This is a genomic window from Ralstonia sp. NFACC01 (assembly GCF_900115545.1).
GTDB lineage: Bacteria > Pseudomonadota > Gammaproteobacteria > Burkholderiales > Burkholderiaceae > Ralstonia > Ralstonia mojiangensis.
The window spans coordinates 57,672-288,357 of record NZ_FOWV01000005.1 but is presented as its reverse complement, the minus strand read 5'-3'; the positions used below and the strand labels follow the sequence as shown (position 1 = coordinate 288,357).

Annotated in this window: 211 protein-coding genes (2 of these 211 only partly in view); 119 read left to right on the top strand and 92 right to left on the bottom strand. The window is 64.3% G+C overall.

The genetic code is table 11. The features are described from left to right. Window positions 1–321, bottom strand: the start of a protein-coding gene (gene argF, locus BM136_RS14820) for an ornithine carbamoyltransferase (protein WP_024974875.1). It extends 606 nt beyond the left edge of the window; 321 of the gene's 927 nt are visible here — the first part of the coding sequence; its start codon is at window positions 319–321; its stop codon lies beyond the left edge, outside the window. A gap of 368 nt (window positions 322–689) precedes the next feature. Between argF and BM136_RS14815 the strand changes: the two genes are divergently transcribed. Next, window positions 690–1,013, top strand: a complete 324-nt coding sequence (locus BM136_RS14815; protein WP_092972592.1) for a DUF3579 domain-containing protein — start codon at window positions 690–692, stop codon at window positions 1,011–1,013. Window positions 1,014–1,157: 144 nt separating this feature from the next. On the opposite strand, the gene rpsT is transcribed toward BM136_RS14815, so the two are convergent. Then, window positions 1,158–1,424: a 30S ribosomal protein S20 gene (gene rpsT, locus BM136_RS14810; protein WP_004631753.1), complete on the bottom strand. Its 267-nt coding sequence runs from the start codon at window positions 1,422–1,424 to the stop codon at window positions 1,158–1,160. Window positions 1,425–1,739: 315 nt separating this feature from the next. On the opposite strand from rpsT, the gene murJ reads away from it, so the two are divergent. After that, window positions 1,740–3,293, top strand: a complete 1,554-nt coding sequence (gene murJ, locus BM136_RS14805; RefSeq protein WP_092972590.1) for a murein biosynthesis integral membrane protein MurJ — start codon at window positions 1,740–1,742, stop codon at window positions 3,291–3,293. Beyond that, entirely contained in the window at window positions 3,293–4,138 is an 846-nt protein-coding gene (locus tag BM136_RS14800) for a SirB1 family protein (RefSeq protein ID WP_092972588.1), read from the top strand. The genes murJ and BM136_RS14800 overlap by 1 nt, the downstream gene beginning before the upstream one ends. 3 nt (window positions 4,139–4,141) lie before the next feature. Here the strand turns inward: BM136_RS14800 and BM136_RS14795 are convergent, their stop codons facing one another. Beyond that, window positions 4,142–4,801 carry a VTT domain-containing protein gene (locus BM136_RS14795; protein ID WP_175537141.1) on the bottom strand — a complete coding sequence of 220 codons (660 nt, stop codon included), beginning with the start codon at window positions 4,799–4,801 and terminating at the stop codon, window positions 4,142–4,144. A gap of 114 nt (window positions 4,802–4,915) precedes the next feature. Here BM136_RS14795 and mutL point away from each other — a divergent pair, with 114 nt between their 5' ends. The 23 genes from mutL to BM136_RS14685 all read left to right on the top strand — a co-directional run bounded on the left by mutL (window position 4,916) and on the right by BM136_RS14685 (window position 23,468). Then, window positions 4,916–6,823: a DNA mismatch repair endonuclease MutL gene (gene mutL, locus BM136_RS14790; RefSeq protein WP_092972584.1), complete on the top strand. Its 1,908-nt coding sequence runs from the start codon at window positions 4,916–4,918 to the stop codon at window positions 6,821–6,823. Window positions 6,824–6,826: 3 nt separating this feature from the next. Further along, a complete protein-coding gene (gene miaA, locus BM136_RS14785) occupies window positions 6,827–7,804 on the top strand; it encodes a tRNA (adenosine(37)-N6)-dimethylallyltransferase MiaA (RefSeq protein ID WP_092972582.1) in 978 nt (325 codons plus the stop codon). Next, on the top strand, window positions 7,801–8,328 hold the full coding sequence (locus tag BM136_RS14780; RefSeq protein WP_092972581.1) for a GNAT family N-acetyltransferase: 528 nt from the start codon (window positions 7,801–7,803) through the stop codon (window positions 8,326–8,328). The genes miaA and BM136_RS14780 overlap by 4 nt, the downstream gene beginning before the upstream one ends. A gap of 80 nt (window positions 8,329–8,408) precedes the next feature. Continuing rightward, complete coding sequence (locus tag BM136_RS14775; RefSeq protein ID WP_092972579.1) at window positions 8,409–9,149, top strand: 2OG-Fe(II) oxygenase; 741 nt, start codon at window positions 8,409–8,411, stop codon at window positions 9,147–9,149. 10 nt (window positions 9,150–9,159) lie between these two features. Then, window positions 9,160–9,816: a DNA oxidative demethylase AlkB gene (alkB, locus tag BM136_RS14770; protein WP_092972577.1), complete on the top strand. Its 657-nt coding sequence runs from the start codon at window positions 9,160–9,162 to the stop codon at window positions 9,814–9,816. Between the two features lie 15 nt (window positions 9,817–9,831). Beyond that, on the top strand, window positions 9,832–10,482 hold the full coding sequence (locus BM136_RS14765; protein ID WP_092972575.1) for a DNA-3-methyladenine glycosylase family protein: 651 nt from the start codon (window positions 9,832–9,834) through the stop codon (window positions 10,480–10,482). Between the two features lie 156 nt (window positions 10,483–10,638). Further along, a complete protein-coding gene (napE, locus tag BM136_RS14760) occupies window positions 10,639–10,806 on the top strand; it encodes a periplasmic nitrate reductase, NapE protein (protein ID WP_175537150.1) in 168 nt (55 codons plus the stop codon). Window positions 10,807–10,893: 87 nt separating this feature from the next. Next, window positions 10,894–11,238 carry a chaperone NapD gene (locus tag BM136_RS14755; protein WP_092972571.1) on the top strand — a complete coding sequence of 115 codons (345 nt, stop codon included), beginning with the start codon at window positions 10,894–10,896 and terminating at the stop codon, window positions 11,236–11,238. Next, the gene (gene napA, locus BM136_RS14750; protein WP_092972569.1) at window positions 11,210–13,726 is read left to right on the top strand and encodes a periplasmic nitrate reductase subunit alpha; all 2,517 of its coding nucleotides are present in this window, start codon (window positions 11,210–11,212) and stop codon (window positions 13,724–13,726) included. Before BM136_RS14755 ends, napA begins: the two co-directional genes overlap by 29 nt. A gap of 40 nt (window positions 13,727–13,766) precedes the next feature. Next, window positions 13,767–14,270, top strand: coding sequence for a nitrate reductase cytochrome c-type subunit (locus tag BM136_RS14745; protein WP_024974862.1), 504 nt, complete (start codon window positions 13,767–13,769; stop codon window positions 14,268–14,270). 12 nt (window positions 14,271–14,282) lie between these two features. After that, a complete protein-coding gene (locus tag BM136_RS14740; RefSeq protein WP_092972567.1) occupies window positions 14,283–14,870 on the top strand; it encodes a cytochrome c3 family protein in 588 nt (195 codons plus the stop codon). A gap of 54 nt (window positions 14,871–14,924) precedes the next feature. Beyond that, window positions 14,925–15,557, top strand: a complete 633-nt coding sequence (gene ccmA / locus BM136_RS14735) for a cytochrome c biogenesis heme-transporting ATPase CcmA (RefSeq protein WP_092972565.1) — start codon at window positions 14,925–14,927, stop codon at window positions 15,555–15,557. Then, entirely contained in the window at window positions 15,554–16,222 is a 669-nt protein-coding gene (gene ccmB / locus BM136_RS14730; RefSeq protein WP_092972563.1) for a heme exporter protein CcmB, read from the top strand. The genes ccmA and ccmB overlap by 4 nt, the downstream gene beginning before the upstream one ends. A 4-nt stretch (window positions 16,223–16,226) precedes the next feature. Further along, window positions 16,227–17,012, top strand: a complete 786-nt coding sequence (gene ccmC, locus BM136_RS14725) for a heme ABC transporter permease CcmC (RefSeq protein ID WP_092972561.1) — start codon at window positions 16,227–16,229, stop codon at window positions 17,010–17,012. After that, window positions 17,009–17,158, top strand: coding sequence for a hypothetical protein (locus BM136_RS25390; protein ID WP_175537140.1), 150 nt, complete (start codon window positions 17,009–17,011; stop codon window positions 17,156–17,158). The genes ccmC and BM136_RS25390 overlap by 4 nt, the downstream gene beginning before the upstream one ends. Beyond that, window positions 17,155–17,625, top strand: coding sequence for a cytochrome c maturation protein CcmE (gene ccmE / locus BM136_RS14720; protein WP_092972559.1), 471 nt, complete (start codon window positions 17,155–17,157; stop codon window positions 17,623–17,625). Before BM136_RS25390 ends, ccmE begins: the two co-directional genes overlap by 4 nt. Beyond that, window positions 17,622–19,640 (top strand): heme lyase CcmF/NrfE family subunit, encoded by a 2,019-nt coding sequence (locus BM136_RS14715; protein WP_092972557.1) that lies wholly within the window; start codon window positions 17,622–17,624, stop codon window positions 19,638–19,640. The genes ccmE and BM136_RS14715 overlap by 4 nt, the downstream gene beginning before the upstream one ends. Continuing rightward, the gene (locus tag BM136_RS14710; RefSeq protein ID WP_092972555.1) at window positions 19,637–20,179 is read left to right on the top strand and encodes a DsbE family thiol:disulfide interchange protein; all 543 of its coding nucleotides are present in this window, start codon (window positions 19,637–19,639) and stop codon (window positions 20,177–20,179) included. The genes BM136_RS14715 and BM136_RS14710 overlap by 4 nt, the downstream gene beginning before the upstream one ends. Beyond that, window positions 20,172–20,642, top strand: a complete 471-nt coding sequence (locus tag BM136_RS14705; RefSeq protein ID WP_092972553.1) for a cytochrome c-type biogenesis protein — start codon at window positions 20,172–20,174, stop codon at window positions 20,640–20,642. Before BM136_RS14710 ends, BM136_RS14705 begins: the two co-directional genes overlap by 8 nt. Further along, complete coding sequence (ccmI, locus tag BM136_RS14700; protein ID WP_092972551.1) at window positions 20,639–21,538, top strand: c-type cytochrome biogenesis protein CcmI; 900 nt, start codon at window positions 20,639–20,641, stop codon at window positions 21,536–21,538. Before BM136_RS14705 ends, ccmI begins: the two co-directional genes overlap by 4 nt. Window positions 21,539–21,633: 95 nt before the next feature. Further along, window positions 21,634–22,719 carry a bifunctional DNA-binding transcriptional regulator/O6-methylguanine-DNA methyltransferase Ada gene (gene ada, locus BM136_RS14695; protein WP_092972549.1) on the top strand — a complete coding sequence of 362 codons (1,086 nt, stop codon included), beginning with the start codon at window positions 21,634–21,636 and terminating at the stop codon, window positions 22,717–22,719. Window positions 22,720–22,725: 6 nt separating this feature from the next. Beyond that, entirely contained in the window at window positions 22,726–22,989 is a 264-nt protein-coding gene (locus tag BM136_RS14690; RefSeq protein ID WP_092972547.1) for an Ada metal-binding domain-containing protein, read from the top strand. Window positions 22,990–23,027: 38 nt separating this feature from the next. Beyond that, window positions 23,028–23,468 carry a hypothetical protein gene (locus tag BM136_RS14685; protein WP_092972546.1) on the top strand — a complete coding sequence of 147 codons (441 nt, stop codon included), beginning with the start codon at window positions 23,028–23,030 and terminating at the stop codon, window positions 23,466–23,468. A 73-nt stretch (window positions 23,469–23,541) separates the two neighbouring features. On the opposite strand, the gene purM is transcribed toward BM136_RS14685, so the two are convergent. Beyond that, a complete protein-coding gene (purM, locus tag BM136_RS14680; RefSeq protein ID WP_092972544.1) occupies window positions 23,542–24,597 on the bottom strand; it encodes a phosphoribosylformylglycinamidine cyclo-ligase in 1,056 nt (351 codons plus the stop codon). Window positions 24,598–24,761: 164 nt separating this feature from the next. Here purM and BM136_RS14675 point away from each other — a divergent pair, with 164 nt between their 5' ends. Genes BM136_RS14675 through BM136_RS14635 form a run of 9 tightly spaced genes read left to right on the top strand, consistent with a single transcriptional unit; the run spans window position 24,762 to window position 32,333 of the window. Further along, entirely contained in the window at window positions 24,762–25,832 is a 1,071-nt protein-coding gene (locus BM136_RS14675; RefSeq protein ID WP_092972542.1) for an AI-2E family transporter, read from the top strand. A 22-nt stretch (window positions 25,833–25,854) separates the two neighbouring features. After that, window positions 25,855–26,556, top strand: a complete 702-nt coding sequence (gene hda / locus BM136_RS14670; RefSeq protein ID WP_004631704.1) for a DnaA regulatory inactivator Hda — start codon at window positions 25,855–25,857, stop codon at window positions 26,554–26,556. A 52-nt stretch (window positions 26,557–26,608) separates the two neighbouring features. Next, window positions 26,609–27,283 (top strand): histidinol-phosphatase, encoded by a 675-nt coding sequence (locus BM136_RS14665; RefSeq protein WP_092972540.1) that lies wholly within the window; start codon window positions 26,609–26,611, stop codon window positions 27,281–27,283. A 12-nt stretch (window positions 27,284–27,295) separates the two neighbouring features. Further along, window positions 27,296–28,858 (top strand): polynucleotide adenylyltransferase PcnB, encoded by a 1,563-nt coding sequence (gene pcnB, locus BM136_RS14660; RefSeq protein ID WP_092972538.1) that lies wholly within the window; start codon window positions 27,296–27,298, stop codon window positions 28,856–28,858. After that, window positions 28,855–29,370, top strand: a complete 516-nt coding sequence (gene folK, locus BM136_RS14655; RefSeq protein ID WP_024974845.1) for a 2-amino-4-hydroxy-6-hydroxymethyldihydropteridine diphosphokinase — start codon at window positions 28,855–28,857, stop codon at window positions 29,368–29,370. The genes pcnB and folK overlap by 4 nt, the downstream gene beginning before the upstream one ends. A 28-nt stretch (window positions 29,371–29,398) precedes the next feature. Then, a complete protein-coding gene (locus BM136_RS14650; protein WP_092972537.1) occupies window positions 29,399–30,043 on the top strand; it encodes a deoxynucleoside kinase in 645 nt (214 codons plus the stop codon). Window positions 30,044–30,099: 56 nt separating this feature from the next. Continuing rightward, window positions 30,100–30,918 carry a 3-methyl-2-oxobutanoate hydroxymethyltransferase gene (gene panB / locus BM136_RS14645; protein ID WP_092972535.1) on the top strand — a complete coding sequence of 273 codons (819 nt, stop codon included), beginning with the start codon at window positions 30,100–30,102 and terminating at the stop codon, window positions 30,916–30,918. Between the two features lie 12 nt (window positions 30,919–30,930). Beyond that, window positions 30,931–31,638, top strand: a complete 708-nt coding sequence (locus BM136_RS14640) for an ABC transporter permease (protein WP_092972533.1) — start codon at window positions 30,931–30,933, stop codon at window positions 31,636–31,638. Continuing rightward, entirely contained in the window at window positions 31,635–32,333 is a 699-nt protein-coding gene (locus BM136_RS14635; RefSeq protein WP_092972531.1) for an ABC transporter ATP-binding protein, read from the top strand. Before BM136_RS14640 ends, BM136_RS14635 begins: the two co-directional genes overlap by 4 nt. On the opposite strand, the gene BM136_RS14630 is transcribed toward BM136_RS14635, so the two are convergent. From BM136_RS14630 to dnaK, 3 genes are all read right to left on the bottom strand, one after another. After that, window positions 32,277–34,175 (bottom strand): bifunctional chorismate-binding protein/class IV aminotransferase, encoded by a 1,899-nt coding sequence (locus tag BM136_RS14630; protein WP_092972529.1) that lies wholly within the window; start codon window positions 34,173–34,175, stop codon window positions 32,277–32,279. The genes BM136_RS14635 and BM136_RS14630 overlap by 57 nt on opposite strands. Before the next feature lie 150 nt (window positions 34,176–34,325). Beyond that, window positions 34,326–35,474 carry a molecular chaperone DnaJ gene (gene dnaJ / locus BM136_RS14625; RefSeq protein WP_092972527.1) on the bottom strand — a complete coding sequence of 383 codons (1,149 nt, stop codon included), beginning with the start codon at window positions 35,472–35,474 and terminating at the stop codon, window positions 34,326–34,328. A gap of 134 nt (window positions 35,475–35,608) precedes the next feature. Further along, entirely contained in the window at window positions 35,609–37,564 is a 1,956-nt protein-coding gene (gene dnaK / locus BM136_RS14620; RefSeq protein WP_092972525.1) for a molecular chaperone DnaK, read from the bottom strand. A 264-nt stretch (window positions 37,565–37,828) separates the two neighbouring features. On the opposite strand from dnaK, the gene BM136_RS14615 reads away from it, so the two are divergent. Then, window positions 37,829–39,124, top strand: a complete 1,296-nt coding sequence (locus tag BM136_RS14615; RefSeq protein WP_092972523.1) for a phospholipase A — start codon at window positions 37,829–37,831, stop codon at window positions 39,122–39,124. Window positions 39,125–39,136: 12 nt separating this feature from the next. Here the strand turns inward: BM136_RS14615 and rnk are convergent, their stop codons facing one another. The 3 genes from rnk to grpE all read right to left on the bottom strand — a co-directional run bounded on the left by rnk (window position 39,137) and on the right by grpE (window position 40,963). Beyond that, window positions 39,137–39,544, bottom strand: a complete 408-nt coding sequence (rnk, locus tag BM136_RS14610; protein ID WP_092972521.1) for a nucleoside diphosphate kinase regulator — start codon at window positions 39,542–39,544, stop codon at window positions 39,137–39,139. A gap of 331 nt (window positions 39,545–39,875) precedes the next feature. Next, window positions 39,876–40,301: a thioredoxin family protein gene (locus tag BM136_RS14600; protein WP_092973002.1), complete on the bottom strand. Its 426-nt coding sequence runs from the start codon at window positions 40,299–40,301 to the stop codon at window positions 39,876–39,878. Between the two features lie 14 nt (window positions 40,302–40,315). Beyond that, entirely contained in the window at window positions 40,316–40,963 is a 648-nt protein-coding gene (grpE, locus tag BM136_RS14595; RefSeq protein WP_092972517.1) for a nucleotide exchange factor GrpE, read from the bottom strand. 263 nt (window positions 40,964–41,226) lie between these two features. On the opposite strand from grpE, the gene BM136_RS14585 reads away from it, so the two are divergent. Next, a complete protein-coding gene (locus BM136_RS14585) occupies window positions 41,227–41,421 on the top strand; it encodes a hypothetical protein (protein WP_092972516.1) in 195 nt (64 codons plus the stop codon). A 21-nt stretch (window positions 41,422–41,442) separates the two neighbouring features. On the opposite strand, the gene BM136_RS14580 is transcribed toward BM136_RS14585, so the two are convergent. The 6 genes from BM136_RS14580 to hutU are packed head-to-tail and all read right to left on the bottom strand — an operon-like array spanning window position 41,443 to window position 48,519. After that, window positions 41,443–41,841 (bottom strand): RNA-binding S4 domain-containing protein, encoded by a 399-nt coding sequence (locus tag BM136_RS14580; protein WP_092972514.1) that lies wholly within the window; start codon window positions 41,839–41,841, stop codon window positions 41,443–41,445. Next, entirely contained in the window at window positions 41,838–42,953 is a 1,116-nt protein-coding gene (hemH, locus tag BM136_RS14575; protein WP_092972512.1) for a ferrochelatase, read from the bottom strand. The genes BM136_RS14580 and hemH overlap by 4 nt, the downstream gene beginning before the upstream one ends. Before the next feature lie 56 nt (window positions 42,954–43,009). Then, the gene (hutI, locus tag BM136_RS14570) at window positions 43,010–44,245 is read right to left on the bottom strand and encodes an imidazolonepropionase (RefSeq protein ID WP_092972510.1); all 1,236 of its coding nucleotides are present in this window, start codon (window positions 44,243–44,245) and stop codon (window positions 43,010–43,012) included. Then, window positions 44,242–45,216 (bottom strand): formimidoylglutamase, encoded by a 975-nt coding sequence (hutG, locus tag BM136_RS14565; RefSeq protein WP_092972508.1) that lies wholly within the window; start codon window positions 45,214–45,216, stop codon window positions 44,242–44,244. The genes hutI and hutG overlap by 4 nt, the downstream gene beginning before the upstream one ends. 2 nt (window positions 45,217–45,218) lie before the next feature. Then, the gene (gene hutH / locus BM136_RS14560) at window positions 45,219–46,775 is read right to left on the bottom strand and encodes a histidine ammonia-lyase (RefSeq protein ID WP_092972506.1); all 1,557 of its coding nucleotides are present in this window, start codon (window positions 46,773–46,775) and stop codon (window positions 45,219–45,221) included. 25 nt (window positions 46,776–46,800) lie between these two features. Continuing rightward, on the bottom strand, window positions 46,801–48,519 hold the full coding sequence (gene hutU, locus BM136_RS14555) for a urocanate hydratase (RefSeq protein ID WP_092972504.1): 1,719 nt from the start codon (window positions 48,517–48,519) through the stop codon (window positions 46,801–46,803). 154 nt (window positions 48,520–48,673) lie between these two features. Between hutU and hutC the strand changes: the two genes are divergently transcribed. Continuing rightward, a complete protein-coding gene (gene hutC / locus BM136_RS14550) occupies window positions 48,674–49,387 on the top strand; it encodes a histidine utilization repressor (protein WP_012762808.1) in 714 nt (237 codons plus the stop codon). A 140-nt stretch (window positions 49,388–49,527) separates the two neighbouring features. After that, entirely contained in the window at window positions 49,528–49,875 is a 348-nt protein-coding gene (locus tag BM136_RS14545) for a carboxymuconolactone decarboxylase family protein (protein ID WP_092972502.1), read from the top strand. A 41-nt stretch (window positions 49,876–49,916) separates the two neighbouring features. Here the strand turns inward: BM136_RS14545 and hrcA are convergent, their stop codons facing one another. Beyond that, complete coding sequence (gene hrcA, locus BM136_RS14540; RefSeq protein WP_092972501.1) at window positions 49,917–50,975, bottom strand: heat-inducible transcriptional repressor HrcA; 1,059 nt, start codon at window positions 50,973–50,975, stop codon at window positions 49,917–49,919. Window positions 50,976–51,086: 111 nt separating this feature from the next. Here hrcA and BM136_RS14535 point away from each other — a divergent pair, with 111 nt between their 5' ends. From BM136_RS14535 to BM136_RS14515, 5 genes are all read left to right on the top strand, one after another. After that, entirely contained in the window at window positions 51,087–52,028 is a 942-nt protein-coding gene (locus BM136_RS14535) for an NAD kinase (RefSeq protein WP_092972500.1), read from the top strand. 145 nt (window positions 52,029–52,173) lie between these two features. After that, window positions 52,174–53,880 (top strand): DNA repair protein RecN, encoded by a 1,707-nt coding sequence (gene recN / locus BM136_RS14530; protein ID WP_092972499.1) that lies wholly within the window; start codon window positions 52,174–52,176, stop codon window positions 53,878–53,880. Between the two features lie 102 nt (window positions 53,881–53,982). Next, window positions 53,983–54,438: a hypothetical protein gene (locus BM136_RS14525; RefSeq protein ID WP_175537149.1), complete on the top strand. Its 456-nt coding sequence runs from the start codon at window positions 53,983–53,985 to the stop codon at window positions 54,436–54,438. Window positions 54,439–54,697: 259 nt separating this feature from the next. After that, entirely contained in the window at window positions 54,698–56,341 is a 1,644-nt protein-coding gene (gene mprA / locus BM136_RS14520; protein WP_092972497.1) for an MprA protease, GlyGly-CTERM protein-sorting domain-containing form, read from the top strand. Between the two features lie 211 nt (window positions 56,342–56,552). Next, window positions 56,553–58,559 (top strand): S8 family serine peptidase, encoded by a 2,007-nt coding sequence (locus BM136_RS14515; RefSeq protein WP_092972496.1) that lies wholly within the window; start codon window positions 56,553–56,555, stop codon window positions 58,557–58,559. An 83-nt stretch (window positions 58,560–58,642) separates the two neighbouring features. On the opposite strand, the gene rrtA is transcribed toward BM136_RS14515, so the two are convergent. After that, a complete protein-coding gene (rrtA, locus tag BM136_RS14510; RefSeq protein WP_092972495.1) occupies window positions 58,643–59,260 on the bottom strand; it encodes a rhombosortase in 618 nt (205 codons plus the stop codon). Then, complete coding sequence (glnE, locus tag BM136_RS14505) at window positions 59,257–62,100, bottom strand: bifunctional [glutamate--ammonia ligase]-adenylyl-L-tyrosine phosphorylase/[glutamate--ammonia-ligase] adenylyltransferase (protein ID WP_092972494.1); 2,844 nt, start codon at window positions 62,098–62,100, stop codon at window positions 59,257–59,259. Before glnE ends, rrtA begins: the two co-directional genes overlap by 4 nt. Window positions 62,101–62,275: 175 nt before the next feature. On the opposite strand from glnE, the gene BM136_RS14500 reads away from it, so the two are divergent. The 6 genes from BM136_RS14500 (at window position 62,276) to BM136_RS14475 (ending at window position 74,061) form a co-directional block, all read left to right on the top strand. Next, the gene (locus BM136_RS14500) at window positions 62,276–66,556 is read left to right on the top strand and encodes a YhdP family protein (RefSeq protein WP_092972493.1); all 4,281 of its coding nucleotides are present in this window, start codon (window positions 62,276–62,278) and stop codon (window positions 66,554–66,556) included. A gap of 5 nt (window positions 66,557–66,561) precedes the next feature. Then, on the top strand, window positions 66,562–67,431 hold the full coding sequence (locus BM136_RS14495) for a carbon-nitrogen hydrolase family protein (protein ID WP_092972492.1): 870 nt from the start codon (window positions 66,562–66,564) through the stop codon (window positions 67,429–67,431). 30 nt (window positions 67,432–67,461) lie between these two features. Next, on the top strand, window positions 67,462–68,925 hold the full coding sequence (gene tldD / locus BM136_RS14490; protein ID WP_092972491.1) for a metalloprotease TldD: 1,464 nt from the start codon (window positions 67,462–67,464) through the stop codon (window positions 68,923–68,925). Between the two features lie 389 nt (window positions 68,926–69,314). Then, window positions 69,315–70,394: a 3-deoxy-7-phosphoheptulonate synthase AroG gene (gene aroG, locus BM136_RS14485; protein ID WP_009241455.1), complete on the top strand. Its 1,080-nt coding sequence runs from the start codon at window positions 69,315–69,317 to the stop codon at window positions 70,392–70,394. Window positions 70,395–70,762: 368 nt separating this feature from the next. Beyond that, on the top strand, window positions 70,763–72,967 hold the full coding sequence (locus tag BM136_RS14480; protein WP_092973000.1) for a c-type cytochrome: 2,205 nt from the start codon (window positions 70,763–70,765) through the stop codon (window positions 72,965–72,967). Between the two features lie 191 nt (window positions 72,968–73,158). Continuing rightward, window positions 73,159–74,061 (top strand): mechanosensitive ion channel family protein, encoded by a 903-nt coding sequence (locus tag BM136_RS14475; RefSeq protein ID WP_092972490.1) that lies wholly within the window; start codon window positions 73,159–73,161, stop codon window positions 74,059–74,061. Between the two features lie 77 nt (window positions 74,062–74,138). Here the strand turns inward: BM136_RS14475 and BM136_RS14470 are convergent, their stop codons facing one another. Next, window positions 74,139–74,696, bottom strand: coding sequence for a cob(I)yrinic acid a,c-diamide adenosyltransferase (locus BM136_RS14470; protein ID WP_092972489.1), 558 nt, complete (start codon window positions 74,694–74,696; stop codon window positions 74,139–74,141). Window positions 74,697–74,814: 118 nt separating this feature from the next. Here BM136_RS14470 and BM136_RS14465 point away from each other — a divergent pair, with 118 nt between their 5' ends. The 11 genes from BM136_RS14465 to BM136_RS14415 all read left to right on the top strand — a co-directional run bounded on the left by BM136_RS14465 (window position 74,815) and on the right by BM136_RS14415 (window position 85,518). Next, window positions 74,815–76,233, top strand: a complete 1,419-nt coding sequence (locus tag BM136_RS14465; RefSeq protein WP_092972488.1) for an FAD-binding oxidoreductase — start codon at window positions 74,815–74,817, stop codon at window positions 76,231–76,233. Between the two features lie 27 nt (window positions 76,234–76,260). Beyond that, entirely contained in the window at window positions 76,261–77,151 is an 891-nt protein-coding gene (locus BM136_RS14460; RefSeq protein WP_092972487.1) for a LysR substrate-binding domain-containing protein, read from the top strand. Window positions 77,152–77,643: 492 nt separating this feature from the next. Continuing rightward, complete coding sequence (locus BM136_RS14455; protein WP_092972486.1) at window positions 77,644–79,137, top strand: FAD-linked oxidase C-terminal domain-containing protein; 1,494 nt, start codon at window positions 77,644–77,646, stop codon at window positions 79,135–79,137. Between the two features lie 11 nt (window positions 79,138–79,148). Beyond that, window positions 79,149–80,078: an ion transporter gene (locus BM136_RS14450; RefSeq protein ID WP_092972485.1), complete on the top strand. Its 930-nt coding sequence runs from the start codon at window positions 79,149–79,151 to the stop codon at window positions 80,076–80,078. Between the two features lie 22 nt (window positions 80,079–80,100). After that, on the top strand, window positions 80,101–81,234 hold the full coding sequence (gene glcE / locus BM136_RS14445) for a glycolate oxidase subunit GlcE (protein ID WP_092972484.1): 1,134 nt from the start codon (window positions 80,101–80,103) through the stop codon (window positions 81,232–81,234). A gap of 26 nt (window positions 81,235–81,260) precedes the next feature. Continuing rightward, the gene (gene glcF, locus BM136_RS14440; RefSeq protein WP_092972483.1) at window positions 81,261–82,505 is read left to right on the top strand and encodes a glycolate oxidase subunit GlcF; all 1,245 of its coding nucleotides are present in this window, start codon (window positions 81,261–81,263) and stop codon (window positions 82,503–82,505) included. Between the two features lie 52 nt (window positions 82,506–82,557). Then, window positions 82,558–82,947 (top strand): CidA/LrgA family protein, encoded by a 390-nt coding sequence (locus BM136_RS14435; RefSeq protein ID WP_092972482.1) that lies wholly within the window; start codon window positions 82,558–82,560, stop codon window positions 82,945–82,947. After that, entirely contained in the window at window positions 82,944–83,675 is a 732-nt protein-coding gene (locus BM136_RS14430) for an LrgB family protein (RefSeq protein WP_092972481.1), read from the top strand. The genes BM136_RS14435 and BM136_RS14430 overlap by 4 nt, the downstream gene beginning before the upstream one ends. A 167-nt stretch (window positions 83,676–83,842) precedes the next feature. Beyond that, a complete protein-coding gene (locus BM136_RS14425; RefSeq protein WP_027680594.1) occupies window positions 83,843–84,238 on the top strand; it encodes a VOC family protein in 396 nt (131 codons plus the stop codon). Window positions 84,239–84,298: 60 nt separating this feature from the next. Further along, on the top strand, window positions 84,299–84,778 hold the full coding sequence (locus tag BM136_RS14420; protein ID WP_092972480.1) for a cupin domain-containing protein: 480 nt from the start codon (window positions 84,299–84,301) through the stop codon (window positions 84,776–84,778). 41 nt (window positions 84,779–84,819) lie between these two features. Beyond that, complete coding sequence (locus BM136_RS14415) at window positions 84,820–85,518, top strand: helix-turn-helix transcriptional regulator (protein ID WP_092972998.1); 699 nt, start codon at window positions 84,820–84,822, stop codon at window positions 85,516–85,518. Between the two features lie 11 nt (window positions 85,519–85,529). Here the strand turns inward: BM136_RS14415 and BM136_RS14410 are convergent, their stop codons facing one another. The 9 genes from BM136_RS14410 to BM136_RS14370 all read right to left on the bottom strand — a co-directional run bounded on the left by BM136_RS14410 (window position 85,530) and on the right by BM136_RS14370 (window position 94,994). After that, window positions 85,530–86,027: a glutathione peroxidase gene (locus BM136_RS14410; protein WP_092972479.1), complete on the bottom strand. Its 498-nt coding sequence runs from the start codon at window positions 86,025–86,027 to the stop codon at window positions 85,530–85,532. 95 nt (window positions 86,028–86,122) lie between these two features. Further along, the gene (locus BM136_RS14405) at window positions 86,123–89,392 is read right to left on the bottom strand and encodes a pilus assembly protein (protein ID WP_092972478.1); all 3,270 of its coding nucleotides are present in this window, start codon (window positions 89,390–89,392) and stop codon (window positions 86,123–86,125) included. 29 nt (window positions 89,393–89,421) lie between these two features. After that, the gene (locus BM136_RS14400; protein WP_092972477.1) at window positions 89,422–89,991 is read right to left on the bottom strand and encodes a pilus assembly PilX family protein; all 570 of its coding nucleotides are present in this window, start codon (window positions 89,989–89,991) and stop codon (window positions 89,422–89,424) included. A 2-nt stretch (window positions 89,992–89,993) separates the two neighbouring features. Next, a complete protein-coding gene (locus BM136_RS14395) occupies window positions 89,994–91,031 on the bottom strand; it encodes a PilW family protein (protein ID WP_092972476.1) in 1,038 nt (345 codons plus the stop codon). Then, window positions 91,028–91,630 (bottom strand): type IV pilus modification protein PilV, encoded by a 603-nt coding sequence (gene pilV, locus BM136_RS14390; protein WP_092972475.1) that lies wholly within the window; start codon window positions 91,628–91,630, stop codon window positions 91,028–91,030. Before pilV ends, BM136_RS14395 begins: the two co-directional genes overlap by 4 nt. After that, window positions 91,627–92,100, bottom strand: a complete 474-nt coding sequence (locus BM136_RS14385) for a GspH/FimT family pseudopilin (protein WP_092972474.1) — start codon at window positions 92,098–92,100, stop codon at window positions 91,627–91,629. Before BM136_RS14385 ends, pilV begins: the two co-directional genes overlap by 4 nt. Window positions 92,101–92,108: 8 nt before the next feature. Continuing rightward, complete coding sequence (locus BM136_RS14380) at window positions 92,109–92,546, bottom strand: type IV pilin protein (RefSeq protein ID WP_092972996.1); 438 nt, start codon at window positions 92,544–92,546, stop codon at window positions 92,109–92,111. Window positions 92,547–92,743: 197 nt separating this feature from the next. Then, window positions 92,744–93,883 carry a PilT/PilU family type 4a pilus ATPase gene (locus tag BM136_RS14375; protein ID WP_092972473.1) on the bottom strand — a complete coding sequence of 380 codons (1,140 nt, stop codon included), beginning with the start codon at window positions 93,881–93,883 and terminating at the stop codon, window positions 92,744–92,746. A 67-nt stretch (window positions 93,884–93,950) separates the two neighbouring features. Continuing rightward, the gene (locus tag BM136_RS14370; protein WP_009241469.1) at window positions 93,951–94,994 is read right to left on the bottom strand and encodes a type IV pilus twitching motility protein PilT; all 1,044 of its coding nucleotides are present in this window, start codon (window positions 94,992–94,994) and stop codon (window positions 93,951–93,953) included. Between the two features lie 122 nt (window positions 94,995–95,116). On the opposite strand from BM136_RS14370, the gene BM136_RS14365 reads away from it, so the two are divergent. Beyond that, on the top strand, window positions 95,117–95,833 hold the full coding sequence (locus BM136_RS14365) for a YggS family pyridoxal phosphate-dependent enzyme (protein ID WP_092972472.1): 717 nt from the start codon (window positions 95,117–95,119) through the stop codon (window positions 95,831–95,833). 30 nt (window positions 95,834–95,863) lie between these two features. Continuing rightward, on the top strand, window positions 95,864–96,688 hold the full coding sequence (proC, locus tag BM136_RS14360) for a pyrroline-5-carboxylate reductase (RefSeq protein WP_092972471.1): 825 nt from the start codon (window positions 95,864–95,866) through the stop codon (window positions 96,686–96,688). Window positions 96,689–97,217: 529 nt separating this feature from the next. On the opposite strand, the gene ubiA is transcribed toward proC, so the two are convergent. The 5 genes from ubiA to BM136_RS14330 form a co-directional block, all read right to left on the bottom strand. Beyond that, entirely contained in the window at window positions 97,218–98,093 is an 876-nt protein-coding gene (gene ubiA, locus BM136_RS14350) for a 4-hydroxybenzoate octaprenyltransferase (protein ID WP_092972470.1), read from the bottom strand. Window positions 98,094–98,159: 66 nt separating this feature from the next. Beyond that, window positions 98,160–100,337: a catalase/peroxidase HPI gene (katG, locus tag BM136_RS14345; protein WP_092972469.1), complete on the bottom strand. Its 2,178-nt coding sequence runs from the start codon at window positions 100,335–100,337 to the stop codon at window positions 98,160–98,162. 127 nt (window positions 100,338–100,464) lie between these two features. Beyond that, a complete protein-coding gene (locus BM136_RS14340; protein WP_048933003.1) occupies window positions 100,465–100,965 on the bottom strand; it encodes a Dps family protein in 501 nt (166 codons plus the stop codon). 174 nt (window positions 100,966–101,139) lie between these two features. Then, window positions 101,140–101,382 (bottom strand): hypothetical protein, encoded by a 243-nt coding sequence (locus tag BM136_RS14335; protein ID WP_092972468.1) that lies wholly within the window; start codon window positions 101,380–101,382, stop codon window positions 101,140–101,142. Window positions 101,383–101,688: 306 nt separating this feature from the next. Next, the gene (locus BM136_RS14330) at window positions 101,689–102,636 is read right to left on the bottom strand and encodes a LysR substrate-binding domain-containing protein (RefSeq protein WP_092972467.1); all 948 of its coding nucleotides are present in this window, start codon (window positions 102,634–102,636) and stop codon (window positions 101,689–101,691) included. Between the two features lie 151 nt (window positions 102,637–102,787). Between BM136_RS14330 and BM136_RS14325 the strand changes: the two genes are divergently transcribed. Together BM136_RS14325 and BM136_RS14320 are read left to right on the top strand one after the other, a co-directional pair. Further along, window positions 102,788–103,951 carry a metallophosphoesterase gene (locus BM136_RS14325; RefSeq protein WP_092972466.1) on the top strand — a complete coding sequence of 388 codons (1,164 nt, stop codon included), beginning with the start codon at window positions 102,788–102,790 and terminating at the stop codon, window positions 103,949–103,951. A 188-nt stretch (window positions 103,952–104,139) separates the two neighbouring features. Then, window positions 104,140–105,159 (top strand): sensor domain-containing diguanylate cyclase, encoded by a 1,020-nt coding sequence (locus BM136_RS14320; RefSeq protein WP_092972465.1) that lies wholly within the window; start codon window positions 104,140–104,142, stop codon window positions 105,157–105,159. 22 nt (window positions 105,160–105,181) lie between these two features. Here the strand turns inward: BM136_RS14320 and recG are convergent, their stop codons facing one another. Next, entirely contained in the window at window positions 105,182–107,371 is a 2,190-nt protein-coding gene (gene recG, locus BM136_RS14315; RefSeq protein WP_175537139.1) for an ATP-dependent DNA helicase RecG, read from the bottom strand. 92 nt (window positions 107,372–107,463) lie between these two features. Here recG and queA point away from each other — a divergent pair, with 92 nt between their 5' ends. From queA to secF, 5 genes are all read left to right on the top strand, one after another. Further along, window positions 107,464–108,525 (top strand): tRNA preQ1(34) S-adenosylmethionine ribosyltransferase-isomerase QueA, encoded by a 1,062-nt coding sequence (queA, locus tag BM136_RS14310; protein WP_092972463.1) that lies wholly within the window; start codon window positions 107,464–107,466, stop codon window positions 108,523–108,525. A gap of 2 nt (window positions 108,526–108,527) precedes the next feature. Beyond that, window positions 108,528–109,679, top strand: coding sequence for a tRNA guanosine(34) transglycosylase Tgt (gene tgt, locus BM136_RS14305; RefSeq protein WP_024979061.1), 1,152 nt, complete (start codon window positions 108,528–108,530; stop codon window positions 109,677–109,679). A 105-nt stretch (window positions 109,680–109,784) separates the two neighbouring features. After that, window positions 109,785–110,117 (top strand): preprotein translocase subunit YajC, encoded by a 333-nt coding sequence (gene yajC / locus BM136_RS14300; RefSeq protein ID WP_024979062.1) that lies wholly within the window; start codon window positions 109,785–109,787, stop codon window positions 110,115–110,117. 110 nt (window positions 110,118–110,227) lie between these two features. Then, window positions 110,228–112,117 (top strand): protein translocase subunit SecD, encoded by a 1,890-nt coding sequence (secD, locus tag BM136_RS14295; protein ID WP_092972462.1) that lies wholly within the window; start codon window positions 110,228–110,230, stop codon window positions 112,115–112,117. Window positions 112,118–112,195: 78 nt separating this feature from the next. Next, window positions 112,196–113,167, top strand: coding sequence for a protein translocase subunit SecF (secF, locus tag BM136_RS14290; RefSeq protein ID WP_092972461.1), 972 nt, complete (start codon window positions 112,196–112,198; stop codon window positions 113,165–113,167). Window positions 113,168–113,265: 98 nt separating this feature from the next. On the opposite strand, the gene BM136_RS14285 is transcribed toward secF, so the two are convergent. From BM136_RS14285 to purB, 4 genes are all read right to left on the bottom strand, one after another. Continuing rightward, complete coding sequence (locus BM136_RS14285) at window positions 113,266–113,862, bottom strand: YceI family protein (RefSeq protein ID WP_092972460.1); 597 nt, start codon at window positions 113,860–113,862, stop codon at window positions 113,266–113,268. A gap of 64 nt (window positions 113,863–113,926) precedes the next feature. After that, on the bottom strand, window positions 113,927–114,499 hold the full coding sequence (locus BM136_RS14280) for a YceI family protein (protein ID WP_092972994.1): 573 nt from the start codon (window positions 114,497–114,499) through the stop codon (window positions 113,927–113,929). A gap of 98 nt (window positions 114,500–114,597) precedes the next feature. Continuing rightward, window positions 114,598–115,179, bottom strand: a complete 582-nt coding sequence (locus BM136_RS14275; protein ID WP_092972459.1) for a cytochrome b — start codon at window positions 115,177–115,179, stop codon at window positions 114,598–114,600. Window positions 115,180–115,442: 263 nt separating this feature from the next. Then, on the bottom strand, window positions 115,443–116,816 hold the full coding sequence (gene purB, locus BM136_RS14270; protein ID WP_092972458.1) for an adenylosuccinate lyase: 1,374 nt from the start codon (window positions 116,814–116,816) through the stop codon (window positions 115,443–115,445). 239 nt (window positions 116,817–117,055) lie between these two features. On the opposite strand from purB, the gene BM136_RS14265 reads away from it, so the two are divergent. Then, the gene (locus tag BM136_RS14265) at window positions 117,056–117,664 is read left to right on the top strand and encodes a glutathione S-transferase (protein ID WP_045202604.1); all 609 of its coding nucleotides are present in this window, start codon (window positions 117,056–117,058) and stop codon (window positions 117,662–117,664) included. 20 nt (window positions 117,665–117,684) lie between these two features. Here BM136_RS14265 and BM136_RS14260 read toward each other — a convergent pair whose 3' ends face one another. The 3 genes from BM136_RS14260 to BM136_RS14250 all read right to left on the bottom strand — a co-directional run bounded on the left by BM136_RS14260 (window position 117,685) and on the right by BM136_RS14250 (window position 120,978). Next, window positions 117,685–119,283, bottom strand: a complete 1,599-nt coding sequence (locus BM136_RS14260; protein ID WP_092972457.1) for an FMN-binding glutamate synthase family protein — start codon at window positions 119,281–119,283, stop codon at window positions 117,685–117,687. Between the two features lie 91 nt (window positions 119,284–119,374). Then, the gene (gene mnmA / locus BM136_RS14255) at window positions 119,375–120,487 is read right to left on the bottom strand and encodes a tRNA 2-thiouridine(34) synthase MnmA (protein WP_092972456.1); all 1,113 of its coding nucleotides are present in this window, start codon (window positions 120,485–120,487) and stop codon (window positions 119,375–119,377) included. Continuing rightward, entirely contained in the window at window positions 120,484–120,978 is a 495-nt protein-coding gene (locus BM136_RS14250; RefSeq protein WP_092972455.1) for an NUDIX hydrolase, read from the bottom strand. The genes mnmA and BM136_RS14250 overlap by 4 nt, the downstream gene beginning before the upstream one ends. 287 nt (window positions 120,979–121,265) lie before the next feature. On the opposite strand from BM136_RS14250, the gene BM136_RS14245 reads away from it, so the two are divergent. The 9 genes from BM136_RS14245 (at window position 121,266) to BM136_RS14205 (ending at window position 131,529) form a co-directional block, all read left to right on the top strand. Beyond that, window positions 121,266–122,405, top strand: a complete 1,140-nt coding sequence (locus BM136_RS14245; RefSeq protein ID WP_092972454.1) for a Re/Si-specific NAD(P)(+) transhydrogenase subunit alpha — start codon at window positions 121,266–121,268, stop codon at window positions 122,403–122,405. Between the two features lie 82 nt (window positions 122,406–122,487). Next, the gene (gene panD / locus BM136_RS14240; protein WP_009241493.1) at window positions 122,488–122,850 is read left to right on the top strand and encodes an aspartate 1-decarboxylase; all 363 of its coding nucleotides are present in this window, start codon (window positions 122,488–122,490) and stop codon (window positions 122,848–122,850) included. 71 nt (window positions 122,851–122,921) lie between these two features. Then, complete coding sequence (locus BM136_RS14235; protein ID WP_024979075.1) at window positions 122,922–123,251, top strand: NAD(P) transhydrogenase subunit alpha part 2; 330 nt, start codon at window positions 122,922–122,924, stop codon at window positions 123,249–123,251. Further along, window positions 123,248–124,708 (top strand): NAD(P)(+) transhydrogenase (Re/Si-specific) subunit beta, encoded by a 1,461-nt coding sequence (locus BM136_RS14230; protein WP_092972453.1) that lies wholly within the window; start codon window positions 123,248–123,250, stop codon window positions 124,706–124,708. The genes BM136_RS14235 and BM136_RS14230 overlap by 4 nt, the downstream gene beginning before the upstream one ends. Window positions 124,709–124,858: 150 nt before the next feature. Further along, entirely contained in the window at window positions 124,859–125,896 is a 1,038-nt protein-coding gene (locus BM136_RS14225; RefSeq protein WP_092972452.1) for a response regulator, read from the top strand. 655 nt (window positions 125,897–126,551) lie between these two features. Beyond that, window positions 126,552–127,964, top strand: coding sequence for a class I SAM-dependent methyltransferase PhcB (gene phcB / locus BM136_RS14220; RefSeq protein WP_092972451.1), 1,413 nt, complete (start codon window positions 126,552–126,554; stop codon window positions 127,962–127,964). A 20-nt stretch (window positions 127,965–127,984) separates the two neighbouring features. Then, window positions 127,985–129,313 (top strand): sensor histidine kinase, encoded by a 1,329-nt coding sequence (locus BM136_RS14215; protein WP_092972450.1) that lies wholly within the window; start codon window positions 127,985–127,987, stop codon window positions 129,311–129,313. A gap of 7 nt (window positions 129,314–129,320) precedes the next feature. Continuing rightward, window positions 129,321–130,427, top strand: a complete 1,107-nt coding sequence (gene phcR, locus BM136_RS14210; RefSeq protein WP_092972449.1) for a two-component system hybrid sensor histidine kinase/response regulator PhcR — start codon at window positions 129,321–129,323, stop codon at window positions 130,425–130,427. Between the two features lie 82 nt (window positions 130,428–130,509). Further along, window positions 130,510–131,529, top strand: coding sequence for a response regulator (locus BM136_RS14205; protein ID WP_092972448.1), 1,020 nt, complete (start codon window positions 130,510–130,512; stop codon window positions 131,527–131,529). A 33-nt stretch (window positions 131,530–131,562) separates the two neighbouring features. Here BM136_RS14205 and BM136_RS14200 read toward each other — a convergent pair whose 3' ends face one another. The 8 genes from BM136_RS14200 to BM136_RS14165 form a co-directional block, all read right to left on the bottom strand. Further along, window positions 131,563–132,972 (bottom strand): THUMP domain-containing class I SAM-dependent RNA methyltransferase, encoded by a 1,410-nt coding sequence (locus tag BM136_RS14200; protein ID WP_092972447.1) that lies wholly within the window; start codon window positions 132,970–132,972, stop codon window positions 131,563–131,565. 129 nt (window positions 132,973–133,101) lie between these two features. Beyond that, window positions 133,102–133,524, bottom strand: coding sequence for a CopD family protein (locus BM136_RS14195; RefSeq protein ID WP_027680553.1), 423 nt, complete (start codon window positions 133,522–133,524; stop codon window positions 133,102–133,104). An 85-nt stretch (window positions 133,525–133,609) separates the two neighbouring features. Next, window positions 133,610–134,890 (bottom strand): glutamate-5-semialdehyde dehydrogenase, encoded by a 1,281-nt coding sequence (locus BM136_RS14190; protein WP_092972446.1) that lies wholly within the window; start codon window positions 134,888–134,890, stop codon window positions 133,610–133,612. A 72-nt stretch (window positions 134,891–134,962) separates the two neighbouring features. Continuing rightward, window positions 134,963–136,039, bottom strand: a complete 1,077-nt coding sequence (holA, locus tag BM136_RS14185; RefSeq protein ID WP_092972445.1) for a DNA polymerase III subunit delta — start codon at window positions 136,037–136,039, stop codon at window positions 134,963–134,965. 14 nt (window positions 136,040–136,053) lie between these two features. Next, window positions 136,054–136,578 carry an LPS-assembly lipoprotein LptE gene (lptE, locus tag BM136_RS14180; protein WP_092972444.1) on the bottom strand — a complete coding sequence of 175 codons (525 nt, stop codon included), beginning with the start codon at window positions 136,576–136,578 and terminating at the stop codon, window positions 136,054–136,056. Window positions 136,579–136,609: 31 nt separating this feature from the next. Continuing rightward, a complete protein-coding gene (leuS, locus tag BM136_RS14175) occupies window positions 136,610–139,243 on the bottom strand; it encodes a leucine--tRNA ligase (protein WP_092972443.1) in 2,634 nt (877 codons plus the stop codon). A gap of 177 nt (window positions 139,244–139,420) precedes the next feature. Next, the gene (gene dapB, locus BM136_RS14170; RefSeq protein WP_092972442.1) at window positions 139,421–140,212 is read right to left on the bottom strand and encodes a 4-hydroxy-tetrahydrodipicolinate reductase; all 792 of its coding nucleotides are present in this window, start codon (window positions 140,210–140,212) and stop codon (window positions 139,421–139,423) included. A 122-nt stretch (window positions 140,213–140,334) separates the two neighbouring features. Continuing rightward, complete coding sequence (locus BM136_RS14165; protein WP_092972441.1) at window positions 140,335–140,991, bottom strand: outer membrane protein assembly factor BamE; 657 nt, start codon at window positions 140,989–140,991, stop codon at window positions 140,335–140,337. 152 nt (window positions 140,992–141,143) lie between these two features. Here BM136_RS14165 and fur point away from each other — a divergent pair, with 152 nt between their 5' ends. Then, the gene (gene fur, locus BM136_RS14160) at window positions 141,144–141,575 is read left to right on the top strand and encodes a ferric iron uptake transcriptional regulator (protein WP_004632868.1); all 432 of its coding nucleotides are present in this window, start codon (window positions 141,144–141,146) and stop codon (window positions 141,573–141,575) included. A 72-nt stretch (window positions 141,576–141,647) separates the two neighbouring features. Here fur and BM136_RS14155 read toward each other — a convergent pair whose 3' ends face one another. The 13 genes from BM136_RS14155 to BM136_RS14095 all read right to left on the bottom strand — a co-directional run bounded on the left by BM136_RS14155 (window position 141,648) and on the right by BM136_RS14095 (window position 156,542). Next, on the bottom strand, window positions 141,648–142,691 hold the full coding sequence (locus BM136_RS14155; RefSeq protein WP_092972440.1) for a LysR family transcriptional regulator: 1,044 nt from the start codon (window positions 142,689–142,691) through the stop codon (window positions 141,648–141,650). Between the two features lie 299 nt (window positions 142,692–142,990). Beyond that, on the bottom strand, window positions 142,991–143,989 hold the full coding sequence (gap, locus tag BM136_RS14150) for a type I glyceraldehyde-3-phosphate dehydrogenase (protein ID WP_092972439.1): 999 nt from the start codon (window positions 143,987–143,989) through the stop codon (window positions 142,991–142,993). 86 nt (window positions 143,990–144,075) lie between these two features. Beyond that, complete coding sequence (tkt, locus tag BM136_RS14145; RefSeq protein WP_092972438.1) at window positions 144,076–146,091, bottom strand: transketolase; 2,016 nt, start codon at window positions 146,089–146,091, stop codon at window positions 144,076–144,078. A gap of 115 nt (window positions 146,092–146,206) precedes the next feature. Continuing rightward, a complete protein-coding gene (dgoD, locus tag BM136_RS14140; protein WP_092972437.1) occupies window positions 146,207–147,355 on the bottom strand; it encodes a galactonate dehydratase in 1,149 nt (382 codons plus the stop codon). A gap of 20 nt (window positions 147,356–147,375) precedes the next feature. Continuing rightward, complete coding sequence (locus BM136_RS14135) at window positions 147,376–148,002, bottom strand: 2-dehydro-3-deoxy-6-phosphogalactonate aldolase (RefSeq protein WP_092972436.1); 627 nt, start codon at window positions 148,000–148,002, stop codon at window positions 147,376–147,378. Further along, entirely contained in the window at window positions 147,999–148,808 is an 810-nt protein-coding gene (locus BM136_RS14130) for an SDR family oxidoreductase (protein ID WP_092972435.1), read from the bottom strand. Before BM136_RS14130 ends, BM136_RS14135 begins: the two co-directional genes overlap by 4 nt. Continuing rightward, window positions 148,805–149,698, bottom strand: coding sequence for an aldose 1-epimerase (locus BM136_RS14125; protein ID WP_092972434.1), 894 nt, complete (start codon window positions 149,696–149,698; stop codon window positions 148,805–148,807). The genes BM136_RS14130 and BM136_RS14125 overlap by 4 nt, the downstream gene beginning before the upstream one ends. After that, window positions 149,679–150,593, bottom strand: a complete 915-nt coding sequence (locus tag BM136_RS14120) for an SMP-30/gluconolactonase/LRE family protein (protein WP_092972433.1) — start codon at window positions 150,591–150,593, stop codon at window positions 149,679–149,681. The genes BM136_RS14125 and BM136_RS14120 overlap by 20 nt, the downstream gene beginning before the upstream one ends. Before the next feature lie 10 nt (window positions 150,594–150,603). Then, the gene (gene araH / locus BM136_RS14115) at window positions 150,604–151,611 is read right to left on the bottom strand and encodes an L-arabinose ABC transporter permease AraH (RefSeq protein ID WP_092972432.1); all 1,008 of its coding nucleotides are present in this window, start codon (window positions 151,609–151,611) and stop codon (window positions 150,604–150,606) included. A gap of 17 nt (window positions 151,612–151,628) precedes the next feature. Then, window positions 151,629–153,164, bottom strand: coding sequence for an L-arabinose ABC transporter ATP-binding protein AraG (gene araG, locus BM136_RS14110; RefSeq protein WP_092972431.1), 1,536 nt, complete (start codon window positions 153,162–153,164; stop codon window positions 151,629–151,631). A 33-nt stretch (window positions 153,165–153,197) separates the two neighbouring features. Next, the gene (locus tag BM136_RS14105; protein ID WP_254775685.1) at window positions 153,198–154,145 is read right to left on the bottom strand and encodes an arabinose ABC transporter substrate-binding protein; all 948 of its coding nucleotides are present in this window, start codon (window positions 154,143–154,145) and stop codon (window positions 153,198–153,200) included. Window positions 154,146–154,278: 133 nt separating this feature from the next. Beyond that, window positions 154,279–155,292, bottom strand: a complete 1,014-nt coding sequence (locus tag BM136_RS14100) for a 2-dehydro-3-deoxygalactonokinase (protein ID WP_027680539.1) — start codon at window positions 155,290–155,292, stop codon at window positions 154,279–154,281. Between the two features lie 173 nt (window positions 155,293–155,465). Then, the gene (locus tag BM136_RS14095; RefSeq protein ID WP_092972429.1) at window positions 155,466–156,542 is read right to left on the bottom strand and encodes a porin; all 1,077 of its coding nucleotides are present in this window, start codon (window positions 156,540–156,542) and stop codon (window positions 155,466–155,468) included. A 175-nt stretch (window positions 156,543–156,717) separates the two neighbouring features. Between BM136_RS14095 and gcvA the strand changes: the two genes are divergently transcribed. From gcvA to BM136_RS14075, 4 genes are all read left to right on the top strand, one after another. Next, complete coding sequence (gene gcvA, locus BM136_RS14090) at window positions 156,718–157,644, top strand: transcriptional regulator GcvA (RefSeq protein ID WP_092972428.1); 927 nt, start codon at window positions 156,718–156,720, stop codon at window positions 157,642–157,644. A 77-nt stretch (window positions 157,645–157,721) separates the two neighbouring features. Continuing rightward, window positions 157,722–158,141, top strand: coding sequence for a VOC family protein (locus BM136_RS14085; RefSeq protein ID WP_092972427.1), 420 nt, complete (start codon window positions 157,722–157,724; stop codon window positions 158,139–158,141). 49 nt (window positions 158,142–158,190) lie between these two features. Continuing rightward, window positions 158,191–158,940 (top strand): 16S rRNA (uracil(1498)-N(3))-methyltransferase, encoded by a 750-nt coding sequence (locus BM136_RS14080; RefSeq protein ID WP_092972426.1) that lies wholly within the window; start codon window positions 158,191–158,193, stop codon window positions 158,938–158,940. 81 nt (window positions 158,941–159,021) lie between these two features. Next, a complete protein-coding gene (locus BM136_RS14075) occupies window positions 159,022–159,621 on the top strand; it encodes a YidB family protein (protein WP_027680386.1) in 600 nt (199 codons plus the stop codon). Between the two features lie 55 nt (window positions 159,622–159,676). Here the strand turns inward: BM136_RS14075 and BM136_RS14070 are convergent, their stop codons facing one another. Next, on the bottom strand, window positions 159,677–160,621 hold the full coding sequence (locus tag BM136_RS14070) for a LysR family transcriptional regulator (RefSeq protein ID WP_092972425.1): 945 nt from the start codon (window positions 160,619–160,621) through the stop codon (window positions 159,677–159,679). Window positions 160,622–160,822: 201 nt separating this feature from the next. On the opposite strand from BM136_RS14070, the gene BM136_RS14065 reads away from it, so the two are divergent. From BM136_RS14065 to araH (BM136_RS14035), 7 genes are read left to right on the top strand one after another with little or no spacing between them, the layout of a single operon-like run. Next, a complete protein-coding gene (locus tag BM136_RS14065; protein ID WP_092972992.1) occupies window positions 160,823–162,559 on the top strand; it encodes an IlvD/Edd family dehydratase in 1,737 nt (578 codons plus the stop codon). A gap of 15 nt (window positions 162,560–162,574) precedes the next feature. Then, the gene (locus BM136_RS14060) at window positions 162,575–163,900 is read left to right on the top strand and encodes an MFS transporter (protein ID WP_092972424.1); all 1,326 of its coding nucleotides are present in this window, start codon (window positions 162,575–162,577) and stop codon (window positions 163,898–163,900) included. A 25-nt stretch (window positions 163,901–163,925) separates the two neighbouring features. Then, on the top strand, window positions 163,926–164,855 hold the full coding sequence (locus BM136_RS14055; RefSeq protein ID WP_092972423.1) for a dihydrodipicolinate synthase family protein: 930 nt from the start codon (window positions 163,926–163,928) through the stop codon (window positions 164,853–164,855). A 2-nt stretch (window positions 164,856–164,857) separates the two neighbouring features. Further along, window positions 164,858–165,796 (top strand): Gfo/Idh/MocA family protein, encoded by a 939-nt coding sequence (locus BM136_RS14050; RefSeq protein WP_092972422.1) that lies wholly within the window; start codon window positions 164,858–164,860, stop codon window positions 165,794–165,796. A 53-nt stretch (window positions 165,797–165,849) separates the two neighbouring features. Beyond that, window positions 165,850–166,854 carry an arabinose ABC transporter substrate-binding protein gene (locus tag BM136_RS14045; protein WP_045204826.1) on the top strand — a complete coding sequence of 335 codons (1,005 nt, stop codon included), beginning with the start codon at window positions 165,850–165,852 and terminating at the stop codon, window positions 166,852–166,854. A 58-nt stretch (window positions 166,855–166,912) separates the two neighbouring features. After that, entirely contained in the window at window positions 166,913–168,442 is a 1,530-nt protein-coding gene (gene araG / locus BM136_RS14040) for an L-arabinose ABC transporter ATP-binding protein AraG (protein ID WP_092972421.1), read from the top strand. A gap of 33 nt (window positions 168,443–168,475) precedes the next feature. Next, window positions 168,476–169,486: an L-arabinose ABC transporter permease AraH gene (gene araH, locus BM136_RS14035; protein ID WP_092972420.1), complete on the top strand. Its 1,011-nt coding sequence runs from the start codon at window positions 168,476–168,478 to the stop codon at window positions 169,484–169,486. Window positions 169,487–169,578: 92 nt separating this feature from the next. Here araH (BM136_RS14035) and BM136_RS14030 read toward each other — a convergent pair whose 3' ends face one another. The 3 genes from BM136_RS14030 to BM136_RS14020 all read right to left on the bottom strand — a co-directional run bounded on the left by BM136_RS14030 (window position 169,579) and on the right by BM136_RS14020 (window position 173,446). Then, window positions 169,579–170,202 (bottom strand): barstar family protein, encoded by a 624-nt coding sequence (locus BM136_RS14030; RefSeq protein ID WP_092972419.1) that lies wholly within the window; start codon window positions 170,200–170,202, stop codon window positions 169,579–169,581. Beyond that, a complete protein-coding gene (locus BM136_RS14025; protein WP_092972418.1) occupies window positions 170,199–170,630 on the bottom strand; it encodes a ribonuclease in 432 nt (143 codons plus the stop codon). The genes BM136_RS14030 and BM136_RS14025 overlap by 4 nt, the downstream gene beginning before the upstream one ends. A gap of 470 nt (window positions 170,631–171,100) precedes the next feature. Beyond that, complete coding sequence (locus BM136_RS14020) at window positions 171,101–173,446, bottom strand: NADP-dependent malic enzyme (RefSeq protein ID WP_092972417.1); 2,346 nt, start codon at window positions 173,444–173,446, stop codon at window positions 171,101–171,103. Window positions 173,447–173,607: 161 nt separating this feature from the next. Here BM136_RS14020 and thiL point away from each other — a divergent pair, with 161 nt between their 5' ends. Genes thiL through BM136_RS14005 form a run of 3 tightly spaced genes read left to right on the top strand, consistent with a single transcriptional unit; the run spans window position 173,608 to window position 175,784 of the window. Next, window positions 173,608–174,693 (top strand): thiamine-phosphate kinase, encoded by a 1,086-nt coding sequence (gene thiL / locus BM136_RS14015; protein WP_092972416.1) that lies wholly within the window; start codon window positions 173,608–173,610, stop codon window positions 174,691–174,693. Next, entirely contained in the window at window positions 174,690–175,268 is a 579-nt protein-coding gene (locus tag BM136_RS14010; protein WP_092972415.1) for a phosphatidylglycerophosphatase A family protein, read from the top strand. Before thiL ends, BM136_RS14010 begins: the two co-directional genes overlap by 4 nt. Window positions 175,269–175,283: 15 nt before the next feature. After that, window positions 175,284–175,784, top strand: a complete 501-nt coding sequence (locus BM136_RS14005; RefSeq protein ID WP_092972414.1) for a CinA family protein — start codon at window positions 175,284–175,286, stop codon at window positions 175,782–175,784. 1 nt (window position 175,785) lies between these two features. Here the strand turns inward: BM136_RS14005 and BM136_RS14000 are convergent, their stop codons facing one another. Together BM136_RS14000 and pyrF are read right to left on the bottom strand one after the other, a co-directional pair. Then, window positions 175,786–176,004 (bottom strand): metal transporter, encoded by a 219-nt coding sequence (locus BM136_RS14000; protein WP_082076083.1) that lies wholly within the window; start codon window positions 176,002–176,004, stop codon window positions 175,786–175,788. A 40-nt stretch (window positions 176,005–176,044) separates the two neighbouring features. Further along, window positions 176,045–176,860, bottom strand: coding sequence for an orotidine-5'-phosphate decarboxylase (pyrF, locus tag BM136_RS13995; RefSeq protein WP_092972990.1), 816 nt, complete (start codon window positions 176,858–176,860; stop codon window positions 176,045–176,047). A 210-nt stretch (window positions 176,861–177,070) separates the two neighbouring features. Here pyrF and corA point away from each other — a divergent pair, with 210 nt between their 5' ends. Next, on the top strand, window positions 177,071–178,033 hold the full coding sequence (gene corA, locus BM136_RS13990; protein WP_092972413.1) for a magnesium/cobalt transporter CorA: 963 nt from the start codon (window positions 177,071–177,073) through the stop codon (window positions 178,031–178,033). Between the two features lie 12 nt (window positions 178,034–178,045). Here the strand turns inward: corA and mtgA are convergent, their stop codons facing one another. The 7 genes from mtgA to mpl form a co-directional block, all read right to left on the bottom strand. After that, window positions 178,046–178,750, bottom strand: coding sequence for a monofunctional biosynthetic peptidoglycan transglycosylase (mtgA, locus tag BM136_RS13985; protein WP_012436427.1), 705 nt, complete (start codon window positions 178,748–178,750; stop codon window positions 178,046–178,048). Window positions 178,751–178,770: 20 nt separating this feature from the next. Beyond that, window positions 178,771–179,688 carry a shikimate dehydrogenase gene (gene aroE, locus BM136_RS13980; protein ID WP_092972412.1) on the bottom strand — a complete coding sequence of 306 codons (918 nt, stop codon included), beginning with the start codon at window positions 179,686–179,688 and terminating at the stop codon, window positions 178,771–178,773. Window positions 179,689–179,699: 11 nt separating this feature from the next. After that, the gene (locus tag BM136_RS13975) at window positions 179,700–180,614 is read right to left on the bottom strand and encodes an energy transducer TonB family protein (RefSeq protein WP_092972411.1); all 915 of its coding nucleotides are present in this window, start codon (window positions 180,612–180,614) and stop codon (window positions 179,700–179,702) included. 52 nt (window positions 180,615–180,666) lie between these two features. Beyond that, window positions 180,667–182,769 carry a ribonuclease catalytic domain-containing protein gene (locus BM136_RS13970; RefSeq protein WP_092972410.1) on the bottom strand — a complete coding sequence of 701 codons (2,103 nt, stop codon included), beginning with the start codon at window positions 182,767–182,769 and terminating at the stop codon, window positions 180,667–180,669. A gap of 153 nt (window positions 182,770–182,922) precedes the next feature. After that, complete coding sequence (locus BM136_RS13965) at window positions 182,923–183,501, bottom strand: chorismate--pyruvate lyase family protein (RefSeq protein WP_092972409.1); 579 nt, start codon at window positions 183,499–183,501, stop codon at window positions 182,923–182,925. Beyond that, a complete protein-coding gene (locus BM136_RS13960) occupies window positions 183,498–184,121 on the bottom strand; it encodes a YqiA/YcfP family alpha/beta fold hydrolase (protein ID WP_092972408.1) in 624 nt (207 codons plus the stop codon). Before BM136_RS13960 ends, BM136_RS13965 begins: the two co-directional genes overlap by 4 nt. Window positions 184,122–184,128: 7 nt before the next feature. Further along, on the bottom strand, window positions 184,129–185,514 hold the full coding sequence (mpl, locus tag BM136_RS13955; protein ID WP_092972407.1) for a UDP-N-acetylmuramate:L-alanyl-gamma-D-glutamyl-meso-diaminopimelate ligase: 1,386 nt from the start codon (window positions 185,512–185,514) through the stop codon (window positions 184,129–184,131). 78 nt (window positions 185,515–185,592) lie between these two features. On the opposite strand from mpl, the gene BM136_RS13950 reads away from it, so the two are divergent. From BM136_RS13950 to BM136_RS13905, 10 genes are all read left to right on the top strand, one after another. Further along, on the top strand, window positions 185,593–186,267 hold the full coding sequence (locus BM136_RS13950) for a UDP-N-acetylmuramate--alanine ligase (protein ID WP_092972406.1): 675 nt from the start codon (window positions 185,593–185,595) through the stop codon (window positions 186,265–186,267). A gap of 64 nt (window positions 186,268–186,331) precedes the next feature. Further along, window positions 186,332–186,856 carry a TlpA family protein disulfide reductase gene (locus BM136_RS13945; protein WP_092972405.1) on the top strand — a complete coding sequence of 175 codons (525 nt, stop codon included), beginning with the start codon at window positions 186,332–186,334 and terminating at the stop codon, window positions 186,854–186,856. 182 nt (window positions 186,857–187,038) lie between these two features. Continuing rightward, on the top strand, window positions 187,039–187,506 hold the full coding sequence (aroQ, locus tag BM136_RS13940; protein WP_092972404.1) for a type II 3-dehydroquinate dehydratase: 468 nt from the start codon (window positions 187,039–187,041) through the stop codon (window positions 187,504–187,506). A gap of 139 nt (window positions 187,507–187,645) precedes the next feature. After that, window positions 187,646–188,113, top strand: a complete 468-nt coding sequence (gene accB, locus BM136_RS13935) for an acetyl-CoA carboxylase biotin carboxyl carrier protein (protein WP_065859727.1) — start codon at window positions 187,646–187,648, stop codon at window positions 188,111–188,113. 130 nt (window positions 188,114–188,243) lie between these two features. Next, entirely contained in the window at window positions 188,244–189,611 is a 1,368-nt protein-coding gene (accC, locus tag BM136_RS13930) for an acetyl-CoA carboxylase biotin carboxylase subunit (protein WP_045204807.1), read from the top strand. Continuing rightward, window positions 189,608–190,504, top strand: coding sequence for a 50S ribosomal protein L11 methyltransferase (gene prmA, locus BM136_RS13925; protein WP_092972403.1), 897 nt, complete (start codon window positions 189,608–189,610; stop codon window positions 190,502–190,504). The genes accC and prmA overlap by 4 nt, the downstream gene beginning before the upstream one ends. A 96-nt stretch (window positions 190,505–190,600) precedes the next feature. Then, a complete protein-coding gene (locus BM136_RS13920) occupies window positions 190,601–192,043 on the top strand; it encodes a DUF3426 domain-containing protein (RefSeq protein ID WP_092972402.1) in 1,443 nt (480 codons plus the stop codon). Between the two features lie 119 nt (window positions 192,044–192,162). Continuing rightward, window positions 192,163–192,663, top strand: coding sequence for a thiol peroxidase (tpx, locus tag BM136_RS13915; RefSeq protein WP_024979133.1), 501 nt, complete (start codon window positions 192,163–192,165; stop codon window positions 192,661–192,663). Window positions 192,664–192,755: 92 nt separating this feature from the next. Beyond that, entirely contained in the window at window positions 192,756–193,691 is a 936-nt protein-coding gene (locus tag BM136_RS13910; protein ID WP_092972401.1) for a carbohydrate kinase family protein, read from the top strand. A 9-nt stretch (window positions 193,692–193,700) separates the two neighbouring features. Beyond that, entirely contained in the window at window positions 193,701–194,168 is a 468-nt protein-coding gene (locus tag BM136_RS13905; RefSeq protein WP_009241557.1) for an outer membrane lipoprotein, read from the top strand. Between the two features lie 252 nt (window positions 194,169–194,420). On the opposite strand, the gene BM136_RS13900 is transcribed toward BM136_RS13905, so the two are convergent. Further along, a complete protein-coding gene (locus BM136_RS13900) occupies window positions 194,421–195,011 on the bottom strand; it encodes a histone H1-like DNA-binding protein (protein ID WP_092972400.1) in 591 nt (196 codons plus the stop codon). Between the two features lie 1,739 nt (window positions 195,012–196,750). Here BM136_RS13900 and BM136_RS13875 point away from each other — a divergent pair. The 6 genes from BM136_RS13875 to BM136_RS13850 all read left to right on the top strand — a co-directional run bounded on the left by BM136_RS13875 (window position 196,751) and on the right by BM136_RS13850 (window position 203,548). Further along, window positions 196,751–197,548, top strand: a complete 798-nt coding sequence (locus tag BM136_RS13875) for a collagen-like triple helix repeat-containing protein (protein ID WP_092972396.1) — start codon at window positions 196,751–196,753, stop codon at window positions 197,546–197,548. 132 nt (window positions 197,549–197,680) lie between these two features. Next, window positions 197,681–198,793, top strand: a complete 1,113-nt coding sequence (locus tag BM136_RS13870; RefSeq protein ID WP_092972395.1) for a collagen-like triple helix repeat-containing protein — start codon at window positions 197,681–197,683, stop codon at window positions 198,791–198,793. A 66-nt stretch (window positions 198,794–198,859) separates the two neighbouring features. Beyond that, a complete protein-coding gene (locus tag BM136_RS13865; RefSeq protein WP_092972394.1) occupies window positions 198,860–199,315 on the top strand; it encodes a DUF2147 domain-containing protein in 456 nt (151 codons plus the stop codon). A 205-nt stretch (window positions 199,316–199,520) separates the two neighbouring features. Then, window positions 199,521–201,068, top strand: coding sequence for a methyl-accepting chemotaxis protein (locus BM136_RS13860; RefSeq protein WP_092972393.1), 1,548 nt, complete (start codon window positions 199,521–199,523; stop codon window positions 201,066–201,068). Between the two features lie 118 nt (window positions 201,069–201,186). Beyond that, entirely contained in the window at window positions 201,187–202,530 is a 1,344-nt protein-coding gene (locus BM136_RS13855) for a peroxidase (RefSeq protein ID WP_092972392.1), read from the top strand. Window positions 202,531–202,651: 121 nt separating this feature from the next. Then, window positions 202,652–203,548 carry an EamA family transporter gene (locus tag BM136_RS13850; protein ID WP_175537138.1) on the top strand — a complete coding sequence of 299 codons (897 nt, stop codon included), beginning with the start codon at window positions 202,652–202,654 and terminating at the stop codon, window positions 203,546–203,548. On the opposite strand, the gene BM136_RS13845 is transcribed toward BM136_RS13850, so the two are convergent. The 3 genes from BM136_RS13845 to BM136_RS13835 all read right to left on the bottom strand — a co-directional run bounded on the left by BM136_RS13845 (window position 203,545) and on the right by BM136_RS13835 (window position 209,078). After that, complete coding sequence (locus BM136_RS13845; RefSeq protein ID WP_092972988.1) at window positions 203,545–204,627, bottom strand: M14 family metallopeptidase; 1,083 nt, start codon at window positions 204,625–204,627, stop codon at window positions 203,545–203,547. The two genes, BM136_RS13850 and BM136_RS13845, sit on opposite strands and share 4 nt — an antisense overlap. Before the next feature lie 153 nt (window positions 204,628–204,780). After that, window positions 204,781–205,989, bottom strand: a complete 1,209-nt coding sequence (locus BM136_RS13840; protein WP_092972390.1) for a ribonucleotide-diphosphate reductase subunit beta — start codon at window positions 205,987–205,989, stop codon at window positions 204,781–204,783. Window positions 205,990–206,105: 116 nt separating this feature from the next. Beyond that, the gene (locus BM136_RS13835; RefSeq protein WP_092972389.1) at window positions 206,106–209,078 is read right to left on the bottom strand and encodes a ribonucleoside-diphosphate reductase subunit alpha; all 2,973 of its coding nucleotides are present in this window, start codon (window positions 209,076–209,078) and stop codon (window positions 206,106–206,108) included. A gap of 646 nt (window positions 209,079–209,724) precedes the next feature. Here BM136_RS13835 and BM136_RS13830 point away from each other — a divergent pair. The 3 genes from BM136_RS13830 to BM136_RS13820 are packed head-to-tail and all read left to right on the top strand — an operon-like array spanning window position 209,725 to window position 214,176. Beyond that, window positions 209,725–211,755, top strand: a complete 2,031-nt coding sequence (locus BM136_RS13830) for an alkaline phosphatase family protein (protein ID WP_092972388.1) — start codon at window positions 209,725–209,727, stop codon at window positions 211,753–211,755. A gap of 30 nt (window positions 211,756–211,785) precedes the next feature. After that, window positions 211,786–211,980: a hypothetical protein gene (locus BM136_RS13825; protein ID WP_092972387.1), complete on the top strand. Its 195-nt coding sequence runs from the start codon at window positions 211,786–211,788 to the stop codon at window positions 211,978–211,980. 36 nt (window positions 211,981–212,016) lie between these two features. After that, window positions 212,017–214,176 (top strand): phosphocholine-specific phospholipase C, encoded by a 2,160-nt coding sequence (locus tag BM136_RS13820; protein ID WP_092972386.1) that lies wholly within the window; start codon window positions 212,017–212,019, stop codon window positions 214,174–214,176. Between the two features lie 568 nt (window positions 214,177–214,744). On the opposite strand, the gene ampD is transcribed toward BM136_RS13820, so the two are convergent. From ampD to ccsA, 5 genes are read right to left on the bottom strand one after another with little or no spacing between them, the layout of a single operon-like run. Then, window positions 214,745–215,341: a 1,6-anhydro-N-acetylmuramyl-L-alanine amidase AmpD gene (ampD, locus tag BM136_RS13815; protein WP_092972385.1), complete on the bottom strand. Its 597-nt coding sequence runs from the start codon at window positions 215,339–215,341 to the stop codon at window positions 214,745–214,747. Next, window positions 215,334–216,953, bottom strand: a complete 1,620-nt coding sequence (locus BM136_RS13810) for a sigma-54-dependent transcriptional regulator (protein WP_092972384.1) — start codon at window positions 216,951–216,953, stop codon at window positions 215,334–215,336. The genes ampD and BM136_RS13810 overlap by 8 nt, the downstream gene beginning before the upstream one ends. Window positions 216,954–216,992: 39 nt before the next feature. Continuing rightward, on the bottom strand, window positions 216,993–219,032 hold the full coding sequence (locus BM136_RS13805) for an ATP-binding protein (protein WP_092972383.1): 2,040 nt from the start codon (window positions 219,030–219,032) through the stop codon (window positions 216,993–216,995). Continuing rightward, window positions 219,029–219,295 (bottom strand): hypothetical protein, encoded by a 267-nt coding sequence (locus tag BM136_RS13800; protein ID WP_092972382.1) that lies wholly within the window; start codon window positions 219,293–219,295, stop codon window positions 219,029–219,031. The genes BM136_RS13805 and BM136_RS13800 overlap by 4 nt, the downstream gene beginning before the upstream one ends. A gap of 45 nt (window positions 219,296–219,340) precedes the next feature. Beyond that, the gene (gene ccsA / locus BM136_RS13795; protein ID WP_092972381.1) at window positions 219,341–220,249 is read right to left on the bottom strand and encodes a cytochrome C assembly family protein; all 909 of its coding nucleotides are present in this window, start codon (window positions 220,247–220,249) and stop codon (window positions 219,341–219,343) included. Window positions 220,250–220,422: 173 nt separating this feature from the next. On the opposite strand from ccsA, the gene ffh reads away from it, so the two are divergent. Continuing rightward, the gene (gene ffh / locus BM136_RS13790; protein ID WP_092972380.1) at window positions 220,423–221,838 is read left to right on the top strand and encodes a signal recognition particle protein; all 1,416 of its coding nucleotides are present in this window, start codon (window positions 220,423–220,425) and stop codon (window positions 221,836–221,838) included. Window positions 221,839–221,906: 68 nt separating this feature from the next. Then, window positions 221,907–222,455 (top strand): hypoxanthine-guanine phosphoribosyltransferase, encoded by a 549-nt coding sequence (locus BM136_RS13785; protein WP_024979154.1) that lies wholly within the window; start codon window positions 221,907–221,909, stop codon window positions 222,453–222,455. 68 nt (window positions 222,456–222,523) lie between these two features. Here BM136_RS13785 and BM136_RS13780 read toward each other — a convergent pair whose 3' ends face one another. From BM136_RS13780 to BM136_RS13765, 4 genes are all read right to left on the bottom strand, one after another. Further along, window positions 222,524–223,117 carry a MarC family protein gene (locus BM136_RS13780; protein WP_092972379.1) on the bottom strand — a complete coding sequence of 198 codons (594 nt, stop codon included), beginning with the start codon at window positions 223,115–223,117 and terminating at the stop codon, window positions 222,524–222,526. Between the two features lie 13 nt (window positions 223,118–223,130). Further along, on the bottom strand, window positions 223,131–223,997 hold the full coding sequence (locus BM136_RS13775) for a 2OG-Fe(II) oxygenase (RefSeq protein WP_045204783.1): 867 nt from the start codon (window positions 223,995–223,997) through the stop codon (window positions 223,131–223,133). A gap of 66 nt (window positions 223,998–224,063) precedes the next feature. Further along, window positions 224,064–224,825: a lytic transglycosylase domain-containing protein gene (locus BM136_RS13770; RefSeq protein WP_092972378.1), complete on the bottom strand. Its 762-nt coding sequence runs from the start codon at window positions 224,823–224,825 to the stop codon at window positions 224,064–224,066. A gap of 23 nt (window positions 224,826–224,848) precedes the next feature. Continuing rightward, complete coding sequence (locus BM136_RS13765; protein WP_092972377.1) at window positions 224,849–226,573, bottom strand: proline--tRNA ligase; 1,725 nt, start codon at window positions 226,571–226,573, stop codon at window positions 224,849–224,851. Window positions 226,574–226,793: 220 nt separating this feature from the next. On the opposite strand from BM136_RS13765, the gene BM136_RS13760 reads away from it, so the two are divergent. Together BM136_RS13760 and BM136_RS13755 are read left to right on the top strand one after the other, a co-directional pair. Then, window positions 226,794–227,501, top strand: coding sequence for an RNA pyrophosphohydrolase (locus tag BM136_RS13760; RefSeq protein WP_092972376.1), 708 nt, complete (start codon window positions 226,794–226,796; stop codon window positions 227,499–227,501). Between the two features lie 5 nt (window positions 227,502–227,506). Continuing rightward, on the top strand, window positions 227,507–228,136 hold the full coding sequence (locus BM136_RS13755) for a CNP1-like family protein (protein WP_092972375.1): 630 nt from the start codon (window positions 227,507–227,509) through the stop codon (window positions 228,134–228,136). 92 nt (window positions 228,137–228,228) lie between these two features. Here BM136_RS13755 and proB read toward each other — a convergent pair whose 3' ends face one another. The 3 genes from proB to rpmA all read right to left on the bottom strand — a co-directional run. After that, window positions 228,229–229,353: a glutamate 5-kinase gene (gene proB, locus BM136_RS13750; protein ID WP_175537137.1), complete on the bottom strand. Its 1,125-nt coding sequence runs from the start codon at window positions 229,351–229,353 to the stop codon at window positions 228,229–228,231. A gap of 29 nt (window positions 229,354–229,382) precedes the next feature. Further along, window positions 229,383–230,477 (bottom strand): GTPase ObgE, encoded by a 1,095-nt coding sequence (gene obgE, locus BM136_RS13745; protein WP_092972374.1) that lies wholly within the window; start codon window positions 230,475–230,477, stop codon window positions 229,383–229,385. 195 nt (window positions 230,478–230,672) lie between these two features. Continuing rightward, window positions 230,673–230,686, bottom strand: the 3' portion of a protein-coding gene (gene rpmA / locus BM136_RS13740; RefSeq protein ID WP_004633021.1) for a 50S ribosomal protein L27. It continues 247 nt past the right edge of the window; 14 of the gene's 261 nt are visible here — the last part of the coding sequence; its start codon lies off the right edge, out of view; its stop codon occupies window positions 230,673–230,675.

Genomic DNA, 230,686 nt, shown 5'->3' with positions numbered 1-230,686 from the left:
GATCATGATGATGTCAGTCATGCGGGAGATGACCTGCGCGGCGTCTTCGATCGGCTCACCGCGCCCCAGCTGGGAATCGCGCGTGTTCAGGAAGACCGCATGGCCGCCAAGCTGGTGAATGCCGGCTTCGAACGACAGACGCGTACGCGTGGAATTCTTCTCGAAGATCATGGCCAGCGTGCGGTCGTGCAGCGGGTGCCACGTCTCGTAGTTCTTGAACTTGGCCTTGAGGATCGCGGAACGGTCCAGCAGGTATTCGTACTCTTCCAGCGAAAAGTCCTTGAACTGCAGGTAGTGCTTGATCGAGCTTGGTGGGTTCATAAAACAACGAAGGCGGCCTGCAGATGACGCACCGGGAACATCCCGTGGCACATCGCCCTAGCCGCCTTGCCTGTTGAAGATTCAGCCCATCATACGGGATCGCCACTCATTTGGCGAGTTTCGCGCCTGTCCTGGCGGCTACCATAAGGGCCCAGGTGAAAGGCCGATGAAAGTCTTATATAAGATATAATACTGGCTGCTTCGGATGCCGCAACCGCCCGCAAACCGGCACGACGAGCCGGTCCGTCCGGTTCATGAATCGGCAACCAGGCAGGCGCATCATCCGCACCACAAGTGCACCCCGCTCGAACGTTGCGGCACCCGCACGGTCGAAGTCGTTTGCAAATCTCCACAGCCCCACGCAGTCCATGGCAGCCAACCCTCGCCAATTCTTTATCCAGGGCGTCACCCGCGACGGAAAGACCTTCCGCCCGAGCGACTGGGCCGATCGGCTGTGCGGCGTGATGGCGCAGTTCCGCCCCGCCGGTGATATCGGAGACCCCCGCTTCACCTACTCCCCATATGTGCGCCCCGTCATGTCGGGCGGCATCCGCAGCGTGTTCGTTGACGAGCGTCTGCGCGACATCGAACCCAAGGCGCTGGATTTCGTGCTGAACTTCGCGCACGACAACAACCTGCAACTTGTGGAAGCCTGCATCCTGCCCGAAGGCGGCGCTCCCACGAAAAGCTAATCCGCTAAGAACATCGCTCCGCGCAGCGCCTCGCACATTGCAGGCGCGCAGAATGCAAAAAGCCCGTCCGAAGACGGGCTTTTTTATCGTCGGAGCGCGACGTTGCGTGTCGCGCCATGCCGGCTAGGCCGGCATCACCCGAACTTAGGCAGCCATTGCCTTGATGGCAGCGGACAGACGCGACTTGGCGCGTGCAGCCTTGTTCTTGTGGACGATCTTCTTGTCAGCGATGCTGTCGATCGTGCTTTGGGCAGTCTTGAATGCAGCAGCTGCGGCAGTCTTGTCGCCAGCGGCCACAGCCTTGCGGACGCCCTTGATTGCGGTACGCAGACGCGAGCGCAGAGCCGAGTTGTGAGCGTTCTGAACGACGGCTTGGCGTGCGCGCTTGCGTGCTTGTGCGGTGTTTGCCATGGAAAAATCCCTGAAGAAACGGTAGCAAGCGCCCCGGGAGACACGGAAGGCCGAAGCGCGCAAATTGGTGAAAGACGGCAATTATACGCAGACTTCCGCGCCCAACGCAAACCCTGTTGTGAAATCACCCGGATAACTGCAGTTTGCGGCTTTTGCGGCACTTTTGGGCGCATGGCGAGCCGGTCCCTATAATACGGCCGCAATTGTGCCCTCCGGTCACGTCAGTCACGCGGGCGCGAACCCCGCATGGCGCCGTCGGTCAGACCGCCATCGCCGTGTTTGCCTCCCCAGGCGGCGCCCAACCACGCATTCATCTTGAATCTCCTCAAAACACTTGCCACGATCAGCGGCCTGACGATGCTCTCGCGCATCACCGGGCTTATCCGTGAAACGCTGATCGCCCGCGCCTTCGGTGCCTCGGTGTACACCGATGCCTTCAACGTCGCTTTCCGCATCCCGAACCTGCTGCGCCGGCTCTCGGCCGAGGGCGCGTTCTCGCAAGCGTTCGTACCAATCCTGGGCGAATTCAAGAACCGTCAGGGGGAGGCGGAAACGCGCGCGCTGGTCGACTCCGTGGCTACGGTGATGACGTGGTTCCTGGTGATCATCTCGGCGTTGGGCGTGATTGGCGCGCCGTTGATCGTCACCGCGGTCGCCTCCGGCTTCAAGGAGCACGAGAGCCAAGCCTATATCTCGGCGATCTTCATGACGCGCGTGATGTTTCCGTACATCGGGCTGGTGTCGTTGGTGGCGCTGGCGTCGGGCATTCTGAATACGTGGCGGCAGTTCGCGGTGCCGGCTTTTACGCCGGTGCTGCTGAACCTGTCGTTCATCGTGGCAGCGGTGTTTGTGGCGCCGCACCTTGAGACGCCGATCTACGCCCAGGCCTACGCGGTGATGGTGGGCGGCATCCTGCAGCTCGCCATTCAGATCCCGTCGCTGCGCAAGATCGGGATGCTGCCGCGCGTGTCGTTCAACGTGCGGGCGGCGTGGCATCACCCGGGCGTGCGGCGCGTGCTCAAGCAGATGTTGCCGGCAACGCTATCGGTATCCGTCGCGCAGATCAGCCTGATCATCAACACCAACATTGCGTCGCGCCTGCCGACGGGCAGCGTGTCGTGGCTGAACTACGCAGACCGGCTGATGGAATTCCCGACCGCGCTGCTGGGCGTGGCGCTCGGGACGATCCTGCTGCCCAGCCTGTCGAAGGCCAGCGCCGAGAACAACCGTGAAGAGTACTCATCGCTGCTCGACTGGGGCCTGCGGCTGACCGTGCTGCTGGCGGTGCCGTCTGCGGTGGGGCTGTTCGTGTTTGGCGCGCCGCTCACGGCCACGCTGTTCCATTACGGCAAGTTCACCGGCATGGACGTCGAGATGACGCGCCAGGCGTTGACGTCGTACGGCGTGGGGCTGATCGGGCTGATCGTCATCAAGATCCTGGCGCCCGGCTTCTATGCGCGGCAGGACATTCGCACGCCGGTGAAGATTGCGCTGGTGGTGCTGGTGGCGACGCAGTTGTCCAACTATGTCTTCGTGCCGACTTTCGGGCACGCGGGGCTGGCGCTGTCGATCAGCTTTGGCGCGACCATCAATGCGGCGCTGCTGTTCTTCGGCCTGCGCCGACGCGGCTATTACCATCCGCTGCCGGGCTGGGGGCTGTTCATCGCGCAGGTGATGTCGGCGGTATTGCTGCTGGCCGCGGCGCTGCTGTGGCTCGCCCACAATTTCGATTGGGTCGGACTGGGCGCCAAGCCGCTCGTGCGCATCGCGCTGCTGGGCGCAAGCCTGGTCCTGTGCGCGGTGGTCTATTTCGGTACACTGTGGCTCACCGGATTGAAGTTTTCCACGTTCCGAAAAAAGGCCATCTGATGACCACTAAAGTCCTCGATTATTTTTCGGCCCTGGTCGCGGACGACGACAGCATTCCCCTCACAGAAACCGCCCTGTCGATTGCGCAGGACGCGTATCCGGATCTGGACCTGCAGGCAGAGCTTGCCGCCATTGACGTGCTTGTCGCGCGAATCAAAAACCGCATCGCCGACGGCACGCCGGCCATCCAGCGCCTGCGCCTGCTCAATCAGTTCTTCTATCGCGAGTTGGGCTTCGGGCCCAATGCAAACGATTACTACGATCCCGAGAACTCCTATCTGAATGCGGTGCTGCAGAGTCGGCGCGGCATTCCAATCTCGTTGGCGGTGCTGCTGATGGAGATCGGCCAGCAGATTGGCCTGCCCCTCAAGGGTGTGTCTTTTCCCAACCACTTTTTGGTGCGCATGAGCATTCCTGCGGGCGAGGTCGTGCTGGATCCGCTGACGGGCCAGACGCTGTCGAAGGAAGAGTTGCAGGACATGCTCGACCCGTACATGGAGAAGGAAGGCATTGAAGACCCGAACTCGGTGCCGCTCGGGGTGTTCCTGCAGGTGGCCACTCACCGCGAGATCATCGCGCGCATGCTGCGCAATCTGAAAGCGATCTATCTGCAGGAATCGCGCTGGCAACGCCTGCTGGCGGTGCAGCAGCGTCTGGTGATTCTGCTGCCTGACTCGATCGAGGAAGTGCGCGATCGGGGGCTGGCCTACGCCAACCTGGAGTGCTTCCGGCCCGCGCTGGAAGACCTGGAAGCCTACGTCGATGCCCGGCCCGATGCAGCCGATACGGCCAAGCTCAAGGAGCGCATGCCAACGCTGCGCGCCATGAGCAAGAACTTGAATTGACGCCTATTTCGGGGTCACAGCGCCCCGACGGCGCCTGAGCAGCTTCCACAGCCCGCCCAGCGCCAGCGGCACGATCGCCGCGCCCAGCCCGATGAGCACAATCGTGTTCAGGTGGTCACGAATGATGGGTACGGCGCCGAATGCCTCGCCCGCCAACACCAGGATCGCCACCCACAGCACGGCGCCGATCATGTTGAAGAGCTGGAACTTGGCAAACGTCATCTTCGATACGCCCGCCACAAACGGCGCGAACGTACGCACCACCGGGATGAAGCGTGCCATCACCAGCGTTTTGCCACCGTGGCGCTCGTAGAAACCATGCGTTTTCATCAGCGCTTCGTGATCAAGGAAGCGGATGTGACCGTCGAATACCTTGGGGCCGATCCAGGAGCCAACGAAATAGTTAACGGTATTGCCCGTCACGGCGGCAGTCACCAGCAGCACGATGAGCAGCCAAGCGTCCATCTGACCCGTGGCGCACATGGCGCCTGCAATGAAGAGCAGCGTGTCGCCGGGCAGGAAGGGCAGCACCACCAAGCCGGTCTCGGCAAAGACGATGGCGAACAGCAGCACGTAGACCCACGCGCCGTACTGCTGAATGAGCAGTCCCAACGATTTGTCGACATGCAGAACGATGTCGACCAGTTGCATCACGATATCCAAACCAACCCCCGATTGAGCAGCGGGGAATGATACCGGATGTCAATTAATTTTCCCCTTGCGCTTGCCGGACTTGCGTCGGTGCGCCGCACAGGGCGTGACACTTATAATGCCGCGATGACCTCCGCCTCGACTTCCCGCCGCCCCATCCGCCCGCTTCCCGACCAGCTGATCAGCCAGATCGCGGCCGGCGAGGTGGTCGAACGGCCCGCGTCCGTGGTCAAGGAGCTGCTGGAAAACGCACTGGATGCCGGCGCCACGCAGCTTCAGATCAAGCTGGAGGAAGGCGGCGTGCGGCGCATTGCCATCACCGACAACGGCGGTGGCATTCCGGCGGGCGAATTGCCCGTCGCGCTGATGCGGCATGCGACCAGCAAGATCGGCTCGCTGGAAGAGCTGGAATCGGTGGCGACGCTGGGCTTTCGGGGCGAGGCGCTGGCCTCGATTGCCTCGGTGGCGGAATTGACGCTCACGTCGCGCACGGCCAACGACGCCCACGCCACGCAGATCATTGCGCAAACGGGGCGAGCGCAGCCCGCCTCGGGCGGCGTCGGCACCACCGTCGATGTGCAGCATCTGTACTTCAACACGCCGGCGCGCCGCAAATTCCTGAAGACCGAGCAGACCGAGCTGGGCCACTGCATGGAGGTAATCCGCCGCACCGCGCTGGCGCGGCCCGACGTGGCCATTTCCGTGCATCACAACGGCAAGCCGCTGGAGCATTGGAACGCCACGCAGGCGGATTCGCGCTCGGCGGCCGTGCTCGGCACCGAATTCGCCCGCGCGCGCCTGCCTTTCGAAGAATCCGCCGGCGAGCTGCGCTTGTTCGGCTTTGCCGGCCTGCCGACCGCGTCGCGCGGCCGGGCTGATCATCAGTTCTTCTACGTCAACGGCCGCTTCGTGCGCGACCGTCTGCTCACACATGCAGTGCGCAGCGCCTATGAAGACGTGCTGCACGGCGACCGTTTCCCCGCCTACGTGCTGTGCCTGGAGTTGCCGCCCGAAGCGGTGGACGTGAACGTGCATCCGTCCAAGATCGAGGTGCGCTTCCGCGACAGCCGCGCGGTGCATCAGTTCGTCTATCACGCGGTGCAACGCGCGCTGTCCCGCCACGCCGGCGAACAGGGCGACAGCCTGCGCACCGACATTACCGATGCGCCCGAGGTTGCCGGGGTTACGGCAGCACCCCCGCCTACCGACAACACCACGCGCTGGATCAACCAGATGGCCGCGCGACAGACGTCGCTCGGCATTGCGCAGCCGCGTGCGGAATACCTGTCGATGATGCGCGGCGATAGCGCGCCCATGCCGGCGAGCCGCCCCGTGTGGATGACCGATGTGCCGAGCGCCGCAACGTTGTTCGACGGCGGCACCGCGACTGTCCAAACGCCCGCCGCCGTTGCAGAGCAGGCTGCAGCGCCACAGGCCGATGACGACGACGATCATCCGCTCGGTTTTGCCGTGGCCCAGTTGCATGGCATCTACGTGCTGGCGCAGAACACGCGCGGCATGGTGCTCGTCGACATGCATGCCGCGCACGAGCGCATCCTCTACGAACAGCTCAAGACCGCGCTCGAAACCAAGCGCGTCGAAGTGCAGCCGCTGCTGATTCCGGTCACGTTTGCCGCAAGCCCGGTGGAGATCGGCACTGCAGAGGAATTTCGCGACACGCTCACGCTCCTCGGCTTCGACATCTCCGCCGTGTCGCCGACCACGCTGGCCGTGCGATCGGTGCCGACACTGCTGCAGAAGGCAGATGCGCAGGCGCTGGCCCGTGACGTGCTGCGCGATCTGCACGCCTACGGCGGCTCGCGCGTGTTGGCCGAACGCCAGAACGAACTGCTCGCCACGCTGGCGTGCCACTCCGCCGTGCGCGCCAACCGCCGCCTGAACCTGGACGAGATGAACGCACTGCTGCGCCAGATGGAAGCCACCGAACGCGCCGACCAATGCAACCACGGCCGCCCGACGTGGATCCAGTTGACCGTGGCGGACCTGGATCGCCTGTTCCTGCGCGGTCAGTAACCGATGACTGCATCTGCTGCAAGCGCACCGCGCGCGATTTGCCTGCTCGGGCCCACGGCGTCCGGCAAGACCGCCGCCGCATTGAAGCTGGCCGAACGCTGGCCGGTGGAGATCATCAGCATGGATTCCGCGCTGGTGTATCGCGGCATGGACATCGGCACGGCCAAGCCCAGTGCCGAAGAACAGGCCATCGCGCCGCATCACCTGATCGACATCATTGATCCGCTCGATGCGTATTCCGCCGCGCAGTTTGCCAATGATGCGAGCGCGTTGATCGACGCCATCCGCGCACGCGGCCGGCTTCCGCTGATCGTCGGCGGCACGATGCTGTATTACAAGGCGCTCACACAAGGTCTCTCCGATTTGCCCGGCGCCGATCCGGCCATCCGCGCGGAAATCGACGCCGAAGCGGCGCGCGACGGCTGGCCGGCCCTGCACGCGAAGCTCGCAACGGTCGACCCCGTGACGGCCGCGCGATTGCACGCGACCGATGCGCAGCGCATCCAGCGCGCGCTCGAACTGTATCGGCTGACCGGTCAGCCGATGTCCGCCCTGCTCGCCCGCGAGGTTGGCGCGAACGCGTTCCAGCAGCACGATGCAGCGGCGCCGTATCTGACGATCGCGCTGGAGCCCTCCGACCGCCTCGTGCTGCATGCGCGGATCGCGCAGCGCTTTGATGCAATGCTCGCCGGCGGCCTGCTCGACGAGGTGGAACGCTTGCGCCGCCGCGGCGATCTTTCGCCCACGCTGCCGTCCATCCGCTGCGTCGGTTATCGCCAGGCGTGGGCGTACCTCGACGGCGAAATCGACATGACCGGTCTGCGCGAACAAGGCATCGCCGCCACGCGCCAGCTCTGCAAGCGCCAGATCACCTGGCTGCGCAGCACGCCCGAGCGGCACGTGGTCGATTGCCTCGCGCCCGATTACGTCGACCAGGTCGCGCGCCTGGTCCAAACATCACTGGAATCGCAATCACAATGACCGCTACCACAGCGACTAGCTTCACGCTGCGCCCCGCCACCCCCGATGACTGCGCCTCGCTCGTTCGCCTGATCTCTGCGCTGGCCGAGTACGAAAAGCTCACGCACCTCGTGCAGACCACGCCTGACGCGCTGGCGACGATGCTGTTCGGGCCGCGCCCGTATTGCGAGGCGGTGCTGGCGGAAGTCGACGGCCGGGCCGTGGGCTTTGCGCTGTTCTTCCACAACTTCTCGACCTTCCTGTGCAAGCCGGGACTGTATCTGGAAGACCTGTTCGTGGAGCCCGAATACCGCGGCCTGGGCATCGGCAAGGCACTCCTGATCCACCTCGCGCGTCTGGCCCAGGAGCGGGACTGCGGCCGCTTCGAATGGAGCGTGCTCGATTGGAATGCGCCCTCCATCGCCTTCTACGAAGCCATGGGCGCGGATGTGCTGCCCGAGTGGCGCATCTGCCGCGCCACCGGCGACGCGTTGACCAAGCTGGCCGCCACGACCATGCCCGCCAGCCTGGCCGCACAGGCCTGAATTTGACCGCAAGCTCCGGAGTGCCACGCGCACTCCCGTGAGCGTAGGCTTGGCATATCGAATCTCCGAACGGAGCGCATATGCCGCCTTCCACTGCCGCCGCGCATGTCAGCGCGGGGCACCGTCCCAATTTTGATGACATCGACTGGCATGCCGTTGATGACGCCCTCAATGAGGTCGGCAGCGCCGTGTTGCCCAGCCTGCTCACGCATGACGCATGCGACGCGCTGGCCGCGCTGTATCCGCAGGATCACCTGTACCGCTCGCGCGTGGTGATGGAGCGCCATGGCTTCGGGCGCGGCGAATACCAATACTTCGCCTATCCGCTGCCGGACCTGATTGCGCAGTTGCGCGCGTCGCTCTACCCACCGCTGGCGACCATCGCCAACCGCTGGAACCAAGCCATGGACATCGACGTGCGCTATCCGGCCAAGCACGCCGATTTCCTGCGCCGCTGCCACCAAGCCGGCCAGTTGCGCCCCACGCCACTGATCCTGCGATACGGCGCCGGCGACTACAACTGCCTGCATCAAGACCTCTACGGCGAGCACGTCTTCCCGCTGCAGGTCGCCATCCTGCTGTCCGAACCCGGCCTGGATTTCATCGGCGGCGAGTTCGTCATGACTGAGCAGCGCCCACGGATGCAATCGCGGCCCGAGGTGGTACCACTGCGCAAAGGCGATGCTGTGGTCTTTGCGGTGCACCATCGCCCCGTACAAGGCACGCGGGGCAGGTATCGCGTGAACCTGCGCCACGGTGTGAGCCGCTTGCGTTCGGGCCAGCGGCATACTGTGGGCATCATCTTCCACGACGCACTGTAACCAGCTCACCATGACGACCGGCGATCTGTTTGCCGACCACGCACCCGCTGACAACGCGCGCATCGCGCTCGGCGAGGCGGCGTTTGTGCTGCGTGGCTTTGCGCTGGCGGATGCGCCGGCCCTGCTGGCGGCGGTGGACGCCATCGCGCAGCAGGCAGCGTTCCGTCACATGGTCACGCCGGGCGGCTTCGAGATGTCGGTCGCGCTCACAAACAGCGGCACGCTGGGCTGGACGTCAGACCGCCGCGGCTACCGCTATTCCACGCTCGACCCGCTCACGGGCAACGCGTGGCCACCGCTCCCCGATGTCTTCCTACGCCTCGCACGCAACGCCGCCGCTGAATCGGGCTTCCCGGGCTTCACACCGGATGCCTGCCTCATCAACCGCTATGTGCCAGGGGCGCGCCTGTCACTGCATCAGGACAAAGACGAGCAGGATTACGGCGCGCCCATCGTCTCCGTGTCGCTTGGCATGCCGGCCATCTTCCTATTTGGCGGACATCGCCGCGCCGACAAAACGCAGCGCATTCCGCTTTTTCATGGGGATGTCGTCGTCTGGGGTGGCCCGGACCGCCTGCGCTATCACGGCGTAGCGCCGCTCAAAGACCACCCGCACGCACTGCTGGGCAGCCAGCGCATCAACCTCACGTTCCGCAAGGCCGGCTGACCGGCAAATCAGCGCATGACCATCGCCGCAGACCTTTCCGAAAGCGCCTACCGGCAAGCCGCAACCTTTCTAGCCTCGCTGGACGAAGACTGGGACCGCCATGTTGCCGCCGTCGGCCCCTGCCGCCACGCCGCCAAGCCTGCGCGCGAGCCTTATGAAGCGCTGATTCGCGCGATCGCCTATCAGCAGTTGCACGCCAAAGCCGGTGACGCCATCCTCGGACGTTTTCTCGCGCTCTATCCGGTAACCGCTTTTCCTGCACCGCAGCAGGTGCTCGCCACCGACGAGGCAGCGCTGCGCGCCTGCGGTTTCTCTGCGACCAAACTGGCGACCATTCGCGGCATTGCACAAGCCGCGCTCGACGGTGTCGTGCCCACACGCGAACATGCGCTCATCATGTCAGACGAAGCGCTCATCGATCGGCTGGTGACACTGCGCGGAGTTGGCCGGTGGACAGTCGAAATGCTGCTGATCTACACGCTGGAGCGCTCGGACATCCTGCCTGCAGACGACTTCGGCGTGCGCGATGGCTACCGACGTCTGAAGCGGCTCGACGCCACGCCCACACGCAAGCAGATGGAGACGATTGGTCGTGCATGGAGCCCGTATCGAACCGTCGCGGCTTGGTATTTATGGCGTGTGCCCAGCAACGTTTCAGGCGCGTGAATTCGGCAAATCTTGCGCTAGATCACGCCCCAACGACATATCGCTTGCGCGACATATGTCACGCCGGGATCATGCGAAAACCTTGAATTCCCGTGCGACGTTCACTTTACTGGAAAACGTTCGCGCGCCATTTGCGCCGCCCTTATTGGTCGAGTCATCGTGGAACAGCCCCAAAACGTCGACGCGCAACGTAAATCCGAAGAACTGCGTAGCTTTCTGTTTCTGACGGCCGTCATGGTGCCGGTTCTCTCCGTCGTTATCGTGGCCGGATATGGCTTTATCGTCTGGGCGTCCCAATTGCTGAGCGGTCCGCCAACGCATTGATATACCGCCCGGGGGGTCCAAGGGCGAGTCGGGTCATATGTTCGCGCAGCACTGATTAGAAAAGGCGTTTATCGCCAAAACAGCGTCATGCGAAACACAAGAAAAATAGATATCCCCGTTCGGCCGGCGCCGCTCGATGACGACGAGTGGCATATCGCTGGCGTCCTGGTCCAGACGCGGCCAACCCATATTGCATCCGTAAGCAAGTCCATCGAAGCCATCGCCGGCAGCGAAATCCATGCGGCCAGCGATAACGGCAAGCTCGTGGTCACGCTTGAGGCGCCCAGCTCGCGCGCCATCGCAGCTCACCTGACATTCATTCAACAGATCGACGGTGTACTGAACACCGCCCTGATCTATCAGCACAACGAAATGGCCGACGCCATGAATGAGGAAATGGACGATGAAAGTCTCTCGCCGCGCGTTCATTAAGCAGACCGCTGCCGCTGCCACCGCTTCGGTAGCGGGCGTCACGCTTCCTGCTGGCGCCGCCAACCTCGTCACCGACAAAGAGCTGACTCAGCTCAAGTGGTCGAAGGCGCCTTGCCGATTCTGCGGCACGGGCTGCGGCGTTGAAGTCGCCGTCAAGGACAACCGCGTGGTTGCCACGCAGGGCGACCCGAAGGCCGAAGTCAATCGGGGGCTGAACTGCGTCAAGGGCTACTTCCTTTCGAAGATCATGTACGGCAAGGACCGGCTGACCCAGCCGCTGCTGCGCATGAAGAATGGCAAGTACGACAAGAACGGCGATTTCACGCCCGTGAGCTGGGACCGCGCGTTCGACGAGATGGCGGTGCAGTTCAAGCGCGTCATCAAGGAAAAGGGCCCGACCGCTGTCGGCATGTTCGGTTCGGGCCAGTGGACGATCTTTGAGGGCTACGCCGCCGTCAAGCTGATGAAGGCGGGCTTCCGCTCGAACAACCTCGACCCCAACGCGCGTCACTGCATGGCCTCCGCCGTGGCCGGCTTCATGCGCACCTTCGGCATGGACGAGCCGATGGGCTGCTACGACGACTTCGAAGTCGCCGACGCGTTCGTGCTGTGGGGCTCGAACATGGCGGAGATGCATCCGATCCTGTGGTCGCGCGTGACAGACCGGCGCCTTTCCGCGCCCAAGACGAAGGTCGCGGTGCTCTCGACGTTCACGCATCGCTCGTTCGATCTGGCCGACATTCCCATCGTCTTCACGCCACAGGCCGATCTCGCGATGCTCAACTACATCGCGAACTACATCATCACCAACAAGAAGGTCAACACAGACTTCGTCAACAAGCACACCGTCTTCAAGCAGGGCGTGACCGACATCGGCTACGGTCTGCGGCCGGACAACCCCGTGCAGAAAGCCGCCAAGAATGCCGACAAGGTGGGCGACTCCAAGCCGATCTCGTTCGACGAGTTTGCGAAGTTCGTCTCGACGTACGACCTGGACTACACCACCAAGCTGGCGAACCCGGACAAGAGCAAAGAGAAGGAATTCAAGCAGCAGTTGCAGAAGCTTGCTGAGCTGTACGCCGATCCGAAGATCAAGGTCGTGTCGTTCTGGACGATGGGTTTTAATCAGCACACCCGCGGCACCTGGGCGAACAACATGATCTACAACCTGCATTTGCTGACAGGGAAGATCGCCACGCCGGGCAACAGCCCGTTCTCGCTGACGGGCCAGCCCTCGGCCTGCGGCACCGCGCGCGAGGTAGGCACGTTCTCGCACCGCTTGCCGGCCGACATGGTGGTGACCAACCCGAAGCACCGCGAAGAAGCCGAGCACATCTGGAAGCTGCCAGCAGGCACGATTCCGGAAAAGCCTGGCTATCACGCCGTGCTGCAGAACCGCATGCTGAAGGACGGCAAGCTCAACGCCTACTGGGTGCAGGTCAACAACAACATCCAGGCTGGCGCAAACCTCAACCAGGAAGGCTACCCTGGCTACCGCAATCCGGAAAACTTCATCGTTGTCTCGGACGTGTACCCCACCGTCACTGCGCTGGCCGCCGATCTGATCCTTCCGAGCGCGATGTGGGTTGAGAAGGAAGGCGCCTATGGCAACGCAGAGCGCCGCACGCAGTTCTGGCATCAACTTGTTGATGCACCGGGTGAGGCACGTTCCGACCTGTGGCAGCTGGTGGAATTCTCCAAACGCTTCAAGGTGGAAGAGGTCTGGCCCGAAGAACTCATCGCCAAGAAGCCCGAGCTGCGCGGCAAGACGCTCTACGACGTGCTCTACCGCAATGGCAACGTCGACAAGTTCCCGGTCAAGGACATCGATCTGGAATACAGCAATGCCGAAGCCAAGGCATTCGGCTTTTACCTTCAGAAGGGCCTGTTCGAAGAGTACGCAAGCTTCGGTCGTGGCCACGGCCACGACCTGGCACCATTCGACGACTATCACAAGGCGCGCGGATTGCGCTGGCCGGTGGTCAATGGCAAAGAGACGCGCTGGCGCTACAAAGAAGGCAGCGATCCGTACGTCAAGGCCGGCACCGGCTACCAGTTCTACGGCAATCCCGACGGCAAGGCGGTGATCTTCGCCCTGCCCTATGAGGCACCCCCGGAAGTGCCGGACAAGGAATACCCGTTCTGGCTGTCGACCGGCCGCGTGCTGGAACACTGGCACTCGGGTTCGATGACGCGCCGGGTGCCCGAACTGTATCGCGCCTTCCCGAACGCGGTCTGCTTCATGCATCCGGAAGATGCGAAGGCGCTGGGGCTGCGACGTGGTGTCGAGGTCGAGGTGATCTCGCGGCGCGGCAAGATGCGCACCCGCATTGAAACGCGCGGCCGCAATCAGCCGCCTAAGGGCCTGGTGTTCGTGCCCTGGTTCGATGCGAGCCAGCTCATCAACAAGGTCACACTGGATGCAACCTGCCCGATCTCGCTGCAGACGGATTTCAAGAAATGTGCCGTCAAGATCGTGAAGGTCTGACGAGCACGGGCAGACGACACACGCGCAACAGGAAAATGTCATGAAGCTCAGCCGACTCTTGGGACTGCCAGCCGCCATCTGCGCGCTGTTGCTGGCGACCCTTGCCAACTTGCCCGCGCAGGCTCAAGGCGTGGTCGACGCCATGCGCGGCTCGACGCCGATCACCGCCGAATCGACGCCACCGATCCTGTATCCCACCGAGAACAGGGACGTGCGCCGCGAGCGCAACTACACCGGGCAGCCGCCGACGATTCCGCACAAGATCGACGGCACGTACATGTATCAGATCAACAAGGATCACAACGGTTGTCTGTCCTGCCATGCGCGTACGAAGGCCGAAGAGATGCGTGCGATCGCGATCAGCCCCACGCACTACGTTGACCGCGATGGACACCAACTGGCCGACGTTTCGCCGCGCCGCTTCTTCTGCACGCAATGCCACGTGCCGCAGGCCGACGCCAAGCCGCTTATCACCAATACGTTTGTCGATGTCGATGAACTGCTCAAACGCAAGCCTGATGGCAAGAGCGTGGGCAAGAACTGAGGCGGTGCAGCCATGCTCAACCTGATCAAGCGCTACTGGCGCACCATCAACCGGCCCAGCGCGTATTTCAGCCTGGGTTTTCTGACGTTGGGCGGCTTTGTTGCAGGCGTGGTGTTTTGGGGTGCATTCAACACCGCGATGGAGGTGACCAACACCGAGGCGTTCTGCACGGGTTGCCACGAAATGCACGACAACGTGTACCAGGAACTACAGAGCACGATCCATTACACCAACCGCAGCGGTGTACGCGCGATCTGCTCCAACTGTCACGTTCCGCACGCCTGGACGAACAAGATCGCACGGAAGATGCAGGCTTCCAAGGAAGTGTGGGGCAAGATTTTCGGCACCATCGACACGCGCGAGAAATTCGAAGCGCACCGGCTTGAGCTGGCCCAGCACGAATGGGATCGACTCAAGGCCAACGATTCATTGGAATGCCGGAACTGCCACAATTACGAATCGATGGACTTCACGCGGCAAAGCCCGCGCGCGTCGGCCATGCACGCCCAATATCTGGGCAGCAAAGAGAAAACCTGTATCGACTGCCACAAGGGTATTGCGCACCATCTGCCCGACATGTCGAAGATGAAGACCGAGTAAAGCACGTGAACGTGCTGCCGGCGCTAGACCCCGTTTCACTCAGCCCCCAATGCCGTGCTTGTTGCCAGCCAATTGACGTTTTCGCGCGCCGGCCGTCGGATCTTCCGCGAGCTGGACCTCTCGGTGTCGGCGGGCGAGTTGGTGCAGGTAACGGGCGCGAACGGCAGCGGCAAGACCACGCTGCTGCGCGTGCTCTGTGGCCTGCTGGCACCGGCAAGCGGCTCGCTGACATGGCACGGCGCGCCGGTGGGCAGCGGCGATCCCGCCTTCCTCAATGCGCTTTGCTACGTTGGCCACACCAACGGCATCGACCCAGATCTCACTGTGACGGAGAGCCTGCGCTTGGCCATGCAACTGGCCGGATTGCGCGATTCGGCATCCGAGCCGTTTGGCATCGGGCTTGCACTAGAAGCGCTCGAACTCGGCAAGCTGGCCGCCACGCCCGTGCGCAAGCTCTCGCAAGGCCAGTGTCGGCGGGTGGCACTGGCGCGCTTGCTGCTTGCGCGGCGCGAGCTGTGGCTGCTCGACGAGCCGATCGCCTCGCTCGACGACCATGCCGTCGGGCTCTTCACCGCACAACTCGATGCGCACCTGCACGCAGGCGGCATGGCAATCATGGCCACGCATCAGTTGCTAGAACGTCCGCAAGGGGCAAATCGCGTGCTTCGGCTTGGGGGCACCGCATGAAGCCGATGCTGATGGCCATCCTGCGACACGATCTGGCGCTGTCATGGCGGCGGCGCGGCAACCTCGTCGGTGGCGTGGTGTTCTACGTCATTGCGGCGAGCCTGTTTCCGCTGGCTATCGGCCCCGACCCGCAACAGTTGCGCATGCTTGCGCCGGGCATCCTGTGGGTCGCGGCGCTGCTGGCGTCGATGCTCTCGCTCTCTCGGTTGTTTGCGCAGGAACACGCTGATGGCAGCCTCGATCAATTGCTGTTGTCGCCACACCCGCTTGCCCTGATTGTGCTGACGAAGATTGCCGCACACTGGTTCGCGAGCGGCTTGCCGTTGCTGCTGCTCACGCCCATCCTGGCGCAGCAGTACAGCCTGCCGCTGCATGCAACGCTGCTGCTGACAGCCACGCTGCTGATCGGCACGCCTGCCATTGCGCTGATCGGCGCCGTTGGTGCAGCGCTCACTCTGGGCGTGCGCAATGGCGCAGCGCTGCTGTGCATCCTCGTCCTGCCGTTGTGTGTGCCCGTGCTTGTGTTTGGTGCGGGCGCGGGCTCGGCGGCCGATGCGGGGCTTGATGTCATGCCGCATTTCTCGCTGCTGGGCGCTTGCCTGGCGCTATCGCTGTTTGTCTGCCCGCTGGCTGCTGCCGCCGGGCTGCGCATTGCCGTGGAATGATCCGATGACGAACCGATCCGGACTCCACAGCACCTCCATCGCTGCGCGCCAACCTGTTTTCCGACGCTGGAACTGGCTCGCGTATGCGTCGCCCGTGCGATTTGATCCGCTCGCGCGCAAGTTGGCGCCCTGGTTTGGCGTGGCCGCACTCCTGTTCCTCGCCGCAGGCCTCTACGTCGGTTTTGTTGTGGCGCCAACCGATGCGCAGCAGGGCGAGGTCTACCGGATCATCTTCCTGCACGTGCCGGCCGCGTGGATGTCGATGTTCATCTACTTGGTGATGGCAGGCTATTGCGCGCTGGCGCTGGTGCTGCGCACGCGACTTTCGTCGATGATGGCCTCGGCGCTGGCGCCCACCGGCGCACTGTTCACCGCCATTGCGCTGTGGACAGGCGCGCTGTGGGGCAAGCCAACGTGGGGCACATGGTGGGTATGGGATGCGCGACTGACATCGGAGTTGCTGCTGCTGTTTCTGTACCTTGGCTTCATCGCGCTGGAAAGCGCCATTGAAGACCCGCGCCGCGCCGAACGCGCATGTGCCGTGCTTGCCGTGGTGGGCGTGGTCAACATCCCCGTGATCTACTTCTCGGTGCAGTGGTGGAACACGCTGCACCAGGGCGCGTCCATCAGCCTGACGGCGGCTCCGTCGATGGCGATGACGATGTTGCTCGGCATGCTGCTGATGACGCTCGCGTGCTGGATGTACAGCATCTGCGTGGCGCTGATTCGCGTGCGTTGCATCATGCGCGAGCGCGCCGACGATGACCACAACCTGAGCACGCCGGCATGAGCCAGTTCTGCGTCAATCACGTCGACTATATTGTGGGCGCGTTTGCCGTGGCCGCCATCTGCATCGCAGCGGAGTTGCTGCTGCTCGCTCGCCGCTGGCGCGCTGCCAATCGCACTCACTCCCATTCTGACGGCGGCAACCAATGACACGCCGACAACGCCGCCTCGGTATCTTGCTCGCCGCGCTGGTGTGCGCGGGTGCGGCTACCGCCCTCACGCTGAATGCGTTCCGCTCCAATCTGGTGTTTTTCTTCAGCCCCAGCCAGATCGCCGCCAAGGAAGCGCCTGTTGCACAGGTCTTTCGCCTGGGTGGCTTGGTCGAACGCGGCTCGATCCAACGCGAACGTGACGGCATGACCATCCGCTTTGTCGTCACCGACACAGCACGCGGTGTGCCAGTCGTCTACCACGGCTTGCTGCCGGACCTGTTCCGCGAAGGCAAGGGCGTGGTCGCGCGCGGGCGGCTGGGCGAAGATGGCGTCTTCGTCGCCAACGAGGTGCTCGCCAAGCACGACGAAAACTACATGCCGCCAGAAGCCGCTGATGCCTTACGTCGCGCCGCACAGGTCAACGAGCAAATGGCGAAGGAATCTGCCCGGAGCGTGTCTCGATGATTGCCGAGCTGGGCCACTTCGCGTTGATCCTGGCGCTGCTGACTGCGGTCATGCAATCAGTGCTGCCGCTGGTGGGCGCGGCGCGCGACAACGCGCGTTGGATGGCCGTGGCGCGTCCCGCGGCGCGCACGCAGTGTGCGTTGGTGCTGCTGGCGTATGGCGCGCTGACTTGGGCGTTCGTCAGCAATGACTTCAGCGTGCTCTATGTGGCCGCCAACTCGAACAGCGCGCTGCCGCTGCCTTATCGCGTGGCTGCCGTGTGGGGCGGGCACGAGGGATCAATGCTGCTGTGGACGACGATGCTGGCGGTGTGGTCGCTGGCCGTGTCGTTGTTCAGCCGGCAACTGCCGTTGCCCGTGGTGGCGCGCGTACTGGGCGCGATGGGTGCCATCAGCACGGGGCTGCTGCTTTTCCTGCTGTTGGCGTCCAACCCGTTCCTGCGCCTGTTGCCGCCGGCCATGGAAGGGCGCGACCTCAACCCACTGCTGCAGGACCCAGGCATGGTGTCGCATCCGCCCATGCTCTACATGGGTTACGTGGGCTTTGCTGTGGCGTTTTCGTTTGCGATGGCCGCGCTCCTGTCGGGTCGGCTCGATGCCACTTGGGCGCGCTGGTCTCGGCCTTGGACAACCGCCGCCTGGGCATGCCTGACGACCGGCATCATGCTCGGCAGCGCCTGGGCGTACTACGAACTCGGCTGGGGCGGCTGGTGGTTTTGGGACCCGGTCGAAAACGCGTCGTTCATGCCGTGGCTGGCGGGCACAGCGCTGATCCATTCACTGGCGGTGACGGAAAAGCGCGGCGTGTTTCGGGCATGGACGGCGCTGCTGGCCATCTTCACGTTCTCGTTGAGTCTGCTTGGCACGTTCCTCGTCCGTTCGGGCGTGCTGACGTCAGTGCATGCTTTTGCGGTGGACCCAAAGCGCGGTCTGTTCATCCTGGCCTTGCTGGGCATCGTGACGGGCGGTGCGCTGGGTCTGTTTGCGTGGCGCGCAAAACGGTTGTCCAGCGGCGCCTCGGAAGGGGCGACGTTCTCACTATTCGCCCGTGAATCGTTCCTTCTGGCCAACAACGTGCTCCTCGCGGTGGCTGCGGCCACAGTGCTGCTCGGCACGCTGTATCCGCTGGCGCTGGATGTGCTGCGGCTGGGCAAGATTTCGGTCGGGCCGGCGTATTTCGAGCAAGTCTTTGTGCCGCTGATGTCGCCTGCGGTGCTGCTGATGGGCGCGGCGCCACTGGCGCGTTGGCGTCACGGCGCGCTGCCGTCAATGGCCGTGCGGCTGCGCTGGGCGGCGGTGGCGAGTGTTGCCGTGGGGCTTGGGCTGACGGTGTTTTATGGAACGTCCGCGCTGGCGGGCCTCGGGCTGACGCTGGCCGCATGGTGTCTTGCGAGTGCGCTGGCTAGTCTGGCCGAAAAACTTCGCCAGCCCGGCAATCGATTGACGACGCTGCGGCAGTTGCCGCCGAGCTACTTCGGCATGCTGGTGGCGCACGCGGGGGTGGGGGTGTTCATCGCGGGTGTCACGCTGGTGCTCAGCCAGGAGACGCTACGCGAGCTGCCGATGCGCGTGGGCGGCACGGTTGAGGTGGGCGGCTACATGTTCCACCTCACCAACGTTGCGCCGGCGCAGGGCCCGAATTACGACGTCTTGCGCGGTCACGTCGAAGTCAGCCACTACGGCAAACCGGTGGCCACGCTGCTGCCCGAGCGGCGCCTGTACCGCAGCCAGGAAACCCCCACGACCGAAGTCGCCATCGACACCGGCATCACACGCGACCTTTATGTCGCGCTGGGCGAATCACTCGGACAAGACAACTGGGCCATGCGCATCTACATCAAGCCCTTCGTCGGTTGGATCTGGGGCGGCTGTGCGCTGATGGTGCTGGGTGGCTTACTGGCCGTGTGCGATCGCCGCTACCGTCTGCGCCGCCGCTCCACAGCGCCGCGCACCACGCCAGACACTGCACTGGCCGGCCCATCACTGGCGATGCCGGCGACCGAGGAGCCACGGTGAAGCTGCGCTACGTGCTGCCGCTGGCAGCGTTCTTCGTTCTGGTGATTGCGCTGGCGGCGGGGCTGTCGCGTGACCCGCGTGAACTGCCCTCGCCGCTGATCGGCAAGCCCGCCCCGGCGTTCAGGCTGACGGCGCTGGAATCGTCTGCCGGCCCGCTCACGCCGCAAGACCTGCGCGGCAAGGTGTGGATGCTCAACGTCTGGGCGTCGTGGTGCACCGCCTGCCGCGCGGAGCACGCCGTGCTGAACGTGTTCGCCAAGCAATCCTCCGTGCCGATCTACGGGCTGAACTACAAGGACGACGCCGACGCCGCACGCGCGTGGCTCAAGCAAATGGGCGATCCGTATGTCGCGTCGCTCGTCGACGCTGACGGCAAAGTCGGTATCGACTACGGCGTCTACGGCGTGCCGGAAACCTTCGTCATTGATCGCGCCGGCGTGATCCGCTATCGGCAGGTCGGCCCCCTGACGGCCGAGTCGATGGAACGCAAGATCGTGCCGCTTCTGCAGCAACTGGAGCAGGAAGGTGGTCATGCATAAGCGTCTGGCCGCGCTCGTTCTGGCCGGCGTCGCGGCGTTCACGTTGCAGATGCCCGCTTGTGCCGCTGCGGCGGACGTCGATCTCGACACCCGCGTCCACGCGCTGTCGGAGCAGCTGCGCTGCCTTGTTTGCCAGAACCAGACCCTCGCCGATTCCAACGCCGACCTGGCCGTCGATCTGCGCCGCCAGATTCGAGAACAACTCCGTGCCGGCGCCACCGAGGGCGCCGTAAAGGACTATCTCGTGCAGCGCTATGGCGATTTCGTCCTGTACCGGCCGCCCGTCAAGCCGCTGACCTATCTGCTGTGGTTCGGCCCGGCGCTGTTGTTGATGGCGGTGGTGTTCGGCATCGTGTCGTCCCGCAAACAGCAGAACGCGCCGCCCGCCGAGATGGACGCTGACGCGCGAGCGCGCCTCGCCGCCCTGCTCGCCGCGTCGCCACCGGAAGACCCCCGCCCATGACCGTGATGACCTTGTTCTGGCTGCTGGCGGCCGCCCTCACAGCCGTCACCATGGCGGTTCTGCTGACACCGTTGTTGCGACGCACGCGCAGCGATGAGGGCGATACGCACATGCAGAGTCCCACCGTGCGCAGCCAGATGGTTCGCTGGTACCAAGACCAACTGCGCGAACTGGATGCCGACCTGCGCGCCGGCACCATCGATGCCGTGGGCCACGCGCACGCACGCGCAGAGCTTGGCCGGCGGCTGCTGGACGATACAGCCAACACCGCCAGCACCTCGCAGGCGCGCTCCGACCGCCGCCCCGTTCTGCTCGCCGCTGTGCTGCTGGCCGCATTGCCCACGTCCGCCGTGCTGCTCTACCAGCACCTGGGCAAGCCCGCTTCGCTGTGGATGCCCGGCGACATGATGACCGCCGCCCGCAGCGATCACACCGGTGGAGACGCGCAGATCGAATCGATGGTCAACAGGCTCGCGCAACGGCTGCGCGACACGCCCGACGACGCACCCGGCTGGGCATTGCTCGCGCGGTCCTACAGCACGATGGAGCGCCCCGCCGACGCCGTCGCCGCCTATGCGAAGGCGGTGGCCCTTGCCCCCGACGTCGCCAGCCTGCGTGCCGATTACGCCGACGCACTCGCTACCGCCCAGGGCGGCGCCCTCGCTGGTGCGCCCACGGAGCAGGTGCGCCTCGCCCTGAAGGCCGACCCGGACGAGCCCAAAGCGCTGGCACTGGCTGCTTCCGCCGCCGTCGAACGTGGTGACGTGAGCGATGCAATCGCCCAGTGGGAGCACCTGTACCGGCTGCTGCCCCCTGAATCTGCCGGCGCCAAGCAGATCGCCGCCAACTTGGCCGCCGCGCGCGCTGATCAGCAGAAAGCACCCGGCGGCAAGTGACGCGAGGGGTGCTTCGAATTTGACCGCAAGACGCGGAGTGCCCGGCCAGACGGACGTACCTACAGTACAGTCATCGCAGTCCACTGGATGACGCCATGCAAACCTCCGCCCGCCCCGTACCGGACACCTCCCTTGTTGAACACGACCCGCGCTGGGCTCGCGTGCTGGCGCGCGATGCCTCTGCCGACGGGCAATTCGTCTATGCGGTGAAGACCACTGGCGTGTATTGCCAGCCGAGCAGCCCGTCGCGCCTGCCGCGCCCGGAAAACGTCGAATTCTTCGACACGCCTGCCGACGCAGAAGCCGCCGGTTATCGCCCGAGCCGCCGCGCTGCCCCGGATCAGACCACCGTGCGCGCGCAGCAAACCGCGCTGGTCGCACAGGCCTGCCGCCGCATCGAGGCAGCCGACACGCCGCCCACGCTCGACGCACTCGCGCAAGACGCCGGGCTGAGCCCGTATCACTTCCATCGCCTGTTCAAGAGCGTCACGGGCCTCACGCCCAAGGGTTACGCCGATGCGCATCGCGCCCGCAAGCTGCGTGCGCAACTGGGACGCGGCAGCACCGTCACCGAGGCCATCTACGACGCCGGATTCAACGCCAGCAGCCGCTTCTACGAGGCATCCGACAACGTGCTCGGCATGACGGCGAGCCGCTACCGTGCCGGTGGCGCCCAGACGACGATCCGCTTCGCGGTGGGCGAATGCTCGCTCGGTTCGATCCTGGTGGCGCAGAGCGATCGCGGCATCTGCGCGATCCTGATGGGCGACGATCCCGACGCCCTTGTGCGCGATCTGCAAGACACGTTCCGGAAGGCCGAACTCATCGGCGGGGATGCGGGCTTTGAGGACCTCGTGGCTCGGGTGGTGGGGCTGATCGAGGCGCCATCCATCGGGCTGGAACTGCCGCTGGATGTGCGCGGCACCGCGTTCCAGGAGCGCGTGTGGCAAGCGCTGCGTGAAGTGCCGCCGGGCAGCACCACAAGCTACGCTGAGATTGCCGCGCGCATCGGCGCACCCAAGGCGGTACGCGCGGTGGCGCAGGCCTGTGCGGCCAATCACATTGCGGTGGCCATCCCGTGCCACCGCGTGATCCGCCGAGACGGCAACACCTCGGGCTATCGCTGGGGGGTGGAGCGCAAGCTGGCGCTGCTGGAGCGCGAAGCGCAATCCGCCGCATGAAATCGCGTGAGAACGTGGACCCTCATCGGCGCGGACGGCCAGCCCTATGAGAGCGCCGCGCCCGGCACGCTGGGCGGGCATCGGCGCGCGCGCATCTATGGCCGGCTCGATTGCGCAGCAGCACGTCGGGCCATCGAGCGCGGCGGCTATGTGCGTCACCGCGTGTTCTTCCTCAACGAAGCCAACGCTCGCGGCGCCGGCTATCGGCCCTGCGCCGTGTGCATGCCACAGGCTTATGTGGCATGGAAAAAATCAGCCAGTTGCGGGTAAAGTCGTGGGCTGAACATCGCCGACACGCTCCGCACATCATGATCAAACCCCTGCTGCTTGCCGTGCTCACCGCTCTCGCGCTGGCGGCTTGCGGCCGCTCCGACGACGCGCACAAGCCTGCCGCGCCCGCTCCAGCTTCCGCACCTGCGGCCCCCGCCCTTGGCGCGTCCAACGCGGCCAATGCGCCGGCTGCCAGCGCGCCCGCCGTCAGCGAAGCCGAACAGGCAAAGGCCGTCGATCTGGCCCGCGCTGCCATCGAGAAATACAAGCTGACCACCCTGTCGCAGGAGTGCCTGTCGTTCGTGGTGGACCGGGCCGACGACACGCACAACAGCGTCGAAGTGCTAGAAAACCACACTTCGGCTTGCGGCGGCGACCCGAACACCGCGCCGCGCGTCGTCACGCTGCTTATCGACAAGAACACCGGCGCCCTGCAGAAGGACGACCCGGCCAGCGGCGAATACGTCCCGCTCAAATAAGCGTCCGCAAGACGACGCGCATAAAAAAAACCGCCGAACGCATCGGCGGTTTTTTGTGGGTGCGAACCTCGCGTCAGACCACGATCGTCTGCGCTTCGCCAGCCTGACGGGCGCGGATTTCGCCGATCTGGTAGACCGTCTCGCCCGCGTCCTTCAGGTGCGCGATGGCGGCCGGTGCATCGGCTGCCGACACGATCACCACCATGCCGATGCCGCAATTGAACACGCGGTGCATTTCGTCATCGGCCACGTTGCCGGCCTTCTGCAGCCACTGGAACAGCGGCGGCAGCGTCCACGCGTCTTTGTGCAGCACGGCGGTCAGGTGGTCTTGCAGCACGCGCGGCACGTTTTCGGTCAGGCCACCACCGGTGATGTGCGCCATGCCCTTGACGGTCAGCGTCTCGATCAGCGATAGCAGCGGCTTCACGTAGATGCGCGTCGGCGCCATGATGGCGTCCTGCAGGCGCTGGCCGTGGAAATCGGCGTTCAGATCGGGGCGCGACACCTCGATGATCTTGCGCACCAGCGAGTAACCGTTCGAATGCGCACCCGACGAGGCCAAGCCCAGCACCACGTCGCCCTCGGCAATGGTGGTGCCGTCGATGATCTTGCGCTTTTCGACTGCGCCGACGGCAAAGCCGGCCAGGTCGTATTCGCCGTCCGGGTACATGCTCGGCATTTCAGCGGTTTCGCCGCCGATCAGCGCGCAGCCCGCCAGCTCGCAACCCTGGGCGATGCCCTTGACCACGGTGGCAGCGGTGTCGACGTCCAGCTTGCCGCAGGCGAAGTAATCCAGGAAGAACAGCGGCTCGGCGCCCTGCACGAGGATGTCGTTCACGCTCATGGCGACCAGATCCTGGCCCACCGTGTCATGGCGGTTCAGCGCAAAGGCCAGCTTGAGCTTGGTGCCCACGCCGTCGGTGCCGGACACCAGCACCGGCTCCTGGTACTTCTTGGACAGCTCGAACAGCGCGCCGAAGCCGCCGATGCCGCCCAGCACGCCTTCGCGCATGGTGCGCTTGGCAAACGGCTTGATGCGGTCGACAAGGGCGTCACCCGCCTCGATGTCGACGCCCGCGTCGCGGTAAGACAGGCCGGTCGATGCGGATGGGGTTTCGGAAGCGCTCATACAGTCGTCTGAATTGAAAAAACCGGGAAAGAAAGCGAGACGGCGGCGGGAAGTCACAAAAACCAGACCCGCCGGTCCAGTAAAATCGCGATTTTACCGGATGCGGCCACCCCGATGGCCGCTTTTCCGACTCGTCCACCCCGCCATCGAAACCGTCGCCCCTCATGAACGCCCCCGTGCTGTCGCAGGAAACCAAGCGCACGCTCGCCTGGATCGCCGTGGCGCTTGTCTTCCTGGCCCTGCTCAAGGCGCTGGCGCCCACGCTGACGCCCTTCGTCTTCGCGTTCATCCTGTCGTACATCCTGCACCCGGGCGTGGAATGGCTGCAACGCCATCGCGTACCGCGCGTGCTGGGCGTGTTTTTGATGATTCTGGTGCTCTCGGTGGTGGGCGTGGCGCTGATGCTGCTGATCCTGGCGGTGCTGCAGCGTGAAATTCCGACCATCCGGGAGCAACTGCCCGGCATGCTCGCCAAGCTCAACGCATTTCTGTCGCCCAAGCTGGACGAACTGGGTCTGCATGTCAGCTTTGATTTTCCGGGCCTGCGCGCGTTGCTCACCGAACAGCTCGCCGCCAGCCCGGATGACGTGGTGGCCCGGGTGCTGACTTATCTGCGCGTGTCGGGCTCGGCGGCCATCCAGGTGCTGGGCATCTTCTTCCTGGTGCCGATCGTGATGTTCTACCTGCTGATGGACTGGAACATGCTCATGCGCCGCATCGAAACCGCCGTGCCGCGCCGCTGGCTGTCAAAAACGCGCGAACTGGCCACCGAAACCGATGGCCTGCTTTCACAATATCTGCGCGGGCAGATCATCGTGATGCTGGTGCTGGCGGTGTACTACTCGGCGGGGCTGGCACTGGCCGGCTTTGACGTGGCGCTGCCCGTAGGCATCTTCACGGGGCTGGCGGTGTTCATTCCGTACATTGGCTTTGGCGTGGGGCTCACGCTGGCCATCCTTGCCGCACTGTTGCAGTTCGGCAACCTCTACGGCTTGCTGGCAGTCGCCGTGGTGTACGGCATCGGCCAGTTCCTGGAAAGCTTCTACCTGACGCCGCGCCTGGTCGGCGAACGCATTGGCCTGCACCCGCTGGCGGTCATCCTCGCCTTGCTGGCTTTTGGCCAATTGTTCGGATTTTTCGGTATCCTGCTGGCCCTACCGATCAGCGCAGTGCTGCTCGTCGGTTTGCGGCAGATTCGCCAGCTCTATCTGGGCAGCAAGCTGTACCGCGAATAACTCACCCGCCGCCTCACGTTTCATGGCCACACCCGAACAGCTCCCGCTCGAACTCGGTGCGACACCCGCCCCGACCTTCGACAACTTCGTCGCCACCGGCAACGAAGAGGCGGTGCTGCGCCTGCGCGCCCTGATTCCGCAGGTGGTGGACGGTACCGCCACAGACCGCCTGGTCTACCTCTGGGGCGAAGAAGGCAGCGGTCGCAGCCACCTGCTGCAAGCCATCTGCGCCCAAACCGAGGCTGGCGGCTACGAAGTCCGCACGCTGGAACCCGACGCCCCGCCCGAAGCCTTCGAATTCGACCCGACGATCACCGTCTGGACGATCGACGACGCCGAGCGCCTGGACGAATGGGCGCAGATCGCCGTGTTCAACCTCGTCAATGAAGTGCGCGCGCATCCTCATGCCGCCATCGCCATCTCCGGGGCCGCCGCGCCGATGGCGATGCCGCTGCGTGAAGACCTGCGCACCCGCCTGGGTTGGGGCCTCGTCTACTGGCTGCGCCCGCTGTCCGACGCCGACAAAGTCGAAGCCCTGCGCCAAGCCGCTCGCGAACGCGGCATGCAGCTCTCGGCCGACGTGCCGCAGTGGCTCGTGACGCACTCCTACCGCGACATGCCGAGCCTGATGGCCCTGCTGGACGCTCTCGACACCTATTCGCTGGCCCGCAAGCGCGCCGTCACCCTGCCGCTCGTGCGCGACATGCTCGCGCTGATGAAGTGAATCCCGGGGCTCGCGCGGCCGGTGATGCAACGTTCGGGTAAAATCGCGCCCCATGAATCTGGCCCTCTTCGACCTCGATCACACCCTCATCCCCACCGACAGCGACCATGAGTGGGGACGTTTCCTCATCCGCCGCGGCGTGGTGGATGAAACCGAATACCAGCGCAAGAACGATCAGTTCTATGCCGACTACAAAGCCGGCACGCTGGATATCCATGCGTTTCTGCGCTTTGCCTTGGCGCCGCTGGCCGCCCACCCGCGCGACACGCTCGCCCAGTGGCACGCCGAGTTCATGCACGACGTGATCCGTCCGAAGATCACGCCGCAGGCGCAAGCGCTGGTCTACAAGCACCTGGACGCCGGCGACCTGTGCTGCGTGGTCACGGCCACCAACAGCTTCGTCACCCGCCCGATTGCCGAGGCCTTCGGTATCGACCACCTGATCGCCACCGAACCGGCCACCGCCGACGGCAACCCGGACAGCGCCTTCACCGGCGACGTGGCCGGCACGCCGAGCTTTCGCGAGGGCAAGGTCGCGCGCGTGCACGAGTGGCTGGCCAACATGGGCCGCGGCTGGAGCGATTTCGAGCGCAGCACCTTCTACAGCGATTCGGCCAACGACGTGCCGCTGCTGGAGGAAGTGACCGACCCCGTCGCCACCAACCCGGACGACACGCTGCGCAATCTGGCAGCCGCGCGCAATTGGCGCATCATGGATCTCTTCTAAGCAAGGCGCGGCGTGATCAAGAAACTCATCAATCGCCTGCTGGGCAAGACCTCCGCAGAGCCCCACGCTCCGGCTGAACCGGGAGCACCCGTTGCCAGGAAGGCCCGCACGCCCAAGGCACCCAAAACGGCCAAGGCGCGCGCCAAGTCCGCCGGCGGCGTGCCGCGCCAGGCACGGGTATGGAGCGTGGACGAGCACGGCATCGACCCGAAGCTGCTCTCGCGCAACGCGGTCAAGGTCACATCCACGCTGCAGGAAGCCGGCTACGCCGCCTTCATCGTGGGCGGCGCTGTGCGCGACCTGCTGCTCGGCATCAAGCCGAAAGACTTCGATGTAGCGACCAACGCCACGCCCGATCAGGTCCAGGCGCTGTTCCGCCGCTCGCGCATTATCGGACGCCGCTTCCAGATCGTGCACGTCACGTTCTACGGTGGTCGCGATCAGGAGATCATCGAAGTCTCGACCTTCCGCGCGCTCGTCGACGCGGTCGACGCCGAGCAGGTGCCCGCCGGCAAGCGCGTCAAACGCACCGAGCTGGATCACCACACGCACGCTGTCGACGCCAGCGGCCGTGTGCTGCGCGACAACGTCTGGGGCACCCAGGCCGAAGACGCCACCCGCCGCGACTTCACCGTCAACGCGATGTATTACGACCCCGCCGACGAAACCGTGCATGACTACCATCACGGCATGGAAGACATGCGCGCACGCACGCTGCGCATGATCGGCGATCCGCACACCCGCTACCGCGAAGATCCGGTACGCATGCTGCGCGTGGTGCGCTTCGCGGCCAAGACCGGCTTCGACATCGACGCCGACACGCGCGCGCCCATTGCGGAGCTCGGCCCGCTCATCCACAACGTGCCGGCCGCCCGCCTGTTCGACGAGATGTTGAAGCTGCTGATGTCGGGCCACGCCTGGGCGTCGCTGCAGGAGCTGCGCAAGGCGGGCCTGCACAGCGGCCTGCTGCCGCTGCTTGACGTCGCGCTGGAGCAGCCGATGGGCCAGCGCTTCGTGCAGCTCGCCCTCGACAACACCGACGACCGCGTCAAAGCTGGCAAGCCGGTCTCGCCGGGCTTCCTGTTTGCCTCGCTGCTGTGGCATCACGTGGTCGAGCACTGGAACCGCCGCCGCGCTGCCGGCGAGCCGCTGATCCCCGCGCTGCACACCGCCATGGATGAAGTGCTCGACCGCCAGACCGAGCAACTCGCCATCCAGCGCCGCTTCACCTCCGACATGAAGGAAATCTGGAGCATGCAGCCGCGCTTTGAAAAGCGCTCGGGCCGCATGCCGTATCGGCTGCTGGAGTCGCCGCGCTTCCGTGCCGGCTACGACTTCCTCGCGCTGCGCTGCGCCTCGGGCGAATTGCCGCAGGAACTCGCCGACTGGTGGACCGACTTCCAGAGCGGTGATGGCGAAGCCCGCGAAGCCCTCCTGGCACAAGCCAAGCACGCCCCGAGCCCCTCCTCAAATGCCGGTCCGGCCAGCCCCGGCAAGCGCCGTCGCCGCCGACGTGGTCCGGCAAAATCGGATACAGTCGGTGACGTCAATCCGGGAAGTTCGGAGGAAACGTGAAGACAGTGGCGTACATCGGCATCGGCGCCAACCTGGGCGACGCGCGCCAGGCAGTGAAAGACGCCGTGGTCTGCCTCGCACAGCAGGTCGGCATCACCGTCACCGGCAAATCGAGCCTGTATCGCAGCGCGCCCGTCGAATCCAGTGGCGATGACTACATCAACGCCGTAGTGCGCATCGACACGCATTTCACTGCCGACCAGCTACTCCGCATCTGTCACCACATCGAAGACCAGTTCGGCCGCGAGCGCCCGTTCCACAACGCGCCGCGCACGCTGGATCTGGACTTGCTGCTCTACGGCGACCACGTCCTCACCTCACCCGAGCTGACGGTGCCCCACCCGCGCGTGGGCCAACGCGCCTTTACCCTGCTGCCGCTGCATGAACTGGCGCCCGATCTCGTGATTCCGGGCATTGGCGCCGTGGCTGCACTGCTGCCCGGTGTGTCCGACCAGCGCATCGAAAAGACCACGATGTGCCAGTGCATGCGCGCCAAGCAGCCCGCCGCCTGATCACCCCCACCACACAAACCACCCGCTGATGGCACTGGATCACCTGCGCCGCATTGTTGTCGAAGGGCCCATTGGCGTGGGCAAGACCGCGCTAGCCCAGCGTCTGGCCGACCATTTGCGTGCGTCGACGTTGTTCGAAACGCCCGCCGAAAACGCCTTCATCGCCCGCTTCTACGAAGACCCTGCGCGCTATGCGCTGCCGGTGCAGCTGCGCTTCCTGCTGCAGCGTGCCGAGCGTCTGAAGGCGTGGCACAAGGCGACGCTCGCCGGTGAGCGCATCGTCGCCGACAGCTTCCTGCCGCGCGACCGGCTGTTCGCCCAGCTCACGCTGCCCGCCGATGAACTCGCGCTGTACGACGCGATGGCCCATGCGCTGGCCCTGCCGCAACAGCGCATTGATCTTGTCATCTGCCTGCAGGCGCGCGCCGAGGACCTGCTGCCACGCGTCACCCGTCGCGCCGTTCCCTACGAAACCGGCATCGATGCGGAGTATCTCGAACGCATCTGCGCCGCATACGGCGAGCTGTTTCTGTATTACGATGCCGCACCGACGATGATCGTCGACACCGCTGCCTTCGACCCCGCAGGCAACGACGACGATTTCCGCACCTTGCTCGCCCGCATCGACGCGATGCGCGGACCCAAGGAATTCATCAAGCTGGCAACGCGCTAGTCGACGCACCACATGGTCTGCGTGGGCGCTCGCGATGCCCCAATGAGTCTCAGTCCATGAGCTACCTCCAGGAATCGAACCGCAAGGCCGTCACGGTGACTTCGCTGCAGGCCATGCGTGCCGCCGGCGAGCGCATCGCCATGCTGACCGCCTACGACTCCAGCTTCGCCGCCCTGATGGATCGCAACGGCACCGACGTGCTGCTCGTCGGCGATTCGCTCGGCAACGTGATGCAAGGCCAGAAGACCACGCTGCCCGTCACGCTTGAGCACATCGTCTATCACACCGAATGCGTGTCGCGCGGCATTGACAAGGCGCTGCTCGTGTCGGACCTACCGTTCGGCACATATGGCACGCCCGAACAGGCTTTCCACAGCGCCGTGCGCGTGATGCAGGCCGGCGCGCAGATGGTCAAGCTCGAAGGCGGCGTGTGGCTCGCCCCGACGATCAAGTTTCTCGTTGAACGCAGCATTCCGGTGTGTGCGCACATCGGCCTGACGCCGCAATCGGTGCATGCGTTCGGCGGCTTCAAGGTGCAGGGTCGCGGCGATGAAGCGGCTGCGCAACTGAAGGCCGATGCGCTGGCGGTGCAGGATGCCGGCGCGCAGCTCGTCGTCATGGAAGCCATCCCGGCCGATCTGGCCGGCGAAGTCACACGCCTGCTGGCAATTCCCACCATCGGCATCGGCGCCGGGTTGGAGTGCTCGGGCCAAGTGCTCGTGATGCACGACATGCTGGGCGTGTTCCCCGGGCATCGCCCCAAGTTCGTACGTAACTTCATGGACGGGCAGACTACCATCGATGGCGCCGTCGCCGCCTATGTGGCAGCCGTCAAGGACGGCACGTTCCCCGGCCCGGAACACACCTTCGCCTGAGCGGGCATCCGCATGGAAATCTGGTCGGCCACCGTCGACGCCTTCGCCCTGCTTGCCAGCGGCGACGTGGCGTTGTGGCTGATCGTCTGGGTGTCGTTGAAGGTGGCGATCGCGGGGCTACTGCTGGCGGCGCCCCCAGGTCTACTCATCGCCTACCTCATCGCCATGCACCGTTTTATGGGGCGCCGTGCGCTGGTGGTGCTGGCGCAGGCATCGCTGTCATTTCCGACGGTGCTGATCGGGCTGCTGCTGTATCTGTTGCTTTCGCGACAGGGGCCGCTGGGCGGCTTCGGGCTGCTGTTCACGCAGGGTGGGATGATCCTCGGACAAGCGGTGCTTGGCCTGCCGGTGATCGTCGCGTTTGCACTGACGACGCTTGAACGCGCGGATCCGCGTCTCGCCGAGACAGCGCGTGTGCTTGGCGCCGGGCGCGTCCGGTTACTGCTGACCGTCTTTCGTGAATTGCGCTTCGGCTTAATGGCGGCCGTGGTGGCCGGCTTTGGGCGCGTGATCGCGGAGGTGGGCTCGGCGCTAATGGTCGGCGGCAACATCGAAGGCGTCACACGCACCATGACCACGGCGATTGCGCTGGAAACAAGCAAGGGCGAATTCGCGCAGGGCATCGCGCTGGGCATCGTGCTGATCCTGCTGGCACTGCTCGTCAACCTCGTGCTCGCGTGGTTGCAAGGGGCTGGCAACTATCGCAGGGAGCCGGCATGAGTGCGTCGTCGCGGCCAACCCTGGTGTTTGAAGGCTTGCGCTGCCAGCACGGCGCGCGCGTGCTGTTCGAGATCCCGCGCCTGGCACTGTCTGCAGGACATGCGATCGTCATCACGGGCGCAAACGGCGTCGGCAAGACAACGCTGCTGCGCATGCTGGCCGGGCTTGCACCCGCCAATGGTGCGACCGTTGATATGGGCCACGGGCAGCAGGCGCTGTCGCCCTATCCGGCCGAGCTGCGCGCGCGGCTGACTTACGTGCACCAGCATCCCTATCTGTTCCGCACTTCGGTACGCGCGAATCTTGCCTATGGCCTGACCACGGGCGCACATCGTGTGGCACATGCGGAGTTGGCTGACCGAGTTGACGATGCCCTGCACTGGGCGGGCCTGCAGCACGTGGTCGATGTGCCGCCCGAACGCCTGTCCGGCGGCGAAACACAGCGCCTCGCATTGGCGCGGGCTCGCGCGCTGCACACCGATGTGCTGCTGCTCGACGAACCGACTTCGAATCTGGACGGCGCCGCACGCGAGCAAGTCATTGCACTTGTGGGAGAACTGGCAGCAGAAGGCCGCACGCTGCTGATGGTCTGCCACGACCGCGAACTGATCAACCTGCCCGGCGTGGCCCGCTGGAAGCTAGAGCACGTCGACGGTCAGGGGCGGCTCGAAATGCGCGGGCACCACGCCGCGTAGGGCGTTACATACCGCGATGGCCTCGGCGCGAGCAACCTCGGTGCGCGTGAGCGAACGTTCCTGCAGCGGCCCATCAAGCCACGGCGACGCGTCTTTCAACAGCACCGCACGCATCACGCCCGGCAAGACACCCGCGGACAGCGGCGGCGTCCACCACGCGCCGTCGAGCTTAACCAGCAACGTGCTGCGCCCGCCTTCGGCCAACGTGCCATCGGCGTTGAAGAACACCGTATCGAATGCACCTTCGCGCTCGGCCGCCTGCCAGGCAGCGTCGTAGCCTGCCCGCAACGTGGTCTTGTGCGTCGGCAGACTATGCGTGACCTCGCGCGGTTGCGCGGCAACGAGCAGGCGGACCGGCGCATCCCAGCTCGCATGCAGCGGAGACAGGGGCACCGCCGATACGTTTGCCGCACCCTCCGGCGTGAGCAACAGGCGCATGCGATAAGCGCCCTCGCCTTCGAGCGTTGCGCACGCAAGTGCCACGTCATTCGTCAGCACAGTTCGGTCGAAAGGGAAACCGAATGCAGCGGCCGAACGTTCCAACCGCGCCAGATGCCAATCCAGGAGCGCCACACCATCACGCGTCGCGCGCATCGTCTCGAACAACGACAGCCCTGGATCGAGTGCCGTCACGAAACGCGCCTTCAGTTGGCACTCCGCGTACTCCTCGTCGGCGACGCTGTCGTGCACGATGCCGGAGCCGATGCCAAGTTCGCCGCTGCGCAGGCCATCAGCGCGGGGCGGGCCGAGCACCAGCGTGCGGATCGCCACTGAAAAGCATGCGTCGCCCATCGCACGATCATCAACAGGCGCATCGATCCAACCGATCGCGCCGGTGTACAGGCCGCGTGGCTCTGGCTCCAGCGTCTCGATGACCTCCATCGTCCGCCGCTTGGGCGCCCCAGTGATGGAGCCGCACGGAAACAGCGCTCGCAGGCAATCAGCAAGGCCGGTGGCCGGCGGAATCTCGGCCTCCACGGTCGACGTCATCTGGAGCACGCTGCCGAACGGCGTCACCTCGAACAGCGCCGGCACGTGCACCGACCCCGCACGGGCGAGGCGGCCGAGATCGTTGCGCAAGAGGTCGACGATCATCAGGTTTTCGGCACGGTTTTTTTCGTCAGCTGCGAGCGCCATGGCGCGGGCTTCGTCGACTTCAACGTCGCCGGTGGCAGGCGCGGTGCCTTTCATCGGCCGCGCAACAAGCTGGCCCGCGTGATGCGAAAAGAACAGCTCCGGCGAGCACGACAGAATCGCACCGCCCTCCGGTAGCGCGATGAATGCGCCGTAGGGCACGGGCTGGCGCGCGCGCAGGCGCCGATACAACGCCGCCGGCGCGCCAAACGCAGTCATGCGCAGGCGGTACGTGTAGTTGACTTCGTAGGTATCGCCCGCCGCAATCCAGTCGTGGATGCGCGCGACGGCGTCGGTGTAGGTGGCGTGATCGACGCTGGCGGCACAGTCGAACAGGCCCGCTGCACTCGTTGCATCGGGCCATGCGCCGAACAGCGTATCGACCTCTGCCGACGACAGCACCCGCATCGTGCGAAACAGCAGCACGCGCAGGCGGCCATCGTGGCCAGGCAATGAGGAAGAGATTTCGGTGGAAGCCGGCAGACCGACCAGCGGCTCGCCAAACTCGTACGGCGCAACGATCAGGGCATGCAAACCCCGGCTCCAAGCGGCACGAAGGTCATCGTCCAGCCCATCCAGGATGCCCACCGGCCGGAAGAACTCGCCGGCATAATCGGTGTACCAGCGCGAGCACGGCGCGCCGCCCGAGGTGGCATCGTCCAGCAGCGCGAACGGCGCGCCGGCTTCTGGCGCTTGGAGCGGCTGCATGACGATGTCCTTGATTGAAAAGGTGGTGTTTAAGAAGCCTCGAAAAGCGTAGCGAGCGGCCAGAGGTTGGTCCGAGAAACGCAGCCGTACATGAGTACGGCGAGTATCGCAGGGCCAAGATCTGGCCGCGCAGTAGCTTTACGCGGCTTCTTACGAGGAGAAGAAGTTCTTTACCTTGTCCATCCACGACTGCTCTTGCGGGCTGTGCCGCGAGCCGCCTTCATGCACGGACTTGTCGAACTGCTTGAGCAGATCCTTCTGGTGCTCCGTCAGCTTGACCGGCGTCTCGATGTTGATGTGTACATAAAGATCGCCCGCATAGCCCGAACGCACACCCTTGATGCCCTTGCCACGCAGGCGGAACGTCTTGCCGGCCTGCGTGCCTTCGGGCACCGTGAACGAAGCGCGACCGCCCAGCGTCGGCACTTCGATGTCGCCGCCAATGGCTGCCGTCGCAAACGAGATCGGCATCTGACAGTGCAGGTCATCGCCGTCGCGCTCGAACACCGGGTGCTGCTTGATGTGGATTTCCACATACAGGTCGCCCGGGGGGCCGCCGTTGATACCCGGCTCGCCGTTGCCCGACGAACGGATGCGCATGCCTTCGTCGATGCCGGCCGGAATCTTCACTTCCAGCGTCTTCTGGCTCTTCAGTTTGCCCTGGCCGTGGCACTTGGTACACGGCTTGGGGATGTACTTGCCGCTGCCGTGGCACTTCGGGCAAGTCTGCTGCATCGTGAAGAAGCCCTGCGACACACGCACCTGACCGGCGCCGTGACACGTTGGGCAGGTCTCCACGCTGGAGCCAGGCTCGGCGCCTTTGCCGTGGCAGTGGTCACACTCGTCCCAATGCGGCACGCGGATCTGCGTGTCGTAGCCATGCGCGGCCTGCTCCAGCGTGATCTCCATGCTGTAGCGCAGATCAGCGCCGCGATACATCTGCGGGCCACTACCGCGGCGTCCGCCCTGGCCCTGGGCCTGACCAAAGATATCGCCAAAGATGTCGCCAAAGGCCTCGGCAAAACCGCCGCCAAAACCTGCTCCGCCCGCGCCAAAGCCGCCGGCCATGTTCGGGTCGACGCCCGCGTGGCCGTACTGGTCGTAGGCAGCCTTCTTTTCGGCGTCGGAGAGCATCTCGTAGGCCTCTTTGGCCTCCTTGAACTTGTCTTCCGCTTCCTTGCTGTCCGGATTGCGGTCGGGGTGGTACTTCATCGCGAGCTTGCGATAAGCCTTCTTGATCTCGTCGTCGCTCGCGTTCTTACCCACCCCGAGCACTTCGTAGTAATCACGTTTTGCCATGGTGGCTTCAGTCGTCGCCTGTTTTTACTGCGTGTCGAATAGCAAAAAAGCCGAGCGTGACATCAGGTGCGTCCCGCACAACCCGATGATCACTGCCCGGCGTACCGCAACGTCCGCCTGGCGGACGAGTTGGCTTACTTCTTGTCGTTCACTTCCTTGAACTCGGCGTCGACGACGTTATCGTCGTGCGGCGCGCCTTGTCCGGCTTGCGCGCCTGGCTGGGCACCGGCAGCGGCTTGTTCCGCACCGCCGGCCTCGCCCTTGGCTTGCATGTCGGCATAGACCTTTTCGCCGAGCTTCTGCGAGGCGGTTGCCAGCGCTTCGGTCTTGGCGTCAATCGCGGCCTTGTCGGTCCCCTTCAGGGTCTCTTCAAGTTCCTTGATCGCGGCTTCGATCTTGTCCTTCTCGCCAGCTTCCAGCTTGTCGCCGTACTCGCCCAGTGCCTTCTTGGTGGAGTGCACCAGCGCTTCACCCTGGTTACGGGAGTCGACCAGTTCGCGCAGCTTCTTGTCTTCCTCGGCGTTAGCCTCGGCGTCCTTCACCATGCGCTCGATCTCGGCTTCCGACAGGCCGGAGCTTGCCTTGATCGTGATCTTGTTTTCCTTGCCGGTCGCCTTGTCCTTGGCGCCCACGTGCAAAATGCCGTTGGCGTCGATGTCGAACGACACTTCAATCTGCGGCGTGCCGCGCGGTGCCGGCGGAATGCCCTCAAGGTTGAATTCGCCCAGCATCTTGTTGCCGGAGGCCATCTCACGCTCGCCCTGGTACACCTTGATCGTCACGGCCGGCTGATTGTCGTCGGCGGTCGAGAACGTCTGCGAGAACTTGGTCGGGATGGTCGTGTTCTTACCGATCATCTTGGTCATCACGCCACCCAGCGTTTCGATGCCCAGCGACAGCGGCGTCACGTCCAGCAGCAGCACGTCAGTACGGTCACCGCCCAGCACCTGACCCTGGATGGCGGCGCCCACGGCAACAGCCTCGTCCGGGTTCACGTCCTTGCGGGCTTCCTTGCCGAAGAACTCCTTCACCTTTTCCTGCACCTTCGGCATACGCGTCATGCCGCCGACCAGGATCACGTCGTGGATGTCCGACACTTTCACGCCAGCATCCTTGATGGCGGTGCGGCACGGATCGATCGTACGGGCGATCAGGTCTTCGACCAGCGCTTCGAGCTTGGCGCGCGTGATCTTCAGGTTCAAGTGCTTCGGGCCCGAAGCATCGGCCGTGATGTACGGCAGGTTGATTTCGGTCTGTTGCGTGCTCGACAGTTCGATCTTGGCCTTTTCAGCGGCTTCCTTCAGGCGTTGCAGCGCAAGCACGTCCTTCGACAGGTCGACGCCCTGCTCCTTCTTGAACTCGCCGATGATGTAATCGATGATGCGCTGGTCGAAATCTTCGCCGCCCAGGAACGTATCGCCGTTGGTCGACAGCACTTCGAACTGCTTCTCGCCGTCCACGTCGGCAATCTCGATGATCGAGATGTCGAACGTACCGCCGCCCAGGTCATACACGGCGATCTTGCGGTCGCCCTTCTCGTTCTTGTCCAGGCCGAATGCCAGCGCAGCCGCGGTCGGCTCGTTGATGATGCGCTTGACGTCCAGACCGGCGATGCGGCCGGCGTCCTTGGTGGCTTGGCGCTGCGAATCGTTGAAGTAGGCCGGCACCGTGATCACGGCTTCGGTCACTTCCTCGCCCAGGTAATCCTCGGCGGTTTTCTTCATCTTGCGCAGGGTTTCAGCCGAAATTTGCGGCGGTGCCAGCTTCTGGCCGCGCACTTCCACCCAGGCGTCGCCGTTGTCGGCCTTGGTGATGGTGTACGGCATCAGGCCGATGTCCTTCTGGACTTCCTTTTCTTCAAACTTGCGGCCGATCAGGCGCTTGACGGCGTACAGCGTGTTCTTCGGGTTGGTCACCGCCTGGCGCTTGGCCGGGGCACCGACCAGGATCTCGCCGTCTTCCATGTAGGCGATGATCGACGGGGTGGTGCGAGCGCCTTCTGCGTTCTCGATCACCTTGGGGGTGTTGCCCTCCATGATGGAGACGCAGCTGTTGGTGGTACCAAGGTCGATACCGATGATTTTGCCCATGTTCTTGCTCCTCGAATCTGGTGTCAGGACTGCACTGAATACAAACTTGGATCGGATGTGGGAGTGCCGTCCGGCTTTTCAAGGCCGAATTTTGAAAAGTTGAGCATTTTGGCCGGTTTTTCTTGGGAAAGCACCCGAAAACGTGCGCTACCGGGCAAAAACGCGTGTTTTGAACGCCCAGAGCCGCAAACCAGGCACAAAAGGTGTGGGTGTTACCCTTGCGCGCATTGCCACTCGCCGGACGCCAACCCGGCTTTTGCGCCCATGCCTTTGCACCCTCTCCGAACCATTCTTGGCGCTGCCCTGCTTGCCGCATGCGCCGTGCCCTCCGCCGATGCCGCCGTTGCCCTGCTCCAGCCCTCCCGCCGCGTCAACGCCAACCAGCCCTTCACCCTGACCCTCGTCATTTCGGGCGATGCCGCTCAGCGCAGCTATGCCGTCCCGGCCAAGCTGCGCGTAACGGCCAGCGCTGATCTGCAGGGCCCGGTAGAAGTGATTCTTGATCGACACAATGCCGGCGCCGAAACCCTTCACCTGCGTCCGGGCCAGGTCCGCACCGTCACCTACACCGGCACGCTGCCCGAGGTGCTGCGCGGTACGGTTCGGATCGATGTGCCGGATCTGGATGCGGCGCCGGTTCTGGTGACACTCGTGCGCGGCGCAGACGCCCCGCAGATTGCCGCCGACGGCGCCCCCACAGGCGCCGCCCGCAACGCCGCCGCCGAAGCGACCCGCCCCGGGGGGGCGCTGGGCACCAATCCGAATGCGCCCGCTGCCAACGCAGCCGCTACAGAGCCCACTCCCCTGACAGTGGCCGGCAACGGCGAGGCATCCCGCCCGCCCGAAGAAACCGCGCGCCTGACTTTCCACGAACCCATGTTCGCCGCAGTGGGCGCACACGGGGGCCTGAACGCCAAGTTCCAGTTGAGCTTCAAATTCCGGATTTTTCAGCCAGAGAACCCGGCATCGGCAGCACTGCTGGATAACGTGTACTTCGGTTATACGCAGTTCTCTCTGTGGGATGTGGGCAAGGAATCGGCGCCGTTCCGCGATACGAACTACCGGCCCAGCGTGTTCTATTACCGTCCCGATACGGGCATCCATGGCGGCGCCCTCACGCGGCTATCGTTCGCGGGCGGCATCGAGCACGAATCGAACGGCCGCGACGGCGACGCCTCACGCGCCATCAACACCGTGTTCGTACGCCCGACGTTTCACTTTGGTGATCTGAACGATTACCACTGGAAGTTCGAGCCCAAGCTGTACGCGTACCTCACGCGCACCGGCAACACTGACATCGCGCACTACCGTGGTTTTGGGGATTTCCGCGTGTCCTACGGCGCCCCCAATGGCTGGGAATTGGCCGCCACGCTACGCAAAGGCACCCGCAAAGCCTATGGCAGCGTCGACGCGCAATTGACATATCCGATGAGCCGGATCTTCACCGGCACGGCCGGCTACCTATTCATTCAGTATTTCACCGGCTACGGCGAGAGCCTGCTCGACTACAACCACAAGCTGGGCTCGCAGTTGCGTGTCGGGTACAGCCTCTCGCGATAGGACGCGGCCGGCTTACAGGGTGTGCTGGCCGCTGGCCTCGGGCTGGAACGCAACGCGATCGATGCGCAAGGAACGCTCGGCACCATTGGGCGCCGAGTATTTGACCGACTTGCCCGCACGCGCACCCAGCAGCGCTGCGCCCATCGGCGAGAGCACCGACAGCTTGGCCGAGGTCACGTTGGCGTCTTCCGGGTAGACGAGCGTCCACTCTTGCTCTGCGCCGGCGTCATCAACCACGCAGACGACGGAGTTCATGGTCACCACATCGGCGGGAATCTTGTTGCCGGGCACCACGTTGGCACGGGTAATCAGGTCGTCGACCAGATCGGCCAGCGGCGAGTTGCTGCCCGCGCGGGTGGCGGCGTTTTCCAGGCGGGTGAGGTCCAGCTCGGTCAGGTAGATGGCGGCTGCTTTGGACATGACGATCTCCTACAGGTCAATGTTCAACACTAGGCAAAGCCGCTGCCGATGGCCTTCCGGGCCAATGCAACGCAGCGGCAAGAAAACCGGCGGGCACACAAGCCGGCCGGCGGTGATACGAAACTGAAACTTCTGGTGGGAGTGAAGAGAGCCCGGCGGCGACGTGCCGCAGGGGCACTAGAACAACCGCCGGGCGGCGGCAAGGGCCGCGGTCATCGCCTGGGGGGCGCGCGGCGAGGTGCGCGCCACACGCTTGCGGCGCACGGCACGGACGGACGAAACGATAAGGAAGGCCGCAACCATCGGCATCGACGTCATGATGGTCGCTGCCTCAGATAAGCGGCTTGCCCGCCAGCTTGTTGCGCGCATTGGCAACGGCGGCGGCAAACTGCGCGTGGCCATGCCAACCGGTCGCCCGGCCGAGCTTCTTGCCACGATGGAAGAACATGAACACCGGAACGCCATGCAGGCCAAAGCGCTGGCCCAATTCCGGGTGTGCGTAGACGTTGGCATGGAGCCAGTTCAGCTCATGCTCACGCACAGCGGCCGGTTGCGCGAGCATGGCTTTCTTGGCCATCTCGCAGTTGAAGCAATCCACGCCCCAGAAGAATAGGCACACGAGCGCATCGCCCGCCGCCGCAATGGCTGCGTCGAAGGTCTCGGTGTTCACCTCGCGCATGCCAAACGCCGCGAACGCGGTCTTATCGACCGGGATCGCGCCGTTGGCGTCTTGCGAAGTGGTGGTGCTCTGGAGGATCACGGGGCGTCAGCTTACTTGGGCGCCGCCACCGTCACGAGCGCGGGGCGCAGCACGCGGTCGGCCAACGTGTAGCCGCGCTGAAGCACCGCCACCACGGTATTGGCTTCCTGATCAGCGGGGACCATCGAGATCGCTTGATGGCGATGCGGATCGAACTTTTCACCCACGGGGTTCAGCTCGGTCACACGCCCCTTTTCGAACGCGGCGTAAAGCTGCTTGAGCGTAAGTTCAACGCCCTCACGCAGCTTGGTGGCGTCGCCCGACGTGTCGGCCAAAGCGGCCTGAAGGCTGTCCATCACCGGCAGCAGGTATTCCGCAAAACCTTCGATGGCGAACTTGTGGGCCTTCGCCACATCGTCCTGACCACGGCGGCGGATGTTCTCGCCTTCGGCCGTGGCGCGCGCCCAGTTTTCATAATTCTGGCGCGCCTTTTCTTCAGCGGCTTCCAGTTGACGGCGCAGTTCAGCGATGTCCATGTCGGCCACGGCTTCTGCCACGGCGGCTTCGTCACCGGCGACAGCCTGAGCGTCGGCGCTTGCGCGCTGAGCCTGGCTCGAATAAGCGTGGGCCGCCTGGCCCGTCGCCGACTGGTTCGGCTGGGTGGCTTGGGTGTCCGCTGGCATGTCCGAGTTCGAGGGGGTGTCCGGAGTGTGTTTCATAGCGCTGGATAAAAGGGAATCGACGCACGGCATGTGCCTGAAGACGATCCGCTGGATTTTTACAAACGATTTGTCCCCGTTATGGGGCATTTGGCGCGCTTTTCAAGGGCGCCGGATGCGCGACAACTGTGCGCCGTGCATCACGAAATATGGGGTTACAACTTTCATCAGAATGCAACGGCACAGCAATTGCGAGGCCCTTATGGGCCGCCTATGATGCAAGAAAAAACTGGGGGGCGCGAGCTTCTTTGAGGGTTCGTACCATGCACAACAAGCTGCCCGTTCTGACCGTGCTCCTGCTGTTGACCCTGACCGCAGCCACAACGTTCATTTGCCTGTCTGGGGCCGTCACACCGCGTTATACGGAGTACGGTAGCGGCAAGGCATTCTTCAAGCACTACATCATCAAGCCTGCGCAGATGCAGCAGATGCCGCGCGGCTTGAGCGTATCAAGTTAGCACACACTCGCGCGGAGTGCGTCATTCTCCGCCGAGTTTATCGATGCGCCGCCGGTCCCGCTTGGTCGGCCGGCCGGCGATTTGTGTGGCCGGTTCCCGATACAGTCGACGTTTGTCCGCACTCTCTTCGCGTTTTAAGCGGCTGATGTCCGTCTCGGCGTAAAGCGTTTGTGCGACCGACGCAGGGCCGCGCACTTCGGCCAGTGCCAGTACTTCCACTTCCCACTGTTGTTCATGCGCGTGCACTCGCACGCGGTCGCCAATCTTGACATCCTTGGCGGGGCGAACCGGCTGATCGTTGATCTGCACGCGACCGCGCTCCACCGCATCAGTCGCCTGCGACCGCGTCTTGAAGAAACGCGCCGCCCACAGCCATTTGTCGATGCGCACGCGGTCAGCCGCGTCGGTGCTCACTTTCATGCGGCAGCGCCCTTGCTCTGCGCGCGCGTGCGACTCGCTTCCAGCACATGCGGATGCGTCAGCGTGAGGGGCCAGCCCTGCAGATGCGCCAGCGCAATGTCGGCAATGCCGGCGATCCATGCCTCGCTGTCGTTCAGGCACGGGATGTAATGGAATTCCTTGCCGCCGGCGACGCGGAAGGTCGACTGCCCTTCCATGGCGATCTCTTCCAGCGTTTCCAGGCAATCGGCCGGAAAACCCGGGCAGAACACGTCGACGCGATTGGTGCCGACGCGGCCAAGCTCTTCCAGCGTGGGCGCGGTGTACGGCTGCAGCCATTCGGCGCGGCCAAAGCGTGACTGGAACGTGACCAGGTACTGACCCGGCTGCAGACTGAGCGCTTCGCCCAACAAGCGGCCGGTCTTCAGGCATTCGCAGTGGTAGGGGTCACCCAACTCCAGCGTTCGTCGCGGCACGCCATGGAACGACAGCACCAGTTTGTCGCCATGCGCAAAATCAGGTGCGCCGTGCTGTGCCCAATACGCCCCCACCTGCTGGTGCAGCGCATTGATGTAGGCAGGGTCATCGTGGAAATGCTTGACCAGCCGCAACTCCGGCTGATTGCGCATTTCGCCCAGCACGCGGAAAACTTCGTCGAAGGCCGTGGCGGTGGTGGTGCCGGAATACTGCGGATACATCGGCAACACGAGGATGCGCTCGACGCCCTGCTTGCGCAGCGCCTGCATGACGGACGGAATCGAAGGATTGCCATAGCGCATCGCACAGGCAACCACCACATCGTGGCCCTGCGCGTTCAGCAGTTGCTGCAGCGCATGCGCCTGGCGCTCGCTGTAGACAAGCAGCGGCGAGCCGGTCATGTTGGCCTCACGCAGCCAGATGCTTTCGTACTTGTGCGCCGACGCCCGCGAACGCAGCGGCACGATCAGCACGTTGAGGATGAACCACCATGCGGCGCGCGGAATTTCCACAACGCGGGGGTCGGACAGGAACTGACGCAGGTAGCGGCCGACCTCGCGCGGCGACGTGCCGTCAGGCGTACCGAGGTTGACGAGCAGGATCGCCGTGCGATCGGGCTGGCCGTGCTGGAACAGGGGTTCGGGCAGGAAGGGCATGGGCGCGGGTTCGCGATAGACCGGCCGATTATACGAGCCGCGTCGTCGCGTGTTCCTTACGCCACCAAGGCGCCGTCCTTGACCACGCCCACACACGGGTTCAGCCCCATCGCGTACGCCAGATCGGCGGGCCGATCGATGCGCCAGAGCGCGAAATCGGCGGCGCAGCCTGGAGCCAGCACGCCACACGTACCTGACAGGCCCAGCGCTGCGGCAGCATGACGCGTGGCGCCGGTCAGCGCTTCCAGCGGCGTCAGGCGGAACAGCGTGCAGGCCATGTTCATCGCCAGCAGCAGCGACGACAGCGGCGATGTGCCAGGGTTGCAGTCGGTCGACACGGCCATAGGCACACCGGCGGCGCGCAGCGCGGCCATCGGCGGCAGGCGCGTCTCGCGCAGGCAGTAGAACGCGCCGGGCAGCAGCACGGCCACCGTGCCGGCTTGCGCCATGGCGGCAACACCTGCATCGGTCAGACATTCGAGGTGATCCGCAGAAAGGCCACCATAGCGTGCGACCAATGCCGCGCCACCCTGATCGGAGAGCTGCTCGGCGTGCAACTTTACCGGCAGGCCCAGGCGCTGCGCGGCATCGAACATACGCGCCGTTTGTGCAGGCGTGAAGCCAATGGTTTCGCAGAAGGCGTCGACGGCATCGACGAGACCTTCTGCAGCGAGCGCGGGCAGCACGTCGGTGCAGAGTTGATCGATGTAGTCATCCGCGCGGCCGGCGAATTCAGGCGGCACGGCATGCGCACCGAGGAACGTTGTCCGCACGCGCACCGGCAACGCCTGGCCGAAGCGGCGCGCAACCCGCAGCATGCTGCGCTCGGTTTCCAGGTTCAAGCCGTAGCCGGACTTAATTTCGACGGTGGTGACACCTTCGGCGCGCAGAGCATTCAAGCGAGGCCGACTGGCTTCGGCCAACGCGTCTTCGCTGGCCGCACGCGTGGCGCGCACGGTGGAGAGAATGCCCCCGCCCGCCCGCGCGATCTCTTCGTATGGCACGCCGTTCAGGCGCGCTTCGAATTCATTGCTGCGATTGCCGGCGTAGACGAGGTGCGTGTGGCAATCGATCAGGCCGGGCGTGAGCCACGCGCCGCCGCCATCGTGCTCGCTTGTCGCGCGGGCACTGGCAGGCAGATCGACGCGGTAGCCAAGCCACGCAATGCGCCCGTCCTTGACAGCGATGGCGCCGTCGCGAATCTCGCCGTAGCCGTCGGCATCGGCGGCGAGCGTGGCGAGGTGGACGTTGGTCCAGAGCGCATCCCAGGGCGGGTTGGCCGGATCAGTCATGTGCGCCCCCCCTGCAGGCCAATGCCGTCTGCCACGCGCGCCACGAGACGGGCAGCAACACGTGCCGTGTGGTGATCGATGTCGAGCGACGGGTTCAGCTCCGCCACATCCGCCAGCCTTAGCTTGCCCGAGCTGACCACGCGATCGACGATGGGCTCGATCACGTCCATCCCCACGCCGCGTGCGGATGGCGCGCTCACCCCAGGGGCAACAGCGGCCGGCAGCACGTCCAGGCACATCGTCAAATAAACGTGATCGACCTGGCTCAGGAACACCTCGACCACCTTCAGCACGTGGGCGAGTTGCATGACGTCCATCTCGTCGTCGTGCATCCAGCGCACGCCGAGCTGGCGCGCACGCGCGAACAGCGCTTCGGTGTTGGCGTAGGTGCTCACGCCCAGGCAGGCGTAGTGGAACGGCCAGCCGCGCCGCGCGCAATCTTCGGCGATCTGGCGGAAAGGTGTGCCCGAGCTGCCGCGCTCGCCGGCGCGCAGATCGAAATGCGCGTCGAGGTTGAGAATGCCGATACGCGGGGGCTGATCGGATTTCGCCGCCAGATGCCGCGCCAAGCCGCCAAACGAGGCCCACGCGATCTCGTGCCCGCCGCCTAGGGCGATCGGAAACGCACCGCGGTCGAGCAAGTCCTGCAGCACACCGGACAACGCGCTCTGCGCGTCTTCCAGCGCATCGCCCTGGCAAGTCACATCGCCCGCGTCGACGACCACACGGCCGGCACGCGCAGGCAAGTTCGCGAGCATCTTGCGGATGGCGGCGGGGCCCGCCTGTGCACCGGTTCGCCCGTGATTGCGTGCGACGCCCGCATCGCAGGCAAAGCCCGCCAGGGCGACGGTGTTGGCCAGCGGCGTCGATGCATCGATACGGCGCACCGTCTGGTGCCAACGCAAGCCCAGCGGGCCTTCCTCCGCATCGACGCGGCCTTGCCAGACGTTCGGTTCGGCTTGGGCAAGCATGGTCAGACGAGTGCGAGTTCGCCGACGTGCGCGCGGCACGAATCGCCGAGGGCACCGTCGAGGACGAGGCGCCGGGCGGCTTCGATGTCGGGGGCGAACAGGCGATCTTCACCGTAGTAGGCCACGCGCGCGCGGATGCAGCCATGTGCCTTCTGCAGCGTGTCGGACGTCGCCAGCGGCTTGTGGAAGTCAATGCCTTGCGCTGCCGCCAGCGCTTCGATACCGACGATGGTGGCAGTGTTCTCTGCCATGTCCTGCAGACGGCGGCCGGCAAAGGTCGCCATGCTGACGTGGTCTTCCTGGTTGGCGGAAGTCGGCAGGCTGTCGACGCTGGCCGGGTGGGCGAACGTCTTGTTTTCCGAAGCCAGCGCGGCCGCAGTGACGTGCGCAATCATGAAACCCGAGTTCAGACCCGGCTGCTCGACCAGGAACGGCGGCAGGCCCGACAGCGTGGAGTCGATCAGCAACGCGATGCGGCGTTCCGACAGCGCACCGATCTCGGCAATCGCCAGCGCAAGCATGTCGGCAGCAAACGCTACCGGTTCGGCGTGGAAGTTGCCGCCCGAAATCACTTCACCGGCGTCGGCATAGACCAGCGGATTGTCGGTGACTGCGTTGGCTTCGGTGAGCAGCGTGGCGCCGGCTTGGCGGATCAGATCGAAACATGCACCCATGACTTGCGGCTGGCAGCGCAGGCTGTACGGGTCTTGCACGCGCTTGTCGCCCACGAGGTGCGACTGGCGGATGGCGCTACCGGCCAGCAGGTTGCGGTACACCGCGGCGGTCGCACTCTGGCCTGGCTGGCCACGCACGCTGTGCACGCGCGGGTCGAACGGTGCATCGCTGCCCTTGGCGGCATCCACCGACAACGCACCCGACACGGTGGCAGCTTGCAGCAGACGCTCGGCCAGGAACAGGCCGTTGAGCGCCAGCGCAGTCGACACCTGCGTGCCGTTGATGAGCGCCAGGCCTTCCTTGGCAGCCAGCGCAATCGGCTCGATCCCGGCCGCAGCCAGTGCCGCACGTGCCGGCGTGCGCACGCCATTCACGCGCACGTCGCCCTCGCCCAGCAGCGCCAGCGTCATGTGCGCCAGCGGTGCCAGATCGCCAGACGCGCCCACCGAACCCTTGGACGGAATGCACGGCACGATGCCGGCGTTCAGGAGCGCCAGCAGCGTGTCGATCACGACACGGCGCACGCCCGAATAGCCGCGCGCCAGGCTCGCTGCCTTCATCAGCAACACGAGGCGCGCCACGCTGTCGCTCAGGTCTGCGCCGGTGCCGACCGCGTGCGACAGGATCAGGTTGCGTTGCAGGCGCTCCAGCTCATGTGTGGCGATCTGCGTCTTGGCCAGCAGGCCGAATCCGGTGTTGATGCCGTAGGCCGGCGCACCCTTGGCGACGATGGCCTGCACAGTGGCCGCCGAGGCTTCAATGGCGGCCGCGCAATCGCCCGACAGCGCAACAGGCGTCGGGGCGAGCCAGACGCGGCGCAGGTCGGCAAAGGACATTGCGCCCGGCTGCAACGTGATGATGGGGGGCGTGGTCATGGTGTTCATAGCAATACAAGAAGATGTCTTTAACTTAGCCGATCATCGGCAGGTTCAAACCATTGCGCTTGGCGCAGGCGATGGCGGTTTCGTAACCGGCATCGGCATGGCGCATGACGCCCGAGCCCGAATCGTTGACGAGCACACGGCCCAGACGCTTGGCCGCCGCGTCGGTGCCGTCGGCGACGATCACCACGCCCGAGTGCTGCGAATAGCCCATGCCGACACCGCCGCCGTGATGCAGCGACACCCAGGTCGCGCCCCCGGCCGTATTGAGCAGCGCGTTGAGCAGTGGCCAGTCCGACACGGCATCGGTGCCGTCGCGCATGGCTTCGGTCTCGCGGTTGGGGCTCGCTACGGAGCCCGTGTCCAGGTGATCGCGGCCGATCACGATCGGCGCCTTCAGTTCGCCATTCTTGACCATCTCGTTGAAAGCCAGACCGGCCAGGTGCCGCTCGCCCAGGCCCAGCCAGCAGATGCGCGCGGGCAGGCCCTGGAAGGCGATGCGGTCCCGCGCCATATCGAGCCAACGGTGCACATGCGCGTTGTGCGGGAAGAGTTCCTTGATCTTCGCGTCCGTCTTGTAGATGTCTTCCGGATCACCCGACAGTGCCACCCAGCGGAACGGGCCCTTGCCCTCGCAGAACAGCGGGCGAATATAGGCCGGCACGAAACCCGGGAAGTCGAAGGCGTTCTTCACGCCCTGGTCGAACGCGACCTGGCGGATGTTGTTGCCGTAATCGACGGTCGGGATGCCCATCGCCTGGAAATCCAGCATGGCCTGCACGTGCACAGCGCACGACTTCGCGGCCTCGTCAGTCAGGCGGGCGTGCTGCGACGGATCGCGTTGCGCAGCACGCCATTGCTCGACCGTCCAACCAATCGGCAGATAGCCGTTGACCAGATCATGCGCCGAGGTCTGGTCGGTCACCAGATCCGGCTTCAGGCCACCGGAGCGGGCACGCTTGACCAGCTCCGGCAGGATTTCCGCCGCATTGCCGAGCAGGCCGATGGACACGGCCTCGCCGCGCTCGCAATGGTGGCGAATCAGGTTGAATGCGTCGTCGATGTCCTTGGCTTGCTTGTCGAGGTAGCGCGTACGCAGGCGGAAATCGATGCTCGATTGCTGGCACTCGATGTTCAGCGACACGGCGCCGGCCAGCGTGGCGGCCAGCGGCTGGGCGCCGCCCATGCCACCCAGGCCTGCGGTCAGGATCCACTTGCCGGCCAGCTTGCCGTCGTAATGTTGGCGGCCGGCTTCGGCAAACGTCTCGTACGTGCCTTGCACGATGCCCTGGCTGCCGATGTAGATCCAGCTGCCGGCAGTCATCTGACCGTACATGAACAGGCCCTTGCGATCCAGCTCGTTGAAGTGTTCCCAGTTCGCCCACTTGGGCACCAAGTTGGAGTTGGCGATCAGGACGCGCGGCGCATCCGGGTGGGTCTTGAACACGCCCACCGGCTTGCCCGATTGCACGAGCAGCGATTCGTCGTCGTTCAGCTCGCGCAGCGTTTCCAGGATCTTGTCAAAGCAGGCCCAGTCGCGCGCGGCGCGGCCGATGCCGCCATACACGACGAGGTGCTTGGGGTTCTCGGCCACATCCGGGTCGAGGTTGTTCTGCAGCATCCGGTAAGCCGCTTCGGTCAGCCAGCTCTTGCAGTGCAGCTCGGTGCCGCGCGGGGCGCGGATTTCACGCGAAGCGTCGTAGCGCGGATCGTTGTTCAGGTGGGCAGCGTTGGTCGGGGCGTTCATGTGAGGTCTCCTGCGAACTCCTTTGTCATGGAGCGTATCTTATGTTGTATATACAACTTAGGCAAGAAAACTTTACAAGCCAAGAGCAAACCCTGATGATGACCGCCATCCGCACATCACTTCCGCGGCCCTAACCGCACCGCAAGCCACGCCCATGTCACACGACCCGTCCGCCAGCACCCCCGCCTTCCAGCGCATCAAGGAAGACATCCTCACGCGCATCCGCAGCGGCGAGTGGCAAGAGGGCGAGATGATTCCGGGAGAGACCACGCTCGCGCAGACCTTTGGCGTCTCGCGCATGACGGTCAACCGCGCGCTGCGCGAGCTGACCGCCGAGCAGATCCTCACGCGCGTGCAGGGGTTGGGAACGTTCGTCGCACAGCAGAAGTACCAGGCGACGCTGGTGGCGATCCGCAACATCGCGGAGGAAATTGCAGCGCGCGGTCATCAACATCGCGCCGAACTGCACAAGTTGGAGCGCGCCCGCGCCAACGAAGCGATGGCGGCTTCGTTTGGCGTGCCGGCCGGCCGCGTGCTCTTTCATTCACTGATCGTGCACTTCGAAAACGACCTGCCGATCCAGGTGGAAGACCGTTGGGTGAACGCGGCGTTGGCGCCCGAATACATGGAGCAGGATTTCACGCAGACCACGCCGAACGCCTACCTGATGCGTGCCGCCCCGTTGCAGGGTGTGGATTACGGCATCGAGGCCCGACTGCCTCCGCGCGAGATTGCGGAGATGCTGCACATGGACGTGCGTGAACCCTGCCTGATGCTGCGGCGCAAGACGCTGTCGCAAGGCCAGGTCGCCTCGGTGGCGACGATGTGGCATCCGGGCGGGCGTTATCAGTTCACGGGCAGTTTCTGAGCGCCTCGTTGCGCTACATCATGACCTTGTCCCTGGGTGCGGACGAGAATGCTCGAAAGGGAAAGGATGCGCGGCGGGTTGCTCCGATACGCCCTGCCCGCTACTCCCACACTCCACACCCGGCCCAGGAGAGCACTGTCATGAGCGGCATGCCCGAATTCAAAAGCGTGGTCAAAGATGTGTCTGCGCACATGCGCAACTTGCGCGAATCGCAGCCAGAGCTGATGGCTGCGTTCAGCCAACTGGCGGCGGCCGGCACAAAAGACGGTGCACTGAGCAAGAAGACGCGAGAACTGGTGGCGCTGGGAATCGCCATCGCCAGCCGCTGCGACGACTGCATCGGCTTCCATGTCCAGGCGCTGGTCAAACTCGGCACAACCCGCGCTGAACTGGAAGAGGTACTGGGAACAGCCGTCTATATGGGAGGCGGCCCTTCGATGATGTACGCCACGCATGCGCTGGCGGCGTTTGAGCAATTCTCGGCCTGAGACATTGGCGGGCCGCTTCGCCCGCCGCAGGCCGCGCTGCCTCAATACTGGCTGAGCGTGCTGGACAGCAGCTTGGCCGTGATATCCACAATTGGGATCACGCGCTCATATGCCATGCGCATCGGCCCAATCACGCCAAGTGTGCCGACGATCTTGCCGTCCACCTCGTACGGCGCGGTGATGACCGCCATGTCTTCGTGCGGCACAAGGCTGCTTTCGCCGCCGATGAAGATCTGCACGCCCTCGGCGCGGCTCGATACATCGAGCAACTGCAGCAAGCCGGTCTTCTGCTCGAACACGGCAAAGAGCCGGCGCAGCTTGTCCATGGACGAAGACAGGTCCTCTACATCCAGCAGCTTGCGCTCGCCCGAGATGACGACCGGTTCTTCCTCCGACGCCGCGCTGCTGCCCGCCTCCACGGCCGCCTGCATCAGTGCGGTCATATCGGCCTGCAGCGCAGACAGCTCGCCGCGCAGGCTTTCGCGCACCGCATCGAACGTCTGGCCGCCATAGTGCGCGTTGATGTAGTTGGCCGCTTCCACCAATTGCGACGGGGTGTAAGGCGTATCGGTATGGATGATGCGGTTCTGGACGTCGCCTTCGGGCGTGACGACGATCAGCAGGATGCGAGACTCCGACAACCTCAGGAATTCGATCTGCCGGAACGTATGTGTGCGACGCGGCGTCATCACGATGCCGGCAAACTGCGAGAGGTTGGACAAGGTCTGCGCCGCCGCCGCAATCACCCGCTGCGACGATTCCGACCCATGCGACGCCAGTTGCGTGCGCACCTGCTCTGCAATCGCACCCACCATCTGCTGCGCCATGCGGTCCTGCGTGCTCAGCACATCCAGCGGGCTGGCCGTCAGCATCGTGTCGACAAAGAGGCGGTAGCCGCGCGGCGTCGGCACGCGTCCGGCCGAGGTGTGAGGGCTGGCGATGAAGCCCATCTCCTCGAGGTCGGACATCACATTGCGGATAGTGGCCGGCGAAAGATCGAGCCCTGAATACTTCGACAAGGTGCGCGAGCCCACGGGCTGGCCCTCGGCGATATACCGTTCGATCAGGGTCTTGAGGAGGATGGTGGCGCGCTTGTCCATAATTCTTCAATTTTACGCAAAATCGGCGCCAATCTACGGGTGATGTCGGCGTTTCTCCACTAAACACGCGCTGACGTGGCGACGGTCATATCGATATGGTGTAATGCGCGCATGTCGATTCCCCCGTCTGCCGTGGCCCCGCAAGCTCCCGCCTCGTCTTCGCCTGTTTCGCCTTTCAAGACCGTTGCGCTGGTCGGCCGGTATTCGGCCGCCAACATTGCCGGCCCCCTCATGGAACTGGCGTCGTGCATTGCCGCGCGCGGGCATGACATCGTGTTCGAGCGCGAAACGGCGCTCAACATCGGCGTCCAGGATTACCCTGCCCTGCCGCCCGAAGAGATGGCGCGCCACGCCGATGTGGCCGTCGTGCTCGGCGGCGACGGCACGCTGCTCGGCATCGGGCGCCACCTGGCCGGTGCCAGCGTTCCCGTGATCGGCGTCAACCACGGGCGGCTCGGCTTCATGACCGACATCCCGTTCGACGACGTGCACACCGTGCTGCCCGACATGCTGTCGGGCCGCTACGAGGCCGAAACCCGCACGCTGCTGCAGGCCCAGGTCGTGCGAGACGACGAAGTCATCTTCTCTGCCCTCGCCTTCAACGACGTCGTGGTCAACCGCTCGGGCACTTCGGGCATGGTGGAATTGGCCGTGTCGGTCGACGGCTTCTTCATGTACAACCAGCGTTCGGACGGCTTGATCGTTTCCACCCCCACGGGCTCGACGGCGTATGCGCTGTCCGCAGGCGGGCCGATCCTGCACCCGGCGCTCTCGGGTCTGGTGCTGGTGCCCATCGCACCGCACTCGCTGTCGAACCGCCCGATCGTCATTCCGCAAGACGCGGAGGTGGTCATTCAGGTCACCAGCGGGCGCGATGCCAGCGTCAACTTCGACATGCAGTCGCTCACGTCCTTGCTACCCGGTGACCGCATCGTGGTGCGCCGCTCGGAACGCACGGTGCGGCTGCTGCACCCGATCGGGTACAACTACTACGCCACGCTACGCAAGAAGCTGCACTGGCACGAGTACCCGACCGAAGACAACCGGCTCTAAGAACCTGCCCATGATCCTACTGCGCAGCCCGATCTTGAACCTGCGATGCTCGCCGTACGCATGTACAGCTGCGCTTCTCGCTTCAACATCGAGCCGCTCGCTACGAATCATGGGCAGGTTCTAAAACTCCACGCTGACCCTTTCCATGCTGCGCAGCCTCACCATCCGCGATTTCGTCATCGTTCACGCGCTGGATCTCGATCTGGCCGACGGCTTTACCGTATTCACGGGCGAGACCGGCGCGGGCAAATCCATCCTGATCGATGCACTCGCGCTCACGCTGGGCGAGCGCGCCGATGCGGCCGTCGTGCGCGAAGGTGCGCCGCGCGCTGACATCACCGCCGAGTTCGACGTGCACCCGCAGGTGGCCGCATGGCTCGAGGCGCATGAACTGCACGACGACGAGGGCGTGATTCTGCTACGCCGCACGGTCGATGCAGCAGGCCGCAGCAAGGCCTTCATCAACGGCGCGGCCGTCACACTGGCGCAACTGCGCGAAGTGGGCGAGCAACTGGTCGACATCCACGGCCAGCACGCGCATCAGTTGCTGCTCAAGGCGGATGCGCAGCGCAGCCTGCTCGACGCTCACGCGGGCCTGGAAGGTGCCGTGCGCGTGGTCGGCGAACGCTACCGGGAATGGCACGCCGTGGTGCGCGCACGCGAAGCTGCCGAGCAGCACTCGCGCGAAGTCCAGCTCGAGCGCGAGCGCATCGAATGGCAGGTCAACGAATTGCAGAAGCTTGGCCCCCAGCCGGGCGAGTGGGAAGAGGTGCAGGCCGAGCACCACCGCCTGTCGCATGCGGCCAGCCTGATCGAAGGCACGCGCACGGCGCTGGACGGTTTGTCCGAGTCGGAAGGTGCGGTGCTCACGCAACTGGGCGCGACGCTCCATACGCTGCGTGAACTGGCCGAGATCGACCCGGCGCTGGCCGAGGTGCTGGCCGCGCTGGAGCCGGCCGAGGTGCAGATCCAGGAAGCCGTGCACACGCTTGCCCGCTATGCCGATCGCGCGGAGCTGGACCCGGACCGCCTGGCCGAAGTCGACGCGCGCATGCAAGCGTTGCACACCATGGCGCGCAAATACCGCGTCGCCCCCGAAACGCTGCCAGCTGAACTGGCGGAACGCCAGGCGCAACTCGCCGCGCTTCAAGCTGCATCCGATCTTGAGGCGCTGCAGGCCCAGGAAGCGCAAACCCACGCCGCATATATGGTGGTCGCGCAATCGCTGTCGCGCGACCGCGCAAAGGCCGCGCGCGAGCTGGCCGACGCGGTGACCGGCGCCATGCAAGGTCTTTCAATGGCCGGCGGGCGCTTCGACATCGCGCTGCATGCGTTGGAGCACAGCGGCGCGGCGGGGCTGGAGCAGATCGAATTCCTCGTCGCCGGGCATGCGGGCGTTTCGCCGCGGCCTTTGGCGAAAGTCGCCTCAGGCGGCGAGCTGGCGCGGATCAGCCTGGCCATCTCGGTGATTGCCAGTGAGGCGAGCCCCACGCCCACGCTCATCTTCGACGAAGTGGACTCCGGCATTGGCGGTGCAGTGGCAGAAGTCGTGGGCCGGCGCCTGCGCGAACTCGGCATGCGCCGCCAGGTGCTGTGCGTCACGCACCTGCCGCAAGTGGCCGCGCTCGCCAATCACCATATTCAGGTCGCCAAGCAGACGGTGGCAGGCAGCACGCGGTCCGACCTCGTGGTGCTGGACACCACGGGCCGGGTGGATGAGATTGCCCGCATGTTGGGCGGCGCGTCGCTCACCGACACCACGCGCCGTCATGCAGACGAGATGCTTACCGCGGGCCGTGCGCCATCGGCACCGGAATCTTCAGCGCGGAAATCCCGCCGCGCGGCACAGTGATCATCTATACCGGAACCATTGCCGCCAGAGTTGGCACAACGGTTCCGGCTGCACACGCGACAAACATCCTCTACCGAATCCAAGGAGAACCTCATGGCCCGCATGGCCCGCACGATCCAACCGGCTGCCCGCCCTCGATCACTGCTGTCGACCGTCAAGCCCGCGCTGGCGGTGGCTCTAGGCCTGTGCCTGCTGGCCGCGTGCAAGTCCGTGCCGGCCATTGACCCGGGCAAGCCGCCTGCCATGGACCCGGCCTCGGTCAACACCCAGCCTCCGGCTTCCGTGTCGGCTGCACACAGTCTGGGCGACGTCATCATCGGCCTGAGCACGCCGACCACCTCGTCCGCCACCGTGCAAGGCGTGCTGGATGCTGCGGGCGCACGCGCAACGCCACGGCTTGCGTTTGCGGTGGTACGTCCGATGTCGGGTGGATTCTGGGTGGTGCGCGCCAGCTCGGGCGATGCATCGGCCACGCTGGATGGCGCGGTGGCAGCGTTGCGCAGCACGCCCGGCATCGCCTCGGCCGACCCGGATCGCATCATGAAGATCCAACGCTGAACTGCCCAGCACCACTCCACACTGTGAATGATCGGGCGCTGCGGGGCGGCCCGCTTCCATCTCATTTCCCCTGGCAGGCCTGCATTCTGCTGGGGCCGGCGCACAGACCGGCCTTTTCCCCCTCGCAAACGTGATCGGCCACCGCCACCACACCAAGCGGGCGAGTCGCATGCTACCTTTGGTTTTGTGTAACGGTCTGTCAACGATCACATCCTGACGACGTTTCTCATTACAACGAGACACCACGGAGCACGCGCTGATGACCCCCTCCCTCTTCCGGTTGAAGTCTTGGCTGTGCGCTGGCGCCGGCCTTGTCTGCCTTGCCTCGGCGATGGGCAGCCAAGTCGCCGCAGCTGCCACACCGCAGCCGCAATACACCGGTGACCTGATCATCAAATGGCGCGACGACACGAGCGGCACGCGCAAGGCGCTCTCTGCCAGCGAGGCTAGCAACCGCTTGTTGTCGGTAGCGCAAGCGGCGGGGAGCACGCTGCAGATCAAGCGTACGCTGGCTACCAATGCGCAGCTCATGCACACGGGCCTGACCGATGCCGCCAGCATCCAGGCGACCGTCGACAAGATCGCGAAGGACGCCCGCGTGGCCTATGTGGTGCCAGATCGCATCCTGCGGCCCAACACCATTCCGAACGATCCGCTGTTTGCCACGCAGAACAACCTGGCCGCACCGGCGCTGGTGCCCGGCGGCATTAACGCGGCCGCGGCGTGGAGCATCACGCAGGGCTCGACGGGCATCGTGGTGGCGGTGGTCGATACCGGCTACACCGATCATCCCGATCTCTCAGCCAAGATCCTGCCGGGCTACAACTTCATTTCGGACCCGGCGCGGGCCGGTAACACCTTCGGTCGCGGCACGGACGCGCATGACCTGGGCGATGGCGTAACCAGCACGCAATGGCAGAACATTTCGGGCTGCACCAGCAACGACGTCGCCAACAGCAGCTGGCACGGCACGGAGGTCAGCAGCGTGCTCGCCGCCCAGACAAACAACACGCTGGATATCGCAGGGGTCGGCTGGAACACGCCGATCGTGCCGGTGCGCGTGTCGGGCAAATGCGGCGCGTTGCTGTCTGACACGGTCGACGGCATGTTGTGGGCAGGCGGCATCAACGTGTCAGGCGTGCCGACCAACGCCAACCCGGCCCGCGTGGTGAACGTGAGCCTGGGCAGCACAACGCAGTGCTCTGCGGCAGAACAGGACGCCGTCAACCAGTTGGCCGCACGTGGCGCCATCGTAGTGGCCGCCGCGGGCAACGAAGCCGCACAGACCGTTGACGCGCCGGCCAATTGCACGGGCGCCATCGCCGTCACCGCGCACGTCGACAGCGGCGAGAACGCCAGCTACGCAAACGTGGGGCCCCAGGTGGCGTTGTCCGCGCCGGGGGGCGGCTGCGGCAACTCGAAGGTCGTCACAACGACAAATCCGGCAACTTGCGCGGAACCCGTTTCCGTTATCCAGGCCGACTCCAACGACGGTGCACAGACTGTCGGCAACCCCACGGTCAAGTCAGTGGCTGGTACGAGCTTCTCCACGCCTGAAACAGCGGCCACCATCGCGCTGATGCTGAGCGTGCAACCGCAGTTGTCCAATGCGCAGGTATTGGCGGGCCTGAAGCAGACCGCGCGGCCGCACCCGAGCGGCACATTCTGCGCCGTGAACACCGGCATCTGCGGTGCAGGCCTGCTGGATACCGCAGGTGCCGTCAGTTATGCCCAGAACACGGCGCCGGCCGGCGCGGGCAGCGGCACGGGGTCGGGCGGATCAACCGGGGGGACTACCAGCAGCGGTGGTGGCGGAGGCGGCGGGGCCGTGCCGCTGGTTGGGGCGGCGTTGCTGCTGGCGGCTGGCATGTACTGCGGTCGCCGTCGCCTGAAGACGCATTGACCGCACGCACTCCTAAAAGGCCCTTGCGCTTTTCCCGTGCAACGCTGGGCGGGACGCGGCTTTTGGCTGGTGACGCCAATTGACCGTACCGTACGCGTGACTTGAGCTGATATAAAAATTACTAAACAACGCTGTTAGCCTGTTTAAGGAAGGAAACGCGCAATTCTTGTGATAATTGCGCCTCCGTTTCCTACAACAACAGGTTCATTACATGAAATTGATTGCCCAGGGGGGTATTGTCCGCGCGCTCGTCGCGCTCGGACTGATTTCGTATCAAGCTGCGCCGGCGCTGGCCGTCGGAAAGGTCGCCACACCAACAGCCCAATTGCAGTGGGTGACGCAGCTCATCGTGAAGGAAAAAAGCAGCGGGTTGAAGCCGCAATCCAATGGGACTGATAGCACGGCTGCGCGCCCGGACGTCGCAACGGTGCAACGCTGGTCGGCCGCCGCACAACTTCAAGTGACGTATAAGCGGCCCATGTCAGGGGGGGCTCATGTGGTCACGCTACCTAACGTCATGTCGTTTGCAGACGCTCAAACGGTGGCACATCGAATGGAGGCGAGCGGCCAATTCGAGTATGTCTCCCCCGACCGGATCATGCGTCCTACGGCGGTGGCCAGCGACCCTCAATTTGCCAATCAGTGGAACCTGTGGCCGAGCACGACGGTCGCCAACGGACCCGCGACGACAGCAGTCGGCGGAGCGAACATCACGACCGCATGGGATAAGACCAAGGGTGTGAATTCGGTCTACGTCGCCGTCATCGATACCGGCCTGCTTGCCAACCATGAAGATCTCGCGGGCGCGAACATCCGCTCTGGATACGACTTCATCAGCCACAACGTCTACAACGGCACGCCCGATCCTTCCAGCCACAACACTGTCCCACTGGGCTTCGTCGAGAACGATCCGTCCGACACGCCAGTTGGCCGCGACAGCAACCCGTCGGATCCGGGTGACTGGGTCAGCAATACGGATACCACCAACTATCCGACCTACTGCGGCTCGACCCAGCGCAACAGCAGCTGGCATGGCACGTTCGTGACGGGCCAGATCGTTGCGCAACACAATTCGCTTGGGGTTGCCGGCATTGCGCCCAGCGTAACCATCCAGATGGCTCGCGCCCTCGGCAAGTGCGGCGGCGTAGCATCTGACATTATTGACGCCATGGCCTGGGTAACCGGCGACAGCAGCGTACTTGGCGCTAACGGCATGCCACTACCGGTCAACTCGCCCGTTGCAAAAGTGGTGAACATGAGCCTTGGTGGAGCGGGCAACTGCCTCTCCGCCGAGCAGGCAGCCATCACGGCGGCACGCGCACGAGGTGCCACGATCGTTGTCGCGACTGGCAACGATGGCGCAGGCGTCATTGGGTCGCCGGCCAACTGTAACGGCGTCATCGCGGTGACGGCACATACGATGGATGGCGATAGTGCGAACTATGCCAATGTCGGTACCGGCACCACGATTAGCGCGCCGGGCGGCGGCTCGGGCACGATAGTGCCTGGTAGCGGGACCCCGATCACGTCGTTGTCAAATACCGGCACGCAAGGGCCGGTCGCAGACACGTATGGGACGGAAATCGGCACTTCGATGGCGACCCCGCACGTCGCAGGCGTCGCGGCGCTGATGCTCTCGGTCAACAGCTCGCTGACGCCTGATCAGATTGCCACCGTCCTCCAGCAGTCCGCTCGACCGTTCCCGGCGGGCACATACTGCGCAACGCATACGGGCGTCTGCGGCGCCGGCATGCTGGATGCGGGTGCGGCCGTTGCGCTGGCGAAGGGCAATCCGACTGTGCACGCGTCAACGTCGGCAAGCACAGTGGTCGCAAACAACGCGGTCACGCTCACAGCGAGCGGCAATGCCGGCCTCGTCAATACCATCGCGAGTGTGCAATGGGCGCAGACTTCGGGGCCGTCCGTCAGCCTCACCACTGCCGGCCCCGATAGCAACGGCAATTACACCGCCGCATTCACGCCGTCGGCCGAGGGCACCTACGCCTTCACGGTAACGCTGACGAACAACACCGGCGCGACCGCCACCGATACCGCTAACGTGACAGTCACTGCTGCAGCAAGCACCGGAACCGGCACCACTACCCCGCCTGCGACGACCACCTCCAGCGGTGGTGGCGGCGGCGGCGCTATCGGCCTGGGCGGCGCAGCATTGCTGCTGGCCGCCGGTTTGGCCGGCCGCCGTCGTCGTGTGAAGTAAGCCTATTGGTACTTTGGCCCGCGCCTTCATTGGGCGCGGGCATTTTTCCGACCTCCACTCCGTTCCCTTCGGTGCTCGGTTGCTTACATGTTCAGCCGATCGTCTCGAAGACGCCACTCCCCCAACACCCAAATCAGCAACCCGCTCACCGCGCCAAAGGCATGCGCAATGCGCACCACGCCAAACCCCCAGTGCGGGTCATAGGCAATGGGCGATAGCCACGATTGCTCGAGCCATACCTTCACCAGCACGCCCACACACAGCGCCACACCAATCCAGCGTGAGAAACGATCCTCGGCCCCGTCCGCGGACGGCTTCAGCAACCGCAGGCCGCCCCATGCCGCCAAGCCATGCAGTGCACCGGAGAGCCCGCCGTACCACTGCACCGTCGGCTGATTGAGCAGTGCGATCTGCACGAGCACCCCGCACACCACCAGCGCTCCAACGATGACATGCGGCCGCAACACGCGCGCGAGCAGCAAGATGAGCCCTGCCGCCGCCATCGCATCCGCCAACCAATGCCACGTGTCCAGATGCACCCACATGGCGGTCACGATGCGCCACCACTGACCCGCGCGCACGGCCTCGCGTTGATACAGTCCAACCGCGTACAGCCACGGCACGAACGAGAACGTCGCCGACAGCGCAGCCACACCGGTGCACGCGCCCCACGTGTGCAACGTGTGTCGATGCACCCTCATTGCGCAGGCCCGAACACCTGCTCCCACAACGCACGTACGTGAGCGGCCTCGTGCGCGCAGGTGTCGACCGGTACGCGCGCAGCGGGTTGTCCGTCGAGCCGTAACTTGTGCTGGCGCGCGCGGAAGTCCCGATAGGCATCGGCCACTTGCGCAGCTGCCGTCGCATCGATCAGCCCGAGTTCGCCAGCCATGCGCAGGAGCGCGATGTTGCCCTTGTTGAGGGTCAGCTCGGCATGCGCTGCGCTGTGCAGAAGCACCAGAAATTGCACGGTGAATTCGATATCGACCATGCCGCCGCGATCGTGCTTGAGATCAAACAGCCCAGTCGGATTCGCATGGCCTTCCGCAACGCGCTCGCGCATCGCCACGATCTCGTGGCGCAGCGGGCCGGGTTCGCGCGCCTGGCGCAACACGGCCGTGCGCAGCGCCTCGAAGCGCCCGCCAATTTCCGCATCGCCCGCGCAGAACCGTGCGCGCGTGAGCGCCTGGTGCTCCCACACCCACGCCGCGTTGTCGCCCTCGCGCATCTGATAACGGCGGAAGGCTTCGAAGTGCGTGACCATCAAACCCGCGGCGCCGTTCGGCCGCAAGCGCGTATCGACGTCGAACAGCATGCCCGCGGCGGTATGGCTCGTCAGCCACGTGATGAGCTTGCGCGCAAATGACGCGTAGACATCGGGCGCGCGTTCGTCATCGTCGTCATACAGGAAGATGATGTCGAGGTCCGACGCATAGCCGAGTTCCTTGCCGCCCAGCCGCCCATAGGCAACCACGGCAAAGCGCGGCACCTCCCGGTGGCGCGTGGCGACCTGCTTCCAGACCGTTTCCAGCGTGAGGTCCAGCATGGCGTCGGCAAGATCCGAAAGCCGGTCGCTGATGTGCTCGACGCTCAGCATGCCCTGCAGGTCCTGCAGCAGCACGCGGAAGGTTTCCGCATGGTGCTCCTGGCGCAGGATGTCCATCTGCATTTCGACATGGTCGGACGCGGCCTCCAGGCGTTCCCGCACGCGCGCCCTGAACGCCGGCCAGTCGGGCTCGGCTGACAGCGCCTCCACGTCGAGCAGTTCATCGAGCAGTTGCGGATGGCGCGTGAGGTAGTCCGCCGCCCAGCGCGACGCGTGCAGCGTGTGGGCCACGCGCTCCATGGCCTGCGGATATTCGCTCAGCAGCGACAGGTACGAGGAGCGCCGGCTGATCGCATCAAAGAAATCGAGAAAGCGCGCGATGGTGACATCGGCATCGGTCTGCCGCGATGCCTGATCAAGCGCACGGTTGATCAGCAAGTCGAAACGCTGGCGGCTGACTTCGGACAACGCGCGGTAACGCGGCGAATTGCGCGTCGCACGCAGACGCTCCAGCACACTGACGGGCTCGGCATAGCCGAGTTCGGCGAGCTGCGCGCGAGCGGTTTCCGTGTGTTCATCGTCGAGCAGGTCTGCGTGCCAGACGGCCGTGCACGGCGGCTGGCTGTCCTGCTTGTCGGAAAAGGTCTGCTCAAAATGCTGTGCGACTTCGTCCTGGTATGCCTCAAGCTTGGCGACCAGCGCCACATAGTCGTCAAAACCCATCATGCGCGCCACGCGCAACTGGTCTTCCGGCGAGCCCGGCAGGTTGTGCGTCTGCGCGTCTTCGATGTACTGCAGCCGGTGCTCGAGCTGGCGCAGGAAGCGATAAGCCTCAGTCAGGCGCGCCACGGCTTCGGCGTCGATCAGGCCGCGTTCCGACGCCGCCCGCAGCACCTCCAGCGTGGGCCGCACACGCAGCCCGAAGTCCTGTCCGCCGCGAATGAGCTGAAACACCTGCGCGACGAATTCGATCTCGCGGATACCGCCGCGCCCGAGCTTGATGTTGGGCGAGCGCGCCTGCACGTGGCCCGCGTTATCGCGCTGCTGGTTGGCACCATTGCTGCGCTTGGCGGCCTCGCTGCGGATCTGTGCATGCAGCGCGCGAATGGCGGAGATCACGCCGTAATCGAGATAGCGCCGGAAGACGAACGGGCCGGTCACGCGCTCCAACTGTTGAATCACCCGGGCCGCATGCGGGCTGGCCGGGTCGGTGATCACCCGGCCCTTGATCCAGGCGTAGCGCTCCCACTCGCGGCCCTGCACGACGAAATACTCCTCGAGCATGCCCAGGCTGCACGCGAGCGGCCCCGCATCGCCGTTGGGGCGCAGGCGCATGTCGACGCGGAAGACATAGCCGTCCTCCGTCACATCGGCCAGCGCGTTGATCAGCCGCCGGCCAAGCTTGGTGAAATATTCGTGGTTGGAGAGCGGTCGCGGGCCGCCCTGCGTGTCGCCGTCATCGTCGTAGAGAAAAATCAGGTCGATGTCGGACGAGACGTTCAGCTCGCGCCCGCCCAGCTTGCCCATGCCGACCACCACCAACTCCTGCACCTCGCCGGAGGATTGCCCGATCGGCTGGCCGTGCAGTGCGCTCAGTTCCTGGCCGATCACGGAAATGGCCGTGCGCACCGCAAACTCGGCCAGGTCGGTCATCGTGCCCGTGACCTCATCGAGCGTCGCGGCGCCGGACAAATCGCGCTCGACCAGTGTGCCGAAGACTTCATTGCGCAGCAGGCGCAAGGCGCGCTTGAGCGCAGCCTCGACCTCCACGGCCAGGGTGTCGAACAGCTCGGTAAACCGCGCGGATAGCCACGCCATGTCAATCGGACGGCCTGCGCCGGCCTGCACGCGCTCGGCCCAGCCCTCGCGCGCTTGCGCCTGGCGCTGGAGATAGCGCGAATACGCAAGCGCAAAAGGCAGTGCAGCAGCGGGAGCCTCCGGCGCGCGGGCCGGAGCTTGCAAAAACGGCTGGGCGGACAAGGCGGAATCAGTCATGCGGGCGCGTCGAGCATTGGCGGAAACATCCATTCTCGCTGAAATGCGCGCCGGTATAAGTAGGCCAATTCGTGATCACCAACGTCCACGGGCATTGGGCGTGCTTGCCGCTGGGCAGGCGCGACGCCTCACTCCAAATATGGCGCCGCCTCCTGAATATCGGATAATCCGCATCATGCCCCGCCCGTCCCAGCCCCCAGAATCGCCGAAGTCCGATGGTGGACACGCCAGCACCCTGTCCACACGCGGGGTGGGCCGGCCCACGGCCTGGGCGTGGCTGGTGCGATTCGTCAGCCGGATCGGCACGGGCATTGGGATTGTTTTCCGCGCCCCGATCTGGCGCAAGCTGTGGCGCGTGCTCTGGAAGACGGCGGCAGCGCTGGCCGTCCTGGCGGTCGTGGGCATGCTGGCAGTGCGCTTCATCCTCTGGCCGCGCGCAAGCCTGGCGCGCGACTGGATGGAGCGCGAGGCGTCCAGCGCACTGCACGCCACCGTCGGCATCGGCTCGCTTGAGACCTACTGGGAGGGCTGGCACCCGGCCTTCCGCGCCCAGCGCATCGACGCGCACGACACCGCGGGCCGTCGCACCTTCGCGGTACAGGACGTGCAGGCGCGGCTGTCCTGGCGCTCGTTGCTGCGCATGCAGATCACCTTTGCCGCCCTGCACGCCAGCCAGGCCGACGTGCTGGTACGGCGCAATGCGCAGGGTGCCTTGCTCGTCGCGGGCATGCCGCTCGGCCCGAGCACCGGCGGCGACAGCGATTTCCTCGACCAGCTCCTCTCCCAAGGCGACATCGATTTCCAGCAAGGTGCCGTCCGCTGGCTCGACGAGCAGCAGAAGCTGCCCGAAGTGGCGCTGGGCAATGTGCGGGTGCAGCTACGCAGCGGCCCGACGCGGCACCGGCTGGAGGCCAGCGGGACCTCGCCCACGCTGTTCAACGGCCCCATCAAACTGCACGCGGATTTCCGTCACGACCTGCTGGCCCGCCCAGGCGACTGGCGCCACTGGCACGGCCAGGCCTCCTGGCAGGTCGATACGCTTCAGTTAGCCTCCGTACAGCGCTATGTGCCCGTGCTGGCCGCCGCCAACAGCGGCACGCTCACCTCCGACGGCTCGGTGGAGTTTGCCGACGGCGTGTTCACGCGCAGCCAGGCACGGCTGACAGGGCAGCAGCTCGATCTGCAGGTCCGCAAGGATCTGGACCCGCTGCAGCTGCGCAGCCTCCAGGCGCTGGCCACGCATCAGCGCAATGCGCGCGGTGAGCACACCTTGCGCCTCGACACGCTGCTCTGGCAGCCGCTGAACCCGCCCGCCCAACCGCCGTCGGTGCCCGAACTGGCAGGCCCCGGCATCCAGGCGCCGGCCAACCCAGCCGGCACGCCGCGCGGCTTGCGCAATGTCACCGTGGGGTGGGCGCTCGACTCGCGCGACGCCCTGCGCAGCCTGCAAGTCAAAGCCACAACGCTGGATTTGGCGGACCTGCGCAACATCGCCACCGCGCTGCCGCTGCCTGCCGGCGTGCTCGAACCGCTGCGTTCGAAGCAACCGTCCGGCCGCATCGACGATCTCGACATCAACTGGCAGCGCGATGTTTCCCGCTGGCGGCCAAATGCGCCGGCGCCCGTGCACTTCACCGGCCGCGCCACGATGCGTCAAGTGTCGTTCGGCCCGGGCGCGCTGCCCGCGGTGCCGCCGGGCCAGCATCCCGAGCCAGCCGTGCCCGGCGTTGAAAACGTCTCCGGCAACGCCGTCTTCTCCAACGACAAGGGCACGCTGCGCATCGAGTCCAACGACACCGCGCTGCTGCTGCCCGGCACCTTTGCCGATGCCCGCGTGCCGCTGGACCGGCTGCAAGGCACGTTCAACTGGACATATCGCAAGCAGGAACTGGTTGTCAGCAGTGACAACCTTGCATTCTCCAACGATGATCTGTCAGCGCGCATCACGGGCAGCTATCGTCACGCACCAGACACCAGCCATCTCGGGACCATCGACCTGAAGGGCACGCTGGACCGCGCCAACGTTCCACGTGTGCCGCGCTACCTGCCGCTGTCGATTGGCCAGCATCTGCGCGACTACCTGGGCGGTGCGTTGCAAGCGGGTACGGCCAGCAACGTCGATTTCGCACTGGCGGGGGATCTGCACGACTTCCCGTTCCGGCCGCCGCACAAGGGCGTCTTCCGTGTGGAAGTGCCGATCCAGGACGTGACATACCAATCGGCGCCGCCCGAAGCCGCGCACAACCCTCCGGGCCGCGTGCCCACGCACCCGGGTGACTGGCCGGCGTTCACCAGCATCGACGGCACGGTCATCTTCGATCGGGCATCCCTGGCGTTCAAGGTGGCGCGCGCCAAGGTGATGGGCGTGAACCTGCAGGACGTGAATGGCAGCCTGCCCGACATGGGCGACCACAACCCGCTGCTCACCATCGACGGCCGCGGTGACGGCGCCACGCAAAACTTCCTGCAATACGTCGAGGCCAGTCCCATCGGCCAGTGGATCGGGCATTTCACCAAGGACGCACGCGCCCAGGGCAACGCTACGCTGGCACTCAAGCTGGACCTGCCTCTGCACGAGATGCATTCGACGCGCGCCCAGGGCAGCGTCACGTTTCTGCGCAATGACGTCACGCTCGTGCCGCAGGCGCCGCCGCTCACCGATGTGAACGGCGCGCTGACCTTTACGCAGAAGGGCATCGGTTTCGATAACCTGCGCGCGCGCTTTGCCGGCGGCGAAATCCGCCCCACGGGCGGCACCGCGCCCGACGGTACGATCCGCATCCAGGTGGCGGGCACCGCTTCCGCGCAAGGGCTGCGTGAGACGACGCCCGAGAACAGCCCGGTGGCCGCCGTCGCCCGCTCGCTGGAGGGCAGCGCACCGTACAGCGCGATCATCAGCGTCAAGCAGCATCGGCCTCTCATCCAGGTGCAGTCTGATCTGACGCCGATGACGGTGCGTCTGCCGGCGCCGCTCAACAAGGCCGCCGGGCAACCGCTGCCGGTGCGCTTCGAGATGCAGCCGCTGGCTTCGAACAACGCCATCGACGAAATCGTTCTGCAGGTCGGCAATATCGTCAGCGCGCGCTACGAACAACGCAGCACAGGCAACGGCATCGAGGTGCTGCGAGGCGGCATCGGCGTACGGCAACCGGTGCCGCAGCCGCAGGACGGCGTGCAGGCCAACCTGGCGCTGGATCAGCTGGACGTCGACGCCTGGCGCCATGCCTTTGCCACACCCGCGGCTGACAAGAGCGCCAGCCAGATTGCCACCGAACATGCGGCCAATGCCACCAACGCCTCCGATAGCCATAGCGCGTATCTGCCCAGCCGCCTGAGCGCCCGCGCGCAAACGCTGCGCATCCTGGGCCGCGACTTCAACGCCGTGCGCATCGATGCCACGCGCGACGGCGCCAACTGGCAATCGACCATCGATTCACGCGAAATTGCAGGTAGCGCGCGCTGGCACGCCGAAAGCGCCGCCGTGCCCTTTGGCGAGCTGACGATGCGGCTGTCTCGCATGAGCATCCCAGACGCGAAGGAAGAGACGGCGCTCACCGAATCGCTGGCCAGCAGTTCGCAGGAAATTCCGTCGCTCGACCTCGTCGCCGACAAATTCGACCTGCGTGGCAAGGCGCTCGGCAAGCTGGAGATCAAGGCGCGCAGCCAGATCACCGAGGGCGCGCCCGTCTGGACGCTTGAGACGCTGAAGATCGAGCAGCCCGCTGCCACGCTGACGGCGCATGGCACGTGGCGCATCCCGCGGCGCCTGCGCGGCGGCGGTGATGATCCGGAGCGCCGGACGCTGCTCGACTTCAGCCTCGACCTGCGCGACACCGGCGACCTGCTGCAGAAGATGGGCTTCGCCAAGGTGATCGACGGTGCCAAGGGCAAGTTGGAAGGCCGCGTGGTCTGGCGCGGCTCGCCCATGTCGATCGACTACCCGACGCTCAACGGCCGCATGGCGCTGAACCTGGAGCGCGGCCAGTTCCTGCCGGTCGATCCGGGCCTGGCCAAGCTGGCCGGTGTGCTGAGCCTGCAGGGGTTGCTGCATTTCGCGACCGACCTGCGCAGCGCCACCGGGCGCGGCACGCCGTTCGAGAGCGTGGCGGCCACCGGCACCATCGCCAGCGGCGTTGCCCACACCGAAGATTTCGCCGTCAAGGGCCCGCAGTTCCAGGTGGCCATGCAGGGGTCGGCAAACATCCTCGATGAAACGCAGGATCTACGCGTGAAGGTCACGCCCAAGGTGGACGCCACGTCGGCCTCGCTGGCGGCGGCGTTCATCAACCCGGCCATCGGGCTGGGCACGCTGGCCGCGCAGCTGGTCCTGGGCGATCAGTTGTCGAAGGCATTCGTCACGCAATACCACGTGACCGGTAGCTGGGCGGATCCGAAGATCGAGAAAGTCGCATCCAACGGTAATTCGGGCAGCCAATCGCAAACCTCGGCAAAATAGGCGCCATGACCTCGACCACCGTTGCTCCGGCCCCCGTCGCATCCGGTATGGATGCGCCTTTCGATGCACCTTTTCGCGTTGCCGCCATCCAGACCGTGACGGCCATCGACGTGGACGCCAACCTGGCGCGCGCAGACGCGCTGCTTGCGGAGGCGGCCGCCCAGGGCGCGCAACTCGCGTTGCTGCCTGAATATTTCTGCATGATGGGCCGCAAGGACAGCGACAAGGTCGCCATCCGTGAGGACGATCAGGATGGCCCGATCCAGACATTCCTCGCCGATGCCGCGCGCCGCCACAAGCTGTGGCTCGTCGGCGGCACGTTGCCGATGTGGTGCGAAGACGAACAGCGCGTGCGCAATACGTCGCTCGCATTCAACCCGGCCGGATTGCGTGTCGCACGCTACGACAAGATCCACCTGTTCAACTTCGTACGCGGTGAAGAGCGCTACGACGAGGCCCGCACCATCGAGCCCGGCGCCGCGCCGGTGGCCTTCGATGCGCCGTGCGGCCGTGTGGGCATGTCGGTGTGCTACGACCTGCGCTTTCCCGAGCTGTACCGGGCGCTGGCGTCGCAAGGCAACCTGAACTTGATTCTGATGCCGGCGGCCTTCACGTACGTGACGGGCGCCGCGCACTGGGAAATCCTCCTGCGCGCCCGCGCCATCGAGAACCAGTGTTACGTGCTCGCCGCTGCTCAGGGCGGGCGCCATGAGAACGGCCGCCGCACGTGGGGCCATTCCATGCTGGTCGACCCGTGGGGCGAAGTCATTGCCTCCGTGCCCGAGGGCGAAGGCGTTGCCATCGGCGACATGGACCCCGCCCGCATCGCACAAGTGCGCCGGGATCTGCCGGCGCTCAAGCACCGCGTGATGTAAGCCAATCGAATTTTTTTGCGAGAACCGATCATGAACGCAGGCGACATCGCCATCCAGAATCTGTCCATCGCGCGCCGCGTGCTGCTCGATCCGTACGGCCTTGATGAAGCGCACCTGCAGCGCGCGCTGGCCGACATCTTCACGCACCGCGTGAACTATGCCGATCTCTACTTCCAGTACACACGCAACGAGGCGTGGAGCCTGGAAGAAGGCATCGTCAAATCCGGCAGCTTCAGCATCGACCAGGGTGTGGGCGTGCGCGCCGTCTCGGGCGACCGCACCGCGTTTGCCTATTCTGACGACATCAGCCTGCCCGCGCTGATGCAGGCCGCCGGCGCCACACGCACCATCGGCAAGGCCGGCGCCGGCCGCGTGAAGGTGGCGAGCAGCTTGGCCAGCACCCCCGGCAGCCACTCGCTGTATGCGCCGAACGACCCGCTCGATTCGATGACAGCGTCAGAGAAGGTTGCGCTCCTGGAGCGGATCGAAAAGCTCGCCCGCGCCAAAGACCCGCGCGTCGTGCAGGTGATGGCCGGCCTGGCCGGTGAATACGACGTCATGCTGGTGGCGCGCAGCGACGGCGTTATTGCCGCGGATGTGCGCCCGCTGGTGCGCATCTCCGTCACCGTCATTGCCGAGCAGAACGGGCGCCGCGAGATGGGCAGCTCCGGCGGTGGCGGCCGCTATGCCTACGGCTACTTCACCGACGAACTGCTGCGCGAATACGTGGACGAGGCAGTCTCCTCCGCACTCGTCAACCTGGAAGCCAAGCCGGCCCCGGCTGGCACGATGACCGTGGTGCTCGGCCCGGGCTGGCCCGGCGTGCTGTTGCACGAGGCCATCGGCCACGGGCTGGAAGGCGACTTCAACCGCAAGGGCTCGTCGGCGTTCTCCGGACGCATAGGCGAGCGCGTGGCGGCCAAGGGCGTCACCGTGGTGGACGACGGCACGCTGGCCAACCGCCGCGGCTCCCTGAACCTCGACGACGAGGGCAACCCCACGCAGTGCAACACGCTCATCGAAGACGGTATCCTCACGGGCTACATGCAGGACACGCTCAACGCGCGCCTGATGAAGATGCCCGTGACTGGCAACGCCCGCCGCGAGAGCTACGCCGCCCTGCCCATGCCCCGCATGACCAACACCTACATGCTCGGCGGCGACAAGGACCCGCAAGAGATCATCGCCAGCGTCAAGAAGGGCCTGTACGCGGTCAACTTTGGCGGTGGCCAGGTCGACATCACCAACGGCAAGTTCGTGTTCTCGGCCAGCGAGGCCTACCTGATCGAAGACGGCAAGATCACCGCCCCGGTCAAGGGCGCGACGCTGGTCGGCAGCGGCCCGGAATCGCTCAAGCACGTGACCATGATCGGCAACGACATGCGCCTCGATTCGGGCATTGGCGTGTGCGGCAAGGAAGGCCAGAGCGTGCCGGTGGGCGTCGGTCAGCCGACGCTGCGCATGGAGAACATGACGGTGGGCGGCACGGTTTGATTGCCCTGAAAACGTCGTTTTGGCGCCGCAGGCCCGGAAAATCCGCGCTTGCGGCCCTCAAAGAAAGGGTTTATAAAGACGGTTCGATTGGTGCGGCGCAGTAGTTTCAAGTCACCTCTGCGCCACAATTTTTCCTGCATCGACTCGTTTTCCTCTCATGTCCTTCGCCAAGTTTTTTTACTTTTACTTTTGGCATCTCGCACCGCTGGCGGAAGGAGAGGGGCGCTTGCAGCAAAAATAAAGCACCCAGCAGATACCGAAAACCGCCAGCGACCCTGGCGGTTTTTTTTTCGCCCAGTCACCTGCCCCACCCCGGCACCGACGCGAAACATGATCCGAACACAGTAGACGTTTCCAATAGAACTCAAGACACATCCCCGGAGCTTTCCATGCCGAAGAACACCGATGATTTGCGCATTCGCGAACTGAAAGAGCTGACGCCGCCGTCGCATCTGATCCGCGAATTCCCGTGCAGCGACACCGTGTCCGACCTTATCTACCAAAGCCGGAACGCGATGCACCGCATCCTGCACGGCATGGATGACCGCCTGATCGTCATCATCGGCCCCTGCTCCATTCACGACACCAAGGCAGCGATGGACTACGCCCGCCGCCTGGTCGAGCAGCGCGAGCGCTTCAAGAACGAGCTGGAAATCGTGATGCGCGTGTACTTCGAGAAGCCGCGCACCACGGTCGGCTGGAAGGGTCTGATCAACGACCCGCACATGGATGGCAGCTTCAAGATCAACGACGGCCTGCGCACCGCGCGCGAGCTGCTGATGAACATCAACGAGCTGGGCCTGCCCGCCGGCACCGAATACCTCGACGTGATCAGCCCGCAGTACATCGCCGATCTGGTGAGCTGGGGTGCCATCGGCGCGCGCACCACCGAAAGCCAGGTACACCGCGAGCTGGCTTCCGGCCTGTCGTGCCCGGTCGGCTTCAAGAACGGCACCGATGGCAACGTGAAGATCGCCGTGGACGCCATCAAGGCCGCATCGCAGCCGCACCACTTCCTGTCAGTCACCAAGGGCGGCCACTCGGCCATCGTGTCGACGGCGGGCAACGAGGATTGCCACATCATCCTGCGCGGCGGCAAGGCGCCCAACTATGACGCCGCCAGCGTGCAGGAAGCCTGCGACGCCATCTCCAAGTCGGGCCTGGCCGCTCGCCTGATGATCGACGCTTCGCACGCCAACAGCAGCAAGAAGCACGAGAACCAGATCCCGGTGTGCGAAGACATCGGCCGCCAGATGGCTGCCGGCGACAACCGCATCGTGGGGGTGATGGTGGAGTCGCACATCAACGCTGGTCGCCAGGACCACGTGCAGGGCACGCCGGTGTCGGACCTGGTCTACGGCCAGAGCGTGACTGATGCGTGCATCGGCTGGGACGATTCGGTGAAGGTGCTGGAAACGCTGGCCGACGCTGTACGCAAGCGCCGTCTGGTACCGGGCAGCGGCAACTGAGTCACGCAAGAGTGACGCAAAGAAGGACGCCTTAGGGCGTCCTTTTTTGTTTCCGCGCAGGACGAACGCCGCACGCCGGGGCGATCCGGAGGCTGACCAGAACCACGATGGACAAGTTGTTCTCTCTGTCGTCTTGCCGCACCTGGATCGGCCCCCGATCACCGCGCTTGAAGCGAGCAACCCACCCAACGGGGCAATCGTGCGATAGATCAAATAGAAGCGAGCACGATGTGCTCTTACGGTTACCCCTCTTAATAAAATGGTGACTCCCCCTTAAGTCCACCCTCCCCCCCCGGGAAGAACAAGTCAGCATGCCCAACTCCCACACAGCCAAGCGTACGAAAAAGCGGCTTTTGCAGTTCATGCTCATGACCGCGACATTTGCCGCGTGGCAGTGCGGGGCGCAAGCCCAACTACAGCCGGTCGCGCCTACGCATGCCTCTGGCGCTTCGCTGGGTACGACGACACCCGCGGCTCGTACCATCGCCGCTGCGCATACGCAGTTGCCCCAGGTGATTGACGACCTGCCTGCGAGCGATGCGAAGACCATGGACGATGCGACGCGCGCGCAAGTGGCGCGAGGGCGTTATGTGGCGCGGCTGGGCGACTGCGTCGCATGTCATACCAGCGATAAATCCAAGCCGATGGCCGGCGGGCTTGCACTGCAGACGCCGTTTGGCGTGCTGTATTCCACCAACATCACGCCAGAAACCACAACAGGCATCGGGCGCTATACCTTTGACCAGTTTGATCGCGTGATGCGTAGGGGCATCGCCGCGGATGGTCACAACCTGTATCCGGCCATGCCGTATCCGTCCTACGCCAAGATGACGCCGGAGGACATGCGGGCGCTGTACGCCTATCTGATGAAGGGTGTGGCGCCAGTGCAGCAGACCAACAGGCCGCTGGGTATGTCGTTTCCTTTCAACCAGCGCTGGGGGTTGTCGCTGTGGAACTGGGCTTTTCTGGATAGCCAGCCGTTCCGGCCGAATGCTTCGCAAGCTCAGGAGTGGAACCGGGGGGCTTACATCGTGCAAGGCCTGGGGCACTGCGGCGCCTGTCATACGCCGCGCGGTATCGGCTTTCAGGAAAAGACCATGACGGAGGCCGACTCCAGCGGCAGATACTTCCTGGCCGGTGAAACGGTCGAAGGCTGGCGGGCCCTGAGTCTGCGCAGCCTCTGGACACCGCAGGATGTCGCTGAAATGCTCAAGACCGGGCGCAACCGCCATGGCGCCGTCTCGGGCAACATGGTGGACGTAGTACAGCACAGCACGCAGTACATGACGGACGGCGATTTGCTGGCGATTGGCGAGTACCTGAAGTCTTTGCCCACCAGCAAAATCGACAAGCCGATGCAGATTGCGCAAGGGCCTGCGCCCATGATCGTCCCACCTTCCCCGGGGGCATCGACACAGCCGGTGCAGCATGCCACCGGCACGCCCAACCCGCCGCCAAATCTCTACACCAGCCGCGGCGGCTTGGGGTATCTGCAGTTCTGTGCCGATTGCCACCGCAGCAACGGCGATGGCGTGCCCAACGTGTTCCCGCCACTGGCAGGCAACCCGGTACTGGGCGAGAGCAATCCGGCCACACTGCTGCATATTCTGCTGACTGGCTCTGCCACTGCACAGACGGTCAGCCATGCCCGAGTGCTGACCATGCCTTCGTTTGCTCGGCTGGGCGACCAGGAAATCGCCGAGATCGTGAACTTCACGCGCGAAAGCTGGGGCAGCGCCAAGCAGCAACAAGTGGCTGCATCCGACGTGGGCAAGGCACGCAAGGAACTGGAGGTCAGGAAACTGGATGCCACCCCGTTCGAAACACCGCGCTTGGCAGCCGTGCTCGATGAACCCAACGCCAAGCAGTTGGTGCTGGGCGCGCGCCTGAACATCGATACGCACAACATGCTGCCCAAGAACGTTGGCAACAAGCTCAATTGCGCCAGTTGTCACCTCAATGCAGGCACGGTTGCCGACGGGTCGCCCTATGTCGGAATCTCCGCCTTCTTCCCCAGCTACGCACCGCGCGCCGGGCGTGTCATAACGCTCGAAGAGCGCATCAATGGTTGCTTCCTTCGCTCGATGAACGGCAAGCCTTTGCCGGTGAATTCCGAAGAGATGAAAGCCATGGTCGCCTATTTCGACTGGATGAAGCGTGAGGCCAAGCCGGAAGACAAGGTCCCTGGACGCGGCGTGGGCAAGATCGACAAGAGTCTGGTGCCCAATGTGGAAAATGGACGGAACATCTATACGGCCCAGTGTGCGCTGTGCCACGGTGCCAACGGAGAAGGCATCACGAACGCACAAGGCCAATATGTCTATCCGCCGCTTTGGGGTGACCAGTCGTTCAACATTGGCGCAGGCATGGCGCGCACCTACACCGCGGCAGCCTTTGTGAAGCACAACATGCCGATCGCATTTCACAATCGCTTCCCGCTAGGTCAAGGCGGGCTGACGGATCAAGAGGCAGTGGATGTGGCGCAGTTCTTCTCACACATGCCCCGCCCGGATTTTGCGCCCAAGGTCAATGACTGGCCGAAGGATAAGAAACCTGGCGATGCTCGCTATTGACCACGGCCCTCGCATGCAACATAGGCGCCATGAAATGACGGCGAAGGCCATCGGGGCGCCTTCTGTTGCCGGTGCGGGCGCTGGTGCGGCGCAACATATAACAAATGTGAGCAAGACGCATCAAAGTCACACAAGTGCGTTGTCTTTGACATATCGTAGGTGGATTCTCCCTGCTCCCCCCGGAGGCATCCATGGCAGACACCCTGGCAGAAACCGCCGTCAACACCGCAAGCAAGTACCAGGCGATCGTGGCGCAATACGCCACCGACGTCGGTATGAAGATCCTCGCTGCCATCGTTTTCTGGGTGGTCGGCCGCTGGCTGATCCATCTGGCGGTACGCATGGTGGAAGGCTCGCTGACCCGGCAGAAGGTCGATCCGACCGTGCTTCGCTACGTCGGGTCAATCATCACCGTTACGCTGAACGTGCTGCTGGTGATCGGCATCCTGGGCTATTTCGGCATTCAGACGACGACGTTCGCTGCGCTGATTGCCGCCGCCGGCGTGGCGGTTGGCATGGCGTGGTCGGGGCTGCTGTCGAACTTTGCGGCGGGCGCGTTCCTGATCGTGCTGCGGCCGTTCAAGGTGGGCGACTTCGTGACGGCCGGTGGCGTGACGGGCACGATCAAGGAGATCGGCCTGTTTGCCACGACCATCAACACGCCGGACAACGTCGTCACGATTGTCGGCAACGGCAAAATCTTCGCCGACACGATCCAGAACTACACCTCCAACCCGTTCCGCCGCGTCGAGCTGAAGGCGCAATTGGCCGGCAGCGCCGATCACCGCGCCGCCATCGCGCTGCTCAAGGAAAAGGTGGCCGCCATTCCGAACGTGCTGACCGATCCGGCGGTCGATGTTGAGATTCTGGAGTTCAACCTGGTCGGGCCCGTGCTGGCCGTGCGCCCGTACACGCACAACGACAACTACTGGCAGGTCTATTTCGACACCAACCGCACCATCAAGGAAGCGCTGGCCGAAGCCGGCTTCCCGGCGCCGACGCCATCGCAGGCGCTGACCATCACCACGCCGGGGCAATTGGCGGGGCTGGCTGCTGTGGCACAAAGCACCACGACGCCGACGATCGTGAACTGATTCGGCGCGCTGCAAAGCAAACGGCCCGGCCGAGGTGGCAACCTCGCCGGGCCGTTTCTTTATGGTGTGGACGCCGATCAGGTCGGCTTGTGCTCGTCGCGTTTCCACAGCACATCCGTGCCGCCATCCGCACGATTGAGCACGCGCGCCAGCACGAACAACAGGTCCGACAGGCGATTGACGTACTGGCGCGGCGCCTCGCCGATGGACTCTGCGCGGCCGAGCGCCACGATGCTCCGCTCGGCACGGCGTGCGACGGTGCGACAGACATGCGCCTGTGCCGCAGCGCGGCTGCCGCCGGGCAGGATGAATTCGGCCAGCCGGGGAAGATCGGCGTTGTAATCGGCCAGCCATTGGTCGAGCCGCAGCACGTGCGCGGTCGTCACCATGGTGTAGCCGGGAATGCACAGTTCGCCACCCAGATCGAACAGGTCATGCTGGATGGCCGTCAGCGCGGCGCGCACGCCGTCGGGCAGCGTTTCCGTGAGCAGCACGCCGATGTGCGAGTTCAGCTCGTCGACGTCGCCGATGGCGGCGATGCGCAGGCTGTCCTTGGCCGTGCGGCTGCCGTCTCCGAGGCCGGTGGTGCCGTCGTCGCCGGTGCGGGTAGCGATTTTGGATAGGCGGTTGCCCACGGTGCGTCTCCCTGTATAGCGTCAATGTTGGTGGCGCCATTATCGCAAGGGCGGCATGGCCCCGGCGTTAGAATGACAGCCCGAGCCGGCTTCAGACCGCCGCCCCACGCGAGACGCCATGAACCATCCAGCCCCTCCCTCCCAGTGCATCCGCAAGCCGATTCCGCCTGCGATGCTCGACGCGCTGCGCACCCGCTTCGGCGACCGCATCTCCACCACCGAAGCCGTACGCGCCCACCACGGCCGCGATGAATCCGCCTACGACCCGATGCTGCCCGACGCCGTCGTCTTCGCGCAGACCACCGAGGAAGTCGCCGCCGTCGCCAAACTCTGCTTTGAACATGAGATTCCGCTGATCCCGTATGGCGCCGGCTCGTCGCTCGAAGGCCATCTGCTGGCCGTGGCCGGCGGCGTGAGCCTCGATCTCTCGCAGATGAACCACGTGCTGTCGGTGTACCCCGAAGACCTGACGGTGACGGTCGAGCCGGGCGTCACGCGCAAGCAGCTCAATACCGAGATTCGCGATACCGGTTTGTTCTTCCCGATCGACCCGGGGGCGGACGCGTCCATCGGCGGTATGTGCGCGACGCGCGCGTCCGGCACCAACGCCGTGCGTTACGGCACGATGCGCGAGAACGTGCTGAACCTGACAGTGGTCACCGCTGACGGCCGCATCATCAAGACGGCCAACCGCGCGCGCAAATCGTCGGCGGGCTATGACCTCACCCGCCTCTTCATCGGCAGCGAAGGCACGCTTGGCATCATCACGGAGATCACGCTGAAGCTGTATCCGCAGCCGGAAGCCGTGTCCGCGGCTGTGTGCGCGTTCCCGAGCATGGGCGATGCGGTGTCCGCTGTGATCGACACCATCCAGATGGGCGTGCCGATTGCGCGCGTGGAGTTTGTCGACGCGCTTGCCATCCGCGCGATCAACCAATACGACAAGCTCACGCTGCCCGAAATGCCGACGTTGTTCTTCGAGTTTCATGGCTCGGAGCACGGCGTGCAGGAACAGGCCGAGACCGTCCAGCAGATCGCCGCCGAACACAAGGGCCAGGGCTTCGAATGGGCCACGCGCCCCGAAGACCGCAGCCGCCTGTGGAACGCCCGCCACAACGCCTACTTTGCGTTCCTGCAGCTCAAGCCCGGCTGCCGCGCCGTCACCACAGACGTGTGCGTGCCGATCTCGCGCCTGGCCGACTGCGTGGTGGAAACCGAGAAGGACCTGCTCGCCAGCGCGCTCCAGCTGCCCGCGCCCATCGTCGGCCACGTGGGCGACGGCAACTTCCACGTTGCGCTGCTGATCGACCCGAACAAACCGGAAGAACTGGAAGAAGCCGAGCGCATCAACCAGCGCATCGTCGCGCGTGCAATCGCCATGGACGGCACCTGCACTGGCGAGCATGGCGTGGGCCTGCACAAGATGGACTTCCTCATCGCGGAACACGGCAACGATGCGATCGACCTGATGCGCAGCGTCAAGCTGGCGCTGGACCCGAAGCACATCCTCAACCCCGGCAAGATCTTCCACCTCTAACCGACTCACCCACCAGCGACCGCCCGCATGTCCTCCGTCTTCAAGCGCGTTCCTCCACTGCATCTGTTGATTGCCTTTGAGGCGGGGGCGCGCCATGCGAGCTTCGCGCGTGCGGCCGAAGAGCTTTCTGTCACGCCCAGCGCGGTATCGCACCGCATCAAGAACCTCGAAGAACTATGGGGCGAAGACCTGTTCGTGCGCACCGGCACGGCGCTGCGGCTGACCGCCGCGGGCACGCGCTACCTGCGCAGCGTGCAAGTCGCGCTCGACACGCTGCACGAACTGGCGCGGCCGGAGTTCAGCAAGCAGCGCGCGCGGCTTCGCGTGGCGATTCCGCCCACGTTCGGCCGCCAGCACCTCGTGCCTCGTCTGCCGGAATTCAACGCGCTGTACCCGCACATTGATCTGGAATTGCATCTCTCCATCCCGTTCCTTGATGTGAAAGCCGAGGACACCGATGTCGAGATCCGCTACGGCACCGGCCGCTATCCGGACCTGAAGACCACGCTGCTGCTCAACGAGCCGGTGTTCCCGGCGTGCGGGCGCGGCTACTTCGAGCAGATCAGCGGCAACACCATCACCGAAGCATCGCAGTTGCTGAACCTCACGCTGCTGCGCAGCCCGCTGGAGCCGTGGCGCCCGTGGTTTGAGGCGGCGGGGCTGGACGCACCCGAGCCCGCCACCGGCTCGCTGTTCAACGACATCGGCCTGATGCTCGAAGCGGTGGCCTCCAACCAGGGCGTTGCGCTGGTGCGGCAGGCGATGGCGCGCAACTGGCTGGGCTCGGGGCAGATCGTCCGGCTACTGGACATCGAATCGACGTCGCCACATGCTTATTACATCGTCCAGCGCGAACAGGCGCCGATGAAGCCCGAGGCGCGGCAGTTTGTGGATTGGTTGCTTGGGCTGGATTGGTAAACCGGTCAGCCGTGGGCAGCCAAGCCTCGTAACTGGCCCTCAAACCACCGGATTCGAAACTTTCAGTATCGACGTTGAGGCTCGGAACCCCAGCGTTGATGAAAAAAGCAGCAACGTCGGAGCAGAAAGGGGCATGGGCCGAGCCTCCGGGCCTCGAAGTCGACGTTCTGAACCTCATCGCTGCTGCTTTTTTCATCAACGCTGACCATATTTGCCTCACGCGTGAGGTACCCGAACCTCGGATTCGAAACTTTTAGTGTGAAGCTCGATGGTTTGAGCCCCACCATCGACGGTCGAAGGCTCGATCATGGAGGTCGGACCTCCACGAACGAGCGGTAAAACCTTGCCGCAACGCGATGAACCGCATTGGCCGCCTCGGCGAGCCAAATTCATCGCAGCAAAAGTCCTTAACACGCCGCATGGCGCGGCGGCCGGGCTATAGTGCCTCCCACCCCGGCCACCGCTGCCGGGCACAACGATGAGAGACACCCCATGAACGCGTCGCTGCCCGCCACCGCCCGCGATCAATCTGCCCTGCAGGCCGAGCTGACCGCTGCGCTGTCCCAGATCGTGTCCGACGACGCGCTGCTCTGGGAGCGCGAAGACACCACCCCGTATGAATGCGATGGCCTCGCCGCTTACCGGCAGGTGCCGCTGGCCGTGGTGCTGCCAGATACCGAAGCGCAAGTCGTCGAAATCCTGCGCGTGTGCCACCGCATGGGCGTGCCCGTGGTGCCGCGCGGCGCCGGGACGAGCCTGTCGGGCGGCGCGATGCCCACGCCGGGCGGGCTGGTGCTGTCGCTGGCCAAGTTCAAGCGCATCAGCAAAGTCGACCCGTATACGCGTACGGCGGTCGTGCAGCCGGGCGTACGCAACCTCGCCATCTCGGAAGCAGCCAATCCGCACGGGCTGTATTACGCGCCCGATCCGTCCTCGCAGATCGCCTGCACCATTGGCGGCAACGTCAATGAGAACTCGGGCGGCGTGCATTGCCTGAAATACGGCCTGACGGTGCACAACGTGCTGCGCGTGCGCGCGGTGATGATGGATGGCGAGGTGGTCGAGTTCGGCAGCGAAGCGCCCGACGCACCCGGCCTGGATCTGCTGGCCACGGTGATCGGCTCCGAAGGCATGCTGGCCGTGGTGACGGAAGTGACCGTGCGCCTGATCCCAAAGCCGCAGTTGGCGCAGGTGATCATGGCGAGCTTCGACAACGTGGAATCCGGCGGCAACGCCGTGGCCGACGTGATTGCCGCCGGCATCATCCCGGCCGGGCTGGAAATGATGGACAAGCCTGCCACCGCGGCTGTTGAGGAATTCGTCTGCGCCGGCTACGACCTCGATGCGGCCGCCATCCTGCTGTGCGAGTCCGACGGCACGCCCGAAGAAGTGGCCGAAGAAATCGCGCGCATGAGCGAAGTGCTGCGCGCCTCGGGTGCCACGCGGATCCAGGTCTCGCAAAGCGAGGCCGAGCGCCTGAAGTTCTGGAGCGGACGCAAGAACGCCTTCCCGGCAGCCGGGCGCATCTCGCCGGACTACTACTGCATGGACGGCACCATCCCGCGCAAGCACATCGGTACGCTGCTGCGGCGGATCCAGCAGATGGAGCAGAAGTACGCCCTGCGTTGCATCAACGTGTTCCACGCCGGCGACGGCAACATGCACCCGCTCATCCTCTTCAACGGCGAAGACCAGGACGAATGGCACCGCGCCGAACTGTTCGGCTCCGACATCCTCGAGACCTGCGTTGAACTCGGCGGCACCGTGACGGGCGAACACGGCGTGGGCGTGGAAAAGCTCAGCTCGATGTGCGTGCAGTTCTCGGCGGAAGAACGTGACGCCTTTTTGCGCGTAAAAACGGCTTTCGACCCGGTGCGCCTGCTGAACCCCGACAAGGCTATCCCCACGCTCGCGCGCTGCGCCGAATACGGCAAGCTGCACGTGCGCAACGGCCTGCTGCCGCATCCGGACCTACCGCGCTTCTGAAGCACGTAGCCATGAAGAATCCGCCCCGTACCGTCCGGAACCGCTGGCACGCCCACAATGCGCGCCTTGGCGAATATCTCGGCAAACCCGAGAGCGGCTGGCGCGCGCATTGGTACGCCATCATCTTTGAAGCCGAAACACGATCCGGCAGGCTGTTCGACCTGACCCTGCTTGGCGCCATCCTCGCCAGCGTGCTGGTAGTGATGCTCGACAGCCTGCCGAGCGTCAGCGGCCGCGCAGGCACGCTCTTCACGGTGCTCGAGTGGCTCTTCACACTGCTGTTCACGGGGGAGTACGTCATGCGCATCCTCGTGGTGCGCAGGCCCTGGCGTTACGTGCTCAGCTTTTACGGCGTCATCGATTTCATCTCGATCCTGCCGACGTGGCTGGCGATCTTTGTGCCCGAGCTGGCCTACCTGCTCGATGTGCGGCTGCTGCGTCTGCTGCGCATCTTCCGGATACTGAAGATCACGGTCTACTTTGAAGAGGCGCAGATCCTCCTGCGTGCGCTGTTGAACGCGCGGCACAAGATCTTCGTGTTCCTGGGTACCGTCTTCATCATCACCATCATCCTCGGCACGGTGATGTACGTGGTGGAGGGGCCGCAGCATGGCTTCACCAGCATTCCGGTCAGCATGTACTGGGCGGTGGTCACGCTCACCACCACAGGCTTTGGCGACCTCGTGCCCCGCACGCCGCTGGGCCAGTTCATTACCTCGCTCACCATCCTCCTCGGCTACAGCATCATCGCGTTCCCGACCGGCATCATCGGCGCCGAACTAGTGAACACCATGCGCGAAGGATCTGCCTCGGCCGTCCCACCGCAGGCCCGCGCGTGCAGCGGCTGCACGCTCGACCGTCACGACACTGACGCCGCATTCTGCAAGCGCTGCGGCACCAAGCTTCCGCTCCACCCCATCGAGACCGCGCACAGCCAGTGAGCTGCGCACCTGAAGGTTCGCCATGCCAAGCACGCCAGACACAGCCCTTTCGCCCACGCTCGCACGGTTTCGTGAGGCCATCGCACACGCAGCCGACAGCCACACGCCACTGACCTTGCGTGGCGGCGGCACGAAGGATTTCTACGGCCGCGCACCGGCACCCCACGGCACCGTGCTCGACACACGCGAATGGTCCGGCATCGTCGATTACGACTGCGCCGAACTTGTCGTCACCGCGCGCAGCGGCACGCCGCTCGTCGAGATCGAAGCTGCGCTGGCCGAGCACCGGCAGATGCTGGCGTTCGAACCGCCGCACTTTGCTGCGGACGGCAAGCAGGCGACCGTCGGCGGTGCGTTTTCATCCGGCCTGTCCGGGCCGCGCCGGCAGTCGGTGGGTGCGCTGCGCGATTTCGTGCTCGGCGCCGTCGTCATGGACGGCCGCGGCGACATGCTGAACTTCGGCGGCCAGGTGATGAAGAACGTGGCCGGCTACGACGTCTCGCGCTTGATGGCCGGCGCGCTCGGCACGCTCGGCCTGATCGTGCAGGTGTCGCTCAAGGTGCTGCCGATGCCGTTCTGCGATGCAACGCTGCGCTTTGCCATGGCGCAAGGCGAAGCCATCGACACCCTGAACCGCTGGGGCGGCCAGCCACTGCCGATTGCGGCGTCTGCGTGGATCGACGGTGCGCTGTGGGTGCGCCTGAGCGGCGCTGATGCAGCCGTGCGCGCAGCCATTGCCAAGCTCGGCGGCGAGCGTGTTGATGACTCAGAAGCAGCGGCGTTCTGGCACGACCTGCGCGAACAATCACATGCGTTTTTTTCGCGTGCCGTGCACGGCAGCCTGCCGCTATGGCGCATCGCCCTGCCCCCGGCCACGCCGCCGCTGGCGCTCGGACATGCTTCTGCCGACGAACAACTCGTCGAATGGGGCGGCGGCCAGCGCTGGTGGATCGACACCGCCAACACCTCGGCCGATGTCATCCGCGATGCAGCACGCAAGGCCGGCGGCCACGCCACGCTGTTCCGCAACGGCGACCGCGCCAGCGACATCTTCACGCCCGTCGCCGCGCCGTTGATGGCGGTGCACAAACGCCTGAAAGACAGCTTTGATCCGCACGGCATCTTCAACCCGGGCCGTCTGTATTCAGCGTTCTGACTGCCGACTTCTAACGCAAGCCCATCATGCAAATCACGCTCGCGGCGTTCCTGCGCAACACCCCCGACGGCGAAGAAGCCCAAAGCATCGTGCAGAAGTGCGTGCACTGCGGTTTCTGCACGGCCACCTGCCCGACCTACCAACTGCTCGGCGATGAGCTGGACGGCCCGCGCGGGCGCATCTACCTGATGAAGCAGGTGCTGGAGGGACAACCCGCCGGCGCCGCTACACGCCTGCACCTGGACCGCTGTCTGACCTGCCGCAACTGCGAATCGACCTGCCCGTCCGGCGTAACGTACGGGCGCCTGGTGGAGATCGGCCGCAAGATCGTCGATGACCAGCTCGACGCGAAAGGAGAGTCGCGCCCGCTGGGCGAACGCGCCGTGCGCTGGGCGCTGCGCGAGGGGCTGACACGGCCGGCGCTGTTTGGCTCCGCGCTCAAGCTCGGGCAGGCGGTGCGGCCGATGTTGCCGCAAGTGCTGCGCAACAAGGTCCCGGCCAAGCAACCCCACGCCGGCGTGCGACCAAACACCGTGCACGCGCGCAAGATGCTGCTGCTCGAAGGCTGCGTACAACCCGCCATGTCGCCCAACATCAATGCAGCCACGGCGCGCGTATTCGACAAGCTGGGCGTGCAGCTCATCAGCGCAGACCGCGCAGGCTGCTGCGGCGCCATCCGCTATCACATGAACGACCACGCAGGCGGCCTCGGCAACATGCGCGCCAACATCGATGCGTGGTGGCCGCATATCGAAGCCGGCGCCGAGGCCATCGTCATGACCGCTTCCGGCTGCGGCGCGATGGTCAAGGAATACGGACACCTGCTGCGCGACGATCCGGCCTATGCCGAGCGTGCGGTGCGCGTGTCCGCCATGACGCGTGACCTGTGCGAGGTGCTGCCGGCGTTCTCGCAACAGCTTCTGCAGAAGGCCAAACCGGAAGCGCAACGGCCGCGCGTGGCGTGGCACCCGCCCTGCACGCTGCAGCACGGTCAGCAGATCCGCGGCGCGGTTGAAACGCTCCTCACGTCGCTGGGCGTAGACGTCAAGCTCTGCGCCGACAGCCACCTGTGCTGCGGTTCGGCGGGCACGTATTCGGTGCTGCAACCGGAGCTGGCCTACCGCCTGCGCGACGACAAGCTCGCCAAGCTGCAAGCGACGCAGCCCGAGTGCATCGTCACCGCCAACATCGGCTGCGTGACGCATCTGCAGAGCGGCACGGACACTCCGGTTGAACACTGGATCGAGCTGGTCGACCGCATGCTGGCCTGAAGCGAACGCAGCCGGGTTCTATACTTGGCGCTTCGTTTTGCCCGGAGGCCCCATGCTGCAAACCTTCGCGATCCTGCTGACGTTCCAGTCGGTGGGTGAGCTGCTGACGTATTCGATGCACCTGCCGGTGCCCGGTCCGGTGATCGGCATGGTGCTGCTGGTCATCTACCTGCTGGTGGACAAGGGCCGCGTGCTCGAAGTCATGCAGGGCACCGTCAGCGAATTGCTGCGGCACCTGACCATCCTGTTCGTACCGGCCGGCGTGGGCGTCATGACGCAACTGAACCGCATCGGGCAGGAATGGCTGCCGATCGTGGTGGCGACCGTCGTGTCGACGTGGCTGTCGATTGCTGCCGGTGCGCTCGTCACCCGCGCCCTGATGCGCCGCATGGGCCGCATTGACCACGGCGGCGGCGAAGGCCACGAGGAGCTGGCCCCATGAACGCGATGGCTCCGAACCTTCATCAACTCTGGGTCTACCTGGCCGCCAGCCCGCTGCTGGGCCTGACCGCCACGCTCATCGCTTACCTGATTGGCGTACGCCTGCATGAACGCAGCCGCTTCAACCCGATGGTCAATCCGCTGCTGATTGCGGTCGTCATCCTGGGCACACTCCTGACGCTGACGGGCACGCCGTACAAGACGTACTTTGACGGCGCGCAGTTCGTGCACTTCCTGCTGGGGCCGGCCACGGTTGCGCTGGCGGTACCACTGTTCCAGCAATGGGCGAAGCTGCGCCGCCACGCGCTGCCGCTGATGGGCGGGCTCCTTGCGGGGTCGGTCGTGGCGGTGGTGTCAGCCGTAGGCATCGCATGGCTGCTGGGCGCATCGCCCGAAACGCTACGCTCCATGGCGCCGAAATCGGTAACGATCCCGATCGCGATGGGCATCTCGGAGAAGATCGGCGGCGCACCGACCATTACGGCGGTGCTGGTGCTCATTACCGGCATTGTCGGTGCGACCACCACGACGCGGCTGCTGAACCTGCTGCGCGTGCGCGAATACAGCGTGCGTGGCTTTGCGACCGGCATTGCGGCGCACGGCATCGGCACAGCGCGCGCGTTTCAGGTCAATCCGGAGGCGGGTGCGTTCTCGGCGCTGGGCATGGGACTGAACGGCGTGCTGACGGCGGTGCTGGTGCCGCTGCTGGCGGGCTGGATTCCGCACTGAGCTGTTTCCCCTCCGCCCAGCTTTCACTGCCTGGGCAACGTACAACACACTCCGCAATCCTCCTGAATGCTCCTGACAGAACGCTGTCAGGAGCCCCCCGCCAGAATCGCTCCACCTTAACGAGACAGGTTCCCCCAACCGCCTGCCTCATCAACCGGAGCGACAACATGGCAAGCGTCATCAACTGGTTTGAAATCCCCGCCAACGATTTCCCGCGTGCGGTGAAGTTTTACGAGAACGTCTTCGACACGCAGCTCAAGCAGGAAGACATGGGCGACCTGACCATGGGCGTGTTTCCGGCAGGTGAGACGACCATCCACGGTGCGCTGGTCAAGGGCGAAGGCTTTGCGCCGTCCGACAAGGGCAGCGTGGTCTACCTGAACGCACCCAATCTGGATGCGGTGCTGGAACGCGTGAACGGCAGTGGCGGCCAATGCGTATTCGGCCCGATGACGCTGCCCGACCATATGGGCCGCATCGCCCACATCGTCGACACCGAAGGCAACCGCGTCGGCCTACATGAGCCGGATGCCAAGACGCAGGCGTACCTGCTACAGCAGTAACGCCCCCAGGGCCGGTGCGCGGGCGCCGGCCTTTACTACGAGACAGAGAAGAAGAACACCATGCCGAGTCAATCCCCGTATCTCATGCGTGCCGCGGATATCACCGCGCGCACGCAGTCGTTTTCGCACCCCTGGAACAGCCTGTCGGAAATCCACGGCACCATGATGGGCCGGCTGCTCGGGCTCAAGCGCACCGGCGTGAATTTCGCGCGCGTGCCGCCGGGCAAGGAATCATTCGTCTATCACTCGCACCAGCGCGAAGAGGAATGGATCTACATCCTCTCGGGCGAAGCGCAAGCTGAAATCGCCGACAGCATGTTCACCGTGCGCCCCGGTGACTTCATGGCGTTCCCCACGGGCATCGCGCACCACCTGCGCAACTGCGGCAAGGAAGACCTCGTCTATCTGTGCGGCGGCGAACATCTCAACATCGAGATTGCCGATTTCCCGCGACTGGGCAAGCGCATGCTGCGCCGTGGCGAACAGGTCGATGTGGTCGAAATCCACCCGCAACGTGAGCTGACGCCCTTCGGCGCGTAGGGGATATGGCGCGCATTGCACCCGGGCCGAAGGCCACTACAATGCCGCGCATGACCCGCCGCGCCGACCGCCTGTTCCAGATTGCCCAGATCCTGCGAGGCCGCCGTTTGACCACGGCGGCCATGCTAGCCGAGCGCCTCGGCGTGTCCGAGCGCACGGTGTATCGCGACATCCGCGATCTGTCCGTCTCAGGCGTGCCGATCGAAGGCGAAGCCGGTATCGGCTACCGCATGCGCGCAGGCTTCGACCTCGCACCGCTCATGTTCACCGCCGATGAAGTTGAAGCCCTGGTGGCCGGCGCGCGGATGATCAAGGCATGGGGCGGCGGCACCATGGCCGACTCGGTGGAAGCGGCACTGGAAAAACTGATGGGCGCCCTGCCCGCGGAGCGCCGCAACGAAGCCGAGACCACGCGCATCTTTGCGCCCGGCTACGGCATGGGCAACGAGGTCAAGCAGGTATTCGACACGCTGCATGCGGCGCTTGGGCGCCACGCCGTCGCGCGACTCTCCTACCGGGATGCGCAAGGTCAGTTGACCGAGCGCTGCATCCAGCCGCTCGGCCTGTTCTTCTGGGGACAAGTCTGGCTGGTGGCCGCCTGGTGCGAGCACCGTCAGGACTACCGCACCTTCCGCCTCGACCGCTGCGTCAAGGTCGACATTCTGGAGCGCCACTTTGCCGAATCCGCCGAGCGCTCGCTGGCGGATTTCATGCGCAAGGTGCGAGGCTCGCAGGATTAACGACCGCAACGTCAGGCGGGATCGGGCTCCGCCAGCAGCCGTTCAATATCGTCGGCGATCTCTTCCGGCTTGGTCATGGGCGCGTAGCGCTTGTAGACCGTGCCGTCGCGGCGCAGCAGAAACTTGGTGAAGTTCCATTTGACCGCTTCGATGCCGAGCACGCCGGGCTTTTCCGAGGTCAGCCACTTGTAGAGCGGATGCGCGTTCGAGCCATTCACGTCGATCTTGCCGAACATCGGGAACGAGACGCCGTAGTTTTTCTCGCAGAACGCGCCGATTTCGTCTTCGCCGCCCGGCTCCTGCTTGCCGAACTGGTTGCACGGAAAGCCGAGCACCTCGAGGCCTTTCTCATGCAGCCGCTTGTACACCGCTTCCAGCCCAGCGTATTGCGGCGTGAATCCGCACTTGCTCGCCGTGTTCACGATCAGCAGGACCTTGCCTTTGTACTGCGACAGCGGCACGCGCTGGCCGGTCAACGAATCGGCCTCGAATGCGTAGACATCACTCATGGCTACTCTCCGGATGGTTGCGGGAACGGGGTGCTCCGGCATCTGTCCGGAATTGTAACGGCCCGCGCTGGGCGGGCCGTTTGGGGCGATTCGGATCAGTGCTTGTCGGTTTCAGAGAACCAGAAGGTGCGCTTGCGTTTGCCGAGGCCCGTGGGGGTGACCTTGATCGGCGCCAGCGACGATCCACCGCCCGTGCCCGTTTGGTTACCGCAGCCAAAGCACACCGGAACCGGCGTCGTGCCGCCGTTGCCATTGTTCACGAGCACCACGCCGTACACAGAGGACGGCGGGAATCCGCCGCCATCGAGCATGACGGAGCGGTCGGTGTTCTGGCCGGCGCCAGTCAGGAAACTGACGGAATAGGTGCGCGCCACCCCAAGGTTCGGATAGCACATGCCCGCCTTTGGCACCGCCGGCGTGTTGGTACCGAACGTCGTGTAGCCCGCCACGGTCAGCGGCGCATTCACAACCTTCTCGCCCGGATTCGGCAACGTGATGAAGAAGCCGGAGCCCGTGCCGTTGTACGCCACCGAGGTCGCATCGACGAGGTTGGCTTCGGTCAGCGGCGTCCACCCGGCCGGCACCGGCCCGAGGTTCGGATCCTTGAGCATGTAGAACCGGTTGACCACGTTGTAGGCAGTACCGGGCGTGTTCGAGGCCGAAAACAGCGGATGCTCGCGGTCGCCAGTGCCGGCGAGGATTGCATTGAAGCCGGCCGTCGGCACCACATCCGGCGCATAGAAGAACTTGCGCGCATTGTTGGTATTGGCTGCGCCGCCAAGCGCGGCGAACTGCGTCAACGCCCAGTTGGCGGGAGTGTTGCCGGCAGCGCTCTGGAAGTCCACACGCCAGATGTTGCCGCCCACATCGCCCACGTAGGCCATCTGGATGTAGCCGCTGCCTGTGCGGTCGACCGCCGTGACGTCGGAGGCAATCGAACGCGTGAGGCTGGTGTTCTTGACGCACACGCCGGCCACGCCGGTGCAGTTGGCCAAGGCGCTCCACACCGGCACGCCGCTGTACGCATCGAGTACGACAATGCCGCGGCCCATGGTGTCGGTGCCGGGTGCCGGGTCGCTGTCTTCGGAAGCCGCATCGTAGCCCGCGCCCATGATCAGCACCGGGTTGGCATAGCCCGCCACGCGCATCAGGCGAGGCTTCGACCACGTCTGACCCAGCTCCGGAATGTCGGTGTTGCTTCGCGACCAGAGATAGCGCGGATTGACCGGATCAGTCACGTCCAGCGCATAAATAAGGCTGCCACCACGACGCGCTGTCAGGTAGATGACGGTGCGCGGGCTGCCGGCTGTGCGCTGATCCTGCATGACGGTCGTGCTGCCGTCGAAGAAATCGTCGCGCGGTGTCGGTTTGGGCGTGATGCCGCCCGGTGTGGTGGAAAGGGCCACCTCCGGCGTGTTGGCGTAGAGCCGGCTCAACTTGCCGATAAACTCGGGTGGGATGAAACCCCACAGCTCGCCGCCAGGACGCACGGTATTTGTCGACGAGGTCTTGATGCCGGTTGTCTGGTTTCCGTTGATGGCATGGAACACGCCGTCGTTGGTGCCGTAATAGACGACGACATTCGGCGTGGTCGATGTTCCGTAGTTGATCACCACCGGCCGTGAATGCAGTACGTCGCCGTGGATCGACGGACGAATCGTCACCGGAGACCCCGGACCTGTCTCGGCTTCCTGTCCCACCGTCGGCGCTTTCGTGGTTCCGTCCATCGCATAGACGTCACGGCCGCGCACCCAGTTGATGAAGTAGCTCTGCTCGGTCGAGGTGATCGCCGGGGCGCCGTTGACGCTGTTGTATGAATTGATCGCGTCCAGCCCCTTGCCGGTACCGCCCGTCAACCAAGTGTTGCTGGTGTCGAACGTCGGCATGGCGCCGCTAGTCGGGCAGGTACCGACGCCGTTGCATGTATACAGCACACGGGTGCTCTGATCCGTCAGGAACTGTGCCCGCAGCATTTCACCGGTTCCGCCCTTCTCTACCACCTCGCCGTCGGGGGAATCACTTGCGCCACCAACTCCAGAAGGGCTGTTGATCCAGAATCCGTTCTTAGGCCAGTTCGTCACGCCGGATCCGTAACCACTGGTGCCAAAAGCGAGCGGAGGATCGGCCGTCCAGAAACTGATGGCGTTGGGTGAAATGAAACCTGTGCCTGCACTGCTGAGCGCCGGTTTGCCGACCGAATCAAGCAGTTGCAGGCTGCCGTTGGTGTCGTAGCCCACTTGGTACTGCTTGAGGTTGCCCATCCAGCGCGGCGCGGCGGTCGCGTCCGGACGAAACATGCCGACATAGACCTGGTTCAGGAACTGCCCCTGCGCGTTCACGGCGGCCGGCAAGCTGACAGACGCAAACACGCTGTTCACGGCCTGAATTTCGTTGAAGATCTGCAGCAGGATGTCTTTCAGCTGGTCCGGTTTCCCAAGCTGCGCGACATACGCTTTGCCGCCACCGTTCGTGGCCATGCTCTGGTCGAACGCGACGTAGTCCGGGTTGTTTCCGTCTGTGACGGAAATCGTGTAGGTGATGATGTTCTGCGGCGGATGATCCTTCGGGATCGTCTTCGTCTGCAGGTCGTAGCGGTACATGAACTGCGCCCACTCATCGCCCCAGTTGGCCTGGTACTTGTTATAGGGCGACGGTATGACGATCTGTGGCGGCGTCGTATTGGCCGAAAGGCCCAGCGCAGTCGCCAGATCGCTCTGGATGTTCTTGCCGGTGTCCTGCGGTTTGCCGTTGTTGACGGCATTGCCAATGTAGATGACGTACGTCCGCTGGCACGGGTTATTGATCGGGCGCACAGACGAATAATCCGTCCCTGAAGGCCCCGTCCCGCTGTTGAAGTAGGCCCAGGCCTCCTCCATGCCGCCGCCAACCTGCGAATTGTTCGAGTTGTTTGCCTGGCGATCGATCGTCAACACGTAGTTGAGAAAGCTGTTGATCCCGTTGAGATCCATCAACGGCAACTGCGCCGGCGGCGTCGACGGAAACTGGAACTGCGCGCCGACGTTGTTGCCGGTGCCGAACATCATCAGACCAAGATTCAGGTTGCCCAGCAGCGACGGCGAATTCTTGAACGCATTCACCGCGTCATAGAGCGCGCACTGCTCGGCACCCACATCGGTGTTTGCATTGTTGCTCGACACGACGCCACTGGTGTCGCAGGTAAACGGCGCGGATGCATTCCACGTGGACGCGTTGTCCATGACGATCAGCACGTTCGGCTTGCCCGCCTGCGGTTGCAGCCCGGTGTACAGATCAATATCCTCGGCCCCGGCAGGCTGGACACACGCTAGTGCGAGCGCGGCGGTTGCCGTGGCGGCAAACGCAAATCGTTGAGCAAATGAGCGCATATGAGTTCTTCCTGGCTTTGCGCGTTGGCTTACGGACACGCCGCGCCGGTCAGCACGCGAACCGCAACGCCCTGATGCAGCGTGGTGTTCACGGCTGTGCCGTTCACATCGTTGACGGTGGCGGCGACATCCCACTGCGTCGCACTGCAATTCGACATGCCACCCGGTGTACCGGCGGCAGTCAGGATGCCGGTGTCGGAGTTGTTGTTCACGCCGCTGAAGCAAGAGGAGTCGGCGGCAAAGTTGGGGCTGGTCGTATCGGTGGTCAATTGCGTGTTGGCGATCGCCTTGGTTGCCACGCAAGCGGGCGCGGCAACCTGCGCGGTGTAATCCGTCTTGCCATCGCCGTTCACGTCCACCGGCACGCTGGTGGCGACCGGGTTGGAGGTGAAATCCACACTGATGACTTGCTCAATGCCCTGCTGCGCGGCGCTGCGCGCTTCCAGGCCGTATTGCTGGTTGGCGGCGATCTTGGTGTTGATCACGCCCGAGTTCATCATCATCACGACGATGCCCATGAAGATCGCCAGGAAGATCAGCGTGACAACAAGGGTCACGCCCGACTGACGTGCCGATTGGCGAACCGATAAGCGCCGCATGGCTACTCCCGAGGGCCGGCCACATTGGCGACGCGCGCGAGTTCCGCATAGACGTGTCGCTTGTAGCCATCGTTGAAAGGGGCGGTGAGCGTGCCGCGGCCCATGTCGTAAGACCGCGTGTCCGTCCAGCCCGGCGACACGCCCAGCGTGCGCGCGAGCACGTTGATGCGCACGGCCGTCACGTTGCTCCAGTTGGTCGCGGCGGATGCGAGCCAGTTGTAGCCGCTCACGGTGGTACAGGCGGCGCTGTTATCGATGCCTGGATTGGCCACGTAGCAATCGGGCGAACCGTTGCCGTCCATATCGACGCCATAGACGAAATGCACGTCGTCGATGCCTTGGGCGATCGAGTTGGGCGGTTGCATTGCACCGCTGGAAAACTCGACCATCTTGAGCGTGGGAATACTGTCGCCACCCGTGCCGCAGCGGTCGCACGTGGCGAGGTAGAACGCTCGCACGCTGACTTGGCGAAGGTCTGCCAGCTTGCCGCAGGTCTTGTCCTTGAGCGTGAAGTCCGTTGCGGTGGCGCTAAACACAAAGGGCGCGGTGTCCGTACTGCAGAACGAATCCTGCAGATACGCTTGCCCTGCTGCTACGGCGCTCGCGGAGGTGACGGTGCTCGACACGCGCCGCACCACCAGGATTTCGGAGTTGGGCGACAGGTTGGGCAGGCATGGCGCCGCGTTCGCACCGGGCACGTAACCGTAGATGGCCACCGGCACCGTCGCAGGGCTGTTGGTAAAGCCAAGTGCGTTGGTGGCGCTTGCGCACACATCGGGCGTTGCCACCGCTGAGGTTCCCAGCAGATTCAGATCGCCAAGGAAGCCTCCGAGCCCGACTTCCTGGCTGATGATGTCGAGCGCGTAGCGGCCGCTCTCGATCTGCGTGGCGCTGTTGCCCAGTTGCACGCGCGATTGCGAGGTGGACGCATACAGGCTCGCCAGAGCGGTCAGCAACAGCAGCCCCAGCGCCATGCCGACCATCAGTTCGACCAGCGACATCCCGCGCTGCAGACGGCGCAACGTGCGGTTCGGCGTCATGACAGCACCCCCATGCGCACCTGCACGCTGATGGCGCGCCGATAGGCATCGTTACCGTAATTGCCGCTGCCGCTGCCGCAAGGCAGCGCCGGCGCCACGGTCTGCACCAAGCCTTGCCATGCGACGGTCACGCGATAGATCTGGTTGACCGTGTCGACAGCCTCGATACAGCCGCGCGCCCCGATCATGGCGCCCAAGGCCACGGTGCCGCTGGCGGCAGTCTCCGTATTGCCGAGCAGCGCACTGTTCCAAGCCGCGAGATCGGTGGTGACAGTGGCTTGCTGCGCGGCCGTGCCCGTCGTGCAACTCGGAGCCGAGACACCGCCCGTGCCGACGGTGGTTATCGCGCCGGCCACGGCGTAGCACGAGGCCACCTGGCGGTTGGCGTTGAGCCGCGCGGCCATGTCCTGCAACAGCGTCAGGGCCTGCACGCGCTGGTAGGACTCCATCTCGGACTGGTTCGAGCGAACCATCATGCCGGCCGCGCCCAGCAGCGCCACCAGCAGGATCACGACCGAAATCAGGATCTCGATCAGGGTCGACCCACGCTGCCCGGCCTTGCGTAACCGGCGATGTGACAAATGTGCGATGGCGCTCATGAGCACGTCCCCGAAACCACGGCGACGCGGCCGGTGCCGCCTACCTGTACGCAGCTCGAGGAAACGGATTGCGACGCGCTCGTCGGCGTGACCTGGAACGTAACGCCGCCTGCAGTCGGTCGGCCATCGTTGCCGAACGACAGCGTATTGCCGTTGCTCGCCGCGATGGTCACGCCGCTGTACGGGCCGAATGTGCGGATCACCGTGGCAGGCGTGCCCGCCATCAGCGTCCATCCGGCCGCCCAAGTGCTGCTGGTCGATACGGTGACGATGGTGTTCTGCTTGACAGCCTCCGCACGCGCCAACGACACGGCAGACGACAGGTCGAACGATGCATTGCGTGTGGCCTGGGTCGCGATCATGCCCGAGAACGAGGGCACCGCAATCGTGACGAGGATGGCGAGCACGGCCAGCGTGACCATCAGCTCGGTCAGCGTGAAACCTTGAATGGGCTTGCGCAGGGGATTCATGGCTCGCCTCACTTCCAGCAGTTGGAGGCGCCAGTGGACGCTCCCTTGGCGCCGGTGTTCGTCAGGGTGAGCGTGCCGCAGGCAGTGTCATTCACCTGCTGCGACCCCTGCGGGCTCGCCGCCAGTTGGTAAGACGGCGGCACACTGCTCGCGCTCAACGTGAAGGTGTAGTTGGGCGAAACGTTGGCCGGCACGTTGCTCGCGTATTGCAACGTGGTCAGATTCGGCGCATAGGCACGGTTGTCGAGCAGGAAGCGCTCCTGCGCGGCCGCAACTTCCTGCATGAAGGATTCCGCCGCTGCCCGATTGGAGCGGACGATGTACTGGACGTAGCTGGGATAAGCAATGATCGCCAGGATGCCGACAATGGCCACTGTGATCATGAGCTCAATCAGCGTAAAACCCCGCGCCGCCCGCGCGCGCTGATACCTCGGCTTGCTTGCCACGTTTTTACCCACCCGGATTTGCTGTTGCTTTTATCGTTTTGATGCGCGCCCGCCGATGACTTGGCAGGCCCGCTCACCGCTTAAACGGCAATTCTCAGCAAATATTAAGGAAAGATCATGACGACCGGGCGGTCTTCCGAGTGACGCAAACGTTATGCGCCGCAAATTACCTCAAATGGTGTAGCGCGTGGGCCACATCAGACAACATTCAGATGCTCGGTGCCGGCCGACAGGTCGGTCTGGCCGCCACGCTTGCTGTGCAGCTTGATCTGCAAGCGCAGATCGTTGAGGGAGTCCGCATTGCGCAACGCGTCCTCGTAAGTGATCTTGTTTTCCTCGTACAGCTCGAACAACGCCTGATCGAACGAGATCATCCCTTGCTCGCGGGATTTCTTCATGACCTCCTTCAGCTCGTGCACCTCGCCCTTGAAGATGAGGTCTTGCACCAGCGGGGTGGCCAGCATGATTTCGACGGCCGGCACGCGCCCTTTTCTGCCCTGACGTGGCAGCAGGCGCTGCGCGATCATCGCGCGAAGGTTCAGCGACAGGTCGATCAGCAACTGCTGACGCTTCTCTTCCGGGAAGAAGTTGATGATCCGGTCGATCGCTTGGTTTGAGCTGTTGGCGTGCAGCGTGGCGAGGCACAAGTGGCCGGTTTCCGCGTACTGGATGGCGTATTCCATCGTGTCGCGATCCCGGATTTCGCCGATCAGGATCACATCCGGCGCCTGGCGCAGCGTGTTCTTCAGCGCCACGTGCCAGGACTCGGTATCCACGCCCACTTCACGCTGCGTCACCACGCAGTTCTGGTGGGTGTGCACGTATTCCACCGGATCTTCGATGGTGATGATGTGGCCATACGAATTCGCGTTGCGATAGCCCACCATCGCCGCCAGCGAGGTCGACTTGCCCGAGCCCGTAGCACCCACCACGATCACCAGCCCGCGCTTGCTCATCACGATCTCGTTCAGGATCGGCGGCAAATCCAGCTCGCCCAGCGTCGGGATCTTTGTGTTGATGGTCCGCAGCACCATGCCGGCGCGGCCCTGCTGCATGAACGCCGACACACGGAAACGCCCCGCACCCGGCGCCGTGATGGCGAAGTTGCATTCCGAGCTGTCTTCGTACTCGCGCAGCTGCTTCTCGTTCATGATCGACTTGACCAGACCGACGGCCTGCACGGCATTCAGCGGCTGCTGCGAAATCGGCGTGACCTTTCCGTCCACCTTGATCGCGGGCGGAAATTCCGACGTGATGAACAAGTCCGAGCCACGGCTGTTCACCATCAACTGCAAGAGTTCGTGGATGTATTTGGTGGCGGCTTCGCGGTCAAGCATGGCGTGCCCCTCCTGAAGAAAATTGGAAAGCGCGCTTGACGTATCAGTCAGCGCATCAGTTCACGTATCAATTCGCGAACGCGTCCGGGTTCTTGGCGATGGCGCGCGCGTCTGCGTAGTTGATCGCCGAGCGCTTGATCAGCTCCGACAGACATTGGTCGAGCGTCTGCATGCCCATGCCGCTGCTCGTCTGCATCATCGAGTACATCTGCGAGATCTTGTTCTCGCGGATCAAGTGACGGATGGCCGGCGTGGCAATCATGATTTCATGCGCCGCAATCCGGCCCGACCCGTCGCGCGTCTTGAGCAGCGTCTGCGAGATCACCGCCTCCAGCGATTCGGAAAGCATGGTCCGGACCATCTCTTTTTCGTCCGACGGAAACACGTCGACGACCCGGTCGATGGTCTTGGCAGCCGAGCTGGTGTGCAGCGTGCCGAACACCAAGTGGCCCGTTTCTGCGGCCGTGAGCGCCAGGCGAATGGTCTCAAGATCACGCAATTCGCCCACCAGCACCACGTCCGGGTCTTCACGCAGCGCCGACTTCAGCGCATTGGCGAACGAGTGTGTATGCGGACCAAGCTCGCGCTGGTTGATCAGGCTCTTCTTCGATTCATGCACGAATTCGATCGGGTCCTCCACCGTGAGGATGTGGCCCATGTCGTTTTCGTTGCGGTGGTTGACCATCGCGGCAAGCGTCGTCGACTTGCCCGAGCCGGTCGGGCCCGTGACGAGCACCAGGCCGCGCGGCTTCATCGCCAAGTCCGCAAACACGGCAGGCGCCTTCAGGTCGTCCAGCGAGAGCACCTTCGACGGAATCGTCCGGAATACGGCCGAAGCGCCGCGGTTCTGGTTGAACGCGTTGACCCGGAAACGCGAGAGGCCGGGGATCTCAAACGAGAAGTCGACTTCCAGGTTTTCTTCGTAGACCTTGCGCTGCCCGTCGCTCATGATGTCGTACACCATGGAGTGCACATCTTGGTGCGTGAGCGGTGGCACGTTGATCCGGCGCATGTCGCCGTGGATCCGGATCATCGGCGGCAGTCCGGCCGACAGGTGCAAGTCCGACGCCTTGTTCTTGGCGGAAAACGCCAGAAGCTGCGCGATGTCCATCTTATAATGACCCCCGACTTTTTTATGTCGCCCGGGCGTCGCAATGGCGCCTCCAGACGCGCTCCGAGCCGTTGTTTTGACGTGCCGGAACCTTGTTTATTTGTAACAAACGTCGCCGGATTATGTCTGTAATCGCCGCCAACTTGCAAGCCGTGCGTCAACGGATCACAACGGCCTGCACACTGGCTTCGCGCGATGCTGCGGGTGTCACATTGCTGGCGGTTTCCAAGACGTTCGACGCCGATGCCGTACGCACCGCGCATGCCGCCGGGCAACGCCTCTTCGGCGAAAACTATGTGCAGGAAGGCATCGCCAAGATCGACGCGCTGGCCGACCTGCGCACGGGCCCTGACCCGATCCGCTGGCACTTCATCGGCCCCCTGCAGAGCAACAAGACGCGCGCCGTGGCCGAACAATTCGACTGGGTGCACAGCGTTGACCGCCTCAAAATTGCCGAGCGCCTCTCGGCCCAGCGCCCCGACACCTTGCCGCCGCTGCAAGTCTGTCTTGAGATCAACATCAGCCGCCAGGCCAGCAAACATGGTCTGATGCCAGATTTCGATGAAGTGCTTGCCGTGGCACAAGCCGTCTCGGCGCTGCCCCGTCTGCAATTGCGCGGCTTGATGGCCGTGCCTGAGCCGAGCGATGACCCTGCCGCGCAGCGCAAGCCGTTTGCTGATCTGCGTGCGCTGGCAGGTCGGCTGGGTGAGGCCGGCATCCCGCTCGATACGCTGTCAATGGGCATGTCCGCCGACCTGGAAGACGCCATTGCCGAAGGCGCCACCATTGTGCGTGTCGGCAGCGCCATCTTCGGGGCGCGGCAGTATGCCAACGCCTGAATTCCTGTTTTCTCTCACACCACCACTCTCATGCTCGACACTCTGAAACTCGGCTTCATCGGCGGCGGCAACATGGCGGCGGCCCTCATCGGCGGCCTGATCGCCAAGGGCGCGCACGGCGCCAACATCGTGGTGGTGGATCCGACCGAGCCTGCCCGCAGCCGCGCCGAACAGGCCTGGGGCGCCCACACCGCTGCCGCCCCGGGCGCAGAACTGGCCGACCGCGACGTGATCGTCCTGGCCGTCAAGCCGCAGCAGATGCGTGAGGTCTGCGCGCAACTCGCCCCGCATCTGGGCAACAGCCTGGTGCTGTCGGTGGCGGCGGGCATCCGGATTCAGGATCTGTCACGCTGGCTGAATGGCCACGCACGTGTGGTTCGGGCGATGCCGAATACACCAGCGCTCTCCGGTCTGGGTATGACGGGCCTGGCCGCCAACGCGGGCTTGTCCGACGCCGACCGCGCGACCGCCAGCGCCATCGCCAATGCCGTCGGCAAAAGCGTGTGGGTGCCCGCCGAGGCGCAGATTGATGCGGTGACCGCCATCTCGGGCAGCGGCCCGGCGTACGTGTTCTATTTCATCGAGGCGATGCAGCAGGCGGCGCAGGAGCTGGGGCTGTCGGCGGAGGATGGGCGCACGCTGGCGGTCGAAACATTTATTGGCGCGGCCACGCTGGCAGGCCAATCGTCTGAGCCGGTTGAGGTGCTGCGCGAGCGCGTGACGTCCAAGGGTGGGACGACCTATGCGGCGCTCACTTCAATGGAGGGGGCGAGTATCAAGGCTGCCTTTGTACGCGCGATGCATGCTGCTGCCGCGCGGGGCAAGGAGATGGGGGAGGAGTTTGGGAGGGATTGAAGCCTTGGTGGTCCATCCCTGTTTCGTACCCTGCCGGGCACGACTCACTTTTCTTTGTCTTGCCAAAGAAAAGTAAGCAAAAGAAAGGCGCGCCCGAGATGGCGACTTCCCCTTGAATTTGTGTGACCGCGCGGGGAAGGAGGCAAACTCGCTGCGCTCAGACAAGCCTCCTTCCTTGATCCGCCCGCTCACACAAATTCAAGTCGCCATCAAGGGCTCAACGTCAAAAGAAAAAGGCCAACCCGTCGCGAGGTTGGCCTTTGTCGTTTGAGCTGGCGCCGCGGAGGTTTGGCTGTTGTCCTTTGACTTGCCCTGCCCTATGCGGCGCCTTGAATTTCTGTTGCAAGGAGGAAAAAGAGGGGAGGCTGTCTGAGCGAAGCGAGTTTGCCTCCCCTCCCTCCATGCGACATAAATTCAAGGAGTCTTTCGCCGCATCGGGCGCGCCTTTCTTTGCTTACTTTCTTTGGCAAGACAAAGAAAGTGAGTCGCCCCCGGCAGGGGGAGAAACAAGGGATGCACCAAAAACGCCCTACCGCATCAAATACGCCCCCGCCACACCAGCAAACAAACACGCCCCCAGCCAATTGTTATGCCGGAAAACAAAAAAACACTTCATCCGATCCCGCGTCTGCAGCATCGGGTAATACCAAAGCGACAACGCCACGGCAGCGGCAAATCCAATCCAGTACGCCACGCCTAGCGCCATCACATAGCCAGCCCAGGCCATGATCCCGAAGAAGCCGACGTAGCACAGCATGATCGCCGCCACGTCGTAGCGTCCGAACGTAATGGCCGACGTTTTGATGCCGATGAGCAGATCGTCATCGCGATCGACCATGGCATACGCAGTGTCGTAGGCAATCGCCCAGAACACATTGCCTGCGAGCATCAGCCACGCCAGCACCGGCACCTGATCCTGCACTGCCGCGTACGCCATCGGGATCCCGAACCCGAACGCAATACCCAGGTACGCCTGCGGAATCGCGAAGAACCGCTTGAAGAACGGATACGTGCCGGCAATCACGATGGCCGCCACCGACATCCATTTGGTCAGCGCATTGAGCGGCAGGATCAGCGTGAAGGCGATGAGCGACAGCACCGCCGCAACCGCCAGCGCTTCCCATGGGGCGATCAGGCCGGCGGTAATCGGCCGCTCCTTGGTGCGTTTGACGTGTTTGTCAAAGTCGCGATCGGCCCAGTCGTTGACGGCGCAGCCAGCCGAGCGCATCAGGAATGTGCCGACCGTGAAAATCACCACCAGCGACACCGGCGGATGGCCATCAGCGGCCATCCATAGCGCCCACAGCGTCGGCCACAGCAGCAGCAGCGTGCCGATCGGTTTGTCCATGCGCATCAGGCGCGCATAGAGCACGAGGCGGCTGGGTTGGGCAGCGGACGATTGCATGGAAATCACCAAAGAAAATGGCGCCTGCACGAGGCAAGGCGCCATTTTAGTCCCGCCGAAAGCAGCTTAGGCGGCGGCCATATCGAACCGGTCGAGATTCATCACCTTGACCCAAGCGGCAACGAACTCGCTGATGAAGCGCTCCTTACCGTCGGCGCTGCCAAACACCTCGGCCAGCGCGCGCAGGATCGAATTCGAGCCGAACACCAGATCGACGCGCGTGCCGGTCCACTTGAGTTGACCCGTCTTGCGATCGAACCCCTCGTAGATGTTGCCGGCGGCCTTCCATTCGGTGCCCATGTCGAGCAGGTTGACGAAGAAATCGTTGGTCAGCGCGCCCGGCGTGGCGGTAAATACGCCGTGCTGGCTGCCATCCGCGTTGATGTTGATGGCGCGCAGGCCACCGATCAGCACGGTCAGCTCAGGCGCGGTCAGCGTCAGCAACTGAGCCTTGTCGAGCAGCAACACTTCGGCCGGCATCGCGTAATCGGCTTTCTGGTAGTTGCGGAAGCCGTCGGCCACCGGTTCGAGCGGCGCGAACGAGGCGGCGTCGGTTTGCTCGGCCGTTGCATCGACGCGGCCCGGCGTGAACGGCACGGAGATCGTCGTGCCAGCTGCCTTGGCGGCCAGTTCGATACCGACGCTGCCCGCCAGCACGATCACATCGGCCAGAGAAGCCTTGCCGGAAGCGCGTTGAATCTCCTCCAGCTTGGCCAGCGTGCCGGCCACCGGCTGGTTGACTGCCCAATCGTTCTGCGGGGCCAGGCGAATGCGAGCACCGTTGGCACCGCCGCGCTTGTCCGAACCGCGGAAGGTCGAGGCGGATGCCCATGCCACCGCAACCAGCTCGGCGGCCGACAGACCTGAAGCAGCAATCTTCGCCTTGAGGTCGGCGATGTCGACTTCGGTCGGCTTGTGCGTGGCAGCCGGAAGCGGGTCTTGCCAGATCAGGTCTTCACGCGGCACTTCGGGGCCGAGGTAACGCGACTTCGGGCCGAGATCACGGTGCGTGAGCTTGAACCAGGCGCGCGCAAAAGCTTCAGCAAATGCCTGCGGGTTGTCGAGGAAGCGGCGCGAGATCTTTTCGTACGCCGGATCGAAGCGCAACGACAGGTCGGTCGTCAGCATCGTCGGGCGACGCTTGGGCGAATCGGGCGTCGGGCCCGGAATGATCGCCTCGGCGTCCTTGGCCACCCATTGCAGCGCGCCGGCCGGGCTCTTCTCCTGCACCCATTCGTACTTGAACAGATTTTCGAAGAAGAAATTGCTCCATTGCGCAGGGGTCTGCGTCCAGGTGACTTCCAGCCCGCTGGTGATGGCGTCGGCACCCTTGCCGGTCCCATATGTGCTGGCCCAGCCCAGGCCTTGCGCTTCCAGCGGAGCCGCTTCGACATCGGCGCCAACGTGGCTTGCCGCGCCCGCGCCGTGCGTTTTGCCGAAGGTGTGGCCGCCAGCGATCAACGCGACGGTTTCTTCATCATCCATCGCCATGCGGGCGAAGGTGTCGCGGATGTCGCGTGCGGCGGCCAGTGGGTCCCCGTTGCCGTCCGGGCCTTCCGGGTTCACATAGATCAGGCCCATTTGCACGGCCGCCAGCGGGTTCGCAAGATTGCGGTCGCCCGAATAGCGGCTGTTGGGATTGTTGGTGGGCGCCAGCCAAGCGGTCTCGCTGCCCCAATAGACGTCGTTGTCCGGTTCCCAGGTGTCCTCACGGCCCGCGGCAAAGCCGAAGGTGCGGAAGCCCATGGTTTCGAGTGCCACGTTGCCGGTCAGGATCAGCAGGTCGGCCCACGAGATTGCCTGGCCGTACTTCTGCTTGATCGGCCACAGCAAGCGGCGCGACTTGTCGATGTTGACGTTGTCGGGCCAGGAGTTGAGCGGTGCGAATCGTTGCTGGCCGCGCCCTGCGCCGCCACGGCCATCACCCGTGCGGTACGTGCCGGCAGCGTGCCATGCCATGCGGATGAACTGCGGGCCATAGTGCCCAAAGTCTGCCGGCCACCAGTCTTGCGAATCCGTCATCAGGCGGCGCAAATCGGCCTTGAGCGCGTCGTAGTCGATCGCATTGAAGGACTTGCGGTAGTCGAACTTCGGCCCGAGCGGATCCGACTTCTCGGAATGCTGGTTCAGCAGATCAACGCGCAGTTGATTGGGCCACCAGTCTTTGTTGGCCGTACCGCCACCGAAGGCGTGCGAAGCAGCGGGAGCATGGCCGGGAAACGGGCATTTGGCTTCAGTCGTCATGATTCTCTCGTTTAGGTCATGGGGTTGATGCTGCCCCGCCCGCAACACAACGGGCTCGCGGGAGGGGCGCAATTCGCTGCTGTCGAAACGCCTGTCGCAAACGTGGCGAACGGCCGTCAAGCCAGCCTTAAGCCAGTAGCGAGCGCAGCATCCACGCGGTCTTCTCGTGGATGTCCATGCGTTGCGTCAGCAAGTCGGCGGTCGGTTCGTCGGCGGCCTTGTCAACATCCGGGAACAGGCTGCGGGCGGTGCGCGTCACGGCTTCGTGGCCGGCTACCAGCTCACGCACCATGTCCATCGCCTCGGGAATGCCCTTCGATTCCGGAATCGACGACAGCTTGGCGAACTCCGAATACGAGCCCGGCGCGGGATAACCCAGCGCGCGGATACGCTCAGCCACCGGGTCGACGGCATTCCACAGTTCGTTGTACTGCGTCTCGAACATCAGATGCAGCGTGTTGAACATCGGGCCGGTGACGTTCCAGTGGAAGTAATGCGTCTTCAGATACAGCGAGTAGGTATCGGCCAGCAGGCGCGACAGGCCTTCTGCGATCTTCTTGCGATCCTTGTCAGCGATGCCGATGTTGATCTGGGCTGCGGCAGTCGCGCCGCTGTTCTTCTTTGCCATCTGGATTCCCCTATGAAGTGGTGTGCAAAAACGCGATGCCCTTGCCTTGATTCAGCGTCGGGCCATGCGTGCTTCAAGCCTTCTTTCGGTTGCCGCTCGCGCAGCAAGTTCCGATCGTCCCATCGTCCTATGACGAAACGCACAGCGGATGGCAACCGAGCATCCGGCCGGTCATCAGACCATGAGCTGCACCGTACCGTGCAGGAGCACGATCATAGCGCCGGCAGCCACGATCGTTAGACCGATCTGCTTGCGCACCCACTTGCGTTGCAGGCGGGCGGATTCTGCAGCGCGGGTGCCGAGCCCGCCAGCCGCACTGCCGGGCATACCGGACAACGTCGGCACCTCTGCCTGCGACGCGCGCACGGTGCCCGCAAACCCCTGCCATTCCGAAACAAACATCCGCACCATTGCCATGCTTTTTCTCCTTGCGACCCCGCGCGTTCCTGATGCCCGAACGACAAGCGCGGGCAGCTTCATGCATCCATCAGGTCAGTGCGATTCACCATAGGCAGCGAGCCATTCCAGCACGGTCGCGACGGTGTTCGAGGCAAGCGGCAGGGACATGACGGGCTCCACGGTGATTGGGCAGTGAGCGATGCGCTCACCATGGAAAACAGTCTACCAATGAGCTATCGATGCGTATATTTGATTGTTTTTATCTATTAATTAGACGTGCGCTATGGCCGTCATGGAGTGACGGCCAGCGGCTACCTCAGAGGATCAATGAATCAGCGGGGTGGGCGGCAACAGCTTGATGCCGGGCAGTTCGCATTGCGCGACCGCCTTAGCCACCGCTTCGATCGCGGCAATGCGGGTGAAGCTCTTGCGCCAGGCCAGAACAACGCGGCGGTCGGGCACAGGCTCCTGGAAGGGCACGTAACTGAGCAGATCGGTGGCGACAGGCTGCATGCTGGGCACCGACGTGCGCGGCAGCACCGTAATGCCCACGCCGCTGGCGACCATATGGCGGATCGTTTCCAGCGACGAACCTTCGAACGTCTTCTGAATACCGTCCGCGTTCTGCGAGAAGCGCGACAGCTCCGGGCACACCCCGAGCACATGATCGCGGAAGCAATGCCCGTTGCCGAGCAGCAGCATGGTCTGCTGCTTGAGCGCTTCCGGGTCCACCGACGACGCCTTGGCCAGCTCGTGACCGCGCGGCACCGCCACGACAAAGGGTTCGTCGTACAGCGGCACCGTCATCAGGCCGGCCTCGGGAAACGGCTCGGCCATGATGGCGCAGTCGATCTCGCCCTGCTTGAGCAGCTCCACCAGCCGCACGGTGAAGTTCTCCTGCAGCATCAGCGGCATCTGCGGGACGGTGTCGATCATCTGCTTGACGAGCGCGGGCAGCAGATACGGCCCAATCGTGTAGATCACCCCCAGGCGCAGCGGCCCGGCCAGCGGGTCCATCCCCTGCTTGGCAATCTCGCGGATCGCCATCGTCTGTTCAAGCACGCGCTGCGCCTGTGTGACGATTTGCTCGCCGACGGGCGTGACGCTCACTTCAGATGCGCCGCGCTCGAAGATCTGCACGGCCAGTTCGTCTTCCAGCTTCTTGATGGCGACCGACAGCGTCGGTTGCGAGACGAAGCAGGCCTCGGCGGCACGCCCAAAGTGGCGTTCCCGCGCAACGGCGACGATGTATTTCAGTTCAGTGAGCGTCATGACGATCAATCGGCTTGGGGATATCGATAGATTTTACCAAGGGACGTGCAATGTTGCTTGAGGTTCGAACGGCGGCCTGGCATTGACAACGCTGCCAGCCGCCCCATCTTCCGGGGATACGCCCCACCGAGACAAAAGGAGCCGCCCCCACATGAGTGACGAACCTAACGGCAGCCGATCCCTGCCCCGCGGCAGACGCCGCTTCCTGATGACAACAGTCGGGCTCATGGCAGCGCTGCATCTCTACATCGGATGGCGGCTGCTGCCGGATCTGGGCTGGAACGGTGCGGGCTGGGCTGCAGGCGTCCTCTTCCTGCTCGTATCGACGGTGATGATTCCAACCGGGATGGCAGCGCGCTTCGTGATCCGTCCCATCTCGCTGGCCGATCGCGTGACCTGGGTTGGCGCCTTGCTGATGGGCCTGTTTTCGTCGCTGCTGGTCCTGACGCTGCTGCGCGACGTCGCGCTGATCGTGCTGCCGCAGACTTATCGGCACGACTCGGCCCTGCTCGTCGTCGCCCTCACCTTGCTGGTGACGTTGATCGGCTATGTCAATGCGCGCCGCATTCCCCGCGTCGCACGGGTGACGGTGCCCATTGCGGACCTGCCTGCCGCGCTGCACGGCTTCACCATCGCGCAAATCACCGATCTGCATGTCGGGCCCACAATCAAGCGTGCCTATGTGACGGGCGTGGTCGAGCGGCTCAATGCATTGCAACCGGATGTCATCGCCGTGACGGGCGATCTAGTGGACGGCGAGGTGGACGTGTTGCGTCCGCATATCGCGCCGCTGGCCGGCATGTCGGCTCGGCACGGCGTTTTTGCGGTGACGGGCAATCACGAGTACTACTCCGGCGTCGGCCCTTGGGTGTCTGAGTTCGAGAGGCTCGGTATGCGCGTGTTGATGAACGAGCATACGGTGCTTGAACACGACGGCGCGTCACTGGTGATCGCGGGGGTGACGGATTTCAGTGCAGGCAAGTTCGACGCCGCGCATGCGAGCGATCCAACGCGGGCGCTGGCAGGGTCGCCGCCGGGCGTCACGCCCACCATCCTCCTCGCGCATCAACCGCGCAGCGCTCCTGCCGCAGCAGAGGCCGGCTTCGACCTGCAACTGTCGGGGCACACGCATGGCGGCCAGTTCTGGCCGTGGAGCCTGTTTGTTCCGCTGCAGCAGCCATTTACGGCGGGGCTGCACAAGCTGGGGCGCCTGTGGATCTACACCAGCCGCGGCACAGGATATTGGGGCCCGCCCAAGCGATTCGGTGCGCCATCGGAGATTACGCTGATACGGCTGGAGCCGACCGTTGGCTAAACCGTAAGACCGGGCATTCGACGAAGAACCATCCGACCTCAACGTCTTGCCGCCTGCCGATTCTTTGCGCACCGTCGCAGTGCATACGAAAGTTGTAACGGCGCCTCACACCGGCGACATTTCGGTCTATGCCGTTCGGGTGACGGGCTAGAATCGCCCGACTCACAGCCACACCCGCGCCGCGCCCCATGTCGTTCGACCACCCGCCTCTGCAAAACCCCGCCACGCTCCTTGAAATCGTGCGAGCGCAGTCAGAGATCGCCAAGCTGGGCACAGATCTGGGCGCGATCATGGCGCTGGTTACCGAGCGGGCACAGCATCTGACGTGCGCGACGGGGGCGGTCGTCGAATTGGCGGAAGGCGATGAGATGGTCTACCGCGCCACCTCGGGCCTGACCGAAACGCTGCTGGGCCTGCGGCTGGCGCGCAAGGGCAGCCTGTCGGGCCTGTGCGTGCAGACCGGCGAAATCCTGCAATGTCCAGACTCCGAAACCGACGCGCGCGTCGACCGCGAAGCCTGCCGCCGCGTAGGTTTGCGTTCGATGGTGGTCACGCCGCTGCGACATCTCGACACCACGGTCGGCGTGCTCAAGCTGGTGGCACCGGAGGTGGACGCCTTCAGCGAAAGTGACATCAGCGTGCTGGAGCTGATGTCAGAGCTGATCGCCGCAGCCATGTTCCACGCTGCCAACGCCGAGCGCGATCAGTTATATCTGCGCGCCACGCACGACGCGCTGACCGACCTCCCCAACCGCGCGCTGTTCTATGACCGCCTGCGCCAGTCGATCCATCTGGCGCAACGCGCGCATGGCGGCCTGGGTGTGCTCAATGTCGACATGGACAATCTCAAGCTCATCAATGATCGCCACGGCCACCGCGCGGGCGATGCCGCCATTCGCGAGACCGCACACCGCATGGGCCGCACGGCACGGCGCTCCGACACGGTGGCGCGCGTGGGCGGCGACGAGTTTGCCGTGATCCTGCCCGGCATTGGCGCGCGGGCGGATGCGCAGGCGCAAAGCGAGCGGCTCATCGAAGAGGTGCAGCAACCGTACGTGTTCGAAGGCCAGCCGCTGGACCTGCGCGTGAGCATCGGCGTGGCGGTGATGCCCGAAGACGGCACCGAGATCACGGCCCTGCTTGATCAGGCCGATCGCGAGATGTACACCGCCAAGCGCTTGCGCAAGCAGGCACAGTTGGCGCACTAAAAAAAGGCGCGCGCCACCGGCGTTAGACGCGCAGGTAGTGCTCGCGCTCGCCGAGCCAGCGCTTGAGATGGGTGTCGACGGCTTCCGGAAAGCGGGCCAGCATGTCGTCCGCCGCTCCTTGGGCAAATTCGACGAGCCAAGCATCGTGGTTCAGATCGGCAAAACGCAGCATCGCTTCGCCTGATTGCCGCGCGCCGAGAAATTCACCAGGCCCGCGGATCTCCAGATCGCGCCGGGCGATTTCGAAACCATCGGTGGTCTCGCGCATGGTCTGCAGGCGCTGCTTGGCCGTCGGCGACAGCGGCGCCTGATACAGCAGCACGCACACCGATTCCGCAGTGCCGCGCCCCACCCGCCCGCGCAACTGATGCAACTGCGCAAGGCCAAAGCGCTCGGCGTGCTCGATCACCATCAGCGAGGCATTGGGCACATCCACACCGACCTCGATGACGGTCGTAGCGACCAGCACGTGCAGGTCGCCGCCGGCGAAGGCGCTCATCACGGCGGCCTTCTCGGCGGATGGCAGGCGTCCGTGCACAAGGCCTACTTTCAGGCCTTGCAGACTTTGCGAAAGCGTCTCGAAGGTTTCAACGGCGGTCTGCAATTGCAGCGCTTCGCTTTCCTCGATCAGCGGGCAAACCCAGTAGACCTGTCGCCCTTCGCGGGCGGCGGCGTAGATGCGTTCAATGACTTCGTCGCGCCGCGCATCGTTCACCAGGCGCGTGACGATGGGCGTGCGGCCGGGCGGTAGCTCGTCGATGGCTGAGACGTCGAGATCGGCGTAATACGTCATCGCCAGCGTGCGCGGGATCGGCGTGGCGGACATCATCAGTTGGTGCGGCACTTGCGCGTTGGCGGCCGCGGGAGCATCGCCATTGCTCGCCTTACCGCGCAGAGCGAGCCGCTGTGCCACGCCAAAGCGATGCTGTTCATCGACCACCGCCAGACCCAGCCGCGCGAACGTCACGGCGTCCTGAATCAGCGCGTGCGTGCCGATCACGAGTTGCGCCGTGCCGGCCGCCACGCGCGCCGCCGCCTCCTCCTTCTGCTTGCGTTTGAGGCTGCCAGCCAGCCAGACGATGTCCACGCCCAGCGGTTCCAGCCAGGCAGAAAGCTTGCGGTAATGCTGCTCGGCGAGCAGCTCGGTCGGCGCCATCAGTGCTGCCTGCCAGCCGGCATCGATGGCCTGGCATGCTGCCAGCGCGGCTATGACGGTCTTGCCGCTGCCCACGTCGCCCTGCAGCAATCGCTGCATCGGGTACGGGTGCGCAAGGTCGGCGCGGATCTCTTCCCACACGCGGGCCTGGGCGCCGGTCAGCTTGAACGGCAGCGCATCCATGAAGCGCGCGAGCAGCCCCTCCTTGCCGCTGTCGCGCAGGACAGGCGCGTTCCGCATGCGGCGCGCGGCCTGCGCACGCTTGAGCGAGAGCTGCTGGGAGAGCAGTTCATCAAACTTGATGCGCAGCCACGCCGGGTGCGTGCGCTCGACGAGGCTGTGCTCGTCGACATCGGGCGTCGGTTGATGCAGCAGGCGCACGGCATCGGCAGGCGTCATCAGCTTGAGCGGCGCGAGCGGGCCGCTGATGAGGCTGTTCGGCAGCGTTTCCGGCAGCGGCGTGCGCGTGAGCGCGTTCAGGATCGCCTTGCGCAGATAGGCCTGCGCCACGCCAGCCGTGCTCGGATACACCGGTGTCAGGCGGTCGGGCAGCGGTTCATCTTCCGCCACGGCGCGCACGGTCGGGTGCACCATCTCTGCGCCGAAGAAGCCAGCGCGCACTTCACCGCGCACGCGCAGGCGCACGCCTTCGGCCATCTGCTTGACTTGGCTGCCGTAGAAATTGAGAAAACGCAGAACCAGCTCGCCCGACTCATCGGCGATATGCACAACGAGTTGCCGGCGTGGCCGGAATGCCACTTCGTTGCGCGTGACCGTGCCTTCCACCTGCGCGGCCCAACCGGTATTGGCCCGAGCCGTGGCTTCTGCAATGGTCAGGAGGGTGGTTTCATCCTCGTAGCGCATCGGCAGATGCAGGACGAGATCGACGTCGCGGTGCAGGCCAAGTTTGGCGAGTTTGTCGGCCGGGCGGGCGGTCTTGGCTGCTGCCTTGGCTGGCTTGTCTGCCGGGGCTGCACGTTTTGGCTTCGGCGCCGGCGCGGTATCAGCGTCGGGCACAGGAGCAGCATCAGTGGCGGAACGGGCGCGAGGCGGCACAGGACGTTTACAATGGCGAACTTTGCGAGTCGCCCGATTGTACCGGCGCCCGCCACCATCACTTGGCGCAATCCACGTCTGCGCCACTTTTCATGCTGACGCTGTCCGATTTCGACTTCGATCTGCCGCCCGAGCTGATCGCACAAACCGCCTTGCCCGACCGCACCGCGAGCCGCCTGCTGGCCGTCCGCCGTACGGAGGATGCCGTGCATTTCGAAGACCGCCAGTTTGCCGATCTGATCGACTACCTGCGCCCCGGCGACCTGCTCGTCTTCAACGACACCCGTGTCATCAAGGCACGCTTTTTCGGCCACAAGGCCAGCGGTGGCAAGGTGGAGGTGCTCATTGAGCGCTTGCTGGACGAGCACACCGTGTTGGCGCAAATCCGCTCCAGCAAATCACCGGTCGAGGGCACGACACTGCGCCTGGCCGACGCCTTTGACGTGACGGTCGGCCCCCGCGCCGAGCCGTTCTTTACGTTGCGTTTCCCGCAGCCGGCGCTGGATCTGATCGAGCAATACGGCCGCCTGCCGCTGCCGCCCTACATCGAGCACGACCCCGACAGCTTTGACGAGACGCGCTACCAGACCGTGTATGCGCGCAACCCGGGTGCCGTCGCGGCACCCACAGCGGGCCTGCATTTCGACGATGCGCTGTTCGCCAAGCTGGACGCGATGGGCGTCAAGCGCGGCTTCCTTACGCTGCACGTGGGCGCCGGCACGTTCCAGCCCGTGCGTGTAGAAAACATCGCCGAGCACCGCATGCACAGCGAGTGGTACGAAATCACGCCCGAACTGGCTGAAGCCATCCGCGCCACGCGCGCAGCCGGTGGCCGCGTGATCGCGGTGGGCACCACATCGATGCGCGCGCTTGAATCGGCCGCACAGCCAGACGGCACGCTCAATGCCTGCAGCGGCGAGACCGACATCTTCATCACTCCCGGCTACCGGTTCCGCGCCGTCGACCTGCTGGTGACCAACTTCCACCTGCCTAAATCGACGTTGTTGATGCTGGTATCGGCATTTGCCGGCATGAGCGCCATCCGAGGCGCCTACCAGCACGCCATCGCCCAGCGCTACCGCTTCTTCAGTTACGGCGACGCCATGCTGCTCACGCGCGCCCCCGCCGAACCCAGCGAAACCCAATCGCTCTGACCATGCTCAAGTACGAACTGCTCACCACCGATGGCCTCGCCCGACGCGGCCGCATGACCCTGAACCACGGCGTGGTCGAAACGCCCATCTTCATGCCGGTGGGCACCTATGGCGCGGTCAAGGCGATGTCGCCGGCGGAGCTGAAAGACATCGGCGCGCAGATCATCCTTGGCAACACGTTCCACCTGTGGCTGCGCCCGGGCCTGGAAGTGATGGACGCGCACAAAGGCCTGCACGGTTTCAATGGCTGGGATAAGCCCATCCTGACCGATTCCGGCGGTTTTCAGGTGTTTTCGCTGGGCGATCTACGCAAGATCACCGAAGAAGGCGTGACGTTCGCATCGCCCATCAATGGCGACAAGCTGTTCCTGTCGCCGGAGATCTCGATGCAGATCCAGCGCCGGCTGAACTCGGACATCGTCATGCAGTTCGACGAATGCACGCCGTACAAGATTGGCGATCGCCCCGCAACCGAGGCCGAAGCTGCAGCCTCAATGCGCATGAGCCTGCGCTGGGCACAACGCTCGCGCAACGAATTCGAGCGCGAGAAAAATCCGAACGCGCTGTTCGCCATCGTCCAGGGCGGCATGTTCGAGAATCTGCGCGATGAATCGCTGGCCGGTTTGCAGGCGATTGACGCCGATGCTGGCGGCGAAGGTTTCGGCGGCTATGCCATCGGCGGCCTGTCGGTCGGCGAGCCCAAGGAAGACATGATGCGCGTGCTGCAGCACGTGGCGCCGCGTCTGCCTGCCAACAAACCGCATTATTTGATGGGCGTAGGCACGCCGGAAGATCTGGTGGCAGGCGTTGCCAGCGGCATCGATATGTTCGACTGCGTGATGCCGACTCGCAACGCGCGCAACGGCTGGCTCTTCACCCGCTTTGGCGACATCAAGATCAAGAACGCGGTACACCGCAATGATCCGCGCCCGCTGGACGAGACCTGCGGCTGCTACACCTGCAGCAATTTCTCGCGCGCCTACCTGCACCACCTGCAGCGCGTCGGCGAAATCCTGGGGGCCCGCCTGAACACCATCCACAACCTGTATTACTACCTGGAATTGATGGCCGAGATGCGCACCGCCATCGAGTCGCACGGCTTTGCCGCATTCCAGGCGCGCTTTGCCGCAGACCGCGCGCGGGGGGCGCTGTAACCCCGCTCCACAGGGCGCCAGGCGCGCCCATTTGCCGCGGCACCGCAATGGTAGAATGTCCGGTCCGATTTTTGACCGATTGACGAACCATTACGGAGTTCTGACGTGTTCCTGATTTCCGACGCTTACGCGCAAACTGCACCGGCTGTTGGTGGTGCCGCGGGTGGCCTGATGAGCTTCCTGCCCATCATCCTGATGTTCGTGGTGCTGTGGTTCATCATGATCCGCCCGCAAATGAAGCGCCAGAAAGAAACCAAGGCGATGCTCGAAGCCCTGGCCAAGGGCGACGAAGTCGTCACCGCTGGCGGCATTCTGGGCAAGGTTAGCAAGGTGGCTGAGCAGTACGTCACCGTGGAAATTGCTGCCAACACCGAAATCACCGTCCAGAAGAGCGCCGTGACGACCGTGCTGCCCAAGGGCACGCTCAAAGCACTGTAATCGGCCCATCCCGGCGCGGCGCACGATTGCGCTGGCGCCGGAATCCCAGGCAGCGCCTATTCTAAGAATCCGCGCCCGCGCCCCTCGGCGTCGCCTCTCTGCATTCCAAGATGAATCGCTATCCGCTCTGGAAATACATTGTGATCCTGGTGGCGCTTGCCATTGGGTTCCTCTATACGCTGCCGAATTTCTTCGGTGAGGCGCCTGCTGTGCAGGTGTCTTCTGGCAAGGCCACCGTCAAGGTCGACCTGAACGTGCAAAAGCAGGTCGAAAGCCTGCTGGCCGCGGCCAGCATTCAGCCCAACGGCGTGTTCTTCGACAACAACGGCACCTCCGCCAGCGTGCGCGTGCGTTTTGCCGACACCGATACGCAGCTCAAGGCCAAGGACGTCCTGGCTCGCGGCCTGAACACTGATCAAGCCGATCCGACCTACATCGTGGCGCTGAACCTGCTGCCAGGCTCGCCGCGCTGGTTGAGCGGCGCACCGTTCTTCGCCAAGCCGATGTTCCTCGGCCTGGATTTGCGCGGTGGCGTGCACTTCCTGCTGCAGGTCGACATGAACGGCGCCGTGACGAAGAAGCTCGACTCGCTGGCCGGCGACATCCGCACGCAATTGCGCGACAAGGGCATCCGCCACAGCGGCATCGACCGCAACAACAACACGATCACGGTCAAGTTCAGCACCCCGGACGACGCCGACCGCGCTCGCGGGCTGCTGGCAGACTCGACCCGCGAACTGGCCTACACCGTGGACAAGAGCGCCGACGGCGCCACACTCACCGGTACCTTCACCGCCGCTGCGATGAAGGAAGTGCAGGACAACGCGGTCAAGCAGAACATCGTCACGCTGCACAACCGGGTGAACGAACTCGGCGTGGCTGAACCGGTGATCCAGCAGCAGGGTCCGGACCGCATCGTCGTGCAACTGCCCGGCGTGCAGGACACGGCCAAGGCCAAGGACATCATTGGCCGCACCGCCACGCTGGAAGCGCGCCTGGCAGATCCGAACGCGCCGCTCGTGCCGCGTGCCGGCGATCCGGTGCCGCTGGGCGACGAACTGTTCACGCAAGGCCGCAGCGCTCCGGTGCTGCTGCAAAAGCAGGTGATCTTCACGGGTGACCGCATCACGAGCGCTTCGGCCGGCTTCGATCAGAACCACAATTCGTCGGTCGACATCACGCTCGACGGCCAGGGCGGCCGCATGCTGCGCGATGTCTCGCGTGACAACATCGGCAAGCGCATGGGCATCGTGCTCTTTGAAAAGGGCAAGGGCGAAGTGCTGACGGTGGCGACCATCCAGTCCGAACTGGGTTCGCGTTTCCAGATCACCGGCATGGGCTCGACTGAGGCGGCATCCGACCTGGCGCTGCTGCTGCGTGCAGGCTCGCTGGCCGCGCCGATGGAAATCATCGAAGAGCGCACCATCGGCCCGTCGCTGGGTGCCGACAACATCAAGAAGGGTTTCGATTCGGCGCTGTACGGCTTCCTCGCCATCTCGGTGTTCATGGTGCTGTACTACATGCTGTTCGGCGCGTTCTCGGTGGCGGCCCTGGGCGTCAACGTGTTCCTGCTGATTGCACTGCTCTCGATGCTGCAGGCCACGCTCACGTTGCCCGGTATTGCAGCTATCGCGCTGGCGCTCGGTATGGCCATTGACGCGAACGTGCTGATCAACGAGCGCGTGCGTGAAGAGTTGCGCAGCGGCGCGTCGGCACAGATGGCCATCGCGGCCGGCTTTGACCGTGCCTGGGCGACCATCCTCGATTCGAACGTGACGACGCTCATCGCCGGTCTGGCGCTGATCGCCTTTGGTTCGGGCCCGGTACGCGGCTTCGCGATCGTGCACTGCCTGGGGATCGGCACGTCCATGTTCTCGGCGGTGTTCTTCAACCGCGGTCTCGTGAATCTCTGGTACGGCCGCAAGAAGAAGCTGCAGAGCGTCGCCATCGGGCAGGTGTGGAAGCCGGGCAATACGAACACGGAATCGCCCGCCAAGTAATCACGCCACCCACAACGAATCTCGCATAAAACCGGCACCGCCCCGACACGAAGGGACGGTCGCCACAAAGGGCAGACCATGGAGTTTTTCCGCATCCGCCGCGACATTCCGTTCATGAAGCACGCGTTGATTCTCAACGCGCTGTCGTTCCTGACGTTTATCGCCGCTGTCTTCTTCCTGTTCCACAAGGGCCTGCACCTGTCGGTGGAGTTCACTGGCGGTACGGTGATGGAAGTCGCTTACACCCAGGCCGCCGATCTGCCGAAGATCCGCGGCGACGTTGAGAAGCTTGGCTATGCCGATGCGCAGGTGCAGAACTTCGGCACCTCGCGCGACGTGATGATCCGCCTGCCGCTCAAGACCGGTCCGGATGGCAAGCCCATCGCTTCGGCCGTGCAAAGCCAGCAGGTGATGACGGCCCTGAACGCCGCCAACCCTGACGCCAAGCTGCAGCGCGTTGAGTTCGTCGGCCCGCAGGTCGGCAAGGAACTCGCCACAGACGGCCTGCTGGCGCTGCTGTTCGTGGTGATCGGCATCGTGATCTACCTGTCGATCCGCTTCGAATGGAAGTTTGCCGTGGCGGGCGTGATCGCCAACCTGCACGACGTCGTGATCATCCTGGGCTTCTTCGCATTTTTCCAGTGGGAGTTCTCGCTGTCGGTGCTGGCGGGGGTGCTGGCGGTGCTGGGCTATTCGGTCAACGAATCCGTGGTGATTTTCGACCGGATCCGCGAAGCGTTCCGCAAGTACCGCAAGATGAACACGCACGAGGTGATCGATCACGCGATTACCAGCACCATCTCGCGCACGATCATCACCCACGGGTCGACCGAAATGATGGTGGTGTCGATGCTGGTGTTCGGCGGCCCGACGCTGCACTACTTCGCCCTGGCCCTGACGATCGGTATCCTGTTCGGCATCTATTCGTCGGTGTTTGTGGCTGCTGCGCTGTGCATGTGGCTGGGCGTCAAGCGCGAAGACCTGGTCAAGTCTGAGAAGAAGGCCGGTGGGCCGAAAGAAGACGATCCGAACTTTGGCGCACAGGTTTGAAGACCCTGCTACGCGCTGCCCCGAGGATTCATCCCTCGGGCAACAAAAAAAGCCCCGCAATTGCGGGGCTTTTTCTTTGGCTGTGGCGATCGCGTGGCTTACTGCTGTGCGACGTTGGTGTCTTGCTTGATGCCTTCCACCTGAATCTTCAGCTTGGTTTCCATGTTGAAACCGTAAGCCTTGCCGTAGTCGACGCCGAAGTCATCGCGCTTGAACTTCATCTCGGCATCGGCGCCGCAGACTTCACGCTTGAGCATCGGATGCGGCATGCACTTGAACGCGTCGATTTCCAGCTTGGCCGGCTTGGTCACGCCGTGCAGCGTCAACTGGCCTTCGGCTTCGGTCGGCACGTCGCCCTTGAATTTCGTGAAGTTGCCCTTGAACGTGGCGGTCGGATACTTGGCCACGTCGAAAATCTCGGCGCTCTTGGCGTGCTCGTTCATCTTGGCGAGACCGAAGTCGATGCTGTCGGTCTGCACAGTCACGTCAATGCTGCCGGTCTTGGCTGCGCGATCCAGCGTCACGGTGCCGCTGGATTTCTCGAACTTGCCGCGCCACTTCGACAGACCGCCCATGTGGTCGGCTTCAAAGCTCGGGTACGTATGGCTCGGATCGAGCTGGTACGTAGCAGGGGCAGCAAAGGCTGCGGTGGCGGCAACAGCGGACAGGGCGGCAACGAGGATACGCAATTTCATGAGAACTCCTGCGGAATAAAAGCGGCACACGAGGGCCGGAAAAACGTTGGGATGAGACTTCCGATTACTTCTTGGCGATGACGACGCGGAACTTGATCGTCACGTCGTCCGAGACGACCGACGTGTCCTTCCACTCACCATCACCCACCTTGAATACGTTGCGCTTGACCGGTAGCGCACCTTCAAAAATCTGATTGGAACCTTCCTGCTTGAACGTCACGGGTGCCGTCACGTCCTGCGTGACGCCCTTGATGGTCAGCTTGCCGACCACATCGACCTTGCCGCCCGCGCCGGGCTTGAACGCCGACGACACGAACGTTGCCTTCGGATACTTGGCGGTGTCGAACCAGTCCTTCTTCTTCAGTTCGTCGTTGTATTCCTTGCTGCCGACGTCAACGCTCGTCACATCGATGTCGACCTTCGCCGTCGAGGCAGCCACATTGGCCGCGTTGTAATTGACGGCGGCGTCGAACTTGCCGAACTTGATATCCATCGGCACGCCAAGCTGCTTGCCGGTGGCGGTGACGCTGCTCTTGGCGGCATCCACCTGGGCGATGGCCGATACCGATACGGCAGCGATCGACAGCGCGCCGGCGGCAACCAGGGCAATCGCGCGGGGGCGCACAAAACGTTTCATCATCAGACTCCTTCGGTCAGGCCGGGTCATGCCGGCAGTCTTGGTCAGGATGGAAAGGCAGGGCGCCGGCACACACCGTGCGCCAGCGCGCTGGGAAATCAGCGGAGGAACGGCACCATGCGGCGCAGCGTGCCGTCGCGATCGACGACGTGGTGCTTGAGCGCAGCCAGAATGTGCAGCACGACGATGGCCGCCATGGTCCAGTTCAGCCATTCGTGCGCCATGCTGAAGATGTCTTTCAGCGCATCGCTCTTGTCGAACGGCATCGGCAGTTCCCACAGGCCAAGATAGACAACCTTCACGCCGGCCGCGACGCTCAGCAGATAGCCGGTCAGCGGCACCGCCAGGATCAGCAGATAGAGCCCGAGGTGCGCGGCTTCGGCGGCGGCGTGCTGCCATTTCGGCAGACCGGGGACGGGGCCCGGCGCCGGGTGCGTCAGGCGCCACAGCACGCGCAGCACCGCAAAGATCAGCACCGTGATGCCGATCCACTTGTGATACGAGAACAACTTCAGCTTGGTCGGCGTAAAGCCCGGGATATCGGTCATGTACAGACCGAGCCCGAAGGCCGCGAAGATCAACAGCGCGATGATCCAGTGCATCGCAATCGCGGGCTTGGCATAGGCGCCGTGGTCAGCGGCGCCGCGCGTGGCGAAATTCGAGTGGGCGGCTTGTGACATCGGTTCCCTCGGTGTTTTGGAGCGCTCAGTAGGCGGCGCCTGTGGGTATGACCACGGCGCCAAACGATTGTGCATTATTTGCGCGATCCGACGGGTCAAGGCAGCCCGAAGTTCACCAAGCGATTCAAATTTTTTGATTGATCAGGCAGCTTTTAAGAGATGGTGCAGCAGACTGTTCTATGGAGCGTAATAAACAAAACGGCCCGCCCTCTGATCCGAGAGCGGGCCGTTCCTAAGACGGTACCACCAAATTTTTGCAACAATCAGGCGATACGGCGGGCCAGTTCTTCTGCCTTGCCGATGTAGCTGCCGGGCGTCATGTCCAGCAGCAGCTTGCGGGCGTCTTCGGGAATCGCCAGCGTGCCGATGAATTCACGCAACGCTTCGCGGGAGATACCCTTGCCGCGCGTCAGTTCCTTCAGTTGCTCGTACGGATTAGCGATGCCATAGCGGCGCATCACGGTCTGCACGGGCTCGGCCAGCACTTCCCAGCAAGCATCCAGGTCTTCGGCCAGTCGGGCCGGGTTGGTTTCCAGCTTGCCAAGGCCGCGCAGGCAAGCGTCGTAGGCCAGCAGGCTGTAGCCAAACGCCACGCCAATATTGCGCAGCACGGTCGAATCCGTCAGGTCGCGCTGCCAGCGCGACACAGGCAGCTTTTCCGACAGGTGGCGCAGCACCGCGTTTGCCAGGCCGACATTGCCTTCGGAATTTTCGAAATCGATCGGGTTGACCTTGTGCGGCATGGTCGACGAGCCGATCTCGCCGGCCTTGGTCTTCTGCTTGAAGTAACCCTGCGAGATATAGCCCCAGACGTCGCGGTCCAGATCCAGGATGATCGTGTTGGCGCGCGCCACGGCGTCGAACAGTTCGGCCATGTAGTCGTGCGGTTCGATCTGGATGGTGTACGGGTTGAACGTGAGGCCCAGGCGCGTCTCGATCACGTTCTTCGAGAAGGCCTCCCAGTCCAGCGACGGATATGCCGACAGGTGCGCGTTGTAGTTGCCCACGGCACCGTTCATCTTGCCCAGCAGTTCAACGGCTTCGATGCGGCGAATGGCGCGGTCCAGGCGGGCGGCCACGTTGGCCATTTCCTTGCCCAGCGTAGTCGGGCTTGCCGGCTGGCCGTGCGTGCGCGACAGCATCGGCACGTCTGCGTTGGCGTGAGCAAGTTCCACCAGGCGAGCCTGCACGCGGCGCAGCGTCGGCACGATCACGGTGTCGCGCGCGCCCTTGAGCATCATCCCGTGCGAGGTGTTGTTGATATCTTCCGACGTGCAGGCGAAGTGGATGAACTCGCTGGCGGCTTCCAGCTCGGCGTTGCCCTTCACGCGCTCCTTCATCCAGTATTCGACGGCCTTCACGTCATGATTGGTGACGGCTTCGATCTCTTTGATCCGGGCGGCGTCTGCCTCGGCAAAGTTCTCGACCAGCGCCAGCAACGCGCCCTCGGCAGCAGCGGAGAAACGCGGAATCTCGGCCAGCCCGGCCTGCGACAGGGCGATCAGCCAATGCACCTCCACCTTCACGCGATTGCGCATGAAAGCGGCTTCCGACAGCCACTCGCGCAGCGGATCGGCCTTGGCAGCGTAGCGGCCATCGATGGGAGACAGAGCGGTCAGGGCAGAAAGCGACGACATGGCAGGCGGGGAAAAATGTGAAGGGAATCTCAATCCGGACAACCCGGACGCGGCGTTGCGCGTTGAACCAAGGTGCATACGCGCACCCAAGCGAGCCCGCGATTTTACCACCCGGCACCTGTCTTTCACGGCCAATCCGGCCTAAAGCAAGCCTCCGTTTGGTTGAGTTGGGTTCAGGCGCCGCGCAGCGCACTCGGGAAAGTGCGCAGCTATACTTCCGCCTCCAACATGACATGCCTATGAAACTGATCGGATCGCACGCCAGCCCGTACACCCGCAAGGTGCGCGTCGTCCTGGCTGAAAAGAAAATCGACTACCAGTTCGTGCTGGAAGACGTGTGGAGCGCAAGTACGCAAATCCACCAGTTCAACCCGCTGGGCAAGGTGCCCTGCCTGGTGATGGACGACGGCGGCGCCCTATTCGACTCGCGCGTCATCGCGGAATATGCCGACACGCTGTCGCCGGTGGCGCGCCTCATTCCGCCTTCGAGCCGGGAACGCGTGGAAGTGCGCTGCTGGGAGGCGCTGGCCGACGGCCTGCTCGACGCCGCGCTCATGCTGCGCATCGAACATACGCAGCGCACGCCGGAACAACGCAGCGAAACATGGCTCGCCCGCCAGACTCACAAGATTGACCAGGCGCTGCAAGCCATGTCGCAAGGCTTGGCCGACAAGACTTGGTGCAACGGCAACCACCTGACACTGGCCGACATCGCCGTCGGCTGCGCGCTTGCCTACCTGGATTTCCGCCAGCCACAGATCGACTGGCGCGAACGTCACGCCAATCTCGCTTCGTTCTACACGCGCATTGAGAAGCGGCCGAGTTTCATGGAAACCCAGCCGCAGTAATCGATGGAAGTTCGCGAGCGTTACACGGCCACCGGATCAAACCGTTCGGCCTGGGCCATCGGCCAGTAGCGCTCATACAGCTGGTAACGGTACCGCCCGGCCAGCAGATCGCCGGGTTCCAGGTACTTGAGCAGCGCGGAGAGCAACTGCACCTCGTTGCCCGACACGCGCCGCACGATGTGGTGCGCGCGGAAATCCGCCGGATGCTGCAGGCCGGCCGCCTGCGTCAGTTCCAGCAGCGCATGCAGCGTGTGCGCGTGATATTGATGCACGCGCTCGGCCTTGTCGGGCACCACGAGTGCCTTCTGCCGAGACGGGTCTTGTGTCGCCACCCCGGTCGGGCAGCGATCGGTGTGGCACTTCTGTGCCTGGATGCAGCCCAGCGCAAACATGAAGCCGCGCGCAGCATTGCACCAATCGGCGCCCATTGCCAGCGTGCGGGCGACGTCGAACGCCGTGACGATCTTGCCTGAGGCGCCAATCTTGATCTTGTCGCGCAGGTTGGTGCCGACCAGCGTGTTGTGCACCAGCAGCAGCCCTTCCTGGAGCGGCGTGCCGACGTGGTCCGTAAATTCGAGCGGTGCCGCACCCGTGCCGCCCTCCGCGCCGTCGACAACGATGAAGTCCGGCAGGATGCCTGAGTCCAGCATCGCCTTGACGATGCCGAAGAACTCCCACGGATGCCCGATACACAGCTTGAAGCCGGTCGGCTTGCCACCGGATAGCGTGCGCAACCGGTCCACAAACTGCAGCAACCCCAGCGGCGTGCTGAACTCCGAATGCGCGGCTGGCGAAATACAATCCTTGCCGATCTGAATGCCGCGCGTGGCGGCAATCTCGGGCGTCACCTTGGCGGCAGGCAATACGCCGCCGTGCCCTGGCTTGGCACCCTGCGACAGCTTCACTTCAATCATCTTTACCTGCGGGCTGCGCGCCTGTTCGGCAAAGCGGTCCGGATCGAAGCGGCCGTTCGCGTCGCGGCAACCGAAGTAGCCTGACGCCACTTCCCAGATCAGGTCTCCGCCCTCTTCGCGGTGGTACGGCGAAATCGATCCCTCGCCCGTGTCATGGATGAAGTTGCCGAGCTTCGCACCACGGTTGAGCGCGCGAATGGCATTGCCCGACAGCGCCCCGAAGCTCATCGCCGAGATGTTGAACACCGACATCGAATACGGCTTGGCGCGGCCCTCGCCCACCATCACGCGAAAATCTGACGAGGCAATGCGCGTGGGCGCCAGCGAGTGGCCGATCCACTCGTGCCCCGGCACCTTCACATCAACTTCGGTGCCGAATGGGCGGCTATCGACTTCGCCCTTGGCGCGCTGATAAACGATGCTGCGCTGGGCGCGCGAGAACGGCTTTTCATCCGTGTCGTCTTCAACGAAGTACTGGCGGATTTCCGGGCGAATGAATTCAAAGAGGAAACGGAAATGGCCCCAGAGCGGGTAGTTGCGCAGCACCGAATGGCGCGTCTGCGTGATGTCGTGCACGCCCAGGATGACGAACATGCCCGGAATGACCGCGCACACCCAATGCAGACGCCCCGCTATCGCAAACCCGGCGGTGACGGCAAACAACAGCACAACGCCCGCGAAGGCCCAGTAGCGACGTGGCAGCATGACCAACCCTGTGTGGAGACAAATCAGGGCGCAAGCTTAAACGAGTGCTGCAACAGCCGCAGCCGGCACAACGCAGTGTTGCGAAAACCGCTCAGGCGACCGCCTTTTCGACGATCGCCGGCTCAGCCGCAGAAATAATGCCGCCGCCCAGGCAGATTTCACCGTCGTACAACACCGCGGATTGGCCCGGCGTGACAGCCCACTGCGCTTCGGGGAAGGTCAGCGTGAGCGCGCCATTTGCCGCGCGTGCGACCGTGCAAGGCGCATCCGCCTGGCGGTAACGCGTCTTGGCGCCAAGGTGGGCGCCTTCGGTGGGCGCGTGGCCGGCCACCCAGCTCAGATCATCGGCGTGCACGGTATGCGCCAGCAGCCACGGGTGATCGTGGCCCTGCACCACGTACAGCGTATTGGCCGCCATGTCCTTGCGTGCGACGTACCAGGCATCGCCGTTGCCGTCGCGGCTGCCGCCGATGCCGATGCCCTTGCGCTGCCCCAGCGTGTAGAACGCCAAGCCGATGTGCTCGCCGATGGTCTTGCCGTCGGGCGTCTTGATCGGGCCGGGCTTGGTCGGCAGGTAGCGGTTGAGGAAATCGCGGAAAGGCCGCTCGCCAATGAAGCAGATGCCGGTGGAATCTTTTTTCTTAGCGTTCGGCAGGCCGATCTCGGCGGCGATCTCACGCACCTTCGTCTTCGGCATCTCGCCCAGTGGGAAGAGCGTGCGCGAGAGCTGCGCCTGGTTCAGCCGGTGCAGGAAATAGCTTTGGTCTTTCGTGTGATCGAACGCCTTGAGCAGCTCAAAGCGACCATCGACCTCGCGCACGCGGGCGTAGTGTCCGGTCGCGATCGTGTCGGCGCCCAGGGCCATCGCGTGATCGAGGAAGGCTTTGAACTTGATCTCGGCGTTGCAAAGCACGTCGGGATTAGGCGTGCGTCCGGCCGAATATTCGCGCAGGAAGTCCGCAAAGACGCGGTCCTTGTACTCGGCGGCAAAGTTGACGGCTTCGACATCCACGCCGATCAGGTCGGCCACCGATACCACGTCGATCCAATCCTGCCGGGTCGAGCAGTATTCGCTGTCGTCATCGTCTTCCCAGTTCTTCATGAACAGGCCGACGACGTCGTAGCCCTGCTGTTTAAGCAGCCACGCGGTCACGGACGAATCCACCCCGCCGGACATCCCAACGACGATGCGCTTCTTGCTCATGGCTGCGCTCCGAGCCCGTACACACTGGCGTGCGTATGGATGACGTCTAGCGGATAGCGCTTGCCGGCCAAGTAATCTTCGACGCAGGCGAGCAGCAACGGGCTGCGATGGCGCTCGCGGCTGGCGCGGATTTCATCCGGTGTCATCCACACGGTGCGGACGATGCCGTCGTCCAGGGCGCGGCGAGGGTCTTGGGGGCCGAGCTCGCCGGTAAATGCCATCCGCACATAGGTGATCGGATCCCCCTGCGGCGGTTGGAACTGCGCCATGTAGCAGCCCAGGAAGGCGGTCGGCACAAAGCTGTACGCGGTTTCTTCCATTGCCTCACGCGCGACGGCGTCGACCAGGCTTTCGTCTGGGTCGAGATGGCCGGCGGGCTGGTTCAGGCGCAAGCCCACATCGGTGTGCTCCTCAACCAGCAGAAAGCGCCCATCTTGTTCAATGACGGCGGCAACGGTAACGCTGGGTTTCCAGCGGACAGCTTGGTTCATGGCAAAAAGGCAACAAAAACAAGGCGTTATTGTAGCTGGAGGCTGCCCTCCACGCTTGCCCAGCGCGTTGGAGCAGACGTATATCGCCGCGCGCCGCCGTTGTGAGCAATTGAGCACACGTTTGCGCAGGATCGGCCCGCATTCCGTGTGGGTTCGGATATTCGACATGCCATTCGACGAGCGTCCGTGCGCCAAAAAGTTCGGGTAAGCTGCACGTCGATCCTGATCCAGCGCGCCTTCGTTCACTTCGCGCGCATCCTAAACATAATCAGCGAGGAGAGAACACGATGCACATCGGCATCCCGCAGGAGACGCGGGCGGACGAGACGCGCGTTGCCGCGACCCCGGAAACGGTGAAAAAGTACGTGGCGCTTGGCCATCAGGTGACGGTGCAATCGGGTGCCGGCGTCGCCGCTGCCCAGCCTGACGACGCCTACGTGGCGGCCGGCGCCAAGATCGGCACCGCCGCCGAGGCGCTTGGCGCGCAGATCGTGCTGAAGGTGCGCTCACCCGAAGCGGCGGAACTGGCGCAGATGCAGCCGGGCGCGGTACTTGTCGGCATACTCAACCCCTTTGATGACGAAAATACGGCCCGCCTCGCCGCCGCCAACGTCACCGCGTTTGCGCTGGAAGCCGCGCCGCGCACCACGCGTGCGCAGAGCATGGACGTGCTCTCCTCGCAGGCCAACATCGCCGGCTACAAGGCCGTGATGGTGGCGGCCAACCATTACCAGCGCTTCATGCCGATGCTGATGACTGCAGCCGGCACCGTAAAAGCCGCGCGCGTGCTGATCCTTGGCGCCGGTGTGGCCGGCCTGCAGGCCATCGCCACGGCCAAGCGCCTCGGTGCTGTCATTGAGGCGTCCGATGTGCGACCGGCCGTGAAGGAGCAGATCGAATCGCTGGGGGCCAAGTTCCTCGACGTGCCGTTCCTGACGGACGAAGAGCGCGAGATCGCGCAGGGCGTGGGCGGCTATGCCCGCCCCATGCCGCCCGACTGGATGCGCCGCCAGGCTGAACTCGTGCATACGCGCGCAACCCAGGCCGACATCGTCATCACCACGGCGCTGATCCCTGGCCGCCGCGCGCCGACGCTGCTGTCCGAAGCCACCGTGCAGGCAATGAAGCCAGGCTCGGTCGTTGTCGACCTGGCAGCGGCGCAAGGCGGCAACTGCCCGCTGACCGAAGCCGACCGCGTGGTCGTCAAACACGGCGTCACGCTGGTGGGCTACACCAACCTCGCGTCGATGGTGGCGGCCGACGCCTCTGCCCTCTACGCCCGCAACGTGCTCGATTTCCTCAAGCTGATCATCGACAAGGATGGCGGCCTGAACATCAACCGCGAAGACGACATCGTGGCCGCCTGCCTGCTCAGTCAGGCCGGCCAGGTGGTGCGCGCTCCCGCAGCCACGAGCGCCGCCAAATAAGAACGGAGACGGCGGCCCGGCCGGAAGCGAAACCCGGCCTGGTCGCCAGTGGCGATTTCATTTTTGTTTCAAGGAAAGCTTCATGCAACGCAACATGCTTCGCGCCAAGCTGCACCGCGCGACGGTCACCCAGGCCGATCTTGACTACGAAGGCTCCTGCGGCATCGACGAGGACCTCCTCGACGCCGCCGACATGCGCGAATACGAAAAGATCGAGCTGTACAACGTCAACAACGGCGAGCGCTTTTCGACCTACATCATCAAGGGCAAGCGCGGTTCGGGCGAAATCTCGCTCAACGGTGCTGCTGCGCGCCGCGCTCACGTGGGCGACCTGCTGATCATCTGCACCTACGCGCCGATGAACGAAGAGGAAGTCGCCAGCTACAAGCCCAAGGTCGTGCTGCTGGGCGAGGGCAACAAGATCAAGGCCATCAAGGAAACCTGACGCGCCACGCGGCCCATGTCTGCATGACAGGGCCGCTTCGCACATCGACCAAGAAGCGAGGAGGAGCACTCATGGAGCTGGTCAATCACACGGTGATCAACCTGATCATCTTCGTGCTGGCGATCTACGTCGGCTACCACGTGGTTTGGACGGTCACGCCGGCGCTGCATACGCCGTTGATGGCTGTGACGAATGCCATTTCGGCCATCATCATCGTCGGCGCCATGCTGGCAGCCGGCCTGACGCAGACCGGCCTGGGTCGCACGATGGGCGTGGTGGCGGTGGCACTGGCAGCGGTCAACGTGTTTGGCGGCTTCCTGGTCACCCAGCGCATGCTGGAGATGTTCAAGAAAAAAGAGCCGAAGGCCAAGGGCGGACAGTCCGAGGGAGCCAAGCAATGAGCATGAACCTCGTCACCCTGCTGTACTTGCTGGCGTCGGTGTGCTTTATCCAAGCGCTCAAGGGGCTTTCGCACCCGACCACGGCGCGGCGCGGCAACGCGTTCGGCATGACGGGCATGGCGATCGCCGCCGTCACGACCATCGCGCTCATCTACAAGCTCAAGGCCGAGATGTTCGCCGGCACCGAGAGCGGCACATCCACGGGTTTCATCCTGATCTTCGCGGGCCTGGTGGTTGGCGGCGGCATCGGCGCCTATGTGGCACGCACGGTCGAAATGACCAAGATGCCCGAGCTGGTGGCGGCCATGCACTCGCTGATCGGTCTGGCGGCGGTGTGCATTGCCGTGGCCGCCGTGGCCGAGCCGTCGGCGTTCGGCATCACGATGGCTGGTGACAACGTGCTGCCGCTGGGCAACCGCGTGGAACTGTTCATTGGCACGTTCGTCGGCGCCATCACGTTCTCCGGTTCGGTGATCGCGTTCGGCAAGCTGTCGGGCAAGTACAAGTTCCGCCTGTTCCAGGGCGCGCCGGTGCAGTTTGCCGGCCAGCACATGCTGAACTTGCTGCTGGCGGTGGCCATGCTGGGCTTCGGCATCCTGTTCTTCCTGAGCCAGAGCTGGCTGCCGTTCGTCATCATGACGGCCATCGCCTTTGTGCTGGGCGTGCTGATCATCATCCCCATCGGCGGCGCCGACATGCCGGTGGTGGTGTCGATGCTGAACTCGTATTCGGGCTGGGCGGCGGCGGGCATCGGTTTCTCGCTCAACAACCCGATGCTGATCATTGCAGGCTCGCTGGTGGGTTCATCCGGTGCAATTCTGTCTTACATCATGTGCAAGGCGATGAACCGGTCGTTCTTCAACGTGATCCTGGGCGGCTTCGGTTCGGAGGCTTCCGCCGGAGCAGCCGCGGGTGGCGCGGGGCAGCAGCGCCCGGTCAAATCGGGCTCGCCGGACGATGCGGCCTTCCTCATGGGCAACGCCGAGACGGTCATCATCGTCCCCGGCTATGGCTTGGCGGTGGCGCGCGCACAGCACGCCCTGAAGGAGCTGACCGAGAAGCTGTCGGACAAGGGCGTGACGGTCAAATACGCAATCCACCCGGTCGCAGGCCGCATGCCGGGCCACATGAACGTGCTGCTGGCCGAAGCCGAAGTGCCGTACGACCAGGTGTTTGAAATGGAAGACATCAACGGTGAGTTCGGCCAGGCCGACGTGGTGCTGGTGTTGGGCGCCAACGACGTGGTCAACCCGGCCGCCAAGAACGACCCGAAGTCGCCCATTGCGGGCATGCCGATCCTGGAGGCTTACAAGGCCAAGACCATCATCGTGAACAAACGCTCGATGAACGCCGGCTACGCCGGACTCGATAACGAGCTGTTCTACATGGACAAGACCATGATGGTGTTTGGCGACGCCAAGAAGGTTGTCGAAGACATGGTCAAATCTGTCGAGTAAGGCAGGACACTGACGGCCGTCAACGGGTCGTCAGGTCCGACGGGTTCCCCTTGCCCCCGGTGGCGGCAGGCAGTAACGTAGTGCAAACGGGCAGCGTCGGCCACACCGGCCGTGCGCTGCACCCTGCCCTCTTCCGATTCCTCCCGACGTATGCAACAGGACAGCGCCCTGCCGGTCTATTTCCACCCTACCCTGACAGTGGTGGTCGACGACAGCCAATCGTTCGTGGAAAGCCTTGGGTTCCAGATGGACCCATCGCGCGCGCTGTTGGCCTTCAATGATCCGGAAGAGGCGCTGGCGTGGCTGCGCCAGTGGCATTCGCTTCGCATGCCGGGTTTCCTGCCGGTGCGCGTCACGCACGATGACCTGACGTTCTCCACCGAGCGCCGCACCATCCAGCTTGACGTCGACCGCGTCTACCGCCAGATCCACGAGGTCAATCGTTTTCTGCAGCCCTCAGTCATCGTGGTGGATTACTCCATGCCGCGCATGAACGGGCTGGAGTTCTGCGCCAAGCTCAAAGATCTGCCGTGCATGACGATCCTGCTCACGGGCATGGCCGACGAGAACATCGCCGTGCAGGGTTTCAACGACGGCCTGATCGACCGCTACATCAAGAAAGACAATCCGGCGATGGCCGAGCGGCTCAGCGCGGAAATCGAGGCATTGCAGGTGCGCTACTTCAGCAACCTGTCGAGCACACTGCGCGATCTGCTGTCACGCCACTCGTTCAGTTTTCTGTCCGACCCCGCGATCACACGGCTCGTGCGCGAGTTGTCCACGCGCTACCGTTTCATCGAGTACTACTTGTATCCGCACCCCGCCGGCGTGCTGCTGCTCACGGCCGACGGGCGCGCCACGCTCATGGTCATCGAGACCAATGCGAGCATGCTCACGCACCTGGAAAACGCCGAGGCGTACAACGCGCCCGATGCGCTGCTCAAGGGCCTGCACGACAAGCAGATCGTCCCGTTCTTCTGGCCTGGCGATGGCATGTACACCCCAGCGTGTGTGGAGTGGGAACAATATTGCCTGCCTGCAGAGGTGTGTCAGGGGCGAGAGCCGTACTACTACGCGCTGTTCGACATGCCGAGCCATCTGCTGCCGGCACAGGTCTACAGCTACACCCAATTCCTCACCAACTACAAGCAGGATCCGGACGCGCTCACCGGCCGCAAATCACGCTGAGGCGGTGTTTCCGCTTTGCTCTGCCCTGCGGGTTTCCACATTGTGTGGGTCACATTCGGCAAGTACAATCGATTGCATCATTCGGCAGCCATGACGTCAGAGCGTGGCCCGGCTGAATCGCCCTGATGCATGCGTGGCATAGCTGCGGCATCATGGCGAACGAGGGTGCCGGCACGCAACATTCAAAGCGGCACCCCGAGTTCATTACTGTGCGGGATTCTCCTTGAGAGACGATTTGGGATGCAGCAGCGAGCCGCGCGTTCAAGCAGCGCGCGTTACGGATGTCAGGGGAGTGCATCGTTCCAATCTGGTCATGGTTCACGGTTGCACGATTCCCGTTGCACGCTGTTGATCGGCGGGCAGTAGAGGTGCCTCGGTAGCAGTACTGAAGGCGCCGGCTGCAGTCGGCCATCTTCCCCGATCTTCTCGGAGCGGGTTTGGGCGAGAGACGCCCGGGCTGGCGCGTATCGCGCACGGCCAGCGGACGGCTTCAAGCACGCTTTCACGACTGATGCGGCGGCATGCCCGGCAGTGTCGGCGGGGCGCGTCGTATTCGCGGCGCCCGGATTCGCAGTGCGATCCCGGGTGCGCGGTTGTTGGAGTGAGCGTCCCGCTTGGCAGACGTTTTCCCTGAAGTCTCCGGCAAATTCGCACCGTGTACTCACCCAACCAAATCGATCCCGCGGTCAGCTTCCGCAACTCACAGGGTCAGCAGGTCCGCGGCACCATCATCACGCTGCAGCGGCGTGCCCTGGTGATGGAGATCTACAACCCGTACTCGATCGTGCAGGTGAGCGAGGTGCTGTCCGAACTCGCGATCAAGATGGGAACGCGGCAAGCCTATCTTGGCAAGGCGGTGGTGATCAGCCTGGTGAACACGGGCCTGACCGCCGTCGTCTCGCTCACGCTGATCGACGAATGGCGCGAGCTGTCGGAAGTGGCCGACACGCCCGCCTCCGTGGGCGAAGAAGCGCGAACGTTCGTGCAGGAATGGCAGGAACGCTTCCGCATCCATCGCGACTATCAGATCGTCGTCAATGAGATGCGGGCGTTCCTGGCCGAAGTGTCACGCTGGGTAGAACAGGTGGATCTGTCGAAGACATTGCCGCGCGAAGACAACAAGCTGCGCATGGATGTCTTCCAGGAGCTGGCTGAGCCGATCATGCTCAAGCTCAAGGGTTACATGGATGGGCTGGAGTCGGAGGCGAGCAAGGTCGAGGCGGAGCTTGCACCTGCGCACCGCACGTTCGCGCAAGCCGCACTGCATCCGCTGCTGTTGCGCGCGCCGTTCATCTATCGCACGTACACCAAGCCGCTGGGCTACGCGGGCGATTACGAGATGGTCAACCAGATCCTCTCCGACCCGCGCGAAGGGCCCAACACGTACTTCCAGATCGTCAACGCCGCCTTCCTGCGCACCGACGTGGCAGAGGCGCACCGCAACCGCATCGACATTCTTGTGCAGTATCTGAGCGACCTTGCCGCGCAAGCCAAGGCGGCGGGCCGGACGTTCAAGGTGCTCAACGTTGGCTGCGGGCCGGCGGTGGAAATTCAGCGCTTCATTCAGCAGCATCCGGAACCCTCGTTGCTGTCATTCGAGCTGGTGGACTTCAGCGAAGAGACGCTCGACTACACCCGCGAGCAGATGCGCCGCGCGATGGATCGCGCGCGCAAGACCGTCACCGTCGATTTCTTGCACGAGTCGGTGCATCAACTGCTCAAGCGCCGCATCACGGCCGACAGCCCGCAAGCCGGAGATTGCGATGCGGTGTACTGCGCCGGCCTGTTCGACTATCTGTCCAACAAGGTCTGCCAGCGCCTGCTCTCCTACTTTGCAGCGCGTACGCAGCCGGGCGGCGCCATTCTTGCGACCAACGTGCACGGCAACAACCCGATGCGCTTTGTGATGGAACACGTGCTGGAGTGGTATCTCGTCTATCGCGATGAACCGCTGATGGCCGAACTGCTACCCGAAGGCTCGCACGACGTGCGTGTCTATACCGACGTGACCGGCGTCAACGTATTCGCCCAGGCCAGCGTGGCCGGGCCTGCCACAGCCGCCGCTTAATCCGCTGCCCAGGAACACGCATGGAGCCCATTACACATCGCGGATACCAGGCCGAGCTGAAGCAGTTCCGGCTCGTCTTCAGCCGCATGGCAGCCGTTACGGGCATCGTTCTGGTGCTGGCAGGCGTCGGGCTGGACTACGGCATGTATGTGGACAGGCTCTGGCTGTTCGCTTCGCTGCGGGTCATCACCTCGCTCATCATGCTGGGCGCACTGCTGGTGCTGTATACGCGCTGGGGCGAAGAGCATGTGCAGAGCCTGACGTTCTTCTGGCTGATCTGTCCTCAGATCATGATCTCGTGGATGATCTACGACACCGAGGGCGCCAGTTCACCGTATTACTCGGGGCTGAACCTGGCAATCTACGCGGTGGGCATGGTGATGCCGATCGGCTTCCTGCAGGCCGTGCTGTTCGGCACCTGCACGTACATCTTCTGGGTGATCGCGTGCACGCTGCATCCGGGCGGCATCCAGTCGCGCGAGATATTCATCGTGCATTCGATGTTTATCCTGTTCTCCATTGCGACGAGCACGCTCTACACGTACTTCAACGAACGCGGGCGCTTCCAGCTCTTCCGGCTCAAGGAAGAAGTGGCGCAGAAGAACGCGCAGTTGGCGCAGACCAATCAGAACCTCACCGACATCAAGGGCCAGCTTCTGCAACAGGAAAAGATGGCCGCCATCGGTACGCTGTCTGCGGGCCTGCTGCATGAGATCAACAACCCGGTCAACTTCTGCCTGATGGCGATTGCCGTGGCGCAGGAAGACCCGACCGCCAAGGGCAGCCCGATGCTGCTCGAATGCCTGACCGATGCCAAGGAAGGCATGCAGCGCGTGCAGCACATCGTGTCCGACCTGAAGACCTTCGCTTATCGCAGCCCAGAGAAGGGCGAGGCCGATGCGCCATTCCTGGTGGAGAAAGCCATCGACTCGGCGATCCGCCTGACCAGCCATGAGCTACGCGGCGTGACCCTCGAACGCAAACTTCCGCCGGACACGCTCGTGCGCGGCGACGAGGCGGCCATCATCGGCGTGCTTATCAACCTGCTATCGAACGCAGCGCTTGCCATGCAAAAGGTGCAGCGCGAGAACCCGCGCATCGAGATTGCCGGCGAGTGGATCGACAACCGCCTGCATGTGGTGGTGACCGACAACGGCCCGGGCATCTCTGAGAAGAACCTGTCACGCGTGTTCGAGCCGTTCTTCACCACGCGCGATGTCGGCAAAGGCCTGGGCCTCGGCCTATCGATCAGCTACAGCGTCATCCAGCGTCACGGCGGCACCCTGGCCGTGACGAGCCAGGAAGGCGAATGGGCGCGCTTCACGTTCGATCTGCCGCGCTCGGAGTAGACGCATCATGGACACCACGCCGGACACCGTCACCATCCTCTACGTCGACGACGAAGCGCAAGCCTGCAAATGGTTTGCGCGCACGATCGGCACCGGCTACGAGGTGCTGACGGCCAACAGCGTCGAAGAGGCCAAAACCGTGCTGCACGATTCGCACGAACGCATCAGCGTGGTCCTGACGGACTTCCGCATGCCGGGCGGCGACGGCACTGAACTGCTGCGCTTCATCGATGCGGAATACGGCGACATCGCCACCATCCTCGTCACCGCGTATGCCGACAAGGATTTGTTGATTCAGGCCGTGAACACCGGGCGCGTGTTCAAGATCCTGGAGAAGCCCTATCAGCCCGAAGACGTGCGGCGCTCGCTGCAGGAGGCACTGGCACTGCGCCAGGATCGCCTCTTGCGTACCCAGCGCCTCATGGCAATCGACGAAACGCTGGCTTTTCTTGCGCACGAGCTGAACACGCCATTGGCCGCCATCTCGAACTTTGCACGCGGCATCCGCATGCGCATAGACCAGACCGATCCCACGCCCGGGGCCCTTCCCGAAATCGGCCGCGCCGCCGATCGCGTGCAGGACAACGCGCGCTACTGCCTCTCGGTGATCGCCACGTTTCTGAATTCGGTGCGCAACACGTATGGCAAGCCCGGCACAGCAGCTACGCCCAACAGCGCGGGTGGGCTGATCCGCTCGTTGTTTGACACATACCCGTTCACGAACGCGCAGCGCGAATGGGTGTCGTACCGCGTGGAAGACGATTTTCCGATCCAGACGCTGCCCAACTGCGTGATGCTCGTGCTCTCGTCGCTCACGAGCAACGCGTTGCAGGCGCTGCGGCACACCAATGCACCGAAGCTTGAAATTGTTGCCAGCCGTGTGCCGGACGCCGGAACTACACAGCACATGATCCGCATCGAGGATAACGGCCCCGGTATCGCGCGCGACGTTCTCGCGCGGCTGACCATCGACCCCGTGACGACGCGCGCCGAAGAAGGCGGCAACGGCATGGGCATGATTTTTTGTACGCGGATCATGCAATCGTTCGGGGGAGCGATTGCGATTGATTCCGCACCCAGCGCAGGCACGCGCGTGACTCTCACGTTCCCATGACAAGACCACAAGACTTACGAACCAGGCCGTACGTGATCCGCGCGTTTGCCGTATCGGCTGCAATTGCTATGAGGAGTGACGGATGACCAATCCCGGGGGCCACACGCCTACTAACCCGCCCAAGATCCTGTATGTGGACGACGAGACATTGGCGCTGACTTACTTCGGCCGTGCCATCGGTTCACTGGCGCCGGTCGTCACCGCCACCTCGGTCGAAGAAGGCAAGCGCATGCTCGACGAGCACGCCGCCACGCTCGGCGTGCTCGTGTCGGACCAGCGCATGCCCGGTGAACTCGGCAACGAGTTGCTGCGCTACGCACGCGAGCGCTATCCGCACCTCGTGCGCATCCTGACGACCGCCTACTCCGAAATCGAAGACACGGTGGAGGCCGTCAACCAGGGGCAGATTCACCGCTACATCAAGAAACCGTGGGACATCACCGCGCTGCGCGTGGAACTGAAGCAGGCATTGGAATTCTCCGATCTGCGTCGCGAACGTGACGCGCTGCTGCGCGAGAAGATGACCGTGCGCCAAAGCCAGACGCTTACACATCGCATCGGTGCGCTGCAGACGCTGTACCTCGCGGTGTCGGGGCTGTCGTCGTTCAGCGCCGTCAACGATTACCTGCGTGCCGCCGCCGCCGTGGGCCTGCAATCGCTGGCACAGCCCGACTGGGCGATGAAGGATTACACCGAGCTGGTCGGCGAAGAAAGCCTGCGTACCGGTGAGTTCAGCCACGCAGTGCGGCAGGCATATGTGGACTTGTCATCGCGCTTTGACAGCAAGCCCGCGGCGCAGGCGTTGGAAGTGCTGGCCGAGGTGCTTGACGGCAAGGTGTCGCCGTCAGGCAGCGATGCGGCGGCGGTAGTGGATCTCACCGCGCTGACGGAATTCCTGGAGGCGGCGTCCACGCACAAGGTGTCGGAATCGCACGCCAAGTGGCTGGCGTTCCTGCTGTGGCTCGACGGCAAGGGTTGGTCGCTCACGGCCGAGCGCGATGGTGCGACGGTCAAGCTGCGCCTGCTCGACAACCAGACGCAGCTCACGCCGGATCAACTCGCGGCGTGGATGGAACATTTCCAGGATCTGCAGGCCGCCTGAAAGGAGCCCGCAGTTGTCATACAACGCCGATGCTTATGCGTCGGCGTTGTCGTTTGAAGCATCGCCCTGCGCGGTCCGCTCGGGCCGATCGCGCATGCCGCCCTTCACCATATCGAAGCGGAACAGACGGCATTCGATGTTGCCGTTGTAGAGCGGCGTGCGCTGCGATTCCTTCAGCCGCATCCGACGCGGCATCGACAGATCGCCTGTGAAGACGAACGCCTTCCATCCGGCAAATTCGCGCTTGAGCGTACCGGCAAAGGCTTGCGCAAATTCGTTGGCAGCGGCCTCTTCCTCGGGGTCGAGCGGCGGTGGCGGCTCCGGCTGGCGCAGCTCGCGCATCGGACGGCGACCATCATCGCGCGGGGCGCCCATTGCGCGGCTGGCGCGCTCGAACACGGTGCCATCCTCGTCGCCCTCACCTTCCGGCCGGCGGCGGCGCGAACCGTGTGCACCACGCACGACAATACGCTCGCCGTAAGGTGGATTCATCAGCAACACACCGGCAGTCTCGAACGGCGGCTTGCCGAAACGCGCATCGACTTGCTTGAGCACCGGCTCGCCCGGCAGGCCGGCACGCTGCCAGTTGGCGGCGGCATAGGCGAGCATGTCGGTGGAAATATCGGCGCCGGCCACCAGCGGCGGCGTACGGCGCATGGATGCGGCAGCCGCGTCGGCAGCGGCTTCGCGCAGGCGCTTGAAGCATTTAGCGTCGTGGTCCTGCAACCACTCGCAAGCGAAGGCGCGTTGCCCACCCGGTGCAATGCCAAGCGCACGTTGCGCTGCTTCCACGAGGAACGTGCCGCTGCCGCACATCGGATCGTAGAACGGCATGCCGTGAGCACCCGTCCAGCCCGTCAGGCGCAAGATGCCCGCGGCGAGGTTTTCCTTCAGCGGTGCCTCGCCCTTTTCCTGGCGCCAGCCGCGCTTGAAGAGCGGCTCGCCGGTGGTGTCGAGGTAGATCGTGCAGTCGGTCTCGGTCAGGTACGCGTAGATACGCACGTCGGGGGAGACCGTATCGACGCTGGGCCGCGCGCCCATGCGTTGGCGGAAGCGGTCACACACCCCGTCCTTCACGCGCAAGCCGACAAACTTCAAGCTCTGCAACGGCGATTTGTGCGCCGTCACGTCCACACGAATCATCTCGTCGGGCGTGAAGTAATCCTCCCATCGCTGCGCGGCGGCCAGCGCGTAGATGTCGTCTTCCGAGCGATACCCGCGCGAAGCCAGGCGCATCAGCACACGGCTGGCGATGCGGCTGTGCAGGTTGACGGCATACGCCGCACCCTGCGTGCCGAAGAAGTGCACACCACCCGGCACGGTGCGGCCCACCTCGAACGCCGCCAGCTCATCCACCTCGGGGCGGATGGCGATTTCGGCCAGTTCATCGGCCAGCGCCTGTTCTAGCCCACGGGGGCATGGCGCGAAGTAAGCAGTTGCCATCGGAAAACAAAATAGTTAGAGATCGCTGCAAAATGAAGCGATGCGGTTCTGACGGTTCAACGCCGACGCAGACAGTACAAGTCGTACGGCAAGGAGGGGTTGGGCCGTCAGAATCATTTTGCAGGGATCTCAGAACGGCTTGACGACCACCAGGATCGTAATCGCCAGCAACAACAGCACCGGCAGTTCATTGAACCAGCGGTAGAACTTGTGGGAGCGCTTATTGGCGCCCGCCTCGAACTTGCGCAGTAGCACGCCACAACCGTGGTGATATCCGATCGTCACGAGCACCAGTGCGAGCTTCGCGTGCATCCAGCCATTAGGCGGATACAGTCCGATGCGATATCCCAGGAACAGCCACAGCCCAAGCAGGATCGCGACAATCGCCAGCATGGTCGTGAAGCGGAACAGCTTGCGCGCCATGATCAGCAGGCGCGTGATGGCCGCTCGCTCGGTTTCCATCGCCAGGTTGACGAAAATGCGCGGCAGATAGAACAGCCCGGCAAACCACGACGCAATGAAGACGATGTGAAAGGCTTTGACCCAGAGCATGCGAACAGTCCCGTGAATGGTGAAGCGCGAACGGTAAACACATCGCGCGCCGCTCGCGGTGGCGCTCAACGTGCAACAAGCGATATCAGGAGCGGATCTCGCCGTGCCCGAACACGACGTACTTCAACGAGGTCAGCCCCTCCAACCCGACCGGTCCACGCGCGTGGAGCTTGTCGTTTGAGATGCCGATCTCGGCGCCCAGGCCGTACTCGAAGCCATCGGCAAATCGCGTGGACGCGTTGATCATCACGCTGGCCGAATCGACCTCGCGCAGGAAGCGCATGCCGGTCGAATAGTTCTCGGTGATGATGGAATCGGTGTGTGCGGAGCCGTAGGTGTTGATGTGCTCGATGGCGGCGTCCAGGCCGTCAACGGTGCGGATCGACAGGATCGGCGCAAGGTATTCGGTGTGCCAGTCGGCCTCGATGGCGTCCTTCAGATTGCCGAAGCCGACGGCTTCCAGCGTGGCGCGCGTGGCTGGGCACACGCGCAGTTCGACGCCCTTGTCCTGGTAGATCTTCGCCAGCGGCGGCAACACCCGCGCAGCCACATCGCGCGACACGAGCAGCGTCTCCATCGTGTTGCACGGCGCATAGCGCTGCGTCTTGGCGTTGTCGCACACGCGCACGGCCTTTTCGATGTCCGCATCGGCGTCAATGTAGACGTGGCAGATGCCGTCCAGGTGCTTGATCATCGGCACCCGGGCTTCTTCGATCAGGCGCGCGATCAGGCTCTTGCCACCGCGCGGCACAATCACATCGACATACTCCGTCATGGTGATGAGCTTGCCGACCGCCGCGCGGTCTGTGGTGGCCACCACCTGCACGGCGTTGGCAGGCAAACCGGCATCGGCCAGCCCTTCCTCGATGAGCGCCGCCAGCGCGCCATTCGATTCGATCGCCTCGGAGCCGCCGCGCAAAATGGTCGCGTTACCTGACTTGATGCACAGTGCCGCGGCATCCACCGTCACGTTCGGACGCGACTCATAGATGATGCCGATCACGCCAAGCGGCACGCGCATCTGGCCGACCTGGATGCCGGTCGGACGAAACTTCATGTTGCTGATCTCGCCAATGGGGTCCGGCAGCGCGGCGATCTGCTCCAGGCCAGTGGCCATGGTATCGATGGCACGGTCGGTGAGCGTCAGGCGGTCGATGAAGGCAGCATCCTGGCCGTTGGCGCGGGCACGCTCGACGTCTCGGGCGTTGATTTCTTTGAGCTTGGCAGCATCGCGACGGATGGCGGCCGCAATATGCAACAGCGCGCGGTTCTTTTGCGCTGTGCCGGCACGTGCCATGCCGCGCGAGGCGGTGCGCGCCTGACGGCCGACCAGGGCCATGTATTCGTTCACGTCGAGCTGCTTCATGATGATCGCGACCGGCGAGCTGCCGGCAAATTCAGTGTGAGGACAATTCGGAGGCTTGCGCCGATAGGCGGATCAGGCCGGCACTAGGAGGCTGCCCGGCCGCGCGATGCGCATCGCCAGTTGCAGCAGGCCATCCCATGGCTCGGCCGGCAGCGATGGTTCGCGCAACCCCTTGACCTGCCGATCCAGCTTGGCGGCCATGGAGAGCGCACCCTCCAGCTCGCGCTGTGACAGCCGCTGCGCCGCCTGCGGCACCAGCCGCTCGCGTGGCCCCCACACCCGCAGTTCTCGCAGCATGGACGCCACCGGCTTGCCTTGGGCTGCGCCCGAGGCGATTTTTGATAATACGCGAATTTCTTCGGTCAACGTCCAGAGGACCAGGACCGTGGCCTCGCCCTCGCCGCGCAAGCCTTCGAGCATGCGCACCAGACGCGGCACATCTCCAGCCAGCATGGCTTCGGACAGCTTGAACACGTCGTAGCGCGCCACGTTGAGCACCGCATCGTGCACATCGTCGAACATCAGCACGCCCGGAGGATGCAGCAGACCAAGCTTCTGGATTTCCTGATGCGCGGCCAACAGATTGCCTTCCACACGGTCGGCAATGAACTGCAGGGCGCGTCGACCAGGCTCACCGGGCTCCACACGCTGCTGCTGGCGCGCGAGGCGCTCGCCAATCCAGCCGGGCAGCTTGGTACGGTCTACCGAATCGATCTTGATCGACACGCCGGCGCCTTCCAGCGCGGCAAACCACGCCGACTTGGCGGTCGCAAAGTCCAAACGCGGCAGCGTGATCAGCGTGAGGGTATCGGTGGCGGGGCCCGACGGCGTGCCTGCAGCCAATGCGCGCAATGCCTCACCGCCATCCTTGCCGGGCTTACCGGATGGAATGCGCAGCTCGACGATCTTGCGATCCCCGAACAGCGACATCGACTGCTGCGCCTCGGTCACGCGCGACCACGAAAAACCGCGCTCGACGCTCATCACCTCGCGCTCGGTAAAGCCCTGCGCGCGTGCGGCTTGGCGCAGCGCATCGACCGCTTCCAGTGCGAGCAGGTGCTCATCCCCGTGCACCACATACAGCGACGCCAGACCTTTGGCGCCGGCCTGCTTGAGGTGCCCTTCGAGCGCGTCGAGCCGCAGTTGCATGACCAGCCGGCCGCTTATGACGGCAGCTTCACGGCACCGAGGCGCCGCACGAGCTGATTAATCGTATCGCCCTGCATGTCGCGGTAGAGCGCCGCTTCTTCGTAGTCCTTGGCGAGCACCTGCGTCTCGTTATACGAGAGATCGCGGAACTGCGTGATTTCCGACGGGGGGATCAGCAGGTTGTCGTGCGCATCGCGCAGCTGGAAGCGGAAGCGATACGTGATGCGGTATTCGCGCACCACACCTTGCGGCGTGAGCGACGAGATGGTCTTCACGCGGTCTTCGGCCAGCACGTCGAGCAGCGCATCGGCGTCTTTCTTATCCGACACGATAACGGTGTCGGAGCCGTTGTCGATCAGCCGCCGCAACTGCGCGCGCATCTGCGAGTTCTGCGGCAGGTTGATGTACAGCCGCTTGAACGCGAAGTCGGTATTGCCCCGCATATGGAAGCCGCAGGCGGACAGCGTCGGCAGCGCGATCGCCAGGGCAAGGACAGAGCGACCAAAGCGGCGGCGGGACAAACCTCGGGACAACGACATAACCATGCGTTCCTTGAGTGGGATGGCCCGGTCAGGCCACCACGTTCACCAGACGGCCCGGCACCACGATGATCTTCTTGGGCGGCTTGCCTTCAGCAAATTTCTGAACCGCTTCGTCCTTGGCGGCAATCGCTTCGATGGCGGCACGGTCGGCATCGGCCGGGACGATGATGCTGCCGCGTACCTTGCCGTTGACCTGCAGCACGAGTTCGATCTCGCTCTGCACCAGCGCGCCTTCGTCGACCTGCGGCCACGGGGCGTCGAGCAAGTCGCCATACGCGCCGGCGTAGCCCAGTTCCGTCCACAGCACGTGGGTGATGTGCGGCACCACCGGATACAGCACGCGCAGCAGCAGCCCCAGGCCTTCGCGGCGCGCATCGGCACCCGCGTCCTTGGCGCCTTCCAGCGCGTTGAGCATCTTCATCGTCGCCGAGACGACGGTGTTGTACTGCAGACGCTCGTAGTCGTAGTTGGCCTGCTTGAGCACGGTGTACAGCTCACGGCGCAGCGCGCGATCGGCATCCGTTGCACCCGCCACGACGCCATTACCGTGACCAGCGCGAATTGCATCAGCGTGCGCCACGCCAAAGTTCCACAGACGGCGCAGGAAGCGCGAGGCGCCTTCCACACCGGCATCGTTCCACTCGAGCTGTTGCTCGGGCGGCGCTGCGAACATCGTGAACAGGCGCGCCGTGTCGGCACCGTATTGGTCGATCAGCGCTTGCGGGTCGATGCCGTTGTTCTTCGACTTCGACATCTTCTCCACACCGCCGATCACCACCGGCTGGCCGTCGGCCTTGAGCGTGGCTCCCACCGGGCGACCGCGCTCGTCGGTCTGCACGTCAACATCGGCCGGGTTGATCCACTGCTTCTTGCCCGAGGCATCTTCGCGGTAGTACGTCTCGTTGAGCACCATGCCCTGCGTGAGCAGGTTGGTGAACGGCTCGTCGAACTTGACCAGCCCCAGGTCACGCATGACCTTGGTCCAGAAGCGCGCGTACAGCAGGTGCAGGATCGCGTGCTCGATGCCGCCGATGTACTGATCCATCGGCATCCAGTAATCGTTGCGGGCGTCGACCATGGTGTCGCCGTCCGGGCACGTATAGCGCATGTAGTACCAGCACGAATCGATGAACGTATCCATCGTGTCGGTCTCGCGGCGCGCAGGCTTGCCGCACGACGGGCACGTGCATTCCAGGAAACGCGGGTCCTTGTTCAGCGGGTTGCCCGTGCCATCCGGAACGAGGTCTTCGGGCAGGCGCACCGGCAGATCCTGTTCGGGCACCGGCACGACGCCGCAGCTCTCGCAATGGATCAGCGGGATCGGCGTGCCCCAGTAGCGCTGACGCGAGATGCCCCAGTCGCGCAGGCGCCAGGTGGTCTTCTTCTCGCCCAGGCCTTGTGCGGCCAGATCGGCAGCCACGGCGTCGACAGCCTGTTGATAATTCAGGCCGTCGTACTTGCCGCTGTGGAACAGCACGCCGTGTTCCTTGTCGCCGTACCAATCGGCCCAGGTGGTCGTGTCGTACGACTGCCCCTTCACGTCGATGACTTGCTTGATGGGCAGCCTGTACTTGTTGGCGAAGGCGAAGTCGCGCTCGTCGTGCGCGGGCACGCCCATCACGGCGCCGTCGCCGTAGGTCATCAGCACGTAGTTGCCGACCCACACCGGCACGGATTCGCCCGTGAGCGGGTGCGTGACGGTCAGTCCAGTCGGCATGCCCTTCTTTTCCATGGTGGCCATGTCGGCTTCCATGACGCTACCGTGCTTGCACTCTTCGATGAAGGCCGCAAGTGCCGGGTTCGTCTGAGCGGCGTGCGTAGCGATGGGGTGTTCAGCGGCCACGGCGCAGAAGGTCACGCCCATGATGGTGTCGGCACGCGTTGTGAAGACGTACAGCTTGCCGTCGTTGATCAGCTTGCCGTCGTCACCGGAAATGTTGTGCGGGAATGCAAAACGCACACCCTCGCTCTTGCCGATCCAGTTCTGCTGCATGAGCTTGACACGCTCCGGCCAGCCCAGCGGATCAAGGTCGGAGAGCAGCTCCTGCGCATACTTGGTGATGCCCAGGTAGTACATCGGGATCTCGCGCTTTTCCACGATCGCGCCCGAGCGCCAGCCGCGCCCATCGATCACCTGCTCGTTGGCGAGTACGGTCTGGTCCACCGGGTCCCAGTTGACGGTGCCGGTCTTGCGGTAGGCGATGCCCTTTTCGAGCATCTTCAGGAACAGCCACTGGTTCCAGCGGTAATAGTCCGGGCTGCACGTCGCCACTTCGCGCGACCAGTCGATCGCCAGACCCATCGACTGCATCTGCTTCTTCATGTAAGCGATGTTGTCGTAGGTCCATGCAGCCGGTGCCACGCCGTTGTTGAGCGCGGCGTTTTCCGCCGGCATGCCGAAGGCGTCCCAGCCCATCGGCATCAGCACGTTGTACCCCTTCATGCGCAGCTGACGCGTCATCACGTCATTGATCGTGTAGTTGCGCACGTGGCCCATATGCAGCTTGCCCGACGGATACGGCAGCATTGAGCACGCGTAGAACTTGGGCTTGTCCGAGCCGTCAGCAGCGCGCGCGTGTTCGGTCACGCGGTAGGCATCCAGGGCCTGCCAATGTTGCTGCGCTTGCTGTTCGACTTCAGACGGGGAGTATTTGTCTTGCATGGTGATGGGTCGTCCGGGTGCCCCGGGCGATTGCAGCCGCGCCACCAACGCGCGCAGCCGGATTGAATAACGGAAAAGGCCCGATTATACCGTCGCCACCCGCCCCATCCGGGCGATCGCGAGCAGTGAAAAAAAGGCGCCGGACGGGCTTGCCGGCGCCTTTTCCTACCCGCCTGATTACAAGCCGAGCACGTCGTTCATGTCGTACAAACCTTTCTTGCCGGCCACATACACCGCTGCGCGTACGGCACCTTCGGCATACGACTGGCGCGTGTTGGAGCGATGCGTGATCTCGATGCGCTCGCCGTCACCGGCAAACAGCACGGTGTGGTCGCCTACGATGTCGCCGCCGCGCACCGTGGCAAAACCGATGGTGCCCAGCTCCCGCGGGCCGGTCTCGCCTTCGCGGGCATAGACCGCGCGATCGGCCAGTTTGGTGCCCTGTGCCTCGGCTACGATCTCGCCCATCTTGAGCGCGGTGCCCGACGGCGCGTCAATCTTGTGCTTGTGGTGCGCCTCGATGATCTCGACGTCGTAGCCCTGCGCCAGGATCTTCGCGGCGACTTCGATCAGTTTGAAGGTCGCATTCACGCCCACGCTCATGTTCGGGGCCCAGACCACGCCGATCGACTCACCGTAGGTCTTGAAGCTGGCCTTCTGCTCTGCCGTGAAACCGGTCGTACCGATCACGACGGCAGTGCCCAGTTCACGCGCCACATTCAGGTGATTGAGCGTCGCGTCAGGACGCGTGAAATCGATCAACACGTCGGCCTGCGAGAGCCCCGCACGCACGTCGTTGGTCACAATCACGCCCGTGGTCTTGCCAAGCTTGGCGCCGGCGTCCTGTCCCACGGCATCGCTGCCAGCGCGGTCCAGCGCGGCGCCCAGTGTCACGCCCGGCGTGCGTAGTACGGTGTCGATCAGCATCTGGCCCATGCGGCCCGAGGCGCCTGCAATCGCAATTTTCATGTCGGTGGAAGCGAAAAGCTGCAAAAGAAAAACGGTCTGTAAAACGCACAAGCGGCGGAACCCGTCCGCCGCTCGCTCGAAGTCGTGATGCCGGCGCGCTGGCTATGCGCGCTTAACGGCGTTCACTGCGATTGGGTGGCCGGCGGCGGAACGCTGGTGTCAGTACCACCACCGCCAGTGCGGCGCTCCGGCAGCGTCACGTCAACGTTGTTTTTGGAACCGGTGGTCGACTGCACGCGGTCAGTGACTTCAGCCGACGGAATCGACGGTGCGCGCGCTGCCGGAGCGGCGCCCGCAGCGGCGGCAGCTTGCGCGGCATCCTTCTTCGGGCGCTTGATGCCATCGATCTCGGAGATCAGCTCCGATTCGGACGGCAGCTCATCAGCGCCCACCCACTTGGAGAGACGATCGCCGTCAAACCACACGGTCAGCTTGCGTTCCTGCACAACGGCCGTGTTGCCACGCTTGAACGAGAAGATGTAATCCCAGCGGTTGGCATGGAACATATCCGTCAACAGCGGCGTGCCGAGTACGAAGCGCACCTGGTCGCGCGTCATGCCTTCCTTGAGCTGCGCTGCTTGCTCGCGCGAGACGAAATTGCCTTGCACAATATCGATGCGATACGGCGTGATGGCATTGGCGATCTTGCGCGTGGTGCTGTCATAGGTGCCGCATCCGGCCAGCAACGCCGACGCGGCGAGCATGGCACCCACCAACAGGCCGCCGCGACGGGCGACGTGGGCAAAACGGACAGGACTGCGCGCAAAAGAAAAGGTCATGAGCGATCGGCCTTCAAACGGTTCCGGACATACCGGTACGGGAGGAATCGGCGACGGCCCAGGCACATCGTGCAGGCCCGTCAATAGGACTTTTGCCGCCAAAACCCTTATGATTGGAATATCCGAACATTGTACTCTAGGGAGCCTGGCGCATGCCGAGTCCTGCAGACCTCAAGAACATCGGTCTGAAAGCCACGGTGCCGCGGTTGAAGATCCTCGAGATCTTTCAGACCAGCGAAGAGCGCCACATGAGCGCCGAAGACGTGTACCGCATCCTGCTCGCCGAGCACATGGACATTGGCCTGGCCACCGTCTATCGCGTGCTGACGCAGTTCGAACAGGCGGGGCTGCTGTCACGCAACAACTTCGAATCCGGCAAGGCCATCTACGAACTCAACGAAGGCAAGCACCACGATCACCTGGTGTGCCTCGATTGCGGCCGCGTGGAAGAATTTTTCGATGCCGAGATCGAACAGCGCCAGCAAAGCATTGCACGTGCGCGCGGCTTTGCGCTGCAGGAGCACGCGCTGTCGCTCTATGGCAATTGCACGAAGGAAGCCTGCCCGCATCGGCCAAAGCGCTGAAGCGTCGTCGCTAAAAGGAAACGGCCGCATCGTGTGCGGCCGTTTTTCATTGGAGCGGCGAGAGGGCGGATGTCAAGCGGACAGCCGCGTCTCGTCCTCCTTTTCTGCGTCGCCCTGGCCGCCCTTCTCGGTCTTGCCATGTTCATTGGCCTGCACGGGCGAGTGCGCCGGCGCACCCGACGCCTGCCCCGTGTACTCAGCCACGACCTGCTTGAAGAGCTGACGCGCCCACACCAGCATCGGGTGCGTATTGCGGCTGCGGTGCCACAGCATGTTCAGGCCCAGCACGGTTTCCAGCTCGGTCGGCAGCGGGAACGCGTTGAGGTCGTACATCTTGCAGACCATGTCTTTCATCAGCGAGTTGACCGTGAAGATCATGTCGGTCTGGGCGGCCACTTCGCCCTGCGTGCGCCAGCTATGCACGGTCATGGTCGAGTTGCGCTTGAGGCCGCGCTGCTGCAAAGCGTAGTCCAGCGGGATGAGCGACGGCGCAACGCGGCTGCCGGGGCTGCCCTGCGCGATGAAGATATGCTCGCAGTCGAGGTATTGCTCGAGCGTGCAGCGATCCCCGAGGATCGGGTGGTCCTTGCGCGCGCAGACCCACATGTTGAAGGAGGTCACGACCTCTTCCATGATCTCGGGGTGGCGCGTGGGGAACGGCGAGAACGCTAGGTCCAGCTCGTTCGCACGCATGGCCGCCACATCGGCTTCCCACGAAGACGACTCAGTCAGGCGCACCTGCAACGCCGGCGCCAGACGCTTGATGCGCAGCAGGAAGCGATCGAACAGCGCATCCCCCAACGTGCCGGCAAAGCTGACGTTGAACGTGCCGGTGGCTTCGGCCGGGTCAAACGTGGCGATATCACCCTCGTTGATGGCGGCCCACAGGTCGAGCATCTCACGCACTTTGGGACCCAGTTCGAGCGCCTTGGGCGTCGGCGTCAGGCCGTGCGGGACACGGATAAAGAGAGGATCGTCGAAAATTTCGCGCAAGCGGCCCAGCGAATGCGAGACAGCCGGTGCGGTCATGTGCATCTTTTCAGCCACGTAGGTGGCGTTGCGCTTGCTGAGCAGCTCAACAAAAATCACCAGCAGCTTGGTATCGACGTTGACCATGGGACGCCTTGGCTCGAGCACGTTGGAAAACTGGAAAGGCAACCATTCGGACGTGACGTAAAAGCCCGCCACATCACAATGTAGTAATTGTTCAGTGTACGGACTGCAACCCGATTTTCAAAGCGAATTCCTGTAGCCCGAATTCAAAATTTGCGCATCCGCAAACGTTTTCTTTCCGGTCGGTAACAAACGTCGAGCAGGCCCCCGATAAGCGCCGTGTGGCCGTGACGACTCCTCCGCTTCGCCTGTCTATGAAAAAACGCGCCCAAAGGCGCGTTCTTTCGGGCCGTTAAGCAGGATTACTTGCCGACCACGCGCGCCATTTCCAGGCACTTGTTCGAGTAACCCCACTCGTTGTCGTACCAGCTCACGACCTTGATAAACGTGCCGTCCAGTGCGATGCCGGCTTCGGCGTCGAAGATCGAGGTGCGTGCATCGCCGCGGAAATCCGTAGCGACGACCTTGTCTTCGGTGTAGCCCAGCACGCCCTTCAGCGCGCCTTCGCTTTGTGCCTTCATTTCGGCGCAGATTTCAGCGTACGTGGCAGCGCTTTCCAGCTCGACGGTCAGGTCAACGACCGACACGTCCGACGTCGGCACGCGGAACGACATGCCGGTCAGCTTCTTGTTCAGCTGCGGGATCACCACGCCGACGGCCTTGGCGGCGCCGGTGGACGACGGGATGATGTTTTCCAGGATGCCGCGGCCGCCGCGCCAGTCCTTGTTGGACGGGCCGTCAACGGTCTTCTGCGTGGCAGTGGCAGCGTGCACGGTAGTCATCAGGCCGCGCTTGATGCCCCACTTGTCGTTCAGCACCTTGGCAACGGGTGCCAGGCAGTTGGTCGTGCACGAAGCGTTGGAGATGATCGCCTCGCCCTTGTACGTTTCGTGGTTCACGCCGTACACGAACATCGGGGTGTCGTCCTTGGACGGGGCCGACATGATCACCTTCTTGGCGCCCGCGTCGATGTGCTTCTGCGCGCCTTCCTTGGTCAGGAAGATGCCGGTCGATTCGATCACCACGTCGGCGCCGACTTCGCCCCACTTCAGCTCAGCCGGATCCTTCACGGCGGTCAGGCGGATCTTCTTGCCGTTGACGACGAGCGTGTTGCCGTCGACCGACACTTCACCGTCGAAGCGGCCGTGTACCGAGTCGTACTTCAGCATGTACGCCAGGTAGTCGGGTTCGAGCAGGTCGTTGATGGCAACAACTTCGATGTCCTTGAAGTTGGCGGCGGCGGCGCGGAACACCATGCGTCCGATGCGGCCGAAGCCGTTGATGCCGATCTTGATGGTCATGGTCAGTCTCCTGATAGCAGAAAAGAAATCGACGATGCGATAAAAACCAGCGCGGCACCTCGTGGGTGCCGCGTACGCAAATTCAGTTAAGCAATGACGCTCTTGGCGGTGTTCACGACGTTCTCGACGGTAAAGCCGAAGTGCTTGAACAGCACGCCCGCCGGGGCGGATTCACCGAACGTGTCGATACCGACCACGGCTTGTACCTGGTACTTCCACCAGAAATCGGTCACACCCGCTTCGACCGCGATACGCGGCACGCCGGATGGCAGCACGCTGGCCTTGTAAGCGGAGTCTTGCTTGTCGAACACGGTGGTGGCCGGCACCGACACCACGCGCGCGTGGATACCCTCGGCAGCGAGTTGATCTGCTGCACCGACCGCCAGGCCGACTTCGGAGCCGGTGGCGATGATGACCACGTCCGGCTTGCCGTTGGCGGCATCGCGGAGCACGTAGCCGCCGCGGGCGATGGCCTCGCGCGTGGCCGGATTGCGCGCCTGGAACGGCAGGTTCTGGCGGCTGAAGATCAGGCAGCTCGGGCCGTTCTGGCGCTCGATGGCGGCGGCCCATGCGACGGCGGTTTCGGTAGTGTCGGCGGTGCGCCAGACATCCATGTTGGGGATCAGGCGCAGGCTGGCAACGTGCTCGATCGACTGGTGCGTCGGGCCGTCTTCGCCCAGGCCGATGGAATCGTGCGTGAAGACGAAGATCGAGCGGATCTTCATCAGCGCGGCCATGCGCAGCGCGTTGCGGCTGTAGTCGGAGAACGTCAGGAACGTGCCGCCGTACGGAATGTAGCCGCCGTGCAGCGCGATGCCGTTCATGATGGCGCTCATACCGAACTCGCGCACGCCGTAGTTGATGTGGTTGCCCCAGGCATCCACACGCACGGCTTTGCTGCCGCTCCAGTTGGTCAGGTTCGAGCCGGTCAGGTCGGCCGAGCCGCCCAGCAACTCGCCCAGCACCGGGCCATAGGCTTCGAGCGTGTTCTGGCTGGCCTTGCGCGTGGCAATGGTCTCGGCCTTCTGCTCGCACTTCTCGATGAACTCGGCGACGGCCTTTTCGAAGGCTTCCGGCAGTTCACCACGCATGCGGCGCTCGAATTGCTCGGCTTCGGCCGGGTGGCGCTCGGAGTACGCATCGAACAGCGCGTTCCAGGCCTTTTCCAGTGCTTGGCCCTGACCCTTCGCATCCCACGCGTCGTACACGGCTTGCGGCACTTCAAACGGGGCGTGCGGCCAGGCCAGCGCTTCGCGCGCGGCAGCGATTTCAACGCCGCCCAGGGGGGCGCCGTGCACATCGTGACCGCCTTCCTTGTTGGGCGCGCCCTTGCCGATGAGCGTGCGGCAGCAGATCAGGGTCGGTTTGTCCGACTTCTTGGCTTCGGCAATGGCGGCGTCAACGGCGTCAACGCTGTGGCCATCCACGGCGCGGATCACGTTCCAGCCGTACGCTTCGAAGCGCTTCGGGGTGTCGTCGTTGAACCAGTGGACAACGTCGCCGTCGATCGAGATGCCGTTGTCGTCCCACAGCGCGATCAGCTTGTTCAGCTTGAGCGTGCCGGCCAGCGAGCATGCCTCGTGGCTGATGCCTTCCATCAGGCAGCCGTCGCCCAGGAAGACGTAGGTGTGATGATTGACGATGTCAAAGCCCGGGCGATTGAATTCCTGGCCCAGCAGACGCTCAGCAAGGGCCATGCCGACGGCGTTGGTGATGCCCTGGCCGAGCGGGCCGGTGGTGGTTTCCACGCCCGGGGTGATGCCGTATTCCGGGTGGCCGGCGGTCTTGCTGTGCAGCTGGCGGAAGTTCTTCAGCTCCGACATCGGCAGGTCATAGCCGGTCAGGTGGAGCAGCGCGTAGATCAGCATCGAGCCGTGGCCGTTGGACAGCACGAAGCGGTCGCGGTCCGGCCAGCGCGGGTTCAACGGGTTGTGGCGCAGGTGGCGGCTCCACAGTGCCACGGCGATATCCGCCATGCCCATCGGCGCGCCGGGGTGGCCCGAATTGGCTTGCTGGACGGCGTCCATGGCAAGCACGCGAATGGCGCTGGCCATCAACTGGGTAGGCTGGGTGGTATTCGAGTGGAGGGCGGGGGCGGTCATGCGAACCTGCGGCAGGAGATAGGCGGGAAAACCGCGATTTTACCAGACGGGAATGACCCGGCTGGGGTGATCGCGGTCAGTAAAACGTGCTACGACGTCCCCTCCCCCGCCCGGCTTACCACTCCGCGACGGAACCGTCGGCATGGCGCCACACCGGGTTGCGCCAGTCGGGGGCTTCCTTGCTCCGTTCGATGACCAGCGCCTCGTCGATGTCCACGCCCAGGCCGGGCAGGCGCGGCGGGCGGATATAGCCCCCTTCCAGCGCGAAATCGGCCTTGTTTCGCACGTAATCGAGCAGTTCGGCGCCCTTGTTGTAATGGATGCCCATGCTCTGTTCCTGCAACGTGGCGTTCCAGCTGACGAAATCCACGTGCAGGCACGAGGCCAGCGCGATGGGGCCCAGGGGGCAATGCGGCGCCAACGCCACATCGTAGGCCTCGGCCATGGCGGCGATCTTCACGCATTCAGTAATGCCGCCAGCGTGGGACAGGTCCGGCTGCAGGATCGATACCCCACCCGCTTCCAGCACGCGCTTGAAATCGAAGCGCGAGAACATGCGCTCGCCGGCAGCGATGGGCAGATGGGTGTGGGCGGCTAGGCGGGCGTAGGTTTCTGCCTGCTCGGCCAGCACCGGTTCCTCGATAAAGAGCGGGCGATACGGCTCCAGCTCCTTGATCAGCACCTTGGCCATCGGCGCAGAAACGCGACCGTGAAAATCGAGCCCGAATTCGACGGTGTTGCCGAACGCCGAGCGAATCTCGGCAACCTTGGCGACCGCCGCGTCCACCGCGCGGGACGTGTCGATGATGCCCATCTCTTCGCAGCCGTTGAGCTTGAAGTGATCGAAGCCGCCGGCCTGCAGCGCCTTCATGCCCGCAATTACGTCGGCCGGACGGTCGCCGCCGACCCAGCTGTAGGTGCGCATCTTGTCGCGCACGAGGCCGCCGAGCAGTTCGTATACCGGCACGCCCAGCACCTTGCCCTTGATGTCCCACAACGCCTGGTCGATGCCGGCGATGGCGCTCATCAGGATCGGCCCGCCGCGGTAGAAGCCGGCGCGGTACATGGTCTGCCAGAGGTCGTTGATGCGGCTCGGGTCTTGGCCGACGAGGTAGTCGGACAGCTCGTGCACCGCCGCCTCCACCGTGCGCGCACGGCCTTCGATGACGGGTTCGCCCCAGCCGGTGACGCCCTCGTCGGTCTCGACTTTCAGGAACATCCAGCGCGGAGGCAGGCGGTACGTGGTCAGGCGGGTGATTTTCATGGATCGAATCGATGGTGCGTTCAGGTGCGGTCGGATTGCGCGGTGCGGTAGGCGGTGACAAAGGCGCGTGCGCGTTCGGCGGTGCGCTCGACGGGCTGGCCTGGGCGATACAAGTCGCTGCCGAGGCCTGCGCCGATGCAGCCGGCGGCAAGGTAATCGGCGAGGTTCTCCGGCGTGATGCTGCCGACGGCAAACACCGGCACCTCGGCGGGCAGCACGGCCTTGAGCGCGCGCACGTAGCCGGGGCCGAGCGCGCCGGCCGGGAAAATCTTCAGCGCCTGCGCGCCCGCATCGAGCGCGGCAAACGCTTCGGTGGCAGTCATGCAGCCAATGCAGGTGACGAGGCCCGCGTGGGCAGCGGCGCGAATCACCGGCGCATGCGTGTTGGGCGTGACGACCAGCTTGCCGCCGGCCGCGACCATCAGGTCAACGTCTTCGGGGCGCAGCACGGTGCCCGCACCAATCAGCGCCCGGTCGCCAAAAGCACGCGCGGCGAGCTGCACGCTCTGCGCCCAGTCGGGCGAGTTCAGCGGAATTTCGATGGCGTCGAAACCGGCATCGACCAGCGCCTGCGTGTGCGCGAGCACCTCGTCAGGCCGGATGCCGCGCAGGATGGCGATCAGCGGAAGGTGGGTTGTCCAGGTCATTCGTGATAGAGCTGCGAGCGCCCGCCATCGATCAGGATGTCGGTCGCGTTGATGAAGCGCGCCTCGTCGGAGGCGAGGAACAGCGCGGTGTAGGCCACCTCTTCGGGCTCGCCGATGCGCTTGCACGGCAGCAGCTCGGCCTGGCGGCGGCGTTCGGCTTCGGGGTCAGGCGCGGCGGCAAAGCCGGCCTCGGCAATCGGCGTGAGAATCAGTCCCGGCGAAATCGAATTCACGCGGACACCACGCGCCGCATATTCAATGCCCAGCGCCCGCGTGAGCCCGATCAGCCCATGCTTGGCCACCGGATACGGAAACGCGCCCGGAATGATCTTGTGCCCATGCACCGAGGCGATGTTGACGATGCTGCCCGCCCCCCGCGCCAGCATGTGCGGCAGCACGGCACGCGCGCAGTGCCACGCGCCTTCCAGATCGACGGAAAGGCAGCGCGCCCAGTCGTCCTCGCTCAACTTGAGCGGATCGGCAAACACGTTGATGCCGGCGTTGTTGACCAGCACGTCGATCCCGCCAAAGCGCTCGACACCTGCGGCGACCATCGCGTCGATCTGCGCACGGTCGCGCACGTCGGCTTGTACGAGGAGGATGTTGCCGTCGCTGCCGACGCTGTTGCCAATTTCGGCGGCGAAGGCCTCGGCGCGCTCGTCACGCACCAGCGCGTTGACGATCACGCGTGCGCCGTGCTGCGCGAACAGCTTGGCAATCGCACCACCAATGCCTTGCGTGGCGCCCGTCACCAGGGCGACCTTGCCTGCGAGACGCGGCGGAAAAGACGTCTGAGAAGCGGTCATGCGTCAAAACCATTCACGGTGAATTGATAGCTGCGCTGCAGGCTTTGGCCGGGGCCGAGGATGGTCAGGCCGTGGTCTTGCTGAGCGCACGACGAGCCAGGCAGGTTGTGCGCATTGATCGCGTGGTCAACCGGCTCGAAGCAAAAGAAGTCGTACGCGACCGGTGTGTAAAGCACATAGCGCGAGGTGTCGGCGGCAATTTGCACAGACGTGCGGCGGCTGGGCCAGACGATCTCGGCGCGGCCGTCCCAGCCTTCAAAGCTGTGATTGATGGCGGCGTTGGTCTCCAGCATCCGAAGCTCGCGAAAGTCTGCCTCCGAAGAGAGCGCCTGCAAGACCGTTGGCAGATAGTCCGGTGCGGATTGCCACATGGCCGTTGCGCCAGCACGCAACCGAACATCGGGCGTGCGCGGAAAGAACGGATGCACGCCCAGCCCGAATGGCAGCGGCGCGCCTTCGTTGCGTACCGTCAGCACGATCTGCAACGTGTTCCTCATCAGCGTGTAGCGCTGCACCGCCTGATAGCGGAATGGGCGCCCCTGCTCGACCACCGCAGCGAGTTCAACGGAGGCATCTGTTTGCGACACTGCATGCCACGGCATCAGCCAGCCATGACCATGCAGCGGATACGGTTCGTCGTCACGCGTTCGCGGCACTTCGATGGTCTGCCCCTGGAACGGGAAGCGCCCGCCGCCGATGCGGTTGGACCATGGCACCAGCGGATAGCAGGCCAGCGTTCTCGGATCGCGCAGTGCAGCGTCTGCTTCGCCCGGCCGGAAGATGGCTGTGACATCGCCATCGCGCAATAGATCGAAACGCAGCAACCCGCCACCCGCCTCGGGGAGCACCTCGGCGCGTAGCACGCCGTTTTCAAGCCGCAACGTAGGCATGGCCGAACCGGCCCTCCGGCAGTCCTCGTACGTTAGGTACGGCAAGCTGCAGCGTCGCGCCGGCGTTTACGTCTTCTGCCAGGCGGTGCGCCGACAAACCGTCGCGCGCCGTCGTCAGATACAGCGTGTCGAGCGCCTCGCCGCCAAATGCCGGGCACGTGGGCTGCGATGCCGGCACGGACATGCGCGCCAGCACGCGCCCATCCGGTGCGTAGCGCGTCAGGCGGTTGCCGCCCCACTCGGCGTTCCACAGGCAGCCTTCTGCGTCGACGGTGGAACCATCGGGCGAACCCTTGTGCGCGCCATCGGCATCCTGGTCACGTAGATCGGCGAAGACGCGAATATTGGCGACTGCGCCGGTCTGCCCGTCGTAATCGCATGCGTGGATGCGCCGGCTGTTGGTATCGCACCAATACATGGTCTCGCCGTCGGGGCTGAAGGCGATGCTGTTGGCGATGGCGATGTGCGGCAGCGCCAGACGTTGCAGCGTGCCCATCGGCGTGAAGCGATAGAAGCTGCCGGTGGGTTCCGGGCCACCTTCATGCATGGTGCCGAAGACGTAGTTGCCAAAGCGATCTGCACGGCCATCATTGACGCGCGTGGTCGGGTTGTCGGGCTCGACGTCGGCCAGCAGCGTAAGCGCGCTGGTGCGCGTGTCGAAGCGGGCGATGTTCTTGGCGAGGCCGAGGATCAGCACGCCGGGTTCGTCCGTCAGCACGAAGGAGCCCACGCGTTGCGGCAGCGGCCATTGGCGCTCCTGCCCCGTCGCCGGATCATGCTGCCATAGCAGCGATTCCTGGATGTCGGTCCACCAGAGCAGGCGCTGGGCGTCGTCCCAGACAATGCCTTCGCCAAGCGTGCAGCGCAGATCGGAGAGCGTGGTTGCGGTTGTCATCTGCGTAGCCTCACTCACGGACGCCGCGGTTCTTCAACTGGTCGACCAGCACCGCTGCCAGCAGAATCGCACCGCGCACGAGGTACTGGTAGAACGCGTCGATGTTCAGCAGGTTCATGGCGTTCTGCACGGTGCCCATGATCAATACGCCGACCAGCACCCCGCTGATCGTGGCGCGGCCACCGAGCAGCGAAACGCCGCCCAGCACGCAGGCCGAGATCACGTTCAGTTCAAAGCCTTGCGCCGCATTCGGCTGGCCGCTGGTGATGCGCGCCGCCAGAATCACGCCGGCCAGCGCAGCAATCACGCCCTGGATCAGGAAGATGACGATGCGCGTCATGTTGACGTTCACGCCCGCCAGCCGTGCCGCTTCCGGATTGCCGCCAATCGCCAGCGTATTGCGGCCGTAGATCGTCTTGTTGAGCAGCACGCCAAACACCACGAAGCACAGCCCCGCCACCCACACCGGCGTCGGCACGCCAAAGACGATGGTGTTGCCCAGGTCGAAGAAATCCATGTCCGACACGCCCACCGCCTGCCCGTGCGAGGCAATGAAGGCGAGGCCGCGCACGATTTCCATCGTGGCCAGCGTGGTGATCAGCGCGTTGATCTTCAGCTTGGCAATCACAAAGCCGTTGACGCCACCGATGATCGCGCCCGCCACCAGGCTCCCGCCGATGCCAAGTGCGATGCTGCCGGTGGCGTTGATGATCATCGCGCACAGCACGCCGGCAAACGCCACCGTGGAGCCGATCGACAGATCGAAATCACGCGACGCCAGGCAGAACATCATCGTGCAGGCAACCATGCCGATCTGCGAGACGGACAACGCAAGGCCGACCATGTTCTGCCACGAGAAGAAATACTCGACCGAGAACGACAGCGCGGCAAAGAGGATGGCGAAGATCAGCGGCAGGCTGAAATCGTCCAGCAGGCGAAGTAGGCGCGTCTTGTTCATGGCAGAGCGTGCCGATGCGGCGAGCGCATCGGAATGTTGCAGGGGTTGAGACTGGGACATCTTGGACTCCGGGGTTCTCAGGCGGCCAACGGCGGCATGGGCGCAGATGGCAGCGGCGCAGATTCGGGGCGTAGCGCGAGCTTGAGCACTGCCTGCTCATTGGCCTGCTCGCGCGGCAGTTCGCCGGCGATGCGGCCTTCGCTCATCACGAGCACGCGATCGGCGACACCGAGGATTTCCGGCAATTCGCTGGAAATCATCAGCACGGCCACGCCACGTTCGGCCAGTTCGTACAGCACCTGGTAGATCTCGTTCTTGGCACCGACGTCGATGCCGCGCGTGGGCTCGTCGATGATCAGCACACGCATGTCGTCTTCGGCCAGCCAGCGCGCCAGGATGGCCTTCTGCTGGTTGCCGCCCGACAGCAGGCGGATCGGCTGCTCCCGGTTGGGCGTCTTGATGCGCAGGCGCGTGATGTAGTGGTCGGCCGTCTTCGCTTCCTGCCTGTCATTGACGAACAGGCCGAAGCGGCGCTGGTTGCGCCGGCAGCTGATGTTGATGTTTTCCGACACCGAGCGGCAGCCGATGATGCCCTCTTCCTTGCGATCTTCCGGGCACAGCACGATGCCCTGGCGGATGGCGTCGGCCACATCGCGGATGCGGATCGGCGCGCCATCGAGCGTGATGCTGCCCGCCGTCTTGCGATCGGCCCCGTAGATCAGTCGGGCCAGTTCCGACCGCCCCGCGCCCACCAGCCCGAACAGGCCAACGATCTCGCCGCGGCGCACGGACAGGCTTGCCGGCTCGGCCAGCTTCGGGCCCACGAGACCATCCACCTGCAAGCGCACGTCGCCGAGCGGGCGCGCGCGGTAATCGAAGATGTCGTCGATCTGGCGGCCGACCATCTGCGCTACCAGCTCGTCGCGCGTAACGTTGGCCATCGATGGGAAATCCGCCACCTTGCGGCCATCGCGGAAGATCGTGCAGCCATCGCACAGCTCGAAAATCTCATCGAGCCGGTGCGAGATGTAGATCAGCGCCCGGCCCTGCGCACGCAGGTCTTTCACGAGACGGAACAGGATGTCGGTCTCGCGGATCGACAGCGAACTCGTCGGCTCGTCCAGCGCAATCACGCGCGCATCGCGCAGAATCGCCTTGCAGATCTCGACCATCTGGCGCTGCCCGATCGACAGGTGCTTCAGCCTGGCGCGCGGGTCCAGATCGACACCGATGCGGCCCAGCTGCTCGCGCGTCCAGGCCATCGCCTCGCGCTGGCGGATGAACCCGCCGCTGGCCGGCAGGTGGCCGAGCAGCAGGTTGTCCATCACCGTCAGTTCGGGCACCGTCTGCAGCTCCTGGTGGATGACGGCAATGCCCGCATCCAGCGCTGCCCGCGTGGTCGGGAACGCCGTCGGCTTTCCCTCGACGACGATCTGACCGCCATCGGGCTGATAGTCGCCGCCCAGGATCTTCAACAGCGTCGACTTGCCCGCGCCGTTCTCGCCCAGCAAGCCGTGCACGCGGCCGCATTCGATGCCAAACGACACATCGGACAGCGCCCGCACACCCGGGAACACCTTGCTGATGCCACGAAACTCAAGAAACGCCGACATGGCAAGTCTCCTTCAACAACGTTGTCCGCAAGATCACAAACCCATCTCTTGGCGGACGGCCTTTTCGTTGTCGCGCGTCATCAGGCGGCCGCTGGTCAGGATCAGCGGGTCCGGCGCCTTGTTGTTCTTGATCCACTCGTACATGTTCACCGAGGTCTCGTAGCCATGACGCTTCGGGCTGATCAGCACGGTGCCGAAGAAGCCGGTCTTCTCGGGCTTGGCAAACTCATTGAGCGCCGACTGGCTGCCGCCGATGCCCACACCGATGATGTCTGCCGGCTTCACGCCGTGGCCTTCCGCTGCGCGCACGGCGCCAAGCACGGCTTCGTCATTCAGGCCGAAGGCAATCCAGTGCTTGAACTTCGGGTTCTTGGTCAGGGTGATGTTGGCGGCGTTGAAGGCGGCTTCGGTATCCGTCTTGGCCTGCGGGCTGGTCAGCACGTTGGTGGCCGGGAAACCCGCTTTGGTGAGCGCTGCGACTGCGCCGTCGGTGCGCTCCTTGGCAGTCGGCAGTTGGTCATACGCAATACGGATGGCACCGACTTCCGACAGATTCCAGCCGCGCTTCTTCATTTCCTGCGCGATGGCGTCGCCCACCTGTTCGCCGATCTTCGTGGCCGAGATGCCCATGTGCGGCACCGACTCGATCGGCTTGCCAGCACCGTCGACCAGGCGGTCATCCACCGTCATCAGCTTGAGGTTGTTCTGCTTGGCCTTGGCCACGACTGCCGGTCCGAGCTTCACGTCGGGCACGCAGATCACGAAACCCTGCGCATGCTGCGCGCCCAGGTTGTCAATGGCCGTCAGCACTTCACCGCCGCTGGGCACGCCGATCTTCACCAGCTTGAAGCCCTTTTCCTTGGCGGCCTGGTCTGCGAACTTCCATTCGTCCTGGAACCACGGCTCTTCGGGCTGCTTGACCAGGAAGCCGATCTTCACGTCATCGGCTGCATGGGCAAACACCGAGAGGCCGCCGGCCATGGCAAACAGCGTGGCGGCAGCAATGGCCTTGAATGTCCCGCGTCGTTGTTGTTGCATGTTGTCTCCTTGCGATGCCGTCTTTGCGGCATCTGTTCTGCGTTGGATGAAAGATGGGATGGCGTACGCGCCCGGCTTACGCCACCTTCAAGGTTTTGACCAAGCCGCGCTCGCGTGCGATGGCGATCGCGCCGCTGCCGGCCAGGTGCTCCTGCTGTTCACTGCTCGTGACGGTGACCTTGCCCGAGAAGAAATCGTCGTCTGAGACCAGCACGGCGAGCGCTTCGCGCAGCAGCGGCTTGCCCGTGATGACGAACTGCGTGCCCGGATTCATGCGGATCGCGCTGCTGTTCTTGAGCGTGAGCAGATCCGCGCCCAGCACCGCGCCCAGCAGGAAGTTGGCCCGCGCATTGCGCTCGTAGATCGTGAACTGACCCAGCGTGCGCACCATGAAACAGGCACGCCCCAGTCCGATGCTGCTGGCGCTGCGCGCGCCGGACAGCAACATTTCCGGATCGACCTCGGTGGCAAAGTCGGAGTCGAGCGCGTCGGCCAGGATGGTGTTGTGCGTGATCACGTGGAGCAGCTCGCCGGCCAGCGTCGTCACACAGCCGGTGATGCGCTGGTCGGCGTCCAGATGCACGAACTTCGAGTGCGACCCGGGCAGCACGATCACCGCCGGTTCCGTGATGCCCAGACGCGAGACCAAACCCATGGTCTCGACCTCTTCGCCGCGCATCATGTCCATCGACTCGATGTTGTGCAGGCCAAGGTTGTCCACCGGATTGCGCACGCCCGGCACAAACCAGATCGGCTGGGCGCACACCTCGGGGATGCTCGCCTGCACCATCCCGGCCGCCAGGTCGCGCAGGCCGGCCGGCGCCATCAGGTGAGGGACTTCGTGCAGGCCGACGTTGGAGGTGATCATGCCGGACGCCAGCACCAAGTCGACCTGGCTCATGCCGAACCCGGCCTTCTGCAGCGCAGCTTCAATCGTGTCTTGCACGCCGCGCTGCAGCGTCGTCCGGTTGCCGGTGATGGCGGTGTCGCGCACGCCAACCTGGCGCGCAGCCTGGCAAAGCGCAACGTCGTCACGCCAGACCGTAACGCGTGTGTTGGTGGTACCGGTATCGATGGTGAGGATGTTCATGCGTGGCATTGCTTGGTGTGACTTGGGAGACGGCCCGGGTTAAACCATCCATGAGCCGCAGCGGGCGGCCCCAGGTTGACTTGAGAACTGCCGCCGCTCATGAGGACGTCGTCCGGAAACGGCAGCATCGCGGGGTCAATCTTGGGGGTGCGCACCACGATCATGAGCGGTTTTTAGAACGAGTGAACGATACCCGTATAGGCACCCAGCTGGTTCTTGCCCGGGGCCGGGTTGTTGTTGGTCGCCTCCACCGAGAAATTGGCGGTGGCGCTGTTCTGCACCGTGCCCACGCTCGCGTACAGCATCGTGCGCTTGGACAGGTTGTAGTTCGCGCCGGCCATGAACAGGTTGGCGTTGCCGCCGCCGTGGTTCACGTTGACGCGGTAGGCCGCGCCGATCAGCGTCAGCGCCGGCGTGACTTCGTAGTTGATGCCCAGCCAGTAGTGGTTCGCCTTGGTCGGGGCGCCCGCTGCCGCATCGGGCGCCGACAGGTTTTCATACACCGCAAACAGTTTCGCCTTGCCGATCGTGTACGTGCCGCCGAAGGTCGCTTCCTTCGAGAAGTTGAAGATGTCGCTGAACTTGCCGTTGCCGTCGCGGATCACGTCGTAGATCGCGCGCACTTCCAGCGGGCCGGCCGTGTAGACAGCGGACACGCCATCGCGGCGGCTGTTCGTGAACGAACCCGGTTGTTCGCCCAGGCCGGTCTGCAGGCCGATCTGGAAGCCGCCCCAGGTGGGGCTTTGATATTCGACGATGTTGTTCGCGCCCGGCCAGTTGCGCCCGCGCACGAGCGTGGCCGAGCCGATGAACTGCTGGCCGGTTGGGTCGAGGAACCAGACGTCGTTGCTGATGAAGAGGTTCTTGCCGGCCGTCAACGTGCCCCAGGTCGGGCTGGACAGGCCGACGTACGAACGGCGGTTGAAGAGCGCATCGCCGTTGGTTTTGCCCTGGGCCGCGCCGAAGCCGGATTCGAGCCGGAAGACCGCCTGCAGGCCACCGCCGAGATCCTCCTTGCCCATGAACCCGAACATGCTGGTCCCCCACTGGTTGTCGGCGGCGCGCCAGAGGCTGCCGCCCGGCGAGGTCGCGGTGGGGGCGACGTTGTTCTGGTAGTCGATGCCGCTGGCGACGCGGCCGTACAGCGTGACGTTGGTTTGGGCGAGGGCGGGAGCGGTCCAGCCGGCGAGCGCGAAGGTAAGCCCAAGCGCGCACGCCGACATCCCGCGAACAGCGGTGGTTCGATTCATGACGTCTCCTGAAATGTTTTTGTAGGCGGGGTCCGGTGCGTCGCGTGGTTTGAGATCGCTGGAGGCACACACCAGGCATCGTCACCGTCCCCAGGCGCATTTGTAGTCGGGGCCGCCTTAACGTGGCAAACTACAAATTCTTCGCGAGACGTTAAATTTTTCTTAACGAGAACGCATGCCACGGCGCCTCCCTCCCCTTAATGCATTGCGCGTCTTTGAAGTCGCAGGCCGTCACCTGAGTTTCAGCCGGGCCGCGGACGAGCTTTGCGTCACCAATGCCGCCGTCAGTCACCAGATCAAGCAGCTCGAAGATCATCTGGGGAAAAAGCTCTTCGCGCGCCGCAACAACCAGCTCACGCTCACAGACGCCGGCGAGAACTACCTGCCCCGCGTGCGCGACGCGCTGCGTGCGCTCGAACAAGCCACCGACCTGTTGATGGACACCGCCGACGCGCCCCTGCGCGTGGCGGTGCCGCCAACCTTCGGCGCCAAGTGGCTGGTGCCGCGGCTGTACCGCTTCTTCAACCAGCATCCGCACGTGCGCGTCGAGGTATCGACCGCCGACGTGCAGGACCACGGCCAGTTCGATCTGTGCATCGACGACCGGCAAGTCAACGCACCCAACCTTCGCGTCGAGTGGTTCACCTCCACCGATTTCTTTCCCGTATGCAACGCTACGTTGCAGGCCGCGATCCGGATGCCGCAGGACCTTGCCGCGCAGACGCTGCTGCACGAGCGAGGTGGGCGCCATCTCGCGCACCATCCGACGTGGCGGCAATGGCTCGACGAGGTGGGCGTGGCTCAGATCGACGCCACGCGCGGGCCAGCATTTTCCGAAGCGCTGATGGCCCTGCAGGCAGCCATCGACGGCCAGGGTGTGGCACTCGGCCAGGGCATCCTCGTCGAATACGACATCGCCGCCGGGCGCCTGATACGGCCGCTGGCGACCGAAGCCTCGCTGCGCCTGTCGTACTACCTGATCCATCCGCACCAGGCAGCCGAACACGCAGGCTTTGCGCCGTTCCGCCAATGGCTCGTCGATGAAGTGGCGCGCAGCGGCGGGCGGCCGCGCAACCAGTCTGCGGCAGGCGAGGTGTTTTGATTTCTTTTTGATTGTGGTGCGGCCGGCGCTCTACACTACCCGTCCCTGGTTGCATCGTGCCGAAGAAGGAGCCCGCCATGAGCTTCCCCCGCCCCGCCAACACGCCGTGGCTCGTCCCGTACCTGACCGTGCGCGACGCCTCGGCCGCCATCGCCTTCTATCGCAACGCGTTCGGTTTTGGTGTGCAGGATGAGGTGCACGACCATGGCCGCCCGATCCACGTCGAGATGACGTACCAGGGCCAGCTCATGCTGATGTTTGCGCCCGAAGGCGCCTTCGGCTCCACCGCCAAAGCCCCCGCGGGCGCCGGCTTTGAATGCCCGCAGAGTTTCCACCTGTATTGCGACGACGTCGACACCGTGTACCAGCACGCGCTCGACCAGGGCGCCGCGTCCATCATGGCGCCGCACGATGCCTTCTGGGGCGAACGCTACGCCGCCGTGCGCGATCCCGATGGCTACCGCTGGGGCCTTGCCTGCCGCCCCGCAGCGGCCTGATCGCGCCATCGCCCGATCGCCTGACCGATTCACCACAAGGATTGCTGTAATGGGGCTTCCCCGTTTTTTCGTCGACACGCCGCTCGCCCCCAACACCACCGTCACGCTGCCCGAGGCCGTCACGCGCCACATCCATGTGCTGCGCCTGGCCGCCGGCGATGACGTCTGCCTGTTCGATGGCTCCGGCCACGAATTCCGTGCGCGGCTCGACGCCATCAACAAGCGCGACGCCACCGCCAGCCTTACCGACGCCTCGCAGCCCGACACCGAAGCGCGCTACGCCATCACGCTCGCGCAAGGCATTGCCGGTGGCGACAAGATGGACTGGCTGATCGAGAAGGCCGTCGAACTGGGCGTCAATGCCGTCGCGCCACTGCAGACTGAACGCGGCGTGGTGCGCCTCTCCGGCGAGCGTGCCGCCAAGCGCGTGCAGCACTGGCAAGCACTGGTGCAGGCCGCCTGCGAGCAATGCGGCCGCGCCCGCGTGCCGGTGGTCGCGCCGGTCGCCACGCTGCGCGAATGGCTTGCCGCCGCCAAGTCGACCGACGCGCCGCGCGTGTTGCTGTCACCGCGCGGCACGCAGTCGCTCACGCAGTGGGCGGTGCAGTCGCGCACGCACATCGAAGGCAACGGCATCGTCTTGCTGATCGGCCCCGAAGGTGGCCTCTCCCCCGACGAAGAAGCGCTTGCCGAGGCTGCCGGTTTCTTACCACTGACACTCGGGCGACGTATTCTGAGAACGGAATCGGCGGCGCTTGTTGCCGTCTCCGCGCTGCACGCCGTGCTCGGCGAGTTCTAAGTTCTGACGACGAAACACTGACCGTTTGATCCCCCGGCGGGCCTTTCCCCCGTGCCCGCCATTGACCAAAGGAGCTTCATCATGGGTCTACTCGATTCGATTCTCGGCGGCGGCAATGACGCCAGCGGCGCGCAATCGTCCTTGCTGGGCAACAAGAAAGTGCTGCTGGCCGTGGGCGTGCTGGCCTACCTGGCAATGAAGCACAAGTCGCAAGGCGCGGGCGATGCGGCCGCGCCGCAAGGGCAGGAAGATCAGGGCGGCGGCCTGTTCGGCTCGCTGGGTGGCTTGCTCGGTGCGGCAGGCGGTGCAGGCGCGCTGGGCAGTCTGCTCGGCGGTGCAGGCGGAGCCGGTGGCCTGGGCGGTCTGCTCGGCGGCTTGCTGGGCGGCGGCAACGGCAATGCGGATCAGGCGGCGGTCAGTGGCCTCGGCCCGCTGCAACAAATCCTGGAACAAGCCGGTCTGGGCGAACAGGTCAAATCGTGGATCGGCAATGGTCAGAACCTGCCGGTGTCGGGCGAGCAGATCACGCAGGCACTGAGCGGCACGGGCGCGCTGGAAGAGGTGTCGAAACTGGCCGCCAACTTCGGCATCAACGAAGGCGATCTCGCCAGCCAACTCGCCGAAGGCCTGCCCGAAGCGGTCAACCACCTCACGCCGCAGGGCGCCGTACCGGCAGCCTGAACATCATCGCTGCAACGAAAAAAGCCCGCAATTGCGGGCTTTTTTACGAGAGCGCTCAACCCGCGCCGTAAGCTGTTCGGCCCGCGTCGCGCAGCGCCTGCACCACATGCAGGGCCGCCGGAGACAGCAACCGGTCCGTGCGCGTGATGATGCCGAAATCGTCCATCTGGCACAGCATGGCCAGCGGAAGAATCGCCAGCATGCGGTACGACGCGTAGTACTGCGCGACATCGGTGCCGATCACGGCCAGCATGTCGCTCTGCTCGAGGATGCGCGTCAGGAAGAGCAGCGCGGAGGTTTCCACCACGCTGGACGGCGCTGTCAGGCTCTCCCGCTGGAACATCAAATCGAACCGGTGACGCAACACGCTGCCGATGGGCGGCACCACCCAGGTGGCGGGCTGCACATCGGCCAAGGTCAGCGACGGTTCTGCCAGCAGCGGATGCCCCGGCCGCGCCACCGCAACCACCGGTTCGTCGGCCAGGGGCTCGTAGCGCAGGTGCAGCTTGTCGTGCTCGGCAAACAGCCTGCCGACCACTAAGTCGAGCTTGTCCTGCGCGAGGCGTTCGAGCAGCACGTTGCTGCTTTCGATTTCAAGCGACACCCGCAACCCCGGATGCTCGCGCGTGATTTGCGCCACCACGGGCGGCAACAGCCGCACGCCCGGCGAGGTGATCGTGCCGACCGCCACATGCCCCAAGTGGCCGGCCTTGAGGCCGAGCACTTCCTCCTGCGCCTGGTCCAGGCTGCCGACGACTGCGCGCGCGTGCCGGATCAGCGCATCGCCATAGCGCGTGGGCCGCATGCCGCGCGGCATGCGCTCGAACAGCTGCACATCCAGCATGGCTTCCAGCTCGCGCAGCAGCTTGGAAGCGGCGGGCTGCGTCATGTTGAGCGCGGCGGCGGCCCGGTGGATGTTGCCCTCCTCGGCCAGCGCGATCAGCAGCAGCAGTTGTCGCGTCTTCAGGCGCGCGCGGACGTACCAGGGGCTGTTCGACATCGGGTCTTCCTCGAGATATCAAATCGGATATCGGTCACGGCCAATATTTCATTGGAAGGATATCAGGGCGCTCCGTACACTCGGTCCGATCAAAAAACCACAACCACACCGGAGACAACGGACGTGCCGCGCGCACTGCCAAGTGCCGCGCTGCCGGTCGACGCGCGCGCCTCGACAACCACGTCCGTGACACACGCACCCATGTCGGAATCGAAACCCAAGCTGCGCTCGGCCCAATGGTTCGGCACTGCCGATAAGAACGGCTTCATGTATCGAAGCTGGATGAAGAACCAGGGCATCCCCGACCACGAATTCGACGGCCGCCCGATCATCGGCATCTGCAATACCTGGTCGGAACTGACGCCGTGCAATGCGCATTTCCGCAAGCTGGCCGAACACGTCAAGCGCGGCATTTACGAGGCGGGCGGCTTTCCGGTGGAGTTCCCGGTGTTCTCCAACGGCGAATCGAACCTGCGCCCGACCGCCATGCTCACGCGCAACCTCGCGGCCATGGATGTGGAAGAGGCGATTCGCGGCAACCCGATCGACGCGGTGGTGCTGCTCACTGGCTGCGACAAGACCACGCCCGCCCTGCTGATGGGCGCGGCCAGCTGCGACGTGCCGGCCATCGTCGTGACGGGCGGGCCGATGCTCAACGGCAAGCTGGACGGCAAGAACATCGGCTCGGGCACGGCGGTGTGGCAGTTGCACGAATCGCTCAAGGCGGGCGAGATCGACCTGCATCACTTCCTGTCAGCCGAAGCCGGAATGTCGCGCTCGGCCGGCACCTGCAACACGATGGGCACGGCCTCCACCATGGCCTGCATGGCCGAGGCGCTCGGCACCTCGCTGCCGCACAACGCAGCCATCCCGGCGGTGGATGCGCGGCGCTACGTGCTGGCGCACATGTCGGGCATCCGCATCGTCGAGATGGCAATGCAAGGGCTGACGCTGTCCAAGATCCTCACACGCGCTGCATTCGAGAACGCCATCCGCGTGAACGCAGCGATCGGCGGCTCGACCAATGCGGTCATCCACCTCAAGGCAATTGCGGGGCGCATCGGCGTGCCGCTTGAACTGGAAGACTGGTCGCGCATCGGCCGGGATACCCCCACCATCGTCGACCTGATGCCCTCGGGGCGCTTCCTGATGGAAGAGTTCTATTACGCCGGCGGCCTGCCTGCCGTGCTGCGCCGCCTTGGCGAGGCCAAGCTTCTGCCGCACCCCGATGCGTTGACGGTCAACGGCAAGACGCTATGGGAGAACGTCAAAAACGCGCCCATCACCGACGACGAAGTCATCCGGCCGCTCACCAATCCGCTGATCGACGATGGCGGCATTCGCGTGCTGCGCGGCAACCTCGCGCCGCGTGGCGCGGTGCTCAAGCCATCTGCGGCGAGCCCGGAGCTGCTCAAGCATCGCGGCCGCGCCGTCGTATTCGAAAACCTGGAGCACTACAAGGAACGCATCGTCGACGAGTCCCTGAAGGTGGATGCCAGCTCCGTGCTGGTGATGAAGAATTGCGGGCCGAAGGGCTATCCGGGCATGGCCGAGGTCGGCAACATGGGCCTGCCGCCCAAGCTGCTGCGCCAGGGGGTGAAGGACATGGTCCGCATTTCCGACGCGCGCATGAGCGGCACCGCCTACGGAACAGTCGTGCTGCACGTCGCGCCCGAAGCTGCTGCTGGCGGGCCGCTGGCCGCGGTGCAGGACGGCGACTGGATCGAACTCGACTGCGAAGCCGGCACGCTGCACCTGGACATCGCCCCCGAAGAACTCGCGCGCAGGCTCGCGGCCTACCAGCACCAGCGCTCGCATGGCGAGGCCGGCGGTTACCAGCGCCTGTACGTCAATCACGTGCTCCAGGCCGACGAGGGCTGCGACCTCGATTTCCTGGTCGGCTGCCGTGGCGCCGCCGTTCCGCGCCACTCGCACTGAGCGGGGGAAAGACCGATGGACATCTCCCAAACCGCAGGCGCCGTTCCGGCTTCGGCCGATGCATCGGAAGAGCAGCGCATCATCCGCCTGCTCGTGCGCAAGCTGATGCCGTTCCTCGCGCTGATCTACGTGGTGGCGTATATCGATCGCTCCGTGGTCGGCTTCGCCAAGTTGCACATGAACGCGGCGGTGGGCATCGGTGATGCTGCCTACGGGCTTGGGGCGGGCCTGTTCTTCATCGGCTATTTCCTATGCGAGGTGCCGAGCAACCTGGCACTCGAACGCTTTGGCGCACGCCGCTGGTTCGCGCGCATTCTGTTCACATGGGGCGTCATCACCATGGCCATGGCGCTGGTCAGCGGCCCGGTCAGTTTCTATGTGCTGCGCTTCCTGCTCGGTGCGGCCGAGGCCGGCCTGTACCCCGGCATTCTGTATTTCCTCACCAAGTGGTTTCCGATGCGCCACCGTGCGCGCATCGTCGGCTTGCTGGTGCTGGCACAGCCCGTCGCGCTCATCATCACCGGGCCGATGGCGGGGTGGCTGCTGTCGGTACCGGGGCTCTTCGGCATGTCGAGCTGGCAAACGCTGTTTGTGGTCAGCGGCCTGCCGGCCACGCTGTTGTGCTTGCCGACACTGCGTATCCTGCCGGAATCCCCCGCGCATGCGCGCTGGTTGCCCGCTGCAGACCGCGCGTGGATCGAGCGTGAGCTGGCCGCAGACCAGGCCGCCTATGCGCTGAAGTCGCACGGCAGCCCGCTCAAGGCGCTCAAGGATGTGCGCGTGCTGATGCTGGCGCTGCTGTTTCTGCCGTTTCCGCTGAGCATCTACGGCCTCTCGCTGTGGCTGCCGACGATCATCAAGCAGTTTGGCGTGAGCGATGTCGCCACCGGTCTGCTGTCGGCGGTGCCCTATCTGTTTGCCGTGCTGGGCTTGTACCTGGTGCCGCGTCATTCGGACCGCACGGGCGAGCGCTACTGGCACATCGCCACTCTGTCGGCGCTGGCCGCGCTCGGCATGGCGGCCAGCGCGTGGGTTCAAGCGCCCGCGCTGCAACTGGCCTGCCTCTGCCTGTTCGCGTTTTGCGCCTATGCAATCCAGGCCGTGCTGTGGACGCTGCCGGGACAGTTCCTGACCGGCACGAGCGCCGCCGTGGGCATCGCAACCATCAACTCGCTGTCCAACCTGGGCGGTTACCTCGGTCCCTATGGCATGGGCATCATCAAGAACGCCACAGGCAGCCTGTCTGCCGGCCTGTACTTCCTTGCCGCCGCGCTGGCATTTGCCGTGGCGATGACGTTCGTCGTTCGCACCGTGCTGGGCGCACGCCAGCACCTTTCCTGACACCCGTTACCCACTTCACGATTTCATGACCCGCAATAGCAAGCCGCGCTACCAAGGCATCTTTCCGGTGGTGCCCACCATGTTCACGGAAACTGGCGAACTCGACCTTGCCAGCCAGAAGCGGGCCATCGATTTCATGATCGACGCCGGCTCCGATGGCCTGTGCATCCTGGCGAATTTCTCCGAGCAGTTCTCACTGTCGGACGACGAACGCGAAGTGCTCACCCGCACCGCGCTGGAACACGTGGCAGGCCGCGTACCCGTGATCGTCACCACGTCGCACTACAGCACGCAGGTGTGCGCACAACGCGGCCGCCGCGCGCAGGACATGGGCGCCGCCATGCTGATGGTGATGCCGCCCTACCACGGCGCCACCTTCCGCGTGCCCGAAACGCAGATCTACGAATTCTTTGCGCGCGTGTCCGATGCGGTGGGCATTCCGATCATGATCCAGGATGCGCCGGCCAGCGGCACGGTGCTGTCTGCGGCGTTCCTCGCGCGCGTGGCCCGCGAGATCGAGCAAGTGGCCTACTTCAAGATCGAGACGCCCGGGGCGGCGGCCAAGCTGCGCGAACTGATCCGCCTTGGCGGCGACGCCATCGAAGGCCCTTGGGACGGCGAAGAAGCCATCACGCTGCTGGCCGATCTCGATGCCGGCGCCACGGGCAGCATGACCGGCGGCGCATATCCCGACGGCATCCGGCCGATCATCGAGGCGCACGCCCAAGGGCAGCACGATCTCGCGTTCGATTTGTATCAGCGCTGGCTACCGCTCATCAACCACGAGAACCGGCAGGCCGGCATCCTGGCCGCCAAGGCGCTGATGAAGGAAGGCGGCGTGATTGCCTGCGAGGCATCGCGGCATCCGTTGCCGGCCATGCATCCGGACACGCGCCGGGGCCTGATCGACATTGCCCGGCGGCTTGACCCGCTCGTCTTGCGTTGGGGGCGATAGCCATGCACGGTGAACTCCATCCTGTTTCGATCGGGATCGTCGGCGTTGGCAAGATCGCGCGTGACCAGCATCTGCCTGCGCTTGCCGCGCAGCCAGGCTTTACGCTCGCGGCCTGCGCCAGCCCGCATTCGCGCGTTGAGGGCCTGCCGCATTACACGACGCTTGAGGCCATGCTGGCAGACGAGCGCGCACTGCAGGCGGTGTCGCTGTGCACGCCGCCGCAGGTGCGGTTTGCCCAGGCCCGCGCGGCGCTCGCCGCAGGCAAGCACGTGATGCTGGAGAAGCCTCCCGGCGCCAGCGTGTCGGAAGTGGCCGTCCTCGCTGATCTGGCGCGGCAGCACCGCTGCACGTTGTTCGCCTCCTGGCACTCGCGCCACGCGCCCGGTGTCGAGGCCGCTCGGGAGTGGCTGGCAAGCCGGGCCATCGGCTCCGTCAACGTGCAATGGAAAGAAGATGTGCGTCGCTGGCACCCCAACCAGGCATGGATCTGGGAGCCGGGCGGCCTGGGCGTGTTCGACCCGGGCATCAACGCGCTGTCGATCCTGACCCGCGTGCTGCCGCATGCGTTCTTTCTGACGTCCGCCGACCTGTGGGTGCCCGCCAATCAGCAGACGCCCATTGCCGCCCACCTCGCATTCACCGATGAAAGCGGCACGGCCATCGCGGCGGAATTCGACTGGCGCCATGACGCAGGCGAACTCTGGCAGATCGACGTGACCACAGGCGACGGCAACCTGCGGCTCGCCCAAGGCGGCAAGCAATTGACCATCGACGGCGTTGAGATCGAGGTCGGCCCCGAACGCGAATACCCAAGCCTGTACACACGCTTTCTCGAACTGATCGCCAGCGGCGAAAGCGATGTCGATGTCCGCCCGCTTCAGCACGTGGCCGACGCCATGCTGCTCGGTCGGCGCCATCTGATTGATCCGTTCGTGCCGTGAAGCACGCCCGACTCACGTAGTGCCATAAGAGCCATTCCAACGAGGAGACAACCATGCAACGCAAACTTCGCCGCCTGACCCTATCCGCCCTGGCAGCCACCCTGTGCCTGGGACCGCTGGCCGCCGCCCTGCCCGCCCACGCCGACGAGCCGCTCAAGATCGGCTTCCTGGTCAAGATGCCCGAGCAAGCGTGGTTCATCAACGAACAGAAAGCCGCCACCGCACTTGGCCAGAAGGACGGCTTTTCGGTGGTGAACATCGGTACGCCCGATGGCGAGAAGGTGCTGTCCGCCATCGACAACCTGGGCGCACAAGGTGCCAAGGGCTTCGTCATCTGCGCGCCGGACGTGCGCCTGGGGCCGGCTATATCGGCACGCGCCAAGCACTACAACATGAAGTTCGTCACGGTTGACGATCAACTCGTCGACTCGTCCGGCAAGCCGCTGGCCAACGTGCCGCACCTGGGCATGTCGGCATTCAAGATCGGCAACCAGGTCGGCCAGGCCATCTCCGACGAAATGAAGCGCCGTGGCTGGAAGCCCGAGGAAGTGGGCGCGCTGCGCATCACCAACTACGAGCTGCCGACCGCCAAGCTGCGCACAGACGGCGCCACGCAGACGCTGCTGGCCGGCGGCTTCAAGAAGGAGAACATCTTCGACGCGCCGCAAAAGACCACCGACGACGCAGGTGGCTTCAATGCCGCGTCGCCGGTGCTGGCACAGCATGCAGGCATCAAGAAGTGGGTCATCTTCGCGCTCAATGAAGAGAGCGTGCTGGGCGGTGTGCGCGCAACCGAGCAGTTGCACATTCCCGCAGCCGATGTGATCGGCGTCGGCATCAACGGCGCCGGCGAGGCGTTTGCCGAGTTCCAGAAGAAGGAGCCGACGGGCTTCTTCGGCACGATTGCGGTCAGCTCGACCAACCATGGCAAGGACAGCGCTGCAAACCTGGTCGATTGGATCAAGACCGGCAAGCAGCCGCCGGCCGATACGCAAACCACCGGCAAGCTGATGGTGCGCAGCAATTGGCAAGAGGTCCGCAAGGAACTGGGCATTTGATGCAACGCGCGGCGCGGGCCGGTCCCCGCGCCGCATGAGCACCTGCAGAGAGCAACCGATGACAGTTCAATCACTTGATGAGAGCGGCCCGCCCGACGCTTCCGCAGGCGCCTATCTGAAGCTTGACGGCATCACCGTGCGCTTTCCCGGCGTACTGGCACTCGACCACGTCTCGCTCGACATCCGCCGCGGCGAGGTGCACGGCCTGATGGGCGAGAACGGCGCGGGCAAGTCGACGCTGCTCAAGGTGCTGTCGGGTGTCAACCAGCCGGAGGACGGCACGCTGTCGCTCGACGGCGTGCCGCAGCAGTTCACGAACACCCGCGCAGCCATCGCGGCGGGCATCGCGATCATCTATCAGGAACTGCACCTCGTGCCTGAGCTGACGGTGGCAGAAAACCTGATGCTCGGCGCGCTACCCAATCGCTTTGGCGTGCTCGACGAGAAGACGTTGATCGCGCGTGCGCTGCGCGAACTCGAACGGCTGGGCGAGAAGCTCGATCCGGCCCAACCCGTCAAGCATCTGTCGATCGGCCAGCGCCAGATGATTGAGATCGGCAAGGCATTGATGCGCGACGCCCGCGTGATCGCGTTCGACGAACCGACGAGTTCGCTCTCCTCGCGCGAGACGACGCAGTTGTTCCGCATCATTCGCGCGCTCAAGGCCGAGGGCCGCGCGGTCATCTATGTCACACATCGCATGGAAGAAGTGTACGAACTGTGCGATCGCGTGACCGTGTTCCGTGACGGCCGGCATATCGACACGTTCAACGCCGGCGCGAGCCTCGACCGCGAACGGTTGATCCGCTGCATGGTCGGCCGTTCGATCCAGGACGTGTATGGCTACAAGCCACGCCCGCTCGGCGAGGTGAAGGTCGACGTGCGCGGCCTGATGGGGCCTGGCTTGACCGAACCCGCTTCGTTCCGAGCGCATGCAGGCGAAATCGTCGGCTTCTTCGGGCTGGTGGGCGCGGGGCGCTCGGAGCTGATGAAGCTGCTCTACGGCGCGGTCAAACCCACAGCGGGCGAGGTTCACCTCAAAGGCAAGCGCGTCCAGTTCAACACGCCGCGCGATGCGGTGCGCGCGGGTGTAGCGCTCTGCCCGGAAGACCGCAAGCAGGAAGGCATCGTCGCGATCGCCTCGGTGTCGGACAACCTGAACATCAGTTGCCGGCGCCACTTCAGCCGCTTCAGCGTGCTGAACAACCGGCAGGAAGCGCGGACCACCAAGTCGTTCATCGACAAGCTGGCCATCAAGACACGCAACGGTGAAACACCTATCGGCAAGCTGTCGGGCGGCAATCAGCAGAAGGTGATCCTCTCGCGCTGGCTCGCGGAAGACATCGACGTCTTCCTGATGGACGAGCCCACGCGCGGCATCGACGTTGGCGCCCGCAGCGAAATCTACAGCCTGCTCTACGGCCTCGCCGAAGCGGGCCGCACCGTCATCGTCGTGTCGAGCGACCTGGCGGAAGTCATCGGCGTTGCCGACCGCGTACTCGTCATGAAGCAGGGCCGCATCGTCGGCGATCTGCCCAGAGAGCACGCCTCGCCTGACACCCTCATCAAACTCGCGCTGCCACGCTAGCGCGCGATTCACGCCCTCATGGAAACCGATCCTATGCAAACGCCATCCACCGAATCCGTGCCGGGCGGCCCGCCAATGGCCACCCCCGGCATCCCCAGCCGCGCCGCCCTCACGTGGGAGCTGGTCAACCGATCGGGCATCGTCGTGGTGTTCCTCTTGCTGTTCACCGCGCTGGCGTTCACGGTGCCCGGCTTCGTCAGCAGCCGCAACATCCAGGGCCTGCTGCTCTCCGTCACCTTGATCGGCTCCATCTCGGTCACGATGATGTTCGTCCTCGCACTCGGCGAGGTGGACCTTTCCGTCGCCTCCATCGTGGCGTTCGCGGGCGTGGTGGCCTCCACGCTCATCACCGCAACCCATAGCGTGGTGCTTGGCGTCGGGGCCGGCGTGCTGGCGGGCGGCATGGTCGGGCTCGTCAACGGCGTGCTGGTGGCGCGCTATCAGATCAACTCGCTGATCGTCACGCTGGCCATGATGGAAGTCGTGCGCGGCCTCGCCTTCATCACCTCCAACGGCGACGCGGTGATGATTTCCGAAGAGAGCTTCTTCGACCTGGGCGGCGGGTCATTCCTTGGCATCTCGTACCCGATCTGGAGCAACATCGTCGGCTTTGCCCTCTTTGGCTTCCTGCTCAAGAAGACGGTGTTCGGCAAGAACGTGCTCGCCGTCGGCGGCAATGAAGAAGCCGCGCTGCTTGCCGGCCTGCCGGTGACGCGCATCAAGATCGCCGTGTTCGTCCTGCAGGGCCTAGTAACGGGTTTTGCGGGCGTGATGCTCGCCTCGCGCATGAGCTTGGGCGATCCGAAAACGTCGGTCGGGCTTGAACTGGGCGTGATCTCTGCCTGCGTGCTGGGTGGGGTTTCGCTCACGGGCGGGGTGGCAACCGTGTCCGGTGTGCTGGTCGGCGTTCTGATCATGGGGTCAGTGCAGAACGCGATGAGCCTGATGAACGTGCCAACGTTCTATCAATACCTGATTCGCGGCGGCATTCTGCTGCTGGCGGTATGGTTCGACCGAATTCGCCGCAACAAGCGGGCGGGCTGACCAGCCGGGCAGCACATTCACAAGGCAACAAAAAAGCCCGCATTTGCGGGCTTTTTCATTTCCGGGCCGATCAACCGGTCGAGCGGCCTAGTTCATGCGAACGAATAGAAGACGCGGAACTGGACCTTGCGTTCGCCCCAGAATTCGGCCGCGTCGCGGAATACGTCCAGCAGCACTTCGCGCGCTTCCTTGTCGAACTTGGGCTGGCACGGCAGGCCCTCGAGCACGATGACAAAACCCGGCTGCGGGCCGGCCTTGTAGATCATGTCGGTCAGGCAGTCAGCCAAGGCGTCGAAGTTCTTGCCGAAATGCTTCGGGAACAGAAACTCGCGAGCAATCACGTCGAGCACTTCGCTCTTGGTGGTCGCAGCCGCGCAGTTGGCGTACAGGAAATGCTGGCCAAGGCTGGCCGCCGACTCGGCCAGATCCGCCACGCGAAACGCGCGGATCGACTGCACGATATTCGGACGCACCGTCTTGAACAGGTTCATGGCGTCTTCGCGAGCTCCGTCGTCGTCGGTCTGAGTGATGTCCTGCGTCATGATGTTCTGCGGTGCGCTTTGAGGCAACTTGGCCGCTCCGCCGACGCGTGCGCCGAGAGCTTGCATCCCAACCACACCGTCGTACAGATTTTGCGCTTTGTGCCACGCCTCGCGGGCCACGCGCTCATCGCGTGCGGTGAGCGAGTCGTCCAGCCCAAACATGTTGGTCGTCATCGCTGTATCCGTTGAAAACTGTTGTAGTGATCTTCCGTGTAGTAGCAATCGTTAGCCGCTTGCTGATTGCCGCCGCAGATGATGCGTCGGGCGCCGCGGTTGCGAGCCCCCCGCGTCTTCACGGTGTACTCGTGGTAATAACCACGCCGCTGCGCAGGCAAACGTCGTTCATAGTTGCCGAACGTGGTGCCATCTTTTGCATAGGGAAACGGGCCGCCCTGCTCAATCAGTGCCAGCGTACGCTGCGCCTCGTTGGGCAGGTCTGCCGGGCGAATGGTTCCCACGGCGGCAGCCATGCCGGTGGTGTCCCGAGCAACCGCATTGGCCGGCAAGCCGGTCACCGACAACGCAAGCATTGCCGTCAGCGCGCCACGCGCCATCGCCTGAGATACGGAGCGGCCGATCCACGCTCCAAGTCGCTTTGTCATCAGCAGGCCCTAACGGGAGAATCGCGCCGACCGAAGCCCGGCGCAGGTCACAAGCGCAGGTAGCTGTCCAATAACGACCGGGCAGCCGGTTTGCAGCTGAAAGCGAAGCGGCTCAATGCGTGAGAGGCCTAGCAGGGAATGACAAGTCGGGCGACTGCCGGAGACTTGGGGAATCCTTCCGCCTGCAAAAACCACTCATTGCGCGCACCGAATAAGGTGAACCAGTCAGACGTATCTACGGAAAACCTCTTTTTTCGACGCCGTCGGCCCGGTTCGGACCTCATGTGCTCAGAAGCACCCCTTCAGCCCGTAAGGGTACGCTCATCGATGACAACAATCAACCGACGGTAAAAGTCTGAAGGGTTTTTCCATACAGACATTAAGTTTGCATAAATGTAAGCGCACGCAAACTTAGCGGACAAAAAAAGGGAGCGCAGCATCGTGCGCTCCCTTTTTTGGTGCAGTGACGATCAGCGTTGCGCTTGTGCGGCAGCATCCACAACGGTCAACGCCGTCATGTTGAGAATGCGTCGCACCGTAGCCGATGGCGTCAGGATGTGCACCGGCTTCTTCGCGCCCAGCAGGATCGGGCCGATGGCGATGTTGTTGCCGGCAGCCGCTTTCAGGAGGTTGTAAGCGATGTTCGCGGCGTCGATGTTCGGCATGACCAACAGGTTCGCCTCGCCCTTCAGGGTCGAGTCCGGCACCAGCGATGCGCGCAGCTTCTCGTCAAGCGCGGCATCGCCGTGCATTTCCCCGTCCACTTCCAGGTTCGGGGCGCGTTCGCGCAAGATCGCCAGCGTTTCGCGCATCTTGACGGCCGAAGGTGCCTCCGACGAGCCGAAGTTCGAATGCGACATCAAGGCAACCTTCGGCTTGATGCCGAAGCGGCACAGCTCCTCGGCGGCCATGATGGTGATCTCGGCCAACTGCTCTGCAGTCGGGTCAACGTTGACGTGCGTGTCCGTGAGGAAGACTTGGCGACCCGGCAGAACCAGACCGTTCATGGCCGCGTACACACAGTTCGTGCCGCCCAGAATCTGGTCGATGTAGCGCAGATGCGCAGCCGTATTGCTGATGGTGCCGCAGATCATGCCGTCCGCTTCGCCCTTGTGGATCATGAGCGCGCCGATCAGCGTGTTGCGGCGACGCATCTCCAGCTTGGCGTATTGCGGCGTCACGCCCTTGCGCGCCATCAGCTTGTAGTACGTCTCCCAGTAATCGCGGAAGCGTTCGTCATGCTCGGGGTTGACCACGGCGAAGTCCACACCTTCGCGCAGGCGCAGGCCGAAGCGCTCGATGCGGTGGGCGATCACGTTCGGGCGGCCGATCAGGATCGGGCTGGCGAGCTTTTCGTCCACGACGATCTGCACGGCGCGCAGCACGCGCTCTTCTTCGCCCTCGGCAAAGACGATGCGTTTGTTCTCCATTGGCACCTTGCGGGCAGCCGAGAAGATCGGCTTCATCAGGGTGCCGGAGTGGTAGACGAACTGCTGCAGGTGCTGGCGGTAGGCGTCCATGTCTTCGATCGGACGCTGCGCCACGCCCGAGAGCATGGCGGCCTGCGCTACGGCCGGCGCGATCTTGACGATCAGGCGCGGGTCGAACGGCTTCGGGATCAGGTATTCGGGGCCGAACGACAGGTCCTGGATGCCATAGGCGGAAGCAACGATGTCGCTTTGCTCCTGGCGGGCCAGTTCAGCCACGGCGTGCACGGCGGCAACTTCCATCTCACGCGTGATGGTGGTCGCGCCCACATCCAGCGCGCCGCGGAAGATGAACGGGAAACACAGGACGTTGTTGACCTGGTTCGGGTAATCCGTGCGGCCGGTGCCCATGATGACGTCGGGGCGCACTTCCTTGGCCAGCTCCGGCAGGATTTCCGGGTTCGGGTTGGCCAGCGCGAAGATGATCGGCTTATCCGCCATCTTCTTGACCATGTCCTGCTTGAGCACGCCAGCGGCGGACAGGCCCAGGAAAATGTCGGCGCCATCGATGACTTCGGCCAACGTGCGCAGGTCAGTCTTCTGTGCGAAGTGCGCCTTGTCCGGGTCCATCAGTTCGGTGCGGCCTTCGTAGACCACGCCCGCCAAGTCCGTCACCCAGATGTTTTCGCGCGGCAGGCCCAGGTCAACCAGCAGGTCAAGACAGGCCAGCGCTGCGGCGCCCGCGCCCGAGGCTACGAGCTTGACCTTCTTGATGTCCTTGCCGACGACCTTCAGCGCGTTTGTAATGCCAGCGCCCACCACGATGGCGGTGCCGTGCTGGTCATCGTGGAAGACGGGGATCTTCATGCGCTTGCGCAATTCGCGCTCGACGAAGAAGCACTCCGGGGCCTTGATGTCTTCGAGGTTGATGCCGCCGAAGGTGGGCTCCAGCGAGGCGATGATATCGACCAGCTTCTGGGGGTCTTTTTCGTTGATCTCGATGTCAAACACATCGATGCCAGCAAATTTCTTGAACAGGCCGGCCTTGCCTTCCATGACCGGCTTCGAGGCTTCCGGGCCGATATCGCCCAGGCCGAGCACGGCCGTGCCGTTGGTCACCACGCCGACGAGGTTGCCGCGGGCGGTGTAGCGGAACGAGTTGGCGACGTCTTCGACAATCTCCTCACAGGCTGCGGCAACACCCGGCGAATATGCCAAGGCGAGGTCGCGCTGGTTCGACAGCGGCTTGGTCGGCGTGACGGAAATTTTGCCCGGGGTCGGAAACTCGTGGTACTCCAGCGCGGCCTTGCGCAAGGCGGCGCGCTGCTGCGCCTTGAGTTCTTCATCCGTGCGGGCGGGCTGCTGAGGCTGGGTATCCACCGTGGTCATGGGTCTCTCGTATCGGGTGGCCAGCGCGCGCGCCGGCCGTCGCATCTAGCGGGCCACCGGGATACCCTCACGAGCGCCACGGGAATACGGTCCGCCTCCTTGGGCCCGTCATTTTATATAGTGAAAAGCGATCTCACAACGGGATTTTGGGTGGGGGTGACATGCGTATTCGCTACAATATTCCACCGTCCTGTCGCGGCACCATCGGGCTTGCCCCATACTCTTCCATCGCTGCTGCCGTGTCCAAGCCCGCAAATCCCCGCAACTCCACCGATCGCGCGGCAAATTTATCCGAATTTGAGCTAATCCGGCGCTATTTCACGCGGCCAACGCCAAAAGCAACATTGGGCGTGGGCGACGACTGCGCCCTCCTCGCGCCGCGTCCCGGGCACGAGTTGGCGATTTCCACCGATATGCTGGTCGCCGGCCGTCACTTTTTTCCGCATGCGGAGCCGCGCGCACTTGGACATAAAGCGTTGGCTGTCAACCTGTCGGATCTGGCCGCCATGGGTGCGGAGCCGCGCGCTTTTACGCTGGCTGTGGCGCTGCCTGAAGCCAACCCTGCCTGGCTTAAACCGTTTTCCGAAGGCCTGTTCGCCCTGGCGGATGCCTTTCACTGTGAACTCATCGGCGGCGACACCACGCGCGGGCCGCTCACGCTGAGCCTGACGGTCTTCGGCGACGTCCCCACCGCTGCGGCACTACGCCGCGACGCTGCCCGGCCCGGCGATGACCTCTGGGTCTCGGGCACCGTAGGCGACGCGCGGCTGGCCCTCGGCGCCCTGCGCAACGAATGGGCGCTTACGCCCGACGCACTCGGCCAAGTGCAGCCGCGCATGGACATGCCCACGCCGCGCGTCGCACTCGGCCTGGCATTGCGCGGTGTCGCCCGGGCAGCGCTCGACATATCAGACGGCTTGTTGGGCGATCTAGGCCACATCCTCGCGCAATCCCGCGTCGGGGCGACGATCACGGTCGACGATGTACCGCGCTCGGCGACGCTCGCAGCGCAGCCTCCGGCGCTGCAGTTGCAGTGCACGCTGGCCGGCGGCGACGACTATGAACTTTGCTTCACCGCCCCTGCCGATGCACGCGACGCCGTGGTCGTTGCGGGCCAGCGTGCGGGCGTGGCCGTCACACGTATCGGCCGCATCGATGCTGAAACGGGCTTGCGGCTCGTCGATGCCCACGGCGCGCCCGTCCTCTTCACGCACGGCAGTTTCGACCATTTCTCTTCCGCCTCATGATGTCTCCCGCTCCCTTCCCGCCCTCCAATCCGCCGGGCCAGCCTGAACGCGTCGTCCTCGAGGCAGGCCAGACCGTGCAGGTGCGGCGCCCGACAGCGCGCTTCATGTTCGGACATCCGGCACGCATCCTCGCGCTCGGCTTCGGTTCGGGCCTGTCGCCCATCCTGCCGGGCACGGTCGGTACGCTGTACGCGTGGCTGATCTACGTGGTGTTTGCACGGTGGATTTCGGGGCCGACTTGGCTGCTGATCGCGGCGGTTGGCTTCGTGATCGGCATCTGGGCATGCGCCCGCACGGCGCGTGATCTGGGCGTGGCCGATCATGGCGCCATGGTGTGGGACGAGATGGTCGCGTTCTGGCTCGTGCTGGCTTTCGTCACGCCAACCACGCTGGGCGGGCAGTTCGCCGCGTTCGTGTGGTTCCGTTTCTTCGACATGGTGAAGCCAGCTCCCATCCGTTATTACGACCGCTCGCTCAAGGGTTTTGGCGTGCGCGGCGGCTATGGCGTGATGGTCGATGACATTCTCGCGGCGTTCTACACGCTGCTCGTGTTTGCGCTGTGGCGCTCGTTTTGACGTCTAGGTATTGCAATGGCTGAATCCCGCGCCCTGGCCCAACTGGCCGAACTGGTGGCTGACACGTTGAACAAGCGCAGCCTGATGATGGCGTCCGCCGAGTCGTGCACAGGCGGGCTGGTGTCTGCCGCCGTCACCGATGTATCAGGCTCGTCCGCGTGGTTTGAGCGCGGCTTCGTCGTCTATTCCAATGAAGCGAAATCGCAGATGTTGGGCGTTCCGGCGACGCTGATCCGCGAACATGGCGCCGTGAGCGAGCCCGTGGCGCATGCCATGGCCGAGGGCGCAGTGCTTAACAGCCGCGCGCAGGTGGCCGTCGCCATTACCGGTGTGGCGGGCCCAACCGGCGGCACGCCCGACAAGCCTGTCGGCATGGTGTGCTTCGGGTGGAGCAATCGCCTGCAGACGCGCGTGGAAACGCGCCACTTCAAGGGCGACCGCAAACAGGCTCGTCTGCAGGCGGCGGAGCATGCGCTGCGCGGCCTGCTCGACTTCCTCGATTCAGCGGAGTCCTGATCTAGATTTCGCTAGGATGATCCGGCCGGCGACGATCTCCGTGATCATGTTCCGGTTGGTGCTCGTGGTCGTGCTCGTGGCGACGGTCGCGATCATGATCGCGGCGCGTCGTCTCGTGCTCGTGGGTGTCGTCGCGCTCTTTCTCGAGCTTGCGGTCCGGATCCTTGCCGGTCTCTTCCCGGTGCGTGCCGGCAACGGGGCGGTGCGGATGCGTGGTCATGGCGTCCTCGCTCTCACCGCAACCGGACCGATAAGGCGGATCAGTTGCGGAACTGGTTGATCTGGTCCCGAGTGGCAAGCGCCACGCGGCGGGCGGCATCGGCGAAATCGCTGTCGGTGCTGGCGTAGAGAATGGCCCGTGACGAGTTGATCATCATGCCGGTGCCGTCGGCCGTGCGGCCAGCGCGCACCGTGGCTTCGATGTCGCCGCCCTGGGCGCCCACGCCCGGAATCAGCAGCGGCATGTCGCCGACAATTTCTCGCACCTTGGCAATCTCTTCGGGGAAGGTCGCGCCCACCACCAGGCCCATCTGGCCACTGGTATTCCACACGTCACGCGCGCGTTCTGCCACGACTTGGTAGACGGGGCGGCCGTCGGTTTCCAGAAACTGCACATCGCTGCCGCCGGCGTTGGACGTGCGGCACAGCACGATCACGCCCTTGTCGGCATGCGCGAGATACGGCTGCATCGAATCAAAACCCATATATGGGCTGACGGTGATGGCGTCGGCCTGATAGCGCTCGAAGGCTTCCTTGGCGTAGTGCTCGGCGGTCGAGCCGATATCGCCGCGCTTGGCATCAAGAATGACGGGGATGCCCGGATATGCCTCGTGGATGTAGTTGATGAGCTGCTCGAGCTGGTCTTCTGCGCGCTGCGAGGCGAAGTAGGCGATCTGCGGCTTGAATGCGCAGACCAAATCGGCGGTCGCATCCACAATGGCGCGGCAGAACGAGAAGATCGCTCCGCCCGTGCCCGTCATCGACGCCGGCAAGCGCGACGGGTCAGGATCGAGCCCGACGCACAGCAGGGAGTTGTTGCGTTGCCAGGCGGCAGCCAGTTGTTCGGTAAATCGCATGGTGTCGGAAATGTGAGAGCGGCCGGCCGGCCGCATGACTTGTCTGCATTTTACCCGTCGGGCGCCCCGGTGGCGGCATCTTCCGGACGTGGCATCAACCCCACGCGTGCGCGCCAAGCCATCGTTTGTGGCTGAACCTGCCGCCTCTTTACGCTACACTCGGCGCGATTTTTCGCCGCCCGTTCAACGCCTGCTTCAAGGAAACGCCCCATGATCAACCTGTTCGTCGTGCAAAAAGGCCGTCTCGCGCAGGAACAGGTCGAAGAACGCAGCGAATTGCTGCAGCACAAGCCGATCTGGATCGACGTGATCGACCCCGACGACGAAGAGCTGGCGTGGATCAAGGAAGCCCATGGCGTGGTCCTGCCCGAACTGGAGCAATTAGGGGACCTGGAAGCCTCGGCCCGCTACTTTGAAGGCGAAGACGGCCACATCCACATCCGCACCGATTTCTTGCTCGACGAAGAAACCACCTCCCGTAACGTGCGCGTGGCCTTCGTGCTGACCAAGGATGTGCTCTTCTCCATCCACGACGAGGATTTGCCCGCATTCCGGCTGGTGCGCATGCGTGCGCGGCTTCGCCCGGGCTCGGTGCGTAACGCCAAAGATGTGCTGATGGATCTGTACGCCACCGACGCGGAATACTCGGCCGACTCCATCGAAGAAGTCTACGAACGTCTGGAAGATGCCAGCAAACGCGTGCTGGCCGATGAGGTGACCGACGCTGCCGCTGCCGACGTGCTGGAGATCATCGCCCGCGTGGAAGACTTGAATGGCCGGATCCGCCGCAACGTGATGGATACGCGCCGCGCTGTGTCGTTCCTGCTGCGCAGCCAGTTGCTCTCAGCTGACCAGCAGGACGAAGCGCGCCAAGTGCTGCGTGACATCGATTCCATCGAGAATCACACGGCGTTCCTGTCGGACAAGGTCAACTTCCTGATGGACGCCACGGTCGGCTTCATCAACATCAACCAGAACAAGATCATCAAGCTGTTCTCGGTGGTGTCGGTCGCGCTGATGCCGCCCACGCTGATCGCCTCGATCTACGGCATGAACTTCAAGGTGATGCCGGAGCTGGATTGGGCAGAAGGCTACCCGTACGCGATCGTGATGATGGTGGTGTCGGCGGCGATTCCGTTGGTGTACTTCCGCCGCAAAGGCTGGCTGAAGTAGTCCTACGCCAAATCAATCCGGCAGCGTGGCCGAACCCATGCGGTTGGCGATCACGGTGGCCTTGCGCGTGAAGTTGACGTGCACATTGGCGCAGTAGCTCTTCTTGTCGAAGCACTTCGGCGCGGGCAGCGCCGCAGCCAAGCGCGCCGCCTGCCCCACCGTAAGCTGCGAGGCCGGGCGCTTGAAGTAATGCTGCGCTGCCGCTTCGGCGCCGAATACCCCTTCGCCCCATTCCACCGAATTCAGATAGATCTCGAGGATCCGTTCCTTGTCGAGCCAGAACTCAAGCATCCATGTGATGACGAGTTCTTCACCCTTGCGCAGGTAGTGGCGCTCGCCCGAGAGGAACAGGTTCTTGGCCAGTTGCTGCGTGATGGTCGAGCCGCCCGCGACCACGTGGCCGCGCCGCTTGTTTTTCTCCCACGCGTCGAGCATGGCGTCGACTTCCCAGCCGCTGTGCGAGACAAAATCTGCGTCTTCACTGGCGATGACCGCGCGCTTGAGGTTGCGTGAGATCTGGTCGTAATTGACCCAGCGGTGGTCGACCTTGCAGGTAAAGACGTTGGCGCCGCACAGGCGCATGCGCTCGGCGCGCATGAAACTGGTAGACGACGGATCGAACACCTGCCAACTCGCGATGGCGGCAAAGAAGTACAGATTGAGCGCGACCACGCCCGCAACGAAGCAGCCGATCACGTAGCCGAACCAACGCATCATCGCGGGGCTTCGCTCCAGGTTCAGCGAGGCGCGCGCGCCGCGACGGCGGCTTCGCCCTGCAGCCCCTCGCGCATGGCGAGCAGCACCGGAGCGGTGTCCGGACGCACGTTGCGCCAGACGAAGAACGATTCCGCCGCCTGCTCCACCAGCATGCCCAAGCCGTCCCATGCGCGGGCGCCGTTGCGCCGGGCAAACTCCATGAACACCGTCGGCCGCGGTCCGTACATCATGTCGTAGGCCAGTGCGTTGGGGCCAAACACCGTGGTCGGAATCGGCGGCACTTCGGCCTGGAGGCTGCTCGCCGTAGCGTTGATGATGACGTCGAAAACGTCGTCCGCAGCAAGTTCGTCATAGCCGCCGCCCACGAGCTCGACCTCGTGCAGCTTGGCCGAAACCTCGAAGCGATCGACCAGCTTGTTGGCGCGATCGGCCGTGCGGTTGGCAATGAACACGCGCGCGGGCTTGTGTTCCAGCAGCGGCAGCAGCACGCCACGCGCCGCACCGCCCGCGCCCAGGAGCAGCACGCGTTCGCCTTCGAACGAGTTGCCGATGTTGTGGGTGATGTCGCGCATCAGCCCGACGCCGTCGGTGTTGTCGCCAAAGATCTCTTCGCCATCGAACTTGAGCGTGTTGACCGCACCGGCAGATTCCGCCCGCAGCGACAGCGACGTCGACATGGCATACGCATCGAGCTTGAACGGCACGGTGACGTTGAGCCCGCGCCCGCCTTCGCGCACGAAGTTCATCACGGTTTCGTCAAACGCGATCAGTTCGGCGTAGATGCGGTCGTAGCGGATGAGCTGCCCGGTCTGCTGCGCAAACGCAGCGTGGATGGTGGGCGACTTGCTGTGCGAGATCGGGTTGCCGATCACGCCATAACGATCTGTGGGCGGGGCGCTCGCAGCAGCGAGGATGGCCTCTTGAAACGACGACGGCATGGACGACGAAATCAGCGGGTCTGCAGGTGGGTTTCCAGGCCTGCTCGGGTGAACTTGAACGTAGCAACGACATCCTGGATGTCGACGCGCTTGCGCATCTCGGCCGGAAAGCCGCCGAACGGTGAAGACGAACGCACGATGGCGACGGCCTGACGATCCAGCGCGGGGTTGCCCGAGCTTTTGGCGATCTCGATGCCCTCGATCTTGTAGCCGTCCTGGTTGTAGCCGAGCTGGCCTTCGCGGTTGATGCTGATCACGACGATCAGCTCGCCGTACAGCGGGCGGCCGTTCTGGCTAGGAAAATTGGCGGTGCCGCGCGCTTCGATCTTGCGGCGAACAGCATCGTAGTAGCGGGCGTAATCCACTTGGCGCGCGCTGGCGGCTGTCAGCACATTGCGGCGCGGGCGCTTGGCGTAGTTCTCGAGGTTGCGGTCGATCTCCGCCTGCAGGCGCGCGATTTCGTCTTGCGTAGTGCGGTCGTCGGTGCCGTTGGTGGGCGACGGCTGCGGACGCTCGCCAGGCTTGACCTGACGATCATTGACCAGCGGTGCACGCTCGGTCGATTGCGTGAGCAGGCGGCGCTGCTCTTGCTCAAGATATTCAACGCGGCGCTGCGTGAGCTTGATGGCGTCGCCGGTCTGCTCGTTGGTGTCCGCGGGCAGCGGCGTGGTGGCGCGTTGTTGATCGTATTCGCCACCGCCGTTCAGGTTGACCTGGGCCACGGCCGTCGCCTTGGACGGTGCCGTCGACGATTTGGCGTTCACCAGGACCACATCCAGGCCCGGATCTTCGCGCTTGATATCGAACGCCTCGGGGGCCACCACACGCACGAACAGCAGCAGAACATGCACGGCCAGCGACACCACCAGTGCCTTGGTGAGCGTGCTGCTGCCGGACCAGTCCGGACGGTTTGCAAGGGCGGCCATGGGGCGATTCCTGGTCGATGCGCGAAGAATGAAGGTCAGACAGCGATTGTAGTTAGGCAGCGCCAGGCGTTCCACCGCTCTCGCCGTCGTGCGGCGGCTGCGCCACAGCTGCCTCGGCTTCCGCACGTGCCTCTTCCCCATCAGCGGCCGGTTGTGGTTCAGCCGGCACATCGGCTTCAGTCTCCGCCTCGGCCAGTTCTTCTTCGATGGCTTCGGCTTCAGCTTCAGCTTGTGCGTCCGCTGCGGGTGTGAGGATTTCGACCACGCGGCACGACACTTCCAAGCTGATCTCGTCGGTGTCCAGAATATCGAGCACGACATGGGTGCCGCGTGGCGTTTGCGCCAGTTCGGGCACCTTCGTTACCAGCGGAATGTCGGCGAAGCGCACGGCGCCTTCCTTGAGCACCACGGCCTGCATTCGCGTGCGGTTTTCCTGCTTGAGCCAGCGCAGGCACCAGTAGCGCTCCATGGTCGACTGATGGTCGGCATAGGCAGCGTAAGTGGCTTCGAAGTCGGCCACGGCAGCCAGCAGGTCGGCGTCTTTCGGCTTGAAGGGCGCGATCAGCTTGGCCGTCACGCCGTGCTGCGCCACCGCTGCGATCTGCCATTGGTTGACCAGATCGACGTAGCGGCGCAGCGGCGAGGTGCTCCACGCGTACTGCGCCACGCCCAGACCTTCATGCGGCGCCGGATACGTCTGCATGCGCGTGCGATGCATGCCCCACGCCTTCTGCGTGCGATAGATGCCGGGCACCCCGGCGTCGGCCAGCATGCGGCCCCACGTGCTGTTGGCCAGGATCATCAGCTCGGCCACGATCTTGTCCAGCGGTGAGCCGCGTTTGCGCTGTTCGATCCGCACACGCTCGGCGCCGCCTTCCGCTTCCGGAATCGCATCGATGTAGAACGAATAATCGCCCTTCTGCGCGCCCTCCGGCTTCAGACCGCTGGCAATGCGGGCCTGCTGGCGACCGTCATACAACGCGCAGACGAACGGCCACAGCACGGCCAGTTCGGCCTTGAACGGGTAGTCGCCCGAGCCATCGGCCAGCGCGTCGGCGGTAATCACGTCGTCGAGCAGGTTGTGACGCAGGTTGGCAGCCACGGTCACGGATTCGCAGCGCGTTTCGCTGGCGGTGACCGTCCACGTGGCGCGGTCGACCGTCGCATACAGCGACAGCGCCGGGCACGCGCGCCCTTCCTGCAGCGTGTAACGATCCACCACAGACTCCGGCAGCATCGTGATCTTGTCGCCGGGGAAATACACGGTCGACAAACGCTGGCGTGCAATCACGTCTAGCGGTTCGCCGCGCTGGATGCCGAAGCCCGGCGCGGCAATATGGATGCCGATGCGCACGGTGGCGTCGTCAAGAGGCGTGACCGAGATGGCGTCGTCGATTTCCGTGGTGGTCACGTCGTCGATCGAGAAGGCGCGCACATCGGCGGCCGGCAGTTCCATCGCCGGTTCCGGCACGGTCACATCGGGGAAGCCTGTGCCCTTCGGGAAGCACTCCGACAGAAAGCGCGCCTCGTGCAGCGCGCGGGCGTTGGCGATGCCGCCCACCGCCACCATCAGGCGCATCGGCGACAGGCCCAGCGCCGTGCACGCCGCGTCGAGCGCCTTGTATTCGAGACTGTTCTTGTCCGGCTTGAACAGCAGTTGCAGCGTCTTGCCGCGGAAGGCCTCGGGCAAGCGCATCGCCTTCAGCTCGGCTTCATATTCAGCCTGCAGCGCAGCTTGCTGCTTCTTGCGCTCCAGGCCCGCGAGCGCGGCTTTCAGTTGATCTTCTGGTGCGCGCTGATAGCGGCCGCGGCCCTTGCGGCGGAAGTAGATCGGCGAGCCATGCAGCGCGATCGCCAGCGCGGCTTGCTGCGTGGCATTGGCGCCAGCGCCGAAATATTCACCGGCCAGATCGGTAAAGCCGAATTCTTCGGCCGAAGCGCATTCCCAGAGGAAATCCAGGTCGATCTCTGCCGACAGCGCCTGAGCGGCCTGCGACAACTCGCCGGCGGACGGCTGCGCGAATTGCAGCAACACGTCGCGCGACTTGACCTTGGTGCGCTTGGCGCTCGGCAACTCGACCTGGTAGGCCTCGCCCTGTTGGGACAAGACGGTGCCCGCGCGGATCTCGCCGCCTTCTTCAAACAGCAACTGCATGGATTTGTATGGATTGCGGCACTCGCACAACCGGGCACCGCTTTGAATGAGGTGGAATGGCCGCGCACCCTGACGTTACAACGTAATACGCGGCGATAAAAAGTTGGGGGCGATGATACCGCACTGGCTGAACGCACGGCCCCCGAAATACGCCTACCGCGGCGGGTGGAAGTTGGCCAGCGCGGGTAGGAAAACCTCCGTCACCAGCATCGCACTCGCGCCACGCCGGAACACCGATCGGCGGGCCGGCAACCGGGCGGTCCCGGCAACAGGCGCGTCGCCGAGCGCCCCCTGCGCCCGGCGCACCAGCGGGTGACGCGCGTCCAGCAAGGCGAATTCGAAATCCCCGCGCTCGACACGGGGATCGGCAAACAGCGAGTGCCCCAGCGGCTGCGTCCCCAGTGCCTTCAGGAACGGCCAGTCAAGCGCCACGCTGCGCGGATGGACGATGGTGTGGGCATAGACCACCGGGATGTCGTCGCAGATCAGCAAAACCTCGCGGACCAATGTGTCGGCAGGGCCTGCCATGCCGAGGGAACGCCACTCGTCGCGCAAGGGCATCGCACGGCGCTGGCCCAGTAATTGAACGCCGAAGCGCGACGATGCCGCACGAAGCCGGGCGGTCAGCGAATCGACACCCACGGCCCAGCGCGCCCAATGCCGGTCGTAGACGACAGCCGGAGGCAACGCGCTGCGCCAGAGGCTGCGCGGGTAAGACGGGAAATCGGTCATGCGGCGCTAAACGGATGCGCGGCTAATAGCTCGGCAGGAACGCCACAAAAGACCAGCACTTCGTCCATGCATTGAGCGAAATCGCTGATGCCGTGGTCACTCCCGTCAAGGACGCGCGTGACGGCGCCTGGAAAGTGGCTGAGCATTTCGCGGTAATCGAGCACCTCGTCGCCGGTGGCTGCGAGCAGGTAGTAGCGCTCGGGTTGCGTGATGGCGGGCACGACGAGCGCGCGCAGCTCATCAAGGTGATACGGCTCGACGCGAATCGTGCCGCCACCATGCCACAAGGGCTGCTCGCCAACGTATTTGGCGAGATCGCGCTCTGGGCGCGTAGCAGGATTGAGCATAGCCGCGCGGAGCCCGTGCCGCTCAGCCAGCCAAGTAGCGTAAAAGCCTCCCAGAGAAGAGCCGATGAGCACAGGTTTGATGCCGTCACGCATACCCAACTCAGCGAGGAGCGCCTCTGTTTCGACCATCGCCTCGCGTGGTGACACGGGCAGCGTCGGGCAAACGTACTTGTCTGCCAGCCCCACAGAGGCCATCCGCCGGCCTAACAACTGCGCTTTGAACGAGCGCGGCGAGGAACGGAATCCGTGCAGATAGACGATGGATGCCGACATATACAGATCAGCTGGAGGCGCCGACGCGTTCAGCCAAGGCGTTCAGCAGCTTCTGATGGACGCCGCCAAATCCGCCGTTGCTCATAACCAGGACATGGTCCCCGGGGCGAGCGGCGGCCGTGACGTCTGCGACCAGGGCGGTCAGATCAGAGAATGCCTTCGCGCGCTGCCCCAGCGGTGCCAGCGCGCCAGCCAGATCCCAGCCGATTGCGTCGCGACCATCGGCAACTCCGTAAGCGAAGACTTGGTCTGCTCCAGACAAGCTGTCCGGAAGCGCCTGTTTCATCACACCCAACTTCATGGTGTTTGAACGTGGCTCTAACACCGCAAGGATGCGGCCCTTCCCCACGCGACGGCGCAGACCCTCGATCGTCGTACGAATGGCAGTCGGATGATGGGCAAAGTCGTCGTAGACGGTTACGTCATTGACGGTGCCGCGCACTTCCATGCGTCGTTTCACATTTTCGAAACGGGCCAGGCTTTCAATGGCTTGAGCCGGCGGCACGCCCACGTGGCGCGCGGCTGCAATGGCCGCCAGCGCGTTCATGCGATTGTGGTCGCCCTGAAGGTCCCACCGGACCCGGCCCTGCGGTTGGCTGGTGAAAACCACCTCGAAGCTGTCGTCCTCACTCAGGTTCGCGATTTCCCAGCCGAGGCCGTCTTCTGCGCCAAATTGCTCGACTTCCGACCAGCATCCGCGCTCAAGTACACGCTTCAGACTATCTTCGCGGCCGTTGACGAGGAGGCGACCCTGACCGGGAACCGTGCGCACCAAGTGGTGAAATTGGGTTTCGATTGCGGCAAGATCAGGAAAGATGTCGGCGTGATCGAATTCCAGATTATTCAATATGGCCGTACGGGGGCGGTAATGGACGAACTTGCTGCGCTTGTCGAAGAAGGCCGTGTCGTACTCGTCGGCCTCGATCACGAAGAAGTCGGATTCCGTCAGCCGCGCCGACAGCCCGAAGTTGCGCGGCACACCGCCCACCAGGAACCCCGGGTTGTAGCCTGCATCCTGCAGAATCCACGCAAGCATCGACGTGGTGGTCGTCTTGCCATGCGTGCCTGCCACGGCAAGCACCCATTTCTGACGCAGTACGTTGTCACCCAGCCATTGCGGGCCAGAAATGTAAGGCAGATTGCGATCCAGGATGGCTTCCATCAGCGGATTGCCGCGGGAGATCACGTTGCCGATCACGTACAGATCGGCACCAATGGAGAGCTGTTCGGGGTCAAAGCCCTCAATCAGCTCGATACCTTGCGCCTCGAGCTGGGTGCTCATCGGCGGGTAGACGTTGGCGTCGCAGCCAGTGACGCGGTGACCGGCCTGGCGGGCAATCAGGGCAATGCCGCCCATGAAGGTGCCGCAGATTCCAAGGATGTGGATATGCATGGGAGCCATCTCAACTTCGTTGCGCCGCATTGTACCTGCGGCTTCAGACCGGCCCCTGCGCTTCAGTAAAATAGAGCCATGTCTAAACGCCCCACCCTCGACCCCGCCCGCGTGCGGGAGGAAATTGCCGTCACCGCCGCCCGCATGATCGCGGAAGACGGCGCTGACTACGCCACTGCCAAGCGCAAGGCCGCGCGCCAGGTGCTTGGCACGGAATCCCGCGCCCCCGGCGAATGGCTGCCGGACAACGAACAGGTCGAAACGGAAGTCCGCGAATACCAAGCGCTGTTCCAGGCCGAGTCCCAGCCGCGCGTGCTGGCGTTGCTGCGTCGCATCGCGCTGCTGCTCATGGAGGGGCTGGCGGTCCATCACCCGTACTTGGCGGGCGCGGTCTTCAACGGCACGGCCAGCGAGCACTCCGACATCCACCTGCAGGTCTTCTGCGACAGCCCGAAGGACGTGGCGATCTTCCTGCTCAACGCCGACGTGGATTTCGACACAACAGAGAGCGCTCACTTCGCCGGTCGAGATGAAGTGGAAACGCTTAGCTTCCTGTGGCGCGGCCAATGGCCCGCGGGGGCTGAATCTCGTGAGCTTGCGCGCGAGCTACGGGCCGAAACAGGCACACCCGTGGGCGTCCATATCGCCCTATATGACATGAACGATGTGCGCGGTGCGCGGCGCGCAGACGCCACCGGCAAGGCCCAACGCGGCGACGCGGCGGCCGTGCGAGCCCTACTGTCGCAGGGGTAATCAGCCGACAGGAGTACAATCCCGCACGCTCCGCCTCTGTATATATAGAGACCTTCGCAAAACCATGTCCCGCCGTACCACTCTGATTGCCCTATTGATCGCCGGCCTGATTGCCGCGGCGGCGGGCATCTATTTTGGACATCGCGCCACCGAGCCCAAAACGCCGGCTGACAATGCCGTCGCTGCGTTCTACGGCAGCAAGCTCCCAGACGCCAATGGCGCTCCCCTGGATCTGGCAGCTTTTCGTGGCCAGCCGGTGGTGATCAATTTCTGGGCACCATGGTGCGGTCCTTGCGTGGAAGAAATGCCAGAGCTGTCCGCGCTGGCGCAGGAGCAGAAGGCCAAGGCAAAGTTTATCGGTATCGGCATTGACTCGGCATCCAATATCCAGACGTTCTTAAGCAAGGTGCACGTCACATATCCCATCGCCGTGGCAGGCTTTGGCGGGACAGAGCTGGGCCGTCAGTTCGGCAACGAAGTCGGTGGCCTTCCGTTTACTGTGATTCTCAACGCACAAGGCGAAATCACGTTCCGAAAGATGGGCCGCGTGCATGCCGACGAACTACGTGAGGCCCTGCACCGCACGTGAATATGTAAAAACGTCATATGACGTTCATGTGCACGCAACTCCCCTTCTTCTCCGGGAAAAGCGTCGAGGGCACGCTCAAGATCGGTGAAAACACCGATTTGTTGAGAGTTTTTCAGCAAAAACTAGACAAAGCATTCTAAGTTGCTGTAAATTGCGCCCAACTTCGCTCAACCGGTCAAACCGTGGCTGATAAACCCATCGCCAAAGCGCTTCGCAACGTGCTCGTACTGCACGGCCCGAACCTCAATTTGTTGGGGACGCGCGAGCCCGAAGTCTATGGTGCAACTACCCTGTCCGACATCAATGCCGCCTTGGTCGAACGCGCCTCGGCGCGCGGCGTGACGCTGGCGCACTTCCAGTCGAACCATGAAGGTGCGCTGGTTGACCGCATCCATGCTGCCAAGAGCGAAGGCGTCGAATTCATCATCATCAATCCGGCGGCCTACACGCACACAAGCGTGGCCCTGCGCGATGCGCTAGCCGGCGTGGTGATCCCGTATATCGAAGTGCATCTGTCCAACGTGCATCGTCGCGAGCCCTTCCGCCACCATTCGTATTTGGCGGACCAGGCGGTGGGCGTGATTTGCGGACTTGGCTGGCGCGGCTATCTGGCGGCGCTGGACTTCGCAATCGACCAACACGGCGGCTGATCAGCCGTCTTCTTCCTTTTATTTCAACCACTTAACCAACGCAACGACGCCAGCGCCTGGAGCGCCTTTGACCGATGCGCGACTGAAGAGCCATTCGCGCGCCACTGCCCCAGACCGCCGACGCTGCAGGAGAACGCTCATGGATTTGCGCAAGCTGAAAACGCTGATCGACCTGGTGGCCGAATCGGGCATTTCGGAACTCGAAGTGACCGAAGGCGAAGGCAAGGTCCGCATCGTCAAGTCGGCGCCTCAAGTGGTGGCGCCGATGCAATATGCGCCGATGCCGATGCAAGCTGCACCGGCTATGGGCGCACCTGCCGCAGCGGCTCCGGCCGCCGTTGGCGCTGAGGCGGCTGCCCCGGCCCTGCCGGCTGGCCACATTGTGACGTCGCCGATGGTCGGCACGTTCTACCGCTCGCCGTCGCCGGGCGCGGCCGAGTTCGTCAAGGTGGGCGACACCGTCAAGGAAGGCCAGACCATCTGCATCATCGAAGCGATGAAGCTGCTCAACGAGATCGAAGCGGACAAGGCCGGCGTCATCAAGGAAATCCTGATCGAGAACGGCCAGGCTGTGGAATACGGCCAACCGCTGTTCGTGATCGGCTGATCTTCCGGCATCTGACCCTCATCGTGCGGCGCACAGCGTGCCGCATCCGAGCGCGAGCCGGCGCACAAGGGCTGCCTGAGCGCAGCCCAGCCACAGCGCCCTCGCCTCTCCTTTTTGTAGCGAGAACACGATGTTCGATAAGATCCTGATCGCGAATCGCGGCGAGATCGCTCTTCGCATCCAGCGCGCCTGCCGCGAACTCGGCATCAAGACCGTGGTGGTCTATTCCGAGGCGGACAAGGAAGCCAAATACGTCAAGCTGGCCGACGAAGCCGTGTGTATCGGCCCGGCACCGTCGCCGCTGTCGTACCTGAACATGCCGGCCATCATCTCGGCCGCCGAAGTCACCGACGCCCAGGCCATCCACCCTGGCTACGGCTTCCTGTCGGAAAACGCCGACTTTGCCGAGCGTGTGGAGCAATCTGGCTTCACCTTCATCGGTCCGACGCCCGAGTCGATCCGCCTGATGGGCGACAAGGTGTCGGCCAAGCAGGCGATGATCAAGTCCGGCGTGCCGTGCGTGCCGGGCTCGGAAGGCGCCCTGTCGGAAGATCCGAAGGAAATTCTGGCAACGGCCAAGAAGGTCGGCTATCCGGTGATCATCAAGGCGGCTGGCGGCGGCGGCGGCCGTGGCATGCGCGTGGTCCACACCGAGGCTGCGCTCATCAACGCCGTCAACATGACGCGCGAAGAAGCCGGCCGTGCTTTCGGCAATCCGGAAGTCTATATGGAGAAGTTCCTGGAGCATCCGCGCCACGTGGAGATCCAGATCCTGGCCGACCAGCACCGCAACGCCGTCTGGTTGGGCGAGCGCGATTGCTCCATGCAGCGCCGCCACCAGAAGGTGATCGAAGAAGCGCCGGCACCGCACATTCCGCGCCGCCTGATCGAGCGCATCGGCGACCGCTGCGCCGAGGCCTGCAAGAAGATCGGCTACCGTGGCGCCGGCACGTTCGAGTTCCTGTACGAAAACGGCGAGTTCTACTTCATCGAAATGAACACGCGCGTGCAGGTTGAACATCCGGTCACAGAAATGATCACGGGCGTCGACATCGTGCAGGAGCAGATCCGCGTGGCGGCCGGCGAAAAGCTGCGCTTCCGCCAGAAGGACATCGTGCTCAAGGGCCACGCCATCGAGTGCCGCATCAACGCGGAAGATCCGTTCAAGTTCACGCCGTCGCCGGGTCGCATCACGTCGTGGCACGTGCCGGGTGGCCCGGGCGTCCGCGTGGACTCGCATGCTTACAACGGCTACTTCGTGCCGCCCAACTACGACTCGATGATCGGCAAGGTCATCACGTACGGCGCCACGCGTGAGCAGGCCATCGCCCGCATGCGTATCGCCCTGTCGGAAATGGTGGTGGAAGGCATCCAGACCAACGTGCCGCTGCACCGCGACCTGATGCTCGACGCCAACTTCGTGGAAGGCGGCACCGACATTCACTACCTGGAGCACCGTCTGGCGCAACAGGAAGTGGCCAAGGGTGGCGGCAAGTGACGTACCGCGAATGCGTGCTTGAAGTGGCGCGTGACGACGCCGAAGCGTTGTCCGAAGCCCTGTTTGATCTCGGCGCGCTGTCGGTCTCGGTGGAAGACGCCGATGCCGACACGCCCGAAGAGCAACCGCTCTTTGGCGAGCCCGGCCACGAGCCAACACGCCTGGCGTGGAACCGCTCGCGCGTGGTTGCGCTGCTCGCTGACGATGCCGACCCGGCACTGCTGGTGGCAGCCGCGGCCAACGAGATCAAGCTGACGCCGCTGCCTGCGTACACCGTGCGCGAAGTCGAAGAACAGGACTGGGTTCGCGTCACGCAGTCGCAGTTCGAGCCCATTCATATTGGTGAGCACATCTGGGTCGTGCCGTCTTGGCACGACGCGCCGGAGCCCGAGGCCGTGGTGCTGGAACTGGACCCGGGCCTCGCGTTCGGCACAGGCAGCCACCCGACCACGCGCCTATGCATGGAATGGCTGGAGCAGCACGTGCAGCCTGGCGAACGCACGCTCGACTACGGCTGCGGCTCGGGCATCCTGGCCATCGTCGCCAAGAAGCTCGGCGCCGGTGAAACCGTCGGTGTCGACATCGATCCGAACGCGGTGGAAGCCTCGCGCTACAACGCCGAGCGCAACCACGTCGAAGCCACCTTCGCATTGCCCGACGATGCACCGGAAGGCACGTTCGATCTGGTCGTCGCCAACATCCTGTCGAACCCGCTCAAGCTGATGGCTGCCATGTTGTGCGCGCGCGTGCGCCCGGGCGGCCGGCTGATTCTGTCAGGCGTGCTTGAGCGCCAAGCCGAAGAAGTGGCCGCCGCGTATGCCTCGGTCATTCCACTCACCGTGTGGCGTGCACGTGACGGCTGGGTCTGCCTGCACGGTGTGAAGCCCGCGTAATTTCAAGGTATTGCGCGCCAGTGTCGCCTGCAAAGGTCGACGCTGGCGCCGCTGTCTGCAATACTCGCGCGGTCGGCTTTTTTCTCCTCGTCCCGCATGGCAACTGCGCCACAAGCTGCGCCACGTTTGGCCGCCCGCTGCCCCAACTGCCAGACCGCATTCCGCGTTGTCGCCGATCAGCTTCGGCTGCGCGGCGGCCTCGTCCGTTGCGGCCGCTGCAATCACGTCTTCGATGGCCGCGATCATCTGATCGAATTGGGCGCCATAGCCACGCCTCCGGCATCGGCCCCCGAAGCACCGCAGCCTACGCAATCGCCCGAACCCGCCGCTCGCGTAGCGCCACTTGCGCCGCCCGTCGCCCCTGAACCCGAAGCGTCCGTAGCACCTCCCGCTGCAGAGGACGACCACGGCTTCGGCATGACGCTGATCTGGGAAGAAGACGTTCCGGAAGAAGACGTTGCCGAAGTGCATCTGGGGGAAGTTGAAGGCGCAACACCCGTGCCCGACATACGATCGACCGCGCCGGACACGCGCCCGCTACCGGACGAGGCGCCGATCGAGCACGCTGCCGAGCCTGCCGCCGAGCCCGCGCAGCAGGCAGCGCAACCCGAACCGCCTGCCGCCTCCGCCTCTCCCACCGATCCGTTCCACGGTCTGCCGCCCATCCGCGACCTTGATGACGAGGAAGACGCATTCGCCGCCGCCGTGCCCAAGCAGCCGTCGGCAGACCTGCCGGTAGAGCCGGCCATCGCGCCCACGGCGACTCTCTCAGCGACCGCTTCGGCGCCGTCAGCCGCCACATCCCCGAAGCCGGAGGCCGAGAAGCATGATTCGGTCTGGATGCGCCACGAAACCGATCCGCACACGCTTTTTGCGCCGGTGCCGCGCCGCCATGGTCACGCACGTCGCACGCAAGCCGAGCCGACCGGCCCGACGCCGCAACGCACGCTGACCGGCGCCCCGCGCAAGGTGCGTGGACCGAATCATGGTGTCTCTGCCGCAACGCTGGATTTTCTGCGTGCCGCGCAGGCTCGCGAGCAGGCGCGCAAAACGACCGGACGCCGTGCCCTCGCTCGCATCGCGATCGGCTTGCTGACGGTGTTGGCGGTAGCGCAGATGCTCTTCCTCGCCCGCGCCGAGATCGCGCGCCGCGCGCCGTCCACACGCCCGATGTTGGAAGCCCTGTGCCAGCCACTGCGCTGCACGATCGCGCCGCCGCGTGATCTCGATGCGTTGCAGATCGAATCGTCGCAACTGCAACGTCAAGAAGGCGATGCATCCGACCAGTACGTGCTGACGGCTACGTTGCGCAACCGCGCCGGCGGCCCCATCGCCCTGCCGGCCATCGAGCTGGTAACAACCGACCTGCAGGATCAACTGCTCTCGCGCCGTGCGCTGCTGCCGAGCGACTACCTCAACCCGAGCGACAGTGCATACAGCAAGTCAGGGCTGCCCGCCCGCGCCGAACTACCGATTCGGGTACGATTCCAGTCCCAGCGCCCGACGGCCAACTACCGGGTCCTGATTTTTTACCCCTGAGTTTTCACCCTGGCTTAGACCGCTAACAAGATCTTGCCGGCCTGGCGCGGCGACGCAGATGCAAGCACGGTCTTGTTAGCGGCTTTTCCCCAACACGCATCAAAGGAAGGAGTAACACCATGGCAAACGTGACCCTTGGCGGCAACCCGATCGAAGTCGGCGGCCAATTCCCGACCGCAGGCTCGAAGGCCCCGGCATTCACGCTGGTCGGCGCAGACCTGAAGGACGTCTCGCTCGCTGACTTTGCCGGCAAGCGCAAGGTTCTGAACATCGTGCCGAGCCTGGACACCCCGGTGTGCGCCACCTCCACGCGCAAGTTCAACGAAGCCGCCGCCAAGCTGGACAACACCGTCGTGCTCTCCATCTCTGCTGACCTGCCGTTCGCGGCCGGCCGCTTCTGCACCACCGAAGGCATCGCGAATGTGAAGCCGCTGTCGACCTTCCGCGACAAGGGTTTCAAGCAAGCCTACGGCGTCGACATCACGTCGGGCCCGCTGGCTGGCGTGACCGCGCGTGCCGTGGTTGTGCTCGACGCCAACGACAACGTCCTGTATTCGCAACTCGTGCCCGAGATCAAGGACGAGCCGAACTACGACGCTGCCCTGGCTGCGCTGAAGTAAGCTGAACTGAGTGCATCGAGACCGGCTTCCGGTCTCTCGTTCATCACACGGCCGTCCACTGGGCGGCCGTGTCATATCTGGAGTGCTTCAATATGGCCAGCGTGATCTGCGGCTCGGTTGCCTACGACACCATCATGACGTTCGACGGACACTTCCGCGAACACATCCTGCCCGACAAGATCCACATCCTGAACGTCTCCTTTCTGGTGCCGACCATGCGCCGGGAGTTCGGTGGCTGCGCAGGCAACATCGCCTATACGCTGAAGATGCTCGGCGGCGAGCCCATCATCATGGGCACGGTCGGCCAGGACGCAGGCCCCTACCTGGACTACCTGAAGAAGCTCGGCATCTCGACGGCGCATATCACGGAGGTGCTGGACACGTTCACCGCGCAAGCGATGATCACGACCGATCTCGACAACAACCAGATCACCGCGTTCCACCCCGGCGCGATGAGCCATTCGAGCATCAATTCGGTCAAGAATGCGCTGCCGGCCAGGCTCGGCCTCGTTGGCCCCGACAGCCGCGAAGGCATGCTGCACCACGCGACGCAATTTGCCGAATCCGGCGTGCCTTTCATCTTCGATTTGGGCCAGGCAATGCCGCTGTTTGACGGCGCCGACCTCCGCCACTTCGTTGAACTCGCCAGCTACGTGGTGGTCAATGACTACGAAGCGCAGGTCATGCTGTCACGCACGGGCTACAGTGCGGCAGAACTTGCGCAGCGCGTCGAGGCTTACATCGTCACGTGCGGGGAAGAAGGGGCGGAGATTTACGCCGGCGGCAAGCAGTACACAATTCCGGTCGTGCCGGCCGAACGTGTGGTCGACCCGACCGGTTGCGGCGACGCGTTCCGCGGCGGCCTGCTCTATGGCATCGAGAACGGTCTGGACTGGGACACCACCGGCCGCCTCGCCAGCCTCATGGGCTCACTCAAGATCGCTTGCCAAGGCCCGCAGAATCACGGCCTGCCCGTCGACGAGATTGCCCGGCGCTTTGAATCCGCTTTCGGGTACCGGTATCAATAAGGAATCAACATGAAACCCATCTATCGCATCGGCGCCGCGACTCTGCTGGTCGCCGCCCTTGGCCTGCAAGGCTGCGCCATGGGCACCAATTCCAACAGCGCTTACACCTCCGGTCAGGCGCAGCGCGAGCAGACCGTGCGCTTCGGTACGGTAGATTCCGTGCGCAATGTCGTGATCGACCGTGAGCAGACTGGGGTTGGCACCATTGCCGGCGGCGCGATCGGCGGCATCGGTTCGGCAGCAGCCATCGGGCGCGGCAACGGCTCGGTGGCGGCGGGTGTGCTCGGTGCGATTCTCGGTGGCGTTGCAGGCAGCGCGCTGGAGGGTCAGATGAACAAGCGTCCGGGCCTGGAAATCACGGTCAAGCTCGACAACGGCGAGTACCGCGCCATCACGCAAGACGCCGACGAGGCCTTCCGCCCTGGTGAGCGCGTGCGCTTGCTCTCATCGGGTGGCGTGACGCGCGTCACGCACTGATCGACAACGCCGGGCCGATAGGCCGAGGGGTTTATCGGAAACACCGCATCGGCATCGCGCCGGTGCGGTTTTTTTATACCCGCGAGAAACGTATGCGCGACGCTCGGGCAAGAAAAAGCCCGCCGGGGCGTGAGCCGATCGGCGGGCGGTGCAAGACACTGAGGTCTTGCGGACCGGATACGCAGTATCCGATCAGGTGGGCGCGACCTGCGCGCCGCTGTGGTCCCGGAGGATCACCGTCGTAAGAATGGCTTACGGACGGTTGCCGGTCGGGAACGGCCATGCCGCAGCCGGGTTCAGCGCGGTCTTGGCAGCAGGTGCAGCAGGTGCAGCGGCCGGAGCAGCAGCGGGCTTGGCAACAGCCTTCTTCGCGGGGGCCTTCTTCGCAGCAGGCTTGGCAGCAGCCTTCTTCGCAGCCGGGGCCTTCTTGGCGGCAGCCTTCTTCGCAGCAGGCTTAGCAGCAGCCTTCTTCGCGGCCGGAGCCTTCTTGGCGGCAGCCTTCTTCGCAGCAGGCTTAGCAGCAGCCTTCTTCGCAGCCGGAGCTTTCTTGGCGGCAACCTTCTTCACTGCGGCTTTCTTGGCCGGAGCCTTCTTGGCGGCAACCTTCTTCACTGCAGCTTTCTTGGCCGGAGCCTTCTTGGCTGCAACCTTCTTCACTGCGGCCTTCTTGGCCGGTGCCTTCTTGGCAGCGACCTTCTTAGCTGCAACCTTCTTGGCCGGAGCCTTCTTAGCGGCCGGAGCGGCCTTCTTCGCAGCAGCCTTCTTGGCGGCCGGAGCCTTCTTTGCAGCGGCCTTCTTGGCCGGGGCCTTGGCGGCCGGTTTCTTCTTAGCAGCAGTTGCCATGGGAAACTCCTTCAAGATTGGGTATCGAACTATCGAGATTGAGCAACCCGACCGGTCCGATCCCACGATGCATTGGCATCGCCAGACCAACCGAGCGAGCGATTCATCGGCGCACCACCCAACGGCAGTCGCACGCTAATGAATTCGGTAGGAAGATCTGCGCCTTGCGCGGCAAACACACGCAGCAAGTTGCACGCCTCGGTCGCGCGCACAAGCGCAACCGCAGTCGGCCAGACAGATTGCATCCGGCGAGTCTTCATCAATTGAGAGGACCGGGGCATCGTGGCCACACCGGTCGAAATCTGATCTTGCGCGAATCGCTGCGTGGACCGCAAAGCCGCGTGCAGCGTGACTTTGCGGACAGCGAAAAACTGGAGAGCGCGCGTTTTCTTTTGGGGGTAGTACGCCCATCCCGACGGGGGGATCGCAGAGACGGCACCGAGTTCGAACAGCCCTGTCGGCGTGGCGTGCATCAAAGTGGTTACGCTCCTCGACTACCTTTCACTTGCCGCTTGGAACTTCATCGTCGTTGATCGCGCGAAGCTTCCTTGCATCGAAGTCAACGTCTTGTCAAGGCGAATCATAATTCGTTTGCGCGGTGATGTTAAGAGATTTATGCAAAAAGCGCGGCGAGTTTTGGTGAAGGATTGCGCTGCGTCTGTGCGTCGCTGCGATTCGCATCGCGCATGCGCGCAGATCGCTGTCGCGAATGCGCATTTTCTTGCGTCGTGACATCACGTTGCGACGTTGCTCCACGTTGACACACGCGTCCCGCAAACCCAGTGTTCATGCTGGTTTACAGCAACACACGATGTTGTGCACGCATGCATCGTGAACGCGCGCACGCGGCTCGTGCGCATTCGGCAGCGTCGTGCGCGACGACGTGCGAGCTGCGCGATGCGCGTCGAAAAAAACGATGCGTAGATGCGACAACGCGCGCGAATTTTTCGCACTCAACACGTCCATACGCGTGCGATCGGTGCGATCGACGCGTGCATATCGACGTGCGGAGCATGTCGATCGACGCTGCTGACACATCGCGCTCACCTTCGATCGGCACCGCGCGATGTCGATGCGATTGCGAAGACCAACTGCATGCGTGCAGCACCCGCAAATCGCGTGCCGCGCATCCGATGCGCGAGGTCGCTGCGATGGGCCGAAGCATCGACGCATGCATGAGCGCGACATCGATCCGCGCACGCGGGATGGATGTCGATGCATGCGACGCTGACATCGGATCGTGACGATGCTGAATTGCGTGCGCGCATGGCCTCGACAGCGCGGCCCGCACGACGCTCATCCGAACGTCGATCGCGGGAAAACCCTGCTCAGCAACCGCTGAAAACTTCACGCAATCGCGTTTGAAACGACGCTGTTTTACGACGATAGAAGGATTGTTCTACGGCAATCTAGAGGCCAATTTTGCTGCGGGGTTGTTGCCCGAAGAATGGCGTGCCGTGGCGTTTTATTCGGAATCATGTTCGCGAATTGCTGCAACCGCATATCCGGGTGTCAGGTTGGCGCTGATTGTCATGCCATTCGGTTTCACTTCACGATCCGCTCACCACATGAGCACGGCATCGATCGCGCGGTGTGGCACGGACCAGCGCGTGGCCCGTGACAAGACAGGGAGGTCGTCGCCAACCCCACAGCCTGGCGACGACAAACCCGACGAGCAAAGAGCGCACGACAGAAGGGGTCCAACACAAGCGTTCTGTTCTGAGTAGTGGAGGCACAAGATGCGCGATCAAGCGTTCTTGTCGAAATCGAATCCGCCGAAGCGCGGAGTGTTTCTGCAGTGCGTGCTGGCGACGGCATCGCTCGTCGTGTTGGCCGGCTGCGCGAATTCGGGCAGCGGCGACATGGGTACGTCGCTGGGCGGCGGTAGCGATTCGCAATCCAAGCCGGCGATCACTGCATCGACCTCGCCCACGTGGTCGAACGACAACAGCAGCAATGCAACGGGTAGCACCGGATCGACCGGCAGCACGCCCATCGCGACGCTGACCGGCCCTGTCGAGCAGGTGACGACCACCACCATCACCGCCATCGTGCCGCTCACCAGCACGCTGACTTCCGCCACGCAAACGCTGGGCGCCACCACGGGCCTGGGCGCACCAGTGAGCAACGTGCTGGCGACGCTGGGCGGCGCGCTCGGCAGCGAGGGCCGCACGATCACGACGGCCGGCAAGGGTGATGCGCTGGTGTCGACGTTGGGCAACACGGTCGGTGCGCTCGGTTCGCTCACCACCGGGTTGTCGACGATGGTCTCGCCAGCGGCGCCGTCTGCCGCGAGTGGTACGCCGGGCAGTGCGCTGACCGGTGCACTCGGTGGTGCGCTGTCGCCGGTCACGACGGCAGTCGGTTCGCTCACGGCGGGATTGCCGGGTGCGGGTGCGCTCGGCTCGGTTGGCGCGGTCAGCAGTAGCGGTACCGCCACGACCGGTCCGCTGGGGGGATTGGGCAGCGTCGGCACAACGTTGGGCGGATTGGTTGGCGGTGTGCTGTCGGGTGTGACATCCGGCGCGCATCACTAGCCACTGCTCTGTAGAACTTTCTTTGCATTCGACAGCAAACGCAGGCGGATGCTACCCGCTGGACGCCAGATGCGCGTTCTTCTGACCCGGCGGTGACACGCGGTACGGGCCGCGCTTACAAGGAGACTCACCATGAAAATTCAGAACCCGCTCCACACTTCTTCTTCCGCTTCGTTGTCCGCCGTTGCGGCATCGCGCACGCTGTTGGCAGCGGCCGCTGTGGCCGTGCTGACGCTGGCCGGTTGCGCTTCGGGTGGCAATCCGAACGGTGATACGACGCCCTCGTCGTCGGCCAACAACGACCCAGGTGCAGTGCCGGTCGGCAACGTGGCCGGAGGTGGCGGCAACGTGGTCACGCAGACGGGCAAGACCGTCAGCGACCTTGGCACGACGATCGGCACGGCGTCGGTGCCCGTCATCGGCGGCACGGCGGCGCAGAAGGATCTGGGTGCGACAGTCACGTCTGCCGGCAATACGGTCCAAACATTGGGCGGCGGCATCAGCAATGGGCTCGGCAAGATCGGCTCGACGCCCGACCCGGTCGGCACCACGGTGCAAAGCTCGGGTGACGTGATCCGCTCCGCCGGGGTGACGGTCGGCAACGCTGGGCAAACCGTCTCGGATCTGGGTGCCGCCGGCAGCCCGCTGGCGCCGCTGAATCCGGTGACGTCGCCGGTGGGCAGCGGTGTGTCTGCACTGGGTCAGGTGATGCAGGGTGCTGGCGGGCTCGTCACGATTGGCACGTCGAGTGGCCCGGTGCAACAGATCACGCAGCAGACCAGCAACGCGATCGTGCCGCTGTCGTCGCAGGTGGTGAAGGGCACGCAGACGGTCGGCAGCACAACGATGCTCGGTGGCCCGCTGGCCGGTGCGCTCAACACGGTTGGCGGCGGTCTGCAGAGCGCTGGGGCACAAGTCGGCGCGGCTGGCGGCAACCCGCTCACGGCTGACGTGGGCGGTGTGGTCGGCGCCGTCGGGGGCACGGTGGCCAGCGCCGGTGGCCTGGTCAATGGCGGTAGCGGCGGCTCGACGAATCCGCTGGCACCGATCACGGGCGCGCTCGGTGGCGGCCTCGGCGGCGGCAGCAATCCGCTGGCGCCGGTCACGAGCGCACTGAGCGGCGCAGCCGGTAGCGGCAACCCGCTCGCCCCGATCACGAATGCGCTGGGTGGCGTCACGAACGCCGCCGGCACCTCCGGCAGCAATCCGCTGTCACCCCTGACCGGTGCGTTGAGCGCGCATTGATCCCTGCGCCGACATCATCGATCAGCCCTCACCGATTCTTTTGACTGACAACAAGGAGACTCCACGATGAAACATACCCCCCACTCTCTCGCGCGCCTGGCTAGCGCACTGGCCCTCGCACTGGCAGCCGGCAGCGCTTTCGCGCAAGCCAGCCCCGCCGGCACCTGGAAGACCATCGACGACAACACGGGCAAACAGAAAGGCGAAGTGACGATTGTCGATAACGGCGGCACGTTCTCGGGCAAGGTCAGCAAGATCCTCGTGCCTGGCGACGAGAACAAGACCTGCACCAAGTGCACGGACGACCGCAAGGACCAGCCGATCAAGGGCCTGACGATCCTGACGGGCCTGAAGCCGAACGGCAACAACAACTGGGATGGCGGCCAGATCCTGGACCCGGAAAACGGCAAGGTCTACAGCGCCAAGATGTCGCTGTCGGAAGACGGTCAGAAACTGAATGTGCGCGGCTTCCTGGGCATCAGCCTGCTGGGCCGTACGCAGACCTGGATTCGCGAGCAATGATCGACCGCCGATAGCGAAACCTCCCAACGCGCGGCGGTGCCCCTCCTTGTGGGTGGGCGCCGTCTCTTCGGGCGCCGGTGCAAGCCGGCGCCTTCTTTTTGCGGAAATCCGCACACTGCGCGCGCGGTATATCCACTAAAGAAGGCCACTCCCTCGCCGTTACACCGTTGCGGAGTCGTCAAACAATAAGTGGAGAAAACGCGACATGCGACAGTGGACACTCAAAGCAAAGCTGCGCTTGGCGCTCGCCCTGATGTGGCTGGGGCTGATTGGCGTTGGCATCTGGAGCGCGATGGAGACCCGCGCGACCATGCTCGACGAACGCAAGGTCGGGCTGCAAAACCTGGTGGACGCCGCCGAAGGCATCGCCAAGCTGTATCACGGCCGCGCACAAGCCCGCGCCATGAGCGAAGCCGATGCCAAGAAAGCCGCGCTGTTGGCGCTCGCGTCGATGCGCTATGGCTCGACCGGCTATCTGTTCGTGGTCGATTCACAGTTCATCCTGCTGATGCATCCGACGCTGGCCGACATGGTCGGCAAGAGCACCGCAGGCTTCAAGGACCCGACCGGCAAACCGGTCTACCCGACCATCGTCAACGCCGCCAAAGACAAGGGCTTCGGCTTTGCCGAATACCAAGGCCGCTTGCCCGGCAGCGAGACTGCATTGCCGAAGATCGGCTACGTGAAGCACTTTGCGCCCTGGGACTGGAACATCTCCAGCGCCGTTTTTCTGCAGGAAGTGGATGCAGCGTATCGCCATTCGCTCATCTCCAACCTGATCGTCATTCTGCTGGTGGGCGGCGCGGTGTCGCTGGCCATGTCGCTCATCATCCGCAACGTGCAGCGCGGGCTCGGCGGTGAGCCCAGCTACGCCACCCAGGTCGCACGCCGCATTGCCGGTGGCGACCTGGCCGCGCACGTGCAAACCCGCACCGACGACCGCGACAGCATGCTGGTCGCCATGGCGCAGATGCAGCAGCAACTGACCGGCACCATCAGCCATATCAAGACATCAGCGGACTCGATCGCGAGTGCCACCAAGCAGATCGCAGCCGGCAACGCCGATCTGTCGCAGCGCACGGAAGAGCAGGCTTCGTCGCTGGAAGAAACCGCGTCGAGCATGGAAGAGCTGACGAGCATCGTGCGTCAGAACGCCGACAACGCGCGCCAGGCGAGCACACTGGCCGTCAACGCGTCGGACATCGCGGCCAAGGGCGGCGAGGTGGTCGGCCGTGTGATCGACACCATGGCGGGCATCAACGAAAGCAGCAAGAAGATTGCCGACATCATCGGCGTGATCGAAGGCATCGCGTTCCAGACGAACATCCTGGCGCTCAATGCCGCGGTCGAGGCCGCGCGCGCAGGCGAACAGGGCCGCGGCTTCGCCGTGGTGGCCGGTGAGGTGCGCAACCTGGCGCAACGCTCGGCTGGGGCGGCCAAGGAGATCAAGGAACTCATCGGCGATTCGGTTGGCCGCGTAGAAAACGGCACCACGCTGGTGGCCGAGGCGGGCAGCGTGATCGACGAGGTGGTGATCGCCGTCAAGCGCGTGACCGACATCATGGGCGAGATCAGCTCGGCCTCCGAAGAGCAAAGCTCGGGCATCGAGCAGGTTAACCAAGCCGTGAGCCAGATGGACGAGGTGACGCAGCAGAACGCCGCGCTGGTCGAGCAGGCCGCGGCCGCTGCGCTGTCGCTTGAAGAACAGGCACAGGTGCTGCGCGACGCGGTGGCGTCGTTCCGCACCGTCTGATCGCCGAAATTTCATGCGCTATTCCCCAACGAGGGGAGGGGCGCCGCGCCGTTCTCTGGTGTGTCGCATGGTGCTATGCTGCGCGCCAGAGAGTTGACAAAACAAAGTTGGAATAGCCATGCCCGAGCGCAACCGGCCGCCATTGAGGGGCCCTTTTGGCGCGATTGCCGGGTCGACCACCAGCGTCTATGCCGCAGCAGGAGACACTGCAGGCGACGCCCATGAGCCGATGTCCGGCGGCCGCTCCAGTGCCGTGCGCGATGTCGCTGCACAGGATCTGGCCAGCGACACCGCGCTGTGGCGCTTTGCGCTGGCCGCAGAGCACGGCGGCCGCGCGCCCCACCCCGACGCCGCCTTGCGCGACGATCTTTCCGTCCTGCGCATCCTGCGCCACGCCGATGGCCTGCGCCTGCTCAGGCAAGGATTGCGAAGTGCGTTCCCGGGTGCGGCCCTGCGCCTGACCACCTTCTGGCCCGAAGAGCAGCCGCACGCCTACCCGGCCCGCGCCGAAGCCCGTCCGGCGGAATTCGGCGATCTGCTCGTGCTGCTGCGCCTGCGCGGCGCGGTGCCCACGCTCGATTGCCGCGCGCTGTTTCTCACCAGCCGCCGCATCGACCAGCCCGACGATGCGCTCGACAAGCACCACGCGCTGCCGCAGATCAACCTGTATGAAGGCTGGCCCGACTTCAACGTCTATGCGCGTTCGCCGATCAAATCGCGCAACGCAACCTTCCTGGGCAAGTTCGACCTGTCGGCCGAGCTGGACCCTCTGCGCCGCGTTGGCCGCGACCAGCGCCAGTGGCGCTACCTGACGCCCTGCACGGGCCTGCAGCAGTACGCGCAATGGCCTGGCGCACGGCCGGCCTCGCCGCTGCAATGGCGCTGGCCCTCGGGTGCGCAAGCTGGCGGCGCACGGCCCAGTTCCGGTTCGTTCACCGGCCTGCTGCGCCAGCTCGCTCGCCCGGAAGGCCCCGGCGAAGATTGCTCCGCCGGCACCGACGTGCCGACCTGGGGCCGCCTCATCAACAAGCTGCTGGACCACAGCTGGGAAGTCGCCCCGAGCCACGCGCTCAAGAGCGGGAATATCAGCTCGCTGGCGTTCTGGACGCGGCTGCGCGGCTTCCTGACGGCGGAATACCTGCTCGGCTCGCACTCGTTGCAGAAGGGCTTTGGCGCGTCGTTGCAGTTCGAGATGGCCAACGGCCTGCAGGACATCGCCCGCGACGACTGGACGGCCACCACCGGCTTCGATCCCGAAGACCTCGACGTGCCAGGTGTGCGCGGCACGCTGCAGCGCATCGCGGCATCCAAACTGGCCGTCTTTGGCATGAGCGCCGAAGACCCGGCACCGCTCGCCGCCCCGCGCCCGCAGCGCGGTGTGACCCCGCGCCCCGACGGCGAACGCGAAGGCCAGCGCGTGTTGCTGATCGACGTGATCCGCCCCAGCGCTGCCGCCCTGTAAGTTCGTCAATTCGATAAAAAGCGACGCCCGCGCCGCCGAGAACGCAACGATTTCTCAGCGGCGCGCGGCTATGCTGTGGCGTTGCCCTGCCGCGCTTTCTGCCGTCCCTCCGCTGTCGCTCATGTCTTCCGCTGCTTCCGCCTCCAACGCTTCCACGACGACGACCTCCCCCTGGATGCCCATCCTTGCACTGATGGGTTCGATGGCCTCCGTCTGCCTCGGCAACTCGTTCGCCAAGACGCTGTTTCCGGTGCTGGGCGCTGCAGGCACCGTTACGTATCGCGTGACGATTGGCGCGGTGATCCTGCTGGCGTTCTGGCGGCCGTGGCGCCTGCACCTGAGTCGCGCCGATGCCGGCCGCATCGCGCTGTATGGCGTCACGCTGGCGAGTATGAACCTGCTGTTCTACCTGTCGCTGCAGCGGTTGCCGATCGGCATTGCGATCGCCATCGAATTCACGGGCCCGCTGGTGCTGGCCGTGCTGCTGTCGCGCCGCGCGCTGGATTTCGTGTGGATCGGGCTGGCCGTGGTCGGCCTGCTGATGCTGACGGTGGCCGACAAGTCGGTCGGTCAGGTTGACCATCTGGGCGCGGTGTATGCACTGGCCGCCGGCGTGTGCTGGGCGCTCTACATCCTGACGGGCAAGAACCTCGGTGGCCTGCATGCGGGCCAGGCGACGTCGATCGGCATGCTGGTCGGTGCGCTGTTTGCGATTCCATTTGGCGTGGCGCAGGCGGGGTCGGCGCTGCTTGCGCCATCGCTCATTCTGGCGGGACTGGGCATCGGCCTGCTGTCCAGCGCGATCCCGTATTCGCTCGAGATGGTGGCGCTCAAACACCTGCCGGGCAAGACGTTTTCCGTGTTGCTGAGCCTGGAGCCGGCCATCGGCGCGCTGGCCGGGGCGATCGTGCTGCACGAACAGCTGACGGGGCGCCAGTGGGTTGCAATCCTGGCCATCATCGCCGCGTCGGCGGGGTGCGCGCTGACGGTGCGGGCGCCCAAGCCCGTCCAAAGCTAGCCGGAAAACCGCGCCACGGCTTGCAATACAGCCATGCGCGTCTGCGCGTAGACCATCCCCTTCCATTCCGGCACGTCGCAATAAAACGCATCACGCAGTGCCTGGCGGATGCCGGCGCGCTGCCCAGCGCCCTGCTCCGGATGGCGATGCAGCCAATGATCGGCGCGCAGCGCCTGCAGCACCGCCAACGGTGCGAGCGTGCCGAACTCCAGCGTCACGCAGGTCTTCTCAACGCCGGGCAGCAGTTCGTAGGCGACGCCCACCAGATCGCCCTTGACGACTGACGAGACCGAACCCGCTGCCGCAATCGGCCGGACATCGGCGCCCCAGGTGCGCATGGCGCGCTCTAGTTCGGCTGGATCGGGGCTGTTGAAAATCTTCTCACCGTGGCCGTAGTGGCCGAGCCCGGTATGCAGATCGATCCACACCAGCTGCGACATGGCTGCCGCATGCCGCGACACGATCCCGCGTATCTGCAGCGTGCTCCAGCACGGCGCGCTGCCGCCGTAGAACATGCCGTCCGGCACGCGGTACTGGCCGCTCGTTGCGGCGTCTTGGAGGGCTTTCTCGCCGCGGGTGACCATGTAGTGCTGCAACGCTGCCTGATCCGCCTGGCTGGGCGGCCACGTGCGCGGCAGCAAAAGCGGATCGACTTCCAGATAGGCAGGGTTGGCGGAAGCGGCCTCGGTGAAGTCGACACTGTTGCGGTTCAGGTCAACGTTGTCTTCATTCACGCGCCGCAGGTGCGCAAACCCATACGGATTGACCGCGTGCACCAGCAGCAGCGAGACCTTGCCAGCGGCCAGCCTCGCGAAGAGTTCGTTGTCTTGCAGCAAGCCGGTCTGGCAACCGGAGCCGCAGAACCCCTCCACGCCATGGACGCCGGAGGTGACGATCAGCAGCGCTTCAGCCTGCGCGGGCGCAAGCAGTGCGGTGTCGATGGAAAGCTGCTCGCCGGATGGCCCGACCGCATCCGGATGCAGATGACGCTCGATGCGGAGCCCCCGGGCCTGCGCAGCGGCGAGGAACTTGCCGCGGGCTTCATCGTAGGTCTGCGAGAAGAAAGCTTCGACCGTCATGGCGGGAATCCCGGTGCAGTGGTTGCCGCAGCCTGCCATGCCTGACAGGTGCGGCGCAATCGCACGCACGTGAATCGACCGCCCCAAATGCAAACAGGCGACGCGTGGTGCGTCGCCTGTTTACGTTGATGCGGGTCGAGCCTGTGGCTCAGATCACTCCCAGGACAGCGCGCCGCCGGTCTGGTACTCGATCACGCGCGTCTCGAAGAAGTTGCGCTCCTTCTTCAGGTCGATCATCTCGCTCATCCACGGGAACGGGTTTTCCTCGTTCGGGAACAGCGCGTCCAGGCCGATCTGCTGGCAGCGACGGTTGCAGATGAAGCGCAGGTAGCCCTTGAACATCGGCGCGTTCAGGCCCAGCACGCCGCGCGGCATGGTGTCTTCTGCGTAGCGGTATTCCAGGTCGACAGCCTTCTTGAACAGCTCCGTGATCTCAGCCTTGAACTCGGCCGTCCACAGGTGCGGGTTCTCCAGCTTGATCTGGTTGATCAGGTCGATACCGAAATTGCAGTGCAGCGACTCGTCACGCAGGATGTACTGGTACTGCTCGGCAGCGCCGGTCATCTTGTTCTGGCGGCCCATCGCCAGGATCTGCGTGAAGCCGACGTAGAAGAACAGGCCTTCCATGATGCAGGCGAAGACGATGAGCGACTTCAGCAGCTTCTGGTCGTTCTCAGGCGTGCCGGTCTTGAACGACGGATCGGTCAGCGTGTCGATGAACGGGATCAGGAACTCGTCCTTGTCGCGGATCGACTGCACTTCGTGATACGCGTTGAAGATCTCGGCCTCGTTCAGGCCCAGCGATTCAACGATGTACTGATACGCGTGCGTGTGGATCGCCTCTTCAAACGCCTGGCGCAGCAGGTACTGGCGGCATTCCGGTGCGGTGATCTGGCGGTATGTGCCCAGCACGATGTTGTTGGCGGCCAGCGAGTCGGCCGTCACGAAGAAGCCCAGGTTGCGCTTGATGATGCGGCGCTCGTCTTCGGTCAGGCCGTTCGGGTCTTTCCACGTCGCGATGTCGCGCGACATGTTGATTTCCTGCGGCATCCAGTGGTTCGCGCAACCGGCGAGGTACTTTTCCCAGGCCCACTTGTACTTGAACGGCACCAGCTGGTTGACGTCGGTCGCGCCGTTGATGACGCGCTTGTCGGCGGCGTTCACGCGGCGGTTGCTTTGCGCAGCGGCAGCGTTGGGGTTATTGCCGAGGATACCGGTACCCGCAGCCGCGGTGGCCGACGGGGGCAGCACGCCGCCCTGGTCAGCGGTGGCCGTTTGCAGTTGCGGCTGCGGTTGATACACCGGCTGCGGTGCAGCCGAAGGTTGTGCGGCAGGTTTGACGTCGTCGTCCCAGCTCAGCATATGTGTTTCTCCTAATTCTTTGCTCGTCGCTCCCGCTCTTTCGGAGCGCGAGTCCAGTGTCGTTCAGGTCACGGCCCCCCCGCTTGCGCGGGAGCAACCTCAGACACTGTTTTGACTTATTGGCAGGCTTCGCATTCCTCGAAACCGGGGTCGCCCGGGCGCATCGTGCACACGGCGCCTTCAGCTTCCGGCATGGCCTGCGCAGTGGCAGCAGCGGCGTCCAGTGCGCTGGTCGGTGCGGCCGAAGTCACGCCGGATGCGCCTGCAGCCGACACACCACCCACATCGCTACCCGACGACACCGCATTGAGCGTGCCGCGCGACACGGTCGACTTCTCGACGTGCGTGGCGCCGATCGTGCGCAGGTAATACGTGGTCTTCAGGCCACGCAGCCACGCCAGCTTGTATGTGTCGTCCAGCTTCTTGCCCGACGCGCCGGCCATGTAGATGTTCAGCGACTGCGCCTGGTCGATCCACTTCTGGCGGCGCGATGCCGCTTCCACCAGCCACGTCGGCTCCACCTCGAAGGCCGTTGCATACAGGTCGCGCAGGTCTTGCGGGATGCGGTCGATGCGGGCCAGCGAGCCGTCGAAGTACTTCAGGTCGGCGACCATCACTTCGTCCCACAGGCCGCGTGCCTTCAGGTCGCGCACCAGGTAGTCGTTGACCACCGTGAATTCGCCCGACAGGTTCGACTTGACGTACAGGTTCTGGTACGTCGGCTCGATACAGGCCGACACGCCGATGATGTTGGAGATCGTTGCCGTCGGGGCGATCGCCACGCAGTTCGAGTTGCGCATGCCGAACTGCTTGATGCGGCCGCGCAGGCTGTCCCAGTCCATCGTCGACGACATGTCGGTTTCCAGGTAGCCGCCACGCTCTTCGGCCAGCAGCTTGAGCGAGTCTTGCGGCAGGATGCCGCGATCCCACAGCGAGCCCTTGTAGCTGCTGTAGCGGCCACGCTCTTCGGCCAGCTCGGTCGACGCCCAGTAGGCGTAGTAGCACACGGCTTCCATCGAGGTATCGGCAAACTGCACCGCTGCATCGCTGGCGTACGGCACACGCAGCACGTGCAGCGCGTCCTGGAAGCCCATGATGCCCATGCCGACCGGACGGTGACGCAGGTTGGAGTCACGTGCCTTCTTGACCGCGTAGTAGTTGATGTCGATCACGTTGTCGAGCATGCGCATGGCGGTGCGCACGGTCTTCTTCAGCTTCTCGTGATCGAGCACCACGCTGCCGTCCGCCTGCTTGACCAGGTGGGCGACCAGGTTGACCGAACCCAGGTTGCACACGGCGATTTCGCTGTCGTTCGTGTTCAGCGTGATTTCCGTGCACAGGTTGGAGCTGTGCACCACACCCACGTGCTGCTGCGGGCTGCGGATGTTGCACGGATCCTTGAACGTGATCCACGGGTGGCCGGTTTCAAACAGCATGCCCAGCATCTTGCGCCACAGCTGCAGCGCCGGCATCTTCTTGAAGAGCTTGATCTCGCCGCGCGCGACCTTGTCTTCATAGGCCAGGTAGGCCTGCTCGAATGCCTTGCCAACCTTGTCGTGCAGGTCCGGGCAGGTGGACGGCGAGAACAGCGTCCACTCGCCACCTTCCATCACACGCTTCATGAACAGGTCCGGAATCCAGTTGGCCGTGTTCATGTCGTGCGTGCGGCGGCGGTCGTCGCCGGTGTTCTTGCGCAGTTCCAGGAATTCTTCGATGTCCAGGTGCCACGTTTCCAGGTACGCGCAGACAGCGCCCTTACGCTTGCCGCCCTGGTTCACGGCCACGGCCGTATCGTTGACCACCTTCAGGAACGGCACCACGCCTTGGCTCTTGCCGTTCGTGCCCTTGATGTGCGAGCCGAGCGCACGCACGTTGGTCCAGTCGTTGCCCAGGCCGCCGGCAAACTTGGAGAGCAGCGCGTTTTCCTTCAGTGCCTCGTAAATGCCATCCAGATCATCCGACACGGTGGTCAGGTAGCACGACGAGAGCTGCGAACGGCGCGTGCCCGAGTTGAACAGCGTCGGCGTGCTCGACATGAAGTCGAACGACGACAGCAGCTGGTAGAACTCGATGGCGCGGGCTTCACGGTCGATTTCGTTCAGCGCTAGGCCCATCGCCACGCGCATGAAGAATGCCTGCGGCATCTCGATGCGGGTTTCGTTGATGTGCAGGAAGTAGCGGTCGTACAGCGTCTGCAGGCCGAGGTAGTTGAACTGGAAGTCGCGCGAGGCGTCCAGCGCCGCGCCCAGGCGCGCCAGGTCGAACTGCGCCAGCTTGTCGTCGAGCAGCTCGGCGTTGATGCCGCGCTTGATGAACTGCGGAAAGTAGTCGACGTAACGCGCGCCCATTTCGGCTTGCGTGACTTCTTCGCCGAGGATTTCGCGACGGATCGTGTGCATCAGGATGCGCGCCGTGACCTGGCTGTACGCCGGGTCCTTTTCGATCAGGGTACGCGAGGCCAGGATGGCCGAGTCGTACACCTGCGTCATCGGCACGCCTTCATACAGGTTCTTGACCGTTTCCTTGAGGATCGGCTCCGGGTCCACCGCTTCGCCCAGACCTTCGCAGGCCGAGACGATCACGTTGCGTAGCGCCGCCATGTCCAGCGGGCGGGTGATGCCGCCGTCGGTCACGTTCAGGCCGATGAAGGCCGGTTGCTGCTGGGTTTCGCCGGCTTGCGCGCGCTCCTGGGCGCGGCGCTCACGGTACAGCACGTAGGCGCGGGCCACGTCGTGCTCGCCCGAGCGCATCAGGGCCAGTTCCACCTGGTCCTGCACGTCTTCGATATGGAACGTGCCGCCGTTCGGGCGGCTGCGCAGCAGTGCGCGCACGACGTTCTGCGTTTGTTGGTCGACCAGCTCGCGCACACGCGCGGAAGCAGCACCCTGCCCGCCATTCACGGCGAGGAAGGCCTTGGTCATGGCCACGGCGATCTTCGAAGGCTCGAAGCTGACCACGGCGCCGTTGCGGCGGATGATCTTGTAGTCCGCGTAGCCAGTGCTGGGGGCAGCGGCCGTGCCGCCAGCGCTTTGCGCAAATTGGGAGGGGTTGGCGGTGCCGGAGTGGATTTCTGGTTGGGCCGTCTGCATGTGGACTCCTGTTGAACCGTTCGTTTTATTGGCGCGCCGGGGGTGAAGCACCCTGGGCGAATCCTTGCGCTACGCGGAGAAATGAGACGGAAAAGACCCCTGCCTTTCCTCAGCCCCCAAGCGCCGGCTCGACCTGCCGTACGCCCGCCCCCGCGTGGCGCTGAAATAAGAATCCCGGAAAGCGACCACTACATCTAGTGTCCAACTCCGGGATTGACGCTAAGTATAGTGGCCCAATCGAATTTGCCTAGACTTGACAGGTGGGGGCAGAGGGCTATTTTTCACCCGCAAATGCGGTGCCGCAAACCCGCTACGCCAGTCTGCACAAAGGGTCGGCGGGACTGACGTGCGGCGTCGCAATGACCGTCTCTTCAGAATAATTCTTTCTATCGACGCCGCAAGTTCAATAGACGTCACCTCATCCACGGTAGGGGCATGTGTGCGGTGCACTGCACCGGTGCACGCCTACCGCCCCCGGGGCCTTTTTCGACATTCCACCCGCTCAAGAAATCCGAATAGCGGCATCAGCATTCTTGCCGCGGCTGTCACTTGAGCGACAGGCCCCCACCCTACGCTTCGGTCGCATTGCAGGGAGCGCAATCACAGCGGCAACACATCGCTGCGTACAACGACCGAGGAAATCGACATGGCTTGGAATCACCCCGCGCGCCGCCTGCTGACGGCCGCGCTGAGCACCACCGTCGCCACGACGCTGGCGACCGCATTGACCGCATGCGGCGGTAGCGACAGCAGCCCCATCGCCAACCAGGGCAGCACGGACGCGCCCACCACCAGCGCCAGCAAGAAAGTGCTGGTGGTCGGCGTAGACGGTGCCACCTATGCGCAGGTGCAGAGCGCGCTCCTGCAGCGCAGCCTGCCGAACCTGGGCGCCCTGGCGGTGATGCCGGCTTCGACGGGCGGCACGCTGGGCACCACCACCGCCCAGCCGCCGCTGGACACGCCAAGCTGGGCCACCGTGCTGACCGGCACTTGGCAGAACCGCCACAGCGTGACGGATGACACCGTCACCACCTTGGCCGCCCCGAGTGTCTTCAGCTATGCGCGCAGCGCAGCCAAGGCGGCCGGCACCACGCAACGGCTCGGCGCCGCCGTCAGCTCGGCCACGCTGCCCGCGCTGCTCAAGGCGGATCAGCAAGCCGGCAATCTCGACACGCTCGTCGATTGCGCCCAGGTGGACACCTGCGTGACGCAGAACAGCGTGAAGCTGGTGCAGTCGGGTTACGACGTCGTCTTCGCGCAATACACGGCGCCGGCAGCCGCCGCGCTGGCCTCGGGCCTGCAAAGCGATGCGTACGCGGCTGCGCTGGCCAACGTCGATCAGGCGCTGGGCACGTTGCAAGCCGCCATCGCCCAGCGCCGCACCGCCAACCCGAACGAAGACTGGCTCGTTGTCGTCACCACCAGCCACGGCCTGGACGCCACAGGCGCCACCACGTCGGCGCCGACGCTGGAAAACCGCACCGCGTTCATCGCGCTGAACAAGAGCGTCAATCCGGTGCTCGGCAAGAACGGCATGGCCGCGCCCACGTCGGAAGCCACGCTGGCGGCCCTGCCGAGCGAGGCTGACATCGTGCCGACCGTGCTGGCGCAATTGAACGCCGCCGTGCCGGCTACCGCCCACAAGTTGGATGGCGCGGCGCTCACCGCCAACGCGATCGGCGTGCGCAACGTCCAGAGCACTGTGGGCGCGTACAGCGCATCGCTGGTGCTGAACTGGCAAAACCCGACAGCAGCGAGCGGCCCCATCACCGTGCTGCGCGACGGCAAGCAGGTCGCCACACTGCCCGCCACGGCCACGCAGTACACCGACAGCAACATCGCCACCGCAAGCGGCATCTACCGCATCAACTACACGCTGGTGCGCAACAACGTGCCGGTGTCGATGCTTGCGCAGATCGCCTACGTTGCGCCGACGCCGCTGGCGACGTCGCTCACCAACGGCCTGGCCACGTATTACAGCTTCGATCCGCTGCCGCCCTCCGACCGCAAAGCCAGTTCGACGATCGGCCCGTGGGTGGCAGGCATCGACGGTGGCTCGGCCACGGCCGACCCGTTCGGCGGCACGGCGCTTTCGGTCGATTCGCGCATCGACGCCTACAAGCTCACGCAGAACGGCGCCGACATCGCGCAGAGCCCGCAGTTCACGATTGGCTTCTGGGTCAAGTCGGATTGCACGCAGGGCAACGGCACCGGCGAGCCAATCCTCGCCAACAAGGACTACTACTCCGGCTCCAATGCGGGCATCGCCATCGGATTGTGGGGCGGCTGCGAAGTGCGCTTCAACCTCGGCAGCGGCGGCAAGCGCGACGACATCCAGGGCATGAAGTTCAGCGCCAACCAGTGGGCGTATCTCGCCCTATCGGTCGACACGCAGGCCAAGCGCTTCAGCGCTTACATCCTCGACCCGGTGCTCGGCGTGCAGAAGGTGGAAGACAAGGCCATCGCCAATACCGACGTCACCAAGCTCAATGGCCTGGCCACCAAGGTCTGGGGCCTGAACGACGACGCCACGCACAACTACGTGCCCAACAACCCGGGCTCGCTCAAGGGCGTGATGGCCTACGACGACCTCGCCATGTGGACGCGCCGGCTGACGCTGGACGAACTCAAGACGATCAACGGCTCGCACCAGCCGCTGTCGACGCTGAACCCCTGATCCCCTCCCCCAACCCAAACGAGACCGCTCATGAAGCCTTTCATCAACCCTCTCGCGCGGCCGCACTGGCTGGCCGCCGTGCTGCTGTGCGCCGCCACCTTGTCGTTGTCGGCCTGCGGCGGCGATTCGAACGACGGCACGCCGAGCACGGGCCCCGGCGCCGCCCAGCCCGATCAACCCGGCCAGCCGCCGGCCAACAAGCCGACCCTGCACTGCGCTCCGTAACGCGCGGCTTCCCATCGACTTGCGTTTGAGACCGACATGACTTCCGACACGAACCACGCCAACAACGGCAGCCGCCGCAACTTCCTCAAGATGGCCAGCACGGGCGCGATTTCCGCCGCTGCGCTCGCCGCCTTCCCGCCGTCGATCCGCCGTGCGCTGGCGATTCCCGCCAACAACGCCACCGGCACGATGCGTGACGTTGAACACGTGGTGATCCTGATGCAGGAGAACCGCTCGTTCGACAACTACTTCGGCACGCTGCAAGGTGTGCGCGGCTTCGGCGACCGCTTCCCCATCCCCCTGGCCGGCGGGCTGAACGTCTGGCAGCAGACCTACGTGCCCAGCAGCGGGCCGAGCCGCACCGTGCTGCCGTATTACCTCGACAGCAGCGCCGGCAACGCGCAGCGCGTCTCGGGCACGCCGCACAGCTACCCCGATGCTCAAAACGCATGGGACCTCGGCCGCATGAGCAAGTGGCCGACCTACAAGCAGACGCAGTCGATGGGCTACTACAAGCAGGCCGAGCTGGACTTCCAGTTCGCGCTGGCCAACGCCTTCACGCTGTGCGATGCGTACCACTGCTCGTTCCACGGCGGCACCAACACCAACCGCCTGTTCCACTGGACGGGCACGAACGACCCGACCGGCGCTGCGGGCGGCCCGGTCATCGACAACAGCGGCGACCACCTCGACGCCGGCGTCACGTACAACTGGACGACCTACCCCGAGCGCCTGCAAACGGCCGGCGTGTCGTGGAAGGTCTACCAGAACATGCCGGACAACTTCACCGACAACCCGCTCGCCGGCTTCAAGGCGTACCGCGACGCCAACGCCGCGCGCGGCAACCTGGCCGACGGCAGCCCGTTCCCGCCGTACACACCGGCCGACGAGACCGTCAGCCCGCTCATCAAAGGTGTCGGCAACACCATGCCCGACGGCGGATTCCTGCAAGCGCTGAAGGACGACATCGCCGCGGGCCTTCTGCCGCAGGTGTCGTGGATCGTGGCACCGGCCACGTATTCCGAGCACCCCGGTCCGTCGAGCCCCGTGCAGGGCGCGTGGTACACGCAGGAAGTGCTCAACGCACTCACCGCCAACCCGGCCGTGTGGAGCAAGACCGTGCTGTTCATCAACTTCGATGAAAACGACGGCTTCTTCGACCACGCGCCGCCGCCCGCAGCCCCCGCCTATGACAACGGCGTGCTGGCCGGCAAATCGACGGTCAGCACGGCCGGCGAATACCACACGGACCAACACCCCTATGGCCCCGGCCCGCGCGTGCCGATGTACATCGTTTCGCCGTGGAGCCGCGGCGGCTGGGTCAACTCGCAGGCGTTCGACCACACCTCGGTGCTGCGCTTCCTGGAGCTGCGCTTCAACGTCAAGGAGCCGAACATCAGTGCATACCGTCGCGCGGTGCTGGGCGACCTGACCAGCGCCTTCAACTTCGTCAACCCGAACAACGAGACGCTGCCGACGCTGCCCAGCCGCGACAAGGCAACGGCCGACTCCATCCGCACCGCGCAAGGATTGAAGCCGCAGGTGCCCCTGCCCTCCGTTACGGCGCAGCAGATGCCGACACAAGCCACCGGCACCCGCCCCTCGCGCGCGCTGCCGTACGAGCTGCACGTCAGCGCGCGCGAAGACGCCACCAACCGCGCGCTGCGCCTGATCTTCAGCAACACCGGCACGGCCGCCGCCGTCTTCCACGTGTACGACCGCCTGCATCTGGACCGCGTGCCGCGCCGCTATGCGGTCGAGCCCGGCAAGATGCTCGACGATGCGTGGGACGTGTTCACCGCCGACAAGGGTAAGTACGACCTGTGGGTGCTCGGCCCCAACGGCTTCCACCGCGCGTTCTCGGGCGATGTAAGTGCCGTGTCGGCAGCGGGTTCGAGCGCGCCGGAAATCCGCGTGTGCTACGACCTGGCCAACGCCGAGGTCTACGTCACGATGATGAACACCGGCACCGCCGGCTGCACCTTCACCGTCAAACCCAACGCCTACCGCACCGACGGCCCGTGGACGTTCGACATCCCGGCCGGCAAGCAGCTCGACCAGCACTGGCCGATCGCGCGCCAGGGCAACTGGTACGACTTTACGGTGACGGTGCCGCAAGGCGGCTTCACGCGGCGCTTTGCCGGTCGCATGGAAACGGGCAAGGACGGCGTGTCCGACCCGGCGATGGGGACCTGAGGCAGCGCGCTGAAGTAGAAAGATCGACAGGGGAAAACGCGGGCGGCCTTCGAAAGGAGGCTGCCCGCTTGCGTTTCGTCGTCCGCAGGGAGTGACTTGCGGCGTGCCGGCGTTGAAGGGTCGAACGCCACGGTTTCACCCCCGACGCTTGAGCCTCTCATCGTGACGTTCGAGACCTTTATCTGCGCGCCCTGGGGCCCCGACCGCCGTGTTCTGAGGTTCGACCGTCATGCGCGAGCCTCAAACAGGGGAATCGTTCACGGATTGATCGACGAAATGACCCTCGGACGGTCGCGCTCCACGGTTTCACACTCGCGCGTGAGCCTCGGACCGTGACGCTCCACTGTTTTACTGTCGTGCGTGAGCCTCAAACAGTGGAGACATCGACAGTTTTACCCTCGTGCGCGACCCTCGGACTGTGGCGTTCCACGGTTTTAGGCTCGCGCGCGATGCCTGGACATTGGCGTTCCATAGTTTCACCCTCGTGCCTGAGTCTTGGAGGGTGACACTCCACGGTTTTACCCTCGCACGTGAGCTGCAGACCGTGAGACGTCAGGGGGTTGTCGCGTCAGAGCGCGTGCTGATACGGAAACAACGCCGCGTTGAACCCGCCGAGCGCCCGCAGGTGCGCCCAGTCGAAATGCGGCCCTGGATCGGTCTTCCGGCCCGGTGCAATGTCCGAGTGCCCGGCAATCGCCGTAATGGGATACGCCGCGCAGATCGCCCGCACCAGCGACGCCGTGGCGGCGTACTGCTCGGGCGTGAAGGGCAGATCGTCGGTGCCCTCGATTTCGATGCCGATCGAGAAATCGTTGCAGCGCGTTCGGCCGAAAAAGTCCGACGCACCGGCATGCCACGCGCGCGCGTCGCACGGCGCGAACTGCACGCACTCTCCTGTACGACGGATGAAGAAATGCGCCGATACACGCACGCCGCGCAACTGATCGAAGTACGGATGCGCGTCGCAGTCGAGCGTGTTGGTGAAAAAGTCGAGCACATGCTCGGTGCCGAAATCGGCGGCGGTCTGCGCAGGCGGCAGGCTGATGTTGTGCAGCACGATCAGGTCGATCGGCATGCCTTCGGGCCGCGCGTCGATATTCGGCGACGGATGCCGGCGCGCGCCATCGACCCATCCGTCAACACCGATATGCACCCGATCAGGCATCGCCGTTCAGCCCATTTCCGGCAGGTTCGCCCACGCTGCCAGGCGCTTCAATGTCCCGCGGGTCACGAATGCCAAGTTGCTGCATGCGATAGCGCAACTGGCGGAACGACAATCCGAGCAGCTTGGCCGCTGCTGTGCGGTTGAAGCCCGTCTGGTCCAGGGCGGCCAGGATCACGTTGCGCTCAACCGACTCCAGATAGGCCGGCAGATCGATCGGCAATGCCACGCTCGGCAGCGACGGCTCCGCCGGCTGCGCTACGGGGGCCGGCTCGGGCTGCGCCATCGGTTGCGGCATCCCCATGGGGCTAGGCACGGCCGCCGGCATGTAGACGGCATCAGGCCAGCTCGTCATCGGCGGCGACATCGGGTGATGGGCCGCTGCGGCAGCCTGCGCCTCGCGCGTGCGGTGGAACAGCGGCGAGCGCTCGATCTCGGCGCCCAGCGCGCCAAGGTCATCCACGTCGATCGACTCGCCTTCCGCAAAGGCGTAGGCGCGTTCCAGCAGGTTCTCCAGCTCGCGCACGTTGCCCGGGAACGGGTACGCGCACAGTTGCTGCAGTGCCGGACGCGTCAGGCGTTTGGGGCGCGGATCGCCGTAGCGGCTGGCGAGCTGTTCGAGCAGCACGCCGGCCAGCACGGGCACGTCTTCGCCCCGCTCGCGCAGCGTGGGCATGCGCAGCTCCAGCACGTTCAGGCGGTAGAACAAGTCTTCGCGGAAACGGCCAGCGGCCACCAACCGCGCAAGGTTCTGGTGGCTGGCGCAAACGACGCGCACGTCGACCGGGTCTTCGCGGCTCTCGCCGATCTTGCGCACGCGGCGCTCCTGCAACGCGCGCAGCAATTTCACCTGCATCGTGAGCGGCAGGTCGGCCACCTCATCAAGCATGAGCGTGCCGCCATTGGCCGCCTGGAAGAAACCCTGGCGATCGCTGTCGGCGCCGGTAAAAGCGCCTTTCACGTAGCCGAAAAACTCGGCTTCCATCAGGTTCTCGGGAATCGCACCGCAGTTGACCGCCACGAACGGCCGCGATGCACGCGCAGACAGCGCATGCACGGCACGCGCCGCACGTTCCTTGCCGCTGCCGGATTCGCCGCTGATCACCACCGGCGCCATGCTGCGCGCCAGGCGCATCAGCGAACGGCGCACTTCCTGCATGGCCGCGGAATGGCCGGGCAGCAGGTCGTTGGTGCGTTCAGCCAGGTCGGCATTACCGGGATCGGGATCGCGCTGCTGACGCCCCAGTGCGTTGAGTACTAGGCTGCGCAACTGGTCCAGCGAGAGCGGCTTGGCGATGTAATCGAACGCACCGGCCTTGAGCGCTTCGACCGCGTTCTCGGCGCTGCCATAAGCGGTGATGACGGCCACAGGCGTGCGATCTGCCGTGGCAGAAAGCTGGCGCACGAGTTCAATGCCCAGGCCATCGCCCAGGCGCATGTCGGTCAGCACGAGTGCGAAGCGCTGGCGGGAGAGCGCCTCGCGCGCTTCTGCCAACCCGCTGGCGAGCACGACGTCGTGCCCCATGCGGCGCAGGGAAATCTCCAGCAGCTCGCGCAGGTCGGCTTCGTCATCGACGACGAGAATGGGTTCGCGAACGATGGCGGCTTTGGACATGGATCAGCAGAAGGTCGGCAGAAATTCGCGGCCAGCGGATCATTCCGCGATCGGCACGGTCGGTTGGTCAAACATCAGGGTGATGACGAAGGCGCGGCGCGGCAACGTGTCGCGCGCCTCCATGGTCAACGCTCCGGTGCGATCGAGCAAGGATTCCAGTGCGATGGCGCCGTAACGGATCTGCGCATCGTTGGCGCTACACAACTCGCGCGCCATGTAGAGGCCCAGGCCAGTGCCTTGGGCGTCATTCGTGAAGAACGGCTCGAACAGGCTGCGTTGCTGCTCGGTCGGCACTTCCGGGCCGTCGTTCCAGATCACGAGTTCGGCGTGGGTGTCGTCCAGCGCGTAGGCTGCCAGCTGGATCGAGCCCGGCACGCGGCGGCAATAGCGCAGCGCGTTGTCGAGCATATTCCCCACCACCTGTTGCAACTGCGCCGGGTCGAATAGCACAGGCTTGTCCAGGTCGACCGCCACGCGCACGAGGTTCGGGTTGATCTCGGTTGCTTCACCTGCGCGGCGCAGGGCCTCGGCACGCCAGCGCTCCACAACTTCGGGCAGTACCTGCGCCAGTTGCACGCGCACGCGTTCGCCACGCGGGCGGCGCGAGAGCATCAGCACGTCGGCAACCACCTGGTCGAGCCGGCGCACGTTGTCACGGATGATGCGCAGCAGGCGGGTCTCCACGCCGGAGCTTTCCGGGCGCACGTGTGCGCCGCCATCCTGGCCGTCGCCCGGATCGTCCAGCAGTTCCGCGGCTTGGCTGATCGCGGCCAGCGGGTTGCGGATCTGATGCGCGACGCTGGCCACCAGCCGCCCCATCGAGGCCAGCTTTTCCTGCTGGGCCTGCTCCGCCACACGCTCCCAGCTTTCCACATGGACGAGCACGGTGTCATGCAGCTCGTGACGCAGAAACACTTCGTCATCCGCCGACCAGCCCTGCGGGATGGCCTCGGCCGATGGAATGCGCGGACGCATCTCGGCGCCCTCGCCCAACAAGCTCAGGCCGATCGAGCTGACAAGGCTATCCATATAGACACTGCGCAGGTTGGCCAGGCTCGGCAGGATGAAGCGCAGGCGCAGGCGGGCGCTCAACATGGCGCGGCCAGTCCGGCCACCCGAGGCGATGGGCAGCAGGTCGAGGATGCGCGGTGCGTCGTCGTCGCCGGTGCCATCGGAGGGACGGCTCTTGCGGCGCAGCCACTGGCGCAGCGTTTCGAGCAGCGGGCGCAGGTGTGGCACGTCCTTCAAGTCAAACAGCATCGCACCGCTGCCGACAAACGCGCTCTGCGGCACGCCCAGCAGCATGGCTGCGGCCGGGTTGGCGGCAACGACACGGCCGTCGGCACGCACCAGCATCACGCCGTCCTGCATGTCGTAGACCATCAGGCGGTTGACGAGCTGTTGCAGGCGCAACTCGCGCTCGCGGGCCATCGTCAAACGTTCCTGCGCAATCTGACGATGCGACAGGCCGTACATCGTCGACGCGGCCATCATGTAGACCAGGCCGTACAGCCCGGCAGATGCCAGCCCCGGCGCAATCACGCCGTCGCTCATCATCTGCAGGAACGGATCGGCCAGCACCACGATCGAGGCCACGGCCGCCGTGAACAGCGCAAACAGCAGGCTGGTGAGCGCGCCGGCGGCCAGCACAGGCACCAGCAGCACCATCGCCACGCTGGCCGACAGGCGCGAGAGCGTGGCATACGCCAGCCCCAGGAACAGCAGATCGAGCACCACGTCCAGCCGCACGCGGAATTGGAATCGCGTGCGCCACCAGCCGGCCGCCGCCAGAATCAGCAGGGCCATCGCCAGATACGGCAGCGTCAGGCTGAGCAGGGCGTCGCTATTGGGCAGGCCGACTGCGTCGTTGTGCTCGCGCGGCACCATCACGAATAGCAACAGCACCAGCGCCACGGCTGCGCGGCTGAAGGCGAAATAGCGCAGCAGGCGCCATTGGAATTCAGGCGGATCGGGCTCCAGCCAGACCGATCGGATTGCGCGCCAGGCGTTCAGGCGCGAGAGCAGGCTGCGCGCGGCGGACGGCGTTGCCCGCGCGACCCCCGACGCTTCGGGTGTCATGTGTTGCCCCGGTCAGCATGCTCGGGGCAGCGATAGCGGCCGCCCGGCAGCGCGATCATGCCGGTGCGCGGTGCATGCACGCCGCACACGGCACATTGCTCGATGGGTTGCGAAGCCTTGGGCTCAGGAGTGCGATTGGGCGCGCCCTGCCCGCGCGAGGCTGTCTGGCCCTGCCCCGAAGAGCGGGAGGAACGCGTCCCGAGGCGGCTCAACCACCACCAGCCGGCGAGCAGCATCAGGATCAGCAGGACAGGACGGGACATGGGGAACAGACAAGGACAAGTAACGGCGCAGGCGCCAGGGGCGCACTAGGCGCGATGCAGGATGACTTCGAGCACGAAGCGGCTGCCCACGTACGCCAGCAGCAGGATCGCAAAGGACGCCATCACCCAGCGAAGCGCCACACGTCCGCGCCAGCCGCGAAAACGTCGGCCGATCAGGATGCCACCGAACATCGCCCAGGACAGCACGGCAAAGATGTTCTTGTGATCGAAATGGAAGGCGCTGTGGAACAGCTGTTCGGAGAACAGCACGCCCGAGGCAATCGTCAGCGTCAGCAGAACGAAGCCCGCCCCGATCAGCCGGAACAGCAGTTTTTCGAGCGTGAGCAACGGCGGCAGCAGATCCAGCCAGCGACTGAACCAGCTTGCCTCCGGGCGATTGATGGTGTGCAGGCGACGCTCTGCAGCCAGCATGAGGATCGCGTGGAATGCCGCCAGCGTGAACAGCCCGTAGGCGACGTTGGCAATAGCGAAGTGCAGCTTGAACAGCGGGCTGGCCGCATAGCCGAGTATTTGCGTGCCGGGGAAGGCCACCGGCAGCAGGCTTCCGACCAGCGCCACCGGCATCACCAGCAGGCCGAGGCCGGCCAGTGAGAAGAAGAGGCTTTCGATCCAGAAAATGCCCACGCCCAGCCAAAGCATGGCCGACAGCGCATAGGCAAAGCCAAATACCATGGCGCTGGCCGGGAAGATCGTCTCGTGCAGCAGGAACCCGTGTGCGATCAAGGCGGCCAGCAAACCCCAGCGCCACCAGGCCGGGACAGTGTCGGCAGCGCCCGGAGGCGGCGGAACGAGCACCGTGGCACCCGGCGATTGACCGCCTGCCGCCATGGCTCCCGCCGGGGCCTGGGCACCCAGTCCACCGCGTCGCGCCCACGCTACCGAAGCGAGGATGCCGTAGAGAAGCGCCGTCAGCGCATACAGTACAATTGCCATTTGCACAGTTTACCGCAGCGCACCCCGGTTTTGGCTGGGGCCCGCCCCCGTCGAAAGCCTCGTTGGGCGGCAACGCAACATGCGCGCATTAAGCACATTCCCTGCCGGTGCAAACCAAACGCGCGCCGGCCTCCTCTTCATCCCGTCCCCAATTCCGGATCTCTGTCACTGTCATGCTGGATAACCTGACCCAACGGCTCGCGCGCGTGGTCAAGACCATGCGCGGCGAAGCGCGCCTGACCGAAGCCAACACCGCCGAGATGCTGCGCGAAGTCCGCCTGGCACTGCTCGAAGCCGACGTGGCGCTGCCGGTCGTGCGCGAGTTCATTGCCCGCGTCAAGGAAAAAGCGCTCGGCGAAGACGTCATCACGAGCCTTTCGCCTGGCCAGGCGCTGGTCGGCATCGTCCAGCGCGAACTGACGGCCATCATCGGCGGCCTGGAAGCGCTGGAAGGCGTCGGCAGCAACATCATGGGCGGCCGCGCGGCGGAGCTGAACCTGAACGTCACGCCGCCCGCGATCATCCTCATGGCCGGTCTGCAGGGTGCGGGTAAGACCACCACGGTCGGCAAGCTCGCCAAGTGGCTCAAAGAGAACAAGAAGAAGAAAGTGCTGACGGTGTCGTGCGACGTGTATCGCCCCGCCGCCATCGCGCAGTTGAAGACTGTTTCCGAGCAGGTCGGCGCGGACTTCTTCCCCTCTCAGCCGGACCAGAAGCCGGTGGACATTGCCGCCGCAGCACTGGACTGGGCCAAGAAGCACTACCACGACGTGCTGATCGTCGATACCGCCGGCCGCCTCGGTATCGACGAGGCGATGATGCAGGAGATCGCCGCGCTGCACGCCACGCTCAAGCCGGCTGAAACGCTGTTCGTGGTCGACGCGATGCTCGGCCAGGATGCCGTCAACACCGCCAAGGCCTTCAACGACACCCTGCCGTTGACCGGCGTGGTGCTGACCAAACTCGACGGGGATGCGCGCGGTGGCGCGGCGCTGTCGGTACGTCACATCACGGGCAAGCCGATCAAGTTCGTCGGCGTGGCCGAAAAGCTCGACGGGCTGGAGCCGTTCTATCCCGACCGCATGGCCCAGCGCATTCTGGGCATGGGCGACATCCTGGCGCTGGTGGAAGAAGCCCAGCGCGGTGTCGACATGGAAGAGGCGCAGAAGCTTGCGGCCAAGATCAAGAAGACCGGCAGCTTCGACCTCGAAGATTTCAAGGCGCAGATCGGCCAGATGAAGAAGATGGGCGGCCTGGGCAGCCTGATGGACAAGCTGCCGGCACAGTTTGCGCAACAGGCGCAGGGCGCCAACATGGACCAGGCGGAAAAGCAGGTCCGCCGCATGGAAGGCATCATCAACAGCATGACGGCCGCCGAGCGTGCCAAGCCCGAACTCATCAAGGCGAGCCGTAAGCGCCGCATTGCCGCCGGTGCGGGCGTGCAAGTGCAGGAAGTCAACCGTCTGCTCAACCAATTCGAGCAGATGCAAGGCATGATGAAAAAGCTCAAAGGCGGCGGCATGATGAAGATGATGCGCGCCATGGGCGGCATGAAAGGCGGCATGAAGGGGATGTTCGGCGGCCGCTGAGCGGGCTACCCTCCTTCCTGAATCGCACCTTTGATCCACACACCGAACCGTTTCACCGAACTGACAAGATGCTGAGCGCAGAACAGGCCCGCGAACTCTGGGCCAACTCCGAAGAAATCGTCAGCGAAGACGCCGTGCGCGGCTCGCTGGACCGCATGGCCGAACAGATCACCGAGAAGATCGGCGACACCTTCCCGATGGTGCTGTCCGTGATGGGCGGCGCAGCCGTCTTTACCGGCATGCTGCTGCCCAAGCTGGCTTTCCCGCTGGAGTTCGACTACATCCACCTCTCGCGCTACAACAACAAGACGGTGGGCGGCGAGATGCAGTGGCGGGTGGCACCGCGCGAGTCGGTCAAGGGCCGTACGGTGCTGGTGCTGGACGATATCCTCGACGAAGGCGAAACGATGGCCGCCATCCGCTCGCGCATCATCGACATGGGCGCCGCCGAGTTCTACTCCGCCGTGCTGTGTGAGAAGACGCTCAGCAAGTCCAAGCCGCTGTACCCGGACTTCTGCGGCTTCAACGTGCCGGACCGCTACGTGTTCGGCTGCGGCATGGACGCCAAGGGCTACTGGCGCAATCTGCCGACCATCCGCGCGCTCAAGAACACCTGAGGCGGCACCGCGGCAAACAAAAAAGGGCGACTAATGTGTCGCCCTTTTTATTTGCCCACGCCCTGCAGTCAAAGCTGGTGCGCGAACGTGCGGATGCCCTTGAGCAGCATCTCCACCGAGATCGCCACCAGAATCAGCCCCATCAGGCGCTCGAACGCCATCACCGTGCGTTCACCCACGAGGCGCTGGATATGCGTGGCGCTCAGCAGCACCACGGCGCACACGGCCATCGTCGCGCATAGCGAGCCGACCCACGTCCACATGCGCCCGGGCGCCTGTGACACCAGCAGCATCACCGTGGCCATCGCCGACGGCCCCGCGATGGCCGGAATCGCCAGCGGCACGATGAAGGGCTCGCCCGTGGGCTGCGACTCGGCAGCCCCCTCACGCGGGAAGATCATCCGCAGTGCGATGAGGAACAGCACGATGCCACCTGCAATCTGCAGCGACATGTCGGTCAGGCTCATCATGCGCAGGAAACTCTCGCCAAAGAACATGAAGACGAGCAGCAGCACGAACGCAATACCGACCTCGCGCAGCACAACGCGGTTGCGGCGCTCGGGCGGCACCGGCCGCAGCGCCGAGATGAAGATGGGAATGTTGCCGAGCGGATCGGTGATCAGCACCAGCAGGACAGTCGCGGAGAGGAACGTATATTCCATCGCCTAACGTCGATCAGGCGCCGCGACGGTATGGGCGTTCACGCAGCCATTTGGTGGCGATCCATTTTTCACCGCGTTCGACCGGCAGCCCGGCATGCAGCGTGTCTTCGTCCAGTGTGCCGTCGGGACGCTTGTAGACGAAAAAGACCGCGTTGCCCTTGACCGGCGCCACCTCAAGCCCGAGCTTCGGAAAGCCCGTCGCGCCACCAGCCTGCACGCTGTTCAGGTAGATGACCATGGTGGCCACGCGCTGGCCGCCAACTTCGAGCTGGCGCGCCTCGCCGCTGCGGCCCGGGTTGAAGAAATCGAAGTGCGGTTGATATTCGCCACCGGGCTGGTAGTTCAGGACCTGGAAGCCTTCACCGTGTTCCACCGGCACGCCCACCGCCTGTGCGATGCGTGCCTCGATCTTGGCGATCAATGGATGCTCGCCCACCTGGAACATGCCGCCTTGGCTGGTGCGCGCCGAAATGAGGTTCTCCTCGCCCGTATCGGGGTTCACCACGGGCGAACGTTTGAGGCGGTTGCGCCCGATCGCGATCAGTTCGTCACACTCGGCGTCCGACAGAAAATGCTGGAACAGCACGATGCGCGGCGTTTCGATCGCAAACAGGATGGGGATGTCGCCATCGGCGGTATGCACTGCGTTGCTGTTTTCGACCGCCTGATCGGCGACGGGTGTGGGCGCGGGCGCAGCAATCGGGGCGGGCGCGCGGGCGGTCAGCGCCTCATCAACAACACGGCGCGCGAAGGCGCGGTCGTAACCGGATTGCACCATCGACGCCACCAGGGATTCGGCTTCGAAACCTTCGGTCACGTGACGCTGCAGCCAGTCGCGCAGCGCGTCAGACATGGTCGCGTACGGTTGGGTGGTGGACATGCGGGATGGGGATGCGGGCGAGCGAGAGATGGCCCTATTGTAGGCCGACCGCTCGCCGACGGAAGATCACGAACCGCCGGCCGGACCCCCAGCAATACGCAGCGGGGAGAACGGATTGCGCGCCGGAACTTCCGGCAACGCCTTGGCGCGCGGCGTTGGCGAGACGGGCTCGGCAGGAACCGGCGCAGACACCGTCATCGCGCTCGACTCCTGATACTGCCAGCGCTTCCAGGCGGCCAGCACGGCATTCGGATATTGCGGCTGCCCGCGGCTACCGTTGTAGCGGCCCAGCGCCAGATACAGATTGCCGCCTTCCATGTCGAGGTAATGACGCAGGATCGTGCAGCCGTAGCGCAGATTGCTCTGCAGATGGAAGAGCTTGCGCGCGTCGTTGTCGCCGATGCTGCGTGTCCAGAACGGCATCACCTGCATCAGCCCCATCGCACCGGCACTGCTCATGGCGTACTTGCGGAAACCGCTTTCCACCTGGATCAGGCCGAGCACCAGCGCCGGGTCCAGGCCTGCGCGCTTGGCTTCGTAATACGCCGTCTCGATCAACTCGACACGCACCGATGCCTGCGGAATCTTGCCCGACATGCGCACCGACATCTCGGCCAGCCAGCGCAGGTAGCCGAGTTGCTCGTCGTTGCTGGCAAATACTGGGCGCAGGGGGCGGCTGTCGGCCACCGCGGCTGACAGCGCGCTGCGCACGGAGTCCGCCAGGTACTCCTCTTTCTGGGCGCCCGCCCATGCCGCCTGCGTGCCCGCGAGCAACGTCCCTGCGCACAGCGCAGTGGCGATCAGGCGGGGGGAAAACAAGCGGGGCATGCGTGGCGGGTCCTGTCGTTGCGTTACTGCGCGAGACGCGCCGTCAGCGTAGCCAGCACGTCGGCCGGTGCCACGGCGGTGGCGGCTTCGTCGCGGCGGCCCTGGAATTCCAGCTTGCCTTCCTTCAGGCCTCGGTCGCCCACCACCACGCGGAACGGCACGCCGATCAGCTCCCAGTCGGCGAACATCGCGCCGGGGCGCTCGCCGCGATCGTCCAGCATCACGTCGATGCCGGCGGCGACCAGCTCGGCATGCAAGCGATCGGCCTCGGCGCGCACGGCGTCGGAGCGGTCGTAGCCAACCGGGCAGATCACCACCTGGAACGGGGCGATCGACGCCGGCCAGATGATCCCGCGCGCATCGTAGTTCTGCTCGATGGCCGCACCCAAGATGCGCGTGATGCCGATGCCGTAGCAGCCCATCACCATCGGCTGCGTCTTGCCGTTTTCATCGAGGAACGTCGCGTTCATCGCCTCGGAGTAGCGCGTGCCCAGCATGAAGACGTGACCGACTTCGATGCCGCGGCAGATCGCCAGCGTGCCCTTGCCGTCCGGCGAGGGGTCGCCGGCCACCACATTGCGCAGGTCGTAGACCTCAGGCTCGGGCAGGTCGCGGCCCCAGTTCACGCCAGTGAAGTGGTAATCCTCTTCATTGGCGCCAATGACAAAGTCGCTCATGACCGCAACGGCGCGGTCCGCCACCACCTTGATCGGCTGCTTGCTGCCGATCGGGCCCAGGTAGCCCGGAGGCGTGCCAAACGCGCGCAGGATTTCCCCTTCCGTGGCGAAGCGGAATTCGGCCAGGCCCGGCACCTTCGATGCCTTGACCTCGTTGAGTTCGTGATCGGCACGCAGCAGCAGCATCCAGATCTGCGGCTCAGCACCCTCGACTTCCGTGGCCAGCACGATGGATTTGACGTTGCGCTCCAGCGCAATGCCCAACTGTTCGGCAACCGCCTCGCACTTGGTGCGGCCTGGCGTGTGCGTCTTGGTGAACGCCTCCGTCGGCGCAGCGCGCGGCGTGGCCGGTGCGAGCGCCTCGGCGGCTTCGATATTGGCGGCGTAGTCCGAATCGGGGCAGTAGATGATGGCGTCTTCGCCCGTCTCGGCGATCACGTGGAATTCCTGCGAACCCGATCCGCCGATGGCGCCGTTGTCAGCCGCCACCGCACGGAAATCCAGCCCAAAGCGCCGGAAGATGCGCATGTAAGCGTCGAACATCTTCTGATACGACACCTTCAGCCCCTCGGCGTCGCGGTCGAAGGAGTACGCGTCCTTCATGGTGAATTCGCGGCCGCGCATGATGCCGAAGCGCGGGCGACGCTCGTCGCGGAACTTGGTCTGGATCTGGTAGAAATTGACCGGCATCTGCTTGTACGAGCGGATCTCGGTGCGGGCGATGTCGGTCACCACCTCTTCGGAGGTCGGCTGGATGACGAAGTCGCGCTCGTGGCGGTCCTTCACACGCATCAGCTCGTCGCCCATCTTGTCCCAGCGGCCGGTTTCCTGCCACAACTCGGCCGGCTGCACCACCGGCATCAGCACTTCCACCGCGCCGGCGGCATTCATTTCTTCACGCACGATCTGCTCGACCTTGCGAATCACCCGCAGGCCCACGGGCATATACGTATAGAGACCTGCGCCGAGCTTCTTGATCATGCCGGCACGCATCATCAACTTATGCGAGACGATCTCCGCGTCGGAGGGCGCTTCCTTGAGCGTGGAAATGAAGAATTGGGACGCTTTCATGCGACTGACAATAAGGGATGACGCAGCCAACCAAAGCCGCGAAAACAAGGGCAAAAGCCACCGGAATCAGGAGATGAGACGAGGCGCCAGGCGCACATTCGCGCAATCGGCACCCCTCCCCCAGGAGGCGCGAGTGAGCGGCAACATTTCGGCTTCTGTGACAGCCGAGCGACGGGCCGCTCTATAATCGGCGTAATTCTAAAGTATTCGAGGTGCAGTCATGCTCGATCGTGAAGGCTTCCGCCCGAACGTCGGCATCATCCTCATCAACGCAAGAAACGAGGTGTTCTGGGGCAAGCGCATTGGCGAGCACTCCTGGCAGTTTCCACAAGGCGGCATCAAGTACGGCGAGACGCCCGAACAAGCGATGTTCCGCGAACTGCACGAAGAAGTCGGCCTGTTGCCAGAACACGTCCGGATCGTCGGTCGCACGCGCGACTGGCTGCGGTATGAGGTGCCGGACAAGTTCATCCGCCGCGAAATACGCGGCCACTATCGGGGCCAGAAACAGATCTGGTTCCTGCTGCGCATGGTCGGTCGCGACTGCGACATCCAACTGCGTGCCACCGAGCATCCGGAATTCGATGCTTGGCGGTGGAGCCAGTACTGGGTGCCGCTCGAAGCCGTCATCGAGTTCAAGCGCGAGGTGTATCAGCTGGCGCTGTCGGAGCTTTCGCGCTTCGTGCAGCGGCAGACTCGCGCACCGCTCTCGCCTTACGGGCGCGGCGGGCAGCACCGTGAGCGCGACGGACGAGATGGGCGCGAGGGCCGCGAACGTTCCGGCGGCCAAAGCGGCCGAAACGAGCAGTATGCCCAGCCGGCCCTGACGGTTACCACCACGACGGTCATCGTCGAAACGGTGAGCGTATCCGCACCTGCCCCCTCCCTTCCCAACCCTGACGACACGGCTCCCAAGGACAATTCGTGAATCTGATGACGACGACACGTGGAGCGCGCCGCGCTCTCGTGCCGCTCGCGCTGGCGGCTGCGCTAGCGTTGACGGCATGTGGCCATAACCGCACCGGCGACCTCGAAGACAAGCTCTTGATGGACCCGTTCAACGACAAGCCTTTCAAGGAAGACGCCGTGACCTTCCCGGCCCCGCCGGTCGACCGTGATGCCGTGCCGTTCGATGTGGGCGGCCGCACTGATTCGCCACTGCGTTTTGCCATCGATCCGAAATCGGTGTCGATCGGCAAGGACAACGTGGTGCGCTACACCGTGCTGATCACCAGCAAGACCGGCGCGCGCAACGTGAACTACGAAGGCCTGCGCTGCGACACGGCCGAGCGACGCATCTATGCGACGCTGCGCAATGACTCCAACCAGTGGGTCGGGAACCGCGCGGTCGACATGAATGAAACCGCAAATGCTGAATCCGCCAGCATGAACGCCTACAAGCCGGCCACCGATTGGCAGCGCGTTGGCAATGGCGGGCCGACGGACTATGCGTCGGCCCTGATGCGCTCGTACTTCTGCGACGTGCGCTCAGTAGCGGGAGATGGAAAGGCGTCTACGCTGGTGCAACGGCTGGGCGGCAGCGGGCGCTATTTCGGGCCGTAAACGCCTGGAGATTTTGATTGGACGTTGGTGGCCAACCTCTCCTTTCGCCCCCCCTGCCGGGGCCGAAGAGGGCAAGCCACCAACATCCCAACTCAGAGCAATACCAGATTGTCCCGGTGCACCAACTCGGCAGCACTCACATACCCCAGCACCGCCTCGATCTCCGAAGACGACTTCCGCGCAATCAAGCGGGCCTCAGCTGACGAATAGTTCGTCAACCCCCGGGCAACTTCCAGCCCCGCCGCGTCCACGCACGAGATCACTTCGCCGCGCGCAAACTCCCCCTGCACTTCGGTCACGCCAATCGGCAGCAACGACTTGCCGCCGGCCGTGAGTTTTTCTACCGCACCGGCATCCAGCACCACGCGACCGCGCAGCTGCAGATGATCGATCATCCACTGCTTGCGCGCCGCCATCCGCCCGGTCGGCGCGCGAAGTTGCGTGCCGATGGCCTCGCCGCTCGCCAGCCGCGCAAGCACGTCAGCCTCGCGGCCCGACGCGATGATCGTGTGCGCGCCGGATTTTGCCGCGCGCTTGGCCGCCAGAATCTTCGTCAGCATGCCGCCCTTGCCGATACTCGAACCGGCACCGCCGGCCATCTGTTCGAGATCCGGTGTGCCGGCTTGCGCCTCGTCGACAAAGCGAGCGCCTGGGTCCTTGCGCGGGTCAGCGGTGTACAGGCCGCGCTGGTCTGTCAGGATGATCAGCGCATCGCCTTCGATCAGGTTGGTGACAAGCGCCCCCAGCGTGTCGTTGTCGCCGAACTTGATTTCATCGGTGACGACGGTGTCGTTCTCGTTGATGATCGGCACGACACCGAGGCTCAGCAGCGTGAGCAGGGTGGAGCGTGCGTTGAGATAGCGCTCGCGATCGGCCAAATCGCCATGCGTGAGCAGTACCTGCGCTGTGCGGATGCTGTGCCGCGCGAACTCAGATTCGTACACCTGTGCCAGCCCCATCTGCCCGACCGCAGCGGCGGCCTGCAACTCATGAATTTCCTTCGGACGCTTGGCCCAGCCCAACCGCTGCATGCCCTCGGCGATGGCGCCGGAGCTGACCAGCACGACCTCCTTGCCCGCCGCCCGTAACGCCGCAATCTGCGCGGCCCAGCGGGCAATGGCGGCCTGGTCGAGGCCACGGCCATCGTTGGTAACCAGGCTGGAACCGACCTTGACGACAAGGCGGCGCGCATCGGCAATCAGCGAATGCAGGGCCATGGTGGGCGTGTCTCCGAAGGATGTTGTGTTTAGGCTTGACCGTCATGGTCGACGTTGTGCAGTGTCGGGTCCAAACGCTGGTCGGGCGCGGCCGCCGCGGCGTCCTCTTCGGCGCGCAACTCGTCGAGGTATTCCTGGATCGCGTGGACCAGCGCCTGCGTGCCATCGTGCGTCAACGCAGAAATGCGGTGCACCGGACCCTTCCACTTGAAGCGCTTCACGAAGTCTTTCACGCGCGCTTCGCGTTCGTCCTCGGGCACCATGTCGAGCTTGTTGAGTACGAGCCAGCGCGGCTTGTCGAAGAGTTCAGCGTCGTATTTCTTCAGCTCGCCGACAATCGCCTTGGCTTCGGCCACCGGGTCGACATTCTCATCGAACGGGGCGAGATCCACCACGTGCAGCAACACGCGCGTGCGCTGCAGGTGCCGCAAGAACTGGTGGCCCAAACCGGCACCTTCGGCTGCACCCTCGATCAGGCCAGGAATGTCGGCCACCACGAACGATTTCGACGGGCCTGTCCGGACCACGCCCAGGTTCGGGTGCAGCGTCGTGAACGGGTAGTCGGCAATCTTCGGCCGCGCATTGGAAATGGCGGTGATCAGCGTCGACTTGCCGGCATTCGGCATGCCGAGCAGACCCACGTCGGCCAGCACCTTCAACTCCAGGCGCAGGTTGCGGCGCTCACCGGCCTTGCCGTCGGTCTTCTGGCGCGGCGCGCGATTGGTGCTCGACTTGAAGTGGATGTTGCCCCAGCCGCCCTCGCCGCCCTGCGCCAGGCACAGGCGCTGGCCGTCGATCGTCAGGTCGGCAATCAGCTCTTCCGTGTCGGCATCGTAAATGGCCGTGCCCACAGGCATGCGCAGCGTGATGTCGTCGCCAGCGGCGCCGTAGCAATCGGCACCACGGCCGTTTTCGCCGTTGCGCGCGAGGTGCTTCTTGGCAAAGCGGTAGTCGATCAGGGTGTTGATGTTGCGGTCAGCCACGGCCCACACACTGCCGCCACGCCCACCGTCGCCACCGTCCGGTCCGCCAAACGGGACGAATTTCTCGCGGCGCATCGAGGCGCTGCCGTTGCCGCCGTCACCAGCGATCACTTCAATCCGGGCTTCGTCGATGAACTTCATGGAGGTCTCCGCCCGTGCGGCACGCGCACGGCAGGTAAAAAGAAATCGGCGCCACTCGCGCCATTGCTAACAGAACGCGCCTGGAAACACGCGCCAAGAAGCAGCGTACCGCCCAGGATCAGGGTCGCGTTTTGTTAGCAGCCAGAAACGAAAAAGCCCCGCACGGGTGCGGGGCCTTTCTACTACAAGGCTAAATCAGGCCGCCGGAA

Coding starts and splice junctions, on each gene's coding strand:
- BM136_RS14815 (WP_092972592.1), top strand. CDS start 690: ATGGCAGCCAACCCTCGCCAATTCTTTATCCAGGGCGTCACCCGCGAC.
- rpsT (WP_004631753.1), bottom strand. CDS start 1,424: ATGGCAAACACCGCACAAGCACGCAAGCGCGCACGCCAAGCCGTCGTT.
- BM136_RS14800 (WP_092972588.1), top strand. CDS start 3,293: ATGACCACTAAAGTCCTCGATTATTTTTCGGCCCTGGTCGCGGACGAC.
- mutL (WP_092972584.1), top strand. CDS start 4,916: ATGACCTCCGCCTCGACTTCCCGCCGCCCCATCCGCCCGCTTCCCGAC.
- miaA (WP_092972582.1), top strand. CDS start 6,827: ATGACTGCATCTGCTGCAAGCGCACCGCGCGCGATTTGCCTGCTCGGG.
- BM136_RS14780 (WP_092972581.1), top strand. CDS start 7,801: ATGACCGCTACCACAGCGACTAGCTTCACGCTGCGCCCCGCCACCCCC.
- BM136_RS14775 (WP_092972579.1), top strand. CDS start 8,409: ATGCCGCCTTCCACTGCCGCCGCGCATGTCAGCGCGGGGCACCGTCCC.
- alkB (WP_092972577.1), top strand. CDS start 9,160: ATGACGACCGGCGATCTGTTTGCCGACCACGCACCCGCTGACAACGCG.
- BM136_RS14765 (WP_092972575.1), top strand. CDS start 9,832: ATGACCATCGCCGCAGACCTTTCCGAAAGCGCCTACCGGCAAGCCGCA.
- BM136_RS14755 (WP_092972571.1), top strand. CDS start 10,894: ATGCGAAACACAAGAAAAATAGATATCCCCGTTCGGCCGGCGCCGCTC.
- napA (WP_092972569.1), top strand. CDS start 11,210: ATGAAAGTCTCTCGCCGCGCGTTCATTAAGCAGACCGCTGCCGCTGCC.
- BM136_RS14745 (WP_024974862.1), top strand. CDS start 13,767: ATGAAGCTCAGCCGACTCTTGGGACTGCCAGCCGCCATCTGCGCGCTG.
- BM136_RS14740 (WP_092972567.1), top strand. CDS start 14,283: ATGCTCAACCTGATCAAGCGCTACTGGCGCACCATCAACCGGCCCAGC.
- ccmB (WP_092972563.1), top strand. CDS start 15,554: ATGAAGCCGATGCTGATGGCCATCCTGCGACACGATCTGGCGCTGTCA.
- ccmC (WP_092972561.1), top strand. CDS start 16,227: ATGACGAACCGATCCGGACTCCACAGCACCTCCATCGCTGCGCGCCAA.
- BM136_RS25390 (WP_175537140.1), top strand. CDS start 17,009: ATGAGCCAGTTCTGCGTCAATCACGTCGACTATATTGTGGGCGCGTTT.
- ccmE (WP_092972559.1), top strand. CDS start 17,155: ATGACACGCCGACAACGCCGCCTCGGTATCTTGCTCGCCGCGCTGGTG.
- BM136_RS14715 (WP_092972557.1), top strand. CDS start 17,622: ATGATTGCCGAGCTGGGCCACTTCGCGTTGATCCTGGCGCTGCTGACT.
- BM136_RS14705 (WP_092972553.1), top strand. CDS start 20,172: ATGCATAAGCGTCTGGCCGCGCTCGTTCTGGCCGGCGTCGCGGCGTTC.
- ccmI (WP_092972551.1), top strand. CDS start 20,639: ATGACCGTGATGACCTTGTTCTGGCTGCTGGCGGCCGCCCTCACAGCC.
- ada (WP_092972549.1), top strand. CDS start 21,634: ATGCAAACCTCCGCCCGCCCCGTACCGGACACCTCCCTTGTTGAACAC.
- BM136_RS14685 (WP_092972546.1), top strand. CDS start 23,028: ATGATCAAACCCCTGCTGCTTGCCGTGCTCACCGCTCTCGCGCTGGCG.
- purM (WP_092972544.1), bottom strand. CDS start 24,597: ATGAGCGCTTCCGAAACCCCATCCGCATCGACCGGCCTGTCTTACCGC.
- BM136_RS14675 (WP_092972542.1), top strand. CDS start 24,762: ATGAACGCCCCCGTGCTGTCGCAGGAAACCAAGCGCACGCTCGCCTGG.
- hda (WP_004631704.1), top strand. CDS start 25,855: ATGGCCACACCCGAACAGCTCCCGCTCGAACTCGGTGCGACACCCGCC.
- BM136_RS14665 (WP_092972540.1), top strand. CDS start 26,609: ATGAATCTGGCCCTCTTCGACCTCGATCACACCCTCATCCCCACCGAC.
- BM136_RS14650 (WP_092972537.1), top strand. CDS start 29,399: ATGGCACTGGATCACCTGCGCCGCATTGTTGTCGAAGGGCCCATTGGC.
- panB (WP_092972535.1), top strand. CDS start 30,100: ATGAGCTACCTCCAGGAATCGAACCGCAAGGCCGTCACGGTGACTTCG.
- BM136_RS14640 (WP_092972533.1), top strand. CDS start 30,931: ATGGAAATCTGGTCGGCCACCGTCGACGCCTTCGCCCTGCTTGCCAGC.
- BM136_RS14635 (WP_092972531.1), top strand. CDS start 31,635: ATGAGTGCGTCGTCGCGGCCAACCCTGGTGTTTGAAGGCTTGCGCTGC.
- BM136_RS14630 (WP_092972529.1), bottom strand. CDS start 34,175: ATGCAGCCGCTCCAAGCGCCAGAAGCCGGCGCGCCGTTCGCGCTGCTG.
- dnaJ (WP_092972527.1), bottom strand. CDS start 35,474: ATGGCAAAACGTGATTACTACGAAGTGCTCGGGGTGGGTAAGAACGCG.
- dnaK (WP_092972525.1), bottom strand. CDS start 37,564: ATGGGCAAAATCATCGGTATCGACCTTGGTACCACCAACAGCTGCGTC.
- BM136_RS14615 (WP_092972523.1), top strand. CDS start 37,829: ATGCCTTTGCACCCTCTCCGAACCATTCTTGGCGCTGCCCTGCTTGCC.
- rnk (WP_092972521.1), bottom strand. CDS start 39,544: ATGTCCAAAGCAGCCGCCATCTACCTGACCGAGCTGGACCTCACCCGC.
- grpE (WP_092972517.1), bottom strand. CDS start 40,963: ATGAAACACACTCCGGACACCCCCTCGAACTCGGACATGCCAGCGGAC.
- BM136_RS14585 (WP_092972516.1), top strand. CDS start 41,227: ATGCACAACAAGCTGCCCGTTCTGACCGTGCTCCTGCTGTTGACCCTG.
- BM136_RS14580 (WP_092972514.1), bottom strand. CDS start 41,841: ATGAAAGTGAGCACCGACGCGGCTGACCGCGTGCGCATCGACAAATGG.
- hemH (WP_092972512.1), bottom strand. CDS start 42,953: ATGCCCTTCCTGCCCGAACCCCTGTTCCAGCACGGCCAGCCCGATCGC.
- hutI (WP_092972510.1), bottom strand. CDS start 44,245: ATGACTGATCCGGCCAACCCGCCCTGGGATGCGCTCTGGACCAACGTC.
- hutG (WP_092972508.1), bottom strand. CDS start 45,216: ATGCTTGCCCAAGCCGAACCGAACGTCTGGCAAGGCCGCGTCGATGCG.
- hutH (WP_092972506.1), bottom strand. CDS start 46,775: ATGAACACCATGACCACGCCCCCCATCATCACGTTGCAGCCGGGCGCA.
- hutU (WP_092972504.1), bottom strand. CDS start 48,519: ATGAACGCCCCGACCAACGCTGCCCACCTGAACAACGATCCGCGCTAC.
- hutC (WP_012762808.1), top strand. CDS start 48,674: ATGTCACACGACCCGTCCGCCAGCACCCCCGCCTTCCAGCGCATCAAG.
- BM136_RS14545 (WP_092972502.1), top strand. CDS start 49,528: ATGAGCGGCATGCCCGAATTCAAAAGCGTGGTCAAAGATGTGTCTGCG.
- hrcA (WP_092972501.1), bottom strand. CDS start 50,975: ATGGACAAGCGCGCCACCATCCTCCTCAAGACCCTGATCGAACGGTAT.
- BM136_RS14535 (WP_092972500.1), top strand. CDS start 51,087: ATGTCGATTCCCCCGTCTGCCGTGGCCCCGCAAGCTCCCGCCTCGTCT.
- recN (WP_092972499.1), top strand. CDS start 52,174: ATGCTGCGCAGCCTCACCATCCGCGATTTCGTCATCGTTCACGCGCTG.
- BM136_RS14525 (WP_175537149.1), top strand. CDS start 53,983: ATGGCCCGCACGATCCAACCGGCTGCCCGCCCTCGATCACTGCTGTCG.
- mprA (WP_092972497.1), top strand. CDS start 54,698: ATGACCCCCTCCCTCTTCCGGTTGAAGTCTTGGCTGTGCGCTGGCGCC.
- BM136_RS14515 (WP_092972496.1), top strand. CDS start 56,553: ATGAAATTGATTGCCCAGGGGGGTATTGTCCGCGCGCTCGTCGCGCTC.
- rrtA (WP_092972495.1), bottom strand. CDS start 59,260: ATGAGGGTGCATCGACACACGTTGCACACGTGGGGCGCGTGCACCGGT.
- glnE (WP_092972494.1), bottom strand. CDS start 62,100: ATGACTGATTCCGCCTTGTCCGCCCAGCCGTTTTTGCAAGCTCCGGCC.
- BM136_RS14500 (WP_092972493.1), top strand. CDS start 62,276: ATGCCCCGCCCGTCCCAGCCCCCAGAATCGCCGAAGTCCGATGGTGGA.
- BM136_RS14495 (WP_092972492.1), top strand. CDS start 66,562: ATGACCTCGACCACCGTTGCTCCGGCCCCCGTCGCATCCGGTATGGAT.
- tldD (WP_092972491.1), top strand. CDS start 67,462: ATGAACGCAGGCGACATCGCCATCCAGAATCTGTCCATCGCGCGCCGC.
- aroG (WP_009241455.1), top strand. CDS start 69,315: ATGCCGAAGAACACCGATGATTTGCGCATTCGCGAACTGAAAGAGCTG.
- BM136_RS14480 (WP_092973000.1), top strand. CDS start 70,763: ATGACCGCGACATTTGCCGCGTGGCAGTGCGGGGCGCAAGCCCAACTA.
- BM136_RS14475 (WP_092972490.1), top strand. CDS start 73,159: ATGGCAGACACCCTGGCAGAAACCGCCGTCAACACCGCAAGCAAGTAC.
- BM136_RS14465 (WP_092972488.1), top strand. CDS start 74,815: ATGAACCATCCAGCCCCTCCCTCCCAGTGCATCCGCAAGCCGATTCCG.
- BM136_RS14460 (WP_092972487.1), top strand. CDS start 76,261: ATGTCCTCCGTCTTCAAGCGCGTTCCTCCACTGCATCTGTTGATTGCC.
- BM136_RS14455 (WP_092972486.1), top strand. CDS start 77,644: ATGAACGCGTCGCTGCCCGCCACCGCCCGCGATCAATCTGCCCTGCAG.
- BM136_RS14450 (WP_092972485.1), top strand. CDS start 79,149: ATGAAGAATCCGCCCCGTACCGTCCGGAACCGCTGGCACGCCCACAAT.
- glcE (WP_092972484.1), top strand. CDS start 80,101: ATGCCAAGCACGCCAGACACAGCCCTTTCGCCCACGCTCGCACGGTTT.
- glcF (WP_092972483.1), top strand. CDS start 81,261: ATGCAAATCACGCTCGCGGCGTTCCTGCGCAACACCCCCGACGGCGAA.
- BM136_RS14435 (WP_092972482.1), top strand. CDS start 82,558: ATGCTGCAAACCTTCGCGATCCTGCTGACGTTCCAGTCGGTGGGTGAG.
- BM136_RS14430 (WP_092972481.1), top strand. CDS start 82,944: ATGAACGCGATGGCTCCGAACCTTCATCAACTCTGGGTCTACCTGGCC.
- BM136_RS14425 (WP_027680594.1), top strand. CDS start 83,843: ATGGCAAGCGTCATCAACTGGTTTGAAATCCCCGCCAACGATTTCCCG.
- BM136_RS14420 (WP_092972480.1), top strand. CDS start 84,299: ATGCCGAGTCAATCCCCGTATCTCATGCGTGCCGCGGATATCACCGCG.
- BM136_RS14415 (WP_092972998.1), top strand. CDS start 84,820: ATGCCGCGCATGACCCGCCGCGCCGACCGCCTGTTCCAGATTGCCCAG.
- BM136_RS14410 (WP_092972479.1), bottom strand. CDS start 86,027: ATGAGTGATGTCTACGCATTCGAGGCCGATTCGTTGACCGGCCAGCGC.
- BM136_RS14405 (WP_092972478.1), bottom strand. CDS start 89,392: ATGCGCTCATTTGCTCAACGATTTGCGTTTGCCGCCACGGCAACCGCC.
- BM136_RS14400 (WP_092972477.1), bottom strand. CDS start 89,991: ATGCGGCGCTTATCGGTTCGCCAATCGGCACGTCAGTCGGGCGTGACC.
- BM136_RS14395 (WP_092972476.1), bottom strand. CDS start 91,031: ATGACGCCGAACCGCACGTTGCGCCGTCTGCAGCGCGGGATGTCGCTG.
- pilV (WP_092972475.1), bottom strand. CDS start 91,630: ATGAGCGCCATCGCACATTTGTCACATCGCCGGTTACGCAAGGCCGGG.
- BM136_RS14385 (WP_092972474.1), bottom strand. CDS start 92,100: ATGAATCCCCTGCGCAAGCCCATTCAAGGTTTCACGCTGACCGAGCTG.
- BM136_RS14375 (WP_092972473.1), bottom strand. CDS start 93,883: ATGCTTGACCGCGAAGCCGCCACCAAATACATCCACGAACTCTTGCAG.
- BM136_RS14370 (WP_009241469.1), bottom strand. CDS start 94,994: ATGGACATCGCGCAGCTTCTGGCGTTTTCCGCCAAGAACAAGGCGTCG.
- BM136_RS14365 (WP_092972472.1), top strand. CDS start 95,117: ATGTCTGTAATCGCCGCCAACTTGCAAGCCGTGCGTCAACGGATCACA.
- proC (WP_092972471.1), top strand. CDS start 95,864: ATGCTCGACACTCTGAAACTCGGCTTCATCGGCGGCGGCAACATGGCG.
- ubiA (WP_092972470.1), bottom strand. CDS start 98,093: ATGCAATCGTCCGCTGCCCAACCCAGCCGCCTCGTGCTCTATGCGCGC.
- katG (WP_092972469.1), bottom strand. CDS start 100,337: ATGACGACTGAAGCCAAATGCCCGTTTCCCGGCCATGCTCCCGCTGCT.
- BM136_RS14340 (WP_048933003.1), bottom strand. CDS start 100,965: ATGGCAAAGAAGAACAGCGGCGCGACTGCCGCAGCCCAGATCAACATC.
- BM136_RS14335 (WP_092972468.1), bottom strand. CDS start 101,382: ATGGCAATGGTGCGGATGTTTGTTTCGGAATGGCAGGGGTTTGCGGGC.
- BM136_RS14330 (WP_092972467.1), bottom strand. CDS start 102,636: ATGACGCTCACTGAACTGAAATACATCGTCGCCGTTGCGCGGGAACGC.
- BM136_RS14325 (WP_092972466.1), top strand. CDS start 102,788: ATGAGTGACGAACCTAACGGCAGCCGATCCCTGCCCCGCGGCAGACGC.
- BM136_RS14320 (WP_092972465.1), top strand. CDS start 104,140: ATGTCGTTCGACCACCCGCCTCTGCAAAACCCCGCCACGCTCCTTGAA.
- queA (WP_092972463.1), top strand. CDS start 107,464: ATGCTGACGCTGTCCGATTTCGACTTCGATCTGCCGCCCGAGCTGATC.
- tgt (WP_024979061.1), top strand. CDS start 108,528: ATGCTCAAGTACGAACTGCTCACCACCGATGGCCTCGCCCGACGCGGC.
- secD (WP_092972462.1), top strand. CDS start 110,228: ATGAATCGCTATCCGCTCTGGAAATACATTGTGATCCTGGTGGCGCTT.
- secF (WP_092972461.1), top strand. CDS start 112,196: ATGGAGTTTTTCCGCATCCGCCGCGACATTCCGTTCATGAAGCACGCG.
- BM136_RS14285 (WP_092972460.1), bottom strand. CDS start 113,862: ATGAAATTGCGTATCCTCGTTGCCGCCCTGTCCGCTGTTGCCGCCACC.
- BM136_RS14280 (WP_092972994.1), bottom strand. CDS start 114,499: ATGAAACGTTTTGTGCGCCCCCGCGCGATTGCCCTGGTTGCCGCCGGC.
- BM136_RS14275 (WP_092972459.1), bottom strand. CDS start 115,179: ATGTCACAAGCCGCCCACTCGAATTTCGCCACGCGCGGCGCCGCTGAC.
- purB (WP_092972458.1), bottom strand. CDS start 116,816: ATGTCGTCGCTTTCTGCCCTGACCGCTCTGTCTCCCATCGATGGCCGC.
- BM136_RS14265 (WP_045202604.1), top strand. CDS start 117,056: ATGAAACTGATCGGATCGCACGCCAGCCCGTACACCCGCAAGGTGCGC.
- BM136_RS14260 (WP_092972457.1), bottom strand. CDS start 119,283: ATGCTGCCACGTCGCTACTGGGCCTTCGCGGGCGTTGTGCTGTTGTTT.
- mnmA (WP_092972456.1), bottom strand. CDS start 120,487: ATGAGCAAGAAGCGCATCGTCGTTGGGATGTCCGGCGGGGTGGATTCG.
- BM136_RS14250 (WP_092972455.1), bottom strand. CDS start 120,978: ATGAACCAAGCTGTCCGCTGGAAACCCAGCGTTACCGTTGCCGCCGTC.
- BM136_RS14245 (WP_092972454.1), top strand. CDS start 121,266: ATGCACATCGGCATCCCGCAGGAGACGCGGGCGGACGAGACGCGCGTT.
- panD (WP_009241493.1), top strand. CDS start 122,488: ATGCAACGCAACATGCTTCGCGCCAAGCTGCACCGCGCGACGGTCACC.
- BM136_RS14235 (WP_024979075.1), top strand. CDS start 122,922: ATGGAGCTGGTCAATCACACGGTGATCAACCTGATCATCTTCGTGCTG.
- BM136_RS14230 (WP_092972453.1), top strand. CDS start 123,248: ATGAGCATGAACCTCGTCACCCTGCTGTACTTGCTGGCGTCGGTGTGC.
- BM136_RS14225 (WP_092972452.1), top strand. CDS start 124,859: ATGCAACAGGACAGCGCCCTGCCGGTCTATTTCCACCCTACCCTGACA.
- BM136_RS14215 (WP_092972450.1), top strand. CDS start 127,985: ATGGAGCCCATTACACATCGCGGATACCAGGCCGAGCTGAAGCAGTTC.
- phcR (WP_092972449.1), top strand. CDS start 129,321: ATGGACACCACGCCGGACACCGTCACCATCCTCTACGTCGACGACGAA.
- BM136_RS14205 (WP_092972448.1), top strand. CDS start 130,510: ATGACCAATCCCGGGGGCCACACGCCTACTAACCCGCCCAAGATCCTG.
- BM136_RS14200 (WP_092972447.1), bottom strand. CDS start 132,972: ATGGCAACTGCTTACTTCGCGCCATGCCCCCGTGGGCTAGAACAGGCG.
- BM136_RS14195 (WP_027680553.1), bottom strand. CDS start 133,524: ATGCTCTGGGTCAAAGCCTTTCACATCGTCTTCATTGCGTCGTGGTTT.
- BM136_RS14190 (WP_092972446.1), bottom strand. CDS start 134,890: ATGAAGCAGCTCGACGTGAACGAATACATGGCCCTGGTCGGCCGTCAG.
- holA (WP_092972445.1), bottom strand. CDS start 136,039: ATGCAACTGCGGCTCGACGCGCTCGAAGGGCACCTCAAGCAGGCCGGC.
- lptE (WP_092972444.1), bottom strand. CDS start 136,578: ATGTCGTTGTCCCGAGGTTTGTCCCGCCGCCGCTTTGGTCGCTCTGTC.
- leuS (WP_092972443.1), bottom strand. CDS start 139,243: ATGCAAGACAAATACTCCCCGTCTGAAGTCGAACAGCAAGCGCAGCAA.
- dapB (WP_092972442.1), bottom strand. CDS start 140,212: ATGAAAATTGCGATTGCAGGCGCCTCGGGCCGCATGGGCCAGATGCTG.
- BM136_RS14165 (WP_092972441.1), bottom strand. CDS start 140,991: ATGACCTTTTCTTTTGCGCGCAGTCCTGTCCGTTTTGCCCACGTCGCC.
- fur (WP_004632868.1), top strand. CDS start 141,144: ATGCCGAGTCCTGCAGACCTCAAGAACATCGGTCTGAAAGCCACGGTG.
- BM136_RS14155 (WP_092972440.1), bottom strand. CDS start 142,691: ATGGTCAACGTCGATACCAAGCTGCTGGTGATTTTTGTTGAGCTGCTC.
- gap (WP_092972439.1), bottom strand. CDS start 143,989: ATGACCATCAAGATCGGCATCAACGGCTTCGGCCGCATCGGACGCATG.
- tkt (WP_092972438.1), bottom strand. CDS start 146,091: ATGACCGCCCCCGCCCTCCACTCGAATACCACCCAGCCTACCCAGTTG.
- dgoD (WP_092972437.1), bottom strand. CDS start 147,355: ATGAAAATCACCCGCCTGACCACGTACCGCCTGCCTCCGCGCTGGATG.
- BM136_RS14135 (WP_092972436.1), bottom strand. CDS start 148,002: ATGACCTGGACAACCCACCTTCCGCTGATCGCCATCCTGCGCGGCATC.
- BM136_RS14130 (WP_092972435.1), bottom strand. CDS start 148,808: ATGACCGCTTCTCAGACGTCTTTTCCGCCGCGTCTCGCAGGCAAGGTC.
- BM136_RS14125 (WP_092972434.1), bottom strand. CDS start 149,698: ATGCCTACGTTGCGGCTTGAAAACGGCGTGCTACGCGCCGAGGTGCTC.
- BM136_RS14120 (WP_092972433.1), bottom strand. CDS start 150,593: ATGACAACCGCAACCACGCTCTCCGATCTGCGCTGCACGCTTGGCGAA.
- araH (WP_092972432.1), bottom strand. CDS start 151,611: ATGTCCCAGTCTCAACCCCTGCAACATTCCGATGCGCTCGCCGCATCG.
- araG (WP_092972431.1), bottom strand. CDS start 153,164: ATGTCGGCGTTTCTTGAGTTTCGTGGCATCAGCAAGGTGTTCCCGGGT.
- BM136_RS14105 (WP_254775685.1), bottom strand. CDS start 154,145: ATGGCCGGCGGCCTCTCGGTGTTTGCCCATGCAGCCGATGACGTGAAG.
- BM136_RS14100 (WP_027680539.1), bottom strand. CDS start 155,292: ATGAACATCCTCACCATCGATACCGGTACCACCAACACACGCGTTACG.
- BM136_RS14095 (WP_092972429.1), bottom strand. CDS start 156,542: ATGAATCGAACCACCGCTGTTCGCGGGATGTCGGCGTGCGCGCTTGGG.
- gcvA (WP_092972428.1), top strand. CDS start 156,718: ATGCCACGGCGCCTCCCTCCCCTTAATGCATTGCGCGTCTTTGAAGTC.
- BM136_RS14085 (WP_092972427.1), top strand. CDS start 157,722: ATGAGCTTCCCCCGCCCCGCCAACACGCCGTGGCTCGTCCCGTACCTG.
- BM136_RS14080 (WP_092972426.1), top strand. CDS start 158,191: ATGGGGCTTCCCCGTTTTTTCGTCGACACGCCGCTCGCCCCCAACACC.
- BM136_RS14075 (WP_027680386.1), top strand. CDS start 159,022: ATGGGTCTACTCGATTCGATTCTCGGCGGCGGCAATGACGCCAGCGGC.
- BM136_RS14070 (WP_092972425.1), bottom strand. CDS start 160,621: ATGTCGAACAGCCCCTGGTACGTCCGCGCGCGCCTGAAGACGCGACAA.
- BM136_RS14065 (WP_092972992.1), top strand. CDS start 160,823: ATGTCGGAATCGAAACCCAAGCTGCGCTCGGCCCAATGGTTCGGCACT.
- BM136_RS14060 (WP_092972424.1), top strand. CDS start 162,575: ATGGACATCTCCCAAACCGCAGGCGCCGTTCCGGCTTCGGCCGATGCA.
- BM136_RS14055 (WP_092972423.1), top strand. CDS start 163,926: ATGACCCGCAATAGCAAGCCGCGCTACCAAGGCATCTTTCCGGTGGTG.
- BM136_RS14050 (WP_092972422.1), top strand. CDS start 164,858: ATGCACGGTGAACTCCATCCTGTTTCGATCGGGATCGTCGGCGTTGGC.
- BM136_RS14045 (WP_045204826.1), top strand. CDS start 165,850: ATGCAACGCAAACTTCGCCGCCTGACCCTATCCGCCCTGGCAGCCACC.
- araG (WP_092972421.1), top strand. CDS start 166,913: ATGACAGTTCAATCACTTGATGAGAGCGGCCCGCCCGACGCTTCCGCA.
- araH (WP_092972420.1), top strand. CDS start 168,476: ATGCAAACGCCATCCACCGAATCCGTGCCGGGCGGCCCGCCAATGGCC.
- BM136_RS14030 (WP_092972419.1), bottom strand. CDS start 170,202: ATGACGACCAACATGTTTGGGCTGGACGACTCGCTCACCGCACGCGAT.
- BM136_RS14025 (WP_092972418.1), bottom strand. CDS start 170,630: ATGACAAAGCGACTTGGAGCGTGGATCGGCCGCTCCGTATCTCAGGCG.
- BM136_RS14020 (WP_092972417.1), bottom strand. CDS start 173,446: ATGACCACGGTGGATACCCAGCCTCAGCAGCCCGCCCGCACGGATGAA.
- thiL (WP_092972416.1), top strand. CDS start 173,608: ATGCGTATTCGCTACAATATTCCACCGTCCTGTCGCGGCACCATCGGG.
- BM136_RS14010 (WP_092972415.1), top strand. CDS start 174,690: ATGATGTCTCCCGCTCCCTTCCCGCCCTCCAATCCGCCGGGCCAGCCT.
- BM136_RS14005 (WP_092972414.1), top strand. CDS start 175,284: ATGGCTGAATCCCGCGCCCTGGCCCAACTGGCCGAACTGGTGGCTGAC.
- BM136_RS14000 (WP_082076083.1), bottom strand. CDS start 176,004: ATGACCACGCATCCGCACCGCCCCGTTGCCGGCACGCACCGGGAAGAG.
- pyrF (WP_092972990.1), bottom strand. CDS start 176,860: ATGCGATTTACCGAACAACTGGCTGCCGCCTGGCAACGCAACAACTCC.
- corA (WP_092972413.1), top strand. CDS start 177,071: ATGATCAACCTGTTCGTCGTGCAAAAAGGCCGTCTCGCGCAGGAACAG.
- mtgA (WP_012436427.1), bottom strand. CDS start 178,750: ATGATGCGTTGGTTCGGCTACGTGATCGGCTGCTTCGTTGCGGGCGTG.
- aroE (WP_092972412.1), bottom strand. CDS start 179,688: ATGCCGTCGTCGTTTCAAGAGGCCATCCTCGCTGCTGCGAGCGCCCCG.
- BM136_RS13975 (WP_092972411.1), bottom strand. CDS start 180,614: ATGGCCGCCCTTGCAAACCGTCCGGACTGGTCCGGCAGCAGCACGCTC.
- BM136_RS13970 (WP_092972410.1), bottom strand. CDS start 182,769: ATGCAGTTGCTGTTTGAAGAAGGCGGCGAGATCCGCGCGGGCACCGTC.
- BM136_RS13965 (WP_092972409.1), bottom strand. CDS start 183,501: ATGACCGATTTCCCGTCTTACCCGCGCAGCCTCTGGCGCAGCGCGTTG.
- BM136_RS13960 (WP_092972408.1), bottom strand. CDS start 184,121: ATGTCGGCATCCATCGTCTATCTGCACGGATTCCGTTCCTCGCCGCGC.
- mpl (WP_092972407.1), bottom strand. CDS start 185,514: ATGCATATCCACATCCTTGGAATCTGCGGCACCTTCATGGGCGGCATT.
- BM136_RS13950 (WP_092972406.1), top strand. CDS start 185,593: ATGTCTAAACGCCCCACCCTCGACCCCGCCCGCGTGCGGGAGGAAATT.
- BM136_RS13945 (WP_092972405.1), top strand. CDS start 186,332: ATGTCCCGCCGTACCACTCTGATTGCCCTATTGATCGCCGGCCTGATT.
- accB (WP_065859727.1), top strand. CDS start 187,646: ATGGATTTGCGCAAGCTGAAAACGCTGATCGACCTGGTGGCCGAATCG.
- accC (WP_045204807.1), top strand. CDS start 188,244: ATGTTCGATAAGATCCTGATCGCGAATCGCGGCGAGATCGCTCTTCGC.
- BM136_RS13920 (WP_092972402.1), top strand. CDS start 190,601: ATGGCAACTGCGCCACAAGCTGCGCCACGTTTGGCCGCCCGCTGCCCC.
- tpx (WP_024979133.1), top strand. CDS start 192,163: ATGGCAAACGTGACCCTTGGCGGCAACCCGATCGAAGTCGGCGGCCAA.
- BM136_RS13910 (WP_092972401.1), top strand. CDS start 192,756: ATGGCCAGCGTGATCTGCGGCTCGGTTGCCTACGACACCATCATGACG.
- BM136_RS13905 (WP_009241557.1), top strand. CDS start 193,701: ATGAAACCCATCTATCGCATCGGCGCCGCGACTCTGCTGGTCGCCGCC.
- BM136_RS13900 (WP_092972400.1), bottom strand. CDS start 195,011: ATGGCAACTGCTGCTAAGAAGAAACCGGCCGCCAAGGCCCCGGCCAAG.
- BM136_RS13875 (WP_092972396.1), top strand. CDS start 196,751: ATGCGCGATCAAGCGTTCTTGTCGAAATCGAATCCGCCGAAGCGCGGA.
- BM136_RS13870 (WP_092972395.1), top strand. CDS start 197,681: ATGAAAATTCAGAACCCGCTCCACACTTCTTCTTCCGCTTCGTTGTCC.
- BM136_RS13865 (WP_092972394.1), top strand. CDS start 198,860: ATGAAACATACCCCCCACTCTCTCGCGCGCCTGGCTAGCGCACTGGCC.
- BM136_RS13860 (WP_092972393.1), top strand. CDS start 199,521: ATGCGACAGTGGACACTCAAAGCAAAGCTGCGCTTGGCGCTCGCCCTG.
- BM136_RS13855 (WP_092972392.1), top strand. CDS start 201,187: ATGCCCGAGCGCAACCGGCCGCCATTGAGGGGCCCTTTTGGCGCGATT.
- BM136_RS13850 (WP_175537138.1), top strand. CDS start 202,652: ATGTCTTCCGCTGCTTCCGCCTCCAACGCTTCCACGACGACGACCTCC.
- BM136_RS13845 (WP_092972988.1), bottom strand. CDS start 204,627: ATGACGGTCGAAGCTTTCTTCTCGCAGACCTACGATGAAGCCCGCGGC.
- BM136_RS13840 (WP_092972390.1), bottom strand. CDS start 205,989: ATGCTGAGCTGGGACGACGACGTCAAACCTGCCGCACAACCTTCGGCT.
- BM136_RS13835 (WP_092972389.1), bottom strand. CDS start 209,078: ATGCAGACGGCCCAACCAGAAATCCACTCCGGCACCGCCAACCCCTCC.
- BM136_RS13830 (WP_092972388.1), top strand. CDS start 209,725: ATGGCTTGGAATCACCCCGCGCGCCGCCTGCTGACGGCCGCGCTGAGC.
- BM136_RS13825 (WP_092972387.1), top strand. CDS start 211,786: ATGAAGCCTTTCATCAACCCTCTCGCGCGGCCGCACTGGCTGGCCGCC.
- BM136_RS13820 (WP_092972386.1), top strand. CDS start 212,017: ATGACTTCCGACACGAACCACGCCAACAACGGCAGCCGCCGCAACTTC.
- ampD (WP_092972385.1), bottom strand. CDS start 215,341: ATGCCTGATCGGGTGCATATCGGTGTTGACGGATGGGTCGATGGCGCG.
- BM136_RS13810 (WP_092972384.1), bottom strand. CDS start 216,953: ATGTCCAAAGCCGCCATCGTTCGCGAACCCATTCTCGTCGTCGATGAC.
- BM136_RS13805 (WP_092972383.1), bottom strand. CDS start 219,032: ATGACACCCGAAGCGTCGGGGGTCGCGCGGGCAACGCCGTCCGCCGCG.
- BM136_RS13800 (WP_092972382.1), bottom strand. CDS start 219,295: ATGTCCCGTCCTGTCCTGCTGATCCTGATGCTGCTCGCCGGCTGGTGG.
- ccsA (WP_092972381.1), bottom strand. CDS start 220,249: ATGGCAATTGTACTGTATGCGCTGACGGCGCTTCTCTACGGCATCCTC.
- ffh (WP_092972380.1), top strand. CDS start 220,423: ATGCTGGATAACCTGACCCAACGGCTCGCGCGCGTGGTCAAGACCATG.
- BM136_RS13785 (WP_024979154.1), top strand. CDS start 221,907: ATGCTGAGCGCAGAACAGGCCCGCGAACTCTGGGCCAACTCCGAAGAA.
- BM136_RS13780 (WP_092972379.1), bottom strand. CDS start 223,117: ATGGAATATACGTTCCTCTCCGCGACTGTCCTGCTGGTGCTGATCACC.
- BM136_RS13775 (WP_045204783.1), bottom strand. CDS start 223,997: ATGTCCACCACCCAACCGTACGCGACCATGTCTGACGCGCTGCGCGAC.
- BM136_RS13770 (WP_092972378.1), bottom strand. CDS start 224,825: ATGCCCCGCTTGTTTTCCCCCCGCCTGATCGCCACTGCGCTGTGCGCA.
- BM136_RS13765 (WP_092972377.1), bottom strand. CDS start 226,573: ATGAAAGCGTCCCAATTCTTCATTTCCACGCTCAAGGAAGCGCCCTCC.
- BM136_RS13760 (WP_092972376.1), top strand. CDS start 226,794: ATGCTCGATCGTGAAGGCTTCCGCCCGAACGTCGGCATCATCCTCATC.
- BM136_RS13755 (WP_092972375.1), top strand. CDS start 227,507: ATGACGACGACACGTGGAGCGCGCCGCGCTCTCGTGCCGCTCGCGCTG.
- proB (WP_175537137.1), bottom strand. CDS start 229,353: ATGGCCCTGCATTCGCTGATTGCCGATGCGCGCCGCCTTGTCGTCAAG.
- obgE (WP_092972374.1), bottom strand. CDS start 230,477: ATGAAGTTCATCGACGAAGCCCGGATTGAAGTGATCGCTGGTGACGGC.